Origin of the sequence: Dyadobacter bucti, assembly GCF_005869225.1 — a bacterium.
GTDB classification, from domain to species: domain Bacteria; phylum Bacteroidota; class Bacteroidia; order Cytophagales; family Spirosomataceae; genus Dyadobacter; species Dyadobacter bucti.
Genome location: NZ_SWFP01000006.1, coordinates 173,014 through 403,699, shown reverse-complemented (window position 1 = coordinate 403,699; position 230,686 = coordinate 173,014). Strand labels below are relative to the sequence as shown.

Sequence of the window (230,686 nt, the reverse complement as noted above, 5' to 3'; positions counted from 1 at the left end):
TTTTGTAAACTGCTCAACAAAACTCCCTTTCAGTTTCTGCCATTCAAATGTCGGGTCCTTTTCCCTGATGGCATTATTGATAATCGGGTCAGCGATCAGTATCTCGACCAGCCGGAACAGAACCGTAGAAAGCAGCACGCACAATAACAGCAGGGCCAAAAATCCTACATACTTTTTCCGGTCAAAAAACTTCGGGATCACCACATAGGCTATGGCGTAAAAGTAAAGCATGTGTATAGGTAAGAACATCGCCACAACCCCCAGTGCAAGCCAGTAATTGGGCATGCCGGCACCATAAATAGCAGTCAGCGATATCATTACGATCAGCCAGAATGCTATGTGCTGAAAAAGTCTGTTTTGGGCCAGATTTTGAATCATCAGATGTTTGGGCACGTTAACAAAGATAATTGATCGGCTTTCTGAAAAATGACCGTATACACATTATCGACGGACGTTACGAAAATGTCGACAAACGACAACTTCTATGGGCCAAGACAAAATATCTGACGCGGAATGCTCTTCACAGCGAAGTCACTGACAGGCGTGTGTTTTAAGACCGGTTATAGATAAAATATCCAATTTGTCTTCCAAAATCACAATTTGTATCTATTCCCCTTCCTGTCCGTGGATTTTCTACTTAGTTTTGTATTAGAATAAGAAAATTAACTAAACTGTAAAATAATGGCAACGTCAACCGAAACGTACATTCCTTACAAGGTAAAAGATATCTCGCTGGCCGAGTGGGGCCGTAAAGAAATCACACTAGCAGAAGCTGAAATGCCAGGCTTAATGGCGATCCGCGCTGAATACGGCCCATCACAACCACTGGCAGGCGCACGTGTGGCTGGTTGTCTTCACATGACCATCCAAACTGCTGTATTGATCGAAACATTGACAGCACTGGGCGCAGAAGTGACCTGGTCGTCATGTAATATTTTTTCAACGCAGGATCATGCAGCAGCTGCAATTGCGGCGGCTGGGATTCCGGTTTATGCGTGGAAAGGCATGAATGAAGAAGAGTTCAACTGGTGCATCGAACAAACGCTGTTTTTTGGTGAAGATCGCAAGCCACTGAACATGATCCTTGACGATGGCGGTGACCTTACCAACATGGTTTTTGACGAGTATCCTGAGCTTATAGATGGTATCAAAGGTCTTTCGGAGGAAACAACAACCGGGGTTCACCGTTTGTATGAACGTTTCAAAAACGGTACGCTTCATTTGCCTGCGATCAACGTAAATGACTCGGTTACCAAATCTAAATTTGATAACAAATACGGTTGCCGCGAATCGCTTGTGGATTCTATCCGTCGCGCGACCGACCTGATGCTGGCTGGGAAAGTGGCCGTAGTGGCAGGTTATGGTGATGTAGGCAAAGGTTCTGCGGAGTCACTTCGCGGGGCAGGCTGCCGCGTTCTGGTTACTGAAATCGACCCGATCTGTGCGCTTCAGGCTGCTATGGATGGTTTTGAAGTGGTCACGATGGACGACGCTGCGGCGCGTGCCAATATCTTTGTGACTGCGACAGGTAACTACAAGATCATTACAGACCGTCACTTCCTCAAAATGCGTGACAAAGCCGTTGTTTGTAACATCGGTCACTTCGACAATGAAATCGATATGGCGTGGCTGAACAAAACTTACGGCAACACCAAATCGCAGATCAAACCACAGGTTGACATTTATTCGGTAGAAGGCAAAGACATCATTGTTCTTGCAGAAGGCCGTCTCGTAAATTTGGGCTGTGCAATGGGACACCCGTCTTTTGTGATGTCATGCTCATTCTCAAATCAAACGCTTGCGCAAATCGAGCTTTGGACAAATATTGAAAGCTACGAGAAAAAGGTATATGTGCTTCCAAAAGCGCTTGACGAAAAAGTAGCGGCTTTCCACCTGGCTCACGTCGGTGCAAAACTGGAAAAACTTTCTGAAGAGCAGGCTGCTTACATCGGCGTTTCAACGGAAGGTCCTTTTAAAGCGGAAACTTACCGCTATTAATGGTTCGAAGCTTTTAATGGTTCGAAGCTCCGCTTCGGACCCACTATTTTAAGGCCTCTGGCCGGTCTGCATCTGCAAATCCGGCCGGAGGCCTTGTAATAGCGGCACGAAGCTGAGCTTCATGCCAACTTACCGGAGAGGGGATAGAAATACCATTCTGATCAAAAGCCTTCTTAATCGCTTTTATTGCAGTACTTTTAGCCGCACCCGGCCCGGTTTTGGTCTGATCTATCCAGAAAAGCAGCTCAAAATCAATACTATTTTCACCAAATCTGATGAAGTTGAATTCAGATACTTTCTTTTTGCTTAAAAAGCCAAGATCATTAACCGTAGTCAGCACCAGCTTCTCGACAATATTCAGATCATCAGTATAAGAAACACCGCATTCCAACGATACCCTGCGTTCTCCGGAATAGGTAAAGTTTAAAATGGGTTTTTGAAAAATATCCTTGCTTGGTAATTCCACCTGCTGTCCGGCAAAGTTATCCATCTTAACAGAGCGCAGTCCGATTGATAACACCCTGCCGGTAAATCCGTTTGTTTCAATAACGTCACCTACTTTAATCGGCCTCTGGATCGCGATAAAGGCTCCTGATATAAAATTGGTTGTCAGATCCTGAAAAGCGAAACCCAATGCCAGGGCCAATACGCCGGCACCTGCCAGCAGCGATGTAACGGTTTTATCCAGACCGAGCACACCCAACGCAAAAAATAACCCGGTAGTAACAATTGCGATCCTCGTCAATGCAGAAACAAGACTCACAAGTGCAATGTTTTGAGACGCCTTTCCTAATACTCTTTCCACGACCCGGCTGCCGTATTTGGCCAGATACCGAAAAAACACGAGTACCAATATGGCGATAATCAGATTGGGTACAAACCGGACGCTGGCGTCAAACCATCTGTCCAGCTTGGCCGCCATAGGGTCGACGATTTTTGTAATTTGCGCGAATATCATTTCAGGGTAATTTTACGAAATCCAAAGGCCAGCCCGGCTAACTGGCCGGCCATCTCATAATTATTGGTAATATAGTTCTAACGGAGCTGCCTCCATTTTTCCTGCAAATAAATGAAAAAATGTCATCCAAAAAGAAGCACCACATCTAAGTGTACTTTTCTTTTCGGATGACATTTAAAAAAACCGGCTGACTAAGTATTACTTCAATATCCTTACAGCCTGTCCAGTAATTCCTGCTTTTTAGTTTTGAATTCCTCCTCCGTGATCTGTCCCCTTTCAAAAAGAATATTGATTTTCTCGATAGTGGAAATAATTATATCCTGCGTTGTAGGAGTATTTTCACCTTTAGAATCCACATTCGTAGTGACATCGTAGGCTAGTTCGGGGGTGGGCTGGGATTGTTTTCCCGGCTCGGAAATTACATCTAAACTGTCCAGAGTAACAGGACCGTCCTGACTCGAGAACTTATAGGATGTGCCTGATCCCTGCTGCTGTGATATCCCGGAAATCTGATGATGTTTTGTGTCGTAAATGATCTGTTTACCATTTTCTTCGATCACCAACCTACGTACCGGGGCGAAATAGGCGTACCTGAAATTATTCTGGGAACCACTGGAAGTGGGTGTCCCGAATATCGAAGGCCAGGGACTACCTGTAACGCCTTTGATCTCCTTATCCCGCAAGTGGTTTTCTACCGGCTGATCATCTATGTCCTCGAACAATGCCCCCTTGGCCAACAGGCCGGACAATTCATTAGATAGTCTGTCAACAATTGATTTTAGCGAATTGTTGAACATATCTCCAACCATAGTCATCCCACCTTTCATCCACTGGCCCCCTCCGCCCAATTCAGGTATATTGAATTGGGCCATGCTCCCATTGCCTCTGACGATCGCATTTAGCAGGGCTTCAACAGTTTCTGTCTTTAATTTATAGTGACCGGCAATATCTTCTATATTCCGTCGGCCTTGCTCTGTAAGTACTTTCATAACATTTAATATTTCTATTTGGAATGAAAGAACACAAAAACAGTGCCATTATAGAATCAGTTTCCGGCTTTCAGCCTTAAATTCAACCATTTATTTTCAAGGCTTGACTGGTCGCGGATATTGACCTGCTCTCTGGCGCTTTCTTTTGCGTAGGCAATCCTGTCGGTTGTGAGGGGGTGGGTGCTTAAAATTTCCAGTTCTCCCGAATTTTCAGCATGGTTGTTAAGCAACTGAAAAAGGTCTGTAAATCCCCGCAGACTTATCCCGTTTGCCGCCAAAACTGCCATACCATTTTTATCTGCCTCTATTTCCAGTTCTCTAGAATAGGTCAGGTTCATCAGCATATTGGAATTGTCGGCGATTATAGCTGCGACTCCATTAATATCATTGAACAGCAGCGACACAAACAAATTACGAGATAAGGTTCTGAACGTGCTTTTAAGTGAATGACGGTAGTGGATATGAGCGGTTTCGTGTGCAAGCAGGGCGGCGAGCTCTTCTTTGGTTTTCATCTTTGCGATTATTCCGCTGAAAATAATAATATGCCCACCAGGCAAAGCAAATGCATTGCATTGCTTGTCGTTAACCACGGTGACCTCGATCGGATAGCTCGTTTTAAGATGAAAGGACTGCAGAAAATCATTGACTTTCCCAGTCAGTGTATCATTGACTTCATACTGGCTCATCACAGTTTCGTACACGGATGAACCTATGCTAACCTCCATGCCTGTCGGAATTTGGGACGCAGCTTTTTCTGCAAATAACGGAATGATGTACCAGTAAAGAACAGCGATAAATACAACGACAGCAACTGTCAGGCTAGCCAGAACCGTATTCTTCTTTAAAATATCGGAGGATCGCCCAACGATAAAACGTTTGGAGGGATATTTGTCCTTCAGTGCCTGAGGCAATCTTCCATCCTTACTGACGACAGTTTGCTCCGGAAAACCACCGTAACGGAAAACATGGATGGTGGTAAAATTCTCATCGGTCATGATCCCCTTGATATCCCACCGGACGTACTGATTGATCCCCTCGCCGATCGAATACTTGATCAGCCAGTGGTCCGACATCAGTATCATTGTTGCATCATGTGCAACTGAAACCTTCCCGTCGTAATACTTAATATTTAAATCAAACAAGGCCAATGTCAATGATATCTGCTAAGTCCTCTCCTGTTGCATCCGTATAATTTTCCTCAGTTTGCCGGATTGCATCCGCATCCAGCGCGCCTTCGATGATCACATTGCCGGTAATAAATTCAAATGCCCGGACAACCGCCCAGGGCGTTCCAAGTCCCAAAGTCAGGATAATGATCAGAAAGTTCACTATGATAAGCTTGAAATAGCCCCCCGCAGTCGCGGTAGAACGAAATTTAAGCACCCTGTGATCCTGATATAACCGGATGTTATCAATATAATAGTTGAACAAATCCCTAACATACCAGAACACATATATCCCTAAAGTAATAATAGTCAGAAAATAACCTTTGAGGTGCAGCATCAGATATGCACTACCTTCACCTTCAAACGAAAACCTAAGATTACCGAAACGAAGATTCTGGAAAATATACTTCCGCAATTTGATAATCAACCAGAAAAAGTAAATGCCGAAAGTACAGATGGTAAGCAGACCGCCGGTAAATAAAAGCCGGACAAGTTCGTTCCGGTCACCTCTGTAACCAAAATGAATGCCGCGCCAGGACGAACGGGATGTCCGGTACCTGAGAGAACCATGAATAGCAATTGGAATGAGAAAAAATAAAAGGATGTAGAAAACAAGCGATCCGGCGATAATCACCACCTTATTTATCGACAGGGCGGCCGCTAACACCAATCCGTAAACGACAACCAATATGCCCAGCGCTTTGATAAACCCAATGAACATTTCCTTTCCTGTGCCATGAAAGGCGAATCGGCTGTCTTTAAATTCCGTTTCCTGGTAGAGATACTTAATTAATGCTGCTTTGGCCCAGGGATAATACAGGCCGAGTGTGAGAATGGTTAACAGGATGTTCAGGATATAGATCCTGAACAATTTGGCCCCGTTTCCATGAAAGCTGATTTTGTGTGTATCTGTGTAATGATGCTCCATATTCATTTGATTTTTGAACTGAGGACGAAAATCAAATATAGAATATTTTGCGAGTAATCAAGGTTCTCCGCAGTTGAAAAAGCGGGTGTGAGTTTTCTACCGGAGCGTTTGGTCTAACCAAAGGTAACTTGCCTCAGGTTAGACCAATACAATTATAAATCTTCCTCAGCTTTGCCGGTAGTCCTGTCCAGTTCGATCTTTGCTGATAAATAATCAAAAACCGCTTCCAGATAATTCGACTTGGCGGTAGTTAATGCAAATTCTGCATCCGTAAGTTCAAGCCTCGAGGCGACCCCTTTTTCATACCGGTACTTTACGATAGAATAACTCAGCTCCGCTGTTTCCGATACATTTTGCTGCGTTTTTATCCGCTCGGACGTTTCCACAAGAGTAGCCAGGATTTGCTTAACCTCACTCTTCAGCTGCTCTTGCGCATTATTGTAAACAATATCTGCCTGCTGCCTTTCGATTTTCCCCAATGCAATCCTGTTGATATGCTGCATCCCGCTAAACAAAGGAATAGAAAATTGTATACCTGCGTAGAAGACCGGCGGATAACCCGCATTTCCAAACCGAAACTGATTGGTTTGGGTTTGCAGCTGATACTGACTGACAAAGTTTACCACTGGCAAGCGCGCAGACCTGTACAGTTCAATTTCCCGGTCGTTGATTTCCTTATTCAATGTGAGGATCTGCAAATCCGGGCGCTGATGTATTGATAAGTGGTAAGTACTGTTTTCAGAAGGAATCGAGTCGGCAGGGTTCAGTTGCAGCGAATCGGAAAGATTATACTCTGTTTCGGATACATCGCCCAATAATACCCGAAGTTGCTGCTGGCTGATCTGCAACGCGTATGTGAGCCTTAACACATCGGGTTCGAGGTTTTTTACAGATGTATATGCCCTCAATGTATCCACCCGGAGCGCACGACCCTGAGCAAGTAATGAGCTGGCATCGGCAAGTGCCTTTTTATTACGCAGAATACTCTCTTTCTGAAGTTTTAGTCTTTCATTCAAAACCAGCAGCTGAACATAATTTTGCTTAACCCTAGCTACAACATCTATTTCTTTTTCCCGGTAATAAAGCTGGCTTTGTTTTTCAAGAAGACCTCGTCTTTTGATTTCATGCTTTGTCCCCGAATTATAAATGGGCTGGACCAATGAAACCTGTGCCCCTGCCAGGTCTTCCCCACCGATCCTTGCGTAATCTATTTTTTCAGAAGAAGGATTGGTGTTAAGCCCGAAGAAAACCGGTCTCTGAAAATAATGCTGAAACTGGCCGGTGAGGCTGATGTTCGGCATCAGCAAACCGTGTGTAATCGCAGTCTGCTGTCTTGATTTATGTACATTCAGTGAGTCGATACGTAGTTCACGGTTTCTTGCCTTAGCCTGCTCAATAGCCTGCTGCAAAGAAAGCGACTGTTTTTGCGCCCTCAGGAGCAAAGGAGCTGACACCAGGAATACGGCGATCAGCCATATTACCCGGTTATATTGATTTAAAATTGAATTTTTCATGATGGATATGTGATGTTAATGCATCGTTTGAGGTGATCAGTGCAATACCGCTTCCTCGGCCCGTGTAGTCGTGTTTTCTTTGTAATGCCCCCGAAGCGGTCTTGACAGGTAGGAATAAATCGCTGGGATCACATAAAGCGTGAGCACTCCGGCGAAGATCAGCCCTCCCACTACCACAATACCGAGCGACTGGCGGCTGCCCGACGCCGTACCCAGTGATAATGCAATCGGCAATGTCCCGAATATCATAGCCAGGGTTGTCATCAGAATCGGACGAAAGCGTGAAACCGCGGCGACCTTGGCAGCTTCGAAAATCGACTTACCTTCTTCTTTGCTCTGGTTCGCAAATTCCACGATAAGGATACCGTTTTTGGTAATGAGCCCGATGAGCATGATAATACCGATCTGACTGAAAATATTGATCGACTGTGCCGTAAACCAAAGACTGAGCAATGCGCCCGTCAGGGCCATCGGTACTGTTAAAAGAATAATAAACGGATCTACAAGACTTTCAAACTGGGCGGCCAGTACCAGATAGATGAGTACAATGGCAAAAATGAATGCAAAGATCAGACTGGAACTGCTTTCGGAATAATCCCTGCTTTGTCCGGCGAGGGCGGTGCTGAAACCTTTGGGTAATTCTTTGGCTGTGATTTTGTCCAGCTCCTGAATCGCTTCGCCCAAACTTACGCCTGGTGCCGGCGTGGCCGAGATCGTGGCGCTGTACGACTGATTGTAACGATATATTGCTGGCGGGCTGATGCCTTCATTTTGTTTTGTAAGGTTATCCAGTGATACCATTTCCCCACTTCCGGATTTCAGATATATAGATTTCAGATCATAGGGCGCCGAGCGGTCCTTTCTGTCGAGCTGCCCGATGACTTCATACTGGCGATCATTATGAATAAAATACCCATACCTTCTGCTGCTGAGCGCAAGCTGTAATGTTTGCCCGATGGCCTGGGTTGAAATTCCCAATTGGGCCGCCCGCTGGCGGTCAATACTGATACTGATCTCCGGACGGTTAATTTTGAAATCCGCATCGGCAAAAATAAGTTTTTTGTTGCCTCCTACCTGCGTCATCAGTTTTGGCATTACATTGATCAGCTCCTTCAATCCCGGTGCCTGGATCACATATTGTACCGGCTGGGTGTTTCCGTATCCACCTATTGTCGGGGTTTGCACGGGAATGATGAGCACATTTCGGAATTGCTGAGACGCAACCACCAACTTCTGGAATATTTGTGCCTGTGTCAGACCACTTTTTCTGTCTTTGGGCTCATTTAAAAATATCCACTGAAAACCTCCATTTACCGGCTGTGCCAAGGTTCCACCTGCCGCCGCAATGGCGGTATAAGTGCGCCCAGCGTTCAGGTCTGGGATAGAGTCGCTGATATAATTCCCGATCTGCTTCATACTTTGTTCCATACTTTCGTAGGACGTTCCTTCCGGCGCAATGACCGCCAGGCCTATCATCGACCTGTCTTCCAGTGGTGCCAGTTCTGAGGGAAGTTTGGGAGCAAGCCAGTACGCAAGCCCAAATGAAACCAGCAGCAATACAATTCCCAGCCAGCGCACTTTCATAAATGCCGAAAGCGATCTGGCATAAGCATCATTCAACGCAACAAACCAGGGCTCCGTTTTTTTGTAAAGCCAGTTGTGCGAAGTACCTGATTTGAGCAGATATGCGCTCATCATCGGTGTTAGGGTAAGGGCAACAAAAGCCGAAACCGTCACCGATCCTGCTACAACAATCGCAAATTCTTTAAATAAACGCCCGGTTAACCCGCCCAGAAAAAGGATTGGAAGGAAAACAGCTACCAGCGTAATCGTCGTGGAAATTACCGCGAAATAGATCTCCGACGAACCAAGCCTCGCCGCCTGAACAGGCGACATACCTTCCTCAACCTTACTGTATATATTTTCAAGAACAATGATCGCATCGTCCACAACCAATCCGATTGCCAGTACCAGCCCGAGAAGCGTAAGTACATTGATGGAAAACCCGGCTATGTACATAATAAAGAATGCAGAAACGATGGAAACCGGTATTGCCAGCAAGGGGATCAGTGTACTCCGCCAGTCGCGCAGGAAGACGAAAATGATGAGGGAAACAAGGGCAAACGCGAGCAGTAATGTTTCTTCCACTTCTGAAAGGGAGTTCCTCACCGGAACTGTAAAGTCCTTACCCAAAGCAATCTCGTATTCCTTAGGTGCATTCTTTTTGATCTCTTCAAAACGGTTCTTGAATTCGTCCACGATCGCCAGGGAATTGGCACCGCGCTGTGGGCTTACCCCGGTTCCCACACCATAATCGGCAGTATTACCGCTGTAGATGATCATGGCAGTTCTTTCATTCTGAGAGGACATTATCGCTTCCCCAACGTCTTTAAAACGAACAATTGCGCCATCACTTTCCCGCAGGATCATATTGTTAAAATCTGCCTCGGTAACCAGTCTTCCTTGCGTACGCAGCGTTACTTCGGTGTTCTGGCCTTCAATACGGCCGCTCGGTAAATCCACGTTTTCACGCTGTAAAGCATTCTGGATATCAGTTGGTGTCAGGCCATAGGCAGCCAGTTTTACCGGATCCATCCTTAGGCGCATCGCACGTTTTCTACCCGCATAAGAATCCACCAAACGTACGCCGGGAATAGATTGCAGCCTTTCTTTAATATTGATATTGACAAAATCCGTTACATCTTCAAGGCTTTTCGTTTTGCTTTGAACGGTAAGAAAAACAAGAAAATCGGCAGGACCCGCCTTTTCAACAATAGTCGGCTCAATGTCGGTCGGCAGTTGCTGGCGCGATTTGGAAACTTTGTCACGGACATCGTTGGCGGCCGCTTCCAGATCCGCATTTAACTCAAACTCAACAGTGATAATACTGACCTGTTCGCGGGAAGTGGATGAAACCGACCGGATCCCGTTTGCTTCCGCGATCGCTTCTTCCAATGGTTTGGTAACCTGCGAAGCAATAATGTCGGCGCTCGCACCGGGATATACCGTAGTTACCATCACAATCGGCGAATCTGTAACCGGGTATTCCCGTGTTCCTAAAAATGTATAGCCGACGATACCAAAAAGTATAAGCAGTACGGACATAACCCCGGCCAAAACTGGCCGGGAGATACTAACTTGAGAAATAGCACTCATAACGAAAAATATTTTTAATGAACTGAAACCAATTGTATGGCGGAACCAGGTGTTAAACGGAGCATATTACTGGTGATAACCGTGTCTCCTGAAGCGAGCCCGCTTGTTACATGCACTGAAAATGCGTCTCTCTGGCCTACCTGGATAGGTTTGAAAATGGCTTTGCCGGCATTCACCACAAAAACACTATAACCCTGCGACGACGGTATCAATGCCTGGTTGGGAACCATCAATGCGTTACCGGTAGTGTTTAAACGTATCGCCAGCCTCGCACTCTGCCCGGGCAACAATTCCCGGCTGCTGTTGCTGCTTACTGCCCGCATGAGCAGAGTCCGGGTCTTCTGGTCCAGGCCGGCTTCGTGGGCTACAATTTTTGCTTTATACACCTTTTCATCCGATTCGACCTGATATTGCACCTCGTCTCCCGGCTTCAGGGTATTAGCATGTTTTTCGGGAACCGCAAAATCGATCTTTAGCTGGCTGTTATCTGTAAGCAAAGCCAGCGGGCTACCCGGTGTAACATAGGTTCCGGGGTACACATTCACAATTCCAAGATTCCCGCTGAAAGGCGCCCGGATACTGGTTTTGGCGATGGTAACTTTTAGCTGTTCGATCTTGGCCTGCAATACTTTCAAATTTGTAAATGCCTGATCATAATCCTGCTGGATCGCAGCTTCCCTGTCTATCAGATCTTTAAGCCTCCTTTCGTTCAGCAACACCAGTTTTTCCTGTTGTTTCAATTGTTCCAGTTCAGCGATCAGGTCGGCATCATCCAACTTGAACAATAAGGCGCCTGCATTCACAAATTTGCCCTCTTTTGCATGAACAGAAACCACTTTCCTGCTCAGCTCACTGGTAATGCTTACTTCCTGAAATGCAATCAGCGTCCCGGAAACTGTCATTTCTTCATTCAATGACTCGGAGTGAAGTACCTGGCCATCCACCGGAACCCCCTGTGGCTTTTGTTCCACTTTAACATTTTCCTTTTCAACTTCCTCGGATGAGTGCCCTTTAAGGTAGACAGACACAAGTATCACGGCAGTCAATATCAGGCCGGATACGATTTTTGCAGATTGGATTATCTTTTCCATGTATAGATTTATATAAATATTTAAATATTTCGATTGATTAGATACTAACTTTTGGACGTTTCTTGATATTTCTGGTTTTTCACAGACTGTGTGTTGTGGCGCACACTTTCTGCTTGGGATTGTTTTAAGAGTTGTTAATTCGAAACTATGTAACCAATATTAATTTATAAATACATTGAAATCTATCAATGTATTGGAGCAAAAATTTTTAACCTTTTAAAGTATTAAGAAAACCGACGTATTCATCCAGAATACATGAGTTGAGTTTGTATTTTACGTTTCTTCCTTCCTTCACTACGAAGATCAAGTCGGCGTCTGAGAGCTGCTTCACATGGTGCGAAATGGACGGTTGCGTGAGATCTATGAAATCGGATATCTCATGACAATATAAACAGTCTTCCTTTTCCCGCAACTGCTGCAAAATGAGAATACGGCTCGGATCACTCAACGCCTTCGATATCCTCTCCACTTTCCGCACATCCATGACCTTGATATATAGATAAATTTGAATGTATTAATAAATGCTTCGTGGCTACACTACATTTCCAAAAATAAAATAATTCCCGGTCCGGAAAAATATTTTTTTAAGTACCCCCGGAGAACCTGGTTTTGCGGCTAACATCTGTATGTGGGATCTTCCGGACTGCTGTTCACCCGGCACAGTTATTTTGATACAACTGTTACAAACTTCAAACCGATAAACATTCAAAATCATGGACATCTACAACGTAGCATCAGCATATCTGGATACAACATTTGAAATGATTGATCCGACCGATCCGGGTGAAAACCCGCCGTTCGATCCGCGCCCCGAGGTTCCCGTTCCGGATGCTCCGGAAGAAACGCCCCCATTTGAAAGAGATCCCGAAAATCCACCTCTGAGACCGGAACCCGAACTTCCGCCGGTTGAACCTGTGGTCCCAGAAGTGGAGCCGCTACGGGAGCCGGGGGGCGAACCGGATATCCCGGCCTTCAATTAATTCTGTAATTTAACGTATGCTGATATTTGCCAGGAATCGAGAGAGTATCTCGAAATTTTCCTGGTCAAAGCACACAAAAACCACTTTTTCAATCGTATCTGTTGTTTTAATAAAAGCTGTAACAGTCTCAACGGCGACCTTTGCCGCTTTATCCTTTGGAAAGCCATAAATCCCCGTACTGATATTTGGAAATGCGATCGATTTACAGGCGTTATCAGCAGCCAGGCTCAGCGAGTTTCTGTAACAATCTGCCAAACTTTTTTCTTCTCCGTTCCCTCCTCCTTTCCACACGGGCCCTACTGTGTGGATAACAAACTCTGCGGGCAAGTTCCCTCCCGTGGTAATCACCGCATGGCCCGTTTTGCAGCCGCCCCGCATTGCTACTATTTTTCTGCATTCTTCAAGAATTGAAGGCCCCCCCGCTCTGTGTATTGCTCCATCAACACCGCCCCCACCCATTAATGAACTGTTCGCCGCGTTTACAACCGCGTCTACCTGAAGCTTCGTAATGTCTCCTTTAACAAGATCTATTTTTGTTTCAATGGCCATATTTTCAAGCATTTATTGATAATGCGTACGGAATAAATTATCATTCCAGGTTATTTGTCCGAGCATTTGACGACTACACGGATAAAGCTTACCTTTACTTAGGTTTTAGAATTTTTACTGCAATAAATTCTAAATCAATCCCATGTTATATAGTATGGTTTCTACTTCTTATGATGAAATCTTACAAACAAATTATGGTCACGGAATATGTAATGGTCGATTGAATGAAAAAAAATTTACTTCTGTTTTTTTTATTGGCATGCCTGACAGCCCGTGCCCAGGTTTACAAATCAATTCCCTCTAAAATAGAGGCTGAAGATTACGTTTCCATGCACGGCATTGGAACGGAAGCGACATCCGACGAAAACGGCGGTCTTGACATCGGCTGGATCGCGGATAGTAGCTGGATGGACTATAATGTCAATGTGGCCGCTCAGGGTTATTACACATTCAATTTCAGAATTTCCAACGGTTTTAGCCCGGATGCCAGGATTTCGCTGAAATCCGCAGACGGAAATGTGCTAGGACAAATCCTTCTTCCACAGACCGGCGGTATGCAAGGCTGGCAGTCGGTAAGTATGATCGCTTTTTTACCCGCAGGAAATCAGAAATTACGCGTTTTTGCGGAGAAAGGGATTTTTGGTTTTAACTGGTTCGAAGTTACTGCCCCAAAACAAGTCCCCGGAAAAATTCAGGCTGAACATTTCGATGCCATGTACGAAGTGCGGACAGAACCCACAGGCGATACCGATGGTGCACTCAACGTCGGGTATATTGACGACGAAGACTGGATGGATTACAACATCAAAGCCTCTTCCGCTGGAACATATACCTGCAGTTTCAGGGTGGCGAATGCATACGGAAACGGCCTGATCGACATTAAAAATGCCAACGGCACCTTACTCGGACAAGTAAATGTGCCACTAACCGGAGGCTGGCAAAGCTGGACCACCGTCAGTACGGAATTAACCCTGCCTGCGGGAAGTCAGGTCATACGCGTTTTTGCAAATCGCGGGGCCTTCAACCTCAACTGGCTGGAACTCTCCCTAAACCAGCAGACTGTTACCGGCACATTGCTCCCGGCAAAGGTTGAAGCAGAAGAATATGTTGCTATGAACAGTGTCGTGAACGAGCCGACTTCCGATCTTGCCGGGGGGCAGAATGTAGGTTGGATACAGGATGGAAGCTGGATGGATTATGCAGTTCACGCTCCGCAGGAGGGATTCTATACATTTGGGTTCAGGATAGCAAACGGCTACAGTCCGGAAGCGACGCTGACCCTGAAAACGGAAAACGGAACTGATTTAGGATCAATAGTACTACCGCAAACTGGTGGCATGCAGGGCTGGAAAACCGTCAATATGATCGCACATTTACCGGCTGGAAACCAGACATTACGTGTTTTTGCTGAAAAAGGCGGGTGGAATTTCAATTGGGTTGATGTCAGCAAATCGCGGCCGCTTTCAGGAAAAATTGAAGCGGAAACTTTCGACGTTTCCGCCGACATCAGAACAGAACCTTCGAATGATACCGACGAAAGTACCGCAGTAAGTTATATCGATGACAGCGACTTTCTGGATTATAATGTAAATGTTGCCCAGGGAGGACTTTATACGTTCAGTTTCAGGATTTCAAACAGTTACGGAAACGGAAATATCCAGATAAAAAATGTCAGCGGTGATGTATTGGGCCAGGTCGATGTTCCTCAAACAGGCGGCTGGCAAAACTGGGCCACGATCCGGACTACTGCGACCCTTGCAGCCGGAAGCCAGGTTTTAAGAATTTATGCCAATCGCGGCGCATTTAATTTCAACTGGTTTGAGGCTACGCCCGGGTCGGTGCTCGGCCAATCGGTTATCACATTTCAGGAGTTTCCGGCTAAAAATGTCGGAGACGCCCCTTTTGACCTGATAGCTACGAGCACCAACTCTGAAACACCCATAATTTTCACTACTTCAAATCCGGATATTGTTACGGTTTACAATGCAAATGGAAACTGGAAAGCAACAATTGCGGGAGCCGGTGAAGCGACAATTACTGCTTCTCAGGCAGGAAACAGCAATTTTACAGCAGCTGAAAATATATCAAGGGTACTGATCGTAACAGGCGAAACCAATCCATCGAATGCTGTCAAAATTGCGATCGATCCCAAACGCTGGTACCAGCTGACCAACGCCAGCAGCGGACTCGAAGGTTTTTTTGATGGTAATACCCAAGAAGACGTCCACACCGGCTGGGGCAAGATCATCAATAATTATGAAGCCTATTATCCATTGCTGGATGGAGAAGAGATTACACTTGAAAGTATCAGATTCTTTGATTTCGCAGGTTCTACACAGGATCAGCCAATGATTATTTCGGTTATCGACGATCAATGGCGGCGCATACCCATTGCCACTTTTACCGGCGATGTTTACAATGGCTGGGTAGGCCCATATCCCGACAGGCATCTGACCGGTAATGCCCAGTTCAAACTCGATGCACCTGTAACCAACATCCGGTACATCGTGATGACCATGGCCAATATCCTCCCCACCGAAATTGAATTTTACGGAGCATATACGCCAGCTACTCCATCAACCCCACCGGCAAGGACTAAAAATATCCGGATCAAAGACCTTCTCGGCGTGAACGGCTACGAGTGGAATTTTCAGGATGGACACCATAGCGAATCCCTGGTGGAGTCGAAAGTGACTGCGGCGAAAAGCTTTACCGGCCTGCGCCACTATATGGACTGGGAGAAACTGGAGTCACGGGAGGGTGTATTTTCCTACAACCCTACCCTGAGCGGCAGCTGGAACTACGACCTGATCTACGAAAGATGCAAGCAGGAAAATATAGAAGTACTTGCCTGCCTTAAAACGTTGTCAAACTGGATGCTCGAAACCTACCCGGAAAATGAAAGAGACCATGAAAACGTACCTGTAAAATATGGCAAGGATTTCGCCGATCCGCTTTCCTATATCGAGCAGTCAAGAGTTGCTTTTCAGTATGCTGCCCGTTACGGAAGCAATACCCAGGTGGATCCTTCATTGTTAAGTGTTTCTACGGAACCCCGCTGGTATGGCGACTATCCCAATACTGTAAAAATCGGCCTTGACCTGATCAAATATATTGAGTGTGATAATGAACGGGACAAATGGTGGAAAGGCCGCAAAGGTTATCAAACCGCGCGGGAATATGCAGCCAATTTATCTGCATTTTATGATGGCCATAAAAATACGATGGGGCCCGCGGTAGGTGTTAAAAATGCCGATCCGAATATGAAAGTAGTCATTGCCGGACTCGTAACCGGTCCTGATTACGTAAAAGGTATGGTAGACTGGTGCAAGGAATTCCGCGGCTATAATCCTGACGGCACGGTCAACCTCTGCTGGGATATCGTCAACTTCCATCTTTACACGGATGATGCATCTTCTACCCAAAGCGGGACTTCTACCCGGGGAGTGGCGCCGGAAATGGGCAATGCTTCTGATATTCTCGAGAATTTTGTAAAAGTAACCCGCGAAGTATCCAACGATCTGCCTGTATGGATCACGGAAGCAGGTTACGACATCAGTCAGACAAGCCCTTTGAAAGCGATTCCGATTGGCAACAAATCTGCTATGCAGACTCAGGCAGACTGGATTCTGCGTACCTCATTATTTTCCGCCAGAAACGGAATTGAAAAGGTCTTCTTTTATCAGATGTATGATGATAATCCTTATGGCGGAATATTCGGATCTTCGGGGTTTGTAAACGACGACCAGTCGCGCCGGCCATCAGCCGACTACTTTTTACAGACCAAGAACCTTTTCGGTGAGTATTCTTATAAAGAAACCATCCACGCAGATCCGGTCGTAGACCGCTATGAGCTTGATGGAAAGTCACTTTTTATTCTGGTAGTTCCCGATGAGACCGGTAGAACCACCGAATACACGCTGAACCTGGGCGGCGCCGGAATTGCGAAAATTTTTACACCCAAAGCCGGAAGTAACAATATGGACGTTCAGGAATTACCAATCGTTGATGGAAAAGTAACCGTAACGGCTTCCGAAACGCCTATGTTTGTGATAGCCTCCGATGCTCCCAATCAACGCACAGCGGCAGAAACGGTTGTCCCAACAGCTGTAACCGGGAAAATCCTGCATGAAGCCGTTAAAGTTTATCCAAATCCGACCGCCGATTTTATCAACATCGATCTCGAAGATGATAATGCAACAAACCTGGATATCAAAATTTTCGACAGTAAATCAGGAAGGTTGTACAAGCAGGGAAAAGTGCACAGTTCCACGCCCAAAATGTCCCATAAACTGGACATTTCTCAGCTGCCGGTCGGTGTGTATGTGATTGAAATAATGCAGGGAAATGACCGGGCCTTCCGTAAGCTGGTCAAAGTAAACTGACTTGATTTACAAGTTTTAACTCAGGAAAGGGGTATTGTTCGCAGTACCCTTTTTTCTGCCCCACCGGTATCAAGCCTGAAAACATTAAACTTGTCCCTGTATTCTTTCGGGGTCAGTCCTGTGCTTTTTTTAAATAGCTGCCGAAATGATTTCAAGTCGTTGTAGCCGGAGTTCAGCATCACCTCAAGCACACTCTGGTCCGTTTGTTCCAGCAGCTTTTTGGCGGCTTCAATCCTTGTTCTTTGCAGATATTCAATCGGTGTAACACCTATCGCCTGCTTGAACCTGCGCACAACATTACGCCGGCTGGCCGGAATATCCTGGATAAGTGTTTCAATAGTGCTGCCTTCCTGATATTCCTTCTCAATTTTTTGCTGCGCCATATTCACCAGGCCGTCACCATGGTTCTGTCTGGGAGAAAAAGTACCGAAATAAGTCTGTTGCTCCCGGTCCATATCAATTGCAAACATTTTAGCGGTGCGCAAGGTAAGGTCACGACCGCAATATCGCTGGATCAGATAAAGCATCAGATGAAAGCTGCTGGTCGCCCCACCGCTTGTGAAAATCCCTTTATCCTCAGTTACCACGGCATCACTTCTCATGATGATTTCGGGGAAATTCGATGCCAGGCTTATAGCGGCATCTATATGTGTAGTTGCCTCCTTTCCGTTGAGCAACCCGGCTGAGGCCAATAGAAAAGCCCCCGTACAGAAACTCGCAATCTCCGCGCCCTGCTGGTATTGTGCCCTCAGCCACGGAATACACGCCTGGTTTTTTGCTATCGAAACTTCCAGATCCCCTGCGCCGAAAGCTGGGACCAATACGATATCCTGCTTATCAGCCAGTTGAATGGGATGTGTAATATACGATCCGTAAAAGGGTGCCGAATGATTTTCCGGGACAAATAACTTTATATCGAAGACCGGAGGCTGATTATCCCTTTCGCAAAAAATATTAACCGATTCAAAAACATCCAGCAAAGCTGCCACACTCAGCAGACGATGCCTGTGGGTGATCAAAAGACCTAATTGTATCATGGTTGACGAAGTTAATTGAGTCACATACTTAATACGCTGTCCTTCATTTCCTACTCGACCAATTCCACGCTAATTTGAATATCAAAAATAAAGAAGCCTGCCAATATAAGATATTTTGTCTCAAATCCCCCTCAATGTTAGCTTTTTAACCACTTTCAGTAATTGTTAATATTCTTAATTTTGTTTGAAAACTACTATTTCAACCTCCCTGAAATCACGCAAACTTCGTGTAAATCCGTGATTCCGTGGCATAAAAAACAAGACCAATGGGCAAAAGTAAATTTGAAATTTCACTGGAAACCGGCGTGCACAAGCAGCTGCAATCATTGACAGGAACCTGGGAGGGATCTACAAAAACCTGGTTCGAACCGAATGTAATGGCCGACGAATCGCCGATGAAGGGGACTATCCGTTCCATTCTCGGAGGCAGAATCCTTATACACGAATACCACGGCAGCCTGAACGGCGAGGCCTTCGAAGGGATTGCATTCTATGCTTTTGATATCCCAAACAACAAGTTCCAGTCGGCCTGGATTGACAGTTTCCATATGGGAACGGGAATTCTTCTCTCCGAAGGCAATCCTACCGAAAATGGCTTTTCTGTTCTGGGAAGTTATGGCGGCCCGGATATCCCTGAGCCATGGGGCTGGCGGACCGTCGCAGAACTTACCGATGAAAATAACCTGATCATCAGAGCCTACAACATCAGCCCCGAAGGAGACGAGGCACTGGCGACAGAGACTATTTATAAGAGGATTATATAATAAAACGGGCTAAACTACCCGATGGCATAAAATTATTATCTCGTCGGTTGTACCTCAACAAACCAACCGATGAAACGATTGATCCGGCTGCTGGCAATTGTCCTGTCAGCCATTTTCATATATGCATGTAAGCCAGTGCCGGTTTCTCACTGGTTCCCGGTCACGCCTCTGGAAAAGTATGAAAAGGAATTATTGCAGGCAAAACTGGAAACGACTCCCGCCGGCCAGACCTGGTTCAGAGTCAGTAAGGAAGCACTTACCGATTCGCTCTTTTCCCCGACACCTTACCAGGAGCGGTTTTACCTCGGCGACTCCGTTCCCGCACAATCCGTCAGGTTTTTAGTACAGGAAGGACGAAGGCTTTTGATCACACCGGAAAAAAGCGTCGCAGACACAGGTTCCCGGCTGTTTGTGGAACTTTACAAGATCAAAACCAACGGAAAGCCGCAACGCATAGAATATCTGAGCGACGAAAACGGGACTATCAGCTATGCCGAAAACGAAGGCGATACATTGTTGTTACGGCTGCAAACAGGCCTTGGTCAAAAATTGACAGTTGCGGTGACATTCGCTACCCAGCCTGTTCTGGACTTCCCCGTGGCCGATCACGGCATGTCTAGTGTGATCAGTTTTTGGGGTGTGGAGCGGGATGGCGGTGCAAGATCCCACGAAGGTATTGACATCAAAGCAAAACGCGGAACCCCCGTGGTGGCCTCGGACAATGGCTTCATTACGAGTACAGGAACAAATAATCTTGGAGGAAAAGTCGTCTTTTTATCAGCCGCTGGCAGCCCCTACTCTCTTTACTATGCCCATTTAGACAGCCAATTGGTCCATATCGGCCAGCGCGTTTTACGTGGCGACACCCTGGGGCTGGTTGGAAATACGGGAAACGCGATTACTACCATTCCGCACTTGCATTTTGGGATTTACAGCCGCGGTACAGGAGCAGTAAATCCCCTGCCTTTCATCAATGACCGCAAAGAAAAAATCCCCGGCCTGCCCGAACAGTCGCGGTGGCTTGGTGATACGGTGGCGGTCCGAAAGAAAGTGAATGTATTTGCGACCTCGTCGTTTAACACCACTACAAAGATCACCACTCTCCCTGCAAACGATAAAGTAAGGGTACTCGGAGAAATGGCCAAAGGTTACAGGATTGTATTGCAGGACGGCACAAAAGGTTACATTCCCACCGTTCCGCTCGCTGAAACCAAAAAAGACAAAAGTGTTTCAATCCTTTCTGCATCAGAACAATAGAATAAAAAAACCGGAGCAGACAGTAAATTTGCCGACCCCGGTTTCAAAACTACACCACCACCTATTTCAACTCCGCCAGCCATTGCTGGGCAAATGCCCTGGCCGCGTTGGTCGGAGCCGGACCAGCTCTGTAACAAAATTTCCAGACGTCATTTTTTGCTTCGTACGCATTGTTGACAAACTTCTTTTGATTGTTAACCTCCTTTGTCTGGGCCGAAAAATCTACGCCTTTGCTTTTTTCAAGAAATTCGGTCAACCTTGCCGATAACACTTTCTCAGGGCTTTTCCATTTTTCATACTCAGCCTTGTTGTTCTTATTGTTACTGCTCAATTGCTGTTCGGTCTGGGCAATGTCTTCCTGCGCCAGATGTTCGGCATATTGCTTTTTAAACTCTTCTATATTTGATTTCAACAATGGTTTGATCTTCTTATAAAAAGCCGCATTATACTTTCCTGCCTCAATCTGCTTTTTGAAGTCTGCTCTTTGTTCCGGCGGAAGGCTGGAAAGCATTCCCTCCATTGCTACAAAAGCTTCTGCCGACTGGATCTGAATATCGACGATCGGTTCGATGTCCTTTGCGTTGAGGTTAGCCGTTTCTTTGATCCTTCGTGCACGGATTTCGGCCTGCCTTTTTTCACTAACCCCTACCTCAACCTGCGGAAAACTTCTGGCGAGCCAGTCACCGTAACGTTTTTTGAATTCGTCGGATACGTAATAGAGCTTCACCAGCTTACCGATCTTCTGAACCGCCGCAGCCTGATTTTCAGGAGAGATGGCGCGGCAGGCCGATTTGACGGTATTGTTTAAGTAAGGTACGATCACCTCACTGTTTTGCAAACTGCTCCAAAGCCTTTCCTGAACGTTTTGCGTGCTGATTCCGAATTCTGAGAAATCATCAGCAAACTGGAAATTCAGAAAGCATAGGGTGGCTGCGTAAAAACATAGGGTAATAAGTGTATTTTTCATGGCTAAATTGTAAGGTCCGGTTCAAGACCGGATGGTTTTATTTCTTTTTTGCAATCATTTCAAAATCCTGTCCCTCGAACGCTACATATATGGACAGGACATTGGACTTATCAATATTCCCCACCTTTTCCGTTCCCTCATAAAGGTCGATCCCCGTGCTGCCTGCATTTTTCAGATTGATCGTCCCCAGATTCTCATCGGGCTCGGAAGTACCATCCAGCTTCAATGTCATTACACCTGATACAACTTCGGAGGAAAACTTTTTAAGAATGATTGAAATATCGGCCCGGTCGAGCGGATAGTTTACTCCATCAACTTTCAGTTCGGTAACGGCATAGGTTCCGACAACCTGGCTGCTCAGCTCGGGAGCGACTTCGTCCTTCTTTTCTTTGCAGGAAAAAAACAGCGTAGTAAGGGACAACAAAAGAAAAATCTTTTTCATGGCTAATAGAATTATGGTTGGATTGACTGATGTAATATTTGTCGTTTTGACTATGCAAAGGTAGCCTCCCGTCCGGCCCGGGATCAATCCTCTAAAAGCACGAATTTTGAAAAATCATGCTTTTAGAGGATATTATTAAATGGTTTTATTTCAGATTTTTACACCCGTAATTTACCGGCTCAATAATCCTTCATGGTTCCATGAAACTAATTTTAGGCGTTGCTTTTCTTTCGTTTATTTGTACCCAAGTCACCGCTCAGAACGGCAATGCAGACGCCATTCTCAAAAAGATCAGGCAGAGTAAAGAAGACACCAACCGAGTGCTGGCGTACATTGAATTTGGTCAATTACTGGAAAACGAAAATCTCGACAGTGCGGGCAAATATTATCTGCTGGCAGGAAAACTAAGCGACAAACTTGGTTATCCTACAGGCAAGTTCAAGTTCAGGTCGAATTACACTTATATATTGAACCTTCAGGGGAAATTCGGCCAGGGCCTCAAACTGAACCAGGAAAGTCTGGTAATTGCAAAGGGCGCGGGCGATCAGGTTAATGTTGGAAAAAGCTTCGCCAATATCGCTGCCAGTTATACTTACATGGGCAATTTCACGGAGGCGATCAAATATTACCAGCAATCGGCAGACGTATTTGAAAAACTGGGAAGAAAAGAGTTTTTGCCAAGGCTCTACATCAATATCGGGAGTGCGTTTGAGCATGCCAATTTATTCAGTAAGTCTTTGGGATACAAACAAAAAGCACTGGAACTGGCACGTCCGATGAATGACAGCCTGCAGTTGGCCGACATTTTAACGAACCTTGGCGGATGTCTGTTTAATCTCAAAAAATACCAGCAGAGTCTCGACTACTATACCGAAGGCCTGAACATTGCGCAGAAAATCGGCTCCGACATTTTTGTCATACAGGCTTATGCGGGTATGTGCCGCGACCATCGCGGACTGAAACAACTGGACAAAGCCAGGAATTTCGGCGAAAAGGGCCTGGAATTAGCCCGGAAATCGGGCAATGTATTTCTGGAAATGGAGTGCCTGAGGGCTCTGATGTTTGTGGCAGAAGACAATAATGACCCAAAACTATCGGCAGAGTACACACTGGAAGCCCTCAAAATTGCAGAATCCAATGATATGACCGACCATCTGGTAGAGCTTTACGAGGATTACGCTACCGATCTGGCACGGGGAAACAATTATAAAGGCGCTTATGATTATCTCATGAAATATACGGCCCTGAATGACTCGATCCAGGGAGTTGAAGTTCAAAAACAATTGCAGGAGCTCGACACCAAATACCTTACTGCGCAAAAAGCAAAGCAGATCGTAATACTTGAAAAAGAAAAACAAACGCGTAACACACTAATTTATAGCCTTATAGCAGGATTCATAGTTCTTTTGATCGTCGCATCCCTGATTTACAGAAATATCACGATCAGAAAACGCATCGCTGAAAATGAAGTTTTACAACTACAGCAGGAACGACAGCTTGTAGCCTCCAATTCTATTTTAAAAGGTCAGGAAGAAGAGCGCACCCGTGTGGCGCGTGACCTGCATGACGGATTGGGGGGATTATTGTCTGGTATTAAACTAACTCTTAATTCCGTGAAAGGAAATGTAATTTTGCCTGAGGAAAGCGCTATGACCTTTACCCGGGCCCTCACGCAGCTCGATGGGGCGATCAGCGAAATGCGCCGCGTCGCCCACAGTATGATGCCCGAAGCATTGGTCAGGTTTGGCCTCATCGATGCATTGACAGATTTTTGTTCCGGAATCAGTGCCTCAGGGCAGCTTCAGGTGAAGATGCAGGATTTTGGTTTTGATAAAAGGCTGGATTCATCCGTCGAAATTGTGCTTTACCGGATTGTGCAGGAACTGCTGAACAATGTCCTCAAATATGCCGACGCCACTGAGGCACAAGTGCAGCTTACCCGCGTCGGTAATCACGTAAGTTTGTCGGTGGAAGATAATGGAAAAGGATTTGATGTAAAAAATCTGGAGACAAACAAGGGTGCAGGCCTGCGCAACGTTCAGGCCAGGGTCGACTACCTGAATGGGAAACTGGATATTCAGTCCGGGCCGGAAGAAGGCACCTCCGTACTGGTGGAAATTGTGATCTGAAATCGCTTGACCGGCTGAGCGCTTTCATCCCATTTTCTTAAAATTGCAATGTAAACCGACCGACCCGAAAATGAGTGTAAAAATCCTGATCGTTGACGATCACCCGCTGGTACTTGAAGGACTGAAATCATTACTGGCCAATAGCGAGGGAATATCTGTTGTGGGCACGGTTTCCAATGCAATCGACGCTATCGCATTCCTGAAAGTCAACGAAGTAGATATCGCGTTTCTGGATATTAATCTTCCTGACATCAACGGAATTGAACTTTGCAAGAAAATTAAAGAGCAGTTTCCTCATATTAAATCTTTGGCTCTCAGCACATTCAGCGAACGAGCTTATGTGTCCCGCATGATTCAGAACGGCGCCAGCGGTTATTTGATCAAAAGCTCTTCAAAAGAAGAAATCCTGGAAGCGGTACGTCAGGTTCAGGCAGGGGGATATTTTATGAATGCAAACTTCGACCAGAACGCTGCCTCTTCACCCAAGGCGACACCGTTTTTAACCCGGCGAGAAAAAGAAGTTTTATTGCTGATCGCCGAAGGTATGACCAATCCGCAAATCGCGGATAAGCTCTTTGTGAGCGTTACCACCGTCAACAGCCACCGTCAGAACCTTCTCATGAAGTTCGAAGTCTCCAACACCGCCTCACTGATCAAGCTTGCAGCAGGCTCGGGATTGATATGATTTATTTAGCATAATGAAAACGACACTGGACAATTACAATTTTGTCCTTTCGGACCGCGTAAACAATCCGATGTTCGTCGGTGATGCTTCTCGACCAGTAACCCGACAATTCGTATTTAGCGGCTCGGGTTTCCAATTCCTTCAAAAGGAGTTTCGAGTATTGATTCCAGCAGTTGCCTGATTTTTTTTCAAAACAACCTGGTTACCGGTCTATTTCCAGTAATGTAATTGTGATTCGGCTTTTTCGGTAAATTCTATTTCCATATTTCGTCCAGGCCAACCTTTTTGGTTTTGCCTTCGTCAGCTTCCTTTATTGAATCCAAAAGTTCAGATCGGTTCGCTGAGTTACTTAATAAATATGAAGTTGAATCCTGTTCCTGTTCAGTTTTGAAATTAATCCCTACAGTCTTTAAAAAAGCTTTTAAAGTGGCTATCTGCTCGCTATCTCCCTGTACAATCAAAGTTTCCATAAAAATCGCAGCCTGTTTAACAATATAGATATAGCAATTAATTTGTTGCCAGACTTCCAAAAGGAAACAACACAGAAGAAACGTGGGCTTTGTTCATAATTCTGCCGAGCTCTTTGGCTTTGTCCGGAAACTTTGGAGTGACATTTGTGGTTTCGCCGGGATCTTTCGACAGATCATATAATTCAACCAGTCCATCGGGGTTCCCCGCCGCTTTTAAACGCACCGCCTTCCAGTTGTCCTGACGCACAGCCTGTCTGCCTCCCTGTTCATGAAATTCCCAATACAGGTAATCATGTTTTTTCTGTGTGGGTCTGCCTTTGAGTGCTTCTGTGAATGATATGCCGTCAATATTTGCGGGCGCTTCGGTTCTCGCGAGCTCGGCAAAAGTGGGCAATATATCCCAGAACGCACCAATGTAATCGCTGCTTGTCCCCGGTTTGATAACACCCGGCCAGCGCGCAACAAATGGTTCGCGTATACCTCCCTCGTATAAATCACGCTTCACACCCCTTAACCCCGCACTACTGTTAAAAAATACAGGATCAGCACCTCCCTCGATATGCGGGCCATTGTCACTGGTAAAAATCACCAGCGTATTTTTATCCAATCCTTTTTCCTTAATCTTGTCCATGATTTGCCCGACATACATATCGAGCCGCGTAACCATCGCTGCAAATGTTGCGCGCGGATAATCCTGGGAAGTATAGCCACCATCTTTTGCGTTAAATCCGTAATCGTCCCCTCTGTAAGGCTTTTCCTCAAACTTTCCTTTATAATAAAGAAAGATACTATCCTCCGGAACAATCAGTTCGGCATGGGGAAGTATAAATGGCAGGAACAAGAAAAACGGCTGTTTGCCATCCTTGGAATCCACAAAATCCAAAGCTTGTTTCTGGATCAGGTCGGGCGCGTACTCCCTGGCGTACCGAAGATTCCGGTTAGCCTCAAGAATCACCTTTTGCTCATTATCCCAAAGATGTTCCGGATAATAGCGGTGTGCCAGGCTCTGACAATTGTATCCGTAAAATTTATCGAAACCTTGTTTAACCGGATCGCCGGAAGACCCGACCGGCCCAAGTCCCCATTTTCCATAGGCGCCGGTACTATATCCGGCTTTTTTCAGAACCTCCGCAACAGTAACAACGGTATCGGCTATAGGTTGCTGTCCTTCAGGCTGTACACTTTTATTTCCTCTGATATAAGAATGCCCTGTATGGTGTCCGCTCATGAGCGACGAGCGGGACGGAGCACATACCGAAGTACCTGCATAAAACTGGTTAAACCTAATTCCTTCTTTCGCCAGGCGGTCAATATTAGGAGTTTTGATCAGTTTTTGTCCATTGAAACCAACATCACCATACCCAAGATCGTCTGCAAGAATAAAAATAATGTTGGGACGCGGTAACGGTTTTTGCGGTTGGGCTTTCAAATCCGGCGGAAAGAGTCCAGTAGTCAGAAGGGCGAAAAATACATTAAATTTCTTCATTAGAGAATAACCCATAATTTGTAACTCATTCTGCATTTATTTTACAAAGACGGCAAAATGCGAAGATTACTTAAATCATTGCATATCCATTAACTAATATGTAAAAAATCTGAAGAAGCGAACCTCTTCAATTCCTGACTTCGGTAAATTTTGATGGATGCAGATGTAAACCGGGAAGAAACAAAGTAGATTTTCATATGTATCTTTACCCCCGATACCCTACGACAGCCCAGACGACTGGCATGAATTGACAACCACCGAAAATTCCGGCAAGTCGGACCTGTGCTGTCTCTTAGGGTATCAGGAGTGATACATTTTTATCAAATTCTTGAACCTTAATGCTTAATATAAATCTACTTAATTGATAGACAAAGTAAATATTTAAATATCAAACAAACAAGAGTCCGGACGGACATTATTTATTTTTTCTCCGACCGTCCGACAGATCTTACATTCTTGCCAGCCATTTTTTGAAGATCATCACCCAGATCCTCCCTTGCTTCATCCGCGATTTTTTCAAGCTCAGCTACGATTTCCGGATTTTGTTCCAGCACGTCATAACGTTCTCCGGGGTCACGCGCAAGATTGTAGAGCGCCTTTGGATATTGATAATCTTCAGGTGCCGGCCCCGGTTCCCCATTTTTTCCGGGCAACGATCCTTCATACCTCCTGCCCGGGTGCGCGAACACCAGCTTCCAGTCATGCTTCCTGACAGCTTCGAGACTATTTTTCCGGTAATAATAGAGGAAATTTTCCCTGGGTGTTTTGCTGTCATCGCCTTCGAGCAAATCAGTGAAATCAATACCATCGATCTTCTCTTTCGGCAACCGGGCACCTGTGAGCCTGGCAATAGTAGGCAAGATATCTATGGTTGACAAAAGTTTGTTTGACACCCTGCCAGCAGGTACAACACCCGGCCAGCGCATCATGCATGGCTCCCGCTGCCCACCTTCAAACGAGGTTCCTTTCCCTTCCCTGAACCCGCCTGACGAACCGGCGTGATCACCATAGTTAAGCCATGGACCATTGTCGCTGGTAAAAATAACCAGGGTGTTTTCATCCAGTCCCTGCGCCTTCAATTCCTTCATGACCTCGCCTACCGCCCAGTCGAGTTCCATCAACACGTCCCCGAAAATGCCTCGCTGACTTTTACCCTTAAATTTTGCCGACACAGCAAGCGGCACGTGTGGAAGCGGGTAAGGGATATAAAGGAAGAATGGGTTCTTTTTATTTTTCCGGATAAAGGAAACCGAACGCTCGGTAATTCTGGGAGTAAGCTCGCTGGCGTCTTCCAGCGTTTTAATCTCTTTTCCCTGCTCGTTTCCTTCGATCCAATGCAATGGAGGATATTTTGCACGTTCCTGCCACGGATGTAAGGGCCACATATCATGCGAATATGGAATCCCGAAATATTCATCAAATCCCTGCTTCAAAGGTAAAAACTCCTGCTCGCTGCCGAGATGCCATTTGCCAAAAATCCCTGTAGCATATCCTTTTGTTTTGAGCAGTTCCGCAATAGTTTCCTCATTGGGGTTCAGCCCGGTTCCGGATGACGGTCCGAATGCGCCGGAAACTCCAACCCGATTGGGATAGCAGCCTGTGAGCAAAGCCGCACGGGAAGCGCTGCATACTGCCTGCGCGGCCATGAAATTAGTGAAGCGGGTCCCTTCCGCAGCCATTTTGTCGAGGTTCGGAGTTTTATATCCCAGCGCTCCTGTTACAGACAAATCCCCATAACCCAGGTCGTCAATAAAAAAAAGTACAATGTTGGGTGTTTTTGCAGGAGGTGTTTTCTGCTGGAAAGCCATCAAAAAACATAACAATAATGATACGGTCAGAACGGAAAGAAATCGTAGCATAAAAAGAATAAAGTTTACAATGAATTAAGATGTAGACCGGTACAGGCCGTAAAAATAGAAGTACAAAAAACAAAAGAGTGCTATTAAATCTTTAATTCCAGCTGATCATTATATTTTTTCAATTTCACGCTTCCTTTTCTATATATTTTTTTATTTGGACAAGCCTCTTTACTTTCAACCTGCCCGAGACTCTGGTGCCGGGCGGGTTCTGTGTTCACATTTGATCTAATGGAAAAAGATAATACGTATTTTGGAGTAAAGGAAATAGCCCGGCGGGCGAATGTATCAATAGCTACAGTTGACAGGGTCATTCACAACCGGCCCGGCGTTTCAGAGAAAACCAAACAAAAGATCAACGGCATTATTAAGGAGCTGGACTATCAGCCCAACATTCTTGCAAGCCGCCTCGCGTCCCGGAAAATCATTTCACTCGCTGTACTGCTGCCGCGGGTATCCGAAGAAACCGACTTTTGGGAAGCACCATTAAAAGGTATCAGGCGGGCAGAAGCGGAAATTAAAAAGTACGGGGTACAAATCCAGTTTTATCTGTTCGACCTCAATGACAAAAACACTTTTGAAGAACAGATCAAAGCAATTCTTGAAACCGAAGTCCACGGCGTTCTGCTTTCCCCTTCCTTTATAGAGGAATCAAAACAATTTGTAAAAACCTGTCATAAGCTTAAAATCCCCTACGTTTTCTTCGACTCCAACATTCCCGACCAGGACAACCTGTCATATATCGGTCCGCATTTGTTCCAGAGCGGATATGTTGGCGCTAAATTGCTTACCTACCGGCTGAAAGAAAACCATAAGGTACTGGTGGTCAACATTTCAAAGGAAATTTTCAACTATAACAACCTGCAGATAGAAGAAGGCTTCCGGGCTTACTTCAATGATCATAACCAATCATGCGAAGTAATCAGGGTCGATATCAAGGACACGGACAGCCTGTCCGTAGCCAAAGACCTCACGAGGGTACTCTACGAACATGAGGATATAGAAGCGATTTTTGTCACCAATTCAAGGGTTTTTGCAGTTGCATCCTTTCTTGAAAAAAGCAAGCGCACCGACATATCCCTGATCGGCTATGACTTTCTTAAGGAAAACATCCGCTTCCTGAACATGGGGACGATCGATTTTCTGATCTGCCACAAACCCGAGGAACAAGGTTACCGGGGGTTAATGTCGCTTTACCAAAGGCTGGTACTCGGCGCTCCGGTTGAAAAAGTACATTTTATGCCAATTGATATTATTACTAAGGAGAATCACGCTTTTTACCAGAATTAGAATCTGAGGTATATACCGTGTTTTCCAAATAAGTAATCTTCCAAATACTCATTCGCAAAATTTTCAACAATCAATTAGTGCTATGACTTGTAAATTCAAATATGTTAGTATATTTACGGGTACGTACCCGAAACGTGGTGCACGAAACTATTCCTAATCACTTTTCCTCATAATTCCATGCATTCTCTGAGCAGAAGAACATTCATTCAAAAGTCATCGGCGTTGGGACTTGGCCTTAGCCTAACCAATTACATCTCCTTTGCAGAAGCAAAAGCGGAGGGGAAACGGGTTGGGATTATCGGCCTCGACACTTCCCACAGCATCGCTTTTGTAAAAGCATTAAATGCCGATCAGCCCGATCCGGTATACGATGGTTATCGTGCAGTTGCCGCATATCCCTATGGCAGCAAGGATATTGAATCCAGCGCAAAGCGTATTCCCGGGTACATTGAAGAAGTAAAAAAAATGGGTGTCGAAATCGCCGGTTCCATTAAAGATCTGCTTTCCAAAGTAGATGTTGTCCTTCTGGAAACAAATGACGGACGGCTGCATCGGGAACAGGCAATAGAGGTGCTGAAAGCAGGAAAAAGAGTGTTTATAGATAAACCCGTTGCTGCATCCCTGTCGGATACCCTTGCCATTTACCAGGCTGCCGAAAAATATAAGATACCTATTTTCTCTGCCTCCTCTTTGCGCTACATCAAAGGTGCAGATGCCATAGATAAAAGCAAGGTAACCGGAGCTGATACATACAGTCCGGCTGCTTTGGAAAAAACTCACCCCGACCTGTTCTGGTACGGTATCCACGGTGTGGAAACATTGTTTACTGTAATGGGGACCGGTTGTAAAAGTGTAACCCGCGTCAACACGCCTAATACAGATATCGTCGTTGGTTTGTGGGAAGACGGCCGCACCGGAACGTTCAGGGGTACCCGTACGGGCAAGCATGATTATGGCGGAACGGTATATACAGTTGACGGAAATAAAATCCTCGGGCCTTACGGAGGATACGAGCCACTTCTTGTGGATATTATCAAGTATTTCAAAACAGGGGAAGTACCTGTAACCCCAAAGGAAACGATTGAAATTTACGCTTTTATGGAAGCAGCAGATGAAAGCAAGCGGCAGGGCGGGAAAAGTGTTACACTCGAAAGTGTTTTGAGTAAGGTAAAAAAATAATGTTTGATAATATTGTTCTTTAAGATATCTAAAACCGATAACCAACTCTTTTGTTTTATGAAAAACGACACTGAAACTACAAATTCCGGACAATCAGCCCAGGGTTTGAGCGATAACAACCGGAGAGATTTTATTAAAAAAACCATAGCAGGAAGTGCCTTATTAACTTTCGGGGGAATTCTGCCTGGTTTTACACCCAAAAGCTATGCGCGTATAGCAGGCGCTAATGAAAAAGTGCGTGTAGGAATGATGGGCGTCAACAGCCGCGGCCTGGCACTGTCATCCAACTATGCTTTACAACCCAACTGCGAGGTAATTTCTGTTTCGGACGTGGACACAAGGGCAGCTGAAAAATGCATTAACATTGTCAATGATCTTCAGAAGTCCAAACCCGCCAACGTTCCGGATTTCCGTAAGGCTTTGGAAAACAAAGATATGGATGCCCTTGTGGTAGCCGCTCCGGACCACTGGCATGCACCTGCGGCCATACTGGCTTCAAAAGCAGGGAAGCACGTGTATCTTGAAAAACCATGCAGCCACAATCCCAACGAAGGCGAATTGCTGGTAGCAGTGGGCAAAAAGTATAAAAATGTGATCCAGATGGGTAACCAGCGCAGGTCCTGGCCCAATGTCGCCGCCGCTATCAAAGAAGTGCACAACGGGGTGATCGGAAGGCCCTATTTTGCAAAAGGATGGTATACCAACAACCGCGCGTCGATTGGCGTCGGCAAAGAAACCGCAGTACCGTCCTGGCTGGACTATGAATTATGGCAGGGACCCGCACCACGCCGCGCTTTCAAGGACAATCTGGTGCATTACAACTGGCACTGGCTCTGGAACTGGGGAACCGGGGAAGCATTGAACAACGGAACGCACATGCTCGACCTGATGCGGTGGGGATTACAGGTAGAATACCCGACCCGTGTTACTTCTTCGGGCGGCAGATACAGATATAAAGATGATTGGGAAACGCCAGATACCCAGGTGATCAATCTTGAATTCGCCAACAACACCGGCATGACCTGGGAAGGCAGAAGCTGTAACGGCAGGACAATCGAAGGAAGCAGCGTAGGTGTTATTTTCTATGGCGATTCAGGATCTGTGCAGATCAGCGAAGGAAATAGCTACAAAATCTACGATTTGGAAAACAAGCTGGTAAAAGAAGTGAAAAACGACTTCCAGATCGATCCAAGAAACAAAATGAACCCTTCGCAGGCACTGGATGCGCTACACATCCAGAACTTCTTTGACGGAATCAAAAAAGGAACACCTCTTGCAGCGGAAATTGTGGGCGGACATCAGAGCACGTTACTGGCGCAACTGGGCAACATTGCGATCCGTACCGGTGAAACATTGAATATTGATCCTTCCAACGGCCATATCAAAAACAGCAAGGAAGCAGCTAAGTTGTGGAAGCGTGAGTATCAAAAAGGCTGGGAACCAACAGTATAACTCGCAATTAGCCGTTTTTCAATACCGGTCTTAAAATCGTAAACTAAACTCTTGAAAATGAAAAGTGCTGCCTTATCCATCAAGGTCGAAAATCTTTCGAAGCGGGAAACCACGTTTTCGATATTTCTGATCGGATTGATGTTTTTTATATTCGGCTTTGTGTCATGGGTCAATTCCATTCTGATCCCGTATTTCAAGATTGCCTGTGAGCTCACCAGCTTTCAGGCATATCTGGTCGCATTTGCTTTTTACATTGCCTATTTTGTGATGTCGGTGCCGTCGTCCTATCTGCTGAAAGCGGTAGGCTTTAAAAAAGGAATGATGTTCGGATTCTGGGCTATGGCCCTGGGTGCGTTCATATTTGTGCCGGCTGCCATGTCCAGGACTTACGAGATCTTTCTGATCGGATTGTTCACGATAGGAATTGGACTCGCAATCCTCCAGACTGCGGCAAATCCTTATATTACGATCCTCGGCGCCAAAGAACGGGCTGCCCAGCGGATCAGCATTATGGGGATTTGTAACAAAGCAGCGGGTATCCTATCACCGATCGTTTTTGCCGCCGTAATTCTTCGTCCAACGGACACCGACCTTTTTGCGCAATTGAGCACTATGACCGATGCCGAAAGAAGCGGCGCATTGGACGAACTCATTCGCCGGGTAATTAATCCGTATATTGGTCTAGGAAGTTTCCTTTTCATTCTTGGGATATTGGTTTATAAATCTCCCCTGCCGGAAATTGATACGGAACACGAAAATGAGGAAATAGCCACTGCCAACGCCGGCAAAAACAGCATATTCCAGTTTCCGCACCTGATATTGGGTGCACTTGCTATTTTCCTGCATGTTGGAACCCAGGTGATCGCCATTGATACCATCATTGGTTATGCCAATTCCATGGGTATTGATCTATTGGAAGCGAAAGTATTCCCATCCTATACCCTTTTCTGTACCATTTGCGGTTATCTTATCGGCATTACTGTTATCCCGAAATTCATCAGCCAGGTGAATGCCCTCAGGATTTGCACGTTGCTGGGGACCATTTTTACGCTGCTTATCATTTTTGCAAAAGGACAAATCAGTTTCCTCGGACATGAAACAGATATCTCCATCTGGTTTGTGGTTTTGCTTGGCCTTGCCAATTCATTGGTTTGGGCAGGAATATGGCCGCTGGCACTGGATAATCTCGGCCGCTTTACCAAACTCGGCGCATCGGTCATGATCATGGGCCTATGCGGGAATGCCATCATGCCGCTTTTTTATGGCTACTTCGCCGACAAGCTCGATGACCGCCAGGCTTACTGGGTGCTGCTTCCCTGCTATTTATATCTGGTATTTTATGCTGTTAAGGGGCATAAATTCAGGAAGTGGGGATTTTAGGGAAGAAAGGGAGGATGGAGGAGGGGGAAAAGGAGAATTTAATAATTAATACTAAAAGCCGGAAGCCGAGTGCTGACGGCCGACAGCCAAAAACATATGCGCTTAAAAATAACCAATGGAACCATCATAACACCTTTCCGCTATATCCGCAACGGAACAGTGGTAATTGAAAATGGTGTGATCCTTGGTGTACACGAAGGAAATATTGACTTTGCGGATGCCACAGTCATTGACGCTGGCGGGAATTACATCGCGCCGGGATTTATCGACCTGCATATTCACGGCGGCGGCGGTCATGATTTTATGGATGGAAGCGAGGAGGCATTTTTAAAAATCGCTGAAACGCACGCCCGATATGGTACTACAGCGATGGTACCAACCACCCTGACCAGCGAAAAAGAGGATTTATTGGAAACGCTTGATCTTTACAAAAAAGCGAATGCCAATAATCATAAAGCTGCCCAGTTTCTGGGAATGCACCTGGAAGGTCCCTATTTCGCTTTGAGCCAGCGTGGCGCGCAGGACCCGCGGTACATACGAAACCCCGATCCAAAAGAATATGAAGAAGTGCTCGCCTACTCTTCGTCAATTACGCGATGGAGTGCCGCGCCCGAGCTCCCGGGAGCTATTGCTTTTGGGAAAAGACTCAGAGAAAAAGGTATTCTGGCGGCCGTGGCCCATACTGACGCGATCTACGAAGAAGTGCTGGATGCGTATGAAAACGGTTATACATTGGCCACACACCTTTACTCAGCCATGTCCGGCGTTACGCGGAAAAATGCATTTCGCTACGCTGGAACCATTGAAAGCGCGTTTTTACTCGATATGGATGTGGAAATTATAGCCGACGGCGTCCATCTTCCCGCGCCGCTCCTCAAATTGATCTATAAAATAAAAGGGGCCGATCGAATTGCACTGATCACCGATGCCATGCGCGGGGCCGGTATGCCGGAAGGCGAAAGTACTCTGGGCTCGCTGAAAAACGGCCTGAAAGTGATCATTGAAGACGGCGTAGCCAAATTGCCGGACCGTACCTCTTTTGCCGGAAGCGTTTCTACGGCCGACAGGCTGGTAAGAACCATGATAAAAATGGCCGATGTTTCCCTTCTGGATGCAATAAGAATGATCACGCTGACGCCTGCGCGCATTATGGGTGTGGACAAAACAAAAGGCTCATTGGTGGCCGGAAAGGACGCGGATATTGTCATTTTCGACGAAGACATCCGCATGAAGAAAACCATCGTTAAAGGACGAATAATTTTTAATCAGGAACAGTTAATATAATCAGCACCACAACAATGAAAGCCGGTAATCTGGAAATAAAGATTTTTGACACAAGACAGGAAATGGGTGAAAATGCGGCCGCTGCGATCGCAGATAAAATCCGGGAATTACAAAAGTCGCAGGAATTCGTAAATATTATTTTTGCCTCTGCCCCGTCACAAAATGAGTTTTTGGCCTCTTTGCTCACCGAGAAAGGTATCGTCTGGCAAAAGATCAACGCTTTCCACATGGACGAATATATCGGTCTGCCTGGTGATGCACCACAGGCTTTCGGAAATTTCCTTAAAGTGAAGCTATTTGATAAAGTTCCTTTGAATAGCGTTTGGTATCTCGACGGTAACGCTACCGATATCGAAGAAGAATGCAAACGGTATGCGGCACTTTTAGAGGAATATCCAACAGATATTGTCTGCCTGGGAATTGGCGAAAACGGACACCTGGCTTTCAACGATCCGCACGTGGCTTTTTTCGATGATCCTCTGATCGTCAAACAGGTAGAATTGGACAATGCTTGCAGGCAGCAGCAGGTTAACGACGGCTGTTTTGCAACGTTCGCAGATGTTCCGGAACGAGCACTTACGCTGACGATCCCGGTTCTATTCAAGGCGAAATACGCTTTTTGCATTGTTCCCGGAGAAAAAAAGGCCGACGCGATCTATCATACCGTGGAAGAGGATATCAAAGAAGAATTCCCGTCGACCATCCTGCGGAACCACCCGAATGCCATTTTGTTTATTGACAAAGCGAGTTCAGGGAGACTGAAAGAAATTTCGTCCTACAGTCAGGCATAGTTCCGCTTTGAGACTATCTTGCAAAAATTACCTCAATCTAAAAAAATGAGAAAAGAACTCTTGACAATCGCTTTAATGAGCGCAATGGCATTAAATCAGGGATGTAATTCGAAGAAGGAAGAGGAAAAGGACGAGACAAAAAAACCGTTGAGCCTCATAGTTGTTGAACCGGGCCATTTCCACGCAGCCCTGGTGCAGAAATCAATGTACGCCGATGTTGATTCCGTTGTACACGTTTACGCGTCGGAAGGGCCGGACGTAAAAGCATATCTGGACAAGGTTGAAAAGTATAATTCAGCCGCCGAAAACCCTACCAGCTGGAAAGAAGAAGTGTACACCGGCGCCGATTTTTTGGATAAAATGCTGTCGGAAAAGAAAGGTAATGTAGTGGTTTTGGCAGGAAACAATCAGAAAAAAACAGATTATATCAAAAAGTCTGTGGACGCTGGCCTTAATGTACTGGCGGACAAGCCCATGGCGATCGATGCTGCGGGATTTGAAAAACTGAAAGAGGCTTTCACCAGTGCTGAAAAGAATAAAGTGCTGCTTTATGATATCATGACCGAGCGTTATGAAATCACAAATGCATTGCAGCGCGAGCTGGCTTCAATTCCGGATATTTTTGGTGAGTTACAGAAAGGCACCCCCACAGATCCGGCGGTTGTAAAGGAAAGTGTGCATCATTTTTTTAAATACATATCCGGCGAACCGCTGGTACGCCCGACCTGGTTCTTTGATGTAGCCCAGCAGGGCGAAGGAATGGTGGATGTTACCACGCACCTTGTGGACCTTGTTCAATGGAGTTGTTTCCCCAATACCGCATTGGATTATCAGAAAGACATTGAGCTATTGTCTGCCAAAAGGTCTGCTACGAAGCTTACTCCTTCGCAGTTTAACCTTGTGACAAAAAGTGGTAAATATCCTGACTTTCTAAGCAAGGATGTGACTGACAGCACTTTGAATGTATATTCCAACGGTGAAATGAACTATGCGCTGAAAGGCGTTCATGCAAAAGTTTCTGTTATCTGGAATTTTCAGGCACCTGAAGGAACGGGCGATACGCATTACTCGATCATGAAAGGCTCCAAATCCAATCTGATCGTTCGCCAGGGAAAAGACCAGAAATACAAACCGGTACTTTATATTGAAACGACCGATAAAAGCAAAGGTTATGAAGACGCAGTAGCGGCCGCATTCAAATCAGTGCAGGATAAATATCCGGGCATTGAGTTGAAAAAAATCCCTGCCGGCTGGGAATTGGTAATTCCTCAAAAATACGACAACGGCCACGAAGCACACTTTGCCCAGGTTGCCAACAAGTATATGGAATATCTCAAGGAAGGAAAACTTCCGGAATGGGAAGTGCCTAATATGATTGCAAAGTATTATTTGACGACTGAGGCTTTGAAGAAAGCTAAGGGTGGGAAATAGGTAGATAGCACTAATGTATGTAGCGAGCAGGTTTTACGGCCTGCTCGCTTTTTTTCTTTTGGACAATGTAACATACCCTGTTACATTTGTGTTAATGATCAAGAGTTTCCAACACAAGGGCTTGCGGTTGTTTTTTGAAAATGAAGACGCCACAAAATTGCCCGCAGCACACACTACAAGAATTCGTAATATCCTGACTCGATTGGAGTTTGCGAAATCTTTGGACGATATCGGTACGCCGGGATCAAGGTTACACCCCTTGTCGGGAAAGCTGAGAGGGTTTTACGCTGTGAATGTGTCGGGAAACTGGTGAATTATTTTCAGGTTTGAGGACGGAGATTTTTACGATGTCGACTATCTGGACTATCATTAATTAGTAGAAGTATGAAAAGAGGAATGAGACCTTCACATCCCGGCGCATTGATCAGGGAAACGATTGAGGGACTGAGAGAGGAAACGGGATATAATTATACATTGGCGGAGATCGCCAAGGGCTTAGGCGTGACCCGAAAAACGCTTTCGAATATTTTGAACGAACACCAGGGGGTTAGCTCGGAGATGTGTGTACGATTGTCGGAAGCATTCGGAACCACCGCAGAATTCTGGCTTGACATTCAACGGAATTATGATCTCTGGCATGCAGAGAAAGCGGTAGAGCGGAATACAATTCAGCATTTTCGGCCGTTGCCAAGTAGCACGTTGCAACCTGCCTGATAGCTATCATCAATTATCATTTTACAAATTATGAAAATCACAAGCCTCAATCAGCTGGATTTAAATGCACGTTACTCTTATGCCGATTATCTCAAATGGCAGTTGGAAGAGCGTATTGAGCTGATTAAAGGCAAGATTTTCAAAATGTCTCCAGCTCCTGCGACCAGGCACCAACAATACGTAGGCGAAATTTTTAGGCAGATCAGCAATCACCTTCACCGCTCAACACGCAAAGTCTTCGTTGCGCCTTTTGATGTGCGGTTAACGCCTGTTCAAAAGGCTGATTCAGACAGGATCCACACGGTAGTGCAACCCGACATTTGCGTGATTTGCGATCCAGCCAAAATCGACGCCAAAGGATGCATAGGTGCACCTGATCTTATCATTGAGGTATTGTCTCCCGGCAACACTGAAAGAGAAATGAATGAGAAGTTTGAGATATATCAAGAAAACGGTGTGAAAGAATACTGGCTTGTGGAGCCAAATGACCGCATTGTGCTGGTATATGTGCTTGACGAAACGGGAAAATTTATCGGATTAAAGCCTTTCACTGAAACCGAAACTTTGACCTCTAAATCGCTTGGCGCTTTTGAGCTTTTGGTGAGAGATATATTTGACGTTTGAGAGATCTTTCCGTCTATATAAAAAAAACGTCCCGGCTAACCTCATTGGCTTGCCGGGACGTTTTTTCTTTTTTCGTGTTTCCCACGAATAAATTCGTGGGTTAGGTGTTGGCTAGTCTTATTTTATCGACCTTTTCGAAAAATTCCAGCAATTCTTTGAAGGATGAAAAGGTATTGGGAAGGTCCGACACGTTACCCAGCTCTTGCAGGGCGAGGATGTAGCCGCCGAACATGGTCCATAATTCGGCTGTCCAGTTTTCGGCGCTGGCACTGCTCAGCAACTCGCCTACTTCCCTTCCGTAAGCCAATCGCCCAGAGGGCTGAAATTATTGTAACAAAAACCGACCCGTCAGCAAAACTCGAAACCCTGAAAGGGTGACATAATTCATAAATAATGCCACCCCATCAGAATTAATGGCTTTCGGTGACCAATTTTTCTATAATAATTACATCCCTTCGGGATTGTTATTCTGGCGCGATCCTGCAACATCGGACAAAGGAGTTGAAATGATTTCAGCCTCTTCGGTTGAAGTTAACAATGCCGCCGATAAGAGATTTATTGAAGGTGGATGAAAATGACAAAATGCATTTTACACGAACAAAATAAGCCCAGAGGGCTGAAATTTTTGTAACAAAAACCGACCCGTCGCCAAAACTCTAAACCCTGAAAGGGTGACATAATTCATAAATAATGCCATCCCATCGGGGTTAATGGCTTTCGATGACCAATTTTCTATAATAATTACATCCCTTCGGGATTGTTATTCTGGCGCATTCCTACGGAATCGGACAAAGGAGTTGCAAGTTTTTCAACCTTTCTATATAAGTTAACAATGCCGCCGATGATAGATCTATTTAAGATAGATGAAAATGACAAAATGCATTTTACATGAACGAAATAAGCCCAAAAGGGCTGAAATTATTATAACAAAAAACCGACCCGTCAGCGAAACTCGAAACCCTGAAAGGGTGACATAATTCATAAATAATGCCACCCTATCGGGGTTAATGGCTTTCGGTGACCAATTTTTCTATAATAATTACATCCCTTCGGGATTGTTATTCTGGCGCGATTCTGCAACATCGGACAAAGGAGTTGCAATTATTTCAGCCTCTCCGATATAAGTTAATGGCGCCGATAAAAGATTTATTGAAGGTAGATGAAAATGACAAAATGCATTTTACATGAACGAAATAAGCCCAAAAGGGCTGAAATTATTATAACAAAAAACCGACCCGTCAGCGAAACTCGAAACCCCGATGGGGTGACATAATTCATCAATAATGCCACCCCATCGGGGTTAATGGCTTTCGGTGACCAATTTTTCTATAATAATTACATCCCTTCGGGATTGTTATTCTGGCGCTATTCTGCAACATCGGACACAGCAGTTGAAATTATTTCAGCCTCTCCGGTTGTTGAAGTTAACAATGCCGCCGATGATAGATTTATTGAAGGCAGATGAAAATGACAAAATGCATTTTACACGAACAAAATAAGCCCAAAGGGCTGAAATTATTGTAACAAAAACCGACCTACTAGCAAAAAGCGACTCCCGAACGCGAAAGGAACGCCTAGCCAATACATGTTTATCTCCATTCCGTCTCAATCCCCTCCCGTCTCACAAACTCCTGAAATTCCCTCAATAATTCCTTGTTCTCCCGCACGACCCGTGGGAGAACTTTCTTTTCTGAGGCATATTTAACCAGCAGTCCTACAGCTTCTCCAATGCTCCATTCAACCGGGTGCAGGCGGTAGCAGCCATTGGTTATATGCGTTGTGCCTATATTTTTATTGGCTGGAAGCAGATTTTCCATCCTCACGGGCAGTAGCGCGCCCAATGGTATTTGAAATGGCAAAGATGCAAAATCAATGTAATTGTCTCCGCCTGTGCTTGGGTGTAAATCGATATGATAATATCCTATTCCGACGCTGTCGTAAAATTTGGCGGCGGTATTTCCCGATTCTTTTCCGGTGATCAAAGCGCGGTTGGCAGCTCCGACGTGCTCTTCCTTGATTGTGAACACCGCCTTTATTCTTCGTGATTCTCTAACGTAAGGATATTTTGCGAGTCCGTCTTCGGTGCCCATCACATCTTTTCTCAGGCGGATTCCGGGCCAGCCTTTGCCTCCGTCGGGACGGGGAGCTTCGGTCTGAAGCCAGTATAGTAGCGAAAGGCTCAATTGTTTCCCGCGCTCAAAATGCTTTTTGAATTCCTTTTCATTCGCTCCCACCAGATCTCCCAGGAAATAATCATTCTGCGGCCAGTTTACAATCGTGATATCACCGTTATAAGTGCCGGGCAGAAAATTGTCTTTGCTGAGAATTTTCCGGTAGTTCCATAAGTTCAGTTTATCTCCCGTGCTGATGCCTTCGGGGTGAAAACCTAGCTGTTTGGGTTCAAGAGTTTTGGGATTGGAATAAGACAGATCCAGTAATTTTCCTGACCACGCGGGATTCATTTTAGGAATGAAATTTTTCCAAAAATCATATTCTGCAGGTCTTTGAATCACATGATTTTCACCCGGCTGGTAATCAATTGCAAAACAAACGGTGAATGCCTGGTTATTTCCCGGATTTCCCTTTTCGGGCGCATGCAGTTCTTTTGTCTCGCTTTTCGACTCTGTTCCGATTACAAATTCAGTTCCTGTCAGTGGAAGCAAATCGCCTAGCTCGGTGGCGTCCACAAAATATGGGGCATTCAATGTAATTCCCTTACCATCTTTTTTATCAATGGCATCCACAGAGGCAACCTTATTACCAGTTACCTGGGCAGAAACAACCTTATGTTCGAGAAGAAGCGTGAGCTTACCGGAACTAATATACGAAGCAAGCATATCGGTCAGCACGGCCACGGTTACCCGCGGTTCATGACAAAGCCTAGACACCGATCCGTCACCCGGATTGAGGTGTTCCCGACTTTTTGCTGATTCTGTAAGGGGGTAGTTTCTTTTATAATATTGCCGGACTGATTGCCGAAAATCACGGTACAACTGTGTCGCGCCGTGTGTTTCTATCCATTGGTGCTCGTCGGGCGGGACGCCCTGCTGGCTCAGCTGCCCACCGATCCAGTCCGTTTCTTCCAGTAATATAACTTTGAGATTGTTCCTTAATGCACCCAGTGCTGCTGCACATCCGCCCAGCCCGCCGCCTGCGATGACGACATCTGCTTTGAGTGAGGCTTTGCTTTTTTCAATTTTGGAATGGCTTTCAACGATTCCACCTCCTGTGACTAGGGAGGTGGATGATAATACAGTACTGCCGGCCGCAATACTTCCAATAAAATTTCTACGCTTCATGAACTCTTGTAAACTGACTAAAAAAACTTAAACCTTACCCATGACATACATTTCTTCCATGGTCGGGGTTGGATTTCCTCCCTCTTTTTCAAGCGTGATAGCGAAAGCTACGGATCCTGCCTTTGTATTTTTCATTTTCAAAACCTTACCTGAAAATTCATGGTCGAGCATTCCGATATCAACGGGAACACCGTCAACAATGCTCCATAACTGATATTGTTTCCCGGCCGGAGCCGCAGGAAGATTCTGCACATCCAGCAAAACTTCGTTGGTCTGCTGATTCCAGAATGCAGCAACAGAGCTTTGCGGAGATTTTTCCAATCCTGCAAGGTGAACTGTCTTATACTGGGGATTCCTGTACAAGCTCGCGAGCGATTGGGCGTAATCGTAATTCTTTTTCACGCCATCCATTTCCATCGCCATCTGCTTCATGCCGGTTTTCATGCCCGACATCTGCACGGCCGACCATCCTGCAAAAATCGCTAATATTACAGATGCAGCAACGGCCAGTCTGGCCCAGAGCGGTGCAACTTCGCGCACAACCTCTTTTTCGAAAACATTAGCAACTACTTTGGTTTCGCTGGCATCTGCATGAGATAGTGCTACGTCGGATGTATTTTCGGATTCGTTATTTTCGACAGTCAGTTCAGAAGATTCTGTATTTTGCGACCCCTCATTTGTGTCAAAATTCATCTGGGCAAAAAGGGCCTCTTTTAATGAGGGAGGTGGGGGTGTTTGGTGTTTTAATGCATATTCTTCCAAAGCGCTCTCAGTTCTTAACAGCTCTTCTTTTATTTCTGGGTAAATATGTGACATACACTCCACTTCCTGTTTTTCCTGAGGAGAAACAGTGCCCAATACATATTCCTCTAATATACCGGACTCTATGTAGGCTTGGATATTCATACTGAAAAGTATTGTTTTAACTCTTGTAATGCTGTTCGGATTCTCGATTTCACCGTTCCCAACGGGATACTCAATTCCTCGGAGATTTCCTCATGGGTATAGCCTTGAAAGTAGGCCATATCAATCAGGATTTTCCTTTCGGGCCTGAGCATATCTACGATTGCTTTCATTTCCGAACTTATCGTTTGGGAATCTCCGGAGACGTCCCGTTCGTTCATGGCAGCTTTATCGCCAATATCTTCCATTGCCGGCTTTCTTCCTTCCACTCTGGCGGCATCTATCGCACCATTTCGCGCAATATTTATGATCCATGTAAAGAGTCGTCCTTTTTCCGGATTGTAGGAAGCTATATTCTTCCATATCTTCAAAAAGGATTCTTGCAATACATCGGCCGCTTTCTCCTCATCCCTCAACGTCTTTGAAATGATATTATATAAAGCTCCTGAGTAGTGATCGTACAGGAATTCAAAAGCGGTTCGCTCGTTTCTTTTCAGAGCTACCACCAGTTCCTCTTCCGAATATTTTACCTTGCTAGTCGCCAAGAGTCGCTTAATAGTTAATTGTAAATTACTTAAAGGCAAGCTAATAAAATTTTGGAAGAACCATACGCCGGTTTCTACAAATTATTGCCTCTTTGACCGCTTCTAGCACTTTAGGTTAAGGTTTAAGTTCTGATGTAAATCTCTGGCGAGAGATAGGTTTTTCGTTTCAGGGTTTCTGAATTAATATACGATCAACTGGCAAAAATGGATCAAAAGGTTAAGAGTCAAAGACCTCGAAGCTGAATTAATTGACTTTTAACGCTCTTATGAGGAGAATAAGAAGAAACGGGAAGAGAAAAATGTTTCTATTTTCTGAGCTTTTGCACCTGAATGTAAGTCAGGAAAAGAAAAAACGCCATCAGGCTCAGCAGGTAAATGACGTTGCGGGAGTCTACAAGGCCTTTGCCTAGTGAAAGATATTGCCTGTCCAAAGCAGCCCAGGAAAAAATCTCTGCAACCAGCCCTGTGCCAGCAAGGTCAGAAATCGCTCCAAAACCGATATACCAGATGAAAGCAATAAATACCCCGAGGATGAAGGCAACGACCTGGTTATCATTTAATGAAGAGGACCATAAGCCAATGGACACCAGTACACCGCTAAAAAGCATCAAGCCGATATAAGATCCGAATACAGCTGCGGAGTCAATGTTACCTTCCGGATTTCCAAGTTTGTAAATGCTATAATAGTAGATAAGCGTTGGCAACAGGGTGATGAGCACCAGCGTCCAGTTTGCAAAAAATTTACCTAAAATTAAGTCCCGGTTCAGCAAAGGCTTTGTAAGAAGTAATTCAAGCGTACCGGTTTTGATCTCATCGGCCAGCGAGCGCATTGTGATGGCCGGAATCAAAAACAGAAGTACATAAGGTGCGAGCTGAAAAAAAGATCCCAGCTCGGCATAGCCATAATCCAGAATATTGGAATCGGGGAAAACCCACACGATCAATCCCACAGCCGTTAAAAATACAGCCATAACGATATAGGCGATCAGGGAATTGAAGAAACTGCCGATCTCTTTCTGAAAAATTGCTAACACGCTTTGAATTTATTTAGACAGGCATTTTACTCAAAAACAGGCTTTTCCTTCCGGACAATGGCTGCAACTATCAGGGAAATAATGAACCCCGTTAAAATATACATAAACACACCCATTGCAAAAACAACGCCGGGCGACATGAATCTCTGGGACAACTCCATCGCCTGATCGATCTGGGAATCGTCCATTCCTTTGGCCTCCATATCCGACCGGACTTTATCCATCCCCTGGGTGAGAAGCGTATTGTCGATAAACTGAATATAGAACATGGTGAAAGCAGAGCTCAGCAAACCCATCACGGCCGAAACGAGTGTTCCCAACCCCAGCCCTTCTCCATACGACATAAATCCTTTATTCTGTTCACGAAAATCCTTCATCGACAAAACGATGGCCACAATCATAAAAACAAAAGATAGGGACGATAGAATTTTGTTCTGCGACAGCCCTGCAACATTAATAATAGTCGTAAAAATCATGATGACAACGGACCCAAGAACGCCATACTTTAGGGCAACTCGGGCTGTAGATACTTTTTCTTCCATTATATGTAATTGTTTAGGTTGCATGCAAATCGGACCGGCATTCTATAAAATTAGGATTTATCCTGAAATACGCCGTAGTCCTGCTTCCGGAATATCAATGAAATAACCAGGATCGGTATGATCGCCATAAGCAGCCTTTGACTGATCTCATTGCTGATAAGAATCGAAGGCTTATTGGATTTTATAGTTTGATAGAGCGAATTAAATTCATCGTCCTTCATATATGCTGTCTGCGTCTTCCGCCCGGCGTCTAAAACCGCAAGCGCATTGGTTATATATTCGTTGAATACGGACGTATCGACATACGTTACAAAAAGATAAATCAGCCAACCATTAATCATTGCCGCGACACAAGTGATAAAATAACCAATCGTAAGTGCTTCCCATAAATGGAGAAATCCATGACCGTATTTTTTTCTGTAATATAAGCAGGCTCCGGCTATCAGGATGACATATATTCCCATGTCCAACGACCTTACGCTGCCCAACGGCGGAACTCCGACAAAATATAATCCCAGAAAAAAAAGAAAGGCGGCAAATCCTGTTATGACAGAAAAGGCCATGGATACTTTTAGAAGCGGCTTATCAAAATATGCGATGATGTTTTTCATATATACCACTCCTGTTTTCCACTATTAATCACCCCACAGACTTTTCCACGTAATACCTGCCCTAAAAAGGGTGTGTTTTTAGATTTTGAATAGCTTTTGTCAAAAGTCCATTCTTCATCCGGGTTAAAAAAAGTAAGGTTAGCCTCGGCACCTTCTTCGATGGATTTGTTTTCCAATCTCAATATGTTTCGCGGTGTGACGGTGAGCTTTTCTATGATGTCTTCCACAGCAAGTTCACTGTGCATAATTGCCAGAGAAAAAACTGTCTCTAAGCCAGTTATGCCAAAATCCGCATGATCAAATTCCAGGTTCTTGCTTTCTTCATCATGCGGGCTATGGTCGGACACGATCGCATCGATTGTCCCATCAGCCAAACCTGCTCTGATCGCATCAGCATCTGCTTTGGCACGAAAAGGAGGATTAACTTTCAGGTTTGTGTCAAATCCCATCAGATCGCTGTCCGTATAGGCCAGTTGGTGGGCTGCCACGTCACAAGAAACCGGGAGCCCGCTTTTCTTTGCTTGCCTGATCAGCTCAACTCCACTGCTGGTAGATATCAGAGAAACATGCAAAGCAGGTGCAGAAGACTTGTACATACTTTTTTCAAGTGCATACCCCAGTAATTTAAGGTCTCGCGAAAGCATCATTTCTTCTGCAAGCGAAGGTATACCTTTCATACCGGTGAGCGTGCTGGTAACACCTTCATGCATTTGTCCGTAAAGTGTCAGCTGCCGGTCCTCCGGCCGATTCATCAGCAAAGCATTCAAAGGCTGCAGATAAAGTATCGTTTTCAGAAACAGATCGGCATTCTGGACAGCGTGCTCGCCGTCGGTGAATGCAACAGCTCCGGCCTCATGCAGGTCGATCATTTCTGTAAAATCAATGCCTTCGGTTTTGCGGGTTATAGCAGCCGTAGCATGCAGCTTTACCAACTCATCCGGCCCAGATTTGAGGATATAGTTCAATGTGTCCTTACTATGGACTACCGGTTCAGTATTTGGTAAAAGTACAATCTCAGTAAACCCACCATGCGCGGCGGCCGAGCGAACAGTTCCAAGATCCTCTTTATGTTCAAAACCCGGATCACGGGAAGCAACACGCATATCAATCCAGCCTGGCGATACGCATAGTCCGGCTGCTTCTTTTATTTCAGCGTCACCTTTTTCAATGTCTTTCCCAATTTGTTTTATTTTCCCGCCTTCGATCAGTACATCGCTGACCTGACCATTGAAAGGCGACTTTTTATCAATTATCCGAACTGAACGAATTAATAATTTCATATTGATCTTGCAAAAAACTTAAGCCTGAATCTGATAATTTAAACCAGTTCTCCAAAAAAAAAGCTCCGTTTGGAGCTTCTACCTTCATATCAGGCGCCTATAAACTTTTGATAATCTTCGGCTGAAAGCAGGCCGTCCTGATCACCAGGATTTGATAAACTTATTTTAACCATCCAGCCCCGTCCGTATGGATCCGTATTCACAAGTTCAGGCTCTCCGTCCAACTCCTCATTTACCTCAACGACTGTTCCTGCAACCGGGATAAACAAATCAGAAACTGTCTTTACTGCTTCGACCGAACCAAACACTTCTCCTTTTTCGAGTGCATCCCCTACCGTGTTGATATCCACGTATACAATATCACCTAATTCGTTCTGAGCGTGGTCTGTGATCCCGATAAATGCCGTATCTCCGTCAATACGAATCCACTCGTGATCTTCTGTATACTTAAGTTCTGATGGGAAATCCATGGTGCGATTAGGTAAGTTTTGAACATCTTTGCGACGCAAATTACAGGATGTACGATGTATTTTCCAAATCAAAATATTATTCTGCCAAATTGAACTTCAACTGTACTCCGCCCGATGTACTTGCCCGATAAAACGAGTTAGATACCAACGGATCGTTAAATGTTCTGTCAAAATAGAACTGCAAGCTTAAACGATTGTTAACCATATAATTAACCGTAGGTCTCAATTGAAAGTTAATATTTCCGGCAATAGGAATGTTTTCTCCGTCAAATTTCCGCTGTATTGATCGCGTATCCCTGAAAGTAAGGCCCAGCTGCATGGTCATATCATTCTTCAGTTTCTTTTTTACGCCATTGATCTTAAAAGGAATTGCGAGGTTGTTTTTGGTAAATCCTATGTTCACCGTAATATCCTGATTAAACAGCTCTGCCACCTGGGCATTCGACAGGTTCAGCGCGATTGTCCGGTCCCGGTTGTATTCCAGACGGGCTGTAACCCGGCTTTGAGTCCGGAACTCAACTCCCACCAGCGGCTGGAACCTCTCAGACAAGGTGATGGTGCTCATAGAAAAAACAGGCACGTACTGCCCAAGCTCATTCAACCTGGATGACAAAGGATAACCTGTCACGGCAAGGTTCACATACAACGCCTCATAATCGAGTGACGAAGTGAAATTACCCACACTGTAGTTGGACATGTATTTATGCCTGAGTGTAAATGAGCTGAAAAGCTTCTTGAATGCAGCCAGCTGCGACAAACCGTTGTAGCTCAAATCCCAGTTCGGCATTGGGAACTTCAAAAATGGATTTGTACGAACTGTCTGGGGATCTTTTCCGGTATACGCCGCGAAGAAAGATGAGATTAAAACATCTTGCGACGTCTCGTTATATTCTCCACCACTCGGATTTTCCTGATTAAGCCGGTCCCGAAGGATGGCCCGATACGCACGGAATTTATCAAAAACCGGAGAAGAATTATCCCGCCGCATTTTGCCGAATGCCGTCCTGAATGACATAAATGACATACTGAACTGGCCATTTCTCAACGGGCTTTGCGACACAAAATCACCGGTAGCATCAGGTCGGTAAAACTCCTGGTAAGCGTCCTGCCTGGTGAGCCGGGCCTCGATAATCAAGCGAAAATCCTTGAAAGGCTCCAATGTGGTGTTGGCAGAAAAATTCTTGGCTATAGTTTGCTGGAAGGGCTGGTTTTGCTGCTCGCTGGTGGTTATCCAGCCTTTTTGTGCCGCCTTGACCTGAAAGTTTCTATCCTGTTGTCCTAAAACAAACGGTAAACCCGGCGCATTGGCATTATCAAGCCCAAAGTATTTTGGTGCCCGCAGATATCCCGGAAGAGCTGTCGTTTCCAGTACCGAGTAACTTACATTGATACCTCGTACAGTCATCAGGGCGCGCGTTACGGTCTTCAGCAGATCTGTCGTGCGCATATCAATATCCTCGATATCACCAGGGCTTCTTGCAAAATTCTTCCTGGCTGCCGATGGTGTATTGGCAAATTTGAGATACCTCAACTTATTGTAAAGCAATACAAAATCCACTTTCCCGGTCACGCCACGTTCTCTGCTGTTCCGGATAATATCCCCGAAAGGGAGCCCGAGCGTATCTTTTAATCCAAAAGCATTGGCCTGATACTGATAAGCCACGGAATGCTTGTAATCCGCAGTCATCCAGTCCGTTAGCGGTATTTTATCAAGCGGCAGACGATAAGTTAGGTCAATTCGCTGATCGAAATTCTTAATCCGTCCAAGTTTCCTGAAATTTTTCCACAGAGAATCCTTTTTTATTTCCGTGTCAAGGTCGCCCATCGGCTCATCGATGATCGAATTGGCCGTGGCGTTATATGTCAGGGTCATATTTCTGGTCAGGTTCCAGCCAAAGTCATAATAACGGTTGAACCAAAAATATTTTTCAAACAAAGGTTGTATGCCCTCTGTTGTCAGATCCGCATTACGAAGCTGTGTTTTCAGGAAACGACGGTCGACATCGGCACGCAGGGATACCATATTTGGAGCCAGGGTGAGATTGATGTCTTTAATCAAATCGGTCCAGCGACTCGTGGCCTTCCAATTTTTGAAAGGTTCCATTGCCTTTGGCTGACTACTATATACGTACGAGATACCTCCCTTGTACATTCTTTGAGAATATTGCTGGGTCAGAATATTCCGTCGGTTATCATCACTGTAGGCGTAGGTAAAAGAGAGGTTTTCAAAATCATAAAAGTGATTTTTTACTCCGGGTTTGGTTTTCACCTTTCTGACATTCGAAAAGTTGATCCCACGCCGGACTGCGTTTTCCTCGACCATGCGCCGGTAACCGTCTCGCTCTTCGTCGGACCTAAGGTTGCCCAGTGAAGTATTCAATGGTGTATCTGGATCAAGCGGATCAAAATGCGGCTTTACATTCCTTCGATCATAGCTAAGGAAAAGTGGAATGCTGAATCCCCAGCTCTGCGGAAGCAGCTTATCGAGCGCAATATTCGACGAGAACCCATATTCAGAGGTAAAATTACGCGAACGCTCGCCAATCCGCTGCTGCACACTCCCGAAGCCAAAAGTTTCGAGTCTGCCTGATGCAGTTAATGTTGCAAAATCAGCCAGCTTCGCATTTAACTGTGCAATAGCGGCAATTCCACCTTTGTCATCAAACCCTTCTACATGCATTTCATCTACCCAGATACAGAACGTTTTTGGTCGCTCGTCCGCAGATTTCGGGTTCCGCATCCCGATCATCATCACACGAACGGAACTTAGGTCGGGATTACCTACCACAGTCAGCTTATACCTTCCGTCTGAAGTCACCATCGTATAGGGAACACTCAGATTTTTATCCAACTGACGGTTACGCCGTGCCTTCGCTTCAATCAGGTCGGCCAGCGCTATGTTCAGCTCATTGCCCTCCGGCCACACTTCCGACGGGTTTGACTCCGATGGCCGGGTGGCACGCAGGGAAGATATGTCAATCTCATAATAGTTTTGGGTAAGGTCTGTACCAATTCTCATAAAAGCACCGACCATGTTGTCCTCATTTTCTTCATTTTGCATGTGCACGTACATGCGCAGTCTTTTGCGGAACAACAGATCCAAATTTACATTCTTGAAAACCGCGCGAGAATCTCCGTCCCGCAGATCGGTCACACAAAGGCTCATCGATTGCTCGTTCAATAACAGAGGAGGTCTCTGTGTATTGTCCTGATCGCGTACCCAGCCCGGAGGGATCGTGTAAACATATTTGTTTGCACTGTTATTACTTGCAGAATTGTTTTCTTCGATACTGACCGTACCAACCGTAAATTTCGCATCGTAAGGTTCCGGTACTTCCTGTAATCCGGGAGCATCGAGATTGGAGGTATACTTACGATATTGCTGACCGACCATCTGTAATTGTGCAAACCGCAGTACTACCGGCTGTTGAAAGTCTGTCATATACATCCTCATGAAACGGATCGATTTGAAACCGTTCATGTTCCCTACTACGCCGGAGAATTCTTTGATAGGCACCCGGAAAAGATACCAGAACTGGCCGTTAGTTTCGGTCTTATCGACCACATAGCCCTTTCCAATGGCTAGCTGATCGGGCTTTAGATCTATTTCATATTCGTAGTAGGATTCATTGTCGTTGATCGTATTGTCAACATTCATGTCTTCGCCGTCGGGTATATTGGTGGAAGCCGGGGTAACGTCGGTTGCTCTTCCAAGACTTTCGGGGGAGTTGTTTTCCATTCCGATATAATTTTTATACCGTTCCAGAACTTTGAGGTTGGCACTATCCGCCTCGGTTCCCAGGAAAAACTTAAAGTCATCGCCGGATGGATCTGACAAAATTCTCTGACGGGCTTCCGAAGTTAAATTCCCTGGAAGTCGATCCAAAAACTGTTTAAAAAAGACACGTTCTTCGGCATTGCTCAACCCGTCAAGGCCCACATCCTGCCTTTCCCTGGCGCCGGATTCATTACTGAACGCATTGATCAGATATTGAGATTTTGTAGCATAACCCCATGCAGTAGAATCCACATTAACACCCACCTGCTTTGGCACAATCGGCAGGCCGTTCTCAAAATTGTAGCGTTCGTCCGGAATTACGTCTTCCGAAATATCCCCAAGGTTGAAAACCAGTTTCCCCCCTGTTGTATTGTTTTTACCTTCAAACCCATCCCGCACAACACCATTGTCGCCTTTAATAAACGGATCAAGCATCCAGAATTCTATACTTTCAATATTTGCATTGTCAAAGTCATTATCAGATGTAATTGCACGACTTATTCCCCCAAAATTCTGACGCGGAGTTTTCAGACGTCCAGTTGCATCCAGGTCGACGTTGTAGTTGTACATTCCCCTTTCACTTGGGTAGTAAGCGATATCAAGTACATTTTGAGGGTAAGTTACCAAACCTGCGATCGGTCTGTTCGGAAAAATATCGTTCGGTAAAAACAAACGCTCGTAAAAGTTCTCTCTGTCAGAGGCCTCGATATTCGCAGGGGGTTGATAACCTCCGCCTAAACCCTGATCTCCTCCAAAAATATTATCGACCGTGTAAGCGGATATTTTAGCCCTTTTATAACCATAGGATAGCGATTTCCCATCCGTGCCGACACGAAACGCCGGGGGAATTGACGCCAATCTCCATTTTTGAGGCTGACGTGAAAGGTCGTAAACAGTACGTGCGGCCTCAAAATCATCTACCAGAGAACGATTATTTACATCTTTGGACACTCCCGGAAATAATTTGGCCACTTCTCCCTTGAACTGGATTGTAGACATTTCCTTGGTCTGCAACAGCGGCAGCCTGTCCAGCAATTTTGTCAGGAAAGGTACTTCTTTACGAATATTGATATCAAAGCCCATCATGGTATTGTTGACCGGCTCGTTTCCTAAAGATACACGGGATAAAAAGCCGGCGGGTCTCTCACGGTATTTTATCAATGTCATCCCCAAGCTGACATCCCGGTTCATCACGTAGTCCAGACGTGTACCAAGCAAAGAGCGGATCTGGTTCTGGAACATGTCAGGCCTTTCGTATTCGATAACGATTTCCCGCCCGGAATTCAAAACACTGCTATTCATCAAACGGACACGGCCAATCTGCGCTTCCACGATATAATCCGAGCCAGGAGATAAAGGCACACCACCCGAAGTTACTGTTACCGAAGTTTCCAATACACCAAAAGGCAGCTGAACTTCCGCGCCCCCACTCGATTGATATGACCCTTTGATGAAGAATTTATTCCTTTCTGAGACCTGCTGGGCATCTATCATTGTAGTCCGGTACAGCTCACTGAAAACGTATTTGTTGCGGAAAACATCTTCACCAGTCCCGAACTTCCTTGACAAATTGGTACCGAACGGTTCCAGCACCGGAAAAACGATACGCCCCGTCTTGCTGTCCATCGTAATGCCTTCCACGAAGTCGAAGTTTCCATCCGGCTGCAGATCATTAACAGGGTTGAGACGATCAAGTCCCATAAGCCTGATCAAAGGAATATTTGCAATACTTGATTCCTGTAAGTTAGGGTTGTCTATTCCTGTCAAATCATCTTTATAGATAATCCTCAGCTGAAAACCTTGCTTATCAATCTGGCTGGTACCGAGAGAGTAAACGTTCTTCATCATAAGGTCCCACATCGGAAGCTTGGTATTGTTCCTGATGGTAGAAGACTTTAATAGTTTCAACGCAATAACTTCATCGTCCTTACGAGCCTGATAGTCTTCCGTCAGTTCTCCGACCTTAAAAGACCGGCCGTTTAACGTATATTCATACGAAACTGCAAGCACTTCATCATTTCTCAGGGCATTGGTCAGGGATATATAGCCCAATTGCGGATGAAAAGTGTAATCCCGGTCGGCGATCAGCCTTTTGGCTCCACGTAATAACTCATAATCAACTGTACGTTCGAGACCGAGCGCTGTAACCGCAGAATTGGTGTTATCAACCTGGCGGATAGCCTCGGTCGTAGTAAGTACTTTATATAATCCATTGGCACCGTTACTCGCCGGAGAAGTAGCCACTATGGGCTGTAGGTTCGGGTTTGCGGATTTGTAAGGAGCTGGCTCTCCCAGATCCGCAAAACCCACCACATTCCGTAGTGACTCAGTTGTAGTTGTCCGGTTGGTAACATATACCTCCATCCGGGTAACTGTTACACCCGAGGTAATGGTAGGCGTATTTTTTAATGCTCCTTCGTATATATTCCGGAAATATTGTGACAGGAAAAAGTTACGGTTTTCGTCGTAAGTATCTGCACGTAACTCAAAATCTCTGTTTTGAGCCCCGCCGCGCAGCACAATTCTCTCTTTGCTCGATTTTTGCTGCGAAGCCACGAAGGTTGCGCTCAGCCGGCCAAACTGGAAATCTGTCTTTAATCCGAACAAGTTCTGGATTCCGGGAATCAGCTGGCTGTTAATGGCCCAGTTGATATTCCCGGCTTCTATTTTTCTGATAAAACTCTCTTCGGGATTTTTATAATTCAGCTTGATCGCATTCTCAAAATTGAAATTCGCCTTCGTGTCAAAATTGGTTTGAAAACCAAGCTGATCTCCCAATTTGGCATCAAAGTTGATACTGATTTGTTCATTAAAAATAAACTGGGTATTTCGCCTCTGACGGATAGGAATCGCCGGATTATCAAGGAACTGATGCATCAGGCCAAGATCAAGGGAGACGAAACCTGTCGGCTTAAAATTGATAAAATCATCCCCTAACAATTTCGAAAGCGCAGGAGGCATATCCAGTTTGGGTAAAAGCCCCCTGGCCCCCATTGCACTTTTACCATCTTGCCTGCCGGCATATTCCCTCAAGAGATTTTTGAAGGCCCGATCTTCCTGAATCTTGTCGTAGGTTTCAAGATCCATTCGTTCGGGTGCCCGAAAATTCAGGTTTCCTTCTGGGGTTTGTATTTTTTCGGAAACAGCGATTTTTCCGGCACTGTCCAGCACAATGGTTGTAGAAATATTGGAAGGATCACGCAGATAAAACGGAGAGCGAGGACGGGGTTCTGCAATACGGTTGGAATAATAATCTTTCCATCGCATGATCAGTTGATTGCCCGATCGGTCTATGTTTTTGCGTGTAGTATCTTCTATTAAAGTATCAGCCAGAATCTCCCAATCCTGCGGCTGGTCTGAATAAGACGATTCCCTGTCTACCGAAACGTTGGTTAGCAATATCGCTCCGGTAGAAAAAGTTAACGCCTTAAAAAGAAAGGAGTAAATCGTTGATGACAAGATAATTACTTATTTAGAGCAGTTGCGACCACAATCAAATCCATCAAAACGATTTTATTATCGTAAATTTTTTCACCCAATTTCATTGCATTGGTTAACGAAGTGCCAGTTTAATCAAATTTTCCACTGTAATATCCTGACCTTCCCGTTTTATGATCGCATCCAGACTTTTTTCTGCCGTTGCTTTCGGTATGCCCAGGGTAACCAGGGCAGCTAGCGCTTCGTTTCTTAAAGTGCCGGATGATGAGCCCACAGATTTCGGTCCGGTAGACGAGAGGTCTTCCTTGCGAATTTTATCTTTTAATTCCAAAATAACGCGTTGAGCAGTTTTAGAGCCTATCCCCTTAATCGACTGGATAAGCCTGATATCTTCATCAATTATTCCTTGACGTATTTCTGAAGAAGAAAGTGAAGAAAGCATAACCAATGCTGTCGAGGGGCCGACTCCGGAAATTCCAATCAAGTCCAGAAAAAGCTTCTTTTCATCATTTCCCCAAAAACCGTACAGTATATGGGCATCTTCTCTGATGTTGAGAAACGTAACCAGTTTACAGCGCTCACCAAGTTCGGGCAATGAAGTATAGGTCTGTAAAGAAATACGTATTTCATACCCAAGCCCATTGGCGTCAATTATCGCGTATGCCGGATCCTTATAGGCAACAGTCCCGTTAACGTAGGCAATCATATAAGTAGCATGTGTGTGTTAAAACAGTATTTATTAAGTAGAGATGATGAGCTTTTGCCCGGGTTTGATTGCATTACCTCTTATTTTATTTTTCTTTTTTAATTGTCCGATTTCCAGTCCATAGCGTTGCGATATAATCCATAAGGTATCGCCTTTCTGAACGGTGTGATAACGCTTTTTGGTATGTCTGTCCCTGTTAGAAACCTCGGGTTTTTCGTTCTTTTGTGAAACAACTGCCAATTGCGTTGCTGCCGGTACTGTTTCTCTTGTTTCCCTGATGATAACCAGTCGCTGGCCCCGGTTTATTGTACTACGGCGCAGATGGTTCCACCTTTTCAGATCTGCGACCGACACCCTGTATTTACGTGATATCGAAAGCAGGTTTTCACCTCTACGGACAGTATGGGAAGTTTTTTTAGTTCTTTTTCGCTCAACTACTTCGCCCGTTTCCTCCTCGACCTGTTCCTCCCCTTCGTTATTTACAGCTACTGTCGCGTAGGGGAACGCCACTGTATTTCCAAGCGAATCGGTATAAGTACTGTCAATTCTCGCAATCAACACCCCCGCCTGCGTATACCTGCGCGTGCAGGAGTCCATGATCTGACTTCTGTTGCTCACAAGATAAGTATATTGCATACTAGGCACTTTCAGAACAAAATCCCTTGTACGGTCCGGAAGCGTTGTTTTTGTGAGCTGTGGGTTGAGTTTCTTCAGTTCTTCAAAACTAATCTGGCTCTGTTCGCAAAACGCAGCAAGGTCAATATATCCGTTCACATGAACCGTATCATTTGGAATCTGATATTCCATATTTTCTGGGAATATCCCATGATCGGCACCATAGTTCATCATATAGTTCATCGCCACGTACTGGGGTACATAGGAGCGGGTTTCGCGTGGAAGTACATTATATATAGTCCAGAAAGTTGTACCCCTGGAACGACGCATGGCTCTTTTGACATTACCCGGACCAGTGTTATAAGACGCAAGGGCAAGCTCCCAGTCACCAAAAATGCGGTAAAGCTGTTTCAGATAAAGGCAAGCTGCCTCCGTTGCTTTAACAGGTTCAAAACGTTCATCAATGTAGCTATCCTGGTAAAGCCCGAATTCACGACCCGTGGCGGGCATAAATTGCCACAATCCTCCGGCACTGGCATGTGATATAACGGTTGGATTAAGACCCGACTCGATCATTGAAAGGTACTTCAGTTCAGCGGGAAGGCCATGTTTTTGAAGTGTCTTCTCAAAAAGGGGAAAATACAGAGGCATTTTCTCCATCATCGTTTTTGTGAATTTCGCCTTTTTATAGGTAAAATATTCTACAAATTCATGGGAGGATTTATGATAAGTAAGTGGAATAGATTTTTCCAACTTTGCAAACCGCTGTTTGAGCAGTTCCGCAGGGATCGCCGGATTTTCATTTATTTCCTCAACCTCAGGCAAATAGGGCATTAAACTTTCGTCTGCCTGCGTTGCGGCCTCCAATGTATCGGGTTCGAACTCTAACTTCACTTGTGAAAATGACGCCATAACAGGCGTATTCCAAATTCCTACACACATGGCTCCGAGCCACAATACTCTTTTTGAAATCCTCATCAATAAATGTTTTTGAAGGTTAATCAATTCCCGGTTTTCAATGGCTAATAATCTGGTATAAAACTCCTTACAGATAACTATCCTTTATAAAATTTCCAATGATTTGAAAATTTGCCTGATGAAGTAGAATAATCTCTAATACATTTGCCTCCACTCAATCGACTTTCCAGAACAAAATATGCGTTTTTTAACAAACGGATTCTGGCACAATTATTTAAAATACATTTCATCCAGGTACCATTGTATCGTATGTGACTGGATTGAAAAACTGAACGTCGAACCTATTCCTTTTTGCCTATTGGTTTGCATTGTATGCTATGACTCCTTTTTGGGTATGCCGTGTCAGATAATTTGCAAATGAAAGCATTTTCTCTTCGCCAAAATAGGTTGCCATAATTTGAATTCCGACGGGCATTCCTTCATTGTCCACACCATTTGGAATGGCAATTGCCGGATTACCGACGACATTGGCTTGTACCGTAAAGATGTCGGCAAGGTACATCTTTAAAGGGTCTTCCGTTTTTTCACCAATTGTAAATGCCGTTGTTGGAGAAACCGGCGAAATCAGAAAATCAAACTTTTCGAAAAACTTGTCTGTTTCCGTCCGCACCAATCTTCTAACGCGTTGCGCCTTGGTATAGTATGCATCATAATAATTTGCGCTTAAGACAAAAGTACCAAGCAATATCCTTCTCCTTACCTCATCACCAAAACCTTCAGTCCTGGATTTTTTATATAAACTCTCCAGGTCAACCGAAAGAGCACTACGATGACCGTATCTGACACCATCAAAGCGCGAAAGATTGGAACTTGCTTCGGCAGTTGTGAGAATATAGTAGGTTGGCAGCAATGAATCCAGTAAAGGCATATCTATGGGAGTCACTTCATGACCTTCAGCTTTCAGCCACTCCAGCAAGTCGAGCGTGTGCCGACGAATTTCGGGTGATATTGCTTCATTTTCAATCGTATCGCGTATATACCCTACGCGTGCTTTACCTTTCCATTGCAGGTTTTCCGTGTAAACAGGCACTGCCTTAGAAGAAACCGTACTGTCAAACTCATCAGCTCCTGCCACTATTTCCAGGATCAAGGCTGCATCAGAAACGCTTTTTGTAATAGGGCCAATGCAGTCGAACGACGAAGCATAAGCAATTAATCCGTACCGGGAAATCCTTCCGTAAGAAGGCTTAACACCTACTACTCCACAAAAAGCTGCTGGCTGACGAACGGAACCGCCCGTATCACTTCCCAACGAAGCATGGCACAGCCCAGCCTGAACTGCAACCGCGGAACCACCCGAAGACCCACCGGGAACTTTGGAAGTATCGGCCGCATTTAATACCGGACCAAAAGATGAATTCTCATTGGAGGAGCCCATTGCAAACTCATCGCAATTCTGACGACCGATTATGATCGCATCAGCATCGATGAGCCTCTGTACAGCAGTGGCTGTATACGGGGCTTTGTAAGACTTTAAAATCTGGCTCCCGGCTTGCAGTCCGTGGCCTTCGTAGGAAAGTACGTCTTTTAGGCCGATTACTAAACCAGCCAGCTTTCCTGCGGTCCCGTTCGCTATCTTTTCATCCACAAGAATTGCCGATTTTCTGGCTTCATCATGATAAACCTCGACGAAAGCATTCAGATTGGACTGGGACTCAATCTTTTGTAAATAATGATCTACTAACTTGACGCATGTCAACTCACCTTCACGCAAATCTTTTTGAATTTCGCTCAGCGTCAGATACTCTTTCAATGTAATTTCTTTGTGGGGTTATAAATAAAGAATCAGAGCCATTAAGTTTTAGCTTAAAGGCTCTGGATACCTTCGATAAGTATAAGCTGGAAGCCTTATTTGGGATCCTCCATGCTTTTTTCAATATTTTCCTTTACGTCCTTGGTAGCATTCTTAAACTCATTGATACCTTGCCCCAAACCGCGCATTAGCTCAGGGATTTTCTTCGCACCGAAGAACAATAAAACGAACAAGGCAACCAAAAATATCTCCTGTCCACCCAATCCCATAATTCCTAAAACGGTTATTGATTCCATATCTTTTTTCTTTTAATGTTTACAAAAATAATTATTCTTTTTAATAAGAACTAAAATTCAGGACCACTTTATCCTATATTAATTGTTTTTTCCTTCTTTTCCCAATCACTGAACTTTTTGACATCATCACCCAATGTTTTGATAAGCCAAACGACCAAAGCGACATCATCAGTGATACCGATTACCGGCAAAAAGTCAGGAAGCAAATCAATCGGAGAAACAAAATAGATAAGCACCGCTACGATAGACAGCAGGCTTTTCCATGGTAGCCCTTTGTACTCTCCCGAAGCATAAGCCCGTACCATTCTGATAAGTAGCTGGACACTTGCCTGGAACTCTGAGAGATTGCCTTTAATACCGACATTCTGAAGCTTTCCCACCACGTCTTTCGCGAGGTCAAATAACTTGGCAGAATTCCTTACGTACCTACCCGCTTTTCCTTTGGCATTTTTAAAAAAAATCGAATTTAAAATTCGTGCTATCATTGACTCGTCATTCATTACTTTAAGCAAAGAAAAAGTGGCATATATTGTGAATATAACTATTAAGTTACGTAAAAAATTGCATTTCGGATGTGGCCAGATACTTTTCCGGCAAAAAATCACATTCCCTTTGGTTTAAACAAATTATGTATCCTACTTTTAGGGAAAAATTTAAAAAGCATTAATTTCTATACAATTAACCATATTTTAATATGAAGATTACTGTTGTAGGCGCTGGCGCTGTGGGCGCAACCACAGCTGACAATATTATTCGTCGTGAGTTGGCCGAAGAGGTTGTTTTACTCGATATAAAAGAAGGAGTTAGCGAAGGAAAATCCCTCGATATGTACCAGACTGCAGCATTACTGGGGTTTAACACCAAGCCTGTCGGTTCTACAAATGATTATGAAAAAACAAAAGGATCAGACGTAGTTGTCATCACATCAGGATTGCCGCGCAAACCCGGAATGACCCGTGAAGAGCTAATCGGGATTAATGCCGGGATTGTAAAAGGTGTGACCGAAAACATCCTGAAATACTCTCCCAAAGCTATCATCATTGTAGTCTCAAATCCGATGGATACTATGACGTACCTGGCTCTGAAAGAATCAGGTATCCCTAAAAAACGGCTTATCGGGATGGGCGGAGCGTTGGATAGTGCAAGGTTCAAAACCTACCTGGCACTTGCCATGGATGTTTCGCCACTTGATATTCACGGAATGGTAATAGGTGGACACGGTGATACTACAATGATCCCGCTCACCAGGCTCGCAACATATAATGGAATCCCCGTAAGCCGGTTCCTCTCTTCCGAACAACTGGAAAAGGTAGCTGCTGATACTATGGTGGGCGGCGCTACACTTACTAAGCTGATCGGTACTTCTGCATGGTACGCACCGGGAGCTGCAACGTTGTTATTGGTAGAAAGTATCGTTCGCAATCAGAAACGCATTGTTCCTTGCAGTGTTTATCTCAATGGCGAATATGGCCAGAAAGACATTTGTATGGGCGTCCCTGTTGTGTTGGGACGAAACGGCTGGGAAAAAATCATCAACCTGCGTTTGAGCGATGCAGAAAAAGCTGCTTTCGAAAAATCGGCGGAAGCTGTAAGGTCCATGAACGGCGCTTTGACCTTGTCGTAGTCAGCATTGCCAAGATCATATATCAAAAAAGGTTTCCGGGACTCGGAAACCTTTTTTGATATATGTCGATGTTGATTCAGGATTTTTTCTCAAATCGAAATCTGATACTGTAATACCCATGAGCCACGCCGCGTGTACGATTCCAGTTCAGCAGAAATCGTGCTCGATCTATAAACAGATCTATTTTCATAATTGAGCGATACCTTACCATTATGACCCTTCATAAGCCAGTTCACACCAAGATTATAAACATTCAAGGGATTCTTCAGTCTGTCATAATCGGAACGTTGCAGCGAGGCATAGGGCATCAATGTCCCCTGACTTCCCAATAGCCCGTCCTGAAATTTATATCCAGCCTGCGCATAAATAACGCTACCTGTCCCAAACATCGGATAAGCATTTCCTTGTGTTCCGCCTGCACCCGAAATGGGCTGTGTTGTACCCGTTGCGGGATTCATGATACCATTATAACGCAAGTAGCCTTTTCCGTAATTTGTATCAAAATAACCCAGATAGGCAGAAACTGCCGTACCTTTTTCCTTATTCAAAGGCATATCCATGAAGCCCGCCACTGACCAGAGGGTCATACTACTGTACAGCGTATCGATCCCTTCTTTTCTCCATGAAGCATTTTTTTGCGAAATGATCCCTGCTTCAATATTTAACACTTTGCGTTTCCCAAGGTAAGTACCGGTCATATATCCGGGCGTAGTATTGTCTTCAGTATCGAAAATGTTATAAATCAGCAATCCCTGGAATTGTTTATGGTGTTTGCGTTGTGCAAAAACGGAATTCACACCAAGTACCGGCGGGGCCGCCCCATTTGTTTCAACTGGAAAAGGGTCCGCTACATCCACACGATAGTTTAGCTTGCCAATCTGACCACGGCTATATACACTTAATTTCCTTGAAAACTGGTCTGTCTGGTCTACGGTAGCCTGCGCAAATACCGGCACATCCATTGTCATAATTGTTCCGATACTTGGCTGCGAAAACCGGGAAAGTCCATTGACAACTGTAAGCCCGCCCCCAAAACGTATAAAATTCGTCCCTTGCCGTTGTACTTCATATTCCCCCAGCGCATCATGGAAAAAGGCGGCAATTTTTCTGTTACTTGGCGCACCGCTCGTATTATAACCTGGGAATGCACTCACTTTGTTGAAGTTGTTCATTCCATACTGGGTGTAAAAAAAAATGCGGTCTGTTATCTGTCCGAAAATCTGAATACGGGTGCGGCGTAAGCCAATATCGAAGGTATTTGACTTGGGATCGCCTAAAACTGTGGTGCCAGGATTGCTCTCGTTGAACCGAAACCAAGCTTGGTTGGTAAATGTAAATTTCACATAATGTGACCCGGATTCGTTAAGATTGTAACGAATATCATTCTTGGTATTATCGTCCGATGGCTTTACCTGCGCCACCGCTATGGATGAAGTAAGCAGAATAAAAAAAAATACTTTTTTCATTTACTAATGTTATAGTTTTTACAAGCGAATTGCACTTTAACCCCCTAACAGCGAGTTAAAACGACATTTAAAGAGTGTTACAATGATTTTTATCCCGCCAGGAAAATCTTTATTATATCTACTTTACCATGATCAGGCCAGGAAATATAAGCCTGTCTTAGGTATTGCTATACTGCTTTTTTTTTTAATTTTCTTCCAGGCATCCGCACAAGAAACCCCACCGCTTGCCAATTTTCCTTTTTCAACTTACAAGGCTCATAATCAAAATTGGGCAATCGATCAAAGTAGTGACCGGATGATTTATGTTGCCAATTCGGACGGGCTGCTGGAATATGATGGTGCTTCCTGGAAACTCTATGAAATGCCCGACAGGCAGATTGTGAGGTCTGTTCTTTGTGACGAATTTGCAGACAATGGCGGCTTTATCGAAGACAAAATCGTCTCCCGGACGGAAAGTAGGCGAAACAAAAAAGAGCATAGGATTTATGTGGGTGGTTACGCGGAATTTGGTTACTGGCGAAAAGAGGCGGACGGTCAGCTAACCTATCATTCCCTGAGCAAAAATGCTAAGCTGTCAAGTCTCAAGACTGAGGAAATCTGGCACATATTGAAAACGCCGGAATATATTTATTTTCAATCATTTTCCAGGATCTACCGGTATGATGGCAAAAAGCTCATCGAGATGACGGCATCCGGAAACTTTATGTTTTTACAATATGTGCACAATCGCTTGTTGTTACAGGTTATCGGAAAGGGATTATATGAATTGAAAGACCAAAAATTTGTACCCCTTCCCGGAACCGACAAGCTTTCTTCATCCATTGTCTCGTCCATATTACCATTTTCTAAAAACCGTATCCTCATTACAACAACCAAACAGGGACTTCACATTTGGGATAACGGGATTCTAACCCCTTGGAATATAGGTTTGTCGGAAGAGTTGAAAAGTAATATCATCAATCGTGCGATCGTGCTAAGCCAGGACAGCAGCATTGTACTGGGAACAATTCAAAAAGGCCTTTACGTAATCTCAAAAAACGGAACCCTTAAATATCAGTTCAACAAGGAAAGCGGCTTGCAGAACAACACCGTGCTAGCCCTTGCCGAAGATAGTCGTAAAAACGTCTGGATCGGTATGGACCAGGGAATCGACCTGATCAAGATGTCATCTCCGGTCATTTCTTATCAAACCAATGACAATCCGCTTGGCACCGTTTATGCAGCAGCGATATGGAAAGGTAATCTCTACATTGGTTCAAATAATGGTGTTTTTGTAAAGAAATGGCTTACCAACGAACCATTCAAGGTAGTACCTGGCCTGGGCGGGCAGACTTGGAACCTACAGGTTTTCAATGATCAGCTGATTTGCGGGCATAATGATGCGACTTTCAGAATCGAGAAAAACGGGATAAAGAAAATTTCGGATGTTACCGGTGGCTGGGTCATGTTGCCCATCAAAGCGGGAAACGATACGTTGTTGTTACAGGGCGCATACAATGGTCTGCATGTTTATAAAAGAAACACCCAAAATCTTTGGTCCTATGCTTACGCTGTAAAAGGTGCTCCCCCATTGCCGTTTCGCAGGATCGTCAGTGGCAAAAGCGGTACTTTCTGGCTTGAACATGCGTATAGAGGGTTATTTTTGGCGAGACTAACCCCCGAGCTGGATTCGGTGCTATATTGGAAAGAGTTTAAGGCTCCCGCCGATATTCCCAGTGAATTCGCTGTGGAAATTTCTAACTGGAAAAATAACGTACTTGTTCATTCGGGCAAGTCATTTCTGGAATCAACCGCCGGAAACATCTTAAAGCCGATTTCAGATTTTTCCTCAAACAATGACGAGCCTTTTAAAATACGGTCCGGTGAAAACGGAGACTGGTTTAAAGTCTTTGCGAACAGGATCGCGCTGAATCCTGACAAGAAAAACACTCAGATATTCGATTTTTCGCTTGTCCGTAATAGTGAAACTATCATACCTCTTTCCCGGGAATTCTACCTTTTTTGTCTGGACAACGGATATGCTCTTTACAACCGGACGAAAACCGAAAGAATCGAAGAGTCTCCTTCCAAGCCGCTGATCCGCAAGATTGCTAACCTGCGCAATTCGTCTGAAATATTTACGCTGACCGGGAAGCCAAACCTCCCTCCTGAGATACGCTCGATCCGGATCACGTATTCCGTACCTGTTTACGGTCAGAGCTTTCAATACAAATACAGGTTAAGAGGGTTATCAGATCAATGGTCGGAATGGTCGGACCAGAACTTTGTTGAATTCACTAATCTAGAATCAGCCGACTATACATTCGAGATCAGAAGCTCGCTGAACAGCGAAGTAACTGCCTATAAATTCAGCGTACTTCCCTACTGGCATGAAACAATCTATGCAAAGGTCCTTTTTGCTTTACTCATTACGATGGTTTTTGTTGGACTGATATTTTATCAGGAAAAAAGGCTGGTGAGGCACAGGAAAAAGCTTCTGGAAGAGCAGGAAGATAAATTAAGACAGCAGCGACTGGCAAGTGAGCGGCAGATCATGCAGATACAGAATGAAAAACTCCACACCGAGATACAAAGCAAAAGCCAGCAGCTTAGCAATGTTGCGATCAACGTAGTGCGTAAAAATGAGATCCTGGAAGAAATCCGTGATGAACTTAAACAAGTGAAGGAAGAGATGGGGCAGCAATTGCCAAATATTCACTACCAAAAGCTACTCAATAGTATTGAACGGAATGTTGCCGGAAAAGATGACTGGATTCTTTTTGAACAAAACTTTGACGAAATCCACGAACATTTTTTTAAAAGGCTCCGGACGATAAATCCCTCCATTTCCCCTTCCGAATTACGCCTGGCAGCCTGTTTACGAATGAATCTTTCGACCAAAGAAATGGCCCCGGTACTCGGAATCTCTATTCGGGGCGTAGAAATCAAGCGCTACCGGCTGCGAAAAAAGCTGGGTATTGGTATGGATGCCAATCTGGTCCAATATATGATGGATATTTAATTTTATTGTACTAATCCATCATAAAGAACTTAAAATCCCGTTTTGCCTTGTATTATTCTCATTGATGTAGTGGTGATGTAGTGCTTTTTTTGATTAGGTGGTACCTAAAAATCTAACTTTGGATCAGTTCAATTAATTCTTCCAATAGTTATACATCTCTGAAACCAACTAATCGTCAATGAAATCAATTCTATTATCATTGTTACTATTGGCCATTCCGTGCATCGCAGTCACAGCTTTTGCGCAGGATGTGACAGTAACAGGAAAAGTAACTTCAAAAACGGATGGCAGCCCCCTGCCGGGAGCCAATCTCTTAGTAAAAGGCACCACCCTGGGAACCTCAACAGGCGTTGATGGCACGTTTTCTCTTCAGGTACCTTCTGGGGCGGTACTGGTAGTTTCTATGATAGGCTCTATTACGCAGGAAATTGTCGTCGGAAACCAAACTACAATCAACATTTCACTGGTTGACGATGCCCGGTCCCTTGACGAGGTCGTCGTAATCGGCTACGGAACAGCAAGTAAGCGTGACCTTACCGGCTCAATTGTCAAAATAGAAGGTAAAGATATCGCCGACAAGCCGAACGTCAATCCGGTAGCTTCGTTGCAAAGCAAAGTGGCCGGCCTATCCGTTGTGAACAACGGAACTCCCGGCAAAGCACCGGACATCCGGATCAGGGGAACAATCAGTATTGGTGCAGTCAGCCCACTGTATGTGGTGGACGGGGTCTTTAACGATAACATTGATTACCTCAACCCCAATGACATCGAATCCATTGAAATCCTCAAAGATCCCTCTTCGCTGGCCATTTTCGGGGTGAGAGGAGCGGCAGGGGTGATTGCTGTCACAACCAAAAGGGCCAAAGCTGGTCAGACGACCATTAATTTCAATACAACATTTGGCTTTAAAAAGCTGGTCGACAAGATCAAGCTGGCGAACGCGGCCCAGTTTAAAACGTTATATAGCGAAGAATCTGAAAACATTGGTTCAACGCAGGCATTTGACTACGACCTCTGGACAGCCGATACCGATTGGATCGATGCAGTAACACGCACCGGAGCGTTCAGCACGAGTAACCTGAGTATTTCCACAAGCACAGAAAAGCATAAGTTTAATCTGGGAGTGGGCTACACGCTTGATCAGGGTATTGTTAAGCATGAGCAACTACAGAAATTTCTGCTCTCGATCAATGATGAGGTCAACTTAGGCAAATCCATTAAAGTAGGTTTCAACCTCAACGCCGTGAGACAAAAGCTTCCTTATAGCGGGGATGTTGGCAATGCTTACAATAACTCATTTCTTGATGATGCAAGAAAAGTAATACCTCTGGTACCATCAGGGACAAAATCTGTTTTCACAAAAAACCCTTACGGCAGCGATAGTACCAACTACGATCTGTACTATACCTTGCCTGCGATCCAGGCCTCGGGCGTAGTAAATCCGTTGATCAAGCTCGAAAATGAGTGGGACAAATCCCCGTGGACGGAGGTGCGGGCTGTTGGAAGTGTATTTGCAGAATTTAACTTTTTGAAACATTTCAATTTCAAAACTACTTTCTACGCTGACGTAAGCAATGTAAACAGAAAACAATATCAGCCTCTGTACTACGCCTATGACATGCCGGAAGACCGGGCTTTTCTTTATACCACATTTACTTCTGTAAAAGAAATTGAGCAGACTCCTCGCAAGTTTCAGCAGGATTATATTTTAAATTTCAAAAAGAACTTTGGATTGCATAATCTCTCTGCCGTAGGAGGTTTTACAGCATATTACAACGGCTTTTTTGAAACAACTGCTTCGGTGAGACAGAGTGCTACCGGCGCGCCCATTCCAAATGACAAGAGGTTCTGGTACATTGACAACGGCTTCGGCGACGCACAAACAAGAAGGTCGGAATCCAAGCAAAACGAGAAAACAACTGCCTCGGCGCTTTTCAGGGTATTATATAACTTCGACAGTAAGTATTTTCTGAACGCGTCATTCCGTCGTGACGGTTCATCTCAGATATCTCCAAACAACCGCTGGCAGAATTTCTGGGCTCTCGGTGCAGCATGGGATCTGAGCAACGAAGCCTTCTTCAAGGAACAGCATATTTTTGATTATGTCAAAATCAAGGGTTCTGTTGGCCAGCTTGGAAACCAGAACACATACCGGTATGATTATCCATACTACCCTGGTCTTAAGGCTGACAACTCCACTGCATTTGGTGATCAGCTTTACAATGCTTACTCACAGGAATATCTGCCTAACGCCAATCTGAAGTGGGAAACTGTAACAGCAAAGGAATACGGGATTGAACTGGGAGCGTTCAAAAATAAGCTGAATCTTGAGTTCAATTATTATGATAAAGTGACTAAGGACCTGATGACTTTTATTCCGGGTGTCAACGGAGCTACCAATGGTCTTGACAACGTAGGGAAAATCAAAAATAACGGTATCGAAATTTCTGGAACCTGGACGCAAAACATCACCAACGACCTGGTCATGACCATTGGCGGTAACCTCACAACTTATAAGAATAAGGTACTCGAACTGGCAACGGAAGATTTCTCGATCCAGGAAGGAAATAGCAGAACCACGGTTGGAAAGCCTATCGGATACTTTTACGGGTACATCGTAGACGGATTGTATCAATCCTATGCGGATAAGTTAAACTCCCCTGCTAACACCGAATTCTCATACGGCCCGGGTGATTTCAAGTATAGGGATGTGAATGGCGACGGAAAAGTCAATACCCAAGACCGGACAATGATCGGTAATCCCACCCCGGATTTCGGATATGGAGGTTCACTCGCTTTCAAATTCAAAGGATTGGATCTCAGCGCTGATTTCGGAGGTGTTTATGGCAACGAAATATACCGGAACTGGGGAAGCAACGAATCTCCTTTCCAAAGAGTGAATTATCCGGCCTTTAAAATAAACAGATGGCACGGCGAGGGTACTTCTAACTGGGATCCGATTTTAGGTCAGGATCACCGCATCAATTATGAAGCATCCAGCTATTCCATTGAAGATGGCAGTTATCTCAGATTAAGAAACTTACAATTGGGCTATAATTTCCCTTATAATATGATTTCCAAAATAAAAATGAAAAATCTCAGGGCCTATGTGAATGTGCAGAATCTTAAAACTTGGAAAAGGAACTCAGGCTATACCCCTGAATTTGGAGGAAATGGTACTACAACGGCACTTCAGTTTGGCGTAGACAATGCAAACGGAGCAATTCCCGTAGTGACAACTTTTGGCTTAAACGTAACATTCTAATTGAAAATCCGGTGAAAATGAGAAAATATATCAAATTAATAATTGGCGTTCTGATAGGTCTTCCCGGCATATTTATGGCGAGCAGCTGCGAAGATTTTCTTGACAAAAAGCCGCTTACTGCCACATTGGACGACCTGAACCAGGGAGGCGTTACCGGCCAGATTTTCGGCCTCTACAGTCTGGTGAAAGACACATGGGGCTTTTCAAGTCTCTCATGGATCGCTTTACATAGTATGCGTGGAGATGAAGCTGAAAAGGGCAGCGATCAAACTGATGGAGCTGATTATACTGCACCTTACGACAATTATCAGTATATCAAAAACCACTTCTCTATCAATTCATATTGGAGTGATCACTATGATCTGATCAACCGGGCAAATACTGCTATTCAGACAGCAGATTCGCTGAAACTTAATGACGCTGCGGGGATTATCAATGTGGCAGAAGCCCGTTTTTTCCGTGCGTTTTCATATTTTGATCTGGTTCGTACATTCGGTGAAGTTCCCAAAATCGATTTCAGGATCTACAGTGCCGCCCAAGCAATTCAGCCAAAGGTTGCGGTGGATGAAATATACAAGCTGATCGATGAGGATCTGACGTTTGCCGGCGCCAATCTACCTGCGACATGGGGTAGCCAATATGTCGGCCGTCTGACAAGTGGTGCCGCAAAAACATTACATGCGAAGGCTCACCTGTTCCGGAAAAACTGGCCGCAAGCCCTTGCACTTAGTCAGGAAGTGGTCAATTCAGGGGTTTATTCTCTTTTCCCAAATTACTATGGCATTTTTAAAGAATCGGGCGAGAATTGCAGTGAATCCATTTACGAGACACAATGCTATGTAAGTGTTGACGGGGTAGTAAACAAAGGTTCGCAATGGGGTACCTGTCAGGGAGTCCGGCAGTCGGATGCCAGCGGCTGGAACCTTGGCTGGGGTTGGAACACACCGACTGAAACGCTGGCAAAAGCTTACGAACCTGGCGACACAAGAAAGGACGGAACGCTTCTGATTGCGGGGCAATCCGACGATCCCGCTACCGGAGGTTATGGGAAAATTTTGCCAAGATCCGTTTTTGATAATCCTCCCGGAATACTATTCAGAAAGTACTACAACAAAAAAGTGTATTCCGACCCAGCCAGACACGCTGCAACTAATATTCTGCACGAGGCTCCTTGGGTTAACAAAAGAATTTTACGCTACGCAGATGTTATTCTCATGGTTGCGGAATCTGCTAATGAAACAGGGAACGGCCCGCTGGCGGCCACGATGCTGGAACAGATCAGAAAGAGAGCCAGAGGAGGGGCAACCGGCGTTTTACCAGAGGTAAAATTCGTTTCTCAAGCCCAGATGCGTGCTGCACTAAAGCATGAACGCATGGTGGAGTTCGGTATGGATGGAGAGCGGTTTTTCGACCTTGTCCGCTGGGGAGATGCTCTTTCCGTGCTGGGTCCATTGGGCTATCAGCCGCGTAGCAGGTACCACCCTATTCCACAGCCTGAAATTGACAAAGCAAAAGGAGTATTGATACAAAATCCCGATTATTGAGAATTGTTAATTCTCTTACAATCTGACAGGATCAGACCAATGATGATTTTAAAAAAATTAAAAAGATACTGAAATGAAAAAATATAGATCAGTCTGGTTTCTCCCGCTTGTGATGACGCTGATGATCGCCGTTGTGGGGTGCCAGGACATGGACCGCCCGGTTTTGGGTGAATATGCAAAGGATGTAAACCCGCCGGGAGGCCCGCTCAAATTTTTCACCGCATTTGAAGGAACGGATGTAGACAGCATCAGGGCCTCTTTCGGTACAGCTACCAAAGCTATATACGACAACGGTGTCTCCGGTAAAGCATATCAGGGAGATACGGTCAGCAATATTGTGTACCCTTCTGCCAATGATTTTGGAAAATCGACAAGCTTTACCATCGCATTCTGGATGAAGAAAAAAGCGCACAAAAACAATGCTCAGTTTGCTTTCGCGCTCGCTACCGGCACGGACATCTGGACAAAAGCAGATATTTTTATGCTGATCGAAAACAAAGATCAAAGTTCCGGTGACTCACTTACAGCGAAATTCTATCTTCTGGATCAGTGGGTTGAATTCAGTAAAGACGGTGGCCTGAAAAAGGATTTCAGGCTTCCAAAAGGACTTGATGGAAACTGGCATCATTTGGCTTTCGTTTATGACGAAACCACTTCCAAACTTACTACATACTGGGATGGCTCAGCCAGAACCGGACTGCCCGCAAACAGGACCGACATCGTAAAAAACGGACAACCCAGAGGACCGCTGGCCCTGAACGCATCTAAATTCGTGATAGGTGGCCCTGCACACCTCGGCCTGGGAGCTACACCCGACGGCTGGATGGCGATGTACGACGGCGGTCTGGATCAGTTCCGGTTATACGGTACAGCTCTTTCCGCGTCTGAAGTAGCCTCTCTTTATACCGCTAAAAAATAAGCAACCTCTCACGAACCCGCTTCCTGACATTTGGTAATAAATATCAAATGTCGGGAATAGAGTCACGCACCTGTTTCACATAAACGTGCACTATAAACTGCTCTTTGTTTTCAAATTTCGCTTAGAAAATTGGCAAGAGCTTTGGGTAAACTTTTATCCAGGCATTAAATTAAACTCGACAAATGAAGGTATTCTGCTATTACTTGGGCATACTGTTTACTCTCTGCTTTAACTTAAATTGTGAAGCTCAGAACAAAAAAAAATCGATAACTCCGGATCATCCGTTCAGCGCTGCGAACCGTCCAAAAAATCTTTCCGACACCGCACTTGTTGACCTCGTTCAAAAGCAAACTTTCCGTTACTTCTGGGATTTCGGACATCCTGTCAGCGCAATGGCCCGTGAAAGAAGCAATGATGCGTATGAGTATGGAGATGAAGTAGTTACTACCGGTGGAACTGGTTTCGGAATTATGGCAATGATCGTGGCAGCGGAAAGAAAGTGGCAACCCCGCGATTCAGTAGCTATGAGGTTATTGAAAATGGTGAAATTTTTGGCAAAAGCGGACCACTATCACGGAATTTTCCCCCATTGGCTTAATGGTGCAACCGGGAAAACCATTCCTTTCAGCCGTAAAGATGACGGCGGCGACCTGGTTGAGTCTTCCTTTCTGTTTCAAGGGTTACTGACTGCGCGACAATATTTCAATGCGGACAACGAAATGGAAAAAGAACTGCGCAACCGCATCAGCTGGCTATGGAACGAAGCTGAATGGGACTGGTATACACGTGATGGCCGTGACCAATTGTATTGGCACTGGAGTCCCAACCATGGCTGGGCTATGAATTTTGAGCTGCGCGGTTATAATGAAACATTGATCACGTATATCATGGCAGCGTCAGCACCGAGATATCCTGTGGGAGCAGATGTGTACAATAAATGCTGGGCAGAAAGTAATCATTTCAGAAATGGAAAAGAGTTTTATGGCGTCAACCTTCCTTTGGGTTTCGACTATGGAGGACCACTATTCTTTACACACTATTCTTTTTTAGGACTCGATCCGCGCGATCTAAAAGATCAGTATGCAAATTATTGGGAACAAAATCAGAATCATTCGTTAATTAATTACAAGCACTGCGTTGCCAATCCCGGAAAGTTCAAAGGATATGGAGAAAATGGCTGGGGGCTTACCGCCAGCGATACCTATAATGGCTACAACGCACACTCACCTACCAATGACTTTGGTACGATTACTCCTACTGCCGCCCTGTCTTCATTCCCCTATACCCCTGCACAATCTATGAAGGCACTGCGACATTTTTACGATGACCTGGGCGATAAAATATGGAGCGAATTTGGGTTTACGGATGCATTTAACGAGTCTCAAAACTGGTATGCAGAATCGCATCTTGCCATTGATCAGGGACCTATTGTTGTAATGATCGAAAATTACCGGACCGGCCTGCTTTGGAATCTTTTCATGAAGGATCCGGATGTTCAAAATGGTCTCAAGAAACTAGGTTTTGAAAGTCCGGCACTGAAAAATATAAGCAAATATTAACCTATGATGATCTGAATTTGGAGAAGGGCCGGTCGCAAGCTGGCCTTTCTGTTTAGGAAATATAATTGTACCTTGATGTAGTTTTTAGAATGCTGAGACTATTCAATGAATGTTCCTAACCTCTATTAAACTACGATCATGAGAAACATATCCTTTAAAACCGGAGCATTTTTGTTGGCCGTCAATTTGCTGGCTATATCCGTTTCCGGACAAATGTGGAAGGTGTCAGAGCCAGAAAACCTTCCTGAAAAACGACATGAAAATGCAATGGCCGCTGCAAATGGAAAGCTTTACCTTCTGGGCGGACGTGGTATAAGGCCTGTCAACGAATATGACTTCAAAAAAGACTCCTGGACGAAGCTGAGTGAGACGCCAATAGAAATGAGCCATTTTCAGGCAATTACTTTCAAGGATGAAATTTATGTTCTGGGAGCCTTTACAGGCGGGTTTCCACACGAAACGCCAATCCCGCATATATATATTTTCAACCCCGTTAAAAACGAGTGGCGTAAAGGATCGGAAATTCCCGAGAACCGGAGGCGAGGTGCCGCTGGTGCATTTGTCCTCAATAATAAAATATATGTAGTTTGCGGCATTCAGGATGGCCACTGGGATGGACATGTTGCCTGGTTTGATGAATATGACCCGGCAACCGGTAAATGGCAAATCCTTCCGGACGCTCCTCGTGCGAGAGATCATTGTCAGGTAGCAGTACTTAACGATAAACTTTATGCAGCAGGTGGCCGACTTTCAACAGCCCGCATCGGTCAGGTGTTGAATACAACGGTAAAGGAGGTGGATGTGTATGACTTCAAAACCGGGACGTGGGCAACAATGGAGGCCGCCAATAACCTTCCAACCTTGCGAGCAGGGAATACGACGGTTGTTTTTGAAAACAAACTCCTGGTTATCGGAGGCGAGAGTGCTGCGCAAACCGAAGCGCATAACGAGGTAGAAGCTTTTAATCCGAAAACTCAAAAATGGGAAAGACTTCCCTCCTTACATCAGGGAAGACATGGAACTCAGGCCGTTTTATATAATAAAAAAATATACATCGCGGCCGGTTCCGCCAATCAGGGTAACGGCCCTGAGCTGAACGATATGGAAATTCTTGAAAAATGATTAACCGCGACTGTCAAATCGATCTATACATGCTAAAAAAACTGCCCTACGTCTGCCTTTTCTTCCTGACAACCTGTGCATTTTCACAAAACAAAACCTTCACACACGCAGATACTTTAAGAGGATCGATCACTCCCGAGCGTGCTTGGTGGGATCTTACATTTTATCACCTGAATGTCCGCCCAGACCCGCAGGACAGCATGCTTAGCGGAAGCACAAAAATTGTTTACACGATTTTAAAACCTTCCCAGATCATTCAGATCGATTTACAGGAACCGTTAAAAATTATTAAGGCTGTTCAGGATGGAGAAAGTCTGACTTTCAAAAGGGACGGCAATGCATTTTTTATTGATCTAAAGAAAAAACAAGAAGCGGGAAAATCTGAAACAATTGAAATATTCTATTCCGGAAAACCGAAATTGGCCAAACGACCGCCGTGGGACGGCGGGGTGCAGTGGATACCCGATGGAAAGGGTAACACAATTATCTCAACTTCCTGCCAGGGACTAGGTGCCAGTGTCTGGTGGCCCTGCAAGGATCACATGTACGACGAACCCGACAGTATGCTGATCAGCATAACTGTCCCAAAGAACATGACGGATGTGTCCAACGGAAAGTTACGTTCCATAGTTGAAAATACAGACAACACACGCACTTTCAACTGGTTTGTAAATAACCCGATCAATAACTACGGGGTAAATATGAATATCGCAAACTACGTTAGCTGGCAGGAGAATTATAAGGGTGAAAAAGGTGATTTGTCTTTGAGCTACTTTGTTTTACCTCAAAATCTTGACAAGGCAAAAGAGCAATTCAAGCAGGCGCCACAGATGCTGAGAGCTTTCGAGCACTGGTTTGGCCCTTACCCTTTTTATGAAGACGGATACAAGCTGGTGGAGGTTCCTTACCTGGGAATGGAGCACCAAAGTTCAGTCACATATGGGAATGGATATAAAATGGGGTATCTCGGGAAAGATTTGTCAAATACTGGCTGGGGCTTGAAATGGGATTTCATTATTATTCATGAAAGCGGACATGAATGGTTTGCTAATAACATTACCTACAAGGATGCGGCCGACATGTGGATTCACGAAAGTTTTACCAACTATTCGGAAAATTTGTATACTGAATATTATTTTGGCAAAAATGCAGGGGCCGACTATGTGATCGGAACCAGAGACCTGATAGCCAATGATATTCCGATTATAGGACCATACGGGGTAAATAAAGAGGGCTCGAAGGATATGTATTACAAAGGCGGGAACATGCTCCATACCATTCTCCAGATCGTTAATAACGATGAGAAATGGCGACAGATCCTGCGTGGCTTAAACAAAACCTTTTATCACCAGACTGTGGATGCCTCACAAATAGAGAACTACATGAGTGAACATTCCGGAAGAGATATTTCGAAAATTTTTGATCAGTACCTCCGTGATACACGAATCCCCGTGCTGGAATATTCGTTTGGAGGTAAGGCATTACAATACCGCTGGACCAATGTAGTAGGTGATTTTGACATGCCGGTAAAAATCAAACTAGGCTCAGGTCAGGAGCAATTTTTATTCCCTACAACTAACTGGAAAACAATGAAGATAAGGGATGAAAAAACATTAAATGTTGACCGGAATTTCTATGTACAATCAAAGGAAACAAAACAGGCCTCGTCATAGATCCCAGCACTCCATAATCAGAAGATCCCCTTTTTCCGCTGAAATTGTGACCATACCATCATTTTCAGCTTCATTGCTATTGCCGGTTCTGTGACCGAGTGTCAATGTTTCATTGGTCAAATTGTATTTCAGCCCAGTGGTAGTGATTCCCTGAACAGTCCCGACAGGAATCAACGAAACAGGCGTACCTGCCACATACCACTTCTCGAAAACTCCTGACAATGGGAATATTTTGGAATAGTCATCAAATAAAACCAAACGGATCTGATCCTTATATCTGACCAGATTGGTAATATTGGTTATTGCATGGTCCGCACGGCGCCCGGTTGCCCAAACTATATTTGCAGCAGGAAATCCTCTTTGGATTAGAAAATCAATTGCTTTTTCAAGATCTGTTTTCTCCTGATCCGGTGTGTCAATAATTTCCAAAGGATGTTGACTAGATCGGATTGCATCAAAATCATGAGGCTGGTCGAAATCTCCCATCCACACATCTATTTTGATCCCCAGTTCCAGGACGCGATAAATTGCATGGTCAAGCACAACGATAAATGGACTCCATTCCAGCAATTGGCCCAGCAGTTCTTTACTACATGCTTCTCCGTTGGCAATAATCAGCGCTGGTTCCTGCTTTTCCTTTACGATATGGTGAGAAGACATTAATACAATTATTTACTTTTAATGAGTGTTACCAGCTCATCAAAGCGCTGATCCATTTTGTGATCCAAATGGTCAATTTTAGATTCCAGGTGATCCAGTCTCACCTCGATATGATTGACTCGCTGCTCAATCCCGTCAAGTCGCACCTCGATACGATCCAATCGCACTTCTACGCGATCCAACCTAACTTCGACCTTATCCATCCTGCTTTCCAGGTTGCCGACGCGTTTGTTCAACAGGGAAAACTCCTGGTGAATATCCGAAAACCCTTTTTGCATCTGGGTAGTCAGCGTTGCTAGTCCGGTAGCGATTACCTCGATCTGTTTCCCCTGATCCACTACAATAGTCTCAAGTTGTTCCACTCTTTCTTCCAAGTACATGTATAGTGTTGTTTTAATTATTTGAATGTTTGGACAATCGCAAAATTTTCTCAAAAATTCATTTCAATATCGAAAAGAATACATTTTGAAACAAGTTCTTTTAAGACGTCATTCATACAATTAGGTCACGCACTTTAATGATTTCTTTTCAAACTCCCAGTTCTTTGGCCTTATTCCAGTATTTATCCATTTCGCTCAGCGTCATATCTGATAACATTTTCCCGTCTGCTTTGGATGCTTCTTCGAGATATTGAAAACGGCGGATGAATTTCTTGTTCGTCCTTTCTAAAGCTGTTTCAGGATTGATGTCAACAAATCTGGAATAGTTAACAAGGGAGAACAACAAATCCCCAAACTCGCCCTCTGCTTCCTTCTGGTCTATTACCTGTTCGGTTTCAATATTGAAATTCGCCTTAAACTCTGCGAGCTCTTCCTGTACTTTCTCCCAAACTTGTTCTTTTTCATCCCAGTCAAACCCGGCTCCCTGTGCCTTTTCTTGAATGCGCATTGCCTTTACCAATGCAGGTAAGGAGGCTGGTACACCAGACAAAACGGACCTATTCCCTTCTTTCAGTTTCAACCTTTCCCAGTTTTGCTTGACTGCTTCTTCCGTATCCGCTACAACGTCGCCATAAATATGCGGATGACGTGAAATGAGCTTTTCACAAATACCGTTCAAAACGTCTTTGATATCAAAACGTAAAGAGTCGTCTTCCCTATTCTCAGACGCTATTTTAGCATAAAACACAATATGTAACAAGATGTCCCCGAGTTCCTTTTTTATTTCGGGCAGATCATTTTCCATGATCGCATCAGACAACTCGTAGGTTTCTTCAATCGTCAGATGTCTCAAACTTTCAATGGTTTGTTTTCTGTCCCAGGGGCATTGTTCTCTGAGTTCGTCCATGATCGTCAGCAAGCGATCGAAAGCCATAAGTTGCTCCTGGCGACTCTGAGGCAGGTCGTTAAATGTCTTCTCCATTTGGCAAAGGTAAAACTTACAAAGATCAGAATTTTGGGTCGGCGGGTATTTTCAGACTCGTTTGAATAAGATTACTGGCGCACTTTGCAATAATCCGGCCTGTATTGTCAATTATTTTCCCTTCAACATGGATGACGTTTTTGCCCGCCCGGATGACTGTTCCCTCGGCAACAATGACTTCTCCCAGCTGAGCCGGGTTCAGAAAATCACAATTCAGGTTCACAGAAGTATAGGCAAAGTCCCGACCCAGCGCATACACTATTGTCCCAAGCACGTCATCCAAAATAGTTGCGGCAATCCCTCCGTGCAAAACACCCATCGGATTGCACATATCTTTGCGAACAATAAACTGGACCCGCATACTTCCTTCCCGAATATCCAGAAGTTTGCCATTTAGCCAGTTCCCCACCGGAGAAATACTTTCACCCAGATGTTTGCCGATAAGGGATTTCAGAAAAACAAGCCGGATGTTATCCCGCGGAAACTGTGCTTTTACAGACTCAACCATTCAAAAGTGACTACTTTAAGATTATAAAAGTATTTTTCTAAAAATAGTAATTATCATAGAAAAAAATCCTAATAAGTGTCTTTCACATGGATTTTATTGCTGCGTATCAAAGGTAATTGCTACCTTTGCCAGAGTTTTTGCAAGAGATAAATGCATACCCATATATGAATTTTACGTTATCGCAAGTTCCTAACCGTTCCGAAAAGCCCAGAGAAAAAGGGATTACTATGGTGATGGATAAAGGGCTAAGTGTCAGGGAAACTGAAGATATGCTTTCCACATCCTCACCATATATTGATATCGTAAAGCTTGGCTGGGCCACTTCCTTCGTCAGTCCGAACCTTAACGAAAAGCTCGCTGTTTACAAAAATGCCAACATTCCCGTCTATTTTGGCGGAACTTTGTTTGAGGCATTTGTGGTCAGAAACCAGTTTGACGACTACCGTAAGCTTCTTGACAAATACGATCTGAAATATGCCGAGGTTTCGGACGGATCGATAGAAATGGCCCAGGATGTAAAATGTGAATATATCCATACGCTTTCCAAGCAGGTCACCGTCCTGTCCGAAGTTGGCTCAAAAGATGAGAATAAAATAATCCCTCCCTATAAATGGATCCAGCTGATCAAATCTGAATTGCAGGCCGGCGCCTGGAAGGTGATTGGAGAAGCAAGGGAATCAGGCAATGTCGGGTTGTTCAGGGCGAGTGGTGAAGTTCGCCAGGGACTTGTTGAAGAAATATTGACGGAAATCGCTTTTGAAGATATGCTCTGGGAAGCGCCCCAAAAATCTCAGCAAGTGTGGTTCGTCAAACTGCTCGGTGCTAATGTCAATCTGGGAAACATATCCCCCAGCGAGTTGATACCACTGGAAACAATCCGTTTGGGACTTCGGGGAGACACATTTAATCACTTCCTGAATGCCAAAACAAAACAAAAGTGGAAGATAGATTCCAAATAGTACTTCATATCATACACATCGGTAAACTCTAAAATTAGCTATGGAATTTTTAACGCAGTTCATTGATTTCTTCCTTCATCTTGACAAACATCTTTTCAACATCGTTGAACAGTATGGCACCCTTACCTATGTGATCCTGTTTCTGATCGTGTTCACAGAAACCGGATTGGTAATTATGCCTCTGCTCCCCGGGGACTCATTGCTATTTGCCGCTGGGGCCATTGCAGCTAATGAAGGCACTGGGCTGAATGTGTGGCTTATCATTCTTATATTAATAATTGCAGCGCTCATGGGCGATAATGTCAATTATTTTATGGGTAAAAAATTTGGTGGAGAGATCAGAAAAAGGGAACGTATACTGTTTTTGAAAAGAGAGTATCTGGAGAAAACCGAAGCTTTCTATGCCAAACATGGCGGAAGCACCGTAATTATGGCCCGTTTTATTCCGATCGTGAGAACCGTTGCTCCTTTTGTAGCAGGCGCAGGAAGTATGAATTATTCAAAATATATCGTTTTTTGCGTGATTGGCGCGCTACTTTGGGTCCCTTCCCTTACTCTTTTGGGTTTCTTTTTCGGTAATATGGAAATTGTAAAAAAGAACTTCGAACTCGTTATTTTCGGAATAATAGGCTTTTCAATCTTACCAATGATTTTTCAATATCTGAAAAGTCGTTTCGCGAAGCCTTCGGCAGCTTAAATGGCTTTGGCCAGTCGGCGATCAGCTTTCGGCTCATAGATTTTTATTTGATTAAAAACAGAAATGCCCTTAACCGATAAAGTTGAGGGCATCTCTATTTATATGATATTTACAAAAGCCGATAGCTGACAGCAGAAAGCCGACTGCCCTCAAAATCAGGATTTCGACGAATAATTCGGTGCTTCCTTCTGAATCATAATGTCATGTGGATGACTTTCACGTACACCAGCGGAAGTTATTTTCACAAACTGTGCTTTTTGCAGAGATGCAATATCGCCCGCTCCACAATAACCCATTCCAGCTTTCAATCCACCGACCATCTGATATACGATTTCTGCTACCTTTCCTTTAAAAGGCACCCGGCCAACAATTCCCTCAGGAACCAGCTTCTTCACATCATCTTCCGCATCCTGAAAATAACGGTCTTTGGATCCGTCCTCCATAGCTTCAACTGATCCCATCCCACGGTATGCCTTGAATTTCCGGCCTTCATAGATTACTATTTCCCCAGGAGCTTCGTCGCTTCCAGCCAGCATAGAGCCGATCATGATGGTACTTGCACCTCCGGCTAATGCTTTGGTCATGTCACCTGAAAAACGGATCCCACCATCAGCAATTACGGGTACATCCGTTCCTTTCAATGCTTCTGCGGCCCACATTACTGCGGTAAGCTGCGGAACACCGATACCCGCAATGATACGTGTGGTACAAATACTTCCCGGCCCAACACCTACTTTTACTGCATCCGCGCCAGCTTCGGCCAACGCTTTTGCAGCTTCTCCAGTTGCTATATTACCGGCAATTACATCCAGTTTTGGGAAATGTTTTTTCACAGATTTCAAGGCTTCGATAACACCCATAGAATGTCCGTGAGCGGTATCCAAACTAATTACATCCACGCCAGCTTTTACCAAAGCCTCAACGCGTTTTAGCAAGTCAGCAGTTACTCCGACAGCTGCACCGACACGTAGCCTTCCGTATTCATCTTTACAAGCATTGGGGTGTGACTTGCGTTTCAAAATGTCCTTGTAGGTTATCAATCCGGTAAGGCGGTACTCAGAATCTACAATTGGAAGTTTTTCAATTTTGTATTCCTGAAGGATTTTCTCAGCATCATCAAGCGACAATCCGTCCGATGCTGTGACCAGTTTGTCCTTTGTCATGATTTCTGTCACCGGCTTCCCCATTTCACGCTCGAAACGAAGATCACGGTTGGTCAGGATACCAATTAACTTATGGTTCCCATCGATAACAGGGATGCCACCGATTTTGAATTCACGCATAATCTGATGCGCATCGCCCAGGGTAGCTGTGTCAGAGAGGGTAATCGGATCGAGGATCATGCCGCTTTCCGAACGCTTTACCTTTCTAACCTGCTCAGCCTGAGCTTCAAGGCTCATATTTTTATGAATAATTCCGATCCCTCCCTCTTGCGCCATAGCAATGGCAAGCTCGAATTCAGTAACCGTATCCATAGCAGCAGAAACAAGAGGAATGTTTAATTCAATGTTTCTTGTCAGCTTGGTTTTTGTTGTAGTATTGCGAGGCAGAATTTCTGAATAGCCAGGTATTAGAAGAACGTCGTCGTAAGTGAGTGCCTCGAAGAGGACTTTGGATGGGTCTGTGCTCATAGCAAATAAACTATTGTTATTTGCCGGGCAAAATTAAGGAGAAGTTTGGAGTAAATAAAATTACTTGCACTTTTCCGCTAAAAAAACTTTTTAGCGGCAGCCAGCGGCCGGCCATCGGTTGTCAGCTTTTGGAGTGTTAACAGCTGATTGCCGACAGCCGAAGTCTATGCTACCAAAACCCTAACCTTCTTAATCCTCTTCTTATCCGCGGATTGTACTTTGAAGGTAATGGCCCTGTGAGTTGCCAGTTCGCCGGTTCTAGGTAACCTTGAAAATAATTCCAGTAATAATCCGGCTAGTGACTCACTATTACCTCGGATATCATCAAAATAATCTGTTTCCAGGTTTAGTATGCGGCACAAATCATTAATCAAGACTTTCCCTTCAAAAACGTAAGTATTTTCGTCAACCTGCGTGTAATTTACTTCATCGTCTTCATCGTATTCGTCGTTAATATCCCCGAATATTTCTTCAATAATATCTTCCAGTGTAATGAGACCGCTCGTACCCCCATATTCATCAACGACAATAGCCATGTGCACCCGCCGGTTCTGAAAATCTTTCATCAGATCATCCAGACGTTTGCTTTCGGGTATAAAATACACGGGCCTCAATAGCTTCTGCCAATTAAAATGTTCGTCCAGGTGAATATGCGGCAGCAAGTCCTTGACATTCAATATACCTTCGATATGGTCCAGATCATCCCGAAAAACCGGCACCCGCGAATATCCCGACTTGTTGATTTTATCCATGAGTTCATGAAAGTTGAGCTCGATATCAAAAGCCGTAATGTGCAGCCTGGCCTGCATCGCCTTCCGCGCGTTCGTCTGTCGGAAATTAGCCAATCCTCTCAAAAGATCAGTTTCTTCTTCACTTTCCGATTTTGCCTCCAGCCTTTCAGTCGTGATCTCAGCACCTTCCGGCGTAAGGACTCCGAATGAGTAGCCCAGCTTCATGATCGGCTGGGTAAGGGGCTGGCATATTTTGATCAGCAGTGATGTAAAACCCGCAATTTTGGGGATAAAATCGTTGGCTTTCCGGGCACTGTTGTACCTCACGATTGCATCGAACCACACCCAGGTTGCCAGGAAAACGAGCAATATCCACTGAAAAAGCTCATTATCCATCGATTGCGTTTGCATCCAGGCCAGTCTTGCAGCCAAAAGCAAAGCAAACAATGTTATTGCGCGTTGAATTAAAGAGAGGGCAAGTTGCTGAATTCTGGTTGGAACCTGACTGTCCGAGTCACTTTTGCGTTCCCAGGGATTTTCCATCGCACCGGAAGCAGCATACGCGGCACGGATTCCAGATAAAAAAAGGGAGATCAGAAAGAGAAAAATTACAAAAATGAATTCGTAGGTAGCTATAAAATCAATAGGTACGAGGACTCCTGCAAAAATCGATTGCGTACTTTTTGGGGAAACGAGGATCCCCGTACGCTTTCGGGCAAGAGGATCATCGCTATCTTTTGTTTCTTTCACGAAAAATCAGAAAACGTTGTTACAGTGATTTCAATAAGTTAAATGTAACGATTCTGGCCAAAATAATATTCAATTCCACGGAAGCCCGTAAAATAAATATTCTTTTGGCCAGAACCTTTCTTCTGATTAGTCAGGATTTAGAACGGAAGATCGTCGTCATCACTTCCCGATGCCATAGATGGCGGAATAGGATCCGACGATCTTGGTGCTTGATTTGCTCTGGGGGCAGAAGGCTGTGAATATCCCTGATTGCTATTATCTCCGCCGGAATTAGAACCTGCAGGCCCACCGAGCAATGTCATACTGTTTGCACGGATTGTGACACCAGTTCTCTGCTGGCCTTCTTTATCAGTCCAGCTATCGGTACGGATACGGCCTTCAATGTAAACCTGATTGCCTTTTTTTAGATATTTTTCAGCAACCTTGGCCAGTCCTTCCCAAAGTTCAATACGATGCCACTCTGTATTATCGACTCTCTCACCACTTTTATTCGTATATGATTCCGTAGTCGCAATATTGAACTTCGCTACCGCAGATCCACTCTCAAGATACCTTACCTCAGGATCGCTTCCCAAGTTGCCGATTAATATCACCTTATTTACACTTCCTGCCATGATTTCTTAAATGTGGATATATTTTAATGTTGCAGGTTAAAGATAATCAAACATCCTGCTCAGTGATCTTTCCGGTTATTTTATCTTTCAAAATTAATTTATTCCTGCCGTCATGTGTCATTTCCTTTTTGATCAGGTAATGATTTTCATCGTAATTAATATAATTAGATGGCTTAGTTAATCCTTCCTGTCCGCGCCAGACAGGCAGCTCCACCTTTTCCCACAATTTCGATTTGGCAGAACGGTATGCTGCGTCTATAACAGCATTGACAACATAACCATCATAAAATGTCTCGGCTGGCTCTACGCCTTTTTCAACGGCATTAAACATATCCGTAAACATATGATTATAGCCCAAATCATTGACTTCATCACCTACTGGAAAGAGCCAGCCAGTATTACTTTCCGCCTTTTCCGCAACATAGTCTTCTCCTTTTCCATCTGCATTCTGGCCTGTAGTGAACATTTCAAATCCGGTCCGAAGAAAGTTGTTGATCCAGATCGTACCCTCGGTTCCCATCACTTCATCGCGCAAATCCATACCTCCGCGGAATGTCCAGCTCACCTCAAACTGGCCGATCGCGCCGTTTTCATATTTAACTAATGCAATAGCATGATCCTCAGCATCAATAGGCTTCACCTGCGTATCTGCCCAGCACATTACTTCGACGGGTTTGATATCCTTTCCTATAAAATTCCTGGAAATCTCAATACAATGACAACCCAGATCTAAGATACAGCCACCGCCGGCCTGTTCAATATCCCAAAACCATTCACTATGCGGTCCGGGGTGGGCTTCGCGCGATTTTGCCCAAATGATCCTGCCCAGAGATCCATTTTTTACACTTTCCAGAGATTTCAGAAACTTCGGAGTGTAGCAAAGATCTTCAAGATAGCCCGCAAAAATCCCGGCTTCTTCGACAGCCATCAGCATACGCAAAGCCTCTTCTCCATTCCGTCCCAGCGGTTTTGTCGATACAACCGCTTTCTTATGTTTGGCGCAAAGCAAAACTGCCTGTTCGTGAATATTATTAGGAAGCGCTATACACACCATATTGACATCAGGGTGCGCGATAACTTCTTCCATATCAGACGACCAAAAATCACAGCCATAGTCGGCAGCAAATTTTTTTGCACTTTCCTCTCTCCTGGCATAAATAGCGGTTACCCTGTCCCGGCCACGCTGGCCATGAATTGATTCAGCATAAAAACGTCCGATAAATCCGGAGCCCAACATGGCAATTTTTTGCATAACTGTGGTTTAGATAAATATTTAAATGATACTGGAGGTCATATATAGTCATTGCAGTCATGTGTGGTCATGAATTGTTATGTATGTTCAATTGTAACAATTCTTGACTATCAATGACCAAACCTGACCATATGTGACAAAATATCCTAACTAGTCTTAACTTCCTGCTCCCATCCCGTGGTTTTCAAAGCGGGATCGTTTTCCTTTTTCAGAAAATCGGCATCTCCAAAAGACAAAGCTTCCCATTCCATTAAAGCATGGTCGGGAACGGTTGACACCGGTACTCGCCAGGATGTAGACGTCTCACTGTACGCAATATTCGATTGGGAATTATAGCAAGAAATCAGCGACCATCTCGGATGGTCAGACAAATTAGCCTCGGATCGGTGCAAAAGGTTACTATGGAAAAATAGCGCATCCCCGGGCTCAATTTCGCAATAAACCAATTCCATTGTTTTCAACGCATGATTTACCATTTCCATATCCGCACCAACCTGCTCTCCGGCAAAACCGTGATTAACCCTTCCCATTTTATGAGAACCTTTAATGACCTGCAGACAACCGTTTTCTTTATTGGCTGACGTCAATGCAATCATTACGCTCATCAACTGATCTGGAAAAATAAATTGATTTTTGTACCAGTATCCATAATCCTGATGCCACTCCCAGGCTCCCCCCACCTTAGGTTCCTTTTGCATTAATTTGGTGTGAAAATGGCAAACCTGACTATCCTGACCCAGTAACTGCCAAACCGAGTTGACCATTCGTTCGCTTCGGATAAGATAACCGAAAACGTCATTAGCCGGTGTAAACCAAAGTGACAGCTTCGTCTTTTTACCCGACTGATCGTTCAGATCCATCGCATTTTTCTGCATGACTGAATTTTCAACAGCGGTATGATACAGCTTGTCCGTTTCCTCCTTCGAAAAAAGCCCTTTAACCACCAGATATCCGTCGCGGTCATATGATTCTACCTGAGTTGCACTTAAATTAAAACCTGCCATAATGGATCAATTTTACATGTTAAATACAAAAATATATTAGTTAAAATACAATTCAACGTTCTGTTGACAAAGTTTTAAACAAAATTTAAACCTCCGTAAAATTGATTTCAAACCGCATGATCACAGATAATTTTCCTCTTTGAGTACGGTATCTATTAAAATAGGTTTGGGCAAAATTTCAACCTCCTCTTTGGTGTAAAAGGCAAGCGTAGGCGGCAATTCAAATTCCTTATTCTCAAAAATCTTTACCCACCAGAACCGGACGTTCAATCTTTGGTGCGTGAGCAGATGTAGATAAGACTTAGGTACTTCCCGGACCTGTCCGGCAGTAAATAACCGGCCAACCAAATCGTCATCAATGAATACATCTGGCAACACCTCGGATTCTTTGGACTCGATCATATAAAAATCATATAAGCCCTTCCATATATCCCGGCCCTTTCTCTCCTGCATAGCCAGCATATCTCCTTTTTGAATAATAAAGTAATTCAGATGGCGCTGCCTGACAGTTAGTTTTTTTACCTTAACGGGAAACTTGCTCTGCAAATTAAACGCATACGCGTAACACATATATGTGAAAGGACAAACCTCGCAGTCGGGCGAAACAGGTACGCATTGAATAGCCCCGAACTCAATCATTGCCTGGTTGTACGTAGCCGGGTCCTCGTGCGAAACGAGCTCTTTTGCCAACGCAGCAAACTCCTTTTTCCCCTCATTACTTAGCATGTCCGACTGAATCCCGAAAAGGCGCGACATCACACGATATACATTTCCGTCAATCGCCGCCACTGCCTCTCCAAAAGCGAAAGAAGCAATAGCTGCTGCCGTGTAATTGCCCAGCCCTTTGAGCTTGGATAGCTTGTCCGCAGTTTCCGGAAATCTGCCTTCGAATTCATCTACGATTTGCCGGGCAGTATAATGCATGTTCCGCGCACGCGAGTAATACCCCAATCCTTGCCAGAGTCTCAACACGTCCTTTTCGTCTGCCTTGGCAAGATCAAAAACAGTCGGATAATTAATCAGAAACTTTTCATAATAAGGAGTTCCCTGAGCCACACGTGTCTGTTGCAGAATAATTTCCGACAGCCAGATTTTATATGGGTCGCTCGTCTTCCGCCAGGGCAACGGACGGTGGTTTTCGAGATACCACGATTTAAGTTTTTTATTAAAATCAATTACCTGTAAATGATCGGGTAGCATATTGTTTTTACTTATGTACGCTGTTTTTTAACCAATTAGAAAAAAAATGAAAATGCCATCCTTTTAAATTAAGGTAAAATTAGCGTACCTTTGTGTTCCCAAAATTTAGAGGAGTAAGTAAATAAATGAAATAATATCCACTTAAAGTAAACAATCAAAGTGACTAAGGCAGACATAATCGCACAGATTTCTGAGAAAACAGGCGTGGACAAGGGCGATGTTCAGCAAACGCTAGAATCGTTTTTCACCGTGGTAAAGGACTCACTTTCTGATGGTGAGAACCTTTATGTAAGAGGCTTCGGTAGTTTCATCAATAAAAAGCGTGCGCGTAAAGTAGCCCGTAATATTTCGAAGGGAACTTCAATGATTATTGACGAGCACTTTGTACCGAGTTTTAAACCTGCAAAAGTATTTGTAGAGCAAGTGAAAGAAAGTGACAAATTGAAAGCTGTCGCTGAAAAGTAATTTCCTGTAAAGGTTTGGTCATAACAGTATGAAAAAGTCTATTATCCTTTCTTGCGTATTAGCTATTGCTCTTGTTGGAACGCTATTCAGTCTTCCGAAAGTGGTAGTGAATACGAAAGCAAAAGAAATGGACAAAGAGAATACTCAGCCTGCCGCAGCAGCGGCAGCTCCTGAAAATTCTCCCCAGTCGCATGATGGAGCCACTTTATCTCCTGAGCAACAGAAAGTGGTTGACCAGCTAAGAAGTGGCTTTATTCAGGCGGGTGAAAAGGAAAAGGTAGCGGCTGGATTTAAGTTATCCGACAAGTTTGCCGAATTTCAAAAATTTGATAGCGCCGCTTTTTACGCTGAAAAGTCCACTCTCTTGTCCCCTTCTATTGAAAATCTGGTAAGAACAGGCGATCGTTACTACGAAGCATACGGATTTGCAATCGATGATCAAAAAGCGAAAAATCTCGGAACTAAAACACGGGAATATTACCAGAAAGCAATTGACCAGAACCCTGGCTTACTGGCTGCCAAGGCCAACATGGCGATGACGTATGTCAATACAGAGAACCCTATGCAGGGGATTTTGATGCTACGGGAGGTTATAGACACAGATCCTACGAATGAACTGGCATTGTTCAATTTAGGCATACTGTCTATGAGGTCTAATCAATATTCAAAAGCAGCGGACAGGTTCAAACAAATTCTTACCAACAATCCGGCCAATACTAAGGCGAAATTTTACCTGGGATTGACACTTGTGGAGTTGGGAAATAAAGAAGAAGCCCGTAAAGTTCTTGCGGAGGTTAAAAACGAGGAAAAAGATCCTGTGATCCAGCAAGCTATCGGTGAGCTGGAAGGCCGCCTGAACAACTGATAAAGAAAACCATTATCTATTTATAAACGACATATATTTATGCCTTGCGGAAAAAAAAGAAAAAGACATAAGATTTCAACTCACAAGAGAAAGAAACGACTTAGAAAAAACAGACATAAGAAGAAATAATAATATATTCATGACCGGATTTAACTGATAAATCCGGTCATGCCTTCTTACCTACGCATGTAATACCCCTTTTAATCTTGGAAAAGCGGGCGGTTAATTATCAACATTATATAGCCATTAAGTTGGTTGAACATTGAGTAACGAATTACTAATCAATTCTACTCAAAAGGGAGAACGTATAGCCCTTTTGCAGGATAAACGTCTTTTAGAGTACCACGTCGAAACACCGGATCAAAGCTTTACCGTTGGTGATATTTACCTTGGTACTGTCAGGAAATTGGTGGCTGGACTCAATGCTGCATTTGTAGATGTCGGTTTTGAAAAAGATGCTTTTCTGCACTATCTCGATTTAGGGCCTAATATCAATTCTCTTAACAAACTGACTAAAGACGTTATTTCCAAGCGCGGGAACTCCGGGAAATTGAATAATTTCAAGATGGAGCCTGAGATCGAAAAGCTTGGGAAAATTGATAAGGTACTTTCAAAAAATCAACCGATACTTGTACAGATTGTTAAAGAACCTATTTCAACAAAGGGTCCTCGTTTGTCTTGCGATATTTCCATTGCAGGCAGATACATCGTATTAGTTCCGTTTTCCAATTCTGTAAACCTTTCTAAAAAAATCACCGACAAGCAGGAAAGAAACCGCCTGCAGCGTCTGATGTCTTCTATCAAACCTGCCAACTTCGGTGTAATTATACGCACTGTGGCAACGGGCAAGGATGTAGATGAACTGAATAAGGATTTACAGGATTGCCTTGACAAATGGGAAAATGGTATCAAAACGCTTCGCGACGCCAAACCCCGTGACAGGGTTATCGGTGAAATGAACCGGGCCTCCTCAATTATTCGGGATATGCTGAATGAGTCCTTTGACAGCATTACTGTTGATTCAAAGGAGGTTTATGACGATATCAAAGCGTACATCCATAACATTGCGCCTGACAAGGAAAACATTCTCAAATTGCACAATGGAAAGAACAAGCTTTTCGAGCAATTTGGATTGGAAAAACAGATCAAGTCGCTATTCGGACGCTCGGTAAGCCTTCCAAACGGCGGATATCTGATCATCGAGCATACCGAGGCATTGCATGTTATTGATGTCAACAGCGGAAATAAATCTAATTCTGAGGAAGATCAGGAAGCCACAGCATTGAGTGTGAATCTTGAAGCTGCCAAAGAAATTGCCCGTCAATTACGTCTTCGTGATATGGGGGGAATTATTGTGGTTGACTTCATCGACATGAAAAAAGCGGAAAACAAACGTACGCTTTTTGATATCATGCGCGATGAAATGAAAGGTGACAGATCCAAGTATACCGTCCTGCCACTTTCAAAATTTGGTTTATTGCAGATCACACGCCAGCGTGTAAGACCTGAAATGAACATTGTGACCCGCGAAACCTGCCCTACTTGCGGAGGTACGGGTACCATTCAGGCCAGTATTTTGGTCTCTGATGTGATCTCGAATAATCTGGATTACATTCTTACTAAACAAAATGAACGCGGAATTACCATTTCGCTCCATCCGTTCCTGCATTCTTATTTTACCAAAGGAATTATTTCTGAACAGGTCAAATGGCTTTTCCATTACAAAACCTGGGTAAAATTGATCAAGGACACTTCACTAGGCGTTGTTGATTTCAAATTCCATAACAGGTACGGTGAGGAAATTGAAATTGTCCCTGGCAACTAGGAACTAATCACCTTACTTTAATTTATTTTTCTTATTTGTTATTTACCCTGCCAGTATGGGTTTCTTCTTTCTTTGAAAGCGGCTATCCCTTCTTTCGCGTCCTCAGTTTGAAGAATAATGGCAAGTTGGTCTTTCAGATAGGAATGTTTTCTATTTTCAGGTATTAAAGGAAGTTCCTGATAAACCCTCATTCCCGCCTGGATCGCGAATGGTGCATTTTGACAAATTGTTTTCGCAAGATCATCAACCCTATTCATGATTTCTCCTTTCCCTACGATCTCAGTTACGAGGCCAGACTGATGAGCTTCATCTGAATTGTAAACCTTCGCTGTAATCGCCATTTCAAGTGCTTTTCTCGCATGGACGACAGAAAGCAACGATGCCATGACCTGCATAGGCCAAATTCCCCTTTTCACCTCTGGAAGACTATATGTTGCCTCGGAAGTACTTACAACGAAGGTACAGCCGCAAATAATCAGAAAACCTCCTGCCAGAACCGGCCCCTCCACTTGTGCAACTGACGGTTTATGTAATTCAGCAAAAGCATCTCCTAAAACCGCCTCTTCCCGAATTTTTGGTAAGGTATTGTTAGGAAGATCATTTGAAATATCATGAAAGGCATTTAAATCAGCACCGGCACAAAAAACCGGCCCTTCTCCGGCGATTATCACGCAACGAACTTGTCGATTATAATGAGCGAAGGCTAATGCATAAATTATCTCTTCTACCATTGCCGGGGTAAAAGCGTTCCGTTTTTCCGGGCGGTTCAATGTAATTCGGAAAACATAATCTTTAAAAGACGTTTTTAAATACAAAAACCGCACGGAATTAAAAGTCTGAACGTCGTCCTCAGTGTAGAACCTCATGATTATTGCCATTTAGCGGCTTGCAGCGATGATACAGACGATTGATTTCGCAAAATCAACCCTTGTTACCAATAACGTCTTCAAGCATTAATATATACTGAGCGATACCCTTTTCTATTTCTTCCAAATAGATAAACTCATCTGCACTGTGCGATCTTCCCGAATGCCCTGGCCCCATTTTCAGCGAATGGCAGTCCAGCAATGCCTGGTCAGAAGTGGTGGGTGAACCATAAGCATTACGCCCCAGTTTCAACCCAGCCTGGACGATCGGATGTTCCATAGGAATACTTGAAGGCCTCAGCCGGATCGAACGCGCAGTAACTTCCGACTGAATATTCGCCTGAATTTCTTCTATAATTTCTTCGAGCGTATACTGATCGGTAGCGCGCACATCTATTGTGAATGTGCATAAATCAGGAACCACGTTATGCTGAGTACCGGAGTTAATAATTGTCACGGACATTTTTACCGGCCCCAAAGTGGGAGAAACTTTCGGGAACTGGTAGCTGGAAATCCAGTTGATATCTTTTAATGCCTTGTAGATTGCGTTATCGCCTTCCTCCCGCGCAGCATGTCCGGATTTTCCCTTTGCAGCACAATCCAAAACCAGCAGACCCTTTTCTGCAACCGCGAGGTGCATTTCGGTCGGCTCGCCAACTATTGCGAAAGAAATTTCCGGCAATTCCGGAACGACGATTTCAAGTCCTTCCTTTCCGGATATTTCTTCCTCAGCCGTAGCTGCTATCACCAGATTATAACTTAGATCATCCCGCTCATAGAAATGGCAAAAAGTAACAATTAGTGATACGAGGCAACCGCCGGCATCATTGCTTCCCAACCCGTAGAGCTTACCATCCTCAATCAGGGCTTTAAAGGGATCCAGAGTCCAGGATTTATTGGGTTTTACTGTATCATGATGGGAATTCAGTAACACAGTTGGTTTCGACGCATCAAAGTGAAGATTATAAGCCCATATATTATTCTTTTTTCGTTGAAGCGGAATATTCTTTCCCTCAAAAAAATCAGAAATGATTCGGGCAGTAGTGTCTTCTTCTTTACTGAATGAAGGGGTTTCGACTAGTTTTTTTAAAAGCTCAATCGCTTCGTAAGATAGTATTTTGACGTTTTCCAAAACAATAGGGCAACTGTGAACATAATTTCTTTGCGCAAAGATATGGAAAAGTCAGTGGTTCATAGTTACCACCTTACTTGGCCGTCACCCCTTACCACCCATTTTTCAGTCACCAGTTTTTCCAGGGCAAAAGGTCCGCGGGCGTGCAGTTTCTGTGTTGAAATCCCGATTTCAGCGCCCAAAGCAAACACTCCACCGTCAGTGAAACGTGTTGATGCATTGGCATAAACGGCAGCTGCATCCACTTCTTTCAGGAATGTTTCGATCAGTTCATTGTCGGACGAAACAATGGCTTCCGAGTGCCGTGATGAATAGGTCTTGATATTTTCGAGCGCGTCGTCAAATCCATCCACCACTTTCACAGAACATTTATAGTCAAGAAATTCCTTCCCGAAATCCTCGGGCTCAGCATGTTGCAGATATGGATAACCGGCTTTTTGTAGTATCTTAAATGAAGCATCATCGGCAAAAACCTCAACATTCCATTTCACAAAACCTTCTTTCAGTTTTGGCAAGAATGCATCGGCTATACTTCTATCGACTAATACAGTATCCAATGCATTGCAGGCAGAAGGCTTAGACACCTTAGCATTAACTACAATTTCCGCTCCTTTATCCAGATCCCCGGACCGCTCTATATAAGTGTGGCACACCCCTGCTCCCGTCTCGATGGTTGGCACAAGCGAATTCTCACGGACAAATTTGATCAGTCCTTCCGAACCTCTCGGGATAATAATATCAACAAATTGCGTGGCCGTGAGCAACTCTCCGACAAATTCCCGGCCGGTAGGCAGCAAAGTAACCGCTCCGCTCGGCAGGCCAAATTCAGCCAATGCTTCGTGGATCAGTCCGACGAGATAAGTGTTGGAATAATGAGCTTCTTTTCCGCCTTTGAGTACACAGGCGTTAGCCGAGCGAAGGCAAAGCGACGCCACATCAATGGTAACATTTGGCCTCGATTCGTAAATGACTCCGACTACCCCAAGCGGTACTGCAATTTTCTGAAGCGATAATCCTTGTTCTATTGTTTTTTCTGACAAAACATCCTTGGTAGGGTCGGGCAACGACGCAACATCGCGAAGACTGTCAGCAAGATCCAAAATCCTTTTTTCATTCAGAAGCAACCGATCCTTTTTAGGGTCGGCATCATCCATTAATTCAAGGTCTTTCTGGTTCTCAGCGACGATGTTCTCAACGTTCGCCAGTATTTTATCAGAAAGCAAAATAAGAAGGTCAGCGCGTTGCTTGTCCGACAACCGCCTGACAGCCGCAGATGCGTCGCGCGTTTCTTTTAATAGAGGTAAGATAGATTTCATTACAGTAATACTATATCGTTGGCATGCGCCACTTCAAAATTCAATGTTTTCAGGTTTTGCCGGATAGATGAGGATGTTTCCCTTGCCCGGGCCACAGCGATCATTTCTTCATCAGGTGAATATATTTCAATGATCTCTCCGGATTCAAATTCACCGGTAACCTCAGTCACCCCTACCGCCAAAAGACTTTTTCGCCTGAGCAAAGCTTTGGATGCGCCTTCATCTATTTGCAACCTGCCTGAAACCAGTCCACCACTACCAAGCCAGCGGTTTCGGGAAGATAATGTACTTTTCCCGGGCTGGATCAAAGTCCCTGCATTTCCTTTCAATGCCTGCAACAACTCATTTTCCTGATTCATCCCAAAAATAACAACCCTGATCGCCATGCGGGCAGCGAGTTTGGCAAAGGTAAGCTTCGAAGCCATGCCCCCCAATCCCAAAAAAGATTTATCGGTCTTTACAAACTTAAAAACCTCATTAACGTTGGATACGTTCCTGATGATCTTGCCATGTTCATCCAGTAATCCGCCTACGGAGGTACAAAACATCAGACACTCAGCGCCAAACCCCACAGCAAGCAAAGTTGCCAGTTCATCATTGTCCGAAAATTTCAGCTCGCGGTCGCTTACTACGTCATTTTCATTAACAATGGGAATAATATTGTTTTGCCAAAGTTCCTCAAAGGTTTCCTTCAGTTGCAGGAACTTACTCCTATTGGCAAAATGCTGCCTTTCACAAAGACTCTGGGCAATGTAGATTTTATTGGGAGCAAAGTAACTCGCATACAGGCCCACGAGCAACGGATTTCCCACCGAAGCAGCGGCTTTCCTCTGCGTCATAGACCCTTTATAATCCTGAATATAGGCTTTCCCTGCGCCAACGGCTCCCGAAGAAACTATAATAATCCGATAGTGGGCATGTATTTCCGAGACTTGCCGCGCTATTTCCGAAATAATCCTGACATCAGGTTCGCCGGAGGGGAGCGTAATGGAAGCTGTCCCGAATTTTATAACTAGTATTGGTTTCGACACTTTGATATTCAAATAAATGCATGCCGGAAGATGATCCATACATGCCAGGCAATTAATTTTCCGTCAAAATTAAATATTTCAAATGATATACTCTGGCAAATATGAATTAGCCGTACAATAAATCGTCGAGCACATTCCCGTCGAAGCGGCATTTCATCTTCAAAGCTTTTTTCAGCTGCTCAAGATACTTTTTACGGGATATCTCGATAGCACCGTACCGGAGTACATTATCATTGATAAACTGCGTGTCTAGGAGAATAAAATTGTTTAGACGGAGAATTTGGATGAGGTAGTGAAAAGCTACTTTTGAGGCATTACTCTCAGCCGAAAACATCGATTCTCCAAAAAAAACGCCGTTGATGGAAACACCATAAAGCCCGCCCACCAGCTTGTTGCTGCGATAGGCTTCGACGCTATGCGCGTACCCAAGATGATGCAAAGCTGTATAAGACGAAATGATCTCCTCCGATATCCAGGTGCTCTGCTCCTTCCCCCGTGGTCCTGCGCATCCCCGCATCACTGCCTCAAAGTCCTGATCTATTCTGATATCAAAATATTTTTTGTTCAAAACAGGTCGTAAGGACCCGGAAGGTTTATAAGTATCGATAGGAATAACCGCCCTGGGATCCGGGGAGTACCAATATATCGTCCCGTCCGCTTCGGCCATCGGGAATATGCCATTGATATATCCATATAGCAGGTCGTCGGTAGTAATTTCGGACATTGAAGACACGGCGTTCACATTAGAAATTGACCGGAAGAGACCAATACTCCCGGCAAAAAAATTTTGGACCTTTTTCTAGGACTAATTACAAAACTTTGTCTTAAATCGAACCATAAAAATATATCTTCTGTTTCTTTGGAGTGATACTTTTTTTTGCAAAATTTGCAGCCTCTTAGACGCATTAGCAAGTCAATGAACAACAACGGCATACATACTGTTCTTCATACTACGCCTTTCCGATTTAGGTCCCCGCGGACCGCATAATTATATTTTACCTACGTGGTAAAACTCTTATACCCCCAATTTTTCTACAATTACCAAAACGTCCCATCGTTTTTTTCTGGGTATATTAATTATTGTTTCGAACATTTTTGTCAGCATAGCCATCAATGAAAAATACCGAAGTAGTGGGCAGTAAGTTTATCATTCAGACTGCCAATGAAAATCATTTCCATTTTGCCGAAACGATCTGCGCGGAAATGGAAGAGAGCGCGAAAAAGCGTGGTACTGGTATAGCCAAACGTTCTCCCGTATATATAATGGAAAAAATGTTGGAAGGCAAAGCAATCATTGCGACCACCAACACCGGCGAATGGGTAGGTTTTTGTTACATAGAAACATGGGAACATGGAAAATTTGTAGCTAATTCCGGCCTCATCGTACATCCGGATTTTCGTAACAGCGGAATGGCGAAGGCTATCAAACAGAACGCATTTGAGCTATCCCGGAAAAAATATCCCGATGCCAAGATCATTGGTATTACCACCAGCCTGCCGGTTATGAAAATAAACTCGGATCTGGGTTATGAACCGGTAACGTTCAGCGAGCTTCCGGCAGATGATGCATTCTGGAAAGGATGTGCCAGCTGCGTGAACTACGATGTATTGACCCGGACTGGCAGAAAACATTGCCTTTGCACAGGCATGATGTATAATCCGGACGATAAGAAGAAAACGGAAGTTGAAAAGAACTCCTGGGATTTTCTGAAAGAATGGAGCTTGTACGAGCGTTGGATGCGCATTAAACAACGCATTTTGTTGCGTAGGGAAGAACGCGCTAAAAAGAAAAACGCCGGGGCCGTGCTTGTACACTAACGTACCGCATTCATTTACAGATTTTATATATCTTTTAAATACCTCGCCCGGCAGCCTTTATAAGCCCGAAGCGAGGTATTTTTTGTTACTTTGTAATCAAGTTTTCCGCATTATTTAAGAATCATACAGCAATAGAATGTCACAGCCCAAAGTAGTATTAGCGTTCAGTGGAGGATTAGATACCTCTTTTTGTGTAAAATATTTAGCCGAGGACAAAGGTTACGAGGTTCACTCGGTTCTGGTAGATACCGGCGGTTTTTCTGACGAGGAACTTAAAACTATTGAAACCAATGCTTATGCTTTGGGTGTAAAAAAACACGCGACCATCTCTAAAACAAAAGATTACTATAACGATTGTATCAAATATCTGATCTTCGGTAACATACTTAAAAACAATACGTACCCTCTTTCTGTCAGTGCTGAGCGTGTTTTTCAGGCAGTTGCCGTAGCTGAATATGCGAAGGAAATCGGAGCCAGCGCCATTGCGCACGGGAGTACAGGGGCAGGTAACGACCAGGTTCGGTTTGATATGGCATTCCGTATTATTATTCCGGAAGCTGAAATCATTACCCCGATCCGTGACCTGAAACTTTCCCGCGAAGCAGAGATCGAATATCTGACTAAAAAAGGTGTCGGTCGCGAGTGGGCGAAGGCTGCATACAGCATCAACAAAGGACTTTGGGGAACATCCGTCGGCGGAAAAGAAACGCTTACTTCCGAGAAATATCTACCGGAATCCGCCTGGCCGACACAAATCTCAAAGACCGAGCCGGAAACCATTACACTTGAATTCGAAAAAGGTGAGCTAAAAGGTGTTGCAGGAGAAACTTTCGAAAACCCCGTTCAGGCTATTCAAAAATTGGCAGCAATTGCCCAACCTTTCGGAATAGGAAGGGATATTCACGTTGGTGACACCATTATCGGGATCAAAGGGCGTGTAGGGTTTGAAGCCGCTGCGCCGTTAATTATCATCAAAGCACATCATTTGCTGGAAAAACATGTGCTGAGCGAACAGCAGCTTTACTGGAAAGAGCAGCTTTCCAACTGGTACGGCAGTCTTTTGCACAAAGGACAGTTTGTAGAACCTGTGATGCGTAACATTGAAACTTTCCTCGCCGACACGCAAAAGCATGTGACTGGTAAGGTCCATGTTTACCTTGCTCCATACCGTTTTCATGTGGAAGGAATTGAATCTCCTTACGATCTGATGTCTTCAGTATTTGGCAGCTATGGCGAAATGAACAATGCCTGGACCGGAGATGACGTTCGTGGATTTTCGAAGGTTGCGTCCAATCAGGTAATGATTTATCAGAAAGTGAGTGAGCTGAATGACCAGGACAAATGAATAAGATAAATATTGGAATAATAGGTGCAGCTGGCTACACAGGAGGCGAATTACTGAGAATTCTCATTAACCACCCCAACGCCAGCATAGCTTTTGCACATAGTAAAAGTCAGGCCGGAAAACCTGTATATACAACGCATACAGATCTTCTGGGTGACACCGATTTGGTTTTTTCGGGGGATGATATCCAAGAATTATTGAACCAGGAGGGGCTTAATGTCATTTTTCTTTGTTCCGGACACGGAGAGTCGCAAAAGTTTCTGACTGAATATACTTTACCTGCCGAACTTAAAATCATTGACCTGAGTACCGATTTCCGTGACGAATCGAATGGTTTTGTTTACGGTTTGCCGGAGTTGCAAAAAGAAAAGATCAGTACGGCGACGAAAATTGCGAATCCGGGATGTTTTGCGACAAGCATAGAGCTGGCAATTTTACCTTTGGCAAATGCGGGTATTATAAAAAATGACATCCACGTCAGTGCGGTTACGGGCAGTACAGGCGCAGGCCAGTCACTCAGCGCGACTACGCATTTTACGTGGAGAAACAATAATATGTCGATTTACAAAGCTTTCACGCACCAGCATTTGACCGAGATCAAAATGAGCCTTGGAAAATTACAGGATGGTTTTGACAAAGCTGTGAATTTTATCCCGTATCGCGGTGACTATACCCGTGGCATCATGGCCAATGTATATACTGAATATGAAGGGTCATTGGAAGAGGCAAAAGCTCTATACAAAAGCTTTTACGAATCTCATCCGTTCACCCATGTCAGCGATGCTCCTATTGATCTGAAACAGGTTGTGAATACCAATAAGTGCATCATCCATCTGGAAAAGCACGACGATCAGTTGTTGATTACCAGTGCAATCGATAATCTGACAAAAGGCGCATCCGGCCAGGCAACCCAGAACATGAACCTGATTTTCGGGCTACCCGAAGACGCAGGCCTACGATTAAAAGCGCCGGCTTTCTGACCTATTTTTTATTTTTATATACCGCCAGCCCTATTAACGTTCCATCGATGAGTGATTTAGTTTTGACATATAACCAGCTTAGCAAAACAGGACGAAGGCGGTTGCTGCCTTTTGCGGATATGCTCCTTTTACAACAAAAGACTAGAAAAAATGGAGCGAATCTGGCAGGTTGGAAAGAATACATCAAAAACGTCTCAACGTGGACCAATGATGATATCGTTTAAAACCATTAATCAAAACCATTTTCAAAGAATCGAAACTTTGGAACTTGTCTGATACTAATTCTAAGAATATTATGTCACATCTTTTTGACGTTTACCCGATTTACGATATAGAGCCTGTGAAGGCACAGGGAAGTTACCTCTGGGATCAAAATGGTACTAAATATCTGGATCTTTACGGCGGGCATGCCGTGATTTCCGTCGGTCACTGCCATCCCTATTATGTGGATATGCTCACCAGGCAACTCAATGCGATCAGCTTCTATTCTAACTCTGTAAAAATATCCCTGCAGGAAGAACTCGCCGAGAAGCTGGGAGCACTTTCGGGTTACCCTGATTACAAACTATTCCTTTGCAATTCCGGGGCAGAAGCCAATGAAAATGCATTGAAACTCGCCTCTTTTCATAACGGACGTACCAAGGTTATTTCGTTTACAAAATCATTTCACGGACGTACAGCGGGCGCAGTTGCTGCCACAGATAATGCGTCCATTGTAGCTCCGGTAAACTATAACAAGCACGTTACCTTCCTTCCGTTCAACAACTTGGAGGCTGCGGAAGAAGGCATTACCGATGAAGTTTGCGCCGTGATTGTCGAGGGAATTCAGGGAGTGGGCGGAATCAATGTCTGTACCGACGAATTTTTGCAGACACTTCGCAAAAAATGTGACGAAACGGGCGCTGTTCTGATCCTGGACAGCGTACAGTGTGGATACGGACGTACCGGTAAATTCTTCTCGCACCAGTTTAGCGGCATCGATCCTGATATCATTTCGATGGCCAAAGGAATGGGTAACGGTTTTCCGATCGGAGGAATTTTGATATCCCCCAAATTCAAAGCAAGTTACGGTTTGCTGGGAACCACTTTCGGCGGCAATCACCTTGCCTGCGCTGCCGGTGTGGCAGTTCTGGATATTATGAAGAACGAAAACCTGATTGAAAACGCAGCCAACATCGGAGATTATCTTTTGAAAGGGATTGAAGAAATAGGCGGTTATAAAGAACTGAGAGGACGTGGGCTGATGATCGGGATCGAATATGATTTCCCGGTGAAAGATTTACGTAACAAGATTTTGTTCGAGCATAAGATGTTCACAGGTGTGGCTGGTGCCAACACAATCCGGTTGCTGCCTTCCCTGGCACTCGGGAAAGACGAGGCCGACCAGTTTTTAACAATATTGAAAAAAGAAGTAACCGTTTCCGCATAGCCAATCATTTAATATATATTGAAATAAGAAGTGACAGCGACCATCGGGATTCCTGCACGAAAACCATAACTGATGAAAAACTTTCTTTCTATAAACGACGTAACGGATCTTAATCATCTCATTACCAACGGTATCATTTCAAAACGAAATCCGTTTGCGGATCATGAACTTGGCAAGAACAAGACGATCGGTCTGCTCTTTTTCAATTCAAGTCTGAGAACGCGGCTGAGTACACAGAAAGCTGCGCAAAACCTTGGCCTGAATGTGATCATGATGAATGTGGGGCAAGATGGCTGGGGTCTGGAAATGGAAGAAGGTGTGATCATGAATGGCGACAAAGCTGAACACGTAAAGGAAGCTGCTGCTGTGATCGGACGTTATTGCGACATCATAGGTATCCGCTCTTTCGCGGGACTTCAGGATCGTGAGAAGGATTATTCGGAAATTGTTTTCCAGCAGTTTAAGAAATATTCGGAGGTACCGATTGTAAACCTTGAATCTGCAACAAGGCACCCCCTACAATCCCTGGCTGATTGTATTACAATTGAGGAATTTAAAGTAAAACAAAGACCAAAAGTTGTCCTGACCTGGCTTCCGCATTTCAAGGCTTTGCCCCAGGCAGTGGCTAATTCTTTTTGCGAATGGATGAATCCTATGGATGTAGAATTGGTGATTACGCATCCCGAAGGCTACGACTTGCCACCGGAATTTGTAGGAAAAGGACAAGTAATTTATGATCAGGATAAAGCGCTGGAAGGCGCAGATTTTGTATACGGAAAAAACTGGTCATCGTATCAAAATTATGGTCAGGTACTCACTAGCGACCCTTCCTGGATGATCACCGAGGCAAAAATGGCCCTGACCGATAATGGTAAATTCATGCACTGCCTGCCTTTGCGCCGCAACATGAAAGTAGCGGATGAAGTGCTGGACGGCCCGAGGTCCCTGGTAATTGAGCAAGCTGCAAACCGGGAATGGTCCGCACAGGCTGTACTGAGAGAAATTCTCATAAGCATGTAGCTTTGCCATGGGTTGCGAACTTTTAAAGCTTCCCGGAGAGTTATAAATGAATATCAGATTTTCGGAATTATAAAAATACCGCTTGCAATGAGTACTGAAACACTGGCGCAGCCAATTTTATCAACAGAAAAATCCATCCATAAAACCGGCGTTTTGATTGTAAATCTGGGTACTCCTGACAGTCCGTCGGTACCGGATGTACGGAAATATCTCAGGCAGTTTTTAATGGATGAAAGAGTTATCGACATTCCGTTTCTGAATCGCTGGCTGCTTATCAATCTGATTATCGCTCCCTTCAGGGCTCCAAAATCTGCAAAAATATATCAGCAGCTATGGCTGCCTGAAGGTTCTCCACTGAAGATCTACGGGTTCTCGGTACAGGAAAAATTGCAGAACGTTCTGGGTGAAAAATATGTGGTTGAGCTAGCCATGCGCTACCAAAGCCCAAGTATCGAAAGTGCATTGAAAAAACTTCGGCAGGAATGTCTCTCCGAAATCATTGTTATTCCTTTCTTTCCACAATATGCTTCCGCTTCAACGGGATCTGTATATAAGGAAGTAATGCGGGTTGTGAAAGATTGGGAAGTACTGCCTGAAATCCGGTTTGTCAACCGTTTTCTGGACCATCCGAAATTTGTCGAAGGTTTTGTCAATCTTGGCAAAAAGTACATGGCCGAAAGGGAATATGACCATTTCGTATTCAGTTACCATGGTTTGCCGGAAAGGCAGATCACAAAAGGGGATGTTACCGGTAGTTTCTGCCAGTTTGGAAGCTGCTGCGATACGCTCGATCATAGGAACCAACATTGCTATCGTGCCCAGTGTTTCGAGACAACACGGTTGTTTGTAAAAGGAATGGGAATCCCGGAAGGGAAATATACCACGTGCTTTCAGTCCCGCCTGGGAAAAAGCCCTTGGATCAAACCCTATACTGACGAGGTAATCCCGGAACTGACCAAAAAAGGCGTTAAAAACGTTCTGGCTTTCTCCCCTGCTTTTGTAGCGGACTGCCTCGAAACGACAATCGAAGTTGGTGAAGAGTATAAAGAGATTTTCGAAAAAGAAGGAGGTATTCACTGGCAGCTTGTAGAAAGCCTCAATGACAGCGATATCTGGATAGAAACGCTTGAAGATATCGTCAAAAGTTCTCACGCATAAAATAAAAAGAGCGCATTGTATTAAATAACAATGCGCTCTTTCTGATATAGTTCTGCAAGAATCTCGACTGCGTAATCTACTTCTTGTTCAGTATTGTATTTGCCAAATGAAAACCGGACGTTCGCTCTGTCAGGGTCTATTTTCAACTCATTCAATACATGAGAGCCTATTTCTGTTCCGCTTGAACAGGCACTTCCACCCGAAACCGCTATCCCGGCTATATCCATATTAAACAGCAGCATATCACTGATGTCCGATGGCGGGAGGCTAACGCTCAAAACGGTATAAAGGCTTTTATCCAGTTGACCTGAATTTCCGTTGAACTTTACACCTTCAATGCTCGCCAGCAGCTTTTCTGTCATCCGGACCTTTAATCCTTCAATATGCCGGCGATGGATATCCATATCACGATAAGCAATTTCAAGTGCTTTGGCCAAACCTACAATACCGTAAATATTTTCAGTTCCGCCACGCATGTTGCGCTCCTGAGCGCCTCCATGAACAAACGGATTGATTTTTAATCCGGGCCGCACATACAGAAACCCTACTCCCTTCGGGCCGTGGAACTTGTGAGCAGCGCCCACAATGAATTGAGTTTTCAACTGTTGCAGGTCGTGTCGGTAATGCCCCATAGTCTGAACAGTGTCACAATGAAAAACAGCATTATACTGTTCACATAAGTCCCCTGCAACCTGTAAATCAAGCAGATTCCCTACTTCATTGTTACCATGCATCAGGGATACAAGCGAACGCGGATTCGCGTTCAATAGTGATTCCAGATGCCCCAGATCGATTTCACCCTGATCATTGATATCGACAAAGCTCAGCTGGATCTGGCCCGTCTTTTCCAGATGTTCGAGTGTGTGCAGCACCGCATGATGCTCTATTCTCGACGTAATCGCATGCTTTAATCCGAGAGTTTCAATGCTCGAACGTATTGCAGTATTATCCGCTTCTGTTCCTCCCGAAGTAAAGAATATTTCCGCGGGAGCAGCATTCAGAATTCCGGCAATACTTTTACGTGCTCTTTCAATAGCGGAACGTACAGCGCGGCCATAGGAATGAATGGATGAAGGATTGCCATATTGCTCCGTCATGAGCGGCAGCATCACTTCCAGTACCTCAGGATCCAGGCGGGTAGTAGCCGCATTATCCAAATACGCTTTCATTTCAATACATTAAATGTGAGGAATGTAAACCAATTACAGGGTTACCTCTTATAAACAAGAAATTGCCAGTTTTGTTCGTCGATACTTCCGTGAAAGCAAAGACCCCAAACTGGCAATCCGGCAAATATTATTATTTCTTTGGCTCAGAAATAATCTCTTTTATGTCAGAAATTATCTTGTTGGCCAGATTGGTCGCTGTGGTCTGTGTTTCTGACTCTGAATATATTCTGATGATCGGCTCGGTATTTGATTTTCTCAAATGGACCCACTCCCGGTCAAATTCAATCCTGACGCCATCGATCGTATTTAATGGCTGCTTTGAATACCTGGCCTGTATGCGGCTCAATATATTGTCTACATTGATATCCGGAGTAAGCTCAATCTTGTTTTTTGAAATATAATAACTTGGATATGCTCTGCGCAAAACGGATACAGTTTTACCAAACTTCGCCAGATGCGTAAGAAAAAGCGCAATTCCTACCAGCGCATCCCGACCATAATGGCTTTCCGGATAAATAACACCACCGTTTCCTTCGCCGCCGATAATTGCATTTTGCTCTTTCATCATCGTAACGACATTCACCTCTCCAACTGCCGAAGCGAAATATTTACCGCCAGTCTTGACAGTAATATCACGGAGCGCAGCGGTCGATGACAAGTTTGAAACTGTGTTGCCGGGAGTGTTTTTCAATACAAAATCCGCTACTGCAACCAGAGTATATTCCTCTCCGAAAGGTGTTCCGTCCTCGCACATCAATGCCAGCCGGTCTACATCGGGATCCACTACAATACCGAGGTTAAAAGCACCGTCTTTCAGCTCTTTGCTGATCTCCCGTAAATGTTCAGGAAGTGGTTCAGGATTATGGGCAAAGTTTCCGGTAGGGTCGCAGTTTAGTTTTTTGATGTTCTTCGTTGCTACACCCAATGCTTCAAGCAGCATTGGAACAACGATGCCTCCGGTAGAGTTTACTGCATCTACAACAATCCTGAAATTGGCATTTTTGATCGCATCGACATCAACCAACGGCAAGGCAAGTACTTGCTCAATATGTTTCTGCAGATAAGTGTCGTCAGAAGTATAGCTTCCGATTTTCTTAACGTCCACAAACACGAAATCTTCCTGATCAGCAATCCTCAGAACCTCAGCCCCGTCTTCCTCTGAAATGAACTCGCCTTCGTGATTCAGTAATTTAAGTGCGTTCCACTGAATGGGATTATGGCTGGCTGTTAAAATAATACCACCAGCAGCTTTCTCAGAGATTACCGCGATTTCAACTGTTGGCGTTGTAGAAAGACCTAAATCCGTCACATGAAGCCCTACTCCCTGCAAAGTTCCGGCCACCAGTCGGCTAACCATTTCTCCTGACAGGCGGGCATCTCTGCCAATTATTACCTTTAAATTCTGTGGATTACTACGCCTCAGCCATGTTCCGTATGCCGCCGCAAATTTTACAACATCAACCGGAGTTAGCGCCTCACCCGATTTTCCACCCACAATACCTCTGATTCCCGAGATAGATTTGATTAACGTCACGATCTAGAATTCCTCTGTTTGTTTGGTTGCAAAAATACTAAATTTCCCTCTCTCCAGCCGGATTTTTCTTCAGACAAACCAACATTTGACATCATACATATTGTAATTATTGCACCGAAGTGATGTCAAGACGGGTAATCAGGGAAGAATTGGTAAAGCCAAGAAACGAACCCGTAACAGGTGCCAGCTGGTCAAAATCCGCAGAAGCACCCATGCTAATATGCCTGTTCTCCACCACTTTACCCTCCGTGGGATCGAATCCTCTCCATCCTGCGCCGGGGAGATAAACTTCTGCCCAGGCATGTAATTCATGGGCCTGCATCGGATTTCCATAAAGGTAGCCGCTCACAAATCTTGCAGCAATTCCAACGCTCCTGCAGGCTGCCATGTAAAGCCGTGTAAATTCCCGGCAGGAGCCCATTTTATCCCGTAATGTATCGTCAGGAGGATATGCCGTACCATATATCCTGTTTTGGTAAATAAAGTTGTTGGCGATCCGCTGACTCAGTTCTACAAGAAACGGAGTAGTTTCCCAGTGAACCTGCTCCGCTATATTTCGCGCAAACTGCTCCACCGCAACCGTCACGTCCGATTTATCCAGATAAGGGATCAGGTACTTAAATATCCGGTTCTCGTACAAAAATGGGATCTTTGAGGATTCGAACGGAAACAGGACAAAATCGAAAACATTGACCGGTTCTGATCTGATAGTAATGACCGCTTCAACGAACAACCTGCTTACAGGCTGTCTGAAAAAATAAGCAACGTGCTGCACATTACTTTCGGCATCAATATTCTTGACAATCTTGGACGGCAGCGGATCCACCAGAAGCGTATAGTCCAGCAGCCGCTGGTGGGGATAAAATCTTGGATATAAATATAAAATATGATTTTCCAGCACCACCGGAAAATTGTACTGATATTCCAGTGAATGCCTTACTTTCAGATTCATGAAGTTTCTTCAATTTTGTTAAAAACCGGATCCATCCACTCCATTGGAAGTTTTTGAACCGAATTACTTAAAAGTGCACTCCACTGTTTGCCTACATAATCCAGATCATCCTTTTCAAACCGGTGCTCAATGATTTGAAATGAGTCTTTTTCATACATAATCACATCAATAGGATAATCGACATCATTGGAGCTGACCCTCGTCGAATCAAAAGACAGAAAACCGATTTTCAGCGCATCCTGCATCGACGAATCGAATCTGAGGCTCCGGTAAAGCAGCGGTTTGCCATATCCTGAATTTCCGATAATGATGAAAGGCGACCCGTCCCCCACTTCCACCCAATTGCCCTCAGGATACAATAAAAAAAGCTTGTGCTCGGTATCATTTTCAAGCTGACCGCCGACAATAGCAAACAGATTGAAGGATAAGCCGGCCGCATTTAACGATTGCCTGTCTTCTTCCGCAACCCGTCTGACTTGTTCTCCCAAAGCATTCACTGCTTTATACAGCTTATTAAAAGAGGCATCCCTTTCTTCCAGCACTTCTTTAAAATAAGTAATCGCTTTATCACGCACCGACCTCAACCCTGATGTCATGACGAAAATCGAATGCTTTTTGGATTGGTAAACGGAAACCTTTTTATTGGTTGATACTTCTGTTCCGGAGGTAAGACGGGTATCGGCAATGGCCACAAGGCCGCTTGCTACTTTTATCCCTAGGCAATATGTCATATTTGTGCGGCGCTGTATTATTTTATAGTCCGCTAATTTATAAAAAGTTTGCTCAGTTCATCCACTGACTTTTGAACTGCCCGCTGGTTTGTACCATCGACTGGCTTTGCGACTGTCCTGTTTCAAGGCCAAAATACATGTCGAAAATAGCATTATCGACCTCATTGTTTTTGGTCTGAAACTTATCAAGATATTCGTGCAGGCCCATTTTGAATACATCTTCCACATCTGTAAACTCCAGTTCGGCGCGTATCTTGCTCAGCGCGCGCTCAGCGGGGTTGTTGTATCCGCGTTCAGGTATCGTTCCGGCAATAGCATACAACGAAAGCTCCGCCTGACGGACACAATATGCGATCGATCTCGGGAATAGTTTATCCAGGATCAGAAATGCGACAATGTTCATAGGTGTAAGCGCCCGGTGCGTTTGACGGTACATATTATATGCACTCACCGATTTCAGAACGGCCGTCCACAGCATCAGGTCGAGCGTGGAACCCGACGTCCCCGAATCCTGCAAAAGCGTAAAATATTTGACATCCAGAAAACGCGAGCATTTATCTGCCCGCTCGATATGGCGGCCCAGCCTGCCGAAATGCCAGGCTTCATTTCGCGTGATCGAAGCGTCCACAACCCCATGAAAAAGCTGGCAGCTTTTACGGATATCTGTAAAATACGACTGCATGTGGTCCATATTCCTGAAATTGTCAGGAGAAGTCCCACGGATCGACAGATAAAAGGTATTGATACTCTCCCACATCTCCTTCGAGATCGTTTCACGGATCGTGCGGGCATTTTCCCTTGCTTCGTAAAGACAGCTGATAATAGAATTCGGATTGCGTTTATCAAAGGTCATGAAATGGATCACATCTTCCTTTGTTGGCTTCTCGTAATATTTGTAAAACAAAAAATGATCCGCAGTTGCAATCAGAAGTGGCTCCCATTGCTCATCCACGTCAGGCGGAAGATCCAATGCCAGATTAAAATTAACTCCTACGAAACGGGCATAATTCTCCACCCGCTCCATGTAACGATTCATCCAGTAAATTGAATTTGCAACTCTGCTCAGCATAAAGGGTAAGTATTGTCTATGAAATGATTTTTCAGAATAATAATTAAGCGAATATACCAAAATACCTAATATAATTTTGCAATTAGAATAATATACGAAAAGTAATATAATATCACCAAAGATTCTTATTTGGAAAATTAGAGGCACCTCCCTTGGATTTCTGCCAAAACATATAAATTTGGTAAATTAACATTTCACAAACCATAACCTGTATTTCTGTGTCAAAAAAAGATCAATTCGTTGCGGCTATCCAGAAATCATATCATACCGACAAACCTGTCATTCATTTGGGCTCCGGCATACTAGACGGTGAAATCATAAGCGACGCGAAAGTGAACCTGCCTTTGCGGATGATGAACCGCCACGGTCTGGTAGCCGGGGCAACCGGTTCAGGAAAGACGCGGACTTTACAGGTCTTGGCAGAGCAATTATCCGCCGCGGGAGTACCAGTTTTTATGTCGGATATCAAGGGAGATCTTTCCGGAATAGCCCAGCCGGGAAAAACCAATGCCGTGCTCGAAGAACGATCTCAGATACTCGGTACCGTTTTCGAACCCAAAGGTTTTCCGGTGGAACTCTATTCGCTGAGCGGACAAAAGGGTGCGCAGATGCGGGCGACCATTCTGGAATTCGGCCCGATACTGCTCTCCAAAATATTTGAATTAAATGATACCCAGGCAGGCGTGCTGGCAATCCTGTTCAAGTATGCGGACGATAAAGAGCTGCCGATGGTGGATCTGAACGACTTGAAAAAAGTGCTCAATTACCTGTCGGAAGGTCCCGGTGCGGCAGAAATCAAAGCCGATTACGGCAGCATTTCCACTTCAACCGCAGGCACCATATTACGCAAGATCGTCGCACTGGAACAGCAGGGTGTTGGGTCCATCTTTGGCGAAAAATCCTTTGATATCACTGATCTCATCAGCCGTGTCGACGGCCAGGGTGTCATCAGTTTGCTCAATATTTCTGATGTGCAAGACAAACCAGCTTTGTTTTCCACATTCATGCTCAGTCTTCTGGCCGAGCTCTACCAGAAATTACCGGAGGCTGGCGACCTGGATAAACCCAAACTGGTATTTTTCCTCGATGAAGCGCATTTGTTGTTCAAAGATGCCCCGAAAGCTTTCCTCGACCAGATCGAGCAGGTAGTACGGCTGATCAGATCCAAAGGTGTGGGCATTTTCTTTTGTACACAAATGGCACAGGATGTCCCCGTTTCTGTTCTATCCCAACTTGGAAACAGGGTGCAGCACGTGCTCCGCGCCTTTACCCCTCAGGATGCAGATGCCCTGAAACAAACCGTCAAAACCTATCCGCGATCGGATTTCTACGCGATCGACCAGGTACTGACGACACTGGGGATCGGGCAGGCATTAATTACCGTCCTGAATGAAAAAGGTATTCCTACCGAGGTCGCTGCAACGCATTTATTGCCTCCGACATCTATTATGGGGCCCATGGTACAGGCCGATTATGACAACCATGTTCAGCAATCGGATCTTTATATGAAATACAAAGACCCGATAGACCCGGAAAGTGCGTACGAAATCCTCACAAAACGAATGGAAGAAAGTGCACGCGCAGAAACGGCGGCAAAGCAGGAAGTAGAGGAAATGAAAAAGGCAAAAGAGGAAGGAGGTATGATCTCAGACGTACTTTCATCACCGCTCGCGAAACAAATTGGCCGGGAGGTCGTCAGAGGTGTTTTCGGAATGTTATTTGGCAGGACCACCACCCGCAGCCGGAAGAAGACCGGTGGTTTGTTTGGGTTTTGAAAACATCCCTTGCGTCAAACATTTGCAATGTTACCCTGAGGGCCAATTAGCGGTGCAATTGGTTCTCAGAGGGACAAGACGATATCAGTTAGTAAGTTTCACAACTATTTTCTGTGCAGGACCCGATACCTCAAATGCGCAGTCAGAAAATGACGGTGGTGAAAATTTAGGCCGGAAATCATTGCTGAAGCCATAAGGCTCTTTGGGAATCCCAAAGAAATTTTTGTCCAAAACACTATTCCCATTCAGATCGTGAAAAACTGCTAGCGCATACTTCCCAGGTATCAAATTAAAATTCACAGTTTGGTTAGCGGCCATTTTCACTTCAACAATCTTATAGATTCCAGGCTGAACGTTTTCACCAAACTTTTCATCAGGTTTAAATATAGCAATCCACAGTTTGCCCTTGGCTTTTTTCACATTTGTGATCTCAACCGCAAAAGGCACATCCGGGACTGACGGAAGAAAGGGCAGGAAATAAAGAAATATCAGCAGTAAAATATTCATAGTAATTATTTATCAGGGTTTTCTGTTGTCCAGCCAATTACGCACCGCTGCTGGGTCAGTTTTTCAAGATTTGCCTGCACATCCAGCCTTGTTTTTGCATTATCAAATGCATCCCGGTAGTTTTCTTTCAACTCCCTTCGTTTGATTGCTTCCAGAAAACGCCTTGCATCTTCCTCGTTTTCAAGCAGCAAACGTGGCACCATTGTCGGCCGGTCATCCTCGCCTTTGGCGACCATCGTAACATAAGAAGTGTTGGTATGCCGCTGGATACCATTTTTTACATTTTCTGCGATCACCCTGATTCCGATTACCAGCGAGGTTTTTCCGACATAGTTGACAGAAGCATGCAACGAAACCAGATCCCCAACCTCCACAGGTTCCAGAAAATCGACGCCGTCTACTGATACTGTAACGCAATAGGTACCGGCGTGCCTCGCCGCACATGCGTATGCTACTTTATCAATCAGTGAAAGCAGAATTCCTCCATGAATTTTCCCGCCGAAATTGGCATAGGAAGGGATCATGAGTTCTGTCAGTGTGGTTTGTGAAAAACGGACGGAGCGCGATTCATCATTCATCAATATTTCAGATCATTTACATTAATTAATTCAAAAACACCGTTTTCCCGGATTTTGCGGATTCTCTGGCCGATTCCAGAATTTCAACCACGGTAACATTGATAGGCAATCCGTATAAATCATTTTTGTCCAGTTTCAATCTTCCCTGAACTACATCCGCCAGCACCGAAAACGGATCGGTGTAAGGAGCAGGCCGAGGGTCCAGCTTGATCGTTTCTTCCGGCGATTTTTCCGCAAGCCGCTGCCTGACTGTCGTCGCATTTACGGCAACTGCATAACCTTTGTTACCAAAAACTTCCATGTCTTTTCTACCAAAAGACCAGTTCCAGGACGCCTGGATGATACATTGAGCTTTGGGATATTGCAGGATGATCGAGGCCTCATCATCCACTTTCTGGTAAATTTCCGGCTTATTCTGGTGCGTTACAGCTGTTACGGAAAGCGGGCGTTCCCCTTTCAACAACCAGGTCATGAGATTCGCCCCGTAACAACCGAAATCGACCAAGGCGCCAGCACCATTCTTAACCGGATCCGTGAGAATCGCAAAAAATTCCTTACTTACCCCGATCTCTTTAGGCCCCTGATGCCCATCGTTAACCATCACTTTCCTGATATCGCCCAGTTTGCCCTGCTGAACAAGGTCATTTACATATTGATTGCTCGCATACCACGACGTTTCATAATTGGTCAGTACCTGGATCGAATTCTGCTCTGCGAGTTTCTGAATCTCCTTTGCATCCGCAAAAGTGGTAGCCAGCGGCTTTTCAACCATGACATGGATCTTTCGGGGCGCGCAGGCCTTTACGATTGTAATATGCTCGTTGATCGCTCCAAAGGCAGAAACAGCTTCCGGCTTCACCTCGTCAAGCATTTTATTGAGATCCGAGAAAAAAATCTTCTTGTCGAGCTTGTACTTACTGGCAAAAAGATTGACGAGATCCGGATTCGTCTCGTATATCCCTACCAGTTCAATGTCTTTTTTATCAGCCCTGTTAAAAATCCAGCCTACATGCCCATGGCTAAGGCCAGCAACTGCAACACGAACGGGCGATTGGGCCAAAGCCTCAATACCCAAAAAACCAACAAGCAGGAACAATAGTGTTTTCATAGATTAGGATAATTTATCGATCAGATCTTTAATAACTTCCTGTAAATAAGCACCGTTGTAAGGCCCATACCAGCTCATTGTTTTCGTCTCGTACAGATCCCGGTCAAAATATTTATCGTGTGTAATATAACCGATATATCCTCCATTGAAACTGGTTACCATCAGATTAAGCCCTTTTGTTTTTGCGTAAGCGTCCAGCCCCGCTACAAGTTCCCCGGAAAAGTCGCCGGGCATGCCGACCATCAGAATATTTCCAATTCTTAATGCTTTTATAAAAACCGGATATTCTCCGAAAGCCTTTTTAAATGCCCAGGAACGAAGCACCAGATTCATCGTCAGCCTGGGTGAAGGTTCCCGCAAAGGCAGCGGTAAAGTAACAGACTCCAAAATTGCACCTTTAACCTGATCCTTTTGCGCATCGGCGGCTAATAAAGCGCTCTGAACACCGAATGCCTGGTTTTTCATTTCGTCAAAATCGTCCGTCCCCTTTTCAATCGGCCCCATACTTCCTACCGCGCCGGCCATGTACATCGCAAAATCATAACGCCCGTTTTCGAGGGAGTCCACAAGCACGCCCGGATAATCGCGGGACAGTACAATGTTTTTTGAATTGATAACCGTGGAATGGGCCGCATAAGAACTTAGTATCACTTTCTGGCCGCTGTCTGTAATAAAAGCCGCTGAGCGGATTTCAGGATCTATTTCTCCTTCTTCCCCCACCAGCCTGTTCCGGATATCGATGGTATCTCTGGCCTCCATATAAGCAAGTTCGGCCGGCTCCATTTTTTCTTTCGCTTTCACAATACCCGTAACGATGGCATCTGCCAGCCTTTCTACAGTGGCCTGGTCGTATTTCCCCGAAAAGAAAAGAGATGAAACGCCGGTTCCCCACCCTCCTACGCTATTATGACTATGTGTTGCACCGAAAAAAACCTGAGCAAACGGAATTTCCCTTTCTGTTAATTTACTCTGTAAAAGCTTCACCACAGTAGGCGGAATAATCAGCAGATCGGCTGCAACAATCGCTGCTTTTGTAAAACCATTATCAATCACGAGCACTCTTACATATACCGAGTCGTGCACGGAAGTGTATGGTTTCCCTCTGCGGTTACCGTAACCGGCGGTTGGCGTAGGAGAAGCCGGCGTAATATTGATTTTCGCCCAGCCTACCTTAAATTTTGCAGTTGAACCGGACGTGTCCGTTTTCACTTCGCTTACAAGCTGTTTCCACTGCTTGTAGTATGGCATTTGCTGGTAAGGGGTTTCGTCCATGGTAGTGACCATGGTTGCAATAATTAATAATAAAAGAAGTATTACAGAACCGATGATTTTGAAGAAGATCTTGATAAATTTCATTGAGGAGTGCTTTGTAAAGTTAGGCTTGTAAATATAAAAAAAACCGACAAACCGGCCGCTTGCCAGTTTGTCGGAGTAAGAAAAGCGATTGACATCAACCCTCTTTTACAAGTTGGATATTGGCGATCAGCTTTACATCCTCGCCGATCACGAGGCCACCGGAATCTGTGAGCTGCATATAGTTGAGGCCGAACTCTTGCCTGCTCAACCTGCCCTCCACTTCAAATCCCACTCTGATTTTTCCATCCGCGTCTCTTTCCGAGCCACCGTATTCCGCATCCAACTCAATAGGTTTGGTAATCCCTTTCAGGGTCAAAAGTCCGGAGAGCTTATAGTTATCGCCTTTTACTTTATGAAAGTAATTGGATTGGAATGTTAGATGTGGAAATTGCTCCGCATCAAAAAAATCCGCCGAGCGCAGGTGGGCATCACGCGTCCCCTGATTGGTATCAATACTGCTTACATCCAGGGAAAAATGAATTTCCGCATCTTCAAAATTACCCATATCCGAAGTAGCCCCGCCTTCAAAATTCTTGAATGAGCCTGTAATTGTGGAAATAACCAGATGCTTTATTTTAAACTGTACCTCAGAATGTACCGGGTCTACTGTCCATTTTGTAACTGCCATACTTTATTAATTTATGATTCCACAAACTTGTACTGGTTTTAAAATTAATATTCTTGCTTAAAAAACCGCGATAAAAAGGTTTAATATAAAGCAAGCATCCTTAAAACCTCAGATACGACAGTAACAATATTTTGAAATTTTATGGCTCATATTTTCCATAAAATTTAACCTGAGAGGTTTTCTTCACACGCCCGTTGTGATGGTTCCTACCGAGAACAATGGAACTTATATTACAATTACAATAAAAAGTTGCCTTGTACTCTGAAAGTGATGACGGTCTTTATTTATTGATTATCAAATCGTTAAAAAATTTAGGCACATAATTTATACACAACACATTGTAATTACATTTACTAAAACTTAAATCGACGATAAATGAAAATGAAGGGAAGAAGCATATTCACCTATGATGTATATGCCCCCACGACTGTGACCACGATGTTACGTCCCCGGCGCCAGGAGGGACAGTCTATCATACATGAAGGTTTTAATATTGAGCCACCGGTTCCATTCTCGGAGTACACCGATCTGTATGGGAATCCTTGCCAGCGCGCGATATTACCGGTTGGGAGAGTGACGATCACCACGGAAGTGCAGGCGCAGGTAAACCCGACCAAGTCTGTACCCAATCCATTGCCGGCATTCACCCTTGTGGGTGACCTGCCCGATGAAGTAATGCATTATATCCTTCCAAGCAGGTATTGCGAATCGGACCTGCATGAAATCAATATGTTATCCCTCGAGATAGCCGGTCACCTTGCACCTGGTTATGAACAGGTCGAAGCGATCAGGACGTGGATACATCAGAATATTAAATATCAGTACGGCGTGACGGACGCCAGCACGACTGCTCTCGATGTTGCCCGCAATCGTATAGGGGTATGCCGTGATTTTACACATCTTGCGCTGGCATTATGCAGAAACCTCTGTATTCCAACCCGGATGACCGTAGGTTATCTTGACAAACTGAAGGTTATGGATTTGCACGCCTGGTTTGACGTTTATATGGGCGGAGAATGGTACACCTTTGATGCGGTTCAGGAGCAGACAGAAGGTTACCGGATAGAAATTGCACACGGACGCGACGCGGCGGATGTAGCGATGGTAACCCAATATGGAAATGCGACCCTGCAATCGCTTCATGTGGAAACCCAGCTCATGGAACCCGAGCCTGTTCAATAATTTTGTGGGGCTGTGCAAGCCCCACAAAATGAAGCTAACTGATCACATTCAGTTCTTTTCCAACTTTTGTAAATGCCTCCACTGCTTTTTTCAATTGCTCTTGCTCATGCCCGGCTGATATCTGCACGCGGATACGCGCTTTCCCCTGCGGCACTACCGGGTAAAAGAACCCGATCACGTATATTCCTTCTATCAATAATTTTGAAGCAAAATCCTGAGCAAGTTTTGCGTCATAAAGCATAATCGGAACAATAGGATGTTCACCGGGTAAGATATCAAAACCTGCTTCCGTCATAGCTTTCCGGAAATATGCGGTGTTTTTTTCCAGCTTATCGCGAAGCGCTGTGGAGGATGACAGCAAATCCAATACCTTAATAGAAGCACCAACAATGGAAGGTGCAAGGGTATTTGAGAAAAGATATGGCCTCGAACGCTGACGGAGAATTTCAACAATTTCTTTTTTGGCCGCCGTAAAGCCGCCGGAAGCTCCACCCAGTGCTTTTCCGTAAGTTCCTGTAATGATATCAATCCTGCCCATCACATTCCTGAATTCGTGTGTCCCGCGACCTGTTTTACCCATAAATCCTGTTGCATGACATTCATCGATCATCACCATCGCATTATGCTGTTCAGCCAGGTCGCATATTTTATCCAGCCGCGCAATGGTGCCATCCATTGAGAAGACGCCATCGGTTACAATCAAAATACGGCGGCTACCCGCTGCCGCTTTCAGTTGCTGTTCAAGGTCGTCCATATTGTTATGCTTATAACGAAAACGCTTCGCTTTGCACAACCGGATCCCGTCAATCAATGAGGCATGGTTCAGCTCATCAGAAATAATGGCGTCCTGCTCGTTCAGTAAAGGTTCGAAAACGCCTCCGTTCGCATCAAAGGCAGCCGCATACAATATGCAATCCTCAGTACCAAGGAACTCAGCGGTTTTCCGTTCCAGTTCTTTATGGATATCCTGCGTGCCGCATATGAAACGCACCGACGACATACCAAATCCGTGGGTTTTAATGGCATCTATTCCGGCCTCGATCACATCGGGATGTGAAGAAAGACCAAGATAATTATTTGCGCAGAAGTTGAGCACGTCTTTCCCGTCGGTAGCAATCCTTGCCGACTGGGGTGTTGTAATCACCCGTTCCTTTTTATATAGCCCTGCTGATTTTATGGCGTCAAGTTCCTGCCGAAGTTCATTCTGAATGGTCCCGTACATGGTTTAGTGTTTTAATGAGTGAATGTGTGATTTTCTGAGTTCGGATATCATTTCTTCCGTCATCTTGTCTATGGAATAGGCAGGTCGCCAGCCCCAGTCTTTTCTGGCCTGGGAATCGTCTATGGTCCCTGGCCAGGAGTCAGCAATTTCCTGGCGCGAATCCGGCTTGTAAGTGATTTCAAATGAAGGTATTACTTTCCGGATACTGGCTGCAATTTCCGCCGGGTCAAAACTCATGCCGGCGAGGTTGTAACTTGTACGGACAGTGATCTTCTCTTTAGGGGCTTCCATCAGCCGTACGGTTGCGTCCATAGCATCGTTCATATAGATCATCGGAAGTTTCGTGTCTTCTTTCAAAAAGCATTCAAACACTTCACCGTTGACAGCTTTGTGAAAAATATCCACGGCATAATCGGTAGTACCTCCGCCCGGCATGGATTGATAACTGATAATCCCCGGATACCGCAGCGAACGGATATCCATTCCATATTTTTTGAAATAATAATTAGACCAGTTTTCACCCGCAGCTTTACTGATCCCATACACCGTGGCCGGATCCAGATAAGACCATTGCTCTGCCTGCCCTTTGGCCTGGTCACCAAATACCGCAATGGAACTGGGATAAAATATTTTACGGACATCATTCTGGCGCGCTACTTCCAGTACATTCAGATAGGTTTGCATGTTGATATTCCACGTTCGCAACGGATCTTGTTCTCCTTTCGCGGAAAGAATGGCCGCCAGATGGTAGATCTGCGTAACCTTGTATTTTTTTACCAAAGCGGAAAGTCCCTGCGCGTCCGATGCGTCAAGTTTTTCAAAAATTCCAGCCGGGTGCGCAGGAACACGAAGATCAGAGGCCACAACCATTCCCTCACCGTAAATTCCCTTCAGATATTCGACCAAAACAGACCCTATCTGTCCGTTTGCCCCTATTACAAGTATGCGATCCGATTTCATAATATTCAGATTGGACAAAGAATAAATCACTTGCAATTTTGCGTTTTATCCATTTATTTTCAATACTTAGATACTTTCACAGCAAATATTACCAGACTTTAAATTTTGAACAGAAAATATTACTTTTAAACCCGATACCCTGTTTTTTTGACAGTAAATATTATTGCACCATGGAACAACTGGATAAAATTGATACCAAAATCCTCAGGATTCTTCAGAAAGACGCAAAAAAAACAACTAAGGAAATCGCGACGATGCTTAACCTGACGGTATCGCCGGTTTATGAGCGGATCAGGCGGCTCGAAAGCCTGGGTTACATCAAACAGTATGTAGCTATTTTAAACAAAAAACTGATCAACAGACAGGTAACTACGATCTGTCAGGTCTCGATGCGATACCATAACGAGGCTTTTATCGAAAAGTTCGAGCAGGAGATCCAGGCGCTGGAAGAGGTGCAGGAATGTTACCACATGGCTGGCCAGGTGGATTTTCTTTTAAAAATAAATGTGGCGAGCCTTGACGACTATCATGATTTTGTGAAATACAAGCTCTCCAAGATCGATAACATCGGTGTGCTGAACAGTACCTTTGTGCTCAAAGAGATCAAGCACACCTCGGAATTTTACATCTGAAACCTAGAAGTTCCTTTTACCGACTTCAAAAGTCACTGACTTGCTTCCCGGAATTCCGGAGGGAGTAACACCCTGTATTACAACTTTATACTGCCCTACCTGATCGGAAGTATTGAACTCTACATGCGCTTTGCCGGCTGCATCCGTAGTAACGTCGGGTGCCCAGTACATCAGATTTCTGAAATCCGCAATTCTGCTTGAGGCATTGCCGCTGTCATATTTCGGGGAATAAAACTCCCTATGCGCCTGGACACCTTCATAAGGCATTACCAATACGGTAGGATTGAGCTCAAATCCTGCCAAATCGCTCTTGTATGTTGTAAAACTTGCAATACCGGTGAATGTCATCGGCCCCAGAAAATAACGTGAACTCGCCAGCTCGATCTTTTTCACTTTTAGCGGATCAATTTCCATAAACTTATCGGTATCGAAAATAGGAATACCATCCAGCAGCAATAGCGGATCAGTCGTATAGAAGGTATTTGGAAGCAGCTTATCGATCATCCGGAAATGAAATTGCTTTTGTCGCCTACGGACCAATACCCCGCGCACGTATTCCCGAAGCACTTCCTCCATGGTCGGAAACCGGGTAAAATCATCCAGAAAATATTTCTCGTCGGGCATGCCGAAAAATGCCAGCGAATCCTTCAAAACTGCCTTTTTCTGCGAAAACACCGTAGGCTGGTAAGCATTTACAGTTTGCATATTGATAGACCGGGTCAACAGGGTGTTTTCCAGCGTTTTGTCAAAATAAAATGCGGGCACGGTTTGAGATGAAAATTGTTTGGAAAACGGACTGGCCATCTCAAAACGATACGTCGAATCATGCCGCAGGTCAGTTTGGATCGTTATCTCTTTTTGTCCGATAAAATTTCTTAGCTCAAACATCACATTTCCCTTGGGATCGCTCATTGCCGCATAAAGCATAGCAGGGGCATCAGGTGCCGCCAGGAAAGCCCCGACGTTTGCAGCCGGTGCACCGTCACTTTTGCCGACTATTTTCCCAAACATAAAATGTCCGTCATACTCCGGCAGATGTTCAAATTCAACCGTTGTTGCGGCAAATACCTTTTCCCATTTCAATCGCCTCCAGCCGTGGGTAAGCATAAGATTATCCAGCGCCTGATCGGTTTCGCTGTTCACATTCTGGAAGTAATACTCCGGTGATTCCACGTTTCCGCGAAGGTCCGAGGTCAGCCACAAAAAACTGGTGATATCCAGCTGCGGATTTGTCCCGATCGAATCCACCAGAAATACAGACACAGACATATTGGTCAGTTCCGGAGTACCCGTGCCAGAGTTGGCCGACAGGTCGAGTGCCACCTTTTCTCTGGTTATAAATGTTTTCCCCACTTTCGCATCGATCGCAAGTTTTGCAGATGGCCGTTTGAAATAAAGTCTCTCGCAAACCGGCCTCAGTTTTTCATTAAATATCGCGATATGGGAAACACCCTCACCCAGCTTATTTTTATCCAGCAGAAAAACAGCACCGTCTTTCGCGAGCACTTTCTTTTCCCCATATTGTTTTGTCTGCCGGGTATGTGAAAGCATATACACTTCAACCGGCTCATCGCCGCTAAGCTGACCATTAACCGTTATTTTGATGCGATTGTTAGTGGTATCTTTTACCTGCATCACAAAACCCTTTTCCTCTACTTTGGGCAGCGGATAGGAGAATTCTCTGCCTTTACTATCCCTGATCTTGGCTGTATAAGAACTACCTGCCTCCGGGACCATCATAAACGATCCAATCCCGTGTCTGACTGGTTGAAATTTTACAATCGTATTGTTCTGCTGATCGACAATTGCGCCCGTAAAGCTGATACCTTTCCCGTCTTTTCCCACCGCACGGAAAGCTACTTTACTCGCAATATTTTTGACCAAATGCCCCCCTTCCGGGAAAAACTGTATATCATAGCTAACATCTTCTTTTGCAAGTTTGTCGGGGTCAAACCGGACAAAAGGATTGAGAACGGTAACCGAAGTCTCGAAAAAATAGTCCGGGCTGAAATTTTTCATCCAGTTGGTATAACACCGCACTTTATATGTACCGCTTCCAATGGTGGCCGGCAGGATCAAAGACCCGTTTCCTTTTCCATCCAGAAGTGAAAACTTGGTTTGGGCCATCGCATTATTTTCATTGTCAAGCACCTCCAGATACGCAACTTTGCTCAGATCAAGAAACCTGTGCGAGGCACCTTCAAAATTATAGGCCTTAAACCACATCGTTTCCCCGACCAGGTAAAACGGGCGGTCAAGATGCAGGTACATCTTTTCCTGGATAGCTCTTTCTGTATAAAGACCAAACCTCTGGCCAATGGATTTTACCATTGCATCGTCCTGTCCGAAGCCCAGCAAGGGCAAGACAATAAACAAGCATAGATAAATAGGATTTTTGCTTCGCATATATTTTTATGTCAATAACAATTGATCATTGCCAAAAAGGTGGCCGTCTGATAGTACCTCCCTGCGCCCGGCAGTCGGAGCAAAAATCCGACGAGCTCAAAAGGTAGGATACACCCGTCGGATCCTGGTAATAGCTCAATAAAACCCCTGTGGTTTCGAATACGTCTGCGATTTCAATAGTATCTGGAGGGGAACATCTCGGGTAAGAGCCCAGCCGTTCATTAATAAAAATCCGTTTAGTGGCCTCCGTACTCGCGCTGAAATATCCAAAGACAAGCTCTCTGGCATCCTCTTTACTTTTAATATTACCTGTGACCTGCGAAGGTTGCGGATCAAATAAAGTACCTGTGCCTTGTGTGGTTTTTGCAAGGTCCGTCCAGTATTCGAAGGCTTCGCGGCTGAGCGAATATTGTTTTACGAGAATGCTGTACTTGAAGAGAAGCTTGTTGGATTCTATCCTGATCACATTTACCGGTACTTCTTTGATGATGTTCTCGCTAAGCTTGACCGTCGAGCCGAGCTTGATATCTCTGGATTCCAGTGTCCGCCAGCAAAGTGAAACATCTTCGGGACGGGATACCACTTGTCTTTTTTCAAAATCTCTTTCGAGGCCCGAATAATAAGCCGTGCGATATTCGTAGGTCTCTTCAAATTTCCATCTGTAGAACCTGGAATTGCTGTTCAGATCATGGGTATTGACATATATCAGCATAGCATTTTGTCCCTGATCTAGCTTATAGCTCACACTGTCGATCGGCGGGGTTATGCTCACCTGGACATAGTCCGACAAATACTCCCTTCCGCCGAGCCTGCGTATCGACAGGCGGTATCTGGTAGCTGTGTTAGCATTAATTGGAGGCAGCTTGTACACCCCGTCACCCATTTCGATGAAAGTATAGCTCTCCCCATTTTCAGATTCCGCCACAATGAGCGCTCCCGGTTCTGTAACCGGAGGAGTATCATCGTTTGTGTTCTGAGTGTTCCGCAGTATTACAGTACTGGAATCACCGCCAATGTTCAGAAAACCGTCCACTACAAGATAGGTTTCCACGTTGTTCACTTCTGGTGGGGAAAACGGCTCAATACAGCTGTAAATAACAAAAGCCGGCACGATCAGCATCAGATATTTTAATACCCCGGTCACTCCCTGCTCATCCCCGAATTTGCTCAAAATGGTTTTATAGCTTGTGTTTTTCACTTCGAAAATCTTTATTGGCTAATATTTAAAATCTGAAATTATAGGTAATTGTAGGTATCGGCTGCCCAAAAATGGAAAGCTGATAACCACTTACCTTTCCCCCAATGGTTTGGAAATAAACAGATGTAGGGTTTTTCCGGCCCAGCAAATTGTATACTGCCAAAGTCCAGGAGCTATGCGCAAGCTTCTTAATTCGATGGTTCCCTTCAATATTCATGGCTACGTCCGTCCTGTAATAGTCGGGAATGCGAAACTGGTTTCTGTCGGCATAGTAAACCCGCTGAGACCCATCAATAAGGTATTTCCCGATCGGCGGCGTATACGGGCGCCCCGTGCTATAGGTAAAGTTGAAAGACAAGCTGAACCGGTGCGAGAACCGGTAGTTCGAAATCATTGTAAAATCGTGTGGTTTGTCGTAGTTACTGGGGTAGTAATTCCCGTCGTTAGGCGCATCGAGCGATTCGCGGTCAACTGCTCTGAGCAATGTTCTCGCATAAGTATATCCTACCCAGCCGTTCAGCTTACCGGTCATTTTCTTGATCATAAACTCAACCCCGTAAGCTTTTGCCTTGGTATTGAGCACCGCCGCTTCGATGTTGTGGTTCATGATCAGCGAATCACCCCCTTTGTAATCCAGAAAATTCTGAATGTTCTTATAATAACCTTCCAGGGAAACCTCCACTTTATTACCCCGGAAATTACGGTAAAGCCCCACTGAGATCTGATCACCGATTTGCGGCTTGATGTAAGTATCGCTCAGTTTCCAGATATCCGTCGGGGATATGGTCATGGTATTGGTGAGCAAATGAATGTACTGACGCAGAGTATTGTAGCTTACTTTTAAAGAAAGGTTATCGAAAATGCTGTAACGTACGGACGCCCGGTACTCGGGACCGCCATAATTTTTGATCTTTTTCCCGGCCCCATATTCCTTTACTCCGTCCTGATAGATGTAGTCAATCGGATATCCCGGCACATAAGTATTCACATTTCTTGGCCCGAGGTATTGATAAAATGAATAACGGATGCCGGCTGTGATCGCAAGCCTTGGGCTCACTTCAAATTTATCTTCTATATATAACGCACTTTCTGTAGCCTGCTCCGGTTCGAGCTCGTCGGGCATGATGAGCGATTCCGGGCCTCTGGGCTGAAATGATCCCGGATGCAGCTTATAGTAAATGGTGCTCAAACCGAAATCCAGCGTATGCTTCGGATTGAGGACATAGCTCAGGTCGGCCTTGAAATTTGATTGATTGATATCAAATTTCAGATCAAATGAGTTGAGCGGCAGCCCCGCAGCACCCATCGAATATTGATATTTAGTGTGAGACGCAGTTAATACGCCATATAATTTTGCATTGAAAGTATGCTTCCATTTCAGCGAAGCGAGCTGGTTCTGATAGGTGTAGAGCGTATCCCCGTAGAGCCTGAACCGGTCATCGCTAACATAACCCGTGAGGAACAAGCTGTTTTTTTCATTGATCTCATGGCTCACATGCAGGTTCACATCATAAAATGAAGCAGAACTTTTGTTATAATTTTCATTGTCCAGCGTCTTGATCAGCCAGTTGGAATAAGTGGAACGTCCGCCCAGCAAAAATGAGGTTTTGTCTTTTATCAGAGGTCCTTCCAATGTAAGGCGGCCCGTCACCAGACCGATTCCGCCCGAAGCGGTGAATTTTTTCTTGTTCCCGTCGCGGCTGTTGATATCAAGGACCGAAGCCAGTCTCCCTCCAAACTTCGCTGGGATCGTACTTTTATACAACTCAACATCTTTTAATACATCGGGGTTAAAAGCGGAAAAAAAGCCAAAAAGATGGGACGGGTTATAGATAACGGCATCATTATACTGTATCAGGTTTTGATCGGCAGATCCGCCCCGGACATTCAATCCTGTACTGTTTTCACCCACAGATTTGATACCGGGTAAAGTAAGAACCGTCCGCAGCAAATCCGTTTCCCCGAATACTGTGGGTACTTGTTTAAGGTTTTTGATCGTGAGCTTAACCGTCCCCATCTGCGTTCCGACCACGTTTTTGTCCATACCGGCCTTTACCGATACTTCTTTCAAAGCAATTACACTTTCGCGCATTTCAATATCGAGCTTGCCGTCTGAGTAAAGGATAACCTGCCGCTGGGTTTCGCGCATCCCGAAACTTTTCACTTTAAGCAATTGCCTGCCACGAGGGATGGTAAGTGAGTAAAATCCGAGCGCATCGGTAGAAGCACCAATCGAGGGAGACTCAATAAATATGGCTGCACCAATCACCGGTTCACCGGTAACCGCATTTCTGACATAACCTGTAATTGTCGAATTTCCCGGTACAATCCGATGGCGTTTTACCCCCAACTCGTGAAGCTTGCTTTCAGCAGTTGACAGCAGCTTTTCCTTAGCATCATTTTCAGGCCCTTCATAAGTAACGGCACTGGGGCCCACATAATCCGGATCAAACAACCCCGGTGGGAGCTGGGTAATGATACGCTGCACCTGGGTAATGTATATCCGTTGCTGGGAATCGATGGCATATTCAAACTCAGAACCTTTAAATACCTGATCCAGCACTTCACGAACCGTAAGCTCCTTTACATCGAGATCGAGTGTCAGGCTATCGAAACGACTCGCATCGTAGTAAAAAAAATAACCTGTTTGTGATTCAACCTGCCTGACAAAATCTGTGAACCTGGAAGAGTCCAGATGCATGGTCACTTTTTTTCCCGGCACATTCTGAGCGGCTGATGTCCTGGAAAAGAAAATTGAGAAGAATAAGACAGATAAGGGTAAAAGTAGTTTCATGGCTTGGCTAGTTCGTCATATCTTGCCGCAATCCTCGTAATTGCGACCTCCCGGTTCTTTCTGAACCTAATTTTCGGTTCCCGAAGAACTCTTCTCAGCTCTTTTTTATGTTCGGGAAACAAAGCAAAAACGGATTTTTTTGTATGGACGGAATGGTATCGACCATCTTTGAGGATATAAAAAAAATCTTTCGGAGGAAACTGCGGTATGACCGACTTATCCACGATCTTTTCCTGCCGCTGTTTGGTCCGCCGCATGATCGTACGGGTTTTGCCATTGTAGAGTATATCGTAAAAGCCTGTCCGCATTTGCTCATTCACATCTTTTCCCGATTCCAGGCGCTGAAAATTATGCTGTTCAAGCCAAAAAAAATCTACCTTTTCGGATTGTAAAAGAATATGATCTCCGTTAAAATGTTTGATCACAAGCTCATCCTTTAGGATATCGTACATCATAGCAACACTGTCGAACTGCTGCCCGTCATAGCGCACCACCCCTTTGCGCCACTTCCTTTCGTTAAAAAACTGATGTTCTTCCGCCCGCGCATCATACATGTAGTACTGTCGTCCATTGTACAGATTCTGAGAAATCTCTGTGGCTTTTTTGTAGTAGCCAACAGGATAGGCAGCTATCTCTTTTGCCAGCGAACTGGCCCCAACGGATTGTCCATAGGAATAATGGTAAAGGCAGGCGTAAAAAATTGTAATGATGGTAAAAATGCGCATGTATTGCGAAGTTTTATTTAAACCTGATACTTTAAAACTCGTGAGAACGTGGCAGCGGAATTATGGTATGCAAAGAAGTGAACGTAAGTTACTTACTTCATTTGAAAAATATTCTAATTTATTTGGAATAATTAGCATGCTTCTAATCATGACGTAAATATTAGGCGGCTGACTATCCATTCTGAATGAATGATCATAACTTTGAATTTTTAAACCGAACCACACGTCTTTACGAACTACCAAATCTTTTATGAAAATATTGATCACCGGAGGAGCCGGTTTTGTCGGGTCTGCCCTCGCGATATCTTTAAAAACCAATTATCCTGATTATCAAGTTTTTGCGCTAGACAACTTGAAAAGACGCGGGTCAGAACTGAATTTGAGCAGACTGAAACAGCATGGTGTCGAGTTTGTTCATGGTGATATCCGCAATAAAGAGGATTTTGATGTTATACCTGCCGTAGATACGGTCATCGAAGCATCTGCCGAACCTTCGGTTTTAGCGGGCCTGGACGGTACGCCCGACTATCTGATCAACACAAATCTTGTGGGGACTGTGAATTGCCTTAATTATGCGCTAAAACATAAAGCGGCCTTTATTTTCCTGTCGACAAGTCGGGTTTATCCGATAAAAACCATTGAGACTTTAAACTTTACAGAGGAAGAAACTCGGTTTGCACTTTCTGATGACCAGCCGGTTGCAGGTGTTTCTTCTAAGGGTATTTCAGAGGATTTTCCGCTGAACGGGGCCCGTTCTTTATATGGCACCACCAAGCTGGCTTCCGAGCTGATCATTCAGGAATACAACGAATTTTATAATCTCCGTACTGTAATTAATCGCTGCGGCGTGATCACCGGCCCGTGGCAAATGGGGAAAGTGGACCAGGGTGTGATGGTGCTCTGGATCGCGAAACATTATTTTGAACAGCAACTGGGCTATTTTGGCTATGGCGGTACAGGGAAACAAATCCGTGATATGCTGCATGTTGCCGATTTGTACCGGCTGATCGACTGGCAGCTACATAACCTCGATCAAGTGAACGGGGAAATCCTGAACGCCGGCGGCGGATTACAAAGCAGCGCATCGCTGCAGGAGCTCACCAAAATCTGCCAGGAAGTAACGGGTAAGACCATTCCTATTAAAGTTGTCCCGGAAACACGGACTGCCGATATACGTCTCTACGTCACAGATAATACAAAAGTAACTGCAATGACTGGCTGGAAACCTGAGATCGGCATCCGGCAGATTGTTGAAGACATCACTGCCTGGCTGGCCGAAAACGAAAAAGACCTGGCCCCGATATTAAAATGATTTGTCAGTCGGGATAAAATACCATTCTATCATTAACATTGAGATTATGAAAATCATAGAATGTCCACGGGATGCCTGGCAGGGACATCATCCTTTTATCCCGACTGACAAAAAAATCGCCTACCTGAATCAGCTTCTCAAAGTTGGATTTGATACGATTGATTTTGGAAGTTTTGTATCTCCAAAGCTGATGCCGCAGGTAAGCGACACCGCCGAGATCGTCGAAAAGCTTGATATTTCGCAAACAGCTACAAAATTGCTGGCCATCGTCGCAAATGAACGCGGCGCCCGGGAAGCCTGCCAATTCACACCAATCAGTTATATCGGGTATCCGTTTTCCATCTCGGAAACTTTCCAGCTCCGAAATACGAACGCCACTATCGAAGCTTCTTTTGAAAATGTAAGCCGTATTGCTGAGCTATGCCCAAAGTATAGTAAAGAAGTAGTGATTTACATTTCTATGGGTTTTGGCAACCCGTACGGAGATACATGGAGCCCGGAAATCGTACTGCATTGGATTGAAAAGCTCTCCGGACTGGGTATTGCTACATTTTCCCTGGCAGATACGGTCGGGTTGGCGCATAACGAGGATATCCATTCGCTGTTTTCTCAACTGATCCCTGCTTTTCCTGAATTGGAATTCGGCGCCCATTTTCATACTATTCCTCAAACCTGGGAACAGAAAATAAAAACGGCTTATAATGCAGGTTGCAGAAGGTTTGACGGGGCATTGCTTGGATACGGAGGTTGCCCGATGGCCCAAAATGACCTTGTAGGTAACATGCCGACAGAAAGACTTGTGGAATTTTCTCAGAAGAACGAACGGCAAATAGCCATTAATCTGAAAGAGCTGGAAGTGGCAAGACAAATGTTCTTACAACTGATAACAGAGTAGGTAAATTTAAGAAGGCACCGGAAGAACCGAGTGCCTTTTTAAACAAATTAAGCAAATTTCCTTTTTACTATAGCCAGTAAGGCCGTTACTGCCTCACCATTAACGTCCCAGGCGTATTTTGACGCGTAGCGGTGCCAAATAAGGTTCTGTGCTTCTTCAAAGCTCTTTACGGCATCGAGCTCATATATGGCCTTTTCAAAATGGTCACTGCTTTTATTGAATAGTTGGTTGACAAACATAAAGCGCTGGCCCAACGGAATGGAACCTGCGATGCTCTCTACTTTCACCGGAACATTTGCATAAGTGTTCTCTTCGGTTGATTTTGGGATATTAACCTTGAACCTGTTGTTCAACGACTGACTCTCAGGTGTAGCGGTTTTACTGACAATTTCACTTAAAACAGCAGTTCCCGATTCCGCCCGGACCGGCGCAGCAGCCTTCGGTTTCACGGTGTCAAGTTCATTCAGGGCCGAATCGAAAAAAGATTTGGACTCATTTTTTGCCACAACAGGTTCATTTTTTACGGTGTCTGTCTGGACAAGCTCTTTAAGATTTATCGGAAATACATCGGAAAACTGGGCAACATATTGTTCAGTATCATCAATCAGGTTCTTATCGTTTTTGATGTCGTACAGCCAACTTATTGCCTGAGTAAGGTATATGGAATCGGAACCGTTATCGGAGAATTTGCTCAGCAGGGCCTGTGCTATTCCCCGGTGAATACGTGTATATTTTACAAGCTGCTCTGCCTTTGCAAGTGTGAACTCATTTTCTTCCGTTTCCCTGATTTTCTCCTCAAAATAGCTTTCAGGGGATAATAGCAATTTGAGCGCATCTTTTACCGAAGTCAATAGCAACGGTTCCAGATCGCTGCGTTTGATCGCAATATACTGCGATGTCGTATTCATGAAATCTTCCAATGCTTTTTTGACTTCCTCATTGGTAAAATCAAAATAGGGACTGCGAAATTTCTCAGCTGTACTTTTCCAGTCTTCGAAGAGGTGATTGAGTATTCCCAGGTTGACTTGTTTGACCGGAGTTAATTGCAATAATCCGGCACCGGAGATGATATCCTGCGACCGGTACACATCGTTGAGAACAGTTGTCGCGAATCTGGCGGCGTATTGATTAAGAGCATTTGAATTCAAATTATCCGGCATAACGAATAAGAGCTTTTTATAACGGTCGTGTTTAACAAAAATATGTTTGATTTGTAAATATAAACAAATTGGCTGTTCAGTGGGTCAGATTAGATTCAAACATGTTCATAGAACCATATCATAGGAAAGAAAACCAAAACCACCGTACTGGATGGATCGAAGTGATCTGCGGATCCATGTTCTCGGGCAAAACCGAAGAACTGATCAGGCGTATCAACCGTGCCAAAATAGCCAGACAGAAAATCCAGATTTTCAAACCTGCTCTCGATAAACGATACCACGAAGAGAACATTGTTTCTCACAATGACAATTCGATACGCTCTATTCCGGTAAAATCCGCTCTTGAAATAATTGACCTTTCGGGTAATTGCGAGGTGGTAGGCCTTGACGAGGCGCAGTTCTTTGACGAGTCGGTGGTGGGAGTTTGCGATACGCTGGCCAACACGGGTAAACGCGTGATAGTAGCCGGCCTGGACATGGATTATCTTGGCAAACCGTTCGGCTGCATGCCCCAGTTGATGGCGATAGCGGAGTACGTTACCAAAGTCCATGCGATCTGTATGGTCTGTGGTGAAGTCGCCTCTCATTCCTACCGCCTCTCTACGTCGAATGAAAAAGTATTACTGGGAGAAACGGATCTGTATGAAGCCAGGTGCAGGCGCTGTTTCAATCTGGGTGAAACTGCCTATAATGACCAAGCTTTTTAATCGACAAACATTGTGACAGTATGAAAGTTAAAGCCTTACTGCGGATTTCGGTTGGTTTTAATATTCTGTTAATTGGCATATTTATAACCCTGACTTTTATTTATCGTGATAAAATACTGCAACGGTTTGTCGCTATGAAAGGAAATCCGGCCATTATTATGTATGGAAATTCTATAACTGCCCAGGGAAAATGGGTGGAGCTGCTGGGAAGGACCGATGTGATGAATAACGGGCTCCCGGGCCAGACAACCTATCATTTTCGTCAGTTGATAAAAACCCATGTGATCAACCTGCATCCGAAAATCTGTTTTATAAAAGGCGGGATCAATGATATAACTGTGGGCGTTTCGTCGGAACGGATTCAGGAAAATTATAAAGCTATCCTGGAAGCAATACAAAAGAACCATATCATCCCGGTTGTCACACTTACGACCTACGAAAGGAATGATCCTTACAGCAAAAAGGAAGTTGATAAATTAAATGGATTTCTGATCGGGTACTGTACGGAAAAGGACATCATTTACATTGACCTCAATCCTTTTATTTCAGATTCGACGGGTTTAAAAGCTGAATTTGCTGTTGATAAAACACATCTTAATTCTAAAGCCTACAAGATATGGGCGCGGGAAATCCGAAAGGTTTTAGATCAGAAGGGCATTTGAGCCAGGATTTTGAATGCAGATTACAAATAAAAATGGCTGACGCTCTTTTCGAACATCAGCCATTTTATATTGATTCAGTAGCGGCTAGGCACTAACCTGGTTCATTACTTCTGTTTGTTTACGGATAGATTCCATGTGAACAAGCTTGAAGAGTTCATCCACAAGATTCGGGTATAGATTCAGGCTTTTACCCCATCCTGCACGCGTTTCCAATACTTCACGGAAACGATCTACCTGATATGCCGCAACGTTATTGTCGCGTTTGTACTCAGCCAGTTTCTCAACCAACGACATACGTGCTGCAAGCGTTTCGAGCAATTCGCGGTCAAGGTGATCGATTTTCCCACGAACAACTTCCAATTGAGACTGGTAGTCACTACCGTAAGATTCCTTACGAACGTGCAAATCATGCAACATTTGGCCTAACGCAGCAGGAGTTAGCTGCTGAGAAGCATCAGACCATGCTTTATCCGGATCACGGTGTGATTCGATGATCAGACCGTCATAGTTCAAATCCAGTGCACGTTGTGCCAACTCATATAGATATGCTCTCTTTCCTGCCATGTGGCTAGGATCACCGATCACCGGCAACTCAGGAAGAAGCGTTTTCAATTCGATCGCAATGTTCCACATCGGGGAATTACGGAACTTTGTTTCCTGAGCGTTTGAAAACCCGCGGTGGATTGCACCCAGTTTTTTCACACCCGCCTGGTTAAGACGCTCCAAAGCTCCGATCCACAATTGCAGATCAGGATTTACAGGATTTTTTACAAGAACAGGTACATCAATACCTTTCAAAGCATCAGCAAGTTCCTGAACGTTGAAAGGGTTCACAGTGGTACGCGCGCCTATCCATAGGATATCCACGCCATATTTCAATGCCAGTTCAATGTGCTGAGGGTTAGCCACCTCAACTGCGACAGGCATTCCTGTTTCTTTTTTAACAGCTTGTAACCATGGCAAAGCGGCCTCTCCCATCCCTTCAAAACTTCCTGGACGTGTCCTTGGCTTCCAAATTCCCGCACGGATTACATGCGCAAATCCTTCTTCTTTGATCTGGGTTGCGGTTTCTAACATTTGTTCCTCGGTCTCTGCGCTGCAAGGCCCGGCGATTACCAAAGGCTTACCTTCGGTATTGATCCAACTGCTTAACGGAAGGATATCTAAAGAAGCATTCATATTCAAAAACTTGTCCTTAATAAAAAATAGATAACTGTAATATTTTGACCTGGTATTATGCGTATTTCTTGGATTGACGTACATTTGATTCTTATAAGTCAATCATCTTCTTAATGCTTGTTACTTTCCTATTGTGAGATCACGCCAAATTATCCAACGTTCACTCAGGAAAACAGTCAATAAAAATGGAATATCCCTCACCAAAAAACCAAATACCTGTATTTTTTGAAGACACTTCCGTAGCTTTTGCCTCTAAATCGGATACAAAACTTCGGAAAACATACTGGTTATTTAGCCTTATGAATCAGGCTCGAGTGGTAAATTTAGGCACTTTTTTTATAAAGCTTGCACTAAAACTCAACTTACCTATAAAAAATCTGATTCGGGTGACCATTTTTGAACAATTCTGTGGAGGTGAGACGATTAACGGCTGTGATCCCACTATTAAGATGCTGGGCAAATCAGGTATTGGGACGATCCTGGATTATTCGGTGGAGGGCGAAGACAAAGAAACGAGCTTTGAAGCAACTGCCGCGGAGATTTTAAAAACAATCGACAAAGCAGCCACTTCAGAAACCATTCCTTTTTCTGTTTTCAAGATTACCGGCGTAGGCTCTTCTGAACTTCTGGAAAAGATACAACGCAATGCAGTTTTATCGGAAGAAGAGAAAATATCCTACGCGCTTCTGAAACAACGGGTGGAAAAACTATGTCTCAGAGCTCACGAAAAAAATGTGAGAATCTTTATTGATGCAGAGGAAAGCTGGATCCAGGGAGTTATTGATGATATAGCTTATGAAATGATGCAGCGGTTTAACAAGGACAAGGCGATCGTTTACAATACATATCAGCTTTACAGGCACGAAACACTGGAGGCGCTTAAAAGTGCTTATTTGTCGGCAAGGCAGCGTGGTTACATTCTGGGAGGGAAACTGGTACGTGGAGCATATATGGAAAAAGAAAGGCTGCGTGCCAGGGAAAACGAATATTTCAATCCAATACATATATCCAAGGAAGCAACGGACACAGATTACAATCTCGCTATCGACTTCTGCCTTGATCACATCGAGCACGTCTCTATTTGTCTTGGCACGCACAATGAATACAGCTCACAGTACTGCGCTTTGAAAATGAAAAAATCGCAGATCGCGACGGACGACGACAGGATCTGGTTTGCCCAGCTCCTTGGAATGAGTGACAATATAACTTACAACCTCGCCAAAGCCGGCTACAATGTGGCCAAGTATGTACCATATGGGCCTATAGACGCCGTACTGCCTTATCTAATTCGCCGCGCCGAAGAAAATACATCCATTGCGGGCCAAAGCAGCAGAGAGTTTTTGCTTGTCAAAAATGAATTGAAGAGAAGAGGAATCGGTTCTTTATAAGTTAGTTGTTACTTTCGCATTCTAAAAATCGTCAATTGTTGTAAAATCGGAATGAACAAATCCAGAAATCCAGCTGCATATTTATTTTTCAGTCTACTGCTTATTTTTATTGACCAGGCATCTAAGCTATTGGTTCATAAATACATGGAACCAGGCTTTTCGGGTCAGATACCATTAATCGGAAACTGGCTAAAACTTCACTATGTACTTAATCCCGGTATGGCGTTCGGGATGCAGCTTGGCCATGAATATGGCAAACTTTTTCTGACTTTGTTTAGGCTCGTTGCAATGGTCGCAATCGGCTGGTACCTGATCCACCTTGCAAAAACTGGTGCGTCCAAAGGGTTACTCTGGGCATTGGCGATGATCCTGGCAGGTGCCGTAGGAAATGTAATAGACAGTACTTTTTACGGAGTTTTACTACACAACGCCCCATATGGCTCGCCCACACCCTGGTTCCATGGACAAGTAATTGACATGATTTTCGTGGATTTCTGGGAAGGCTTTATCCCTGATTGGGTTCCGGTGTGGGGAGGGCAGTACTACTCTACTCCTATATTTAACATTGCCGATTCCTGCATTTTCATTGGTGTTTGCAGTATTCTGATATTTCAGGGGAGCTTCCACTCCAATGTACATCATGACGAGGTCAACCCTGAAGAACATACGGAAGCTTCACCCGAAAATCAAGGTGATATCCAAGTCAACAAGGACATGGAGGACAACACTTCCGAGGTTCCGTCTACTGAAAATGAGGAGGATGAAAACAGAAAAGAGAGCATATAAGTCTCTTTTCTGTTGAATATATTTTTTCGTTGATCTAGTTCTCGTCCTTTGTAAGAGGAACAAAGTCTTTGAAAGCCTTTTTCAATGCCACGTCAGTGGCTTCTTTTTTGTTCTCCCAGTTCGCATCCAATTCCAGTGCAACCAGCCCGCTTAAATTCATCAGCGCTTTAAATTCATCAAGTTTACGAATAAAATCCGGTTGTCTTCTGGCCGACTTTTGCCCGTACTCTCTTGCAAAAACATCTCCTTTGTTCTGCAGCTCATTCTTTTTCTGCATTACATAGTTGAACCTGTCCAGCAAACCGTTTACGGATTTCCCGATCACCTCCGTGGCTTCCAGGGTGCCAACGGTAGCAACCGTCGTGCCGCCGATTGTAGTGATATACCCGCGCGTATCCTGATTGGTCTTTGCTATGACGGGCGCCAGACCGGTAGTCGCACCTAGAGATGCATTAAGAAGCGATCGGCCTCTCTTCCCTTTTTTTGCACGAGAATATGCCCTTTTCAATTCAGTTTCTTTCTCTCTCATTTGTTCCAGAAGGCCCCAGGCGTTTACCAATGCACTTCTGTATAAGCCGTAGACATAGGTATCGCGCAAACTTTCATCTATTGTGTTTTTAATCACAAAACGAACGGTCTTCTCCTTCTTGTTCTGCGCTTTGTCCATCACATAAAAAGTGACATTAAATGCAAGCGTATCAAATGGGTCTTTTACAAATTCATACCCGGGTTCCCAGATGAACTCATAATTGGTAGGTGCATTTTTGATCAAGGCATCCTTGGGCACTTTTTTATTATCAGATATAAAATTGAAAGTAGTAATATCTTCTTCACCATTCGGATCTGACAGAGAGAATCTGATGTTGATACGGTTATTCTCGGCACTTCTGATCACACTGTTCTGGGGAACCATTGTAAAATCCGGAGCAAGGTCCATCTGTGTGATGTTCAATTTCAGGCGGCCTTTGGTACGCTCCTTGGACGGCTGATCCTCTACATAAAATTCGACATATTTGGGACCTTCCTTCAAAATGCTGAATTGCTTGCTCGATGGCTCCCAGATTACCTCACCGGCTGCCGTAAATTTCATCCCCTCAGGCATATCTTCCAAAACAGGGACAAAGACAACAGGATCCCCGTCAGGGTCCCGTACCGCATTCATATCGATCTGATACGTGTTCTGGGTTTTATATTGTACGTAAAATGGTTTCAGTTCGTCAACCTGCGGAGGCCTATTTACATGCTGTACCTTAAAAACAACCTCCCGGGACGCACTTTCTCCCGAAATAGTATGCGCTTCAAAGACTACTGATAGGGATTTAGTAGTATTGATACGATCTGCGATATCATAACTCGGTGTCCAGACAAAATGGCCAAGCGAGTCGAATTTCATCTCCTTTACAGCACCACTAGTTATTTCATATCTTACGGAATCACTTTTGCCTCCCTTGGTCTGCAAATGAAAGTTAATTTCCTTGCCTTCCTCCAGAACATTCCAGTCAGGTTCGTTTGGAAAAATAATTTGCATTGGTCCCGTGGCAGTACTCTTCATATTATCCTGCCCCTGTACCTTTTGAACTATAACTATGGCTGTCAGAAGAATCAGTATTTTATGAATGTTTTTCATAATCATAATAACAAAAATATAATTAATTCCATGGGTTTAAGAACACTTCAACTTTAACGCAAAACTAATAAATACTATATAGAAAGCGCTGTCAATAATTACAAAAATCAAATCAACCTAAAACGCTCAAAGTCGAACATATTCGCGTTTGTACTTTTTCAATATTACAGTTTCCCATCCTGTCCATCCCCATTTACGCCTTGGTAATTGTCATATTAATCCATTAAATACAAATACCGGAGAGTAGTCATATAAAGACTTCTCTCCGGTATTTTAAGTTCAATTATTACTACGTTATTTTTTCTTTGGCGTAGTAGCAGGTGTCGTTGCAGGAGCGGTCGCTGGTTTTGCCGGTGTAGTTGCGGCAGGAGCAGCAGCATCAACCTTGTCAGGATCAACTCCGAGTTTTTTGAGAATCAGATTTGTAGCATTGTCTTCTTCAGAAGCAGCAAACAAAATAATAGGAGTTGAGCCAGGGCCGGCGTCCATGTTCAGAATAAAACGAAACCCGCTCTCTTTACCTACTTCCTGGATAGCATTATTCACCTTGGTAAGGATCGGCTCCAGTAATTGCTGTTGTTTAGTTTGCAGAGATGTCTGAGCGTTGGTTTGCATTTCCTGCACTCTAGTCTGCAGGTTTTGCAATTCCTTCTCTTTATCAGCACGTATTACATCAGTCATATTGGCGCCATTTTTTTGGTAAGCCTCATATTTTTCCTGAAATTCCTTATAAGTCTCTCCAATCGCTTTATCCAGCTGAGCCTTTGTAACTTCAAGCTGGTTCTGCATCACTTTACTTTCAGGCAATTTACCGATGACATAATCAACATTGGTATATCCTATTTTGGCGCTTGCAGGGGTAGTTTGAGCTAACAGGGGAGGGGTAGTGATTATGGCCATTACGACCAAAAAAGCTATCAATTTTTGTTTCATTGCTTGTTACTTATTTAGTTTACTAGTTGTACTTTTTTGTTTTGGTGAGTTCCCTGCGGGTATTTGTGCCGGTTGTTCAGCTTTTCCTACTTTTTCAGTAGACAAAGCTTTAAGTGTTTTAGGATCAATTCCCAGCTCCTCCATAACGTAGTCGGAATAGTCGTGCTTGGGATTGGTATAAAGCATTCCGATATCGCTGGATTTATCAAACATAAAATCGAGACGACGCTGGGCGCAAACTTTAGTAACTGCTCTCTGAACCTTCTCCATCACGGGTTTCATCAGCTCTTTTTTCTTTTGAAAGAGCAACCCTTCCATACCAAAGATCTTACTGTTATACTCTCCGGCTTCAAGCTCCTTCTCCTTTATTTCGCTTTGTCTCTTTCGCTTAAGATCTTCGGTAAGTAAAATTTCCTCAGCCATGTAAGCCCGCTGCATCCGGTCGATCTCGGCAAATTTATCCCTTATTTCACTAGCCCATTTGTCCGAAAACTTCTTCATCTCGGTTTGGGCAAGCTGGTATTCAGGCATTTTACTTGTAATGAATTCCATATCGGTGTACCCGATCTTCTGGGCCCATCCAGTTGATCCCCATAGAATTGACAAAACTAGTAAAATTAAAAACTTCTTCATGCCATGATCCTAATAATTTGCAAATTTCTAACGAAACTCCGTTTGGAATATTATCTTATCTGCTGACCAATCGTAAAGTGGAACTGCGGGCCACTTTTCTGTCCTTGTATTTTATCAAACCCATATCCCCAGTCAATACCCAAAAGTCCGAAGGCCGGCATAAAAATACGTGCACCGACACCGGCAGACCGTTTCAAGTCAAAAGGATTAAATTCTTTGTAGGTGCCCCAGTTGTTGCCGCCTTCCGCAAACCCGAGAACAAAAATTGTCGCCTGTGGATTTAACGAAACGGGATAACGAAGCTCCATTACATATTTGTTATACACAATCCCGCCGCCGGATGCAGGATAACCGTTTTGCGCCAGAGGCCCAACTTTCTGATCCTGGTATCCGCGAAGACCGATAATATCCTGGTCAGCAAGGGAGAAGGACCCCTGACCTGCCAAACCTGATCCACCGACAATAAATCGCCCGAATGGGCTATATCCTACTTTGCTACCATAGGCTCCCAAGAAACCCATGTGCGTACGGGCACTTAAAACCAGCTTACCGGTAATCGTAGCATAGTAGCTTGCGTCAAACATCCATTTATGATACTCAACCCAGCGATATGTATCGGTTTTGTCAGTAAATTCCTTATTTCTCAAAAGCGAATAAGGAGGTGTAAATGTAGCGCTCAGCGAGATGTTGTTACCGCTTCTTGGAAATTGGAAATCACTCAGCGTATTTCTCGAAATCGTCGTGTTGAAAGAAATGTTATTGGATATCCCGCTGCTGTAACCTATGCGGAAAATATCGAGACTGTCCAAACGGTATCTTTGATAAGACAAAGAATGCGTCATTACAAGGTTACGGTCCGGTTCTTTCAGACGGCGTCCGAGAGATACGGTAATACCGTTATTAAAATACCCCCCCCGATAGTTTATTGATCTACCATTTGTTCCATTGTTGAACCCATAAATCGAACTATAATCTGTCATACGGTAAACCGTTCTCTGGAGAGAGACCCCGAAATTAATCGGTTTTTTTCCACCCAGCCAGGGCTCGCTGAATGACATCGAATATGTCTGGTATTGCTTACCATTCGCCTGAAAGCGCAACGAAAGCTTTTGCCCGTCGCCTGAAGGAAGTGGTCTCCAGGTTTCACGGTTTGGAATATTTTTTAAAGAAAAGTTATTGAAAACCAAACCCAGGGTTCCAACGAAACCGATATAACCTCCCCATCCACCGGATAACTCGATCTGATCGGACGGTTTTTCTTCTACTGTATATTCGATATCCACAGTTCCATCCGCCTGGTTAGGGATCGGATTGATCTGAATTTTTTCAGGGTCAAAATATCCCATTTGAGATAGCTGGCGCTGAGTGTTGATGATCTCAGTCTTACTGAACTTCTGCCCCGGCAACGTAAATAATTCCCTGAGCACAACCCGGTCGCTGGTTTTTGTATTGCCGTTCAGCAGGATGCGATTGATGGTTGCTTGTTTTCCCTCAAACATCCGCATTTCTATATCGATTGAATCGCCTTCTACTGCTTTTTCCGTTTGTTCTACTCTGAAATACAGATAACCGTCATCCATATAAATGGAACTGATGTCTCCGCCCGGTATTCCGTTAATTTTCTTTTCAAGCTCCTCAGGATTATAAACATCGCCCTTTTTAATTCCCAAACGATCCCCGAGGTACTTTGAATTATACAGGTAATTACCAGTCCATGAAATATCGCGATAGTAATATTTTACCCCCTCATCGATTCTCATGTCAATACTAATGGTTTCACCACCATTTTTGATCGTATCGAATTCAATTGTAGCATCCCGATAACCATTTTTCCGGTAGTAGGCTATCAGCTTTTCTTTATCCTCATCGTATTTTTTCGGAATGTATTTTGAAGGATTAAACAGCCTGCCAAGCATTTTCTGCTTGGTTCCCTTCATTTTACGCTTGAGGATTTTATCACTTATAGCCGTGTTGCCCTCAATATTGATGTTCTGAATTTTAACTTTTTTACCTTTTGTAATCGTAAAATTCAATGTAGCCTGGCCACGGGTGGAATCCGGAATTTGCAACACTTTTACTTTTGTGTTAAAAAATCCTTTATCCATGTAATATTTTTTGATGACCAGCTGGGTATTTTTAATTACCGTAGGCGTAATCACGCGCCCTTTGATCAGTTTTACTTTGTCATTAAGCGTTTCTCTTTCGCCTTTGCGGATACCTGAGAAAGAAACTTTATAGAGCCTTGGTCGTTCTTTAATATGGATGTTGAGCCAGATTTTATCGTCCTGCACTTTTGTGGCCAATATTTCGACATCATCTAAAGTACCAAAATCCATCATTCTCTTGATGGATGACGTCACGGCCGGTCCCGGCACGCGGATTTTATCACCAGGCTTCAATCCGGAAATAGAAATCATTGAATTGGGATCCAGAAACTGTGTGCCCGAAACAGTTACTTCGGCAATAGTATATTCCTTAGGATCAGCAGGATTAATTCCCATGTTTGCAGTGGGAGCGGCAGGTTTCGCGGCTGCGCCTCCCAACCCAACGCGCTGTGCATTTGCGGCGGAAAACCCACAAATCAACACGATTATCAAAATCCCTTTAAGATGTGCTAATGATTTAATCAAATTTTTCACAAGGTTCATATTGTTCTACTTAGCACTATTCGCTTTTATTTGTTCACCTGTTTTGCCAAAACGACGTTCTCTGTTTTGGTAGGCCATGATAGCTTCATATAAATGTTCCCTTCGGAAATCAGGCCAGAAAAGATCCTCATAAAAATACAGCTCCGCATAGGCAAGCTGCCATAAAAGGAAGTTGCTGATTCTGTGGTCACCGCCTGTCCGAAGCATAAGGTCTACTTCCGGGCGGTCTTTCGTTGAAAGTGATGCCGCCATCAACTCCTCATTGATTTCTCCGGGAGCCAGCACTCCTTTCTGAACCTCTTCAGCAAGTTTTTTTGTAGCCTGGACAATATCCCATTTCCCGCTGTAACCCAACGCAAGGATCAGATTGAGGCCAGTATTGTGTTTTGTCTCTTCAATGGCCTCCGCCAATTGCCGCTGGCATCTGCCAGGCAAGCTATTGATATCACCAATGGTGTCCAGCCGGACATTATTTTTGAGCATCGTCGGTAGTTCATTCCGGATAGATTGCACCAGTAATTCCATTAATGCCCTGACCTCGAATTCCGGACGTGCCCAATTCTCTGTGGAAAATGCATATAGCGTCAGAAATGAAACACCCAGTTCAGCGCACCCCTCCGTTACTTCTCTTACGGCCTGTATCGCATTACGATGGCCGAATATCCTTGCCGCTCCCTGGTTTTGAGCCCATCTTCCGTTACCGTCCATGATAACGGCTATGTGCTTTGGCAGATTGCCCGTATCAATGAGCTCCTTCATTATTCCTGATCCCTTTAACCTTTTTTAACAAAACAAATGAACAATAAATAAGGATCTTACCAATTCTGGTCGAATTTTTAATCACCTTGGTTTTTCAGGGAATCACTTTGTTGTTGACAGATACGCTGAATAAAGTCATTATGTGCCGAAAATATAGAAAAAATCAACTAAATAATTAACTTGAACAGCTGTAATATTACTGATAAACAGCATCTTAACCCTTCAAAATTGCAATGGGATTTTTAAATAGGGGCGCAATTTAGGAATAAGTATTGCGTCTTCAAAATCATTATTTCAGCGCTGCCAGGTCGTAACGCAATTAATTATCAAGAAGATGACGAATGACTTCGCCGTACGTGCTGCCGCTGGTAAGCTGGGATACTTTCCGATCGCGCATAAGGATGACGAACTTTCCGTTAAAATGCTTCTGGATTTCTTTGATGTGATGGGAATTGACAATCCCTGCCCGGCTGATGCGGAGGTAGTGCTGAGGAAGTTTTTCTTCCAGGGAAGTTAGGGTGTAATTGAGAAGATACTTGGAGCCGTCAAGGGTATTCAGAAAAACATATTTCTCTTCTGCCTCGAAATGGGTGATCTCCGTGAGCGGGATAAGCAGGATTCGATCTCCCGACTTTACCGACAAAGAGAATATTTCTTTTTTAGGTTTCATTTCTTCCAACAACCTCAGCAGGTTTTCGGAATAAGGATTGGTCATTCCAACACCGTTCGCGCCAGCCTTCGTGATGTTCCGGATTTTATCGATAGTCTTGATCAGCCGCTCATTTTCAACCGGTTTCAGCAGATAATCCACTGAATTTTCTTCGAAAGCACGGATGGCATACTGGTCGTATGCCGTCGAAAAAACCACGAGCGGCATTTTTGTTAATTTGGAAAGCATTTCAAAGCCATTCAAGAGTGGCATTTCAATATCCAGAAAAATAACATCCGGGCTAAATTTATCTATTTCAACCAATCCTTCCGCACCATTCCTTGCTTCCGAGACTATCAAAAAAACGTCCGGGTGCTTTTCCAATAGCCTGCGCAGCCTGCTTAACGCAAGAGGTTCATCATCTATCAGTATCGTTCTAAGAGGAAATTGCATGTTAATTTATGAATGTTGATCAATTACTGACCTATGAATGGCTATGTTTACGGATTTATGCGGCTGGTTATGCAGCTCCAATTTCGCATTTTCATTGTAAAGCAATTTCAGTTTATCCTGAACGCTCCTGATGCCGTAACCTGCTCCCATTGTTTCGGGGAATGCAGGACCGTTATCATGAACGCAAAGGTGCAGCCAGTTATCTTCTTCGTAAATCCGTACCACGATCAGTCCCTGTTCTGCCATTCTTGATATACCATGCTTTATCGCATTTTCGACAATGGGCTGCAAAATGAACTTAGGAACCTGAAACTCGTTAAAGGAAGTATCCATCACTTCAACCGTAAATTTCAATCTATCTCCGAATCTTACTTTCTCAACCTGGAGGTATGTCTGTACCATTTCCAGTTCGTTCGCAACTGAGTCAAAATAATCGTTCGTCTTCCTGCCTGTAGTATATCTGAAAAGTTTGGAAAGCAACAAGGTCATTTCTTCAGCTTTGTCGGGATCTTCGTGGACCAGGCTGGCAATACTATTCAGTGCGTTGTATAAAAAATGCGGGTTGATCCTGGCCTGCAGCGCATCCAGTTCCGCACGCGTTTTCAGCTTTTCAAGGTTGAGCAGCTGATATTCCTGGTCTGATATCTTTCGGGAAATCTGTTTGCCTTCTTTGCTTAAATAATAAAACACGTTTGCAATGATAACTGGCCCGAACATGTACCAGTACCATGGGGCATTCTGGGCTGACTCGTTAGGATATAGCTTTCCATATCTTTCCACAATCATCTTGCCAGGCCCGTAGTAAATTGCTACGCTGATAGCATTGGCAATCAGAAAAACGACCGCGGACAAAAACAAATGACGCCACAACGGCCTCTTGAAAAGGAGCTCGAGCCAGGTAGACATACCCTGGGCAAGCAGAATCGTGACAATCCCGGATACTACATTCTGTAGCACGAGCAACTGATAAAGATTGCTTCTTATCGGCTCGTTCGTGTAGTAAATCTCGGCTGTAAAATATGCGATAGCGTTGATACCATATAAAATTGTCGCTCCGAGCAGAATGGATACGACAGTGCCGACCCAGCTTTGGTTCTGTATGATCCCGATCAGGCTGAAATCCTGCCAGTTGAAGGATCTTTCCTGTGAAGTAAAACTGAAGTTCGCCCCCTCCACTTTTGCCCCGGAAAGATCTACGTCCGACATACTGCTAAAACTCAGATCGGCATTTCTTAAGTCTGAATTTCTGAATGTAGTCCTGTCCAGAGCTGAAAACCTCAGCTTGGCGTGACGCAGGTTAGCGCCGTCAAAATTGATATCCTTAAGGCTTGAAAAGCTAAAATCTGCATTTTCGAGATCCATATTACTAAAATCCCGGCCGTCCAGAGAAGAAGCCGTCATACGTAAAGGTTTTGATCCTTTTTCTCCCATTTCTTTTTTGCAATCCATGATTTACTAATTGCTTTGCGAAAGCATCGACTCCGTTTCTATCTGCCCCCAGTCAGGATGAATGGTGCTTTCCGGTTTGAAGGTAGAAAATTTTTGTTTTGCTTTTTCAAGCAATGGTTGGGCCACTTTTTTACCCCCTCCATACTCCTCAGGCGTGAAAAACAGGTTGGATCCTTCCAGATAATATATCCTTGGATTTTCCGGATTTGCCGATTTTGCAGCTTCCAGATATTCAGTAAATTTAGGCCCGTCCGACTGCCAGCGGTTCATGGCATCCGCCGCAAGATGTATCTGCGACTGGTACGCCTGCATTACGAGCAATTCATCATTGGGCTTGCCAAGCAATGCTTCTGCATCTTTTATTAGTGCCCCAGCTTTATCCAGGTATTGATCCTTTTCCGTGAGATTCGCACCGTAATATCCGAGCAGCACATAACTGTAAGCAGCATAATATTTCGGAAGCCACTCTTTCGGCTCCGCCGCTGCAATACGTTCAAAACGGTTGGCAATATCCTGCAAAACCTTCACATCCGGTTTCTCTTTGTCCAGGCCTTTCAGCGCTCCAATACCCGAGGTCATGGCCTGGGAGTATTTTTCATTTTGGGCAAAAACCACAGTAACAGCAAAGATCAAAACAAGGGTGGTTAACAGCTTTTTCATATCCGATTCTGGTTTGAGTTGATTAAAATAGTTTTAGAAGTCGTCTTTTGACACTTTGGCCTTTTTCGAAAGCATGATCTGCATCCCTACAAAAAAGCTCCGGTAACTTTGCGGCCCCACGGCATATCGGCTTTTCCCATCGGGCGTATAGCGGTAGGTGAATACATTTTTGGTGTTCAATATGTTATCGACGGACGCATAGAAAATAACGAGGTTACCTTTTATAGCATGCAGTTTGCTGGCTTGTATGCTCACATTGTGCACGGCCGGCGTCTTGTCTTTTAAAAATTCGTCGTTGTTGGGATTGAAATACGGTCGCCCGCTGGTGAAGGCGTAGGTCATGCTCAGATTCGTCTTAATTTTTTCAAACCACTTTTTTGTGATCAGGCTGACATTGTGATTGGAAATAAAAGTTGGTGTAGCCTCCGTATCAAATTGCTGGAATAAGCGCTTGGAATCCACAAAACTGTAAGTCACCCAATAATCCAGGTTTTTTACGGTCTTCTGGTCCCTCCAGAAAAAGTCAAAACCTCTTGCATACCCTTTCCCGCCATTATTTGTAGTGCCCCATGGAAACCGGTAAGGATCTGCATCATAAGGCTGCCCGGTAAATTCCCTGACAAGCTGTGCGTAGTTTTTATAAAATGTCTCGATTCTGAAAGTCCGTTGATTTTTGATGATCTGAAAATTCAGGATAAGATGGTCGGCGCGCTCGTAATTCAGGTTTTTATTGAGATATAAATATCGGTAGTCTGGATTTTGGTAAAATTGTCCGGCAGCCAGGGAAAACTGGCTGAATCTTCCGCTTTTAAGGGCAAAGGATAACCTCGGCGCCCAGTTCAGCCGATTGATAACGGACGAATATTCACTCCGCATACCTATCCTTCCCGCCAGTTGCCGGGTGATATAAATTTCAGATTCAGCAAAGGCAGCGGCATATCGGTCTTTTAGTTTATAGGTAGTACCATCGACCCTGTTTTGCAGATTAATTGCGTGTGCTTCTCCGCCGAACAAAATGGTATTGTTTCCTGTCAGAAGCCGGGTCAGTACCACCCGGGCTTGCGTCCTTTCGTCAAAGCGGCCAAAATTCACCGCGTCGAAAGTCATATCATCCGTATTCCGGCTGTAAGAAAAACCGGAATTCAGGGACCATTTTCCATCCTTCCAGGAATCGGTCAAAGTACTGGTCATAAATGCATTCCGGTTCTTAAGATTAAGCCTCATCGTGCCGGCTTCAACTGATGGATCCTTTGTATTCATACTCAAATGACTATCGGAATACATACCATACACTTTCAGCACACCATTTTTTGATGTTTTCAACCGATAGGTCAATGATGATCCTTTGAATTCAGGTTCGTGAAGCCACTCTACATTCTGCTTTACCACTGCAAAAAGCGGTTTCAGATTTCCATAATAGGCGACTGCGGATACCGACTGATTTTTGAAAGCATAATCGTAATTAACACCGGCATTTGCCATGTTCAGGCTAATTCCCAGTCCATTATTATTCGCTTTGTCAGTTGTATTGAGAAGCAAAACCGAGGATAATGCCTGCCCGTATTGGGCAGAATATCCTCCGGTGCTGAATGAAGTGCCTTTGAACATAAATGGATTGAACCTACCCCGCTGCTGTACATCGGGCAGCGAACTAAAAAACGGATTCTGGACAATCATTCCATCGATTACCACCTTTGTCTCCTGCCCCGAGCCGCCTCTGACGAACAGTCCTTCCTGCTCCCCCACACGTTGCGCGCCGGGCAGAAACTGCATTGCACCGGTGATGTCAGCAGCGGCACCGGCGGTGGTCACAATATCGAGCGGTTTGAGCATAGCCATCCGTTTTTCATCGGAGGCCTCAAAAGCCCCGGCCGTGATCACTACCGTGTTCAGCTCGTTGGCAAGTTCGTCAAGCTTGAAAATGAGATTGGCAGTGTTCTCATTGATGCGGATTTTCTTTTCGCTAAGTTCAAAACCAACATAACTCGCAGAAATAGTGGCAGTATCTTTTTCAGAGGTTTTGAAACTGAACATACCTGCGGCATCTGTGGTGCTTCCATCATAGGTACCTTTCAGAAATACATTGGCGCCCACCAACGGATTCCCTTTTTTATCCGTAATCTTTCCGCCAATCATTTTTTGTGAAAAAGCCAGAGGGGAAACAAAAATCAACAGACAATAAAAAGGCTTCATAGCTGAATAGCATTCGTGTTATTGTTGACACAAATCTATTTGCTATGAAGCCTTTAGGTAAGCTATTTCCGACGAACTACTCAGTTACAATGCATGAACTTCGCTGCCGCCGGGATGAAAACCGGTAATTTTTACAATTGTTCCAGCATAATGTTTTTCCAGCGCACTTTAATTCCGCCGCCATCATGGATCTGCAAAGCGATCGATCCGTCAGCTTTGCCTATTTTTTCGTCATTGAAGTCCACCATTGCATTGCCGTTCAGCCAGGTTTGTACTTTATCGCCGACAACACGGATGCGCAGGGTATTCCAGTCACCCATTTTCAAAAAGCCTTCTTTCTCGTCAGGGATCTTTACAAGCCATTCACGTCCGTAAGATTCATACACGCCGCCAGTATCATGATTTGGGGGAGCCACTTCCACCTGCCAACCTGAAACTTTGGTACCATCCACGGTTGACCGGAAGAACACACCACTGTTGCCGTTAGACTCTTGCTTGAACTGAAGCGATAAATCAAAGTTCTTATAAAACTTGTCAGTAGTGAGGTAACCGTATTTCTTGTCCGGGCCGCTTTCACAGATCAGTTCACCTTTTTCAACGTACCATTTTTCAGTTCCGTTAATTTTCCAGCCGGTGAGATCTTTTCCATTGAACAACTTTATTGGCTTCTTTTTCAAATCCGAAGAAGGTCCTTTGACCGCCAGAAAGGCCGAACACATCAGAAAAACAGCCGAACAAAGCACCAGCAAGCGTTTTGATTTTAACATAGTAGTTTTGGGATTAGGATTAAAAAAATTGGTTTAAGGATTCTGTCAAACTACATTTTCCATTAGTTTTACGAAAATTAACCAATTCGAAAGCTATGAAAAAAAACCGTTTTATAGGGCTGGCCGGAACATTTTTTTTGCTTGTAAGCCTGGTTTCGGGAATAATTGTGTCTTGCAAGGAAAAGGATGAAGATCTTGTAAAACCCAAAACGATTACGGATATTATTCTTGAAAATAGTCAGTTTTCTATTCTGCGCGACATCGTATCCTATGCTGGAATGACGGACGCACTTAGGACCGACGAACTTACTTTTTTTGCCCCCAGCAATGACGCGTTCGGAAAAGCAAATATATTCAGTGCAACTGTTATTACTTCCTTACCCGAAGATTCGGCCAGGCATTTTATCAACAGCCATATTATCGGTAAAAAGAAACTGGATTTCTTGGAATTGACAGCCGGTCGTGAAAAATCGCTGAGTGGCGACACTTTGACCATTACAAAAATAGACAGCAGTGTTGCCATCAATAAATCGGATATCGTAATTAAAGACGTAATGGCCGACAATGGCATTATCCACGTTATCGATAGCGTGGCAGTTAAGTTCTGATAAAAATGAAATAGGGCAGGAGGAATAAAATCCCCTGCCCTATTTCATTTTTATCAAGTCAGATTGCTCAGAATTGCTCTGTGTGGGCAAAAAAGAAACTTCCCTCTATTTCTGAATTCTCGTCAGAGTCTGATCCGTGAATTGCGTTTGCTTCGATCGATTTGGCAAACAACTTGCGGATTGTACCTTCATCGGCATTTGCTGGATTGGTAGCACCAATTAATGTACGGAAATCTGCTACGGCATTTTCCTTTTCCAATATCATAGGAACAATCGGCCCCGAGGACATATACTTGCACAAATCAGTATAAAATGGACGCTCTTTGTGCACCGCGTAAAATTCTCCCGCACGTTCAGGCGTTAACTGTGTTTTTTTCAATGCGACGATCCGGAACCCGGCCGCTTCAATCATTTTAATAATAGAACCGGTATTACCGTCCTGAACGGCGTCCGGCTTAATCATTGTGAATGTTTTATTCGTTGGCATAAATTGGGCGAAAGTTATTTGCTGCAAAACTAATGGTTTTCATTTTATATCCTCAGTAAATCTCTCCCGAACCTTATTGCCTTGTAAAACATCGCGCTGACACACAGCCTTTAGCAACTAACATTGAGCAAATCCCAACAGTTTTGTTAATTTTGTGCCTTTATTAACTTTTCCAAATTCTTCTTTTTGAATAAGTAACTGTGAATCAAACTATTCAAGAGCTAATTGCTTTTCTTTCCTTACCACAAAAAATCATCATTACGATGCATCGGGATCCGGATGCGGATGCATTGGGGTCGTCCCTTGGTTGGGCGAGCTATCTGGCTGGGAAAGGGCATGAAGTTACAGTAATTAGTCCTACTGAATATACTGCAAACTTGCGCTGGCTTCCCGGAATCGAGCAGGTCCTGATTTATGAAAAAGCTAGTGACCAGGGGAAATGTAAAAGAAAAATTGAGGAAGCGACACTGATTTGCTGCCTGGATTTTTCAGCACTGTCGCGGTTAAAGGATCTCGGAAAAGTAGTTCAGGATGCCCAGGCAATTAAGCTTCTCGTAGACCATCATCTTGAACCCGAGCATTTTGCCAAATGGATGGTCTGGGATACCAATGCTGCTGCGACTGCGCAGCTGATATATGCTTTGGTAAAAGAAATGGAAGGCAACAAGCCTGCACAGGAGATATTTGACAAAGGAATGGCCGAATGCTTATACGCGGGTATCATGACGGACACCGGATCATTCCGCCACGGAAATGTAACACCTGCGGTTCACCTGGCAGTTGCAGATCTAATGCTGACGGGGCTGGACACAAGCCGGGTACACAGGTTGATTTACGATAATGCGCCGCTTTCCAGGCTCCAGTTTCTTGGTTACGTACTTTCTCAGAAACTGGTTGTCCTTCCTGAATACAGAACTGCGTACATGGTCCTTACGGAAGCCGAGTTACAAAAATTCAATTCCAGCACCGGAGAAACCGAAGGAATTGTCAATTACGGACTACAAGTTGAAAACGTAGTGATGTCGGCTATGTTCATTGAAAGAAAAGGAGAGGTTAAAATATCATTCCGCTCTGTTGGAAGCTTTTCTGTGAGAGATCTGGCCAGCACACATTTCAATGGTGGTGGACATAAAAATGCTTCGGGTGGAAGATCGGAACAGTCAGTAACTGAAACGGTTGCAACTTTTTTAAGAGTACTTCCGTCATACCAGTCGGAGCTTTTGAGCGTTGACTAGTCTTGAATTCTAAATACTTAACAATTTCACATAAATATTTTTTAATTAACACAATCCAATGAATCTTAAATCAATCGGTTATGCGATGGGCATAACTATTCTCGCAGCCGCTTGCAACAAATATCGTACGCAGGTTACTGAAAACGGCCTTAAATATCAGGTATTTGAACACGAAGATGACGCAAGAAAAGCAAAGCTGGGAGATATCATGTCGTTCCATCTGGTCTTGAAGAACGGCACTGATTCTACATTGCGCGATACCTATAAAGAAGGAAATCCGGTTAAAATGGTTTTGCAGCAACCTCCGTTCAAAGGAAGCTTTGAAGAAGGGCTGGCGATGCTGGCCGCTGGCGACAGTGCTAAGTTTCTTGTAAATGCAGATACCCTGTTCGCAAGAATGATGCAGCCTATGCCTCCTATGATCAAAAAAGGCTCCGAACTTAGCTTTACCGTGAAAGTGTTGAGCGTGCTTACTTCAGAAGAATTCCAGAAACAACAGGCGGAAGCGGGTACAAAACAAAAAACCATTGATGCCAAAGTAATCGAGGATTTTCTTGCTAAAAATAACCTCAAAGCGAAAGCACGTAAAACTGCATCCGGATTGTACTATATTCCGCAAGTTGAAGGAACTGGCCCAAGCCCAAGCCAGGGAGACAACGTAAAAGTTCATTATACCGGTAAATTTCTTGACGGGAAAGAATTTGACAGTTCTAAAAATCAGGGAAAACCGCTGGAACTTCAGGTTGGCCAGGGAATGGTTATTCCAGGCTGGGAAGAGGGTATTCTGCTGATGAAAAAAGGTGAAAAAGGTTTATTAGTTATACCGTCGGGACTTGCATACGGACCGGAAGCATACGGACCTATTCCAGGAAATTCGGTATTGCAGTTTGAGATGGAACTGATCGATTTTGCAAAAGGACCAGCACAACCTGCGGCGCCGGCTGTACCCCCAACCCGATAAACGCATATTTGGAATTTTTAAAACGGCTGCTTCACAAGAGTAGCCGTTTTTTTGTGTAAAATGCAATCCGATCCAAATATTCCTGAAATGAAACTTTGCTTTGCTACCAATAATGTAAACAAACTTGAAGAAATCCAGGCGTTGCTCGGTGATCAATTTGAGCTCTTGACTCTGAATGACATTGGCTGCCATACTGACATTCCTGAACCTTATGAGACCATACCTGAAAATTCTCGCGCCAAAGCGGAATATGTGTGGGAGAATTATAGAATCAATTGTTTTGCAGACGACACAGGCCTGGAAGTTTTCTCGCTAAATTATGAGCCGGGAGTCCGGTCCGCGCGTTATGCAGGTCCTCAGCGAAATTCCGAAGACAATATCGACCTCCTTCTCACGAACCTTGCCAGTCAAAACAATCGTGAAGCGCGTTTCATTACCGTAATTACTTTGGTTTTAGATGGAGCCTATCATCAGTTTGAAGGAATTGTGGAAGGCAACATTATCTTAGAAAAAAGAGGTACAAATGGATTTGGATACGATCCGGTGTTTGTTCCGGAAGGTTTCGATAGAACGTTCGCAGAAATGACTTTATCGGAAAAGTCAGCTTTGAGCCACAGGGGACGGGCATTCGCCAACCTAGTCGGATATTTAAAGCAGTTGTAAAAAACGTCCATCATCATTTATCAACACCTAAATTCCCTAATTATGTCAGATTTCAAAATCGATGAATTCAGGTTCGACGGATCCAGGAACTTTGAGATAAAAAAGACCAAAACGAAGTTCAAAGATATTTATGCAGACAAAGAAGAGTATGAAGCCATGCAAACTGAGTCTGCCAGAGAGCTTGATGAACTTCAAAGCATGATGTACGCGCATAACCGGTATGGTCTGCTTGTGATCTTCCAGGCTATGGACGCAGCCGGCAAAGATGGGACCATCAAACACGTACTGTCTGGTGTGAACCCCGTAGGCGTGAAAATCCATTCATTCAAAAGGCCCACGGAAACGGAGCTTGAACATGATTTTTTGTGGAGAAGCAATCAGGTGCTACCTCAGCGGGGAACGATCACTATTTTTAATCGAAGCTATTACGAAGAAGTGCTGGTTGTAAAAGTTGATCCGGATATACTTACAAGCTCACAAAAGCTACCTGAAGAACTCACAAGTGATACGGATAAAGTGTGGCGGCAACGCTATTCTGACATCAGAAACCTGGAAAAGTACCTGTACCGAAACGGCATCCGGGTGATCAAATTTTTTCTCAATGTATCCAAAGAAGAGCAGGCAAAGCGGTTAATCGAAAGGATTGAAGACCCTTCAAAAAACTGGAAATTTGAAGAACAGGATGTAAAGCTTCGCTACAAATGGGATGAGTATATGCAGGCCTATCAGGATTGTATCAATGAAACCGCATCCAAAAAAGCCCCCTGGTACGTCATTCCGGCTGATGACAAAAAGAATCTACGGCTTACTGTCGCCAAAATAATCGTGGAGGAACTCAGGAAAATGGATATGAAATACCCGGACGTTGGTCCTGAAAGAACCGCAGAGCTCCACCGGTACATTGATATCATCAATGCTCAGAATGGCAAATCTTCAACATCTGACAAGTAGAAGACAACAAAAAAGTCGGTTGATTGATCAACCGACTTTGATAGCTATGCATGGTGTGAATTCAAGTCTTTTTTACTTCTTGATGGTAAAATTTCCTCCACCAATTTTATAGCCTTCCGCATACAATTCCACATTGTATTTTCCTGGACGGAACTGAGATGTATTGTCATATAACATCTCTACTTTCTGGTTATTGTTCTGATATGCAATCGACTCGCGGGTAGTGAACTTAGATGGAGCACCATCGATTTCAAACTCACCTGATCCGGTTGCGTCATCAGCCACAACAGCTCCTTCCGGATCCAGAACGCGGATATAAATGTCTTTTGGTTCCTGAGCAGTCAGCTCATTTTCAGGAAGATTGAAAACAAGTTTCAGCTTGTCAACACGGCTGGACTTATACTCTTCCCTGTCTTTTACTTTACCTCTTGAATTAACAGTCAGAACTTTCAGGTTTTGTGCTCTCAATGCAGCTGCCTTGCTAACCTTCGCACTTAACTCCTGGTTAGCCGCTGTAAAGGTCACCACAGAATCCGTTAATTCTGCCTGACGCTGAACTAATCTTTCACGTTCACTTGTAAGTGCTCCCACATGTGTGCTTAACGAATCATTAGACGCCATAAGATGCTCATTTTCAGCTTTCAGCTGCGCAATCATCTCGTCTTTTTCTACCAGAAACTTCTCGTATTCTTTTATTTTGCCGAGATACTTTCCAGTTTCCACTTTTCTGCTGCGGCTGAAAGCCAACTTATCAGCTTCAAGTCTCTCTTTTACTTTTGTAAGTTCTGTAACATCACCCCCCAATTTTTCAATTTCAGCAATTTTTGCGTCTAAAACTGTTGAGATCGAATCCAGCTTCGTTTTGGTTATGGCCAGCTCGCGGGCTTTTTCAACGACCAATGATTCCTGTTGCGTCAGTTCGTTTTTCTGAGTGGTAAACAGGTAGCCAAACATGGCTGTGGCTAGCCCAAGGACAACAACCATTGCCCAGGCTATGCTTTGCTTATTTTTCTGTTCTTGTTGCATTGATTTAGTGTTAAACTTGTGTGATTTAGTTTTACATGTGATCAGGTTAAATGACTTCCGGATTTACATGGTTTTTCCCAAATTAACCAATTCTATGCCCAATGAACTACCCGCCGTTTCAAGCGTGATTTTTAACCGATTTAATTATGGAAATAGTACTAAAAAAATGCTCAATAAGCAGATTATCAACACTTTTTAAGACAATACAAAGGCTGATACGAATTGCTGTTTCGGACTATTCAGGTAAATTTCCCTATCCGGAAATTGGGTAATCATTACCCAAGTTATGGTGTTAGGGTACATTCAAATAATGCTAACAGCCCTCTTATAATCCTATTTTCGCAGAAACATTGAATGACTTCCTTTTCATGAAAGCCAGCTTTTGGTACCCAGCCACTGAGTAAGAAGAAATTTCCAGTAGGTTCTCCCTTTTGGTACAAGTGAGCGAGATGTTTTTTTCTGAAGTGTAAATCTTGTTTTCTGATTTAAGCAGCGCATGAACAGCAACAGGTTGATGCGTTGCAGAATCCAGCTTTATATCAAGATGCCTGATTGGCAGATCCTCTCCAGGTTTAAGAATGTATTCATAAGATAAAGAATCGGCTCTGACAACAGTATAGCTTTGTTGATAGGAAGGTTTGTTGAGATCTGATTGTATAAATAACTCAAGCTCTTTCTTCCAGTCCACATCATTGGTCGTACTGACCTCTTTATGGCCATCGATAATCAGGTCCTTTGTAACCTTCGGTTTTTTTTCATTCAGGACAATGATCTGGTTATTTATAAACCCTTTTAAATCGTAATAATACTTCACATCATTTCTCTCAACCTCTGAATTTTCGCACGACATTAATGTTGCTGCCATTAAAACAAATACCAGTGCAGGCAACTTAACGCCCGGAATATAAAATAGTAATGATCCAATTGTTGACTTCATTATTTTTTTCGCAGTCTTTCGATCCATATACATGTAAAAAAACAGAGAGCCCGGTGGACTCTCTGACAGGACAACATCTTGTATTGCCGTAAAGTTTAAAGGATGCTATTCCCCGTCATTTCCAATGGTTTTTCAATACCCATCAACCCTAAAATGGTCGGTGCGATATCCGCCAGTTTTCCATCTTTCAACGGGGCATGATACTCGTTGTCAACCAGTATACAAGGAACCAAGTTCAGAGAATGAGCTGTATTGGGAGACCCGTCATCATTCCTCATGTAATCGGAATTACCATGGTCGGCAATGATAATAGACGAATATCCATGATCGAGGCCGGTTGTTACCACGGCTTGAACACACTGATCAACCGTTTCACAAGCTTTTACCGCAGCTTCGAAAACACCCGTATGCCCAACCATATCCGGATTGGCAAAATTCAGACAAACGAAATCAACGTCTTCTTTTATTAATTCAGGAATGATAGAATCCCTTATCCCGAAGGCTGACATCTCGGGTTGTAAATCGTAAGTAGCGACTTTAGGTGACGGGCACAGCAGGCGGCTTTCACCTTCGAAAGGCTTTTCCCGACCGCCTGAGAAAAAGAACGTCACGTGGGGATATTTTTCTGTTTCTGCTATCCGGATCTGTTTCTTGCCGGCCGCTTCCAAAACTTCCCCAAGCGTATTATTGAGGTTATCTTTGTCAAAAATCACATCAACCCCTTTGAAAGTATCATCATAATTGGTCATGGTGATATATTTCAGATTCAGCTTGTGCATATTCTGCTCGTGGAAATCCTGCTGAGTAAGAACTTCGGTGATTTCCCGACCGCGGTCCGTCCGGAAATTGAAGCAAAGAACAACATCTCCGTCCTGTATAACTGCCAAAGGTGTACCATCCTCGTTGGTAGCTATGATTGGCATGATAAATTCATCTGTTACGCCCTCTTCATAAGAATCACGAACCGCCTTCAAAACATCTGCCGATAAAACATGATGTCCTTCGCCATGCACCATGGCATCATAAGCCAATTTTACACGTTCCCATCTTTTATCACGGTCCATAGCATAATACCGGCCGACTACACTAGCAATTTGGCCAGTAGTCTGACTCATGCTTGTCTGAAGTTCGGTGAGAAACCCAAGACCGCTTTTGGGATCGCAATCCCGTCCATCGGTAAAAGCATGAACAAAAACATCCGTCAAGCCCTTATCTGATGCGATCTTGCAAAGTCCCTTCAAGTGATCAATATGCGAATGCACACCACCATCAGATACCAGCCCGATAAAGTGTACTTTCCTACCATTTGACTTAGCGTAATCAAGCGCATCCGTCAACACAGGCTCCTGCCCTAATGTACCTTCCGATACGGCCAGATTTATTTTTACCAAATCCTGATAAACTACTCTTCCGGCTCCCAGATTGGTATGCCCCACCTCGGAATTACCCATTTGCCCGTCGGGAAGCCCTACAGCCAAGCCGCTTGCTTCCAGCTTACTATGCGAGTATTTCTGAAGAATGCTGTCATAAAAAGGAGTGTTTGCAGCTAAAACCGCCGAGCGGTTTTCCTCACCAGCTTTGGCGATGCCCCACCCGTCCATGATAATAAGAATTACTTTCTTGCTCAATGTCTTGATAATTATGAATTAATATATGATTTCCATCCGAACTACTCAGAATATCTAAATCTCCGGAGCATTCAAATTATGTTTTTCTATCAAAAAATCCAGAAATACCGAACCGCTCCTTCTTACTATTTCATATACATTTTGAAAAGCAGCAAAATCTTCATAGTAAGGATCCGGCACGTTAAGGGAATTTCCTTTCTCGGGATCAAACGCGCGGTACAACTGAATGCCTATGTCAGAAGGCTCTTGATCCCGGGCAAGCAGACTGACTTTCCGGATATTCTCGAAATTGGACTGATCCATAGCCATGATATAATCGAATTTAAAGAAATCGTCATGAGCCAGTTGCCTGGCCTTATGCGTCAGAATAAGACCATTATCCTGCGCGACCTTTCTAATTCTCTTATCAGGCAGGCTTCCGATATGATATGCAGCTGTCCCTGCTGAGTCACATTCAATGTGCTTGTCAAGATTTTTGCTTTTAACAAGATGGTTAAAAGTTGCTTCTGCAATGGGAGAACGGCAGATATTGCCCAAACAGACAAAGAGTACCCTGATCAAAACTGATGTATCGTATAAACCATCGAAAACAATTATCGACTATTCCTTTTTACTTTCAACGAGCTGATTGTTTTCATCTACAATTACATAAACCTCTTCATTTGGCCGACGCATCATAAATTTCTCCCGGGCCCATTTTTCAAGCATTTTTGGGTTTCCAAAAACTTCATTCCGCTCCTTTTTCACTTGTCGGATTTTGTCTAGCAGGACAGCCTTTTCTTTTTCCAGGTCTTTCATTTTAGATCTGTGTGAATATACAACACGCATATTGTTATTATCCAGAAACAGTATCCATACCAACCATGCTACCAGCGTGGCGGTATAAAAGTTCTTCATCGAATAAAGTGGCCAAAATGGTTTGTTTTTCAGATCTGACATATCTTCAAACTAAAACCGGAGCTTTTAGCCCCGGTTTTAATAAAATTTAGAATTTCAATCCTGGGAAATAAGCGCTTTCTCCAAGTTCCTCTTCAATACGAAGAAGCTGATTGTATTTCGCCATCCTGTCAGAACGTGAAGCTGAACCTGTCTTAATCTGACCTGTATTCAAAGCTACCGCAAGATCAGCAATGGTTGAATCCTCAGTTTCACCGGAACGGTGCGACATGATGTTTTTGTAGCTGTTTCTCTTCGCAAGATTAACGGTATCGATTGTCTCGGTAAGCGAACCGATCTGATTAACTTTAATCAGGATAGCATTTGCAATCTGCGATTCGATTCCTTGTTGTAAACGGGTCACGTTTGTCACAAACAAATCATCTCCCACAAGCTGGCATTTTTTGCCGATTGATTCAGTAAGCGTCTTCCAGCCAGCCCAGTCATCTTCATCCATTCCGTCCTCAATAGAGATAATCGGATATTTAGCAACCCATTGTGTCCAGTAATCTGCCATCTCAGCCGAAGTTAATTTACGGCCATCAGATTTTTTGAAATGATAAAGACCATCCTCATAGAACTCCGACACAGCAGCATCCATAGCGATAAAGATATCTTCACCTGGTTTGTAACCTGCTTTTTCAATGGCCTGAAGAACAACCTCAATAGCCTCTTCATTAGATTTAATGTTAGGTGCGAAACCACCTTCATCTCCCACGTTTGTGGAATATCCTTTGCTTTTCAAAACAGTTTTAAGTGTATGGAATACTTCAACACCCATTCTCAAGGATTCAGAGAACGTATCAGCTTTTGCAGGCAGGATCATAAACTCCTGAAAATCAATCGAATTATCCGCGTGGCTTCCACCATTCAGGATATTCATCATAGGAACTGGAAGGGTATTTGCATTGGTACCGCCTACATATCGGTAAAGAGGTAGATTCGCTTCAAGTGCACCTGCTTTCGCAGCCGCCAGAGACACACCTAGGATAGCATTAGCACCCAATTTCGACTTATTAGGTGTTCCGTCCAATTCAAGCATGATTTTGTCGATCAAATTCTGCTCAAAAATTGAGCATCCGATCAGCTCGGGGAAGATAATGTCATTTACATTTTCAACCGCCTTCAAAACCCCTTTTCCTACATATACGCTTTTGTCGTCATCGCGAAGTTCAACTGCTTCATGTTTTCCAGTGGAAGCACCGGAAGGGACAGCAGCACGTCCCAAATAACCATTTTCTGTACGAATATCTACTTCTACCGTTGGGTTTCCTCTTGAATCCAGAATTTGTCTTGCATGTACTGACTGAATCGTACTCATTTGCAGCTTATGGTTTGATTAGAATTGAAATATATTAGCGCTACAAAATAACACAAAAAAATTGTCATCCATAAACGCCAATTCACTTTAGCTTAAATTTACAGCTTCATCGTCCAAAACAATTGCTATGAAATTAATTCACATTCTGATTATAGCGTTTCTGTTACTTTTTATAGAAATTAAAGCTCAGACGACACTATCTACTGATGATTTTCAAGGAAAACTTTCCAATGCCACCCATGCTCAATTGCTGGATGTAAGAACACCTCAGGAGTATAAAGAGGGTCATTTAAGCAACTCTCTAAATATTGACTACAAGAGTTCCGACTTTCGTGAAAAAATAAAATCGCTGGATAAAACCAAACCGGTTTTTGTGTATTGCCTTGCGGGCAGCAGAAGTGCAGCTGCCGCCGAAATATTGCACGAATATGGGTTTAAGGAGATTTATGATATGAAGGGCGGATACTTAAAATGGACCTCTTCCGGAAAACTTATTGATGCACCGGTTGACAGTTCAGCTCCCAAAGGAATGAGTTCAACAGGATTCAAAAAGATTATCGGCGCAAAAGGTCTTGTACTTGTGGATTTCTACGCTCCCTGGTGCGAGCCATGTGTAAAGATGTTACCGACCGTGTATAAACTCACTGCTGAGTACAAAGGAAAGGCGCACATAGAAACCATCCCGTATGATAATAACAAAGCGCTCGCAAAGGAGTTGAATATTGATGGAATCCCCGCATTCCTATTGTATAGAGACGGTAAATTACTTATTCGCAAAAACGGTTTTATGGAAGAAAAGGAGTTCCGAAAACTCATTGAATCAAATCTATAAAACTAAAAAACCCTCGGAGTTTAATCGGAGGGTTTTTTGTTTAAATAAGATTAATTGGCACTCAGTAAATTGATAAAATCATCAAAAAGGTAGCGAGAGTCGTGTGGTCCAGGAGAAGCTTCCGGGTGATACTGTACTGAAAATGCTGGATAGTCCTTTCTGCGGATTCCTTCAATAGTTTTATCATTCAAATTGACGTGCGTAATTTCCACATCAGGATGGCTTTCAATTTCTTCCGGGTTCACTGCAAATCCATGGTTTTGTGAAGTCACCTCACACATACCGGTAATGAGATTCTTTACAGGATGATTCAGTCCGCGATGCCCATGATGCATTTTATATGTATTGATTCCACTCGACAGGGCCAAAAGTTGATGCCCGAGACAAATTCCAAACAATGGCTTGCTCGTTTTTATCATCTGATTCACGCTCTCAACTGCATAAAGCATTGCAGAAGGGTCACCTGGTCCGTTTGATATAAAAAATCCATCTGGCTGCCAGTCCATAACCTCTTCAAACGGAGTCTTAGCTGGAAACACTTTGCAATAACAACCTCTTGAAGTAAGATTTTTCAGAATACTCTTCTTAATTCCATAATCCATAACAGCGATACGCCACTTACTCCCCGCTTCATCCCCCACGAAATATGGCTGCTCTGTTGTCACCTCTGAGGATAATTCAAGACCATCCATAGACGGTACTTTTCGCAGCTCTTGCATCAGCAGCTCTTCATCCAATATTTCAGATGAAATAATCGCGTTCATTACGCCTTGCTCGCGAACGTGCCTAACCAGGTGTCGTGTGTCCACATTACTGATTCCTACAATATTTGCTCTTTCAAAGTATTCTTGTAAAGAAAAATCAGCTGTGTGACGAGAATAGATTTGTGAGAATGTATTGCAGACCATACCACGAATTTTTACAGAAGCCGATTCTTCTTCGTCTTCCAGCTGCACACCGTAGTTACCGATGTGCGAGTTCGTATTAACTATTATCTGACCGTAATAGGATGGATCGGTATAAATTTCCTGATATCCAGTCATTCCCGTATTAAAACAAATCTCACCCCCAGTCGTTCCGCTTATTCCCAAAGCCAACCCTCTGTATGCCGTTCCATCTTCCAGCAACAATAAAGCTTCCTTTTTCTGATTCATAAAATGGTTAATCTATTTTTATAACTGATAAGACATTCTCAGTCAATTATTTTGCCAAAATTAATAAATTACGCTCATAAAAAAGGGCTAAACGAAAACGTTCAACCCCTTTTACTATACTATAAAGTGATCACCAGCAATAACACTATTCTTTGTCTGCATCTTCTGGTTTCTCAGCTGTTTCATGTTTCTCTGTCTGAGGCTCTTCAGCGACAGGCTCTGCTTCGGCTACAATCGGATGATCTGCCTTTTTCACTGCTGATGCTGCAACAACTTCTTCGCCTGAAGAATCGGCCTTTTTACCACCTCTTCTGCTTCGACGTGTTTTTGCTGGTTTATCAGCATTCGCAAGAAGCAACGCATCATTGAAATCAACCAACTCAATCAATGCCACCTCAGCAGCATCACCAAGACGATTACCCAATTTAATAATACGAGTGTAGCCACCTGGGCGAGAAGCAATTTTGTCAGATACTACACCAAACAGTTCTTTTGTAGATTCTTTATCGTTCAGATAAGAAAAAACAATACGTCTGTTGTGGGTAGAATCCTCTTTCGCGCGGGTCAACAATGGCTCAACATACTTACGCAGTTCCTTTGCTTTCGCTAAAGTAGTCTCAATTCTTTTGTGAAGAATCAAAGAGGAAGCCATGTTTGAAAGCATCGCCTTACGGTGAGATGCTGTTCTTCCTAAATGATTATCTTTCTTACCGTGTCTCATTTTGTTTTTGTTTAGTTGCTTCGAGCAGCGACTGGCGCGCTTCAGAATACATACTTATTAGGATATTAAATTATTCTTCGTCCAAACGATATTTGGCAACATCCATTCCAAACGTCAATTGTTTGTCCGCAACAAGCTGCTCCAACTCGGTAAGTGACTTTTTACCAAAATTACGGAACTTCATCATATCCGAAATTTCAAGCCTAACAAGATCACCCAATGATTTAACATCAGCTGATTTCAAGCAGTTATATGCACGAACCGATAAGTCAAGTTCTGACAAAGAAGTCTTTAATAACTTCCTCATCCGCAACATTTCCTCATCAACCTGATTATCCTCTTCTGCCTTTTGTTTCTCAAACGTCATCGTCTGATCAGAGAAAAGCATGAAATGTTGGATTAAGATATTGGCGGCACCTTTCAAAGCATCCTCAGGGTGAATCGATCCATCCGTTTGTATATCAATTAAAAGACGCTCATAGTCTGTGCGTTGCTCAACACGTGTATTTTCAACACTATATTTCACATTTTTAATTGGTGTGTAGATAGAATCCACCGCTATATAACCAAAAGGCAATTCATTTGCCCGAGGTTCATCAGCTGGAACATATCCTCTTCCCTTGTCGAGAAGCAGCTCCATTTCGAATTCTTTTTGATCATCAATGTGACAAATGACCTGATCCGGGTTCAAGACCTCAAAAGCATTGGTGAACTTACCAATATCACCGGCAGTGACTACCGAGACGTTTTTGAGATTCACTACAATTCTACTCTCATTTAAATCAGAAACTTTTTTAAAACGAACCATTTTCAGGTTCAGGATGATTTCCGTAACATCCTCAACTATACCTTCGATAGAAGAAAATTCGTGAAGAACCCCTGGAAACTTCACACTCGTGATGGCATAACCTTCTAAAGATGAAAGAAGTATTCTACGTAACGCATTACCAATTGTTACGCCGTATCCTTTCTCTAAAGGCTTAAACTCAAACAACCCGTGAAAGTCGTCTGCTTTTTCCATGACGACCTTATCAGGCATTTGGAAAGCTAATATTGACATAGTCCTTGCTCCTTTTATAGTAGTAAATGATAGTTGATCACGCTACCGTTACCTTTGCGATCGCAAAATTGCCGTTTCCGGCTAAAAGCACGTCTAGTAAAACTAAACGTGCTGTACTGGGAAGATTATTATTTAGAGTACAACTCAACGATGAGCTGCTCATTGATATTTTCTGGGATTTGCTCACGTTCCGGGAAAGTAACAAACTTGCCGGTCAATTGTTGGCTATCCCACTCCAACCAGTTAAATCCTTTTGAACTATGTCCAGCAAGGCTGTCCGAAATAGTTTCAAGTGATTTTGATTTTTCCCTTACAGTCACAATCTGACCAGGGCGTAAAGAGTAAGAAGGGATGTTAACAATCTCTCCGTCTACAAGAATGTGCTTATGAGTTACGAGCTGACGCGCCGCACGTCTTGTAGGAGCTATCCCCAGACGATAAACTGTGTTATCCAGACGTGCTTCACAAAATCTGAGTAAGTTCTCTCCGGTAATACCTTCTTTCACCGACGCCTTTTCGAATAAATTACGAAACTGTCTTTCAAGTATTCCGTAAATAAATTTCACTTTCTGCTTTTCCATTAACTGTAAAGCATACTCCGACTTTTTCGAACGACGTCCTTTCCCATGAACTCCGGGAGGATAATTCTTTTTAGCAAGTGCTTTGCTCGGACCCATAATTGGTTCTCCGTAGCGCCTTGCAATCTTTGATTTGGGACCTGTGTAACGTGCCATTAAAACAATTTGTTAACTAAAAATTAAAAAAACCATTCTGTAACCCCAGTGTCCAAATTACGAATGGGTGTATAAACTAAACTCTCCTGCGTTTTGGGGGACGGCAACCATTGTGCGGAAGCGGAGTGATATCACGGATAGTAGTAACTTCTATTCCGGCATTCTGAATGGTACGGATCGCAGACTCGCGTCCAGATCCTGGACCTTTAACAAATACTTCCGCTTTTCTCATACCTAAGTCAAAAGCGACTTGGGCGCAGCTTTGAGCTGCTGTCTGAGCTGCATAGGGAGTATTTTTCTTGGAACCACGAAATCCCATCTTACCAGCGGAACCCCAGGAAATAACCTGTCCGTTGCTATTGGTAATAGAGATAATGATGTTGTTGAAAGAAGCCTTGATGTGTACTTGACCCACCGACTCCACTACTACAACTCTTTTCTTAGCCTTATCTTTTCTTTTATTTTGTGCCATTGCTCGTGAAATAAGTCGTGGATGTAATTCCACCCCTCATTATTTATTTAGTAGCCTTTTTCTTGTTCGCGATTGTTTTACGTTTACCCTTACGAGTACGAGAATTGTTTTTCGTTCTTTGACCACGTAACGGCAAACCTTTACGATGACGAAGACCACGATAGCAAGCAATATCCATTAAACGTTTAATGCTCAGCTGAACCTCAGACTTAAGTGCGCCTTCAACTTTATATTCACCAGCAATGACCGCACGAATCGCACCAGACTCATCGTCTGTCCAATCAATCACCTTTTTATCAACATCAACACCAGCCTTATCCAAAATCTTTTTAGCCGAACTACGACCAATTCCGAAAATATAAGTTAGTGAGATCTCACCTCTTTTACGGTCGGGAATATCAACTCCTGAAATACGTGCCATAATTATTAACCTTGTCTTTGTTTATACCGTGGGTTCTTTTTATTAATCACATAGACTTTACCCTTCCGGCGTATGACTTTGCAGTCCTCACTGCGCTTTTTAACTGATGCTTTAACTTTCATCTGGAATGTTACTTATTTGTTAATATTGAGGTGATCTTCTCCTTATTTGTATCTGTAAGTAATCCTGGCCTTTGATAAGTCGTAAGGAGACATTTCCAACTTAACACGGTCGCCAGGCAATATTTTTATATAGTGCATCCGCATTTTACCCGAAATATGGGCAATCACTTCATGCTTATTTTCCAATACCACACGAAACATAGCATTGGAGAGTGCTTCTAAAATTACTCCGTCTTGTTCTATTGATGCTTGTTTTGCCATTCTTCGCGTTTATTACTATGCTTCTACCATAAGGCTGGTATTGGCGGTCACTTTTTCTATATAGTCAAATGTTGTTAAAATCTCAGGTTTTCCCTTACGGACGACCACGGTATGCTCAAAATGGGCTGAATACTTCCTATCACTTGTCCTAATAGTCCATCCGTCTCGTTCCTGTATAACGGATTTGACACCCAGATTAATCATCGGCTCTATTGCCAACACCATACCTTCCTTTAACCGTATACCCTTACCTCTTTTGCCGTAATTTGGTACCTCAGGACTTTCGTGTAAGCTTCTGCCTAACCCGTGTCCCACAAGCTCTCTAACAACAGTATACCCACGATCTTCAACGAAACTCTGAATAGCATGACCAATGTCACCCATCCTCAAACCATCCACTGCTTGTTCTATGCCTTTGTACAACGACTTCTTAGTTGCTATCAACAGTTTCATTACATCCCCTGCAACCTCGCCGACTGGATATGTATAAGCGCTGTCACTATGAAATCCGTTGAGCTTTACACCACAGTCTATCGAAACTATATCGCCCTCCTTAAGAACATACCCGCTTGGGAATCCATGAACTACCACCTCGTTAACAGAAATACATAAAGAGGCTGGAAAGTTGTTAAAGCCTTTGAATGACGGAGTTCCACCAAAATCTCTGATATAATCCTCGGCAATTGCGTCAAGCTTCCTGGTTGCAACACCCGGTTTAACCCATTGTGCCACCTCAGCATGGGCCTTACCCAGAACCTGAGCACTCTCCTTTATGAGATCTATTTCCTCTTCAGTCTTAAGATAAATCATTATCTATCAGATAGCAACACTCTCTGTCCTACCTTTAACACGTCCTGATTTCATTAATCCTTCGTACCTTCTCATCAACAGATAACTCTCTACTTGCTGCAAGGTATCCAGTACTACCCCAACCATAATCAAAAGTGAGGTTCCGCCGAAAAAGTGGGCAAAATCTGTTGAAACACCCAGAAGGCTCGCAAAGGCAGGTAAAGTTGCAACAATAGCAAGCATCAATGAGCCCGGAAATGTTATGCGATCCAATATAGAGCTTATATACTCAGAAGTTTGCTGACCTGGTTTAACGCCCGGTACAAATCCACCGCCTCGCTTCATATCATCCGCAATTTGCTGCGGATTCACTGAAATAGCTGTATAGAAAAATGTAAATACAATAATCAAGACAGCAAAAAGAAGATTGTATTGCCAAGTTGTGTAGTTCGCAAAGATCGTAGCGACATTGCTAGCAAAATCACTCTTTTCCGCAAAATATGACGCACCCAAAGAAGGGATAAACATCAATGCCTGCGCAAAAATAATCGGCATAACACCAGCAGCATTCAATTTCAAAGGCAAATACTGACGTTGACCTCCCATTACCCGATTTCCTACCACCTGTTTCGCATACTGAATCGGAATACGCCGTACAGCCTGTGTCAACATAACTGCACCCATAATCACAAAATAGAGAGCCACAATCTCAATTACAAATAATAATATCTGTCCGCTTCCACGAGATACAAATTCCTTATATATGGCTCCCGGAAATCTGGACACAATGCCAATCATGATCAACATTGATATTCCGTTACCAATTCCTTTATCGGTAATTCGTTCTCCTAACCACATACAAAACATGGTACCAGCGGTAAGAACAAAAACTGAGGATATAGAAAAAAGACTTCTTGACACCAACAGTGCTTCATCAGGGACGGTTGTATTCAAATAAGCAGTACCCTGGACAAGAGTCACTACAATCGTTAAAACTCTTGTGATTTGATTCAATTTCTTACGCCCTGATTCCCCCTCCTTTTGCATTTTCTGAAAATACGGCAACGCCATAGTCAACAGCTGAATTGCAATAGAGGCCGAGATATAAGGCATAATGCCCAATGCAAAAATAGATGCCTTGCTAAAGGCACCACCCAGAAACGTATCCAGCAAACCTAGCAATCCTTGCGTAGAAACATTCATCTGGTCCGGCTCAACGCCCGGCAACGCCACGTAAGACCCCAAACGGAATATCGTTATAAACAAGAGAGTATTGAGAATACGTGTTCTCAATTCCTCTATCGCAAATATGTGCTTAATTGTCTCTAAAAATCGTTTCATGTCCTGGGCTTACATTAGCTACTCAATAATAAACAATAGCTGTTTACCGAATAACAAAATTACAATTTAACAGCTTTTCCTCCTGCCTTCTCGATTGACTCAATAGCAGAAGCAGAAAATCCATGCGCCTGAACCTCAACCGCAATCGAAATCTCTCCTCTGTTAAGGATTTTTACTAAATCTTTTTTCGCACAAAGACCGTTTTCACGAATTAGATCTAAAGTCACAACGCTAACCTCAGCTTTCTGAGCCAGTGCCTGAATAGCATCAAGGTTCAGCGCCTTATATTCTACCCTGTTAATATTGTTAAATCCAAACTTCGGAAGGCGTCTTTGAAGAGGCATTTGCCCTCCTTCAAACCCAACCTTACGGCTATATCCAGAACGGGATTGAGCACCTTTATGTCCACGTGCAGCGGTTCCTCCTTTACCAGAGCCTTGACCACGTCCAACTCGCTTCCCTACTTTAACGGAGCCAACAGCCGGTTTTAATGAACTAAGATTCATGTTAATATATATGTTAGATTTCTTCAACTTTAACTAAATGGCTCACCTTCCGGATCATGCCTGCAATAGCTTCGCTATTTTCTTTTTCAACTGATCTGTTCAACTTCCCCAAGCCCAAAGCTTTAATGGTTAGTTTCTGCCTCTCTGGCCGGTCAATTGTGCTCTTAATTTGTGTAATACGTACTTTTGACATCATTACTCTCAGATAAAGGATTTCCTGTGGGACTATCCGTTGAAAACTTTCTCCAATTTAACACCTCTCTGAAAAGCAACCTGGTGTGGAGCCCTCATCTTCAAAAGTGCATCAATTGTAGCCTTAATTACATTGTGTGGATTAGATGAGCCTTTTGACTTCGCCAAGACATCTTTAATACCAGCACTTTCAAGCACTGCCCGCATGGGGCCACCTGCCAAAACACCTGTTCCAGGCGCAGCTGGTTTAATCAAAACAAACCCACCACTAAACTTACCTTCCATTTCATGAGGAACAGTATGTTTCAACATAGGAATTTGGATCAGATTTTTCTTTGCGTCATCAATTCCTTTCGCGATAGCGTCAGTCACCTCATTCGCCTTACCCAAGCCATATCCGACAACACCATTTCCATCACCTACAACGACTATCGCTGAAAAGCTGAAACGACGACCACCTTTTACCACTTTTGCAACCCGATTGATCGCTACCACGCGTTCTTTCAGATCAGATTCGTTAACCTTTGAAGGTTTTGTATTTGTAGACATAGTCTTAGTTATACTTAGAATTTCAGGCCACCCTCGCGAGCTCCTTCGGCCAATGCTTTTACTTTACCGTGATACAAATATCCGTTGCGGTCGAACACAACTGCCTGAATACCTGCCTCCTGTGCTTTTGCTGCTATTTTCTTTCCAACCTCAAGTGCCACACCAACATTCGAATTCTCTTTTCTTTCTCCCAGATCCAAAGACGACGCACTAACAAGTGTTACACCTTTAATATCATCTATAATTTGTGCATAGATACTGGTATTAGAACGGAAAACCGATAATCTTGGGCGCTCTGAACTACCTTTCACCTTCTTACGAATGTGATATTTAAGGCGTTGTCTTCTATCTGCTTTTACGTTAGCCATTTTTGATCTTATCTAACTTGTTTATAACTACTCCGTGGCAACGCACTACTTCTTAGAGGCAGACTTACCAGCTTTACGACGAACTATTTCACCAACAAAACGTATACCCTTACCTTTATAAGGCTCAACTTTACGCAATGATTTGATTTTAGCTGCTACGGATCCAATTAATTCTTTATCAATTCCTTCCAAAATAACCTTCGGATTTTGACCTTTCTCAGAAGTAGTCGAGAGTTTTATCTCTTCAGGAATAGCCATAAATATATTATGAGAATACCCTAATTGTAACTCCAAGACATTGTTAGCTGCACTGGCTTTATACCCTACACCAATTATCTCTAACTCTTTCTTATAACCAGCATCAACTCCAATCACCATATTGTTGATCAGCGACCGATACAAACCGTGCAGCGCTTTATGACGCTTCTGCTCTGTGGGACGTTTTACTTTCAACTCATTTCCTTCCACCTCAACACTGATGTCTGTATCAACAGCCTGAAAAAGCACACCTTTCGGTCCTTTCACCGACACAACATTGTTATCTGCTACTGAAACAGAAACACCTGCCGGCAAAACAATAACTTTATTTCCTATTCGTGACATTTCCTGAATAACTTTTAAATATTAATACACGAAACATAACACTTCGCCACCTACATTAAGTGTTTTAGCTTCTTTATCGGTCATTACCCCCTTAGATGTAGAGATAATAACAGTCCCTAATCCGCCTAAAACACGGGGCAAAGTTGATGAACCTGAATATTTACGTAGTCCAGGCTTACTAACCCTCTCCAATTTCACAATCGCAGATTGCTTTGTCACAGGATTATATTTCAAAGCTATTTTGATCGTTCCCTGAGGACCGATTTCGTCAAACTTATAACTTTGAATATACCCTTTGTCAAAAAGTACTTTTGTAATTTCTTTTTTTATGTTGGATGCAGGTATCTCAACAACCCTGTGCTTCGCTTTTATGGCGTTTCTGAGTCTCGTCAGATAATCTGCTATGGGATCCGTTAACATTTTTATGCCTAGTTTAAACACCCCTTTGAAACGGGAGTGCAAAGTTAAGTAATTGAAATCAGAATTGAAAGTTTCCTACCAACTTGATTTTGTAACACCCGGAATTTTACCATCAGAGGCCATATCCCGGAACAGAACTCTTGAAATTCCGAATTTACGCATATATCCACGTGGTCTTCCGGTTATCTTGCACCTGTTGTGCAAACGAACAGGAGAAGAATTACGTGGTAACTTGTCAAGTCCAACCCAGTCACCAGCAGCTTTCAATTTTGTCCGTTTTTCGGCATATCGTGCGACTAGTTCTTGTCTTTTTCTTTCCCGTGCTTTAACTGATTCTTTTGCCATTATCGGTAAATATCTTATATTAAAGTATATCCTTATTTACTAACATTAGTGAAAGGCATACCAAGTGCTTTTAGCAACTCATAGCTTTCTTCATCCGAATTGGTAGAAGTAACGAATGTGATATCCATTCCAGTTATCTTATTAACCTTCTCGATACTGATCTCAGGAAAAATTATCTGCTCCTTAACACCAAATGTATAATTACCACGTCCATCGAACCCTTTATCACTAATCCCCTTGAAATCTCTCACCCTAGGCATTGCAATAGCCGTCAAACGATCAAGGAACTCGTACATACGATCTCCACGTAATGTAACCTTCGCTCCGATAGGCATGTTTTCCCTCAATTTGAAGTTAGAAACCGCCTTTTTCGAAATCGTAGCTATGGCTTTCTGTCCTGTAATCAGACCCAGTTCCTCAACACCTGTATCAACAAGCTTTTTGTCAGCTACTGCGGCCCCGATTCCTTTATTGATAACAATTTTTGTCAACCGAGGAACCTGCATGCTCGACTTATATTGGAATTTGTCTTTCAACTGAGAGACAACTTCGCTAAGGTATTTCTCTTTTAATCTTGGCTGTGCCATTTTTTAAATTAGTTACTGTGGATTGCCGACCCACTCGCTTACATATAATTATTCAACTGTATCGTTAATTCGATCTCAAAGAAAATTGCCTGATTTTTTTGCAAAACGTTGCAATTTACCTTTGTCATTGGCTTTACGGCCGGTCCTTGAAGTCTCACCAGTTTTAGGATCAACAACCATTAGGTTACTGATATGAATTGGGCCTTCAAGTTTTTCTATACTCCCCTGAGGATTTTGGGCATTAGGTTTAACATGCTTTGTAATCATATTAACACCTTCAACAGTAGCTCTCAGCTTTTCTACGATAATCTTTTTAATAACGCCAGTCTCTCCCTTCGCATTTCCGGAAATTACCTTTACAGTATCTCCGCTACGAACATGTAGTTTTGCGGGTGTCTTTTTATTTTTACTTTCCATTTGAGGTATTTTCTTATCGATTTAAAGAAATACTAACATTGTGATTTCTTACAACACTTCAGGCGCCAATGATACTATTTTCATGAATTGCTTTTCACGCAATTCACGGGCAACCGGCCCAAAAATACGAGTACCACGTGGTTCATCATTGTTGTTCAATAAAACTGCCGCATTATCTTCAAAACGAATGTATGTACCATCCTTACGACGCACTTCTTTTTTAGTACGTACCACCACGGCCTTGGAAACCGTTCCCTTTTTCATATTACTAGAAGACAGGGCCGATTTTACTGTTACGACGATTTTATCGCCTACTGACGCATAGCGTTTGCCAGTTCCACCAAGTACACGAATTACGAGTACTTCCTTCGCTCCACTGTTGTCTGCTACCGACAGTCTTGATTCTTGCTGTACCATTGTTACTTAGCTCTTTCAAGGATTTCTACTAATCTCCAACGCTTATTTTTACTAAGCGGCCGTGTTTCCATCACGCGGATCGTATCACCGATTCCAACCTGATTTGTTTCGTCATGCACCATAAGCTTGGTAGTTTTAGTCATAAACTTACCGTACTTCGCATGTTTTACTTTCCGCTCCACAGTGATCACACAGGATTTCTCCATTTTGTTGCTCACTACTTTGCCAACTCTCTCTTTACGTAAATTTCTTTCTGTTGCCTCCATAATTTCTAAACTGATTTACTGTTGGTTACTTTTAGCCGACAGCTCGGTTAAGAGTCTTGCAATTTCCTTACGTGAGGCGCGAATACGCAAAGGGTTCTCAATAGGTGAAATAGCATGTGCAAATTTCAACCTCAATAAGCGCTCTCTCTCTTGGGCGATCTGCTGTTTGAGCTGATCCTGCGACAGATCCTTTAATTCTTTACTAGTCATTGCTTTTAATAATTAGTGTTCTTAATACGTTCGGGTTAGCGCTATTCCTGATAATCCCGGCGTACCACGAACTTGGTTTTAATTGGCAACTTTTGTGCAGCCAAACGCAATGCTTCATTCGCAGTATCCAATGCAACACCAGTTGCTTCGAAGATGATTGTTCCAGGTTTAACAGGAGCTACCCAATACTCAGGAGCACCCTTACCTTTACCCATACGAACCTCAGCAGGCTTTTTAGTAATTGGTTTGTCTGGAAAAACACGAATCCAAACCTGACCTTCACGTTTCATTGCACGCGTTACCGAGATACGAGCTGCCTCAATTTGGCGTGCGGTCAACCAACCTGGCTCTAATGCTTTTATTGCAAATGATCCGAAAGCGATTTCATGTCCACGTGTAGCCAAACCGTTATATGAACCCTTTCCTTTTTGTTGCTTGCGAAATTTTGTTCTTTTCGGCTGTAACATGATTTTAATCTATTTGAACCGATTAAAAAACCGGAAAATGCGAATTACTTCTTCTTATTTTTATTTCTCTTGCGACGATCCGCCTCACTTCCGCCACCGCCATCACTACGGGGAGCACCACCACCTTCGTTGCCGCGACCACCTCTTCTATCTCTTCCACCACGGTCATTACCAGCACCGGCACCACCACGCTCATTTCCGCCTCTATCATTTCTATCAGCAGCAGCCGTAGCAGCACTCGGCGTCAAATCACGCTTTCCATAAAGCTCGCCTTTGAATATCCAGACTTTTATACCTATTTTTCCATAAATAGTCTGAGCTTCCGAGATAGCATAATCAATATCCGCTCTCAAAGTATGCAGAGGAATACGACCTTCTTTATATTCTTCTGTACGGGCCATTTCAGCACCACCTAAACGTCCAGCAAGACGGATCTTAATGCCTTGCGTTCCTACCCTCATAGCAGAAGCAATTGATTGCTTCATTGCGCGACGATATGAAATACGTGCTTGTAATTGTTGCGCTATCGCTTCACCAACCAACTTAGCATCGATCTCAGGCCGCTTTATCTCATAGATGTTTATCTGAACATCTTTACCTGTGATCTTTTTAAGCTCTTCTTTGATTTTATCAACCTCGCTTCCACCTTTTCCAATAACTATACCTGGACGTGCAGTATGTATAGTAAGTGTAATACGCTTCAGAGTACGTTCAATAACTACTTTCGAGATTGATCCTTTTGGGATACGTGCCTTGATATAGTTACGAATTTTTTCGTCTTCAACAAGTTTGTCAGAAAAGTCCTTTCCTCCATACCAACTTGACTCCCATCCTCTAACAATTCCTAGTCTCAGACCTATAGGATTAACCTTTTGTCCCATTCGATATAGATCGGTTTACTTATGATTCAGTGATTACTGCTTGTTTATCTACACTCGCGATTACCTCCGCTGCGTCGTCTATCACGATTGTAATGTGATTAGATCTCTTACGAATCCGATGTGCCCTTCCCTGGGGCGCAGGGCGCAACCTTTTCAACATACGTCCACCGTCGATAAAAACGGTTTTTACAATAAGATCAGCATCTTCCAGCTTCGCATCTTCATTCAGCTGTTGCCAGTTGGCTACCGCAGAAAGTAAAACTTTGTGCAATAACGGTGAAGAAGCTCTTGGTTGAAACTTTAACAGCGCCAACGCTTTGCTAACCTTTTGTCCGCGAATCATGTCGGCTACTAACCTCATTTTACGAGGAGAAGTAGGCACATTTCTTAATATAGCTCTTGCTTCCATGTTCTTTCAGATATAGGCTCGTTCCACTAATGTAAAACCAGCTACCGTCGACTAATTATTTTCTTCCTTTATCTTTTTTTGCGGTATGGCCACGGAAATTGCGCGTTGGCGAAAACTCTCCAAGCTTGTGTCCTACCATGTTCTCAGTTACATAAACCGGTATAAACTTGTTGCCGTTGTGAACCGCGAATGTATGCCCGATAAAATCAGGCGAAATCATTGAACGTCGTGACCACGTCTTAATTACAGACTTGCGAGCAGCACTGTTCATCACAGTTACTTTGTTCTCAAGGCGAAAGTCTATATATGGTCCTTTTTTTAATGAGCGTGCCATGTTATTCTATTATTTTTTACGACGGCTGATAATCAATTTTTCTGAATGCTTGTTCCGATCACGGGTTTTAAGTCCTTTTGAGAACTGTCCGTTACGTGACCGAGGCTGTCCACCAGAAGAACGCCCTTCTCCACCACCCATTGGGTGATCAACTGGGTTCATAGCAACACCCCTAACTCTTGGACGACGTCCCAACCAACGTCTGCGTCCTGCCTTTCCAAGAGCTACATTCATATGGCTTGAATTAGATACTGTACCTACCGTTGCAATACAGGTAGAAAGTATCATCCGCATTTCGCCGGATGGCATTTTCAACACTGCATATTTACCTTCTCTCGCCACAAGCTGAGCATAAGCTCCCGCACTTCTGACAAACTGGCCTCCTTTACCAGGAGTAAGCTCAACATTATGAACAATTGTACCAATTGGCATAGACCCCAAAGGAAGAGCGTTTCCTACCTCCGGTGCTACTGAACTTCCAGAAACAATAACTTGTCCTACTTTCAGTCCGTTTGGTGCAATTACATATCTTTTCTCGTCGTCCTCATACTGAACCAAAGCGATACGTGCTGAACGGTTTGGATCGTATTCAATTGTAAGAACTGTTGCTGGTGCATCAAACCGATTTCTTTTGAAATCAATTACACGGTATTTCCGCTTGTGACCACCTCCTATATGACGCATCGTGCGATGTCCCTGGCTGTTACGACCACCTGTTCTTTTGATGGTTTCCAGTAGACTTTTCTCAGGTTTCGCCGTTGTGATCTCCTCGAAAGTAGGAGCGGAGCGAAAACGCTGACCAGCACTTGTAGGTTTTAATTTTTTAACTGCCATTGCTATTAACTCGTCAAAGATTTGAATCAATCAACTAAATTATGCCTCACCGTATATATCGATGATCTCACCTTCCGCTACTGTTACAATAGCTTTCTTGATAGTTGACGTTTTTCCACTTACAAACTTACCTCCCGAAGTGCGGGATTTGCTTTTTCCAATGCTGCGCATTGTGTGAACGCTTTCTACGGTAACCCCAAATAGTTTTTCAATAGCCTTTTTGATCTCAACTTTATTTGAAGTAAGGGACACTTCAAAGGCATATTTTCCTTGACCACCCTGAGCCGTTACCTTTTCGGTTATAATCGGACGTTTCAGTACACTCATCTTATTTGTTCAATTGGGTTTCCAAAATAGATAATGCAGATTCACTAATCAAAAGACGATCCGCATACATCAAGTCATAAGTATTTACTTCATCAACTGTTGTAACTTTTGCTTTCGGAATGTTACGGCTCGACAGATATACATTGCTGTCGACAGAAGGAAGAATGAGTAATGTTTTGGTATTCACAAGAGAAAGTGAATTCAATACATTCAGGTAAGATTTGGTTTTAGGAGCGTCAAAAGTGAATGATTCTAAAACCGAAATTGCATCAGATTTTGCTTTGGCAGAGAAGGCAGACTTACGAGCCAACACCTTTACTTTTTTGTTAATCTTGAAACTGTAATCACGTGGCCTTGGACCGAAAATCCGACCTCCACCTACAAATACAGGAGATTTGATGCTACCAGCACGGGCTCCACCCGTCCCTTTTTGACGTTTAATTTTACGTGTCGAGTGATTTACCTCTGCACGTTCTTTTGATTTGTGAGTACCCTGGCGCTGATTTGCCAGATACAATTTCACATCGAGATAGATCGCGTGCGTATTAGGTTCAATGCCGAAGATTTCTTCTGACACACTAACCTTTTTACCGGTATTTTCTCCCTTTATATTTAATACGGATAGTTCCATCAGTGCTATTTCTCAATGATTAGAAATGAATTCTTTGAACCAGGTACCGAGCCGCTAACCACCAAAAGGTTTTGCTCAGGAATCACTTTCAGAATACGGAGATTCTGAATTTTCACACGATTGTTACCCATGCGTCCACCCATGCGAATACCTTTAAAAACGCGTGATGGGAAAGAACAAGCACCAATCGAACCCGGGTGACGTGCTCTGTTGTGCTGACCGTGTGTCTGACCTCCTACTCCACCGAAGCCATGGCGCTTTACAACACCCTGAAACCCACGGCCTTTTGCAGATCCAACCACGTCTACAAACTCGCCTTCTTCAAAGATATCTTGAACAGATAATGAAGTTCCAAGTTCATGCTCCACTTCAAATTCCTTAAACTCAACCACTTTTTGTTTGGGAGTCGTGTTGGCTTTTTTGAAGTGACCAATCATAGGCTGGGAAGAGTTTTTCTCTTTCTTTTCACCAAAACCTAACTGAATAGCCTTATAGCCATCCTTTTCTTCGGACCTAACTTGTGTAACAACACAAGGACCAGCTTGAATCACAGTACATGCCAGAGCCTGCCCGTCAGCATTGTACAAACTAGTCATTCCGATTTTCTTACCAATTAAACCAGACATGTTTTGAAATTAAAATTAGCAGGTAAAACCCTTATTCTTTAAAACGGACTGCAAAGGTAGGAAATCAAATCCTCGTATCCAAGCAGTAAATAAATATTTCTCGCTGATAATCAGCAAAAAAGGTCAGATGATTTGAACCATCTGACCTCGAATTCTGACAACTGTCGCATTGTGCCCTAAGCACCAGCATTCAACTGCTTTCCTGAGTTCAGATGTGGTTTCCTGAAGGACCTTCATCCAATTTATATTGTCGGTCTAACAAATAGACCCTTACTACTATACTTTAATCTCTACATCAACGCCGCTTGGTAATTCAAGCTTCATAAGGGCATCGACAGTTTTTGCACTCGTAGAGAAAATGTCTACCAAACGTTTGTAAGTACAAAGCTGGAATTGTTCACGTGACTTCTTATTAACGTGCGGAGAACGAAGGACGGTGAACTTTTCAGTTTTAGTTGGCAAAGGAATTGGCCCGCTAACGATAGCACCAGTTGCTTTTACAGCTTTAACAATTTTCTCAGCTGACTTGTCAACCAGATTATGATCGAAAGAGCGAAGTTTAATACGGATTTTTTGATTCATCTTGTTTTATTATTTCCGGTTCTGAGAATATTTGAACGAAACACGTTTCGACAATCCACCGGTGAAAGAACCATTTACTTCACTGGCTTTTGTATAAAAATGATCCGCTGTCAATGTAAGCTGACAGCGGATCATTTTATTTATGCTTTAACTAAACCTTTAGCTTTTTCAATTACTGTCTCTGCGATGTTGTTAGGAACAATCTCATAGTAAGCAAATGTAAGCGAAGCGGTAGCACGTCCTGACGACATCGTACGAAGATCGGTAACATAGCCAAACAATTCAGAAAGCGGAACGTCTGCTTTGATAACCTGTGCACCATTTCTTGAATCCATACCTCTCATGATACCACGGCGACGGTTAAGGTCACCAGTAATAGGTCCGGTATATTCATCAGGAGTAAGAACCTCCACATGCATAATTGGTTCCATCAATTTCGAACCTGCATGACGTGCGGCCTCTTTAAAACCAATTTTAGCAGCCAATTCAAAAGAAAGAGAATCCGAATCGACGTCGTGGAATGATCCGTGGAACAAACGCACTTTCATGGAATCCAAAGGATATCCGGCCAGTGCACCATTGATCATCGCAGCTTCGAAACCTTTCTGAACAGGAGCAATAAATTCACGGGGAATAGCTCCGCCGACAACTTCATTTACAAACTGCAAACCAGTTTTTGGTTCTTTTCCTTCTTCGTTATCATCACGCGGCCCGATTTCGAAAACGATATCAGCAAATTTACCACGGCCACCAGTTTGTTTCTTGTAAACTTCACGGTGCTCAAAGTTCTTCGTGAGAATCTCTTTGTAAGCAACCTGGGGAGCTCCCTGGTTTACTTCCACCTTAAACTCACGACGCATACGGTCGATGATGATTTCAAGGTGAAGCTCGCCCATACCTTTGATGATAGTCTGACCAGTTTCTTCGTTACTTTCTACCTGAAGGGTTGGATCTTCTTCGATCAATTTAGTAATTGCCTTAGAGAAGTTATCGCTATCAGCAGCTTTCTTAGGCTCGATTGCGTAACCGATAACCGGCTCTGGGAATACCATTGATTCCAAAACGATTGGCGATTTTTCATCAGAAAGCGTATCACCAGTTTTGATATCCTTAAAACCTACAACAGCCCCGATATCACCCGCTTCAAGCTTATCAATTTGATTTTGCTTGTTAGCGTGCATTTGGAAAATACGTGAGATACGTTCTTTGTTTCCTGAACGGTTGTTCAAAACATATGAACCTGATTCAAGAACACCAGAATAAGATCTGATAAAGCAAAGACGACCTACGTAAGGGTCGGTAGCGATTTTAAATGCAAGTGCACAGAACGGATCTTTTTCAGATGGCTGACGGCTGATTTCATTTCCTGTACGCGGATCCGTTCCGATAATGCTTTCGCGATCCAATGGTGAAGGCAAAATCGCCATCACATAATCAAGCATTGTCTGAACACCTTTATTTTTGAATGAAGAACCGCAAACCATAGGAACGATTTTCATACTGATCGTCGCAGCGCGCAAAGCAGCAAGAATTTCATCCTCAGAGATTGAAGCAGGATCTTCAAAATATTTCTCCATTAAAGTATCATCGAATTCAGCAACCGCTTCAAGCAATTTCTCTCTCCACTCAGTTGCTTCTTCAAGCATATCGTCGGGAATAGGAACCTCAGTGAAGGTCATTCCTTTGTCTGCCTCATTCCACTCAATTCCTCGGAAGTTAACAAGGTCAACTACTCCACGGAAGGTATCTTCTGCACCAATCGGTAATTGCAGAGGCACAGCGTAGCTGCCCAACATTTCTTTTACCTGAGTACAAACTTTAAGAAAGTCTGCACCAGAGCGGTCCATTTTATTAACAAATCCGATACGTGCTACATTGTAGTTGTTAGCCAGGCGCCAGTTGGTTTCTGACTGAGGTTCCACACCATCAACCGCACTAAAAAGGAAAACAAGGCCATCCAATACACGAAGAGAACGGTTTACTTCAACTGTGAAGTCAACGTGTCCCGGTGTATCGATGATATTGATATGATAATTCTCATCGCGATACTTCCAACCAACAGTTGTCGCAGCAGATGTAATGGTAATACCACGTTCCTGCTCCTGCTCCATCCAGTCCATTGTAGCAGCACCATCATGTACTTCTCCAATTTTATGGCTTACCCCTGCATAGTAAAGGATACGCTCAGTTGTGGTTGTTTTACCGGCATCAATGTGCGCAGCAATACCAATGTTTCTTGTTAATCTTAGATCACGTGCCATGACAGATGGTGATGTGTTATTTTATATTCGATGTGCAATTCACTTTGAAGCAATTTGAACTTTTGGGAGATCGTAAAAACGCACTACTTCCAAAAATTCAGAGCGCAAAAGTATAAATTGTTGATTATAAAAACAATTATGTAAAGGTTAAATTTCAGAAAAATATTAAATAAAAATCGGAAGCCCGATAAAACCGAACTTCCGATCTATTAATATCACACTGATCCTAGAATCTAAAGTGCGAGAACGCTTTGTTGGCATCCGCCATACGGTGCGTATCGTCTTTCTTCTTAACAGCAGCTCCTTCACCTTTTGCAGCGGCGATGATCTCACCTGCAAGGCGGTCAACCATTGTTTTTTCTCCGCGCTTACGGGAATAGTTGATCAACCACTTCATTCCTAGAGACTGTTTACGCTCAGGACGAACTTCGGTTGGAACCTGAAAAGTAGCACCACCTACACGACGGCTCTTTACTTCCACAGACGGGGTTACATTGTTCAGCGCTTTTTTCCATGTTTCAAGACCGTTTTCGCTAGTCTTTTTCTCAACCAGCTCCAATGCGTCATAAAAAATAGTAAATGCAATACTTTTCTTTCCTTCAAACATCAGGTTGTTAACAAACTTGGTAACCTGAACGTCCCTGAACTTTGGATCAGGAAGGATATATCTTTTCTTTGGTTTCGACTTTCTCATTTTAACTTAAATTTTACACGAGGTTTCGTTTTGCAACTTATTCACCCCAGACTAAATCCGGGATTACTTCCCTTTTATCAGATTAATTACTTAATAAAAGCAGAGAGAGTTACTTTTTATTTTTTCTTACCTTTTGTTGGTGCTGCTGCAACTTGTCCTGGTTTCGGACGCTTAGCACCGTATTTAGAACGACGTTGTTTACGTCCGTTCACACCAGCTGTATCCAATGCACCACGGATAATGTGGTAACGCACACCTGGCAAATCTTTCACACGACCACCACGGATCAAAACGATCGAGTGCTCTTGCAAGTTGTGGCCTTCTCCTGGGATGTAGGCATTAACTTCCTTGTTGTTTGAAAGACGAACACGAGCCACTTTACGAAGTGCTGAATTCGGTTTTTTAGGCGTTGTAGTGTACACCCTGGTGCACACACCCCTACGCTGAGGGCAAGAATCCAAAGCCGGTGACTTTGATTTCCATGTAATGGTCTCTCTACCTTTACGGACTAATTGTGAAATAGTTGGCATTTAACAAATTGATTTTGATCTGGTTAATGCACCAGTCTATTGTTTTATAAACAGTTTTCCCGAAAAATCGGACTGCAAAAGTAACAGTCTGCCGTTGATTTACAAAACGTTACTTTATTTTTTTATAAAATGCACCAAAACAATCAGGACCTGTATATCCCAAAGCACGGATAAACCGTATATTGCTTTCATGTATTTTGATAAAAATGTGATTTATAAACCGGTTATTTAAGAGATTTAAAAAATCTTACCGGGTCATATCCATAATTTTATTTCCCGACGTTGTTTAGTAGTATTGTTTTTCCAAACCGCGTGCGCATTGAATCGTTTGATTTTATACTTTACATTATGAAACTTTTGCGGAGTAAGTTTACCCTCGTAACCAGTCTTATTATCTTAACTGTCTATCTGTCCGGTTGTAATTCGGCCATGCAAGCTTATAAGGATGGACAGAAGAAATTTTCAAACGGCGAATACGATCTAGCAATAAAGGGTTTTCAGAAAGCCGCATCCGAAAATTACGAACCAACCCAAACAAACTACCTGATCGCTGAATCCTACCGGCTGTCAAACAGGTTCAAGGAATCCATACCTTATTACAAGAAGGCACTCGAGGGTGGGGTTACCAATCCTGACGCTCAGTTTCAATATGCGTATGCCTTGAAAACGGATGGCCAGTATGCTGAGGCCTCCAATCAATTTGCCGCATTTGCAAAATCAGCAACCAGCCCTCCGAACCTGCAGGACCGTGCGATGAGAGAGGTCGAAATCCTGAAAATCGCAGACAGGTTAAAAGCCCAGAAAATGGAGGTTGAATTAAAAGATATACCTCTGAATACTGCCGGTTCCGAATTCTCTCCTGCTATCCTGGGAAAGGAGCTTGTATTCTCTTCCTCAAAAAAAGAAAAGATCTACAAGAACAATGGCCAGGCCATGCTCGGATTATACAAGATAACAATCGCTGAGGATCCAGGCAATACGCAGGGCACCCCGGTACTACTGAGTAACGATATTTTCGATGCAGATGCAAATGAAGGGTCACCGGCATTTTCTCCGGATGGTAAAACACTTGTTTTTGCCCGGGGAAATACCGGAAAAAAGAATAGTGCAGCAGATGTTGACCTTTATTTGAGTCGCAATGTGAATGGACAATGGACTGTACCTGCCATTCTTCCCATAAACGACTCACTGGCTTGGGACGGCTCGCCTGCTTTCTCTAGGGACGGTAAAACCTTGTACTTTGCCTCTAACCGCGCTGGCGGAGCCGGAGGAATCGATCTTTACCGGACTAACATGGATGCTTCCGGGCGTTTCAGCAAACCAGTGAATATGGGCCGGGACATCAATACAGCAGGAGACGAAATGTTCCCATATGTTGCAGAAGGAGGAAAACTCTATTTTGCGTCCGACGGGCACCCTGGCCTGGGCAAGCTTGACCTTTTCTCGGCTACACGTTCTCAGGGGATAATCTCGATTGAGAATCTCGGTTTGCCGTTTAATAGTCCACAGGATGATTTCGGGCTGGTTTTTTACGAGACCAACAAAAAGGGTTTTTTCTCGTCCAACCGTGACGGGGGGAAAGGCGACGATGATATTTACTACTTTGCTTCTCCGGAAGAACCGGATAGTAGCGAAGTAGCCCGGAATAACTACCCGAACAGCCCCCTTAATCCTAACAATCCAAATTTCATCAATGGTAAGCCAAAAGTGGTACGCTACTTCCTTGCGGGAACTGTTGTAACCAACACTCAGAATCCAATCCCGGTTGACTCCGCTATCGTACATATCCTTCCGGATACTTCAGATACACAGATTGCCCAATTACCCACAAATTCTGAAGGTAAATTTGGGAAGCAACCTGTAGAAGAAGGCAAATCTTATGTTTTGTTGGTAGAAAGGAAAGGATACATTAGTCGGCGTGAGCCGTTCTCAATGGATGGCCGGTCAATCCCTCCGATTTTCCTTACGAAAGAGCTTACTGACACGACTTTTAACGTGATGCTCAAAGTCGACAGACTCGAACTCAACAAGACGTTTGTGCTCGAAAACATTTACTACGACTTGAATAAATATAACATCCGTACGGACGCCGCAATCGAGCTCGATAAACTTGTTCAAATTTTAAAGGATAATCCAAGCATGAAAATTGAACTGAGCTCCCACACAGATGCCCGTGCAACTGATGCATACAATATGACTTTATCCCAGAATCGCGCTGAATCTGCCGTAGAATATCTCAATACTAAGGGGATAGACGCCGATAGAATGGTTGCCAGAGGTTATGGTGAAAGAGAGCTCATAGTTCCAAATGCGAAAACCGAAGAAGAACATCAACGCAACAGGCGAACCGAGTTTACAATTCTTAGTTACTAATTCTATCGACAAAAACTAAGAAAGCCAGCCTCCAGCCAACAGCTCGGGAGCTGGCTTTTTAGCTATGTGCCCAGGCGAATTTTGTATACTTGCACATGCAATTTTTACATTCCAAATCAATTTAGTTTATTCTTAATGGCCCAACGTATCATCTATTGGTTTAGAAATGACCTCCGGCTTCATGACAATGAAGCGCTGTCCTCGGCAGTGGATTCTTTGAGTGAGATTATCCCTGTATATGTTTTTGACCTGCGGCAATTTGATAAAACACGTTTGGGTTTTCGGCGTACCGGGGCACTACGAGCCCGGTTTTTGATAGAATCTGTAGTTGATCTCCGAAACCGTTTAAGAGAAAAAGGAGGTGATTTGCTGATCCGTATTGGAGATCCGGAAAAAATAGTATCTGAAATGGCGGAAGAATTCAACGCAAATTATGTATTTACAAGCAAGGAAATCGCCCCCGAAGAAACACGCATAGAATCTTCACTAAGCAAAAATCTCAAACTCAATAATGTAGACATCAAACTGTTTTGGATGGATACACTTGTTCACGCAAAAGACCTCCCGTTTCCTATTTCCAAACTTCCTGCTACTCTATCTGATTTTTATCTTCTTATAAAAGATAACATAAAGATCCAGGCTCCATATCCTGAACCTTCAAAAATCAAACTCCCTCAGGATTACGACGCCGGAATAATACCTTCTTTGCCAATGCTGGGTATAGATCCGAAAGAAATACCTTCCCAGACCAGTTCTGGCGGAGGAGAGTCCACAGCTATAACAACACTCCAATTCTATATTGAACAAAATGTTAAGGGCGGACAAGATTTAGCATCTCATGACCATCTAACAGACAGCCGCATATCCGACTGGCTTTCGCTGGGCTGCCTCTCCGCACGGTACATATATCAACTGATGAAACAATCCCAGTCAAACCATGGGAATACAGATACGATGATTAATAATCTTTTGGCCAGAGATTATTTTCATTGGACATTACTTCGCTATGGCCCAAGATTATTTAAGCCCAGCGGTATTAAGCATGAATTCAGTAAAAGATGGCTTAATGATAATCTGGCTTTTGAAGAATGGGTAAAAGGCGCAACAACTGATGTAACGATCAATGCAATTATGCAGAAGCTCAATAAAAACGGATATTTAACCGCAGCAGAAAGAGCCGCCGCCGCAGAATTTCTGGTGAATAATCTTGGCATAAACTGGACCTGGGGCGCCATGTATTTTGAAAGCCATCTACTGGATTATGAAGTTTCCGTCAACTGGGGACGATGGAACAATATTGCGGGAGTAGGCGAAGTGTGATCTTTTCACCGCTTATTAATCCTTCTATCCGCTCCTATCGCGGCAAACAGCTGCTAATTGCCGGTTATGTAGTTTTTCTCAAAGATTTTGCTAGCTTTGAACAACTTTGAACTTCAAATATTAACTCTAAAACTGAATAAAAAAATGTCAAAAGGACTCATCGCAGTTATCGTAATAGTTCTTGTTCTTGGATTCGTAGGATGTGGAAAATATAATGGCCTGGTCAGCAAGGATGAAGTAGTCAAAGAATCATGGGCCAGAGTAGAAAGCCAGTACCAACGCCGGGCGGACCTCATCCCTAACCTCGTCAATACGGTTAAGGGAGCGGCCGATTTTGAAAAGAGTACTTTAACCAGTGTAATCGAAGCACGTAGCAAGGCAACACAGACCACAATCAATGCAGACCAGCTTACTCCTGAAAACATTGCCAAGTTCCAGGGTGCGCAGGATCAACTGAGCGGGGCGCTTTCAAGGCTTCTGGTCTCAGTTGAACAATACCCTCAGTTGAAGGCCAACCAGAACTTTCTGGAACTTCAGGCGCAACTTGAAGGAACAGAAAACAGGATCACTGTTGCAAGAAATGACTTTAACACAGTTGTGAAGGATTATAATCAGGAGGTACGTACATTCCCTACCAATCTGTTTGCGGGTGTGTTCGGCTTTGCCCAAAAAGGTTACTTTACTGCCGCAGCTGGTTCTGATAAAGCTCCATCCGTACAATTTTAACAGTGTCGCTCTGGTTTCCGGAGTGAACAAAACGCGCCATGCCCAAAGAATCACCTTTTTTTAAAGAAGAGGAACAGCAACGTATTATCGAAGCAATACGTCAGGCTGAAAAGCAGACTTCAGGCGAAGTAAAAGTACATATTGAAAAAAAATGTCCTACGGGAGATGTGATGGATAGGGCTAAGGAAGTTTTTGGTCTCTTGAACATGCATCTCACCGAGGAAAGGAACGGTGTACTTTTTTACCTGGCCTACGAAGACCGGAAATTTGCTGTGTTGGGCGACAAAGGGATATATGAAAAAGTATCCCAGAATTTTTGGGACAGCACAAAAGATTTGCTCCGCTCCCATTTCTCAAAAAATCAGTTTTCAGAAGGTCTTTGCCAGGGAATTGCCGAAGCAGGTTTGCAATTGAAAAAACACTTCCCATACCAGTCTGACGACATCAACGAACTGCCTGACGATATTTCGTTCGGGCAATGAATAAATATGAAGAAATACCTCTTTTTTTCTTTTTTTCTTTTACTACACCTTGCCCAGGTTTCGGCTCAGGATATTCCGGCCAAGCCCAATCCGCCGAGGCTTGTCAATGACTTTGCCAATCAGCTCAAAGCTGGTGAAATAGCCTCATTGGAACAAAAGCTGGTTGCATACAACGATTCTACTTCTTCTCAGATTGTGATTGTGGTAGTGCCTACAACCGGCGATTATCCAATTGCCGACTATGCTATCAAGCTCGGGCGTGAATGGGGAGTAGGTCAGAAAGATAAAGACAATGGAATTGTGATCCTCTGGGCATCTACGGACAGGAAAATATTCATCAGTACAGGGTACGGCATGGAAGGAGCTATTCCAGACGCCATTGCAAAAAGAATTATTTCCCAGGTCATCACCCCTCAGTTCAAGAACGGAATGTTTTATCAGGGCCTCGACCAGGGCGTTGATATGATTTTCAAATATGCCACGGGCGAGTATAAAGCGGAACCTGGCGACAATAATAATGATGGAGGTTCATTTCCTCCCGTTCTGGTTTTCGTCATCGTGTTTGTGATCATTCTCATCATTATGTTCCGTAACCGCAACAACCGCGGCGGAAATGGCGGAGGTTTCCGAAATTTCGGAGGACCTGTGATATGGCCATATACCACGCATTCAGGCGGAGGAAGTTATTCCGGCAACTGGGGCGGAGGTGGCAGTAGCGGAGGCTTTGGCGGTTTTGGAGGCGGCAGTTTCGGTGGTGGTGGTGCAGGAGGTGATTATTGACCAATATAAAATGCTATAACCCGCCGGTCATCTTATTCCGGAAGGTTACGAAATCCCGTGAAATGACATCCAGTCATTCCACGGGATTTCTTCGTTTATATCCCCTGGCATTTGCACCGGCAAAGAGCACTGGCACAACTTTTGAACCTAATATAGAAAATATATAATTTTTAACCTAAATATTGAATTATGGAAAAGAAAAACAACACTGGCATGCTGGTCGGTTTGATATTGATGACCATACTGGCAGCCGTTTTTGGATACCTGTACTATAACGAACGGAACATTACCCACAAACAAGAGGCCGACCTGGAAGCCAGAGTTTCTGAGCTGGCAACTTCGGAGATCAAACTTGACTCAATCTCAAAACAGCTCGATGCCCGAATTCTCGAAGTACAGGGACTAGGCGGCGATATCGAGGAACTGCAAAAAGTTAAGGCAGCACTGGAAAGCGATAGAATAGCCCTGCGCAAGGGAAATCTGACGATGGGCAAAAAGGTGAAAGAATATGAAGAATTCCTGACCAAGAAAGATGAAGAAATTGCCCAGCTAAGGGAGGAAAACCAGCAGCTGATCAGTCAGAACGAAACTTTGACACAGGTAAAAACCGAGCTGGAAACCAGCAAGCAGGCGATCAGTGACTCACTAAGCGGCGTAATTTCAAAAAACACAGAACTGGAATCGAAAGTAACGATGGCGGCGGCACTGCGTGCACGTAATGTGAAAGTTTATGCGGTATCTTCAAAAGGAAAAGTACGTGAAGGTGAAAATGTCAAAGCGAAACGTATAGACAAGGTACGGGTCGATTTTATTCTTGAGAAAAACCCGTTGACGCTCACTGACAACAAGACTGTGTATCTCCGTATTATTGATCCTACAGGAGCAACGATATCCGATACAAAAACCGGCTCTGGAGTCTTTGACTACAATGGACAGGAGCAAGGTTATACGATCAGCAAGGATATTGCTTACAATAACAGCAATCAAGACGTAAGCATTATGTACGACAGAACTGCGCCATTCAACTCTGGTAAATATACCATCGAACTTTATTCGGAAGGATTTTCCATAGGTGAAGGGTCATTCTCCGTCAAGTAACTCTTAAATTACTGACGTTAAAAGCGGTAGTAAAGTGGATCACTTTACTACCGCTTTTATTTTGTATAATTATTACTCAATATCCCTATCTTGCACGATAAAAAACATAGGATAACAACCCCATTTACCAAATAAAACACTTCTAATTTATGTCTTCACATATATCCCAGAAACACCCTCGCGGATTATACGTTCTTTTTTTTGCTGAAATGTGGGAGAGGTTTAGCTACTATGGTATGCGAGCTATTCTTCTTCTTTTTTTGCTGGACAGTGCGAGAGGGGGCCCGGGACTACCCGCCGCGGAAGGGGCTGCGGTTTACGGATTGTATACGGCATCGGTATACTTGCTGACATTACCCGGCGGGTGGATCGCCGACAACATTCTCGGACAGAAAAAAGCGATCTGGTACGGGGGCATCATCATCATGCTTGGACATGTTATATTGGCAATCCCGTCGGGAACGGGAGTTTTTCTTTTAGGACTTACCACTGTCGCGGTGGGAACGGGATTACTGAAACCAAATATCAGTTCCATCGTTGGCGAGCTTTATCCCGAAGGTGGGGCACGGCGCGACGCTGCCTTCTCTATTTTTTACATGGGTATTAATCTGGGCTCACTCCTTGGAATTTTTATCGTAGGATATTTGGGTCAGAAAATAAGCTGGCATTTGGGATTCGGGGCAGCGGCAATAGGCATGCTGTTGGGGCTGATCGTTTTCCGTATAGGCGGAGCCCGGCATCTGAAAGGCCTTGGAGAAGTCCCCCTGGCGACTGTTTCTACTCCTGAAAGCGTTGCCCAGGGTAATTCAAACAAAAAACTTGGCTATGTGCTCATAGCAGCGGTGGTTGCATTGCTGGTCGGCTTGCAGCTGGGCGGCATTATCGATTTTACTACCGCACAAGGCCTGGCGCAGGGAGCTGGTGTCATTATCGTGATCATATCAGTTTCTTATTTCCTTTTTATATTAATCCTCGGAGGTCTTACCCCGGTTGAGAAAAAACGGGTGCTGGTACTGATCATTTTATTCATTGCGGCCGCCCTTTTCTGGTCTGGGTATGAGCAGGCCGGCTCGTCGCTGCAGATCTTTGCAGAGCGGCATACCGAACGTACCGTTGCCGGGTGGGAAGTCCCGTCCAGCTGGTTCCAGAATTTCCAGCCGACGTTTGTCCTCATTTTTGCCCCAATATTAGCCAGCCTCTGGATATGGCTTTCAAGCAGGAGCCTTAACCCTTCGATTCCTGTAAAATTTGCGCTGGGACTCATTCTTCTCGGACTTAGTTTTTTTGTGATGGTTTGGGCATCTGATGTAGCCATCACCGGTAAGCTCGCTTCTCCATTCTTCCTTACGTTTACCTACTTTTTACATACCATTGGCGAGTTGTGCCTGAGTCCCGTCGGATTGAGTTCCTATACCAAATTAGCCCCGAAAAGATATGTCAGCCAGTTGATGGGGATCTGGTTTGTTGCCGCGTCCCTGGGAAATCTGATTGCCGGGCTTTTTGCAGGGAATTTCGATGAAGGAAACATTCTGCAAATGCCTGCCTTGTTCAATCAGGTGGCCATTTTCACCACCGCATTTGGATTACTATTGCTCGTCTTCTGGAAACCGGTCAAAAACTGGATGGGAGGAATTCATTAAATAAGAACCAACTTCAAAAAAAGATAAGCCCATGAAATCAGCAGGTTTGTGTTATTGTGCTTTGCTGGCCACCCTATTGTTGGCGTCAGCCTGTAAAAAAGAAAAGGAAGAATCCACCGCCGAAAAAGTACCCGGCTTTGACCTTACTTCCATCGATTCCACCCAAAAAGCATGTGAAGACTTTGACAGCTACGCCAATGGTGGCTGGAAAAAAAAGAACCCGATACCCGGCACAGAAAGCCGCTGGGGTGCTTTCGGGATTCTTGACAAAGAAAACAAGGAAGTAAGGCTGCGTGGGATCATTGAAGAGATCGCTGCATTGAAAGACCGGAAAAAGGGAAGTGAGGAACAGCAGATCGCAGACTACTACCAGTCATTTCTTGATACTTCCACCATCGAAAAACGTGGTCTCGCTCCGTTAAAGCCTTATTTGGATAAAATCAATGGCATTCAGTCACTCAAAGATATGGCGGCGGTCACCGGCGAAATGCAAAAAGTAGGTGTACAAACCGTTATCGGATTTGGAGTGGAAGGCGATTTGCGCAATAGTAAAGTCAACATTCTGTACCAAACTCAGGACGGGCTCAGCCTGGGCGAAAAAAGCTACTATGAACGAACTGATTCCAGTACGGTAAAAGTCCGGGCGGAATTTGTGAAACACGTGGATAAAATGTTTTCACTCGCGTCGTTCAGTGATCCGAAACCCGGACAAACTATCCTGGATTTTGAGACCAAACTTGCCAAACTTCAGCTATCGAATGTAGAGCTTCGTGATCCTGTGAAGACGTATAATAAGATGTCTTTCAAAGATTTCGAAAAACTGACGCCTGATTTCGACCTTAAAACCTACGTTGACGAACAGGACATCAAAACGGATACGATCATCGTACAAAACAAGCCCTATCTGCAAAATCTGAATACTTTGCTGAAAGCAACGCCTCTCGCCACATTGAAGCTCTATACAAAATGGCAGCTGCTTTCGAACTTCGCAGGATTTCTTCCTAAAAGCTTCGATCAGGAAAATTTCCGGTTTTTCGCTACGGTTATGCGCGGAACAAAGCAGCAAAAGGCGAGAGTTGAAAGAGCAATCCGGTCAACGGACGGATTGCTGGGTATGCCGCTAGGTAAGCTTTTCACCAAAAAATATTTCCCAGAGGAAGACAAAAAGAAGGTCTCGGAAATGATCGAGAATGTACGGGCGGTATATGGTGAAAGAATTGACAAACTAACCTGGATGAGCGATTCCACGAAGGCAAAAGCACACAAAAAACTGAAAGCCTTTACATATAAAATCGGCTATCCCGACAAATGGAAAGATTATTCTTCGATTAAAATAGAGAATGACAAACTATTCGAAAACGTTATCGCGGCATCTATTTTCGGCCATGAAGAACAGGTGGAAAAGATCGGAAAACCGGTAGATAAAGACGAGTGGCTTATGACACCTCAAACGGTAAATGCCTATTACAACCCTTTGAATAATGAAGTTGCATTTCCTGCGGGCATTCTACAGCCTCCTTTTTACAATCGTGACGCCGACGATGCGATCAATTACGGCGGTATTATTGCCGTAATCGGGCATGAATTTACACACGGCTTTGACGATCAGGGCTCGCAATTTGACGACGAGGGAAACCTTAAAAACTGGTGGACCGCTTCCGATCGCGCCAATTTCGATAAACTGACCAAACGGTATATTGACTATTTCAGTGGAATTGAGGCGCTGCCAGGATTTAAAATCAACGGCGCTCTTACAATCGGGGAAAACGTAGCGGACCTTGGCGGACTGACGCTAGCTTACTACGCCCTTGAAAAATCACTGAAAGGGAAACCTGAACCTGCACCTATCGACGGTTTTAACTGGAAACAACGGTTTTTCCTTGGCTGGGCTCAGGTTTGGCACATGAACAACACGGATGAAGCTTTAAGAAACCAGGTTCAAACAGATCCGCATTCACCTGCCAAGGACAGGATCAACGGCCCGATGCCGCATCTGAAAGAATTTGAAGCCGCGTGGAGTTGCGGAAAAGGAAGCAAAATGACACTCCCGGATTCAGCAAGAGTTGTGATCTGGTAAAAACGGAGTTACTTACCAGCGACGTATTTGTTGCGGTATACACTCGGACTACACCCCTTAGCCTGCCTGAATTGGCGGGCTATATTTTTGCTGTCAGTCAAGCCCATATCCAGTGCTATTTCGAAAACCGACATGTCTGTATCCAGCAATTTCTGAGTGAATTTTTCTATCCGGAGATTAAAAATGTATTTGTAGATGGGGTATCCGGTAATTTCAAGAAACCGCTTTTCCAGCGCACGGCGGGATAACGGGACTTGTTTTACTACCTCTTCGACATGCAGGTTTTTGTCGATATTCTGATGGATATATTTCAAAGAAGATGCAATGTGATTGTCATTGGTGGCATAAATATCTGTGGAATGCCGCGTGATCACCTGCATCGGTTTCACGATGATATCGTAATAATTATGCGTTCCGTGTTCAATCATGTGCTCCATCAGCTTTGCTGCATCATAACCTCCCTTTTCTGCATCCAAGGCAATACTGGAAAGGGGCGGATCAGAAAGATCACATATCATTTCGTCATTATCGACCCCCAAAACAGCTACTTCTTCCGGAATCCTGATCCCCACATGACGGCAGGCTTCGGTGATATGCTGCCCCTGGTTATCATCACAGGTCATCAGTCCGATCGGCTTCGGAAGTGATTTTAGCCAGCGGCTCAAAGAACTCGGTTTGTAATACCATAGCTCCGTAGACCGTGCCTTTTTATGCTCAAAATAATGCACATTATGCCCTTTGGCTCTTAATCTTTCTTCAAAACCTTCCGCTCTTTCCCGCGACCAGACAATGTCGTTAAAACCGTAAAAAGCGAAATTCGTAAATCCTTTTTTCAGAAAATAATCCGCGCCCAACTCTCCGGCCTCGTGATAGGCACCCGTAATGTTCGGGATTTCCGCGAAACGTTCCTTGAAATCCTGTGCAATGACAGGGATACCTGCCTTTACGATCTTGTCAATTTCCTGATCATTATACAACTGCCCGATAATACCATCTGCCCCCCATTCCAACGCCCATTTTAAGATACCATCGATCCCGAGTGTCTCCCGATGGAACAAAGGCATCCTGCAAAAAATCCAGGGGCCGAATTCCTTCGAATACGTACTGATTCCCTTCATCAGGCTCTTGCTGTATTCCTCCGCAAAATCGAGCAGCAGGATGATTTTGTACATAGAGATGGGAATTACTGAAATTAAAATATTTCCTTCAGGCTGGTGATGGTGTCGTTATTCACCAATGGTTTGGCCCATAATCCGATGCTTAGGATATACGCAAGAGGAATAAAAAGAAAAAGCATGGCATATTGCAGCCCTACCAGTTCACCAAGCCCACCGATAATCAACGGAACTACCGCTCCGCCTGCAATCCCCGCACACAAAATGCCTGAGAACGTACCATGGTGCTGGGGAACGGAATTCAGGGCCAGTGAAAAAATTACGGAATACATCACCGAAGCAAAGAAGCCGCTCATCGGAAAAGCATAGAGCGCTATTTCTCCCGAGCCGAACAATGCCGCCATCAGGGATATAATTGCGCCTGAGGTGAAAACTATCAGTACTTTACGGCTATCGAGAAGTTTTAAGAGAATTAACCCTAAAAAGCATCCTACCGTAAGCAACCCCCAGAAATAAGAGATCACCGAGGCACCGGTAGTCGCCGGATCAACACCGTGATAGGTCTGTAAAAACTGTGAGATCCAGTTTGCAATTCCCTGTTCGGTTCCTACATAAGAAAATATGCCCAGAAAGAACAACCACACGAATTTATTCGCAGACAGCTGTTTGAAAGAGCTCCCGATATCGATCCGCTCGTCCTCCCGCAAATCCACTTTCGGAAACCGCACCAGCCCTATCACAACCACCATCGCAATGGCTATGACCGCAAAAACCCAGTACAGTGAAACCCATTTAAGGTTTTCGGGAACCAGGCGATTTAAAATACCGATCAGAAAACCAGACTGATCCGAATGTACATTTAAAACCAGATAGCTATAAAGCAAAGGGCTTAAAAAGGACGCTGCTCCAAAGAAAAGCTGAGCCATAACCGAGTTGAAGGCGAATTTGGCCTCTCCTCCTGCAACCCGCAGCAGAGGGTTGATCACAACCTGCAGCATCGCCATACCGATGCCTATCAGAAAAAGTGAAAACAGCGCGATGGAAAATCCGGGAATCAACGCAAAAAGCAACGCTCCTATAAATGCAAGCAGAAAAGCCGCCATCAGGATTTTCTTTTCCCCGTACTTCTCAACCATAAGTCCGGCCGGAATGGACATCACTCCGTATGCAACAAAAAATGAAAATGGTAAAAAACCGGCAAGACCGATGCTCAGATCAAAGCTTTTGACGATATCCGGGATAATCGGACCAAGGATATTGGTTAGAAAGGAGATTACAAAAAAGATCAGGAGGATTAATATTACAATAAAAGTATTCCGTTGCATAAGGTGGGTTCTTAAATTCAGATTCTAATTTAACCTTATTAGACATTACCTCAAACATCCATCAATGCAGCGGCCCCAAGTAATGTAATATTCTCATTTTCCGAGAGCAACAAGGTCATTCGCTTAAGAGATTCGGGATAAGCGAAATCATCGAGGCTGTCGAGCATACTCTTCTTAAAAAAACGACTGGCCTTGGCAATAGAACCGCCAAGCACAATAGCCTCAGGATCGTAGGTATACATCACAGCTTTGACCACGGCACCCAGGTGCATGCCGAACTCTTCCCAAACTGCGAGCGCTTTTTCATTTCCTTCCAGCGCAGCATTATGTGCCTCAAAAGCATCGGTGCCCAGAGAATCTTCAAAAAACCGGTTCGACACATAATTTTCCAGGATTGAATCCTTATACGGAAGCATCCCAATTTCCCCCGCACCGCAGTTATTGCCCGCATGCAAATGATTGTCGATAATAATCCCCGATCCCAAACCAGTTCCTACTGCCATGCCAATTACCGACTTGTACTTTCTGGCAAGCCCGAAACGGTGCTCACCCAGAATAAAACAGTTCACATCATTGTTGACAGATACAGGCAGGTTGAATTCATTCTGGATAATGTCACGAAGCGCAACCTGTTCCCAGGAAGGGATGTTCATTACATTATACACCACGCCGTTTTGCACGTCCACAACAGAAGGCACGCCAATACCAATTCCTTTGACCGGATATTTGGTGAGCGGACGGATCAGCTCCATCAATTGCTGCAATGTGGATGACAGCGATTCCTTGTTTTCGAAATGGGTTTTGTGATGCTTGGTGATCGCTCCGCCTAACTCTATACCGGCCCGGATATTTGTACCGCCGATATCTACGCCTATGTTCATTTAGTTTGAATGGTTGAGTACTATGTTATATTTTTCACTCAGGTCATGAAAATGCTTCAGCAACCTGAGTGAAAAATCAAATGCTAATTCGCAGTAACAATGCTGCTCCGGCTTGATTTCCCGGCTGCATCAAAGCTCTTTAATTTAATGGTTCCCGAAACTTTAACAGGAGCACTATACAAAGCCGACTCTGAAGTAGGCTCACTTCCGTCCGTGGTGTAGCGGATCGCCAGGCCCGGAAGTTCGATATTGGCTTTCAACATGCCTCCGTCAATCACTGCCCCGGGGAGTGGCAGACGATAATTATACCCGCCATTGATAGTTTTCAGCCTTGGAAGGTCTTTTTGTGCAATGGTATTGGCAAAAATATTCCAGCCTTCCAGCATCATTTTCTTCCTTGCCACAGGATCAGCCACATTTTCCCATTTACGCTCGGCCGCCCAGGCACTTTCCGAAAATCCCAGCAACTTGGGAAGAATCGAATATTCCATCATGTCCCTGCCTTTAATCGTCTCACACCAAAGCTGAGCTTCAATCCCAAGAATGTTTTTTCTTGCCTCGGGTTTCAGCAGTTCTTTTCCCACAAATTCTTCCTTCATTGGTTTTCCCATTGCAGTTACCTCCGTGGTCCTGAACATATTGAAAGGCGCGAATGCCCAGTTATCCCAGGTATCGACAAATCCGGCCCAATACAAGCCCGGCTCTTTCGGATCATTGCCATAGGACATATCGAAGTAAAAATTAGTGACATTACAAAGCACCACCTGATAGCCTGCATTGGCCAGTCTGTTGCCCAGATCCACGTCAAATACATTGTTCCAGATATAAGGAACGACAGGATGTCCTACGAACTCGGTATTGGCATTATACACGCCCGCAGGTGTTTTGGTCAAAGCAACCTCTTCCCAGCCGTGCACTTTCAATCCGCGTTTTTCGAGCCTTGGCAGCAATCTTTTGAAAAAATACGCCTGAAGGTTTTTAGCGTCTCTGATCTCCGGATTTTCCTTCATCAGCTTGGCTGCCATGGGAGATTTCGTCCACGCGCCCTCAGCCACTTCATCCCCGCCGGTGTGAAAAGTATCCATTTTCAATCCGGCTTCCTGGTACATTTTGGCCATCTCATCCACTACCTTTTCGAAGAAATGATAGGTTGACTCCCGCGCCACGCTCACAACATTGTTCTTATAAGCCTGTGCAGACAAGTACACCGACTTGTCATTCGGGTCAATCAGACGGTATTCATTGGCTTCCTTTTCTTTCCCTTCCTTCATAAGCTTTTCGTAACGCGCCTCCATGGATTTGATCGCGGCCAGCGCGTGGCCCGGGAAGTTGAGTTCAGGAATTACCTTGATATGTCTTTCATTCGCATACTTCAGGATTTCGATAAAATCCGCTTTGGTATAATATCCGCTCCCGTTTTTATCCTTGTCATAAGCCACCGGCCCCGATCCGTACCCCGGATGCAACGCATTTGCATTCATCCCGGAAGTGTGCTGGCGTTGCCCACCCACTTCTGTAAGCTCAGGCAGGCCATCGATCTCAACGCGCCAGCCTTCATCTTCAGTTGTATAAAAAAGGAAATGGTTGACCTTGTAAGAAGCAAGCAGGTCGAGCACTCGTTTGATAGACTCCTTGGTCTGGAAATTACGCGCAACATCCAGATGCAGGCTCCTGAAATGGAACCTCGGTGCGTCTTCCACCTGGATAAAACCAAAAACAAGTGAATTGGCCGGTTTCAGGTAAGACTCCGTCGGGGCAAGTTGCAAAAGGCTTTGCACCCCGTAAAATACACCCGCCGCGTCACTTCCGGTTATTGAAATCCCCGTTTGATCAATACCCATTTTGTAAGCCTCTTTACCAATTCCGTTCACAGTCACACCTCCTGTTTTCAGGACAATAGCCGGCGCGGAAGATGAGCCTGCGGTAGGAAGACCGCTCCGGATCGGCAGGTCGGTTCCAGTCAAGGCTTTTAATTTCTGTATCAAATATTTCGCCTCATTCTCCAGTCCTTGCTGATAAAACACATTGGTCTGACCGCTCAAAGTGAATGTTCCACTACCCGCGCTCATTTTCACAGGGCTTGGAATGATTTTCAGCAGTTGATCGGCACCCAGTTTTGTAAAAGCCAGGTTATCCTTGTAACGGGTTTCAGCAGTAGGGACTGGCATCAGGTCCTTTTTGCCACGGAGTATTTGTTCTTTTGTTGTAAAAGGTTCGATCACATAATCTGCCACCTGCACAATGTCTTTTTCCTTGCCTTCTTGATCATAAAAAACAAAATACAGCCCCAGCGGCGCGTCCGTTTCCTTAATAACCCCTTCGGTACCAGTGTAATGGATTGTTACCGAATCGCCCGGACTTAATTTGAAATCCTTCGCAGCGACCATTTTATACCAGTCGCCGTTGATATGCTCAACGACAGCGGGCTGCGGTGTTTTATTGGATTGGATCGGCCTCGGCGACATATTGAAGAACAATGCCCAGTTACTGCCGTCGAGCGTGAAGTCACTTCCGTTTTTGATTGTAAATTTTGCCTCAAAACTTCCGTCCGGCTCGATAAAATTGCTGACCAGCTTCCAGGAAACGCCGATCTTCCCGGCCTCTTCTTTTGACATTTCTCCGGACTTTCCGCAGCCGGCGAGCAGGGCCAAACAAATGATAACAAGTTGAAAATGAAACGTTTTCTTCATAGAGGTATGAAACGTAAAATGTTGCTGTAAACTGGTCCTGAACCGCATTGGAATCGACATTTATTATACTGTTGAATATGTAAAATATACTAGTTGCCCAAGCCGATTATAATTTTGCGCCTCTGCCGAAGAGGTACAAGTTCTTTGCTTGAAGCTCTTTAAAACATTCAATATACGTACTGAAATCAGAAATTACATACTTCAATAGCCTTTCCGGACTGCAAGCGCGTATTAAACCCTTAAACGGCAGTTCGATGGAAAATCAAAACAATACATTCTCAAGGTTGTTATCGCTGGACGCCATGCGCGGCTTTACCATCGCAGCCATGATCATGGTTAATTTTCCTGGCAGCGAAGAGTTTGTCTTTCCGACTTTACGCCATACCAAATGGAACGGCCTTACATTTACCGATCTGATAGCCCCCGTTTTTCTGTTCATTGTAGGCGTTTCGATCGCCATTGCCTATTCCAAAAGACTTCGTGAAGAGGGGCCAAAAGGTGACCTTTACAAAAAGATCGTAATACGTTCTCTTAAAATTTTTGCCGTCGGCATGTTTTTGAACATGCTGCCCGGTTTCGATTTTTCTGATCTTCGTTACACAGGTACCTTGCACCGTATCGCTATTGTCTTCCTGGTCTGTGCCTTTCTTTTCCTCCATACAAACTGGAAGCAACAGCTCTGGACCGGCATCACAATACTGGTTTTATACTGGCTGGCAATTACGCTCATCCCCACTCCCGGACTGGGAAAAGTAATGATCGAACCAGGTATGAACATCGCAGCATGGGTCGACCAGCAATACCTTCCTGGTAAAATGTGGCAGGGTAACTGGGACCCTGAAGGGATCCTGAGCACTTTTCCATCGATCGTGACGGGGATAACCGGTATGCTGGCAGGCAGGCTGATGATCAGCAGTTTCACCCCGAACGAAAAATCGAATTACCTGATGTCGGCAGGTTTTTTCACAGCAGCGGCCGGGTATTTCTGGAGCCTGACTTTTCCTGTCAATGAAAACCTCTGGACCAGCTCTTTTGTCCTTGTTACATCAGGATTTGCCTCCATGCTGCTGGGTGTACTCTATTTTGTAGTGGATATCCGCGGCAAAAAAAGCGGGATTGCGCCTGGCGTCATCTTCGGTGCCAATGCTATCACCGCCTATGTTCTGGCAGATATTTTCGCGCTCGTTTTTTATCTTTTGCCAATCAACGGGAAGACCATCAATGAACTGTCCGTCAACGCATTAATTAATGCTGGACTTGATCCGGCGCTGGCAAGTATGCTCTATGCATTGTTTTTTGTCGGTATCAATTTCATCCCGGCCTATATACTTTATCGTAGAAAAATATTTATCAAGCTTTAAATGATTAGAGAATAAATCCTGATCAAACCTCCACCAAACCCTTAAAACATGATTACTGGTAAACCAGTCTCCTGCTTGTTATTTTTACTGAGCTTACTTGCATACACTGCCGCATTTTCACAGTCTGTCGATCTTTCCAAAGCCAGGATTTATTCCACCACGACCGACAAAAATGTCCTGCTCAGAAGCGTCGAGATACTTCAGAATGAAGTGGAGAAGAGAAGCGGGGTCAAATTACAGGTTGTTAAAAAATTACCAAAAGCTGGCCACGCCATTGTTATTTCCCTGGAAAAAGACGTCAGCAAACTGCCCGAACCTTACCGGACCGAAGCTAGCGCCCAGCCGGCTATCACAAAAGAAGGTTTGCAATTACGGGTGATCAAAAAAACAAATACGGTACTCGTGATAGGAAAGGATTCCAGAGGTATTTTATATGGAATCGGGCGTCTGCTGCGTAATATGGAATTGAAAGCCGGCTCTATTTCAGTGCCGGAAAATCTTTCGCTTGCGACCAGTCCGAAATACCCGATCCGGGGACACCAGCTTGGATATCGCCCAAAAACCAACGCTTATGACGCTTTTACTGTCGAACGTTTCGACCAGTATATCCGAGATTTGGCATTGTTCGGAGCCAATACCATTGAAATTGTTCCGCCCCGCACAGACGATGATTCCACGAGCCAGCACATGACACTTCCGGCGATACAAATGATTGCCGAACAATCTCGGATCTGCAAAGAATATGGTCTGGACTTGTCGATCTGGTACCCGAATATGGCAAAAGATTATTTAGGGACTGAATCCATCCAGAAAGAACTGGCGGAACGGCGAACGGTTTTTGCCAGTCTGGCGAAGCTGGATGCAGTTTTCGTTCCGGCAGGAGATCCAGGGGAGCTGGAACCTGATGTGCTTTTTGCATGGCTTGAAAAGGAGGCTGAAATGTTACAACGTTATCATCCCAAAGCAAAAATATGGGTATCACCCCAGGTTTTCCGGCCCACCCAGCAATGGTTCGATGATTTTTTTGGTCATGTCAACAAAGAGTATCCATGGTTCGGCGGCGTTGTTTTCGGCCCCTGGGTTAAGATCCCGGTGCATAAGATCCGCGAGCTGGTAAAACCCTCTATCCCGATCAGGCATTACCCGGATATTACACATAATTACTCCTCTCAGTATCCGGTTCAGCACTGGGACCTGGCATATGCAATGACCCTTGGCCGTGAAAGCATCAATCCGCGCCCGTTTGATGAAAAAGCCATTCATAATGCGCTGGACGAATATGGTTCGGGAAGCGTGAGTTATTCGGAAGGCACCAATGATGATGTGAACAAATTTGTATGGAGCGACCAGGACTGGGATCCAGAAACACCCGTTGTTGAAACGCTCCGGGACTACGCCAGGCTGTTTATAGGAAGCAGCTACACCGAGCCCGTAACTCAGGGGCTGATCGCGCTCGAAAAAAACTGGAAGGGCGAATTGCTCGTCAACGATGGTGTGGATATTACTTTGAACCAATGGAAAGCGATGGAAAAGGACGCCCCATTGAAAGTGCTTCAAAACCCGCGTTTTCAAATGGGTCTGATCCGTGCTTATTTTGATGCATACACCCGCCAGCGGCTCATTTATGAAACAGAGCTTGAACGCAAAGCCCGGGAAATACTGACCTCGGTCAACGCTGACAACGTTTCAGAAAACATCAGAAAATCGATAGGTATTCTTGAAAAAGCCTGGAAGGAACCCATCCTTCCCGACTACCAGGCAAAATGTAACAGTCTGGCCGACTCATTGTATAAAAGTATTGGGGCACAGCTGACCATGCAAAAACACGGGGCGATGTCGGGCAGGGGAAATTTCATTGACCTTATCAACATGCCGCTCAATGATGCACCCTGGATACTGGATCAGCTTGACAAAATTGAAAAGATGGGAAGTGCATCCGAAAAAGTACAGGGAATTCATCAGCTGCTGCACCGGACTGATCCCGGACCCGGAAGTTTTTATGATCATTTCGGCGATCCGGAAAGCTGGTACCGTGTGGTACCAGGCCTCGGCTGGGACAAGGATCCCGGCAGCCTGCAGTCGCCACGGATCGGATTTGGCGTCGGGTTGGTAGGTGAAGAGTGGGTTGACGAGATCAAAGCAACCGGTTTCAAAGGGCAGGTCACGCCGCGGGCGTGGATGAAACAAGCCAAAACACTTTACAATGAACCGTTGAAAATCCACTATAATGAATTCGACCCGACAGCATCTTACCGGATCCGGGTTTCATATACCGGCCGTTTTCGTTCAAGAATGAAAATGACCACCGACGATGGCCTGGTGATTCACGACTTTATCCAGACCGGCGAACAGCCAACGTTTGAATTTAATATTCCACAAGCCGCCACTGCCGACGGGCAAGCTACTTTTATCTGGAACTGCGGAGAAGGCGAAAGAGGATCGCAGGTTACGGAAATCTGGCTTTTGAAACAGTAACAAACATTTAGTTATGCATATCGAAGTTCTTGATAAACTGAAAAACGGACAAAATGTATACGGTACATGTATCACCTCGACTGGTCCGATGTGGCCGTCAGCTGTAAAGCGTGCCGGTCTTGATTTTGTATTTATTGATACCGAGCACATTCCGCTTGGAAGGCCGGAACTGGCCGTATTATGCCAGCAGTTTCGAAATCTGAACATCACCCCCATCGTACGCATACCCTGCCCGGATCCTTATCTTGCCTGTCAGGCGATCGATTGCGGCGCAAAAGGCGTGGTAACCCCCTATCTCGAAACCACGGATCAGGTACTCGAACTTGTGGGAGCTGTGAAGTACCGCCCGCTGAAAGGTGAATTGCTCAATGGATATTTGAGAGGAGATATTCCTATGCCTTCCGATTTGAGAGCTTATACTGAAAAGTTCAATGCGGGGAACATCTGCATTGCCAATATCGAAAGTGTTCCCGCGCTCGACAGGCTGGATTCCCTTTTATCGGTTCCCGGTCTGGATGCTGTTTTTATCGGCCCGCACGACCTGTCCGTTAGTATGGGCCTGCCCGAACAATATGACCATCCCGAATTTGAAAAAGCGGTAATACATATCATTCATACCTGCCGGGCTAAGGGATTGGCTGTCGGGATCCATTTTTCGCTGGAACCGGATCGTCAGATCAGATGGATGAACGAAGGAGCTAACATCGTTGTACACAGCTTCGACATTGCGCTTTTCACCCAAAGGCTCACCCACGATATGAACATGATCAGGGAAGCCGCAGGGGACAAAATCAGGCAGGAAGATGGAGCCGGGCTGATCGTTTGATACAGTTCAGGCCGCTGGCTATTTTTTTCCCTCCCACATCATCAACCCCTCGATCAGAGAAGTGAGCGGGGCCACGGGCATACTTTCGGTAAGATAGGCATGCGGGCCCATCGGGTCGTCCTGCCATTTATTGCTGCCGCCTTCGATGATGATCTTACCCCGCTTCAAACCAAAATAAGGTTGTACGCCCCGGATCCCGACCAGTACGGCAGTCTGGTCCCAGCTCATGCGGCCGTCGGCATCGCCCTTGCTTTTAGGGATAGACAGTGCGTACACCTCTTTTACAGGGCTTTGCAATTTCTCATCTGCGATAATTTTCAGACCCGTTTTAATATTATTCCCAATTTCAAAACCGCTGAAAAGTATTTCCGTCGGCCATTGTGAAAATACTTTTTCAGATGCAACGGAATCGATCCGCACATTGTATTCCCATCCGCTGGGAAAGCCCCCGGCCATAGACACCAGTTGCTGTACCTTTTTCCTGACAAGGTTTACGCCTGAAAGCGGGGATATCGCATCGGGCTCAGAATCGAGCAAGTCGGCAAGATTTGTTAAAAAACCAATGGTAATGATGGTAACGCTCTGGTCGGGCTGTTTGGCAAGTACTTTTCGGTAGGTTTCCACAGCGGCCGGCGCATCGGAAGTCTTCCGGATTTTATGCGGGTATTTTTCCACCAGCATTTCAGGCCACTTTTGCGTAGCCCCGAAACTTGGAGCCGCCTCTCCTTTCGGGGCGCCCGTTGGAAGTTCGGGGCGGCCAAAGAAAGTATTCAGAATTTCAATGGTAGGGACCACCAGTTCATTTTTATTGGAAGCGATCACCGCCAACGGCCTGGCTTCTCCCCTGTCTGCCAATGCGTGCATCACGGCCATTGCCCCTACATCGTCATAGTCGGGGCCGATGTCGGTATCGAGAATGATGGATTTAACCTGTCTCCCGCCTGTTTGGGCATACACGCCGGATATTGTAAAAAGAAGGGCTATTAAAATTTTATACATGTTGTTGTGGATTGTAACCGATAGATCTTACCAATCATAGATTCGCTGCCAGCCGAGGATCTGCTGCATCGTGGAGGCATTTTTAAGCTGATTTTTATTTAATTCCCTTATAAAGCATTAATCCTTAATTACTTTGAAAAGCTGCTTTTCCTGGCCGGTGATCAGTTCAAACAAATAAAGCCCGCTTCCAAACTCTTTGGCCGAGAGGTCCATTTTGTGTTTTTGTACAAAACCCGTCGACCAAAACCGGCTTCCCGGATATTTCCTTCCGCTGCGGTCATAAACATTGATAAGGACTTCCCGCCCTGCATCAGCCCGGTGCGTGATATAAAATACACCCGGCGACGGATTCGGATAAACGTCCAGCGTAATGCGTTCATCAAAAAATACCGGTCGGACCACCGAATACCTGAAGCTGCTGTCAGCATCAACCATTTTCAACCGGTAATACCGCACGCCCGTCTTACCGGTTTCTTTATCAGTAAACGTATATTTTCGGTTAATGTTCAAATCTGCGGCACCCATTATATACCCAATTCCCGCAAAACGGTTCTGCCTGAATGCTTCCGTTCCTTTAACGAGTTCAATGTCAAAATGATGGAAATTTTCTTCGGAGGCCGTTTCCCACTCTAAAAAAACGTCTTCGCCGACACCGTCCCCCGTTTTTTTCCGTGCAGTGAAACTGATCAGTTCAACCGGTAATGCAGGTGTTGCACCCACGAACTGTTCGGCCAGCCAGAACTCCGAAAAATCCCTGACCTTGAACTCGGCATAATATCCTTTATCAAATGGTACCACAGTAACACCGGATGCGAGAATATGCTGCCAGGTTCCATTGGTGCTGTTCGCGAGGTTACCGTCTTCTTTTGATTTGTCGGCATCCGAATATTTTGACACGCCAAATGCATAAGCAATCGATGGTTTTTCGCAATGACTGCAACCGGTTGCCTGTTGCCAGGCTTGCACCTCGGTTTCAAGAAAATACAACCGGATCGACACAGAGTCCGCCAGTGCGACGCTCGTTGGTTTTATCGTAAAATTCCTGCCGAGATGGTATGCCCCGTTGGCACTCCCTGCGCCCGTCGTTGCGACATAGGCCTGTGCAAGCGTATTTCCCATATTCTGCATGTTGGAATTTACAGAAGCTATCAGTTTTCCATCCTGTAAAAAATCCACCCAGTTTTGTGCCGCCGGGACAGCCTGCGATACCGGAGAAACCATGGAGACACCGTCATAGATCCCGTAATTTTTATCATAAATATGAATGTCATCAATAGCAATTCCACCACGGCGGACGGACCCGTCGGTACGCATGACAAAACGAAGTTTCAGGTTTGTAAATCCGGTCGGCAGCGCCACAGTAGCAACATGCCATTGCATATAGTCCTCCACATTCCATGCGCTTTTAGAATCAATAGTACGGTTATACCAATTGGTGCCTGCGCCTTCTGTGCCCAAATGCGTCCACGGGCCACCATTTCCAGAATATTCCACAACAGCATAATCGCAAAACTCCGCATCGCATACTTCGAGATCCAAAGCCAGGCTCAAACTAAGCGTAGGAGTGTCCAGCCCCGAAACGTTGAAACAGGGAGAATACAGAAAAGACTCTTCAAAATCATTGTGCGATCCTGACAAATTGGTTTTCCAGATCTTGCTTCCGCTGGCCGCATTTCTGATCGGGGCTGAAAGAGGCTTACCATGCTCCCAGGAATTGTATCGCCCCTTTGCATACCAGAACCCGTCATTCGCTTCAAAATTCTCGAGATAGGGAAAACTGCTGTAAACCGGGGAATTATAAAATTCGATATACAGGCTGTCATTTTCGTTGTAAGTATCGCCGTCAAAAGAAAGCCATATTCTCAGCTTTTGTTCTCCAATCGCTAAAAGGTCAGCCTTTTTCACAAAACTGTATTGTATTGTAGACCGTTTGAGCATCGAGGGGATCATCTCGGTAATTACCGGGCCGTTACCAAGCTGGTAGCTTATGGGGACGTTGGTGATGTCTGCTCCCGAGCTATTTTTGATCCGTACGACAATCGGTTCTGCATTGCCCAGCCCACAGTTTTCGGCCAATGGCTGAACAATGCCAAGGAGCTGAACATCATTTTCAACTGTAAAAATGCTGATATCATCAAAACTATAACCTGCCCCATTGGAGTAATCGGCCGTAATAAATTTGCCCCACTGCCCGAAACGGACCTGAAAACTGGACGAAAAATTCTTACTGTTGGCCGATAACACATTACTCGCTTCCAGCACCGGCGAAAGTTTATATCCGTCTTCCGCCTGATTCTGGTTTACAAAAAGATCATAGACCTGTATCCACGGATCCGTATCTTTTCCCCGTATCCAGACTTTGTTGCCTGCATTTGATCTCTGTCCGTGGTTTTTGAATTTAAAATTAAAACGCACGTCGCTCGACGCTACATCGTAACCGGAAAGATTAAAAGTCGCATCCAGATAATTGGTATTTCCATCTTCAAAATACTGGCTTACATCCAGCGTCAGCGCCTTATTGCCCGACGAAGCCATCCCGGAATTAAAAAAGGTCCGCAAACGGCCGGCCTCAGTCCCCGGCGTAAAAGTATATCGCGGCCCGCCAGCCAGACCATGCTGAATATTGATTATCGTTTGTTCCGGCAAGGCTTCCATATCATCCAGAAAAGGCAAAACAATAGCGGTATTTTCGAGCTGGCTGAATGTTTTGGAAATCGTGTCATTGGCAGCAACCGGGTCATTCTGGCTGTGAATAAAGACTTTCAGGTTGTAATTTCCGGGAGCGGAAAAGTCTTCCGCAGTGTCGAAAGTATGTTCATATATCTTCCCTTTTTCAATAAAGGGACTGACTGTCTGAGAAGGCCTCAAAACGCCGTTGATCGAATATCCGATTGTAAAAGAACCGTTCGAATCAACATCATCGAGATTTATGATACCGGCTTTGATGAACGTCTGACCGCTTAAAGCAGTGGATGTGTTTTTTCTTCCTGAATTTGCCGGAGCAATGATCGCCTCTATCGCAAGGTCATTGTCCGAAATCGATCCTGAGCAACTACCTCCATCCGGCTTTCGGGAAACGGCCAGTGATCTTCTTCCGGGATGCCCGTTCAGCCGCGCCCGCACAGAGAGATAATACAACGAATCCTTTGACAGGCCACTCAAAACGTAATTCAGACTTGTAGTGGTACCAACTCCCACCATTTCAGCTCCCCTCAATAACATCACCTCATAGTCGGTAGCGCCGCTGATGGCCTGCCAGCCCAGCGCGATGTAACCTGCACATTGCGCCGACGATAAAGTGACCACAGGCACACCCAGAATCGTAAAAACTTCACTCGTGCTTTGTTCCCCGGTGCTATTCTGAAGAACCCTGATTTTCGCTTTGTCAGTAACAGTTCTGGCAGGAATCGTCCAATTGATCCGGCTTGTTCCGGGCAAAAGATTAACGGCGATATTGCCCCAGTTTGCTCCATTGTCCAGAGATTGCTGAACGGTAAAAGTGCTCCCGGTATTCCCAAATGCATCCCAGTGAACCTGAATAATATCGCCGTCCTTAAACCGCTCATTGCCGATCGGATGAGTGAGCCGGGATGAAAGCGGAATAATATCATATACTACAAAATACTCCTGTCTTGGATTTTGAACAACCGAGCTACCTGTAACCGTAATAGTATAAGTTCCTTCCACCGGATTTTTGACCACCACCTGTTCTATATTGTTAACCTTGTCGATACCGGTTTCCGCAGCCATACTGACATTGGCTGGTGTTGGATCCAGAAGTGCAGGCAGGAACAATGCGGAAGAATTGGTCACCCTCAGATCAAGATCGTGGACGAGGTTCTGGCTGGAAAGCACGGCCGCGGCAGGGTCGTTCCAATACAGCATCACTTTCAGGCTGGCAGTATTTGCGGGAATTTGAATAGTGAAAGTTTTGGTGGTTCCCTGACTTACCGAGTCATTTTTATAATTGCCGTCTTCAAGCATTTTCAGCGACCGGTTTAAATTCAGCCACCCAAATCCATATTTGTAATCCGGCCCTTCATTTCCTTTATCAGTTCCGCCATTGCAGATCAAAGCTTTCATCAGGGCATTTTTTGGATCACGGTTGGCGTTCAGCTGCTTGAACCGCTGGTATAGGAGTGCCAGTCCGCCCGCCACAGCCGGAGAAGACATGCTTGTGCCACTTCCCTCGGTGTAAAGGTTTACCGGTATGGTCGAGGTTACGGAGGATCCCTGGGCTGTGATCTCGGGCTTGATCCGCCCATCCCGCACCGGCCCCGCGCTGGAACCGCTGGCTATCACGCCGGTCTCAGAGGTATTGCCTACGCTGATCACGTTTTTGGCCGTCTGGTAGCCGCTCAGCATATTGGCAAAACCTGTCGGAAAAGGACTGCATGCAGTATTACCACTGTTCCCCGCGGCAAAAACATGCTGCAGATAGGGCATCTCAAATGCCTGTTTGTCGAGAATATTTGCATAAAGATCGTATATCCCAAATGTCTCGCAGTTGTTAGTATTGCCGCCGTAAGAGTTATTTGTGATAACCATGCCAAAATCGCGCACATACAAAGGAGAATAGGCAAGAATGGAAGAGTAGTTTTGAGCAACCATTTTTACCTTGGGTGCATATCCGGTATACCGCTCACTCATAATGCCAGCCCCTCCCAAAGTCCCCATGATATGCACCCCATGTGCCCCAGCCTCAGCGGCGGTCCGGTTTATGATCCGGCTGCTGAAATCAATATGCAGCATTGGATTAGCATCATCTCCCACCCCGACGACCACGCCTTCGCCCTGCAAGTTTCTTCCCCCGGGTAGGGACGAACCAAGGATATTGGCCCGCGAATTGGCAGTGCTTTTGTAATTAAAACCTTTGTCTTCCGGAGGTGCGGCCTGTACATATTGGATAAAAGGCAGCATCGCCAGTTCTTCCAGCTTCCCGGCAGCGATCCGCAACGAAAGCACCTGGTAATTTTTATACAGATCAGATTGTATCTCAAAATTCGCAGCCCTCAACCCTTCTTTTACCTCTTCATAACTTATCGTCGAAGGATAATTGATCCAGACATCAACAGTACCCGGACTCTTTATGGCATAGGCAGGGACTTCGCCATTGGCCAGGGCTGGCTGCATTTTCTGACTTGCCGATAATTCGATGACCGCCCTGCTCCCGGCCTTTACCAATGCATCAGTACTGAAATTATTCTTAACCGTAGCGGTATAAGCAAAGTTGGGAATGTATTCGAGCAGCTCTACACCTGACTCTTTTAATTTTAATTTATCGTTTTCGCTTGGAATTTTTTCAAACTGGATCAAAACAAAAGTGCGGGAACCAACCGGAGACGCATGCATCCTGAAAGCCCGGTTATGATTTGCCGACATATTTTCCCCTGGCACAAATGAGCCGCTTTTCAGCAAGAGCTTATAATCGCCGGGTATTTGGGCACCGGCCGAAAAGGCTACGATACAAACTGATATGAAAACGTAAAGTTTATTCCATTTCATTATCTGATGTTTTGAAACGCAAAGGTAATTCTACGTCATTTTCAAAAATTATACAAATAGCTTCGACTGCCAACCAAGGACTGAAGCATGGGAAATCAGGAAACCCTTGTTATTGGATAGGGACTGGGTTAACTTCGCGGTTCGTACCAAACTCAATTTACCCTGATGGATTTATACGGTCTGATAGGCTACCCGCTCACGCACTCGTTTTCGAAGCGTTACTTTACAGATAAATTTATCCGGGAAAAGATCAAGGAAAGCAGCTATGACCTTTATGAAATGAAAACGCTGGACGAACTCCCGGCGCTGCTTAAAAAAAAGACAGACTTGAGGGGCCTCAATGTCACGATCCCGCACAAAAAAGATGTCATCGCCTATCTTGATGACCTGGACGATGCATCTGCCGAGCGCATCGGAGCTGTGAATACCATTAAGATTTACGCAGACGGCAGTACAAAAGGATTCAATACAGACTATTACGGATTTCGCCAGTCCCTGACCGAATGGCTGGACAGAAGGGGGGAATCCTGCAGTAACTTCAAAGCGCTGGTACTGGGCAATGGCGGCGCAGCCAAGGCGGTGCAGGTGGCGTTACAGGATATGCATGTTGAATACCTGCTCGTGTCGCGTCAGAAAAGCGATGACTGCATTCTCTACGAAGAACTCACGGAAGAAATCATGAGCACGTATTTGCTTATTATCAATACCACACCATTAGGCACATTCCCAAAAACCGAAGAATGCGCTGCTATTCCTTTTCAGTGGGTGACCAAAAAGCATTACCTGTATGATCTTGTGTATAATCCTGCTGAAACGCTATTTCTTAAAAAAGGCACTGAGCAAGGTGCAGTAACGCAAAACGGCCTTAAAATGCTGGAACTTCAGGCGGAGAAAGCCTGGGAAATCTGGACTGCAGAAGAAAACCTATGGAGTGTTTAAACTCTGGAATAATAGGTCCAGAGGTCTTTTTCTACCTTTTCGGAACCTTGTAGTATTCCCTGGGGCGAGGGGGCTTTGATTCCGTTCCCGATAATGGAAGGCCCCTGGCATCTTCTGATCTCATCCCAGCTCCCGCTTTCCAGAAAAGAACTGATCACAGCTGCCCCGCCTTCGACAAATACGGATTGAATTTTCCGTTGATAAAGTGCATACAGCATCCGGTTGATTTCTCCGCCGCCTGGTTCCAATTTGATGTAAGCCAGAGAAGATGCGTTAGCATAACGTTCCGGCTCAGCAGGCAAAACGGTTTCCTGTTTGTAATTCACAACAATAGTAGGCTGCGACCTATTGAACAAATGAAGATTTTCTGATAATTGTAAATATCTGTCCAAGACGATCCTGACCGGATTCGTTCCGCTCCAATGCCGTACATTCAGCTTTGGATTGTCCATGCGTGCCGTATTATATCCCACCAGAATAGCATCTTCCTCGGTCCGCCACTTATGCACCCGCATATTTGACAGCTCTCCACTGATACGGACAGGCGGTCCTTCGGCGTATCCAAGAAATCCGTCCGCAGTCTCGGCCCATTTCAGGATCACATAAGGTCTTTTGGAAACCATTGAAGTAAAAAAACGCTTGTTCAGCTCCGATCCCTGCTCAGCCAGCACTTGGGTAGTAATCTCAATACCTGCCGCCTCCATCCGTTTGATACCCCGGCCGGAAACCAGCGGGTTAGGGTCGTCATTGCAAATCACTACCCTTTTCAACTGTTTGCTGACCAGCAGGTCGGCGCAGGGAGGCGTTTTGCCGGTATGCGAGCACGGTTCAAGTGTAACATAAGCTGTTGACGCTGACAGCAGGTGGCCGTTGCCTTTCTTTTCGGCATCCTCCACCGCCCGGACTTCCGCATGAGGGCCGCCATATTTGCGATGCCAGCCTTCTCCGATAATCAGATCATTATGGACGATCACACAACCAACCATCGGGTTCGGGCTAACGGTTCCCCGGCCATATTCGGCCAGCTGCAAAGCCCTTTCCATCCATTGATTATCTGTCTCCATGCGGCAAAAATACAAACCTCCTTTTAAAGTCAACTTTCGTGAGTTCCTATTATTTGCTAACTTTCCGACATTGCATTAAAAATCACTTCAAAATGACTTCGGCACGTCAGCTATATCAATACATCGTTAAAGGCATTACAGTATATCCGGAAAAAGAAGCACAGGCCATCACCTTTATGTTACTTGAACATTATATGCGGTTGCGCAATATCGATGTTCTGGTTGACAGGCCTATTCCGGAAAACTCCGCCCAGCCAGACTGGACGGGTATCATATCGCGTCTCAACAACAACGAGCCTGTTCAGCATATTATCGGTTCCACCGAGTTTTGCGGGCTTGAATTCAGGGTTTCTTCTTCCGTGCTGATCCCGCGCCCGGAAACGGAAGAGCTGGTAAGAATGGTTACCCGCGACTATGCAGAGCCCGACAAGAACATTTCAATTCTCGACATCGGAACCGGCAGCGGCTGCATAGCTATTGTTCTGGCCCGTTTTCTTCCTCACGTTTCCGTTCATGCCTGGGATGTGTCGGATGAAGCTCTGGAAGTGGCGAAAGAAAATGCACGCCAGCTGATTGCTGACGTTACTTTTGCAAAACAGGATATGCTCGACGTTACTTTTCCTCTCCCCGGCAACGCGATCCAGTTCGATTGCCTTGTAAGCAATCCTCCCTATGTCACCATCTCCGAAGCCGAGCACATGCGTCCCAATGTATTGCGCTTCGAGCCGCACGAGGCGTTATTTGTAGAAGATAGCGATCCATTGCTGTTCTATAAAGCCATTGCGGACCTTGGCGTTCACCACCTGAAAATAAACGGCAAATGTTATGTAGAGATCAATGAGCATTTCGGGGCCGAGACAAAGCAGGTTTTTGACGAAAGAAATTACAAAGACGTGGAGATACTGCGCGACATTCACGGAAAAGACCGTTTTATCCGGGCGATCTGGAGATAATCCCGCCACGATCAAAAATAAAAAGCATCAATGTATATAGAAAAAATAAAGGAAGTACTGGATGAAATGGGCAAAGTGGTGGTGGGTCAGGATAAACTCCTCAACAGGCTTCTGATTGGATTGTTTACCGGCGGGCATATCCTGCTGGAAGGCGTTCCCGGACTTGCCAAAACACTCACAATCAATGTCATGGCCAAGGTTTTGCACCTCGACTTCAAGCGTATACAATTCACTCCAGACCTTTTGCCCGCCGATTTGATCGGTACGATGATCTATAAACCGAAGATCGGAGATTACGAAGTAAAGAAAGGACCTATTTTTTCCAATATCATTTTAGCGGATGAAGTAAACCGCTCTCCCGCAAAAGTACAGTCGGCCTTGCTGGAAGCCATGCAGGAAAAACAGGTGACCATCGGGGACGAAACCTATCTTCTGGACCGTCCGTTTGTGGTACTCGCCACACAGAACCCTGTTGAACAGGAAGGTACCTACCCCCTTCCCGAGGCACAGATCGACCGGTTTATGATGAAAGTATACGTTGATTATCTTGACAAAGCCAAAGAGCTGGAGGTAATGCGGCGCATGTCGGACATTAATTACGACTATCAGATCCGGCCTATTCTTAACAAGGAGGATATTTTTGCGATCCGCGACAATGTCAATAAAGTGAACATTTCGGATACACTGGAAAGATATATCATCGAACTCGTGTTTGCCACCCGCCGCCCCCTGGATTACGGTTTGCGCGATGAGGCCCGGTATATACAGTTTGGTGTTTCTCCACGCGCGACAATTTATTTGAACCGCGCTGCCAAGGCGCTGGCTTATCTGGAAGGAAGGGATTATGTGTTGCCGGAAGATATCAAGGAGCTTGCGCCTGATATTATGAACCACCGGATTTTACTCAACTACGAAGCAGAAGCAGATGGTGTTCGTACAATAGCTATTATTGATTCCATCTTAAGAAAGGTAGCGATCGGCTGATCAGGCGGATTTCTGGTTTTTTTGAGGGATTAAACAATTCCGTCAGGGTACCGGATCATGGCCGTGCCCTCCCCAGGGATGGCACCTTGCAAAGCGTTTTAATCCAAGCCACGTCCCTTTTCCCACCCCATGTTTCTGTATCGCTTGTATCATATATTGGGAACAGGTAGGTGTGTACCGGCAGGAATTCGGCAAATAAGGTGATAGCACTCCCTGGTAAATCCGTACCAGTCCTATGAGTAAAAATTTCATTTCTCTTCTTGTCTCAAAGTAGTATATTTGACAATTAACATCACTAACGCATGATTTCGTATATCATCTGGGACGCAAGTCCCGAAATCTTTACCATTCCCGAATTCATGGGTATTGGCCCTTTTCCGGTAAGGTGGTATGGTCTTCTTTTCGCAGCAGGATTTCTGATCGGTCAGCAGATTATGATCCATGTTTTCAAAAAAGAAGGAAAGCCTCTCGAAGATATCGATTCTCTCACACTTTATATGGTCTTATCTACGGTGATCGGTGCCCGGGTAGGACATTTTCTTTTTTACCAGCCCGAAGTCCTTTTCAAAAATCCGCTGGAGGTCATTTTACCTCCTTATGCAGGACTCGCCAGTCACGGTGCGATAATCGGGATTATTACCGGCCTGCTTTTGTATTCACGTTCAAGAAAATCGACGGGGCAGACGTTTTTATGGGTTGCCGACAGAATGGTGATAAACATAGCGCTTGCCGGTGCCTTTATACGCTTCGGAAACCTGATGAACTCCGAAATCGTGGGTAAACCAACAGATGTGCCCTGGAGTTTTATCTTTATGCATAATACGGAATTCAGGCAAATCCCGAGGCACCCGGCACAGCTATATGAATCCATCTCCTGCTTCATCCTGTTTTTCATCCTGCTCGCAATATGGAATAAATACAAAGCCTCAACTCCCCGTGGACTGCTTGTCGGTATTTTCTTTGTATGGGTGTTTACGCTTCGTTTCCTTTATGAATTCCTGAAAGAGAACCAGGAAGCTTTCGAAGCCAATTACGCGCTCAATATGGGACAAATTCTGAGCATTCCGGCAGTAATACTAGGTTTGTATTTTATAGTTCAGTCCCGGAAAAGGAATATCTGAAATCATTTCCAAAGGACAGCATACCAGGCAACTTAAAGGTTCATTTTAACTAAATTGCACTTTATTTAAAATAACTATAATCCTGTAAATATGAAAACATCATTTATTGTGTCGTTTACACTGGTAGCTGCCTTGATGTTAAATAGTTGTAATGGGAAAAAGGGAGACCAGACAGAGGAAGCCAGCGAAGAACCCAAAAGCTCGATTGATGCTTTACAGGAACTTGCCGACAAAGCAAAGGACCTGGGAAACCGTGAAGCCGTTGACCCCATAGATTTTCGAAAACTGAAGGAATTCCTGCCCATGAAAACCGGTGGATTGGACCGTACCGAGGCTACCGGAGAAAAATCCGGTGCAATGGGTTTCACCGTTTCAACAGCCGAAGGTAAATATAAGGGTAGCGATAATGCCTCGATAGATATTGACATTATTGATACAGGCGGCATTGCCGGTGTTTCGACGATGACATTAGCTGCATGGTCCATGGCGGAAATCGATAAGGAAACAACCACAGGCTACGAAAAGACTACTAAGATCGAGGGATTTAAAGCTTTTGAAAAATATGATAATGAACAGAAATCAGGAGAATTGAATGTGCTGGTAGCTGAACGTTATCTCATCAATGTTGAAGGAAACAATGTTTCGATACAACAGCTGAAAGACTGCCTCAAAGACATTGACCTTGATAAATTGAGTGATCTGAAATAACCTCTAAAACCAAAAAAGAAGCCCGAAAGCTTCTTTTTTGGTTTTAGAATATAGCTATTATGTGGGGGGTTGATTCTTTAGACAGTGGCAAAATCGACTTTATCGCGTAAAATTTGCTTTGCTTTTACCAGTTGGTTTTTTACCGTGTTTTTTGAAATCCTCAAAAACTCGGCTATTTCCTGATAGGACTTCCCTTCTTCTATATTTAATTTCAATATCAGTTTCCGCTTGATGGACAGCGAGTCCACGGCAGCCTGTACAATGGTTATCCTTCTTTCATTTTCCTCCTTTTCATCCTCTGCAGCGGCTTTAATTGCTTCCATATAATGTTTGCGGAGCTGCTCGCTTTTTTCCATTTTTTTGAAATAGTCAAAAGCCATGTTGCGCAGACAGGTAAACAGGTAGGAGTTGAAATTATAGTCCGGCTTGATATGAGTCCTTTTCACCCAGATCTTGATAAATACATCCTGAACCATGTTCTCTGCCTCTTCCTCATCTTTCAGCAATGAGACCGTAAACCGGAGTGCAGGTGCTTTGTAATGATTGTACAATTCGGCAAAGGCAGCTTCGTCGCCTTGCGTTACTTTTCGTAGGGTGTTTTCGTCTGGATAGGCCACAGTCGTAAATATTTATCGATAGGAAAGGTTTAAATGATCAATGTATAATACAAAAATTGCAACGTATTGATATAATAAACATTATTTATTCTCAATAAAATGCTATTTACATAGATTACAAAAAACTCAATTTTTTGAATCCGTATTGAATTGGCAAATGATTGAATTACTTAAAAATTCGGCTTAAAAACATTATGACAGCGATAGTAAATTCTGCTGAACTGATATAGTGTAATGTTTCCTTTTGAGTGGCATCAGTAAAATTCTTTCATAAAGCTACGTCCTGATTTTTAAATTCAAATCGCAACTTGCGTAAAAATATCTTCATTTTGCGCAAAGCCGGTTGATTTAACAAAAGCATAACCATAATTTATCAAACAGGACTCTTTGCTTCATTGCCAGGGTATTATTGCTCAAATTATTACTTACCCGGCAACACCTTCCTCAGTATAAGGCGATCCCCTCATTTAACAATTTCCTAACATTTGAAGCCCCCACAGATAGCCCGCCCCCATCGTTAGGCAGTATATATCCGCATAGATCATACAATCCGTATAACACTAAACCCGGTTCACAAACCAATGGATCAAAGCCGCATCATTCACATTCTTGAAAAAATTACCTCTGTTAAAGTTGCCGTTTACGGTGATTTCTGTCTCGATTCTTACTGGATTATGGACGAGCGCGGCTCTGAAGTATCCATTGAGACCGGCTTAAAAGCCGAAGCCGTTTCCAGGGATTATTATACACCAGGCGGTGCAGCCAATGTAGTTGCCAATCTTTCTGCACTGAAACCTGCCGCTATCAAAGTAATTGGTGTGGTCGGTGATGATATGCACGGACGGGAACTCACGTCTCAATTGCAGAACCTCGGCGCGGACACTGCTTCATTGTTTGTTCAAAAAGACAATTTTAATACATATAGTTATCTGAAACGGCATGTAAACGGCAAAGAAGAACCCCGGATCGACTTCGGTGTGTACAATGAAAGGAGCCTTGATACGGATCAGAAGATACTTGCATCACTTGAAAATGCATTACAGGACTATGATGCGCTTATTTTCAACCAGCAGGTGATCGGCAGTATCAACAATGCATCTTTTATTGCCCAGGCTAACGCGCTTTTTGCGAAGTACAAGGATAAGATCGTGATGCTCGACTCACGTCACTTTAACGGACAATTCGAAAATACATATCTGAAGGTTAACGACCGGGAAATCGCTGCCCTGGCTGGTGAGCAGGTTGTTGAAGGTGAAAGTATCCCGGTGGCTAAGGTGAAGGAATTCGGCCGTGCTATTTTTGAAAAATCGGGTAAGCCGGTTTTTGCTACCTGCGGTGAAAGAGGCATTATCGCCTTCGATCAGCAGGGTTTCCACGAAGTTCTTGGATTACAACTAAAAAATAAACTGGACACCGTAGGAGCGGGCGACACTGCGCTGAGCGCGCTCACACTTTGCCTTGCCGCAGGCATAACACCGGCAGAAGCAGCTGAATTTGCCAATGCAGCCGCTGCCGTAACTGTGCAGAAACTATATACGACAGGTACAGCTTCGGGTGAGGAGATCATTAAAACGGGCACAGAACCGGATTATATTTTCAATGCCGATCTCGCTGAAAATGAACGGAGCGCAGTATACTATCCCGGTACAGACTTTGAACTGTGCGCGCCGGAAGTGCTCGAAAAACTCGGACATATACGCTATGCCGTTTTTGACCACGACGGAACGATCAGCTCGCTTCGGCAGGGTTGGGAGGAGATTATGGAACCTGTGATGATGAAATCTATTCTGGGACGGCAATATGACACCGTCGACGCCGGTACTTACAATAAGGTAATGGCCCAGGTTAAGGAGTTTATTCACAAGACCACCGGGATTCAGACGATCTATCAGATGGAAGGTCTGGTGAATCTTGTACGGGAATTCGGATATGTGCCGGAAGATGAAATCCTTGACAAATTCCAGTATAAAGAAATCTACAACGACGGTTTGATGGAAATGGTCAACAAGCGCATGGAAAAACTGGCGGCCGGTGAACTCGGGCAGGAAGATTATACCATGAAAGGAGCTGTGGCATTTCTTTATCAGCTGAAAGAACGGGGCGTGACCATGTACCTGGCTAGCGGAACCGATGTAGATGATGTTAAAAATGAAGCCCAAATGCTTGGATACGCGGATTTGTTCGACGGCGGAATTTACGGGGCGTTAAAAGACTACACCAAATTCTCTAAAAAAATGATCATTGAAAAGATCATTCGCGACAACAATCTTCGCGGAAACGAGCTCGCAGTTTTTGGAGACGGGCCTGATGAAATACGTGAAGGACGCCGCGCGGGAGGTATTTCCGTCGGTATCACAAGTAATGAATTGCAGCGTTTCGGCCATAATCCTGCCAAACGTCCTCGTCTTGTAAAAGCAGGGGCACAACTCTTGATCCCTGATTTTTCTCAATATAAAAAGCTTGTAAACCTCCTCTTTCAGGAAAATGTAAATTACGCCGAGGCATGATGAACCTTACCCTGAAACATCTGCCTGCGTATTTTACCCTATCTGTTTTGATACTTGCTTCCTGTAAAAAGAAAGCGAGTATCGATACGGAAGGCACTTTCTATCAGGACAAGGTCTTCGTTCAGGAGATTCACGAAGCATTTCCGATCCCGGGAGATGCGGCTGCCAATGATGTACGGAGTATTACGGTGGACAAGGGCTCCGATATCTGGATAGCGACAGGAGCAGGTGTTTTCAGGAAAAAGAAACATGAAACAAAATGGGTACACATTATAACAGGAGAAGATAACGGCCCGGCTTTCGCAGTAGCGGCCGACAGCAGCGGTACTGTGTGGCTTGGAAACTGGAATGGGTTATTCAGCTATAAAAACGACATTCTTGAAAAAACAACCGGCCCTGCAGGCCCCATATCCGCTATATGCTCCACTGCCGACGGGTTATATGCGCTTGGGCCCAACGGTTTCTGGCTGCGTAGAGGAAAGGATTTTGAAAAAACAAAGAACACATTATCAAAATCCGTGCGTGATGTAATTTCAGATGGGACCCATGGATTATGGGTTGCGACGGATGTGGGGTTATACCACTGGACGGAAAATGAAACAAAGCATTATTATAAAACCGACGCCCTGATTAGCGGATATGCAAAAGGGCTGGCTTTTGATAAAAGTGGTAAACTGTGGGTTGGTGGCCTTGGAGGCGTTACCATTTGCGATTCAGAGAAAAAAGAAAAGGAACTCAAAACCGAAGATGGCATCCCTTCCATCTATGTAAATGCAGTACGGCTCGCTCCTGACAGTTCCATGTGGGTCGGAACACAGACAGGCGTAGTGCGGTACCTTCCCGACGGAAGCCATTCGCTGCGTTTTTCGCGGAGATGGTTAATGGACGACCAGGTCAACGACATTGTTTTTGACACAGAAGGCACTGCCTGGATCGCTACGCCCAAAGGGGTCAGTGCGATCAGGAAGATGAAAATGACACTCTCCCAAAAGAATGACTTTTTCTTTGATGTATTGATGAAAAGGCATATCCGGGCACCCTGGATCGCCGGTCAGGCACATTTGAAAATCCCTGGCGACACTACGTCCTGGGAGCCGGAAGACGACGATAATGACGGAGAATATACCGGAAATTATCTGGCGATGGAAAGTTTCAGGTATGCGGCAACCAAAAATCCGGAAGCAAAAGAAAACGCGAAAAAAGCATTCGGATTTCTCAGGCTTTTACAGCAGGTTACCGGTACCGATGGTTTTTTTGCGAGAACAATTATTCCGGCCGACTGGAAACAGATGCACGACGGCAACCGGACCTACACAGAAAGGGAGAAAGCCGATGAACTCGTGAAGGAACCACGGAACAAGCCGGTGGAAGTGCGCTGGCATCAATCGAAGGACGGAAAATGGCTCTGGAAAGGCGATACGAGCAGCGATGAAATGTGCGGGCACATGTTCGGCTATTACTTTTATTATACCCTGGTAGCCGATAACGAAGAAAAGAAGATCATCGCCACGCACGTAGGCAACATTGTAGACCATTTGCTGAAAAATAACCTGAACCTCGTGGATGTGGACGGTACGCATACCCGGTGGTCGGTATGGTCGCCCGACAAGCTGAACCGCGACCCCGAATGGCTGCCCGACCGGAACCAGAATTCCATGGAAATGCTTGCATTTCTTAAACTGGCCTATCACATGACCAGCAATGAAAAGTACGAGAAAGAATATGTGCGTCTGATCAAAAACGAGCATTATCTTGAGAATATGGCAGAGGTTACCAAACAAAACCCGGCCTGGCTGATCTATTTCGATGTCGTGCTGCAAGCTTATCTTTATCCGATCCTGATCAAATGTGAAAAAGATCCCGTGCGTCTGAAATTCTATAAAGATCATCTGGAAGAATGGTTTACAAAACGCACTGCTGACCATAATCCGCTGATCAATTTTATCTACAATTATTCCCTGGATAAAAAATCCGAGCTCGGCAACTCGGTTGATTTTCTGATCGACACGCCCCTGGATCTCATCGACTGGCCGATCGATCACCGCAAAAGAGAGGATATCAAAGTTGTGAGAACGCCGGTTTTGGAAGATGAGCAGGTGGATCAGTTGCAACCTGCCAGCCTCAGAATGACAGTACGCTGGGACAAAAACCCGTGGACCCTGGCCGGAGGAAATCCACAGGTAGAACGGGAGCCGGTTTTCTGGTTGCTGCCCTATTGGATGGGGAGATACCTCGGCATGATTACCAAATAAATCCCGACAATCGGAAGGAAGAAAAACATTACAATGAAAAAATTAATATTACTACTTATCTTATCCATTGCTTTTAAAGCAGGTCTTTTTGCCCAGTCGGCAGCTGTTTTACAGCAAACACTCATTTTTCCGCCACAGGAAAAACACGTCCACGGAAGCAGCATTGTCAGTTTACCAAACGGCGATTTTCTGGTGGCTTGGTTTCAGGGAAGCGGCGAACGCACCGCAGACGACGTCCGGATCATGGGTGCGCGCCTTAAAAAAGGAGAGAAAAAATGGAGTGAGCCTTTCCTCATGGCCGATACTCCCGATATTCCCGACTGTAACCCGGTACTTTTCCTGAATGCACAGGGAAAACTTTTTCTGATATGGATTGCAGTCCAGGCCAATATCTGGGAACATTCGATCCTGCGCTTCCGGACATCTACCAATTACAATGGCAATGCTGCCCCTGATTGGAATTGGCAGGATGACATTCTGCTCAAACCGGATAACAAATTTGCAGACGAAATTGAGAAAAAATTCAAAGACCTGCCTCCCTACTCCGCTGGCTGGGCGGGATATGCTCCGAAATACGATGATATGATCATTGAAGCAAGCAAAGATCTTCCCAAACGCAGCATTGGCTGGATGACACGGATCAAACCGCTCCTGATGGAAAACGGACGGGTCATTTTACCACTCTATTCCGACGGCTATAATCTCTCGATGATGGCCATTTCTGAAGACAATGGAAATACCTGGAAACCGGGCCTGCCGGTTGTAGGGCGCGGACCGATCCAACCCGCGGTTGTACAGAAAAAGAACGGAAACCTGGTTGCCTATATGCGGGATAGCGGCGACGAACCCACACGTGTTCATGTAAGCGAGTCGTCGGATAAAGGCGTAAGCTGGACAGCTACAAAAAAAACGGATATCCCTAATACGGCCAGCGTCGAGCTTTTGGTTTTGAAAGACGGGAAGTGGGCCTTTTTTGGTAACGATATTGATGATGGCAGGTACCAGTTAAGCTTGCGGATCTCTGATGATGAGGGCAAAACCTGGAAATGGAAAACCTTTATAGAAAATGATCTTTCCAAAAAAGGGGGCTATTCCTATCCTTCGTTAATTCAGACAACCGACGGTATGCTTCATATCACCTACTCCCATCATCCGGAAAAATCTAAAAAATCCATTAAGTATGTAGTCGTGGACCCACGAAAAATTGTTAACCAATGATTCTGATGCGTAAATCCCTTTATTTCTTTTTTCTGTCACTCGGTCTTGCCGGGATATATGCCTGCTCGAAAAATTCAGCAAAGCAGCCTGTGTATGAAGACAAGCCTTTTACACAGGACCTTAGTGTAAAATATTACAGTGACACCATCAGCAACCATTTGCTGCAAGCATTTTCGGACCGCAACGGGGCCATCAAAGTATTTTCCAAAGAGGGCATGCTGCATCCCTATGATGGGAAATTCCTGTATCCCGGCAGCCTTGATCCCGACAAGTCATATCGTTTTTTGACAGATAAAAAAATAGCCGCCACAGGACTTTATGACCAGCAGATCGTGTATCTAAGCGATTCGGTCGTTTTCAGCAATGCCTGGGCCGGCAAACTTTTATCGAGGCACGGGCTCCCGGGAGCGGCCATTTTCTGCGGGGGCAAGGATTTCGAATTCCTCGTTTCTGACGGTAAATCTTTGCAACTGATCAAAGATTCGAAGACGCTTTGGGCCAGAGATCTGTCCGGTGACGAAGCAATAGCGATTATTTATCAGCAGCAGGCAAATCAGTTCTGGATTCTTGGAAAAAAATCCCTGTCTACATTTTCCGCTGCCGGCAACCAGCTTACGAAGGTATTTGACGGTTCCGATTTTACGGCTTTCGACCTGGCTGATCAAGGTAAAAACCTGATCATTGGCACGACTGACGGGTACATTACTTTTGACGTAGCAGCCAAAAAACAAACAGGCGCTATTAACAAAAAACTGCCGTCTGCCCATATTACGGCAGTCAAAGAAATTAACGGGAAAGTATGGTTTGGAAGTAATGATGGTGCATTCGCACTTCGGGCCGACGGGAAATTTGACTATTACTACGGAGAACGCTGGCTGCCGGGTAACAAAGTGATCCATATTTCAGAAGGCCCGGAAAACTCTGTTCTCGTGCTGACGACAGCGGGATTGGGTCAGATTGTCTTCAAAAAAATGACGCTGGAAGAAAAAGCTATGTTTTTTGAACAACAAGTCAGGCTCAGACACATCCGGAACGGCTTCAACGCGACACTTTCCGGTATGGAGCATGGTAAGCTCTCAACCGGGTCCATGGAAGATTCCGACAATGACGGACTTTGGACCTCTATGTACCTTGGCGGAGAAATTTTCAGATATGCTGTAACTAAAGACTCTGCCGCTCTTCAAAACTGCCGCGAGTCGCTGGATGCTATGGAAAGATTGTATTCCATCAACCCGGTACCCGGTTTTCCTGCAAGATCTTTTGAACGGGCCGGACATATCAGCGAACTTCACGACGCGGAGCGCTGGCAGCATTCGCCTGAAAAGGAATGGGATTGGAAGTCGACCACCAGCAGCGACGAAGTAATCGGTCATATTTTCGCCTTTGGCGCGATGGCTGAGCTCATTGATGAACCCTCCATGCAAACCAGGGCTATTGCGCTGATTGATACGGTGATGTCACATATTGTGAAAAACAACATGTACCTGATCGATTACGATGGTAAACCTACGATGTGGGGCAAATGGAACCCCGAGTATGTCAATGCTTTCCCGGAAAATGTGGGCGACAGGAAACTGAATTCCTCTAATATCATCGCCATGCTCCAGACGGCGTACCATTTTACCAAAAAAGAAAAATATAAGGAAAAAGCCTTTGAACTCATGACGAAATACGGTTATCTGGAAAACATGATGCGACCTATGAGCGTGATTGGTAAAGCGCCGGAAGACGCAGACGAGCACGCCAAACACATGTCGGACGGCTGGAACCACTCGGATGATGAAATGTATTTTGTGGGTTACTGGGGATTGTACCGCTATGCTTTCAATGATACACTGAAAGCTAAATACAAAGAATCCATCATTGACCACTGGAAAGCAGAGAGACCTGAAAAAGAAGGTGCATGGAACATTTTCACAGCACTGACAGGTGCCGATGAATTTGATCTGAACGAAGCTGTGTGGTACCTGCAGGAACATCCGCTGGACCTGATAGACTGGACAATCAAAAACAGCCACCGCAAGGATATTGATCTGATCACACCGGATTTCCGTAAACAAACTACGAAGGAAGTGCTTCCGCCTGATGAACGTCCGGTACAACGCCACAACGCGAATATGTTTAACCTCGACAGAACCGGAGGGAACGGCCGGTCGGAGCATAGCGCCGGCGACATTTGGCTGCTGCCTTACTGGATGGGGAGATATCTAGGCGTGATCAGTACACCTCAAAAATAGGTCTTATGCATACTCCCGGACTCAACGTATTTTTAATTTTATTCCTTTTTATGCCCATGCTATCCTGTCAGAAAGAAGCCGATACCAACGAAAAGCAGATCACAAACGACCTGAACTACCACCACGACCTGGACAACAACGACAATTTTTCGCCGGACGGAAAATGGCTGGTTTACGACACGCGTACTGACGACGGGGGAATTGCAGCTTCGGCAAAAATCGAAAAGGTAAATATCGAGACCGGTGAGAAGAACATATTATTTGAGATAAAAAACAATGAAATCTGGGGCCCCGGTGCAGGCGCTGTCAGTTACAGCCCGAAGGAAAACGCGGTTGTCTTCATTCATGGGCTGGCAACCAGTACCAGGGAAAATCCTTACCAGCAATGGAGGAGAACTGGCGTGATCATTGAAGATTCTAATCCGGGAGTACCGGTTTACATGGATGCCCGCGATGTTACATTCCCGTTTACGCCCGGCGCACTACGCGGAGGCACGCACCGGCACGAATGGAGCGGCGACGGACAGTGGATCGGATATACTTATAATGATGCGATACTGAAGGCCCTGGAAGATTCCACGGGACAAAAGAAAAATTTAAGAACAATAGGGGTTTCCAGGAAAATAAAGCCTGTACACGTTGATCAAAACAGTGAAAATATTTCCGGCGAATGGTTCAGTGCACTGGTGGTCCGCACGGTGCCTGAGCCTGCACCGGGAACCGACGAGATCAGCCATGCCGCCAGTGACAGCTGGGTCGGAGCGAACGGTTATGTACACAAAAATGGCCACCGGCAGATAGCGAGGGCTTTCCTGGGAACTGTAAAAGACAAAAACGGAAAAGAAGTGACCGAAGTCTTCATTGTGGATATCCCCGATGACATTACAAAGGCAGGTGAAAACGGACCGTTGGAAGGAACCGCCACAGATTTCCCAATGCCGCCAAAAGGCACGGTTCAGAGAAGGCTGACGTTCACCGCGGACGCCGCATATCCAGGTTGCACGGGCATTGTCAGATCTTCACCGGATGGAAGCAGCCTGGCATTTTTTGCCAAAGATCAAAACGGCATTGGACAGGTTTTTACCATTTCCCCCAATGGTGGTCAGCCTGCGCAACTGACCCAGCATGATGCCGATCCCTCCGGAAATATCCGCTGGCATCCCGACGGAAAACACGTTAGTTATGTTTTCAAAGGCAGCATCGTATTGTGCGCTACCGGAAACGCACCGTTTGAAGAGAGGCTTCGGATATTGACAAAACCGACAACTCCGGCACCGACAAACACAGTATGGTCACCCGACGGGACCAAAATCGCATTCAATCGTTTGGTTAAAGCAGAAAACGGTGGAAATGCTTCGCAACAGATATTTGTTGTGGATGTGAAGAGGATGTAACTTCAATCAATATCCTTGATCAATCAAAACCCCGAGAATTTCCTGTGCATACCAGCGGATCAGGAAATCGTTGGGGTGATTGATGTTGTTTCCGGTCATGTCCTGATACGATTTGTGCTTTAACAATTCCCGGTGTACCGCCGACATATCCACCATAGTAATGCCGGGAGCGACCAATTCCTCCAGAACCTTCGCAAATTCAGGCTGCGTTCCCTCAAAAAGTGACTCCGGATTAGGAAGCATCGTTGCGATAAGGATAAATTCAGCATTTTTATTGCTTTCCCTGACCTGACTGATCATACCACTGATATTGTCCTTAAACTTCTGAGGGTCAAGCTTGCCGGTTCCGTCATTCATACCAAATGCCAGGATCACCAGATCGGGACTATGCGCAATCACATTCTCCTTAATCGTTTCCAGTCCCCATTTGGACGTTTTGCCGCCGACGGCTGTATTGGTAAAATTGATGTTACCCTGATAATGCCTCTTTAACTTCTCAACCACGAGCGTTCCCCAGTCCGGCAGCTTTGGATCCGCTCCTGCCCTCCCACTCGAATTGGCCCCGGCAGCAATGCTGTCGCCATACAATAGAATCCTGACAGGTTTTTTATTCCGCAACGCATCAATGGTGACGGGTAAGGCATCAGGTTTAAAAACAGGAATTAGTCCCTTCCATTCATTGCGGCGATGTTTATAAGTCACCGCCAACTGGCGCTGATGAAAAAAATCTCCTTCCTGGTGAAGCACTCTGCCCCCACCTTTTTTCGGGAAAAACTTTTTTGCCGAATCCGCATTCAACTGCGAATCGGTCATAAAAACTGCTTTCGATCCGGGCAGCAATACAATCCTTCCATCCTTATATTCCCAGTCCACATGCTCTTTATAGACGGTATCTAGTCCGGAATTGCTGACGGACAAAATTCGCCGGGGCTTGAATAAGAGTCTTGACTCAGGCTGTTTTCCGTCTTTCGAGACCATCATGACCGATTCATTATACATGATCTTACTCTTCCAGAAAGGTTTCAGGGATATATCGATCAAATCGTCATGCTGCGCCAGTGCGGGCAGGGATACCAGCATGACAGTTAACCACAGTAAACTTCTCATTTGTTTTAAAAATAGAATTAACAGGAAACACCGGAAAGGTATGTTGGTAGTAAAAGGAGATCTAACCACTTAATTACCCTTCTTTTTGCGCAGAGAAGAACCTCTTATGATCAGTTCCGAATCCAGAATTATGCTGCTGGCGGGATGAATGCTGCTGTGCCCGTTCAAATGATTGATCATTGTTTTCACAGCTACCTGACCTATCTGATCGCCCGGATAGTGCACAGTGGTGAGATTAGGCTCGATTACCTGTGAAACCGGATCATTATTGAACCCTGCTACCGCTACATCGCCCGGGACTACATAACCGATTTCTTTCAATGCCTGGATACAACTCACCGCACAAACGTCGCTGGCCAGGAAAATGCCGTCAGGCCGTGCCGGTAAAGTGTGCAGATATTGCGCGGCTGCCTTTCCGGCCTCCTGCCCCAGATCCGTCACCAGGATAAGGGATTCGTCCTGTGGAAGATCAAATTCGGCAATCGCCCTTTTATATCCTTCCATACGTCCGGCGTAAACATTTCTCTTCAAATTTCCGGTCACATGCAGGATCCGGCTGCATCCTTGTCCGACCAGATGCCTGGTCACTTCGTAACCTGCCTTCACATTATCGATTGTAACACCGGAAAACCGGGCATCACCGATAATGCGGTCAAAGAAAATAACGGGGATACCTTTTGCGACAAAGCTTTCAAAATGACCGGCATCGTCTGTATCATAGGCGACAGAGGCCAATAAGCCATCCACCATGCTGTTGAACATCGTCCTGGCATTTGCAATTTCTTTTTTAACCGATTCCAGGGACTGGCTGATGATCAGGTTATACCCTGCTTCATTCGCTACTTCTTCCATCCCGGCCAGCACCGCAGACATAAAATTACTGTTCAGGCGAGGGACGATTACGCCAAGCGTGTTGGTTTTTCGCTTCCGCAAATTACTTGCAAAAGTATTGGAACGATAACCTAGTTCACTGGCTTTGGTTACAATTGAAGTTTTGGTATTGATATTGATCGCAGGATGATCATTCAAAGCCCTGCTAACTGTGGCCGGAGACAAACCCAGTATTTTCGCGATATCGTAAATCGTAATCTCCTTCTCCATACTCAATTCTTTTCAACCAAATGTAAGGGAAATCTGACGCCACGTCGTCAACTGGCATAACAAGTAAAATATGCAAAACCAGATTCCGGTTGTGAAGATCAGAACTTTTTGCAAAATTTATGCAATCGATTGCAATACAAATTAATATTAAGATATTTATACCATAACAAATAAATTTCCAGATGATACACACCATGCGCTGGTTCGGCCCTAACGATCCTGTTTCTCTGATGGATATCCGCCAGGCCGGATGTATCGGGATAGTCAGTGCTTTGCATCAGATACCCGTCGGAGAAGTATGGTCGTCGGAAGCTATTGAGGAGCGGAAGCAGATCATCGAAGAAGGAAATGACCATTACACTCCCTTGAACTGGCTGGTCGTGGAAAGTCTGCCAGTGCATGAAGACATTAAAAAAGGCCTTCCTTCCCGCGACTTGTACATCGAAAATTACAAAGCTTCGCTCCGAAATCTGGCAAAATCAGGCATCTATACCGTTTGCTATAACTTCATGCCGGTACTCGACTGGTCGCGTACTTCCCTGAATTATACTTTCCCGCAGGGGCATAAAACGCTAAGGTTTGTCTGGGAAGATTTTGCCCTTTTTGATATGTATATCCTGAAAAGGCCGGGCGCCGCCGAAGACTACGAACCAGAGATCCGGGAATCGGCGCTTGCGAAGTTTCAAAACATGTCGCAGGCTGAAATTTCCGAACTCACCAATACGGTATTGCTTGGTCTTCCCGGCTCGGAAGAGGCTTTTGAGCTGACCAATTTTCAGGATTTGCTGAATGCCTATGCCCATATCGGAGACAAGGAATTGCGCGACCACCTTTATTATTTTATCAGCCAAATCGCGCCCGTCGCCGATGAACTGGGGATTAAGCTGTGTATCCACCCCGACGACCCACCTCGGTCGCTTCTCGGCTTGCCCCGTGTCGTCAGCACCGAATCTGATCTTGAACAATTATTGCAAGCCAGCAATTATCGTGCAAACGGCATCACTTTTTGTACGGGTTCGCTGGGCGTGAGAGAAGACAATGACTTGCCGGGAATGGTGGAGCGTTTCGGAGACAGGATACATTTTGTTCATTTAAGAACTACTAAAAGAGAAACCGGTCTCCCGAATGGTCACGCCAAAAACTTCCATGAAGCCCCGCATCTGGATGGCGATGTGGATATGTATGCTGTGGTAAAGGCATTTTTGGAAGAAGAAAAAAGACGAGCATCGCGGGGATATTCTGATTCGAACCTACCTATGCGCCCCGACCACGGATTTCAAATGCTCGACGATCTTCAAAAACGGACCTATCCCGGCTACTCGGCAATCGGCAGGCTCAAAGCCCTGGCGGAACTACGCGGCCTGGAAATAGCTATTTCGAGGGCTCAGGAAAATTAATTACAAATAATTTACATGGAAACAGCAAATTCGACACAAGAGGCAGGGACATCATTTGCCGATATATTTTCACTTGAAGGAAAACTGGCACTGGTTACCGGTGGCGGAAGCGGGATTGGCTTACATATTGCCCGCTGTCTGGTACAGGCAGGCGCAAAAGTTGCAATCACCGGCAGAAGGGAAGCTGTTTTACAGGAAGCAGTAGCATTGCTTGGTTCGCGGGCCAGCTATTTTGTCAATGATATTACGGATTTGAAAACCATTCCGGATCTGATCCAGGTTATTGAAACCACGCTTGGCCCGATTGACATACTAGTCAACAACGCAGGTATTAACATGAAAAAGTTCGCTCTGGAAGTTACAGATGATGATTTTGACAGGATTGTACAAACCAACCTTCATGCGGTTTTTTCCATTACCCGGGAGTGCGGCAAAAGGATGGTCGAACGCAAAAAAGGTTCTGTCCTGATGATCACATCTATGGCGGCACTGTATGGAATCGACAGGGTGGTTGCTTATACAGCCTCCAAATCAGCGGTAGGAGGTATGGTAAAAGCTCTCGCTACTGAATTTTCACCGCATAATGTCAGGATCAATGCCATTGCCCCCGGATTTATCGAAACTCCGATGATGCTCACTGCCATGAACGGCGATCCTTCCCGCCGCGACAAAGCCATGGATCGGACGCCCATGGGAATATGGGGCAAACCGGACGATATCGGCTGGGCCGCAGTGTTTCTGTCTTCCGAAGCAGCCAAATTTATTACGGGTGTTTCTTTGCCAGTGGATGGCGGCAATTCTATTGGATTTTGAAAGAAAAAATGAATCGTAATGTTATTGTTGACCTGAAATTCAGAATTGAACATACTTACATTCTACCAGAAGAAGTTAACTACAGACCGTAATGAACTGAAATGCAACGTTTTTAAACAGACATACCAAACCCAATCATAAATGAAAAAATACAATCCCCTGACCGCATTTTTTTGCTTTCTGTTATTTGCAATTTTGACATCGGCAGGCCAGTCTTATGCGCAGAAGATCAAGTGGAGCAAGGTTAAAATTCTGGTCTACACAAAAAATGGAAAAGGATATGTGCACGACAACATAGCAAGCTCAGTAGCTGCTATTCAGGCACTGGGCAAGCAAAATGGATTTGCAGTAGATGTGACAGACGATCCCTCAAAATTCACCGATGGAAATCTGAAACAGTATGATGCTCTGGTTTTTTCCAATACCAACAACGACGTGTTTGACACCGACGCACAGCGCGTTGCATTGATGCGCTACATTCAGGCCGGAGGAAATTTCGTGGGCCTGCATTCAGCCTCAGGCACTGAGAGAAATTGGAAGTGGTTCAAAAACATGCTGGGCGGAACATTCTTCTGGCATGAGCCCGGGCAAGGTTTTACTGTAAATATTCTCGACAGGAAAAATCCGTCACTAGCACATTTACCGGAAAAATGGGTCCGGGAAAAAGATGAGTTCTATTTTATTAAGGAATTGGGCGTAAACCTGAATGTGCTGGCAGTTAATGACCACACAACCATCCAAAAACCTGCGGGCAAGGCGTTGGATACCTTTGGCACTGTGTTCCCGTCGGTATGGTGGCATGAATATGACGGAGGCCGTGCGTTTTACACATCGCTCGGACATGAAAAAGGAGATTATGAAAAAGAAGATCTTAAAAAACACATCCTCGGCGCGATCGAATGGGCAATAGGCCCTCAGAAACCCAGAAATTACTCCAAGTCATACGCCAAAACCCCAAAAGACGCCATCAAACCAAACTAACAAACAACATCAACCCCAAAGGCCTGAAAGGCCCCCATACCTCAACGTCTGGCACCGCCGGACGAGCAACCGGACAGGCACCGCCGGACGAATACCAGGACAGGCGCATCGCCAACAGTTCAAGTCAAAAGACAATAACCTTAATCCCGGACTATATGAGCACCAAAGCAGAAAATAATCAGGACAGAAGATCCTTCCTTAAGAAGGCAGCCACCGGCACCGCAGGTATTATCGCAGCATCGGCTTTTCCAACCATCGTACCGTCAACCGTTTTTGGCAAAAATGCGCCCAGCAATAAGATTAATATCGGACAGATCGGATTCGGCCGGATCGGATCGTCCCACGATTTGCCGGAAGTAATTAAGAACGAGGCCGCTCACGTCATTGCAGTTGCCGATCTTGATAAAAACAGACTGGCACAAGGAAAGGTGTGGATTGAAAAAAAATACGCGGAAAGAACTGGAAAAGAAAAGTACCTGGAAGTAAAAACGTACGACGACTACCACGAAATCCTGGCCAGAAAAGATATTGACGCGGTCATTATCAGCACGCCCGATCACTGGCACGCCCAGCCTGCTATGGAGGCAGCCGTGGCTGGCAAGCACATCTATATGCAAAAACCGACGTCCCTTACCATTAAAGAAGGACGCATGATGGCGGATATGATTATCAAAAAGAAGGTGATTTTTCAACTGGGAAGCCAGCAACGCTCGATGAACCCCTGGCCGCAATTCAAAAGAACCTGCGAGCTCGTCCGAAACGGAAGAATAGGACAGCTGAAAAAAGTTTATGTTGGACTTCCGGGCGATCCTGCCGGTGGTAATCCGGCGCAAATGCCTGTCCCCGCTAATCTGAATTATGATATGTGGCTGGGGTCCACGCCGGAAGTTTACTATACACTCGACCGCGTCCACTCCCAGACCGATATGCTGAACGAACGGCCGGGCTGGCTGCGACTGGAACAATTCGGAGCCGGAATGATCACCGGCTGGGGCTCGCACCACATCGATATTGCTCACTGGGGCATGGACACAGAACTTACAGGACCAATTGAAATTGACGGAAAGGCCTCCTTCCCTGCTAAGGGTTCTGGGTTATGGGACGTCCACGGAGATTTTTTAGTGAATGCGAAATACGCAAATGGAGTGGAAATGGAGATCGGCGGTACAAACCCGAACGGTGTGAAATTCGAGGGAACCGATGGCTGGATATTTGTTTCACGCGGGAACGTTGGTGTTACTGCATCTGATCCCGGAGCTGCGGCAAATGGCGCGAAAAATGAAGCTTTTTATGCCAGCGACAGTAAAATTTTAGGTTCGGTTATCGGTGAAAATGAGGTCCATTTGTACGAAAGCCCGGAGCAGCATCAAAACTGGATCGAAAGCATACAAAGTGGCAAGCAAACCGTCAGCCACGCCGAAATCGCCCAGCGTTCCTGCACAGCCTGTCTGCTCGCACATACTGCTATGAAGCTTCGAAGAAAGCTGAAATGGGATCCTAAAAAAGAAGAATTTATCAACGACCCCGAAGCAAACGCCACCTTGTCCAGGCCGCAGAGAGGGCCTTACGGTACCACTAAGGTAAAGGGCTGATGTAGAATCGCAGTTTATTTGCATTTAATTTCCGGTAGTTCTTCATGGAATTACCGGATTTTTTTATACCCGGATATAGTCTTTGCTTGAACTTTTGCATATTTATTTTTGAATACATCTACACAAACACCACACTCTTAAAAAAGCACTATGAGTTACCCCCAAACCGAAAACGCTCTTTTCGCTTCCGTTAAAGATATTATTATCAATGCCAGGCAACTTGCCTACCGCAACAGCAACAGTATATTGCTTAATATGTACTGGCAAATAGGAAAGCTGGTCGTGGAAGATGAACAGCAAGGAAAAGAGAAGGCTGCCTACGGGAAGGCTGTTTTAAAAACTTTGAGCAAACAACTCACAACCGAGTTTGGAAAAGGTTTTGACGAACGTAACCTGAACAATATGAGGGCTTTTTATATTGCATTCCCAATTTGGAACGCAGTGCGTACCGAATTGAGCTGGACGCATTATCGTATAATCAGTCGCGTTGCAAATGAAACATTCAGAACACAATATGTAAAGTTAACTATCGAAGGCAACTGGGACACAAGATCATTGCAGCGAAATATAGACAGCAATTATATTGGCAGATCCATCGAACCCGCAGAAAGTAAAAAACCGGCTCCAACTAATTTCATAAAGGATCCATACATTTTTGAATTTCTGGGATTCCCTTGGGATTCTTCCCTGACAGAAAATAACATTGAAACAGCCTTGATCAATCATCTGCAAAAGTTTTTGATGGAGTTAGGCAAGGGATTCGCTTTCGTAGCCAGACAACAACATATTGTAACAGACACTTCCGATTTTTTTGTGGATCTGGTGTTTTATAATTATTATCTCAAATGTTTTGTGCTGATAGATTTGAAAACCAGCAAACTGTCGCATGCTGATATCGGGCAAATGGATATGTACGTGCGGATGTACAACGATTTGAAAAAAGGAAGCGACGATAACCCTACAATAGGCATCATCCTTTGTACCGAAAAAGACGAGACTATTGTAAAATACAGCGTACTGGCTGAAAATGAACAGCTTTTTGCCAGCAAATACAGGCTTTATATGCCCAAAGAAGAAGAATTGAAACAACTGATCGAGCAAGACAGAATTAACTTCGAACTGGATCATACAACCCCTTGACTTATATGAAATCATCCCTCCTGTTAATTGCAGCCAGTCTGATTATTCTCTCCTGTAACTCCAAAACGGAATATGATACCATCATTCGAAACGGAACGGTTTACGACGGCAATGGCGGAAAACCTTTTGCTGCGGATATCGGGATCAATGGCGATACGGTCGCATTCATAGGGGATTTAAAAAATGCTTCGGCCAAAAATGAGACTGACGCAAAAGGCAAAGCCGTATCGCCGGGGTTTATCAACATGCTAAGCTGGGCGGACGAATCCCTGATCCAGGATGGCCGAAGCCAGAGCGATATCCGTCAGGGTGTCACGCTGGAAATCTTTGGAGAAGGGTCAAGCATGGGACCGATGAACGCTGAAATGAAAAATAGTCTTCAAAAGTCGCAGGGAGATATCCGGTACAAAGTAGAGTGGAATACGCTCGGCGAATACCTGAACTACATGGAAAAGAAAGGTGTCAGCTGTAACATTGCATCGTTTGTGGGTGCAGGCACGCTCCGCACTTATGTGATAGGAGAAGATAACCGGGCCGCTACTCCGGCAGAACTGGATAGTATGCAGTTACTCGTAAAACAAGCGATGGAAGAAGGGGCCATGGGTGTCGGTTCGTCCCTCATTTATCCTCCCGACTTTTTTGCCAACACCCAGGAACTGATCGCTCTTTGCAAAGAAGCAGCCAGGCATGGCGGTATGTACATTTCGCACATGCGGAGTGAGGGAAACAAACTCGATGAAGCGGTTGAGGAGCTGATCACCATTGCACGGGAAGCAAACATACCTGCCGAAATCTATCATATCAAAGCAGTGGGAAAGGATAACTGGCATAAAATGGATGGTATTATCAAACGCATCGAAAAAGCCCGTACCGGTGGATTGAAGATCACCGCCGACATGTACACTTATATAGCCGGGGCAACCGGCATGACGGCCGCATTCCCTCCGTCTTTGCAGGATGGTGGTTTTGGCAAATTGTGGCAACGCTTACAGGACCCGACGATACGTGCCAGCATGAAAAAAGCAATGAACACCAACCCAGCCAACTGGGAGAACCTTTACTATGGAGCGGGATCCCCTGAGAATGTCCTTTTGCTGGGTTTCAGGCAGGATTCTTTGAAAAAATATACCGGAAAAACCCTGGCCGAAGTTGCCAAAATAAGAGGTACTTCCCCCGAAGAAACGGCAATCAACCTGATCGTTGATGACAGTACGAGAATTGGAGTTGCCTATTTTTTCATGACAGAAAGCAATTTAAAGAAGCAGATCAGCCTCCCCTGGGTAAGCTTTGGTTCGGATGCTGCCAGCTACAGTCCCGAAGGCCCGTTTTTAAAATCGCAGCCTCATCCAAGATCTTACGGCAATTTCGCCCGGGTAATCGGACATTATGTGCGTG

At 44.5% G+C, this 230,686-nt stretch carries 207 protein-coding genes (2 of these 207 running past the window's edge); 79 read left to right on the top strand and 128 right to left on the bottom strand.

Features of this window, described 5'->3' with window-relative positions:
• Positions 1–378, bottom strand: the 5' portion of a protein-coding gene (locus FBF61_RS21480; RefSeq protein ID WP_138481176.1) for a sensor histidine kinase. It extends 708 nt beyond the left edge of the window; only the first 378 of its 1,086 coding nucleotides appear in the window; its start codon is at positions 376–378; its stop codon lies off the left edge, out of view.
• 303 nt (positions 379–681) lie between these two features.
• On the opposite strand from FBF61_RS21480, the gene ahcY reads away from it, so the two are divergent.
• On the top strand, positions 682–1,998 hold the full coding sequence (gene ahcY, locus FBF61_RS21475; RefSeq protein ID WP_138481174.1) for an adenosylhomocysteinase: 1,317 nt from the start codon (positions 682–684) through the stop codon (positions 1,996–1,998).
• 43 nt (positions 1,999–2,041) lie between these two features.
• Here the strand turns inward: ahcY and FBF61_RS21470 are convergent, their stop codons facing one another.
• The 8 genes from FBF61_RS21470 to FBF61_RS21435 form a co-directional block, all read right to left on the bottom strand.
• Positions 2,042–2,956 (bottom strand): mechanosensitive ion channel family protein, encoded by a 915-nt coding sequence (locus FBF61_RS21470; protein WP_138481172.1) that lies wholly within the window; start codon positions 2,954–2,956, stop codon positions 2,042–2,044.
• Between the two features lie 212 nt (positions 2,957–3,168).
• Entirely contained in the window at positions 3,169–3,945 is a 777-nt protein-coding gene (locus tag FBF61_RS21465; RefSeq protein ID WP_138481170.1) for an SHOCT domain-containing protein, read from the bottom strand.
• A gap of 56 nt (positions 3,946–4,001) precedes the next feature.
• Complete coding sequence (locus FBF61_RS21460; RefSeq protein WP_138481168.1) at positions 4,002–5,087, bottom strand: M48 family metallopeptidase; 1,086 nt, start codon at positions 5,085–5,087, stop codon at positions 4,002–4,004.
• On the bottom strand, positions 5,080–6,039 hold the full coding sequence (locus FBF61_RS21455; protein WP_138481165.1) for a YjgN family protein: 960 nt from the start codon (positions 6,037–6,039) through the stop codon (positions 5,080–5,082). Before FBF61_RS21455 ends, FBF61_RS21460 begins: the two co-directional genes overlap by 8 nt.
• A gap of 152 nt (positions 6,040–6,191) precedes the next feature.
• Positions 6,192–7,553 (bottom strand): TolC family protein, encoded by a 1,362-nt coding sequence (locus FBF61_RS21450; RefSeq protein WP_138481163.1) that lies wholly within the window; start codon positions 7,551–7,553, stop codon positions 6,192–6,194.
• A 36-nt stretch (positions 7,554–7,589) separates the two neighbouring features.
• The gene (locus FBF61_RS21445; protein WP_138481161.1) at positions 7,590–10,709 is read right to left on the bottom strand and encodes an efflux RND transporter permease subunit; all 3,120 of its coding nucleotides are present in this window, start codon (positions 10,707–10,709) and stop codon (positions 7,590–7,592) included.
• Between the two features lie 14 nt (positions 10,710–10,723).
• Positions 10,724–11,800: an efflux RND transporter periplasmic adaptor subunit gene (locus tag FBF61_RS21440; protein WP_138481159.1), complete on the bottom strand. Its 1,077-nt coding sequence runs from the start codon at positions 11,798–11,800 to the stop codon at positions 10,724–10,726.
• Positions 11,801–12,008: 208 nt separating this feature from the next.
• Positions 12,009–12,284 (bottom strand): ArsR/SmtB family transcription factor, encoded by a 276-nt coding sequence (locus FBF61_RS21435; protein ID WP_138481157.1) that lies wholly within the window; start codon positions 12,282–12,284, stop codon positions 12,009–12,011.
• A 229-nt stretch (positions 12,285–12,513) separates the two neighbouring features.
• Here FBF61_RS21435 and FBF61_RS21430 point away from each other — a divergent pair, with 229 nt between their 5' ends.
• Positions 12,514–12,780 (top strand): filamentous hemagglutinin, encoded by a 267-nt coding sequence (locus FBF61_RS21430; RefSeq protein WP_138481155.1) that lies wholly within the window; start codon positions 12,514–12,516, stop codon positions 12,778–12,780.
• A gap of 9 nt (positions 12,781–12,789) precedes the next feature.
• Here the strand turns inward: FBF61_RS21430 and FBF61_RS21425 are convergent, their stop codons facing one another.
• A complete protein-coding gene (locus FBF61_RS21425; RefSeq protein WP_138481153.1) occupies positions 12,790–13,329 on the bottom strand; it encodes an O-acetyl-ADP-ribose deacetylase in 540 nt (179 codons plus the stop codon).
• Between the two features lie 224 nt (positions 13,330–13,553).
• Here FBF61_RS21425 and FBF61_RS21420 point away from each other — a divergent pair, with 224 nt between their 5' ends.
• A complete protein-coding gene (locus tag FBF61_RS21420) occupies positions 13,554–17,714 on the top strand; it encodes a carbohydrate-binding protein (protein ID WP_138481151.1) in 4,161 nt (1,386 codons plus the stop codon).
• A 20-nt stretch (positions 17,715–17,734) separates the two neighbouring features.
• Here FBF61_RS21420 and FBF61_RS21415 read toward each other — a convergent pair whose 3' ends face one another.
• The gene (locus FBF61_RS21415; RefSeq protein ID WP_138481149.1) at positions 17,735–18,751 is read right to left on the bottom strand and encodes a GlxA family transcriptional regulator; all 1,017 of its coding nucleotides are present in this window, start codon (positions 18,749–18,751) and stop codon (positions 17,735–17,737) included.
• A 266-nt stretch (positions 18,752–19,017) separates the two neighbouring features.
• Between FBF61_RS21415 and FBF61_RS21410 the strand changes: the two genes are divergently transcribed.
• Both FBF61_RS21410 and FBF61_RS21405 read left to right on the top strand, forming a co-directional pair.
• The gene (locus FBF61_RS21410; RefSeq protein WP_138481147.1) at positions 19,018–19,515 is read left to right on the top strand and encodes a DUF1579 domain-containing protein; all 498 of its coding nucleotides are present in this window, start codon (positions 19,018–19,020) and stop codon (positions 19,513–19,515) included.
• 69 nt (positions 19,516–19,584) lie between these two features.
• Positions 19,585–20,772: a peptidoglycan DD-metalloendopeptidase family protein gene (locus FBF61_RS21405; RefSeq protein ID WP_138481145.1), complete on the top strand. Its 1,188-nt coding sequence runs from the start codon at positions 19,585–19,587 to the stop codon at positions 20,770–20,772.
• A gap of 61 nt (positions 20,773–20,833) precedes the next feature.
• Here the strand turns inward: FBF61_RS21405 and FBF61_RS21400 are convergent, their stop codons facing one another.
• Entirely contained in the window at positions 20,834–21,739 is a 906-nt protein-coding gene (locus FBF61_RS21400) for a hypothetical protein (protein ID WP_138481143.1), read from the bottom strand.
• A gap of 37 nt (positions 21,740–21,776) precedes the next feature.
• Positions 21,777–22,181: a hypothetical protein gene (locus FBF61_RS21395; protein WP_138481141.1), complete on the bottom strand. Its 405-nt coding sequence runs from the start codon at positions 22,179–22,181 to the stop codon at positions 21,777–21,779.
• 200 nt (positions 22,182–22,381) lie between these two features.
• On the opposite strand from FBF61_RS21395, the gene FBF61_RS21390 reads away from it, so the two are divergent.
• Both FBF61_RS21390 and FBF61_RS21385 read left to right on the top strand, forming a co-directional pair.
• A complete protein-coding gene (locus tag FBF61_RS21390; protein WP_138481139.1) occupies positions 22,382–24,310 on the top strand; it encodes a tetratricopeptide repeat-containing sensor histidine kinase in 1,929 nt (642 codons plus the stop codon).
• Positions 24,311–24,380: 70 nt separating this feature from the next.
• Positions 24,381–24,995, top strand: a complete 615-nt coding sequence (locus tag FBF61_RS21385) for a response regulator (RefSeq protein WP_138481137.1) — start codon at positions 24,381–24,383, stop codon at positions 24,993–24,995.
• 1 nt (position 24,996) lies between these two features.
• Here FBF61_RS21385 and FBF61_RS35635 read toward each other — a convergent pair whose 3' ends face one another.
• The 4 genes from FBF61_RS35635 to FBF61_RS21365 all read right to left on the bottom strand — a co-directional run bounded on the left by FBF61_RS35635 (position 24,997) and on the right by FBF61_RS21365 (position 28,810).
• Entirely contained in the window at positions 24,997–25,131 is a 135-nt protein-coding gene (locus tag FBF61_RS35635; RefSeq protein WP_205748308.1) for a type II toxin-antitoxin system YoeB family toxin, read from the bottom strand.
• Between the two features lie 118 nt (positions 25,132–25,249).
• Positions 25,250–25,465 carry a DUF2683 family protein gene (locus tag FBF61_RS21375; RefSeq protein WP_138481135.1) on the bottom strand — a complete coding sequence of 72 codons (216 nt, stop codon included), beginning with the start codon at positions 25,463–25,465 and terminating at the stop codon, positions 25,250–25,252.
• A gap of 37 nt (positions 25,466–25,502) precedes the next feature.
• Positions 25,503–26,966: an arylsulfatase gene (locus tag FBF61_RS21370; RefSeq protein WP_229215164.1), complete on the bottom strand. Its 1,464-nt coding sequence runs from the start codon at positions 26,964–26,966 to the stop codon at positions 25,503–25,505.
• A 404-nt stretch (positions 26,967–27,370) separates the two neighbouring features.
• Complete coding sequence (locus tag FBF61_RS21365) at positions 27,371–28,810, bottom strand: sulfatase family protein (protein WP_138481133.1); 1,440 nt, start codon at positions 28,808–28,810, stop codon at positions 27,371–27,373.
• A gap of 228 nt (positions 28,811–29,038) precedes the next feature.
• Between FBF61_RS21365 and FBF61_RS21360 the strand changes: the two genes are divergently transcribed.
• The 10 genes from FBF61_RS21360 (at position 29,039) to FBF61_RS21315 (ending at position 38,952) form a co-directional block, all read left to right on the top strand.
• On the top strand, positions 29,039–30,097 hold the full coding sequence (locus tag FBF61_RS21360) for a LacI family DNA-binding transcriptional regulator (protein ID WP_138481131.1): 1,059 nt from the start codon (positions 29,039–29,041) through the stop codon (positions 30,095–30,097).
• Between the two features lie 177 nt (positions 30,098–30,274).
• Positions 30,275–31,276, top strand: coding sequence for a Gfo/Idh/MocA family protein (locus FBF61_RS21355; RefSeq protein WP_138481129.1), 1,002 nt, complete (start codon positions 30,275–30,277; stop codon positions 31,274–31,276).
• Between the two features lie 57 nt (positions 31,277–31,333).
• Positions 31,334–32,728 (top strand): Gfo/Idh/MocA family protein, encoded by a 1,395-nt coding sequence (locus tag FBF61_RS21350; RefSeq protein ID WP_138481127.1) that lies wholly within the window; start codon positions 31,334–31,336, stop codon positions 32,726–32,728.
• 57 nt (positions 32,729–32,785) lie between these two features.
• On the top strand, positions 32,786–34,108 hold the full coding sequence (locus FBF61_RS21345) for a sugar MFS transporter (protein WP_138481125.1): 1,323 nt from the start codon (positions 32,786–32,788) through the stop codon (positions 34,106–34,108).
• 96 nt (positions 34,109–34,204) lie between these two features.
• Positions 34,205–35,392 carry an N-acetylglucosamine-6-phosphate deacetylase gene (gene nagA, locus FBF61_RS21340; protein WP_138481123.1) on the top strand — a complete coding sequence of 396 codons (1,188 nt, stop codon included), beginning with the start codon at positions 34,205–34,207 and terminating at the stop codon, positions 35,390–35,392.
• Positions 35,393–35,406: 14 nt separating this feature from the next.
• Positions 35,407–36,183, top strand: coding sequence for a glucosamine-6-phosphate deaminase (locus FBF61_RS21335; RefSeq protein WP_138481120.1), 777 nt, complete (start codon positions 35,407–35,409; stop codon positions 36,181–36,183).
• Positions 36,184–36,228: 45 nt separating this feature from the next.
• Complete coding sequence (locus tag FBF61_RS21330; protein WP_138481118.1) at positions 36,229–37,614, top strand: putative oxidoreductase C-terminal domain-containing protein; 1,386 nt, start codon at positions 36,229–36,231, stop codon at positions 37,612–37,614.
• Positions 37,615–37,627: 13 nt separating this feature from the next.
• Positions 37,628–37,927: a type II toxin-antitoxin system RelE/ParE family toxin gene (locus tag FBF61_RS21325; RefSeq protein WP_310590283.1), complete on the top strand. Its 300-nt coding sequence runs from the start codon at positions 37,628–37,630 to the stop codon at positions 37,925–37,927.
• 71 nt (positions 37,928–37,998) lie between these two features.
• Entirely contained in the window at positions 37,999–38,328 is a 330-nt protein-coding gene (locus FBF61_RS21320) for a HigA family addiction module antitoxin (RefSeq protein ID WP_138481114.1), read from the top strand.
• 30 nt (positions 38,329–38,358) lie between these two features.
• Entirely contained in the window at positions 38,359–38,952 is a 594-nt protein-coding gene (locus FBF61_RS21315; protein WP_138481112.1) for a Uma2 family endonuclease, read from the top strand.
• A 100-nt stretch (positions 38,953–39,052) separates the two neighbouring features.
• On the opposite strand, the gene FBF61_RS21310 is transcribed toward FBF61_RS21315, so the two are convergent.
• The 15 genes from FBF61_RS21310 to FBF61_RS21240 form a co-directional block, all read right to left on the bottom strand.
• The gene (locus tag FBF61_RS21310) at positions 39,053–39,259 is read right to left on the bottom strand and encodes a hypothetical protein (protein ID WP_138481110.1); all 207 of its coding nucleotides are present in this window, start codon (positions 39,257–39,259) and stop codon (positions 39,053–39,055) included.
• Positions 39,260–40,541: 1,282 nt separating this feature from the next.
• On the bottom strand, positions 40,542–42,251 hold the full coding sequence (locus FBF61_RS21305) for an FAD-dependent oxidoreductase (protein WP_138481107.1): 1,710 nt from the start codon (positions 42,249–42,251) through the stop codon (positions 40,542–40,544).
• A gap of 27 nt (positions 42,252–42,278) precedes the next feature.
• Positions 42,279–43,157 (bottom strand): anti-sigma factor, encoded by an 879-nt coding sequence (locus FBF61_RS21300; protein WP_138481105.1) that lies wholly within the window; start codon positions 43,155–43,157, stop codon positions 42,279–42,281.
• Complete coding sequence (locus tag FBF61_RS21295; protein WP_229215163.1) at positions 43,154–43,699, bottom strand: RNA polymerase sigma factor; 546 nt, start codon at positions 43,697–43,699, stop codon at positions 43,154–43,156. Before FBF61_RS21295 ends, FBF61_RS21300 begins: the two co-directional genes overlap by 4 nt.
• Positions 43,700–44,004: 305 nt before the next feature.
• A complete protein-coding gene (gldF, locus tag FBF61_RS21290) occupies positions 44,005–44,733 on the bottom strand; it encodes a gliding motility-associated ABC transporter permease subunit GldF (protein ID WP_138481100.1) in 729 nt (242 codons plus the stop codon).
• Between the two features lie 26 nt (positions 44,734–44,759).
• On the bottom strand, positions 44,760–45,275 hold the full coding sequence (locus FBF61_RS21285; protein ID WP_138481097.1) for a DUF4199 domain-containing protein: 516 nt from the start codon (positions 45,273–45,275) through the stop codon (positions 44,760–44,762).
• 50 nt (positions 45,276–45,325) lie between these two features.
• Positions 45,326–45,886, bottom strand: coding sequence for a DUF4199 domain-containing protein (locus tag FBF61_RS21280; protein WP_138481095.1), 561 nt, complete (start codon positions 45,884–45,886; stop codon positions 45,326–45,328).
• Positions 45,883–47,166: a dihydroorotase gene (locus FBF61_RS21275; RefSeq protein ID WP_138481093.1), complete on the bottom strand. Its 1,284-nt coding sequence runs from the start codon at positions 47,164–47,166 to the stop codon at positions 45,883–45,885. Before FBF61_RS21275 ends, FBF61_RS21280 begins: the two co-directional genes overlap by 4 nt.
• An 89-nt stretch (positions 47,167–47,255) precedes the next feature.
• On the bottom strand, positions 47,256–47,636 hold the full coding sequence (gene gcvH / locus FBF61_RS21270; protein ID WP_138481091.1) for a glycine cleavage system protein GcvH: 381 nt from the start codon (positions 47,634–47,636) through the stop codon (positions 47,256–47,258).
• Positions 47,637–47,712: 76 nt separating this feature from the next.
• A complete protein-coding gene (gene sov / locus FBF61_RS21265) occupies positions 47,713–54,873 on the bottom strand; it encodes a T9SS outer membrane translocon Sov/SprA (protein ID WP_138481090.1) in 7,161 nt (2,386 codons plus the stop codon).
• Positions 54,874–54,967: 94 nt separating this feature from the next.
• Positions 54,968–55,558 (bottom strand): Holliday junction branch migration protein RuvA, encoded by a 591-nt coding sequence (gene ruvA / locus FBF61_RS21260; RefSeq protein ID WP_138481088.1) that lies wholly within the window; start codon positions 55,556–55,558, stop codon positions 54,968–54,970.
• A 33-nt stretch (positions 55,559–55,591) separates the two neighbouring features.
• Positions 55,592–57,151, bottom strand: coding sequence for a lytic transglycosylase domain-containing protein (locus tag FBF61_RS21255; RefSeq protein WP_229215162.1), 1,560 nt, complete (start codon positions 57,149–57,151; stop codon positions 55,592–55,594).
• Positions 57,152–57,446: 295 nt separating this feature from the next.
• A complete protein-coding gene (gatA, locus tag FBF61_RS21250; protein ID WP_138481086.1) occupies positions 57,447–58,904 on the bottom strand; it encodes an Asp-tRNA(Asn)/Glu-tRNA(Gln) amidotransferase subunit GatA in 1,458 nt (485 codons plus the stop codon).
• A 95-nt stretch (positions 58,905–58,999) separates the two neighbouring features.
• Positions 59,000–59,200, bottom strand: a complete 201-nt coding sequence (locus FBF61_RS21245) for a Sec-independent protein translocase subunit TatA/TatB (RefSeq protein WP_015813903.1) — start codon at positions 59,198–59,200, stop codon at positions 59,000–59,002.
• Positions 59,201–59,268: 68 nt separating this feature from the next.
• The gene (locus FBF61_RS21240) at positions 59,269–59,685 is read right to left on the bottom strand and encodes a YkvA family protein (RefSeq protein WP_138481084.1); all 417 of its coding nucleotides are present in this window, start codon (positions 59,683–59,685) and stop codon (positions 59,269–59,271) included.
• A 209-nt stretch (positions 59,686–59,894) separates the two neighbouring features.
• Here FBF61_RS21240 and mdh point away from each other — a divergent pair, with 209 nt between their 5' ends.
• Positions 59,895–60,824 (top strand): malate dehydrogenase, encoded by a 930-nt coding sequence (gene mdh, locus FBF61_RS21235; RefSeq protein ID WP_138481082.1) that lies wholly within the window; start codon positions 59,895–59,897, stop codon positions 60,822–60,824.
• Positions 60,825–60,913: 89 nt separating this feature from the next.
• On the opposite strand, the gene FBF61_RS21230 is transcribed toward mdh, so the two are convergent.
• On the bottom strand, positions 60,914–62,290 hold the full coding sequence (locus FBF61_RS21230; protein ID WP_138481080.1) for a hypothetical protein: 1,377 nt from the start codon (positions 62,288–62,290) through the stop codon (positions 60,914–60,916).
• Positions 62,291–62,585: 295 nt separating this feature from the next.
• On the opposite strand from FBF61_RS21230, the gene FBF61_RS21225 reads away from it, so the two are divergent.
• From FBF61_RS21225 to FBF61_RS21195, 7 genes are all read left to right on the top strand, one after another.
• Entirely contained in the window at positions 62,586–65,291 is a 2,706-nt protein-coding gene (locus tag FBF61_RS21225; protein WP_229215161.1) for a helix-turn-helix and ligand-binding sensor domain-containing protein, read from the top strand.
• A gap of 178 nt (positions 65,292–65,469) precedes the next feature.
• Positions 65,470–68,556: a SusC/RagA family TonB-linked outer membrane protein gene (locus FBF61_RS21220; protein WP_138481076.1), complete on the top strand. Its 3,087-nt coding sequence runs from the start codon at positions 65,470–65,472 to the stop codon at positions 68,554–68,556.
• 17 nt (positions 68,557–68,573) lie between these two features.
• Positions 68,574–70,100 carry a RagB/SusD family nutrient uptake outer membrane protein gene (locus FBF61_RS21215; RefSeq protein WP_138481074.1) on the top strand — a complete coding sequence of 509 codons (1,527 nt, stop codon included), beginning with the start codon at positions 68,574–68,576 and terminating at the stop codon, positions 70,098–70,100.
• A gap of 73 nt (positions 70,101–70,173) precedes the next feature.
• A complete protein-coding gene (locus FBF61_RS21210; protein ID WP_138481072.1) occupies positions 70,174–71,019 on the top strand; it encodes a LamG-like jellyroll fold domain-containing protein in 846 nt (281 codons plus the stop codon).
• Positions 71,020–71,201: 182 nt separating this feature from the next.
• Positions 71,202–72,578: a glucoamylase family protein gene (locus FBF61_RS21205; protein WP_138481070.1), complete on the top strand. Its 1,377-nt coding sequence runs from the start codon at positions 71,202–71,204 to the stop codon at positions 72,576–72,578.
• Positions 72,579–72,716: 138 nt separating this feature from the next.
• Positions 72,717–73,700 (top strand): Kelch repeat-containing protein, encoded by a 984-nt coding sequence (locus FBF61_RS21200; RefSeq protein WP_138481068.1) that lies wholly within the window; start codon positions 72,717–72,719, stop codon positions 73,698–73,700.
• A gap of 29 nt (positions 73,701–73,729) precedes the next feature.
• A complete protein-coding gene (locus tag FBF61_RS21195) occupies positions 73,730–75,373 on the top strand; it encodes a M1 family metallopeptidase (RefSeq protein WP_138481066.1) in 1,644 nt (547 codons plus the stop codon).
• Here FBF61_RS21195 and FBF61_RS21190 read toward each other — a convergent pair.
• The 4 genes from FBF61_RS21190 to FBF61_RS21175 form a co-directional block, all read right to left on the bottom strand.
• Complete coding sequence (locus FBF61_RS21190) at positions 75,368–76,033, bottom strand: thiamine diphosphokinase (protein ID WP_138481064.1); 666 nt, start codon at positions 76,031–76,033, stop codon at positions 75,368–75,370. The two genes, FBF61_RS21195 and FBF61_RS21190, sit on opposite strands and share 6 nt — an antisense overlap.
• An 8-nt stretch (positions 76,034–76,041) precedes the next feature.
• Entirely contained in the window at positions 76,042–76,413 is a 372-nt protein-coding gene (locus FBF61_RS21185; RefSeq protein WP_138481061.1) for a hypothetical protein, read from the bottom strand.
• A gap of 148 nt (positions 76,414–76,561) precedes the next feature.
• Entirely contained in the window at positions 76,562–77,395 is an 834-nt protein-coding gene (gene mazG, locus FBF61_RS21180; RefSeq protein ID WP_138481059.1) for a nucleoside triphosphate pyrophosphohydrolase, read from the bottom strand.
• A gap of 25 nt (positions 77,396–77,420) precedes the next feature.
• The gene (locus tag FBF61_RS21175) at positions 77,421–77,903 is read right to left on the bottom strand and encodes a PaaI family thioesterase (RefSeq protein ID WP_138481056.1); all 483 of its coding nucleotides are present in this window, start codon (positions 77,901–77,903) and stop codon (positions 77,421–77,423) included.
• 164 nt (positions 77,904–78,067) lie between these two features.
• On the opposite strand from FBF61_RS21175, the gene FBF61_RS21170 reads away from it, so the two are divergent.
• Both FBF61_RS21170 and FBF61_RS21165 read left to right on the top strand, forming a co-directional pair.
• Positions 78,068–78,862: a phosphosulfolactate synthase gene (locus FBF61_RS21170; protein WP_138481054.1), complete on the top strand. Its 795-nt coding sequence runs from the start codon at positions 78,068–78,070 to the stop codon at positions 78,860–78,862.
• A gap of 40 nt (positions 78,863–78,902) precedes the next feature.
• The gene (locus tag FBF61_RS21165; RefSeq protein WP_138481052.1) at positions 78,903–79,559 is read left to right on the top strand and encodes a DedA family protein; all 657 of its coding nucleotides are present in this window, start codon (positions 78,903–78,905) and stop codon (positions 79,557–79,559) included.
• Positions 79,560–79,714: 155 nt separating this feature from the next.
• Here FBF61_RS21165 and guaB read toward each other — a convergent pair whose 3' ends face one another.
• The 6 genes from guaB to mutY all read right to left on the bottom strand — a co-directional run bounded on the left by guaB (position 79,715) and on the right by mutY (position 86,741).
• The gene (gene guaB, locus FBF61_RS21160; protein ID WP_138481050.1) at positions 79,715–81,190 is read right to left on the bottom strand and encodes an IMP dehydrogenase; all 1,476 of its coding nucleotides are present in this window, start codon (positions 81,188–81,190) and stop codon (positions 79,715–79,717) included.
• 164 nt (positions 81,191–81,354) lie between these two features.
• The gene (locus tag FBF61_RS21155; protein WP_138481048.1) at positions 81,355–82,671 is read right to left on the bottom strand and encodes a transporter associated domain-containing protein; all 1,317 of its coding nucleotides are present in this window, start codon (positions 82,669–82,671) and stop codon (positions 81,355–81,357) included.
• Between the two features lie 137 nt (positions 82,672–82,808).
• The gene (locus FBF61_RS21150; protein ID WP_138481046.1) at positions 82,809–83,285 is read right to left on the bottom strand and encodes a single-stranded DNA-binding protein; all 477 of its coding nucleotides are present in this window, start codon (positions 83,283–83,285) and stop codon (positions 82,809–82,811) included.
• A 46-nt stretch (positions 83,286–83,331) separates the two neighbouring features.
• Positions 83,332–84,537, bottom strand: a complete 1,206-nt coding sequence (locus FBF61_RS21145; RefSeq protein WP_138481044.1) for a Gfo/Idh/MocA family protein — start codon at positions 84,535–84,537, stop codon at positions 83,332–83,334.
• A gap of 146 nt (positions 84,538–84,683) precedes the next feature.
• Positions 84,684–85,541, bottom strand: a complete 858-nt coding sequence (locus FBF61_RS21140) for a phytanoyl-CoA dioxygenase family protein (RefSeq protein ID WP_138481042.1) — start codon at positions 85,539–85,541, stop codon at positions 84,684–84,686.
• A 120-nt stretch (positions 85,542–85,661) separates the two neighbouring features.
• Positions 85,662–86,741 carry an A/G-specific adenine glycosylase gene (gene mutY, locus FBF61_RS21135; protein WP_138481040.1) on the bottom strand — a complete coding sequence of 360 codons (1,080 nt, stop codon included), beginning with the start codon at positions 86,739–86,741 and terminating at the stop codon, positions 85,662–85,664.
• Positions 86,742–86,900: 159 nt separating this feature from the next.
• On the opposite strand from mutY, the gene FBF61_RS21130 reads away from it, so the two are divergent.
• The 3 genes from FBF61_RS21130 (at position 86,901) to FBF61_RS21120 (ending at position 89,896) form a co-directional block, all read left to right on the top strand.
• A complete protein-coding gene (locus tag FBF61_RS21130) occupies positions 86,901–87,206 on the top strand; it encodes an HU family DNA-binding protein (protein ID WP_138481038.1) in 306 nt (101 codons plus the stop codon).
• 28 nt (positions 87,207–87,234) lie between these two features.
• Positions 87,235–88,071, top strand: a complete 837-nt coding sequence (locus FBF61_RS21125; RefSeq protein WP_138481036.1) for a tetratricopeptide repeat protein — start codon at positions 87,235–87,237, stop codon at positions 88,069–88,071.
• Positions 88,072–88,333: 262 nt separating this feature from the next.
• The gene (locus FBF61_RS21120) at positions 88,334–89,896 is read left to right on the top strand and encodes an Rne/Rng family ribonuclease (protein WP_205748307.1); all 1,563 of its coding nucleotides are present in this window, start codon (positions 88,334–88,336) and stop codon (positions 89,894–89,896) included.
• A 38-nt stretch (positions 89,897–89,934) separates the two neighbouring features.
• Here the strand turns inward: FBF61_RS21120 and FBF61_RS21115 are convergent, their stop codons facing one another.
• The 5 genes from FBF61_RS21115 to aat form a co-directional block, all read right to left on the bottom strand.
• A complete protein-coding gene (locus FBF61_RS21115) occupies positions 89,935–90,720 on the bottom strand; it encodes an enoyl-CoA hydratase/isomerase family protein (protein WP_229215160.1) in 786 nt (261 codons plus the stop codon).
• A gap of 97 nt (positions 90,721–90,817) precedes the next feature.
• Entirely contained in the window at positions 90,818–91,894 is a 1,077-nt protein-coding gene (locus FBF61_RS21110) for a M20 family metallo-hydrolase (protein ID WP_229215159.1), read from the bottom strand.
• Positions 91,895–91,959: 65 nt separating this feature from the next.
• Complete coding sequence (locus tag FBF61_RS21105; RefSeq protein WP_138481030.1) at positions 91,960–93,210, bottom strand: glutamate-5-semialdehyde dehydrogenase; 1,251 nt, start codon at positions 93,208–93,210, stop codon at positions 91,960–91,962.
• Positions 93,210–94,280 (bottom strand): glutamate 5-kinase, encoded by a 1,071-nt coding sequence (gene proB / locus FBF61_RS21100; RefSeq protein ID WP_229215158.1) that lies wholly within the window; start codon positions 94,278–94,280, stop codon positions 93,210–93,212. The genes FBF61_RS21105 and proB overlap by 1 nt, the downstream gene beginning before the upstream one ends.
• Positions 94,281–94,347: 67 nt before the next feature.
• Complete coding sequence (gene aat, locus FBF61_RS21095; RefSeq protein WP_138481028.1) at positions 94,348–94,965, bottom strand: leucyl/phenylalanyl-tRNA--protein transferase; 618 nt, start codon at positions 94,963–94,965, stop codon at positions 94,348–94,350.
• A gap of 389 nt (positions 94,966–95,354) precedes the next feature.
• Between aat and FBF61_RS21090 the strand changes: the two genes are divergently transcribed.
• The 7 genes from FBF61_RS21090 (at position 95,355) to hemH (ending at position 101,991) form a co-directional block, all read left to right on the top strand.
• Positions 95,355–96,059 (top strand): GNAT family N-acetyltransferase, encoded by a 705-nt coding sequence (locus tag FBF61_RS21090; protein WP_138481026.1) that lies wholly within the window; start codon positions 95,355–95,357, stop codon positions 96,057–96,059.
• Positions 96,060–96,195: 136 nt separating this feature from the next.
• On the top strand, positions 96,196–97,404 hold the full coding sequence (argG, locus tag FBF61_RS21085) for an argininosuccinate synthase (protein ID WP_138481023.1): 1,209 nt from the start codon (positions 96,196–96,198) through the stop codon (positions 97,402–97,404).
• Positions 97,401–98,384 (top strand): N-acetyl-gamma-glutamyl-phosphate reductase, encoded by a 984-nt coding sequence (argC, locus tag FBF61_RS21080; RefSeq protein WP_138481021.1) that lies wholly within the window; start codon positions 97,401–97,403, stop codon positions 98,382–98,384. The genes argG and argC overlap by 4 nt, the downstream gene beginning before the upstream one ends.
• A 47-nt stretch (positions 98,385–98,431) precedes the next feature.
• Positions 98,432–98,608 carry a hypothetical protein gene (locus FBF61_RS34680; protein ID WP_166444577.1) on the top strand — a complete coding sequence of 59 codons (177 nt, stop codon included), beginning with the start codon at positions 98,432–98,434 and terminating at the stop codon, positions 98,606–98,608.
• Between the two features lie 71 nt (positions 98,609–98,679).
• Positions 98,680–99,813: an aspartate aminotransferase family protein gene (locus FBF61_RS21075; protein WP_138481019.1), complete on the top strand. Its 1,134-nt coding sequence runs from the start codon at positions 98,680–98,682 to the stop codon at positions 99,811–99,813.
• Positions 99,814–99,885: 72 nt separating this feature from the next.
• Positions 99,886–100,833 carry an N-acetylornithine carbamoyltransferase gene (locus tag FBF61_RS21070; protein ID WP_138481017.1) on the top strand — a complete coding sequence of 316 codons (948 nt, stop codon included), beginning with the start codon at positions 99,886–99,888 and terminating at the stop codon, positions 100,831–100,833.
• An 87-nt stretch (positions 100,834–100,920) separates the two neighbouring features.
• Entirely contained in the window at positions 100,921–101,991 is a 1,071-nt protein-coding gene (hemH, locus tag FBF61_RS21065; protein ID WP_138481015.1) for a ferrochelatase, read from the top strand.
• A gap of 20 nt (positions 101,992–102,011) precedes the next feature.
• On the opposite strand, the gene FBF61_RS21060 is transcribed toward hemH, so the two are convergent.
• The 5 genes from FBF61_RS21060 to FBF61_RS21040 all read right to left on the bottom strand — a co-directional run bounded on the left by FBF61_RS21060 (position 102,012) and on the right by FBF61_RS21040 (position 107,446).
• Positions 102,012–103,160, bottom strand: coding sequence for a cysteine desulfurase family protein (locus FBF61_RS21060; protein WP_138481013.1), 1,149 nt, complete (start codon positions 103,158–103,160; stop codon positions 102,012–102,014).
• Between the two features lie 130 nt (positions 103,161–103,290).
• Positions 103,291–104,694, bottom strand: a complete 1,404-nt coding sequence (gene glmM / locus FBF61_RS21055) for a phosphoglucosamine mutase (RefSeq protein ID WP_138481011.1) — start codon at positions 104,692–104,694, stop codon at positions 103,291–103,293.
• Between the two features lie 106 nt (positions 104,695–104,800).
• On the bottom strand, positions 104,801–105,646 hold the full coding sequence (locus tag FBF61_RS21050; RefSeq protein WP_138481009.1) for a transglutaminase family protein: 846 nt from the start codon (positions 105,644–105,646) through the stop codon (positions 104,801–104,803).
• On the bottom strand, positions 105,643–106,377 hold the full coding sequence (locus tag FBF61_RS21045; protein WP_138481007.1) for a proteasome-type protease: 735 nt from the start codon (positions 106,375–106,377) through the stop codon (positions 105,643–105,645). The genes FBF61_RS21050 and FBF61_RS21045 overlap by 4 nt, the downstream gene beginning before the upstream one ends.
• Before the next feature lie 52 nt (positions 106,378–106,429).
• Positions 106,430–107,446 carry an alpha-E domain-containing protein gene (locus FBF61_RS21040; protein ID WP_138481005.1) on the bottom strand — a complete coding sequence of 339 codons (1,017 nt, stop codon included), beginning with the start codon at positions 107,444–107,446 and terminating at the stop codon, positions 106,430–106,432.
• A 218-nt stretch (positions 107,447–107,664) separates the two neighbouring features.
• Between FBF61_RS21040 and FBF61_RS21035 the strand changes: the two genes are divergently transcribed.
• Positions 107,665–109,221: a helicase HerA-like domain-containing protein gene (locus FBF61_RS21035; RefSeq protein ID WP_138481003.1), complete on the top strand. Its 1,557-nt coding sequence runs from the start codon at positions 107,665–107,667 to the stop codon at positions 109,219–109,221.
• An 84-nt stretch (positions 109,222–109,305) separates the two neighbouring features.
• Here the strand turns inward: FBF61_RS21035 and FBF61_RS21030 are convergent, their stop codons facing one another.
• From FBF61_RS21030 to FBF61_RS21010, 5 genes are all read right to left on the bottom strand, one after another.
• Positions 109,306–109,728, bottom strand: coding sequence for a DUF2141 domain-containing protein (locus tag FBF61_RS21030; protein WP_138481001.1), 423 nt, complete (start codon positions 109,726–109,728; stop codon positions 109,306–109,308).
• 5 nt (positions 109,729–109,733) lie between these two features.
• The gene (locus FBF61_RS21025) at positions 109,734–110,306 is read right to left on the bottom strand and encodes an acyl-CoA thioesterase (protein WP_138480999.1); all 573 of its coding nucleotides are present in this window, start codon (positions 110,304–110,306) and stop codon (positions 109,734–109,736) included.
• Positions 110,307–110,331: 25 nt separating this feature from the next.
• Positions 110,332–111,414, bottom strand: coding sequence for a Gfo/Idh/MocA family protein (locus tag FBF61_RS21020; RefSeq protein WP_138480997.1), 1,083 nt, complete (start codon positions 111,412–111,414; stop codon positions 110,332–110,334).
• Between the two features lie 3 nt (positions 111,415–111,417).
• Positions 111,418–112,770, bottom strand: a complete 1,353-nt coding sequence (locus tag FBF61_RS21015) for a neutral/alkaline non-lysosomal ceramidase N-terminal domain-containing protein (protein ID WP_138480995.1) — start codon at positions 112,768–112,770, stop codon at positions 111,418–111,420.
• A gap of 94 nt (positions 112,771–112,864) precedes the next feature.
• A complete protein-coding gene (locus FBF61_RS21010) occupies positions 112,865–113,398 on the bottom strand; it encodes a YceI family protein (RefSeq protein WP_138480993.1) in 534 nt (177 codons plus the stop codon).
• Between the two features lie 381 nt (positions 113,399–113,779).
• Between FBF61_RS21010 and FBF61_RS21005 the strand changes: the two genes are divergently transcribed.
• Positions 113,780–114,580, top strand: a complete 801-nt coding sequence (locus FBF61_RS21005) for a transglutaminase domain-containing protein (RefSeq protein WP_229215156.1) — start codon at positions 113,780–113,782, stop codon at positions 114,578–114,580.
• Positions 114,581–114,614: 34 nt separating this feature from the next.
• Here FBF61_RS21005 and kbl read toward each other — a convergent pair whose 3' ends face one another.
• Positions 114,615–115,802 carry a glycine C-acetyltransferase gene (gene kbl, locus FBF61_RS21000; protein WP_138480989.1) on the bottom strand — a complete coding sequence of 396 codons (1,188 nt, stop codon included), beginning with the start codon at positions 115,800–115,802 and terminating at the stop codon, positions 114,615–114,617.
• A gap of 3 nt (positions 115,803–115,805) precedes the next feature.
• Complete coding sequence (locus FBF61_RS20995) at positions 115,806–116,762, bottom strand: NAD-dependent epimerase/dehydratase family protein (RefSeq protein WP_138480987.1); 957 nt, start codon at positions 116,760–116,762, stop codon at positions 115,806–115,808.
• A gap of 170 nt (positions 116,763–116,932) precedes the next feature.
• Between FBF61_RS20995 and FBF61_RS20990 the strand changes: the two genes are divergently transcribed.
• The gene (locus FBF61_RS20990; RefSeq protein WP_138480984.1) at positions 116,933–117,394 is read left to right on the top strand and encodes an Lrp/AsnC family transcriptional regulator; all 462 of its coding nucleotides are present in this window, start codon (positions 116,933–116,935) and stop codon (positions 117,392–117,394) included.
• Between the two features lie 3 nt (positions 117,395–117,397).
• Here the strand turns inward: FBF61_RS20990 and FBF61_RS20985 are convergent, their stop codons facing one another.
• The 4 genes from FBF61_RS20985 to FBF61_RS20970 are packed head-to-tail and all read right to left on the bottom strand — an operon-like array spanning position 117,398 to position 124,517.
• On the bottom strand, positions 117,398–119,800 hold the full coding sequence (locus tag FBF61_RS20985) for a hypothetical protein (RefSeq protein WP_229215155.1): 2,403 nt from the start codon (positions 119,798–119,800) through the stop codon (positions 117,398–117,400).
• A 25-nt stretch (positions 119,801–119,825) separates the two neighbouring features.
• A complete protein-coding gene (locus FBF61_RS20980) occupies positions 119,826–120,998 on the bottom strand; it encodes a DUF4249 domain-containing protein (RefSeq protein ID WP_229215154.1) in 1,173 nt (390 codons plus the stop codon).
• 25 nt (positions 120,999–121,023) lie between these two features.
• On the bottom strand, positions 121,024–123,792 hold the full coding sequence (locus FBF61_RS20975; protein ID WP_138480982.1) for a TonB-dependent receptor: 2,769 nt from the start codon (positions 123,790–123,792) through the stop codon (positions 121,024–121,026).
• The gene (locus tag FBF61_RS20970; RefSeq protein WP_138480980.1) at positions 123,789–124,517 is read right to left on the bottom strand and encodes a hypothetical protein; all 729 of its coding nucleotides are present in this window, start codon (positions 124,515–124,517) and stop codon (positions 123,789–123,791) included. Before FBF61_RS20970 ends, FBF61_RS20975 begins: the two co-directional genes overlap by 4 nt.
• Before the next feature lie 250 nt (positions 124,518–124,767).
• Here FBF61_RS20970 and FBF61_RS20965 point away from each other — a divergent pair, with 250 nt between their 5' ends.
• Both FBF61_RS20965 and FBF61_RS20960 read left to right on the top strand, forming a co-directional pair.
• Positions 124,768–125,829 (top strand): NAD-dependent epimerase/dehydratase family protein, encoded by a 1,062-nt coding sequence (locus FBF61_RS20965; RefSeq protein WP_138480978.1) that lies wholly within the window; start codon positions 124,768–124,770, stop codon positions 125,827–125,829.
• 46 nt (positions 125,830–125,875) lie between these two features.
• Positions 125,876–126,724, top strand: a complete 849-nt coding sequence (locus tag FBF61_RS20960; protein WP_138480976.1) for a hydroxymethylglutaryl-CoA lyase-like TIM-barrel protein — start codon at positions 125,876–125,878, stop codon at positions 126,722–126,724.
• 47 nt (positions 126,725–126,771) lie between these two features.
• Here FBF61_RS20960 and FBF61_RS20955 read toward each other — a convergent pair whose 3' ends face one another.
• Positions 126,772–127,884 (bottom strand): DUF8457 domain-containing protein, encoded by a 1,113-nt coding sequence (locus FBF61_RS20955; RefSeq protein WP_138480974.1) that lies wholly within the window; start codon positions 127,882–127,884, stop codon positions 126,772–126,774.
• Between the two features lie 101 nt (positions 127,885–127,985).
• Between FBF61_RS20955 and FBF61_RS20950 the strand changes: the two genes are divergently transcribed.
• Both FBF61_RS20950 and FBF61_RS20945 read left to right on the top strand, forming a co-directional pair.
• On the top strand, positions 127,986–128,591 hold the full coding sequence (locus FBF61_RS20950; protein ID WP_138480972.1) for a thymidine kinase: 606 nt from the start codon (positions 127,986–127,988) through the stop codon (positions 128,589–128,591).
• A 20-nt stretch (positions 128,592–128,611) separates the two neighbouring features.
• Entirely contained in the window at positions 128,612–129,253 is a 642-nt protein-coding gene (locus FBF61_RS20945; protein ID WP_138480970.1) for an SGNH/GDSL hydrolase family protein, read from the top strand.
• 84 nt (positions 129,254–129,337) lie between these two features.
• Here the strand turns inward: FBF61_RS20945 and FBF61_RS20940 are convergent, their stop codons facing one another.
• Positions 129,338–130,432: a chorismate mutase gene (locus tag FBF61_RS20940; RefSeq protein WP_138480968.1), complete on the bottom strand. Its 1,095-nt coding sequence runs from the start codon at positions 130,430–130,432 to the stop codon at positions 129,338–129,340.
• Positions 130,433–130,617: 185 nt separating this feature from the next.
• Between FBF61_RS20940 and FBF61_RS20935 the strand changes: the two genes are divergently transcribed.
• Positions 130,618–131,820, top strand: coding sequence for a proline dehydrogenase family protein (locus FBF61_RS20935; protein WP_138480966.1), 1,203 nt, complete (start codon positions 130,618–130,620; stop codon positions 131,818–131,820).
• A gap of 51 nt (positions 131,821–131,871) precedes the next feature.
• Positions 131,872–132,606 carry a lipoprotein signal peptidase gene (locus FBF61_RS20930; RefSeq protein WP_138480963.1) on the top strand — a complete coding sequence of 245 codons (735 nt, stop codon included), beginning with the start codon at positions 131,872–131,874 and terminating at the stop codon, positions 132,604–132,606.
• Between the two features lie 34 nt (positions 132,607–132,640).
• Here the strand turns inward: FBF61_RS20930 and FBF61_RS20925 are convergent, their stop codons facing one another.
• The 10 genes from FBF61_RS20925 to FBF61_RS20880 all read right to left on the bottom strand — a co-directional run bounded on the left by FBF61_RS20925 (position 132,641) and on the right by FBF61_RS20880 (position 145,329).
• Entirely contained in the window at positions 132,641–134,239 is a 1,599-nt protein-coding gene (locus FBF61_RS20925) for a hypothetical protein (RefSeq protein ID WP_138480961.1), read from the bottom strand.
• A 288-nt stretch (positions 134,240–134,527) separates the two neighbouring features.
• The gene (locus tag FBF61_RS20920; protein ID WP_138480959.1) at positions 134,528–135,166 is read right to left on the bottom strand and encodes an OmpH/Skp family outer membrane protein; all 639 of its coding nucleotides are present in this window, start codon (positions 135,164–135,166) and stop codon (positions 134,528–134,530) included.
• A 6-nt stretch (positions 135,167–135,172) separates the two neighbouring features.
• Positions 135,173–135,799, bottom strand: coding sequence for an OmpH/Skp family outer membrane protein (locus FBF61_RS20915; RefSeq protein ID WP_138480957.1), 627 nt, complete (start codon positions 135,797–135,799; stop codon positions 135,173–135,175).
• A 50-nt stretch (positions 135,800–135,849) separates the two neighbouring features.
• Entirely contained in the window at positions 135,850–138,447 is a 2,598-nt protein-coding gene (bamA, locus tag FBF61_RS20910; RefSeq protein WP_138480955.1) for an outer membrane protein assembly factor BamA, read from the bottom strand.
• A 6-nt stretch (positions 138,448–138,453) separates the two neighbouring features.
• The gene (uppS, locus tag FBF61_RS20905; RefSeq protein ID WP_138480953.1) at positions 138,454–139,206 is read right to left on the bottom strand and encodes an undecaprenyl pyrophosphate synthase; all 753 of its coding nucleotides are present in this window, start codon (positions 139,204–139,206) and stop codon (positions 138,454–138,456) included.
• A 319-nt stretch (positions 139,207–139,525) separates the two neighbouring features.
• Positions 139,526–140,308, bottom strand: coding sequence for a LytR/AlgR family response regulator transcription factor (locus tag FBF61_RS20900; RefSeq protein WP_138480951.1), 783 nt, complete (start codon positions 140,306–140,308; stop codon positions 139,526–139,528).
• Between the two features lie 6 nt (positions 140,309–140,314).
• Complete coding sequence (locus FBF61_RS20895) at positions 140,315–141,757, bottom strand: histidine kinase (RefSeq protein ID WP_229215152.1); 1,443 nt, start codon at positions 141,755–141,757, stop codon at positions 140,315–140,317.
• Between the two features lie 6 nt (positions 141,758–141,763).
• Complete coding sequence (locus tag FBF61_RS20890; protein ID WP_138480949.1) at positions 141,764–142,417, bottom strand: MPN domain-containing protein; 654 nt, start codon at positions 142,415–142,417, stop codon at positions 141,764–141,766.
• A 33-nt stretch (positions 142,418–142,450) separates the two neighbouring features.
• On the bottom strand, positions 142,451–144,553 hold the full coding sequence (locus FBF61_RS20885) for a TonB-dependent receptor (RefSeq protein WP_310590282.1): 2,103 nt from the start codon (positions 144,551–144,553) through the stop codon (positions 142,451–142,453).
• A gap of 188 nt (positions 144,554–144,741) precedes the next feature.
• Positions 144,742–145,329 carry a 3-keto-disaccharide hydrolase gene (locus tag FBF61_RS20880; protein WP_229215167.1) on the bottom strand — a complete coding sequence of 196 codons (588 nt, stop codon included), beginning with the start codon at positions 145,327–145,329 and terminating at the stop codon, positions 144,742–144,744.
• Positions 145,330–145,472: 143 nt separating this feature from the next.
• Here FBF61_RS20880 and FBF61_RS20875 point away from each other — a divergent pair, with 143 nt between their 5' ends.
• Entirely contained in the window at positions 145,473–145,985 is a 513-nt protein-coding gene (locus FBF61_RS20875; RefSeq protein ID WP_138480943.1) for a fasciclin domain-containing protein, read from the top strand.
• Positions 145,986–146,052: 67 nt separating this feature from the next.
• Here the strand turns inward: FBF61_RS20875 and FBF61_RS20870 are convergent, their stop codons facing one another.
• Entirely contained in the window at positions 146,053–146,472 is a 420-nt protein-coding gene (locus FBF61_RS20870) for a nucleoside-diphosphate kinase (protein ID WP_138480941.1), read from the bottom strand.
• A gap of 200 nt (positions 146,473–146,672) precedes the next feature.
• Between FBF61_RS20870 and FBF61_RS20865 the strand changes: the two genes are divergently transcribed.
• From FBF61_RS20865 to FBF61_RS20850, 4 genes are all read left to right on the top strand, one after another.
• Positions 146,673–147,707: a DHH family phosphoesterase gene (locus tag FBF61_RS20865; RefSeq protein ID WP_138480939.1), complete on the top strand. Its 1,035-nt coding sequence runs from the start codon at positions 146,673–146,675 to the stop codon at positions 147,705–147,707.
• Positions 147,708–147,765: 58 nt separating this feature from the next.
• The gene (locus FBF61_RS20860) at positions 147,766–148,668 is read left to right on the top strand and encodes an FKBP-type peptidyl-prolyl cis-trans isomerase (RefSeq protein ID WP_138480936.1); all 903 of its coding nucleotides are present in this window, start codon (positions 147,766–147,768) and stop codon (positions 148,666–148,668) included.
• An 87-nt stretch (positions 148,669–148,755) separates the two neighbouring features.
• Entirely contained in the window at positions 148,756–149,331 is a 576-nt protein-coding gene (locus FBF61_RS20855) for a non-canonical purine NTP diphosphatase (RefSeq protein WP_138480933.1), read from the top strand.
• Between the two features lie 42 nt (positions 149,332–149,373).
• Entirely contained in the window at positions 149,374–150,282 is a 909-nt protein-coding gene (locus FBF61_RS20850; protein ID WP_138480931.1) for a polyphosphate kinase 2 family protein, read from the top strand.
• 72 nt (positions 150,283–150,354) lie between these two features.
• On the opposite strand, the gene FBF61_RS20845 is transcribed toward FBF61_RS20850, so the two are convergent.
• The 6 genes from FBF61_RS20845 to eno form a co-directional block, all read right to left on the bottom strand.
• A complete protein-coding gene (locus FBF61_RS20845) occupies positions 150,355–151,308 on the bottom strand; it encodes a DUF8428 domain-containing protein (protein WP_138480929.1) in 954 nt (317 codons plus the stop codon).
• Positions 151,309–151,633: 325 nt separating this feature from the next.
• Positions 151,634–152,245: a hypothetical protein gene (locus FBF61_RS20840; protein ID WP_229215151.1), complete on the bottom strand. Its 612-nt coding sequence runs from the start codon at positions 152,243–152,245 to the stop codon at positions 151,634–151,636.
• A 95-nt stretch (positions 152,246–152,340) separates the two neighbouring features.
• A complete protein-coding gene (gene gpmI / locus FBF61_RS20835; protein WP_138480927.1) occupies positions 152,341–153,873 on the bottom strand; it encodes a 2,3-bisphosphoglycerate-independent phosphoglycerate mutase in 1,533 nt (510 codons plus the stop codon).
• A gap of 54 nt (positions 153,874–153,927) precedes the next feature.
• On the bottom strand, positions 153,928–154,434 hold the full coding sequence (locus FBF61_RS20830) for a low molecular weight protein-tyrosine-phosphatase (protein ID WP_138480925.1): 507 nt from the start codon (positions 154,432–154,434) through the stop codon (positions 153,928–153,930).
• Positions 154,435–154,473: 39 nt separating this feature from the next.
• Positions 154,474–154,812, bottom strand: coding sequence for an FtsB family cell division protein (locus FBF61_RS20825; RefSeq protein WP_229215150.1), 339 nt, complete (start codon positions 154,810–154,812; stop codon positions 154,474–154,476).
• A gap of 46 nt (positions 154,813–154,858) precedes the next feature.
• A complete protein-coding gene (eno, locus tag FBF61_RS20820) occupies positions 154,859–156,130 on the bottom strand; it encodes a phosphopyruvate hydratase (protein ID WP_138480923.1) in 1,272 nt (423 codons plus the stop codon).
• 127 nt (positions 156,131–156,257) lie between these two features.
• On the opposite strand from eno, the gene FBF61_RS20815 reads away from it, so the two are divergent.
• Positions 156,258–156,962, top strand: a complete 705-nt coding sequence (locus FBF61_RS20815) for a rhodanese-like domain-containing protein (RefSeq protein WP_138480921.1) — start codon at positions 156,258–156,260, stop codon at positions 156,960–156,962.
• Positions 156,963–157,012: 50 nt separating this feature from the next.
• Here FBF61_RS20815 and carA read toward each other — a convergent pair whose 3' ends face one another.
• The 34 genes from carA to rpsL all read right to left on the bottom strand — a co-directional run bounded on the left by carA (position 157,013) and on the right by rpsL (position 177,493).
• Positions 157,013–158,116, bottom strand: coding sequence for a glutamine-hydrolyzing carbamoyl-phosphate synthase small subunit (carA, locus tag FBF61_RS20810; protein ID WP_138480919.1), 1,104 nt, complete (start codon positions 158,114–158,116; stop codon positions 157,013–157,015).
• Positions 158,117–158,261: 145 nt separating this feature from the next.
• Positions 158,262–158,837, bottom strand: coding sequence for a 50S ribosomal protein L17 (gene rplQ, locus FBF61_RS20805; protein WP_138480917.1), 576 nt, complete (start codon positions 158,835–158,837; stop codon positions 158,262–158,264).
• Positions 158,838–158,907: 70 nt separating this feature from the next.
• Entirely contained in the window at positions 158,908–159,897 is a 990-nt protein-coding gene (locus FBF61_RS20800; RefSeq protein WP_138480915.1) for a DNA-directed RNA polymerase subunit alpha, read from the bottom strand.
• Between the two features lie 128 nt (positions 159,898–160,025).
• The gene (rpsD, locus tag FBF61_RS20795) at positions 160,026–160,631 is read right to left on the bottom strand and encodes a 30S ribosomal protein S4 (protein ID WP_138480913.1); all 606 of its coding nucleotides are present in this window, start codon (positions 160,629–160,631) and stop codon (positions 160,026–160,028) included.
• Between the two features lie 76 nt (positions 160,632–160,707).
• Positions 160,708–161,103 carry a 30S ribosomal protein S11 gene (gene rpsK, locus FBF61_RS20790; protein WP_138480911.1) on the bottom strand — a complete coding sequence of 132 codons (396 nt, stop codon included), beginning with the start codon at positions 161,101–161,103 and terminating at the stop codon, positions 160,708–160,710.
• Between the two features lie 43 nt (positions 161,104–161,146).
• Positions 161,147–161,524, bottom strand: a complete 378-nt coding sequence (rpsM, locus tag FBF61_RS20785) for a 30S ribosomal protein S13 (protein ID WP_138480909.1) — start codon at positions 161,522–161,524, stop codon at positions 161,147–161,149.
• 5 nt (positions 161,525–161,529) lie between these two features.
• Positions 161,530–161,646, bottom strand: a complete 117-nt coding sequence (gene ykgO, locus FBF61_RS20780; protein WP_015813811.1) for a type B 50S ribosomal protein L36 — start codon at positions 161,644–161,646, stop codon at positions 161,530–161,532.
• 42 nt (positions 161,647–161,688) lie between these two features.
• Positions 161,689–161,907 (bottom strand): translation initiation factor IF-1, encoded by a 219-nt coding sequence (gene infA / locus FBF61_RS20775; protein WP_015813810.1) that lies wholly within the window; start codon positions 161,905–161,907, stop codon positions 161,689–161,691.
• Between the two features lie 15 nt (positions 161,908–161,922).
• Positions 161,923–162,717: a type I methionyl aminopeptidase gene (gene map / locus FBF61_RS20770; protein WP_138480907.1), complete on the bottom strand. Its 795-nt coding sequence runs from the start codon at positions 162,715–162,717 to the stop codon at positions 161,923–161,925.
• A gap of 6 nt (positions 162,718–162,723) precedes the next feature.
• Complete coding sequence (gene secY / locus FBF61_RS20765; protein ID WP_138480904.1) at positions 162,724–164,037, bottom strand: preprotein translocase subunit SecY; 1,314 nt, start codon at positions 164,035–164,037, stop codon at positions 162,724–162,726.
• A 59-nt stretch (positions 164,038–164,096) separates the two neighbouring features.
• Entirely contained in the window at positions 164,097–164,543 is a 447-nt protein-coding gene (gene rplO / locus FBF61_RS20760) for a 50S ribosomal protein L15 (RefSeq protein ID WP_138480902.1), read from the bottom strand.
• Positions 164,544–164,556: 13 nt separating this feature from the next.
• On the bottom strand, positions 164,557–164,736 hold the full coding sequence (rpmD, locus tag FBF61_RS20755; protein ID WP_138481319.1) for a 50S ribosomal protein L30: 180 nt from the start codon (positions 164,734–164,736) through the stop codon (positions 164,557–164,559).
• A 32-nt stretch (positions 164,737–164,768) separates the two neighbouring features.
• The gene (gene rpsE, locus FBF61_RS20750; RefSeq protein ID WP_138480900.1) at positions 164,769–165,284 is read right to left on the bottom strand and encodes a 30S ribosomal protein S5; all 516 of its coding nucleotides are present in this window, start codon (positions 165,282–165,284) and stop codon (positions 164,769–164,771) included.
• A 14-nt stretch (positions 165,285–165,298) separates the two neighbouring features.
• On the bottom strand, positions 165,299–165,652 hold the full coding sequence (gene rplR, locus FBF61_RS20745) for a 50S ribosomal protein L18 (RefSeq protein WP_138480898.1): 354 nt from the start codon (positions 165,650–165,652) through the stop codon (positions 165,299–165,301).
• A gap of 45 nt (positions 165,653–165,697) precedes the next feature.
• Positions 165,698–166,255 carry a 50S ribosomal protein L6 gene (gene rplF / locus FBF61_RS20740; RefSeq protein WP_138480896.1) on the bottom strand — a complete coding sequence of 186 codons (558 nt, stop codon included), beginning with the start codon at positions 166,253–166,255 and terminating at the stop codon, positions 165,698–165,700.
• Between the two features lie 21 nt (positions 166,256–166,276).
• On the bottom strand, positions 166,277–166,675 hold the full coding sequence (gene rpsH, locus FBF61_RS20735) for a 30S ribosomal protein S8 (protein ID WP_138480894.1): 399 nt from the start codon (positions 166,673–166,675) through the stop codon (positions 166,277–166,279).
• A gap of 75 nt (positions 166,676–166,750) precedes the next feature.
• Positions 166,751–167,020: a 30S ribosomal protein S14 gene (gene rpsN / locus FBF61_RS20730; RefSeq protein WP_138480892.1), complete on the bottom strand. Its 270-nt coding sequence runs from the start codon at positions 167,018–167,020 to the stop codon at positions 166,751–166,753.
• Positions 167,021–167,052: 32 nt separating this feature from the next.
• Positions 167,053–167,607: a 50S ribosomal protein L5 gene (gene rplE, locus FBF61_RS20725; protein WP_138480890.1), complete on the bottom strand. Its 555-nt coding sequence runs from the start codon at positions 167,605–167,607 to the stop codon at positions 167,053–167,055.
• A 75-nt stretch (positions 167,608–167,682) separates the two neighbouring features.
• Positions 167,683–168,024, bottom strand: coding sequence for a 50S ribosomal protein L24 (gene rplX, locus FBF61_RS20720; protein WP_138480888.1), 342 nt, complete (start codon positions 168,022–168,024; stop codon positions 167,683–167,685).
• 48 nt (positions 168,025–168,072) lie between these two features.
• On the bottom strand, positions 168,073–168,441 hold the full coding sequence (gene rplN, locus FBF61_RS20715) for a 50S ribosomal protein L14 (RefSeq protein WP_026631237.1): 369 nt from the start codon (positions 168,439–168,441) through the stop codon (positions 168,073–168,075).
• A gap of 2 nt (positions 168,442–168,443) precedes the next feature.
• On the bottom strand, positions 168,444–168,707 hold the full coding sequence (gene rpsQ, locus FBF61_RS20710) for a 30S ribosomal protein S17 (protein ID WP_082217005.1): 264 nt from the start codon (positions 168,705–168,707) through the stop codon (positions 168,444–168,446).
• Between the two features lie 15 nt (positions 168,708–168,722).
• Positions 168,723–168,917, bottom strand: a complete 195-nt coding sequence (gene rpmC / locus FBF61_RS20705; protein WP_138480886.1) for a 50S ribosomal protein L29 — start codon at positions 168,915–168,917, stop codon at positions 168,723–168,725.
• Positions 168,918–168,958: 41 nt separating this feature from the next.
• Positions 168,959–169,384, bottom strand: coding sequence for a 50S ribosomal protein L16 (gene rplP, locus FBF61_RS20700; protein WP_138480884.1), 426 nt, complete (start codon positions 169,382–169,384; stop codon positions 168,959–168,961).
• 44 nt (positions 169,385–169,428) lie between these two features.
• Positions 169,429–170,265 carry a 30S ribosomal protein S3 gene (gene rpsC / locus FBF61_RS20695; protein WP_138480882.1) on the bottom strand — a complete coding sequence of 279 codons (837 nt, stop codon included), beginning with the start codon at positions 170,263–170,265 and terminating at the stop codon, positions 169,429–169,431.
• Positions 170,266–170,284: 19 nt separating this feature from the next.
• Positions 170,285–170,674, bottom strand: coding sequence for a 50S ribosomal protein L22 (gene rplV, locus FBF61_RS20690; protein WP_138480880.1), 390 nt, complete (start codon positions 170,672–170,674; stop codon positions 170,285–170,287).
• A 55-nt stretch (positions 170,675–170,729) separates the two neighbouring features.
• Positions 170,730–171,008 carry a 30S ribosomal protein S19 gene (gene rpsS / locus FBF61_RS20685; RefSeq protein WP_115830811.1) on the bottom strand — a complete coding sequence of 93 codons (279 nt, stop codon included), beginning with the start codon at positions 171,006–171,008 and terminating at the stop codon, positions 170,730–170,732.
• 9 nt (positions 171,009–171,017) lie between these two features.
• A complete protein-coding gene (gene rplB / locus FBF61_RS20680) occupies positions 171,018–171,842 on the bottom strand; it encodes a 50S ribosomal protein L2 (RefSeq protein WP_138480878.1) in 825 nt (274 codons plus the stop codon).
• 39 nt (positions 171,843–171,881) lie between these two features.
• Positions 171,882–172,169 (bottom strand): 50S ribosomal protein L23, encoded by a 288-nt coding sequence (gene rplW, locus FBF61_RS20675; protein WP_025764313.1) that lies wholly within the window; start codon positions 172,167–172,169, stop codon positions 171,882–171,884.
• A gap of 1 nt (position 172,170) precedes the next feature.
• Complete coding sequence (rplD, locus tag FBF61_RS20670) at positions 172,171–172,800, bottom strand: 50S ribosomal protein L4 (RefSeq protein ID WP_138480875.1); 630 nt, start codon at positions 172,798–172,800, stop codon at positions 172,171–172,173.
• A gap of 5 nt (positions 172,801–172,805) precedes the next feature.
• Positions 172,806–173,426, bottom strand: a complete 621-nt coding sequence (rplC, locus tag FBF61_RS20665; protein WP_138480873.1) for a 50S ribosomal protein L3 — start codon at positions 173,424–173,426, stop codon at positions 172,806–172,808.
• Between the two features lie 276 nt (positions 173,427–173,702).
• On the bottom strand, positions 173,703–174,008 hold the full coding sequence (gene rpsJ / locus FBF61_RS20660; protein ID WP_026631228.1) for a 30S ribosomal protein S10: 306 nt from the start codon (positions 174,006–174,008) through the stop codon (positions 173,703–173,705).
• A 140-nt stretch (positions 174,009–174,148) separates the two neighbouring features.
• Positions 174,149–176,269, bottom strand: a complete 2,121-nt coding sequence (fusA, locus tag FBF61_RS20655) for an elongation factor G (RefSeq protein ID WP_138480871.1) — start codon at positions 176,267–176,269, stop codon at positions 174,149–174,151.
• 226 nt (positions 176,270–176,495) lie between these two features.
• A complete protein-coding gene (gene rpsG / locus FBF61_RS20650; RefSeq protein ID WP_138480869.1) occupies positions 176,496–176,963 on the bottom strand; it encodes a 30S ribosomal protein S7 in 468 nt (155 codons plus the stop codon).
• A gap of 116 nt (positions 176,964–177,079) precedes the next feature.
• Positions 177,080–177,493: a 30S ribosomal protein S12 gene (rpsL, locus tag FBF61_RS20645; RefSeq protein WP_026631225.1), complete on the bottom strand. Its 414-nt coding sequence runs from the start codon at positions 177,491–177,493 to the stop codon at positions 177,080–177,082.
• 348 nt (positions 177,494–177,841) lie between these two features.
• Here rpsL and FBF61_RS20640 point away from each other — a divergent pair, with 348 nt between their 5' ends.
• The 8 genes from FBF61_RS20640 to FBF61_RS20605 all read left to right on the top strand — a co-directional run bounded on the left by FBF61_RS20640 (position 177,842) and on the right by FBF61_RS20605 (position 187,989).
• On the top strand, positions 177,842–179,866 hold the full coding sequence (locus FBF61_RS20640) for a CHU_0125 family OmpA-like outer membrane integrity protein (protein WP_445438736.1): 2,025 nt from the start codon (positions 177,842–177,844) through the stop codon (positions 179,864–179,866).
• Between the two features lie 135 nt (positions 179,867–180,001).
• Entirely contained in the window at positions 180,002–181,186 is a 1,185-nt protein-coding gene (locus tag FBF61_RS20635; protein ID WP_138480867.1) for a deoxyribodipyrimidine photo-lyase, read from the top strand.
• A 144-nt stretch (positions 181,187–181,330) separates the two neighbouring features.
• A complete protein-coding gene (locus FBF61_RS20630; protein WP_138480865.1) occupies positions 181,331–181,912 on the top strand; it encodes a LemA family protein in 582 nt (193 codons plus the stop codon).
• A 38-nt stretch (positions 181,913–181,950) separates the two neighbouring features.
• A complete protein-coding gene (locus FBF61_RS20625) occupies positions 181,951–182,394 on the top strand; it encodes a TPM domain-containing protein (protein WP_138480863.1) in 444 nt (147 codons plus the stop codon).
• A gap of 6 nt (positions 182,395–182,400) precedes the next feature.
• Positions 182,401–183,174, top strand: a complete 774-nt coding sequence (locus tag FBF61_RS20620) for a TPM domain-containing protein (protein WP_138480861.1) — start codon at positions 182,401–182,403, stop codon at positions 183,172–183,174.
• Positions 183,175–183,363: 189 nt separating this feature from the next.
• Positions 183,364–184,272, top strand: a complete 909-nt coding sequence (locus FBF61_RS20615; protein ID WP_138480859.1) for a DUF8428 domain-containing protein — start codon at positions 183,364–183,366, stop codon at positions 184,270–184,272.
• Between the two features lie 149 nt (positions 184,273–184,421).
• Positions 184,422–185,912, top strand: a complete 1,491-nt coding sequence (locus FBF61_RS20610) for a peptide MFS transporter (protein WP_138480857.1) — start codon at positions 184,422–184,424, stop codon at positions 185,910–185,912.
• Between the two features lie 31 nt (positions 185,913–185,943).
• A complete protein-coding gene (locus FBF61_RS20605) occupies positions 185,944–187,989 on the top strand; it encodes a M13 family metallopeptidase (RefSeq protein WP_138480855.1) in 2,046 nt (681 codons plus the stop codon).
• 8 nt (positions 187,990–187,997) lie between these two features.
• Here the strand turns inward: FBF61_RS20605 and FBF61_RS20600 are convergent, their stop codons facing one another.
• From FBF61_RS20600 to FBF61_RS20585, 4 genes are all read right to left on the bottom strand, one after another.
• Positions 187,998–189,161, bottom strand: coding sequence for an AraC family transcriptional regulator (locus FBF61_RS20600; protein ID WP_138480853.1), 1,164 nt, complete (start codon positions 189,159–189,161; stop codon positions 187,998–188,000).
• Positions 189,162–189,181: 20 nt separating this feature from the next.
• Positions 189,182–190,429, bottom strand: a complete 1,248-nt coding sequence (locus FBF61_RS20595) for an MFS transporter (RefSeq protein WP_138480852.1) — start codon at positions 190,427–190,429, stop codon at positions 189,182–189,184.
• A 50-nt stretch (positions 190,430–190,479) separates the two neighbouring features.
• Entirely contained in the window at positions 190,480–191,310 is an 831-nt protein-coding gene (locus tag FBF61_RS20590; RefSeq protein ID WP_138480849.1) for an ROK family protein, read from the bottom strand.
• 83 nt (positions 191,311–191,393) lie between these two features.
• Entirely contained in the window at positions 191,394–194,000 is a 2,607-nt protein-coding gene (locus FBF61_RS20585; protein WP_138480847.1) for a family 20 glycosylhydrolase, read from the bottom strand.
• A gap of 254 nt (positions 194,001–194,254) precedes the next feature.
• On the opposite strand from FBF61_RS20585, the gene FBF61_RS20580 reads away from it, so the two are divergent.
• From FBF61_RS20580 to FBF61_RS20570, 3 genes are read left to right on the top strand one after another with little or no spacing between them, the layout of a single operon-like run.
• Complete coding sequence (locus tag FBF61_RS20580) at positions 194,255–195,361, top strand: acyltransferase family protein (protein WP_138480845.1); 1,107 nt, start codon at positions 194,255–194,257, stop codon at positions 195,359–195,361.
• A 48-nt stretch (positions 195,362–195,409) separates the two neighbouring features.
• On the top strand, positions 195,410–197,836 hold the full coding sequence (locus tag FBF61_RS20575; RefSeq protein WP_138480843.1) for a hypothetical protein: 2,427 nt from the start codon (positions 195,410–195,412) through the stop codon (positions 197,834–197,836).
• A gap of 13 nt (positions 197,837–197,849) precedes the next feature.
• Positions 197,850–198,662, top strand: coding sequence for an HpcH/HpaI aldolase family protein (locus FBF61_RS20570; protein WP_138480841.1), 813 nt, complete (start codon positions 197,850–197,852; stop codon positions 198,660–198,662).
• Between the two features lie 18 nt (positions 198,663–198,680).
• On the opposite strand, the gene FBF61_RS20565 is transcribed toward FBF61_RS20570, so the two are convergent.
• Together FBF61_RS20565 and FBF61_RS20560 are read right to left on the bottom strand one after the other, a co-directional pair.
• A complete protein-coding gene (locus FBF61_RS20565; RefSeq protein ID WP_138480839.1) occupies positions 198,681–199,661 on the bottom strand; it encodes a nucleoside hydrolase in 981 nt (326 codons plus the stop codon).
• Between the two features lie 117 nt (positions 199,662–199,778).
• Entirely contained in the window at positions 199,779–205,166 is a 5,388-nt protein-coding gene (locus tag FBF61_RS20560) for a S8 family peptidase (protein ID WP_138480837.1), read from the bottom strand.
• 165 nt (positions 205,167–205,331) lie between these two features.
• Here FBF61_RS20560 and FBF61_RS20555 point away from each other — a divergent pair, with 165 nt between their 5' ends.
• Positions 205,332–206,105: a shikimate dehydrogenase family protein gene (locus FBF61_RS20555; protein WP_138480835.1), complete on the top strand. Its 774-nt coding sequence runs from the start codon at positions 205,332–205,334 to the stop codon at positions 206,103–206,105.
• On the opposite strand, the gene ribD is transcribed toward FBF61_RS20555, so the two are convergent.
• On the bottom strand, positions 206,102–207,169 hold the full coding sequence (gene ribD / locus FBF61_RS20550; RefSeq protein WP_138480832.1) for a bifunctional diaminohydroxyphosphoribosylaminopyrimidine deaminase/5-amino-6-(5-phosphoribosylamino)uracil reductase RibD: 1,068 nt from the start codon (positions 207,167–207,169) through the stop codon (positions 206,102–206,104). The genes FBF61_RS20555 and ribD overlap by 4 nt on opposite strands.
• A gap of 92 nt (positions 207,170–207,261) precedes the next feature.
• Here ribD and prmC point away from each other — a divergent pair, with 92 nt between their 5' ends.
• Together prmC and FBF61_RS20540 are read left to right on the top strand one after the other, a co-directional pair.
• A complete protein-coding gene (gene prmC / locus FBF61_RS20545) occupies positions 207,262–208,122 on the top strand; it encodes a peptide chain release factor N(5)-glutamine methyltransferase (RefSeq protein ID WP_138480830.1) in 861 nt (286 codons plus the stop codon).
• A gap of 30 nt (positions 208,123–208,152) precedes the next feature.
• Positions 208,153–209,106, top strand: coding sequence for an AAA family ATPase (locus FBF61_RS20540; protein ID WP_138480828.1), 954 nt, complete (start codon positions 208,153–208,155; stop codon positions 209,104–209,106).
• A 42-nt stretch (positions 209,107–209,148) separates the two neighbouring features.
• Here FBF61_RS20540 and yidD read toward each other — a convergent pair whose 3' ends face one another.
• The gene (yidD, locus tag FBF61_RS20535; protein WP_138480826.1) at positions 209,149–209,358 is read right to left on the bottom strand and encodes a membrane protein insertion efficiency factor YidD; all 210 of its coding nucleotides are present in this window, start codon (positions 209,356–209,358) and stop codon (positions 209,149–209,151) included.
• Between the two features lie 50 nt (positions 209,359–209,408).
• Between yidD and lgt the strand changes: the two genes are divergently transcribed.
• The gene (lgt, locus tag FBF61_RS20530; RefSeq protein ID WP_138480824.1) at positions 209,409–210,227 is read left to right on the top strand and encodes a prolipoprotein diacylglyceryl transferase; all 819 of its coding nucleotides are present in this window, start codon (positions 209,409–209,411) and stop codon (positions 210,225–210,227) included.
• A gap of 90 nt (positions 210,228–210,317) precedes the next feature.
• Positions 210,318–210,935, top strand: coding sequence for a hypothetical protein (locus tag FBF61_RS20525; RefSeq protein ID WP_138480822.1), 618 nt, complete (start codon positions 210,318–210,320; stop codon positions 210,933–210,935).
• Positions 210,936–211,012: 77 nt separating this feature from the next.
• On the opposite strand, the gene FBF61_RS20520 is transcribed toward FBF61_RS20525, so the two are convergent.
• A complete protein-coding gene (locus FBF61_RS20520; protein WP_138480820.1) occupies positions 211,013–211,552 on the bottom strand; it encodes an RNA polymerase sigma factor in 540 nt (179 codons plus the stop codon).
• A 581-nt stretch (positions 211,553–212,133) separates the two neighbouring features.
• Between FBF61_RS20520 and FBF61_RS20515 the strand changes: the two genes are divergently transcribed.
• From FBF61_RS20515 to FBF61_RS20495, 5 genes are read left to right on the top strand one after another with little or no spacing between them, the layout of a single operon-like run.
• On the top strand, positions 212,134–214,059 hold the full coding sequence (locus FBF61_RS20515) for a PfkB family carbohydrate kinase (protein WP_138480818.1): 1,926 nt from the start codon (positions 212,134–212,136) through the stop codon (positions 214,057–214,059).
• On the top strand, positions 214,056–216,311 hold the full coding sequence (locus FBF61_RS20510) for a ligand-binding sensor domain-containing protein (protein WP_229215149.1): 2,256 nt from the start codon (positions 214,056–214,058) through the stop codon (positions 216,309–216,311). Before FBF61_RS20515 ends, FBF61_RS20510 begins: the two co-directional genes overlap by 4 nt.
• Positions 216,312–216,344: 33 nt before the next feature.
• Complete coding sequence (locus tag FBF61_RS20505) at positions 216,345–217,529, top strand: sialidase family protein (RefSeq protein ID WP_138480815.1); 1,185 nt, start codon at positions 216,345–216,347, stop codon at positions 217,527–217,529.
• A 5-nt stretch (positions 217,530–217,534) separates the two neighbouring features.
• Entirely contained in the window at positions 217,535–219,766 is a 2,232-nt protein-coding gene (locus tag FBF61_RS20500; RefSeq protein WP_138480813.1) for a hypothetical protein, read from the top strand.
• A 5-nt stretch (positions 219,767–219,771) separates the two neighbouring features.
• Positions 219,772–221,160, top strand: a complete 1,389-nt coding sequence (locus FBF61_RS20495; RefSeq protein WP_229215148.1) for a DUF3748 domain-containing protein — start codon at positions 219,772–219,774, stop codon at positions 221,158–221,160.
• Positions 221,161–221,166: 6 nt separating this feature from the next.
• On the opposite strand, the gene FBF61_RS20490 is transcribed toward FBF61_RS20495, so the two are convergent.
• Complete coding sequence (locus FBF61_RS20490) at positions 221,167–222,267, bottom strand: SGNH/GDSL hydrolase family protein (RefSeq protein ID WP_138480811.1); 1,101 nt, start codon at positions 222,265–222,267, stop codon at positions 221,167–221,169.
• A 69-nt stretch (positions 222,268–222,336) separates the two neighbouring features.
• Positions 222,337–223,368 (bottom strand): LacI family DNA-binding transcriptional regulator, encoded by a 1,032-nt coding sequence (locus FBF61_RS20485; RefSeq protein ID WP_138480809.1) that lies wholly within the window; start codon positions 223,366–223,368, stop codon positions 222,337–222,339.
• A gap of 182 nt (positions 223,369–223,550) precedes the next feature.
• Here FBF61_RS20485 and uxuA point away from each other — a divergent pair, with 182 nt between their 5' ends.
• The 6 genes from uxuA to FBF61_RS20455 all read left to right on the top strand — a co-directional run.
• Entirely contained in the window at positions 223,551–224,765 is a 1,215-nt protein-coding gene (gene uxuA / locus FBF61_RS20480; protein WP_138480807.1) for a mannonate dehydratase, read from the top strand.
• 15 nt (positions 224,766–224,780) lie between these two features.
• Complete coding sequence (locus FBF61_RS20475) at positions 224,781–225,578, top strand: SDR family NAD(P)-dependent oxidoreductase (protein ID WP_138480805.1); 798 nt, start codon at positions 224,781–224,783, stop codon at positions 225,576–225,578.
• A gap of 141 nt (positions 225,579–225,719) precedes the next feature.
• Complete coding sequence (locus FBF61_RS20470; RefSeq protein ID WP_138480803.1) at positions 225,720–226,559, top strand: ThuA domain-containing protein; 840 nt, start codon at positions 225,720–225,722, stop codon at positions 226,557–226,559.
• A gap of 155 nt (positions 226,560–226,714) precedes the next feature.
• Positions 226,715–228,151: a Gfo/Idh/MocA family protein gene (locus FBF61_RS20465; protein WP_138480801.1), complete on the top strand. Its 1,437-nt coding sequence runs from the start codon at positions 226,715–226,717 to the stop codon at positions 228,149–228,151.
• Positions 228,152–228,301: 150 nt separating this feature from the next.
• Positions 228,302–229,291 (top strand): PDDEXK nuclease domain-containing protein, encoded by a 990-nt coding sequence (locus FBF61_RS20460; RefSeq protein ID WP_138480799.1) that lies wholly within the window; start codon positions 228,302–228,304, stop codon positions 229,289–229,291.
• A 5-nt stretch (positions 229,292–229,296) separates the two neighbouring features.
• A protein-coding gene (locus tag FBF61_RS20455) for an N-acyl-D-amino-acid deacylase family protein (protein WP_138480797.1) crosses the window boundary here: on the top strand, positions 229,297–230,686 show its 5' portion. 284 nt of this gene lie beyond the right edge of the window; 1,390 of the gene's 1,674 nt are visible here — the first part of the coding sequence; the start codon lies at positions 229,297–229,299; the stop codon falls past the right edge of the window.

Bases quoted from the DNA above. Each gene is read 5' to 3' on its own strand.
- ahcY (WP_138481174.1), top strand. From the start codon at position 682: ATGGCAACGTCAACCGAAACGTACATTCCTTACAAGGTAAAAGATATC.
- FBF61_RS21470 (WP_138481172.1), bottom strand. From the start codon at position 2,956: ATGATATTCGCGCAAATTACAAAAATCGTCGACCCTATGGCGGCCAAG.
- FBF61_RS21465 (WP_138481170.1), bottom strand. From the start codon at position 3,945: ATGAAAGTACTTACAGAGCAAGGCCGACGGAATATAGAAGATATTGCC.
- FBF61_RS21455 (WP_138481165.1), bottom strand. From the start codon at position 6,039: ATGGAGCATCATTACACAGATACACACAAAATCAGCTTTCATGGAAAC.
- FBF61_RS21450 (WP_138481163.1), bottom strand. From the start codon at position 7,553: ATGAAAAATTCAATTTTAAATCAATATAACCGGGTAATATGGCTGATC.
- FBF61_RS21445 (WP_138481161.1), bottom strand. From the start codon at position 10,709: ATGAGTGCTATTTCTCAAGTTAGTATCTCCCGGCCAGTTTTGGCCGGG.
- FBF61_RS21440 (WP_138481159.1), bottom strand. From the start codon at position 11,800: ATGGAAAAGATAATCCAATCTGCAAAAATCGTATCCGGCCTGATATTG.
- FBF61_RS21435 (WP_138481157.1), bottom strand. From the start codon at position 12,284: ATGGATGTGCGGAAAGTGGAGAGGATATCGAAGGCGTTGAGTGATCCG.
- FBF61_RS21430 (WP_138481155.1), top strand. From the start codon at position 12,514: ATGGACATCTACAACGTAGCATCAGCATATCTGGATACAACATTTGAA.
- FBF61_RS21425 (WP_138481153.1), bottom strand. From the start codon at position 13,329: ATGGCCATTGAAACAAAAATAGATCTTGTTAAAGGAGACATTACGAAG.
- FBF61_RS21420 (WP_138481151.1), top strand. From the start codon at position 13,554: ATGAAAAAAAATTTACTTCTGTTTTTTTTATTGGCATGCCTGACAGCC.
- FBF61_RS21415 (WP_138481149.1), bottom strand. From the start codon at position 18,751: ATGATACAATTAGGTCTTTTGATCACCCACAGGCATCGTCTGCTGAGT.
- FBF61_RS21410 (WP_138481147.1), top strand. From the start codon at position 19,018: ATGGGCAAAAGTAAATTTGAAATTTCACTGGAAACCGGCGTGCACAAG.
- FBF61_RS21405 (WP_138481145.1), top strand. From the start codon at position 19,585: ATGAAACGATTGATCCGGCTGCTGGCAATTGTCCTGTCAGCCATTTTC.
- FBF61_RS21400 (WP_138481143.1), bottom strand. From the start codon at position 21,739: ATGAAAAATACACTTATTACCCTATGTTTTTACGCAGCCACCCTATGC.
- FBF61_RS21395 (WP_138481141.1), bottom strand. From the start codon at position 22,181: ATGAAAAAGATTTTTCTTTTGTTGTCCCTTACTACGCTGTTTTTTTCC.
- FBF61_RS21390 (WP_138481139.1), top strand. From the start codon at position 22,382: ATGAAACTAATTTTAGGCGTTGCTTTTCTTTCGTTTATTTGTACCCAA.
- FBF61_RS21385 (WP_138481137.1), top strand. From the start codon at position 24,381: ATGAGTGTAAAAATCCTGATCGTTGACGATCACCCGCTGGTACTTGAA.
- FBF61_RS21375 (WP_138481135.1), bottom strand. From the start codon at position 25,465: ATGGAAACTTTGATTGTACAGGGAGATAGCGAGCAGATAGCCACTTTA.
- FBF61_RS21370 (WP_229215164.1), bottom strand. From the start codon at position 26,966: ATGGGTTATTCTCTAATGAAGAAATTTAATGTATTTTTCGCCCTTCTG.
- FBF61_RS21365 (WP_138481133.1), bottom strand. From the start codon at position 28,810: ATGCTACGATTTCTTTCCGTTCTGACCGTATCATTATTGTTATGTTTT.
- FBF61_RS21360 (WP_138481131.1), top strand. From the start codon at position 29,039: ATGGAAAAAGATAATACGTATTTTGGAGTAAAGGAAATAGCCCGGCGG.
- FBF61_RS21355 (WP_138481129.1), top strand. From the start codon at position 30,275: ATGCATTCTCTGAGCAGAAGAACATTCATTCAAAAGTCATCGGCGTTG.
- FBF61_RS21350 (WP_138481127.1), top strand. From the start codon at position 31,334: ATGAAAAACGACACTGAAACTACAAATTCCGGACAATCAGCCCAGGGT.
- FBF61_RS21345 (WP_138481125.1), top strand. From the start codon at position 32,786: ATGAAAAGTGCTGCCTTATCCATCAAGGTCGAAAATCTTTCGAAGCGG.
- nagA (WP_138481123.1), top strand. From the start codon at position 34,205: ATGCGCTTAAAAATAACCAATGGAACCATCATAACACCTTTCCGCTAT.
- FBF61_RS21335 (WP_138481120.1), top strand. From the start codon at position 35,407: ATGAAAGCCGGTAATCTGGAAATAAAGATTTTTGACACAAGACAGGAA.
- FBF61_RS21330 (WP_138481118.1), top strand. From the start codon at position 36,229: ATGAGAAAAGAACTCTTGACAATCGCTTTAATGAGCGCAATGGCATTA.
- FBF61_RS21325 (WP_310590283.1), top strand. From the start codon at position 37,628: ATGTATGTAGCGAGCAGGTTTTACGGCCTGCTCGCTTTTTTTCTTTTG.
- FBF61_RS21320 (WP_138481114.1), top strand. From the start codon at position 37,999: ATGAAAAGAGGAATGAGACCTTCACATCCCGGCGCATTGATCAGGGAA.
- FBF61_RS21315 (WP_138481112.1), top strand. From the start codon at position 38,359: ATGAAAATCACAAGCCTCAATCAGCTGGATTTAAATGCACGTTACTCT.
- FBF61_RS21305 (WP_138481107.1), bottom strand. From the start codon at position 42,251: ATGAAGCGTAGAAATTTTATTGGAAGTATTGCGGCCGGCAGTACTGTA.
- FBF61_RS21300 (WP_138481105.1), bottom strand. From the start codon at position 43,157: ATGAATATCCAAGCCTACATAGAGTCCGGTATATTAGAGGAATATGTA.
- FBF61_RS21285 (WP_138481097.1), bottom strand. From the start codon at position 45,275: ATGGAAGAAAAAGTATCTACAGCCCGAGTTGCCCTAAAGTATGGCGTT.
- FBF61_RS21280 (WP_138481095.1), bottom strand. From the start codon at position 45,886: ATGAAAAACATCATCGCATATTTTGATAAGCCGCTTCTAAAAGTATCC.
- FBF61_RS21275 (WP_138481093.1), bottom strand. From the start codon at position 47,166: ATGAAATTATTAATTCGTTCAGTTCGGATAATTGATAAAAAGTCGCCT.
- gcvH (WP_138481091.1), bottom strand. From the start codon at position 47,636: ATGGATTTCCCATCAGAACTTAAGTATACAGAAGATCACGAGTGGATT.
- ruvA (WP_138481088.1), bottom strand. From the start codon at position 55,558: ATGATTGCCTACGTTAACGGGACTGTTGCCTATAAGGATCCGGCATAC.
- FBF61_RS21255 (WP_229215162.1), bottom strand. From the start codon at position 57,151: ATGAGGATTTCAAAAAGAGTATTGTGGCTCGGAGCCATGTGTGTAGGA.
- FBF61_RS21245 (WP_015813903.1), bottom strand. From the start codon at position 59,200: ATGGAATCAATAACCGTTTTAGGAATTATGGGATTGGGTGGACAGGAG.
- FBF61_RS21240 (WP_138481084.1), bottom strand. From the start codon at position 59,685: ATGATAGCACGAATTTTAAATTCGATTTTTTTTAAAAATGCCAAAGGA.
- mdh (WP_138481082.1), top strand. From the start codon at position 59,895: ATGAAGATTACTGTTGTAGGCGCTGGCGCTGTGGGCGCAACCACAGCT.
- FBF61_RS21230 (WP_138481080.1), bottom strand. From the start codon at position 62,290: ATGAAAAAAGTATTTTTTTTTATTCTGCTTACTTCATCCATAGCGGTG.
- FBF61_RS21225 (WP_229215161.1), top strand. From the start codon at position 62,586: ATGATTTATGTTGCCAATTCGGACGGGCTGCTGGAATATGATGGTGCT.
- FBF61_RS21220 (WP_138481076.1), top strand. From the start codon at position 65,470: ATGAAATCAATTCTATTATCATTGTTACTATTGGCCATTCCGTGCATC.
- FBF61_RS21215 (WP_138481074.1), top strand. From the start codon at position 68,574: ATGAGAAAATATATCAAATTAATAATTGGCGTTCTGATAGGTCTTCCC.
- FBF61_RS21210 (WP_138481072.1), top strand. From the start codon at position 70,174: ATGAAAAAATATAGATCAGTCTGGTTTCTCCCGCTTGTGATGACGCTG.
- FBF61_RS21205 (WP_138481070.1), top strand. From the start codon at position 71,202: ATGAAGGTATTCTGCTATTACTTGGGCATACTGTTTACTCTCTGCTTT.
- FBF61_RS21200 (WP_138481068.1), top strand. From the start codon at position 72,717: ATGAGAAACATATCCTTTAAAACCGGAGCATTTTTGTTGGCCGTCAAT.
- FBF61_RS21195 (WP_138481066.1), top strand. From the start codon at position 73,730: ATGCTAAAAAAACTGCCCTACGTCTGCCTTTTCTTCCTGACAACCTGT.
- FBF61_RS21190 (WP_138481064.1), bottom strand. From the start codon at position 76,033: ATGTCTTCTCACCATATCGTAAAGGAAAAGCAGGAACCAGCGCTGATT.
- FBF61_RS21185 (WP_138481061.1), bottom strand. From the start codon at position 76,413: ATGTACTTGGAAGAAAGAGTGGAACAACTTGAGACTATTGTAGTGGAT.
- mazG (WP_138481059.1), bottom strand. From the start codon at position 77,395: ATGGAGAAGACATTTAACGACCTGCCTCAGAGTCGCCAGGAGCAACTT.
- FBF61_RS21175 (WP_138481056.1), bottom strand. From the start codon at position 77,903: ATGGTTGAGTCTGTAAAAGCACAGTTTCCGCGGGATAACATCCGGCTT.
- FBF61_RS21170 (WP_138481054.1), top strand. From the start codon at position 78,068: ATGAATTTTACGTTATCGCAAGTTCCTAACCGTTCCGAAAAGCCCAGA.
- FBF61_RS21165 (WP_138481052.1), top strand. From the start codon at position 78,903: ATGGAATTTTTAACGCAGTTCATTGATTTCTTCCTTCATCTTGACAAA.
- guaB (WP_138481050.1), bottom strand. From the start codon at position 81,190: ATGAGCACAGACCCATCCAAAGTCCTCTTCGAGGCACTCACTTACGAC.
- FBF61_RS21150 (WP_138481046.1), bottom strand. From the start codon at position 83,285: ATGGCAGGAAGTGTAAATAAGGTGATATTAATCGGCAACTTGGGAAGC.
- FBF61_RS21145 (WP_138481044.1), bottom strand. From the start codon at position 84,537: ATGCAAAAAATTGCCATGTTGGGCTCCGGATTTATCGGACGTTTTTAT.
- FBF61_RS21140 (WP_138481042.1), bottom strand. From the start codon at position 85,541: ATGGCAGGTTTTAATTTAAGTGCAACTCAGGTAGAATCATATGACCGC.
- mutY (WP_138481040.1), bottom strand. From the start codon at position 86,741: ATGCTACCCGATCATTTACAGGTAATTGATTTTAATAAAAAACTTAAA.
- FBF61_RS21125 (WP_138481036.1), top strand. From the start codon at position 87,235: ATGAAAAAGTCTATTATCCTTTCTTGCGTATTAGCTATTGCTCTTGTT.
- FBF61_RS21105 (WP_138481030.1), bottom strand. From the start codon at position 93,210: ATGAAATCTATCTTACCTCTATTAAAAGAAACGCGCGACGCATCTGCG.
- proB (WP_229215158.1), bottom strand. From the start codon at position 94,280: ATGGATCATCTTCCGGCATGCATTTATTTGAATATCAAAGTGTCGAAA.
- aat (WP_138481028.1), bottom strand. From the start codon at position 94,965: ATGTCCGAAATTACTACCGACGACCTGCTATATGGATATATCAATGGC.
- FBF61_RS21090 (WP_138481026.1), top strand. From the start codon at position 95,355: ATGAAAAATACCGAAGTAGTGGGCAGTAAGTTTATCATTCAGACTGCC.
- argG (WP_138481023.1), top strand. From the start codon at position 96,196: ATGTCACAGCCCAAAGTAGTATTAGCGTTCAGTGGAGGATTAGATACC.
- argC (WP_138481021.1), top strand. From the start codon at position 97,401: ATGAATAAGATAAATATTGGAATAATAGGTGCAGCTGGCTACACAGGA.
- FBF61_RS34680 (WP_166444577.1), top strand. From the start codon at position 98,432: ATGAGTGATTTAGTTTTGACATATAACCAGCTTAGCAAAACAGGACGA.
- FBF61_RS21075 (WP_138481019.1), top strand. From the start codon at position 98,680: ATGTCACATCTTTTTGACGTTTACCCGATTTACGATATAGAGCCTGTG.
- FBF61_RS21070 (WP_138481017.1), top strand. From the start codon at position 99,886: ATGAAAAACTTTCTTTCTATAAACGACGTAACGGATCTTAATCATCTC.
- hemH (WP_138481015.1), top strand. From the start codon at position 100,921: ATGAGTACTGAAACACTGGCGCAGCCAATTTTATCAACAGAAAAATCC.
- FBF61_RS21060 (WP_138481013.1), bottom strand. From the start codon at position 103,160: ATGAAAGCGTATTTGGATAATGCGGCTACTACCCGCCTGGATCCTGAG.
- FBF61_RS21050 (WP_138481009.1), bottom strand. From the start codon at position 105,646: ATGAATCTGAAAGTAAGGCATTCACTGGAATATCAGTACAATTTTCCG.
- FBF61_RS21045 (WP_138481007.1), bottom strand. From the start codon at position 106,377: ATGACATATTGCCTAGGGATAAAAGTAGCAAGCGGCCTTGTGGCCATT.
- FBF61_RS21040 (WP_138481005.1), bottom strand. From the start codon at position 107,446: ATGCTGAGCAGAGTTGCAAATTCAATTTACTGGATGAATCGTTACATG.
- FBF61_RS21030 (WP_138481001.1), bottom strand. From the start codon at position 109,728: ATGAATATTTTACTGCTGATATTTCTTTATTTCCTGCCCTTTCTTCCG.
- FBF61_RS21025 (WP_138480999.1), bottom strand. From the start codon at position 110,306: ATGAATGATGAATCGCGCTCCGTCCGTTTTTCACAAACCACACTGACA.
- FBF61_RS21020 (WP_138480997.1), bottom strand. From the start codon at position 111,414: ATGAAAACACTATTGTTCCTGCTTGTTGGTTTTTTGGGTATTGAGGCT.
- FBF61_RS21015 (WP_138480995.1), bottom strand. From the start codon at position 112,770: ATGAAATTTATCAAGATCTTCTTCAAAATCATCGGTTCTGTAATACTT.
- FBF61_RS21010 (WP_138480993.1), bottom strand. From the start codon at position 113,398: ATGGCAGTTACAAAATGGACAGTAGACCCGGTACATTCTGAGGTACAG.
- FBF61_RS21005 (WP_229215156.1), top strand. From the start codon at position 113,780: ATGAAGGGAAGAAGCATATTCACCTATGATGTATATGCCCCCACGACT.
- kbl (WP_138480989.1), bottom strand. From the start codon at position 115,802: ATGTACGGGACCATTCAGAATGAACTTCGGCAGGAACTTGACGCCATA.
- FBF61_RS20995 (WP_138480987.1), bottom strand. From the start codon at position 116,762: ATGAAATCGGATCGCATACTTGTAATAGGGGCAAACGGACAGATAGGG.
- FBF61_RS20990 (WP_138480984.1), top strand. From the start codon at position 116,933: ATGGAACAACTGGATAAAATTGATACCAAAATCCTCAGGATTCTTCAG.
- FBF61_RS20985 (WP_229215155.1), bottom strand. From the start codon at position 119,800: ATGCGAAGCAAAAATCCTATTTATCTATGCTTGTTTATTGTCTTGCCC.
- FBF61_RS20975 (WP_138480982.1), bottom strand. From the start codon at position 123,792: ATGAAACTACTTTTACCCTTATCTGTCTTATTCTTCTCAATTTTCTTT.
- FBF61_RS20970 (WP_138480980.1), bottom strand. From the start codon at position 124,517: ATGCGCATTTTTACCATCATTACAATTTTTTACGCCTGCCTTTACCAT.
- FBF61_RS20965 (WP_138480978.1), top strand. From the start codon at position 124,768: ATGAAAATATTGATCACCGGAGGAGCCGGTTTTGTCGGGTCTGCCCTC.
- FBF61_RS20960 (WP_138480976.1), top strand. From the start codon at position 125,876: ATGAAAATCATAGAATGTCCACGGGATGCCTGGCAGGGACATCATCCT.
- FBF61_RS20955 (WP_138480974.1), bottom strand. From the start codon at position 127,884: ATGCCGGATAATTTGAATTCAAATGCTCTTAATCAATACGCCGCCAGA.
- FBF61_RS20950 (WP_138480972.1), top strand. From the start codon at position 127,986: ATGTTCATAGAACCATATCATAGGAAAGAAAACCAAAACCACCGTACT.
- FBF61_RS20945 (WP_138480970.1), top strand. From the start codon at position 128,612: ATGAAAGTTAAAGCCTTACTGCGGATTTCGGTTGGTTTTAATATTCTG.
- FBF61_RS20940 (WP_138480968.1), bottom strand. From the start codon at position 130,432: ATGAATGCTTCTTTAGATATCCTTCCGTTAAGCAGTTGGATCAATACC.
- FBF61_RS20935 (WP_138480966.1), top strand. From the start codon at position 130,618: ATGGAATATCCCTCACCAAAAAACCAAATACCTGTATTTTTTGAAGAC.
- FBF61_RS20930 (WP_138480963.1), top strand. From the start codon at position 131,872: ATGAACAAATCCAGAAATCCAGCTGCATATTTATTTTTCAGTCTACTG.
- FBF61_RS20925 (WP_138480961.1), bottom strand. From the start codon at position 134,239: ATGATTATGAAAAACATTCATAAAATACTGATTCTTCTGACAGCCATA.
- FBF61_RS20920 (WP_138480959.1), bottom strand. From the start codon at position 135,166: ATGAAACAAAAATTGATAGCTTTTTTGGTCGTAATGGCCATAATCACT.
- FBF61_RS20915 (WP_138480957.1), bottom strand. From the start codon at position 135,799: ATGAAGAAGTTTTTAATTTTACTAGTTTTGTCAATTCTATGGGGATCA.
- bamA (WP_138480955.1), bottom strand. From the start codon at position 138,447: ATGAACCTTGTGAAAAATTTGATTAAATCATTAGCACATCTTAAAGGG.
- uppS (WP_138480953.1), bottom strand. From the start codon at position 139,206: ATGAAGGAGCTCATTGATACGGGCAATCTGCCAAAGCACATAGCCGTT.
- FBF61_RS20900 (WP_138480951.1), bottom strand. From the start codon at position 140,308: ATGCAATTTCCTCTTAGAACGATACTGATAGATGATGAACCTCTTGCG.
- FBF61_RS20895 (WP_229215152.1), bottom strand. From the start codon at position 141,757: ATGGATTGCAAAAAAGAAATGGGAGAAAAAGGATCAAAACCTTTACGT.
- FBF61_RS20890 (WP_138480949.1), bottom strand. From the start codon at position 142,417: ATGAAAAAGCTGTTAACCACCCTTGTTTTGATCTTTGCTGTTACTGTG.
- FBF61_RS20885 (WP_310590282.1), bottom strand. From the start codon at position 144,553: ATGATTGGCGGAAAGATTACGGATAAAAAAGGGAATCCGTTGGTGGGC.
- FBF61_RS20880 (WP_229215167.1), bottom strand. From the start codon at position 145,329: ATGTGTTCGGCCTTTCTGGCGGTCAAAGGACCTTCTTCGGATTTGAAA.
- FBF61_RS20875 (WP_138480943.1), top strand. From the start codon at position 145,473: ATGAAAAAAAACCGTTTTATAGGGCTGGCCGGAACATTTTTTTTGCTT.
- FBF61_RS20870 (WP_138480941.1), bottom strand. From the start codon at position 146,472: ATGCCAACGAATAAAACATTCACAATGATTAAGCCGGACGCCGTTCAG.
- FBF61_RS20860 (WP_138480936.1), top strand. From the start codon at position 147,766: ATGAATCTTAAATCAATCGGTTATGCGATGGGCATAACTATTCTCGCA.
- FBF61_RS20855 (WP_138480933.1), top strand. From the start codon at position 148,756: ATGAAACTTTGCTTTGCTACCAATAATGTAAACAAACTTGAAGAAATC.
- FBF61_RS20850 (WP_138480931.1), top strand. From the start codon at position 149,374: ATGTCAGATTTCAAAATCGATGAATTCAGGTTCGACGGATCCAGGAAC.
- FBF61_RS20845 (WP_138480929.1), bottom strand. From the start codon at position 151,308: ATGCAACAAGAACAGAAAAATAAGCAAAGCATAGCCTGGGCAATGGTT.
- FBF61_RS20840 (WP_229215151.1), bottom strand. From the start codon at position 152,245: ATGAAGTCAACAATTGGATCATTACTATTTTATATTCCGGGCGTTAAG.
- FBF61_RS20825 (WP_229215150.1), bottom strand. From the start codon at position 154,812: ATGTCAGATCTGAAAAACAAACCATTTTGGCCACTTTATTCGATGAAG.
- eno (WP_138480923.1), bottom strand. From the start codon at position 156,130: ATGAGTACGATTCAGTCAGTACATGCAAGACAAATTCTGGATTCAAGA.
- FBF61_RS20815 (WP_138480921.1), top strand. From the start codon at position 156,258: ATGAAATTAATTCACATTCTGATTATAGCGTTTCTGTTACTTTTTATA.
- carA (WP_138480919.1), bottom strand. From the start codon at position 158,116: ATGAATCAGAAAAAGGAAGCTTTATTGTTGCTGGAAGATGGAACGGCA.
- rplQ (WP_138480917.1), bottom strand. From the start codon at position 158,837: ATGAGACACGGTAAGAAAGATAATCATTTAGGAAGAACAGCATCTCAC.
- FBF61_RS20800 (WP_138480915.1), bottom strand. From the start codon at position 159,897: ATGTCAATATTAGCTTTCCAAATGCCTGATAAGGTCGTCATGGAAAAA.
- rpsD (WP_138480913.1), bottom strand. From the start codon at position 160,631: ATGGCACGTTACACAGGTCCCAAATCAAAGATTGCAAGGCGCTACGGA.
- rpsK (WP_138480911.1), bottom strand. From the start codon at position 161,103: ATGGCACAAAATAAAAGAAAAGATAAGGCTAAGAAAAGAGTTGTAGTA.
- rpsM (WP_138480909.1), bottom strand. From the start codon at position 161,524: ATGGCACGTATTTCAGGAGTTGATATTCCCGACCGTAAAAGAGGTGAG.
- ykgO (WP_015813811.1), bottom strand. From the start codon at position 161,646: ATGAAAGTTAAAGCATCAGTTAAAAAGCGCAGTGAGGACTGCAAAGTC.
- infA (WP_015813810.1), bottom strand. From the start codon at position 161,907: ATGGCAAAACAAGCATCAATAGAACAAGACGGAGTAATTTTAGAAGCA.
- map (WP_138480907.1), bottom strand. From the start codon at position 162,717: ATGATTTATCTTAAGACTGAAGAGGAAATAGATCTCATAAAGGAGAGT.
- secY (WP_138480904.1), bottom strand. From the start codon at position 164,037: ATGAAACGATTTTTAGAGACAATTAAGCACATATTTGCGATAGAGGAA.
- rplO (WP_138480902.1), bottom strand. From the start codon at position 164,543: ATGAATCTTAGTTCATTAAAACCGGCTGTTGGCTCCGTTAAAGTAGGG.
- rpmD (WP_138481319.1), bottom strand. From the start codon at position 164,736: ATGTCAAAAGTACGTATTACACAAATTAAGAGCACAATTGACCGGCCA.
- rpsE (WP_138480900.1), bottom strand. From the start codon at position 165,284: ATGTCTACAAATACAAAACCTTCAAAGGTTAACGAATCTGATCTGAAA.
- rplR (WP_138480898.1), bottom strand. From the start codon at position 165,652: ATGGCTAACGTAAAAGCAGATAGAAGACAACGCCTTAAATATCACATT.
- rplF (WP_138480896.1), bottom strand. From the start codon at position 166,255: ATGTCACGAATAGGAAATAAAGTTATTGTTTTGCCGGCAGGTGTTTCT.
- rpsH (WP_138480894.1), bottom strand. From the start codon at position 166,675: ATGTTAACGGATCCCATAGCAGATTATCTGACGAGACTCAGAAACGCC.
- rpsN (WP_138480892.1), bottom strand. From the start codon at position 167,020: ATGGCAAAAGAATCAGTTAAAGCACGGGAAAGAAAAAGACAAGAACTA.
- rplE (WP_138480890.1), bottom strand. From the start codon at position 167,607: ATGGCACAGCCAAGATTAAAAGAGAAATACCTTAGCGAAGTTGTCTCT.
- rplX (WP_138480888.1), bottom strand. From the start codon at position 168,024: ATGGAAAGTAAAAATAAAAAGACACCCGCAAAACTACATGTTCGTAGC.
- rplN (WP_026631237.1), bottom strand. From the start codon at position 168,441: ATGGTACAGCAAGAATCAAGACTGTCGGTAGCAGACAACAGTGGAGCG.
- rpsQ (WP_082217005.1), bottom strand. From the start codon at position 168,707: ATGGAGGCAACAGAAAGAAATTTACGTAAAGAGAGAGTTGGCAAAGTA.
- rpmC (WP_138480886.1), bottom strand. From the start codon at position 168,917: ATGACTAGTAAAGAATTAAAGGATCTGTCGCAGGATCAGCTCAAACAG.
- rplP (WP_138480884.1), bottom strand. From the start codon at position 169,384: ATGTTACAGCCGAAAAGAACAAAATTTCGCAAGCAACAAAAAGGAAAG.
- rpsC (WP_138480882.1), bottom strand. From the start codon at position 170,265: ATGGGACAAAAGGTTAATCCTATAGGTCTGAGACTAGGAATTGTTAGA.
- rplV (WP_138480880.1), bottom strand. From the start codon at position 170,674: ATGGAAGCAAGAGCTATATTAAGAAATGTGCCTACTTCTCCTCGTAAA.
- rpsS (WP_115830811.1), bottom strand. From the start codon at position 171,008: ATGGCACGCTCATTAAAAAAAGGACCATATATAGACTTTCGCCTTGAG.
- rplB (WP_138480878.1), bottom strand. From the start codon at position 171,842: ATGGCAGTTAAAAAATTAAAACCTACAAGTGCTGGTCAGCGTTTTCGC.
- rplW (WP_025764313.1), bottom strand. From the start codon at position 172,169: ATGAGTGTACTGAAACGTCCGATTATAACCGAAAAGGTAACGGCTCAG.
- rplD (WP_138480875.1), bottom strand. From the start codon at position 172,800: ATGGAACTATCCGTATTAAATATAAAGGGAGAAAATACCGGTAAAAAG.
- rplC (WP_138480873.1), bottom strand. From the start codon at position 173,426: ATGTCTGGTTTAATTGGTAAGAAAATCGGAATGACTAGTTTGTACAAT.
- rpsJ (WP_026631228.1), bottom strand. From the start codon at position 174,008: ATGAATCAAAAAATCCGTATTAAACTTCGCTCTTTCGATCATAATCTG.
- fusA (WP_138480871.1), bottom strand. From the start codon at position 176,269: ATGGCACGTGATCTAAGATTAACAAGAAACATTGGTATTGCTGCGCAC.
- rpsG (WP_138480869.1), bottom strand. From the start codon at position 176,963: ATGAGAAAGTCGAAACCAAAGAAAAGATATATCCTTCCTGATCCAAAG.
- rpsL (WP_026631225.1), bottom strand. From the start codon at position 177,493: ATGCCAACTATTTCACAATTAGTCCGTAAAGGTAGAGAGACCATTACA.
- FBF61_RS20640 (WP_445438736.1), top strand. From the start codon at position 177,842: ATGAAACTTTTGCGGAGTAAGTTTACCCTCGTAACCAGTCTTATTATC.
- FBF61_RS20635 (WP_138480867.1), top strand. From the start codon at position 180,002: ATGGCCCAACGTATCATCTATTGGTTTAGAAATGACCTCCGGCTTCAT.
- FBF61_RS20630 (WP_138480865.1), top strand. From the start codon at position 181,331: ATGTCAAAAGGACTCATCGCAGTTATCGTAATAGTTCTTGTTCTTGGA.
- FBF61_RS20625 (WP_138480863.1), top strand. From the start codon at position 181,951: ATGCCCAAAGAATCACCTTTTTTTAAAGAAGAGGAACAGCAACGTATT.
- FBF61_RS20620 (WP_138480861.1), top strand. From the start codon at position 182,401: ATGAAGAAATACCTCTTTTTTTCTTTTTTTCTTTTACTACACCTTGCC.
- FBF61_RS20615 (WP_138480859.1), top strand. From the start codon at position 183,364: ATGGAAAAGAAAAACAACACTGGCATGCTGGTCGGTTTGATATTGATG.
- FBF61_RS20610 (WP_138480857.1), top strand. From the start codon at position 184,422: ATGTCTTCACATATATCCCAGAAACACCCTCGCGGATTATACGTTCTT.
- FBF61_RS20605 (WP_138480855.1), top strand. From the start codon at position 185,944: ATGAAATCAGCAGGTTTGTGTTATTGTGCTTTGCTGGCCACCCTATTG.
- FBF61_RS20600 (WP_138480853.1), bottom strand. From the start codon at position 189,161: ATGTACAAAATCATCCTGCTGCTCGATTTTGCGGAGGAATACAGCAAG.
- FBF61_RS20595 (WP_138480852.1), bottom strand. From the start codon at position 190,429: ATGCAACGGAATACTTTTATTGTAATATTAATCCTCCTGATCTTTTTT.
- FBF61_RS20590 (WP_138480849.1), bottom strand. From the start codon at position 191,310: ATGAACATAGGCGTAGATATCGGCGGTACAAATATCCGGGCCGGTATA.
- FBF61_RS20585 (WP_138480847.1), bottom strand. From the start codon at position 194,000: ATGAAGAAAACGTTTCATTTTCAACTTGTTATCATTTGTTTGGCCCTG.
- FBF61_RS20580 (WP_138480845.1), top strand. From the start codon at position 194,255: ATGGAAAATCAAAACAATACATTCTCAAGGTTGTTATCGCTGGACGCC.
- FBF61_RS20575 (WP_138480843.1), top strand. From the start codon at position 195,410: ATGATTACTGGTAAACCAGTCTCCTGCTTGTTATTTTTACTGAGCTTA.
- FBF61_RS20570 (WP_138480841.1), top strand. From the start codon at position 197,850: ATGCATATCGAAGTTCTTGATAAACTGAAAAACGGACAAAATGTATAC.
- FBF61_RS20565 (WP_138480839.1), bottom strand. From the start codon at position 199,661: ATGTATAAAATTTTAATAGCCCTTCTTTTTACAATATCCGGCGTGTAT.
- FBF61_RS20560 (WP_138480837.1), bottom strand. From the start codon at position 205,166: ATGAAATGGAATAAACTTTACGTTTTCATATCAGTTTGTATCGTAGCC.
- FBF61_RS20555 (WP_138480835.1), top strand. From the start codon at position 205,332: ATGGATTTATACGGTCTGATAGGCTACCCGCTCACGCACTCGTTTTCG.
- ribD (WP_138480832.1), bottom strand. From the start codon at position 207,169: ATGGAGACAGATAATCAATGGATGGAAAGGGCTTTGCAGCTGGCCGAA.
- prmC (WP_138480830.1), top strand. From the start codon at position 207,262: ATGACTTCGGCACGTCAGCTATATCAATACATCGTTAAAGGCATTACA.
- FBF61_RS20540 (WP_138480828.1), top strand. From the start codon at position 208,153: ATGTATATAGAAAAAATAAAGGAAGTACTGGATGAAATGGGCAAAGTG.
- yidD (WP_138480826.1), bottom strand. From the start codon at position 209,358: ATGAAATTTTTACTCATAGGACTGGTACGGATTTACCAGGGAGTGCTA.
- lgt (WP_138480824.1), top strand. From the start codon at position 209,409: ATGATTTCGTATATCATCTGGGACGCAAGTCCCGAAATCTTTACCATT.
- FBF61_RS20525 (WP_138480822.1), top strand. From the start codon at position 210,318: ATGAAAACATCATTTATTGTGTCGTTTACACTGGTAGCTGCCTTGATG.
- FBF61_RS20515 (WP_138480818.1), top strand. From the start codon at position 212,134: ATGGATCAAAGCCGCATCATTCACATTCTTGAAAAAATTACCTCTGTT.
- FBF61_RS20510 (WP_229215149.1), top strand. From the start codon at position 214,056: ATGATGAACCTTACCCTGAAACATCTGCCTGCGTATTTTACCCTATCT.
- FBF61_RS20505 (WP_138480815.1), top strand. From the start codon at position 216,345: ATGAAAAAATTAATATTACTACTTATCTTATCCATTGCTTTTAAAGCA.
- FBF61_RS20500 (WP_138480813.1), top strand. From the start codon at position 217,535: ATGCGTAAATCCCTTTATTTCTTTTTTCTGTCACTCGGTCTTGCCGGG.
- FBF61_RS20495 (WP_229215148.1), top strand. From the start codon at position 219,772: ATGCATACTCCCGGACTCAACGTATTTTTAATTTTATTCCTTTTTATG.
- FBF61_RS20490 (WP_138480811.1), bottom strand. From the start codon at position 222,267: ATGAGAAGTTTACTGTGGTTAACTGTCATGCTGGTATCCCTGCCCGCA.
- FBF61_RS20485 (WP_138480809.1), bottom strand. From the start codon at position 223,368: ATGGAGAAGGAGATTACGATTTACGATATCGCGAAAATACTGGGTTTG.
- uxuA (WP_138480807.1), top strand. From the start codon at position 223,551: ATGATACACACCATGCGCTGGTTCGGCCCTAACGATCCTGTTTCTCTG.
- FBF61_RS20475 (WP_138480805.1), top strand. From the start codon at position 224,781: ATGGAAACAGCAAATTCGACACAAGAGGCAGGGACATCATTTGCCGAT.
- FBF61_RS20470 (WP_138480803.1), top strand. From the start codon at position 225,720: ATGAAAAAATACAATCCCCTGACCGCATTTTTTTGCTTTCTGTTATTT.
- FBF61_RS20465 (WP_138480801.1), top strand. From the start codon at position 226,715: ATGAGCACCAAAGCAGAAAATAATCAGGACAGAAGATCCTTCCTTAAG.
- FBF61_RS20460 (WP_138480799.1), top strand. From the start codon at position 228,302: ATGAGTTACCCCCAAACCGAAAACGCTCTTTTCGCTTCCGTTAAAGAT.